Source organism: Streptomyces sp. NPDC104814, assembly GCF_055583185.1.
On sequence record NZ_JBVJOL010000002.1, the window covers coordinates 274,997 to 501,441 of the forward strand.

A 226,445-nucleotide genomic window follows, 5' to 3' on the forward strand; every position below is an offset into this window, starting at 1 on the left:
TCCTCGCCGAACTGGACGTCTTCCGCCGTATCGAGGGCATGCCGGGAAGCGGGGCGCGCGTGATGGTCCTCGGCTCGCTCGCACACTCCTTCAACCTGATCGGCGGCCTGCTGCACAACATGAACGCCGGGGCGACGACCGTCTTCCCGCGCAGCACCGCCGTGCCGGCCGTGCTGCGCGCCGCGATCCGGTCCGGCGCCGACACCCTGTCGGGCACCACCGAGCACCTCGTGCGGCTCGCCGTGGGCAGCCGGCCCCTGCGGATGCCGGCCCTGCGGCGCGCGATCGCCGGCGGCGCCCGGCTGGACGACGCCGTGTACACCGCGTTCGCCGAGCGCCAGGGGGTGCGGATCGGACAGGCCTACGGCACGACCGAGACCGGGATCATCGCGGCCGATCCGACGGGCTGGTTCGGCCCGGGCACGGTCGGGATGATCGCGCCCGGTGTGCACGTCCGGCTGGTGCGGGGCGAACTCCAGGTGCAGCTGCACCGCAGCCCGTACCTGGAGCTGCCGACCGCTCCGGAGGACCTCTACGAGGCCGGGCCCGCCGGCGGTGAGGGGTGGCTGCGGACCCGGGACCACGCCCGGTTCGATCCGGACAACGGTGCGCTGCGGCTCACCGGGCGCATCGACCGGCTGGTCGACCGCACCCCGCTGACCAGGGGGTTCGACCGGGCGCTGCTCGCCGACCGGACCGTGGCGCGGCTGCTCACCCGGGGGGTCGGACCGGCCTCCTGACGCCGGCGGCCGGTCCGCCGCCCCGGGGCGGCGGACCGGCCGGTCTGGTGGGCGCACGCGTGCGGCCGGGTCAGTACCTCGCCACCACGGTCGGCAGCTGCCCCGCCGGGACCGCGAGGTCGGCGGAGGCGAGGATCCTGCGTTGCAGGTCCTGTACCGACGCGCCGGGCTCGATCCCCAGCTCGGACACCAGGGTGAGCCGCAGCCGGTTGAAGACCTCCAGCGCCCGCGCCCGGCTCCCGGACATCCCGAGGGCGCGCATGTACTGGAAGTGCAGCCCCTCGTGAAGCGGATTCTCGGCGACCGGAATCGTCAGATCGCAAATCGCCTCGTGATACTGCCCGACGCCTATCCGGGCCGCCGACATCGCCTCGACCACACCGAGGCGCGTGTCGTGCAGCTGGCGTCGCTGAGTTTCCAGTACGGGCCCCGTCACCACATCCGCGAAGGCCGGCCCGCGCCAGACGGCCAGGGCGCGGGCGAGGAGATTGATTCCCTCCAGTAATTCGCCGTTCGTGATGGCCCGGCGACCCCGCGCGGACAATTCGGTGAAAGTTTGATGGTCGTAGCCGACCAGGGTGTCGCTGATGGCGTACCCGCCCGGCTGCGTGACCAGCAGCTTGTCGGCGACAGCGCGGCGCGGCAGGCCCCACGCCTGCGCCAGGTGCTTCCTGATCTGCACGACGTACGTGTGGATGTTGCGCAGCGAGCTGGCCGGGGGTGTCTCCCCCCAGATCTCCCGCACCAGCACGGTGACGGGGACCAGCCTGCCGGGGTTGCCTCCCAGAACGCCAAGGATGGTTCTCGGTTTCGGTGCCAGGTTCACATGATCGATTGCTTCACCCTGGGAAATCGCCAAGGGTCCCAGTATGTCGATGTCCATCCATTCTCCCCGTTGAACCTAGCCCAGTGCACCGGAGTTTCGGCGTTTAGTTTACAGCGCAAAAAACGCACTCGAACAAGCTCGCGCCTATTGGCCAAAAATCGATCCGGGCCGAAACAATGCCACTGTGCAACGGGGCGGTCGCGTTCGGTGTTCCCGGAACAATGAACAGGAATGTGTCCCCGAAGGCACCGGCCGGACCGGCCCGCCGCGCCCCGGCCCGCCGCGCCCCGGCCCGCCGCGCCCCGGCCGACCGCACCGCGACGCTCCGCTGGGCCGCCGCCCTCGGCAACGCCGACTGGTACGTCATGGGCCAGCTGATCGCCGTCCTGGCCACCACCTGGCGCACCGACGTCACCACCGTCACGACCGGCATCGCGGCCTACTCCCTCGGCAACGGCTGCGCGCTGCCGCTGTGGGGGGCCGTGGCGGACCGCCACGGAGCCCGGCGCAGCCTGCGCACCGGCCTGCTGTGCGCCGCGGCCGCCTCGGCCGCCTGCGCCGTCTGCCCGGGCCCCGCCTGGTGGGTGGGACTGCGCCTGGCCGCGGGCGCCTCCTTCGCCTGCGTCACCCCCTGCGTCTCCCTCTTCTGCGAGGCCACCCCCTCCGCGCGCGAACGGCACCGCGCCCTGGCCGGGATCACGGCCGCCGCGGCGGCCGCCGCCGTCGCCACCCCGCTCCTCGCGATGCTCGTCGTCCGCACCGGGTCCTGGCGGCAGACCTTCCTCCTGCTCGCCCTGCTCGTCGCGGGCACGGCGGGCATGCTGCGGGGCGACCGCCCCGCGCCCCGGCTCGTGCCCGGCCCGCGCCGGCCCGCCCCTCCCACGCCCACCCCTCCCACCTGGATACGAAGACCGGGCGGCGGTCCCTCGTCCGCCGCCTACTGGACCGTCGTGGGCGTCGGTGCCGCGGAAGGCGTCGCCCTGCTCACGCTGCCCGCGCTGCTCGCGCCCTCGCTCGCCCTGTCCGGCGCGCCGGCCGTCACCGCCCTGGTGGCCGCGCTCAACCCGGCCGGCGTGTGGGGGAGCACGCTCCTGCTCCAGCGCCCCTGCCGGGACTGGCGCCCCACCGCGCTGCTCGCCCTGGGCGGAGTGCTGGGCGTGGCCGGCGCCATGCTCGCCGCGGCGTCGCCGGACGCCCTCGCCCTGTGCTCCGTCGCCGTCCTGCTGGGTCTGTCGTGGGGCTGCCTGCACACCACGCTCCAGACCTGGCTGCCCCGCCTGCTGCCACCCCGGGCCCGGGCGCGCGCCGCCTCCCTCTTCGCCGCCTCGGCCATGCTGACCAGTTCCCTCACCATCCCGCTCAGCACGTCCCTGCTGCTCGACGGCGCCCGGGCGGCCGTGTTCACCACGGGCGCCCTGGCCTGCGCCGGTCTGACCTGCCTGGCGATGGTCCTGGCCCGGCGCTGGACCTGACACCCGAACCGTCCGTGCCGCCCACGGCACCCGGCACCAGGAGACACCGTGTCCCTCGCACATCCCGTTCTGACCCCGCACGAACAGCGCGCCTGGCGGACGTACCGCGAGGCCAGCCGCCTGCTCACGGAGTACGTCGACCGGCGGCTGCGGCACGAGGCCCGTATCCGCTCCGCCCACTACACACTGCTGGTCCAGCTCGCCCAGGCCCCCGGGCGGCGCCTGCGGATGACGGAGCTGGCGGCGGGCGCGCGGATGAGCCCCTCCCGCCTGTGCCACGCGGTCGACCGGCTGCAGTCTTTCGGCTGGGTGCGCCGGGAGGCCTGCGCGACGGACCGGCGGGGACAGATGGCGGTGCTGACCGACGACGGGCTCGACACCCTCGCCCGGGCCGAGCCGGTGCACACCGACGCGATACTCCGGGTCTTCTGCGGCCGGCTGACCGCCGAGCAGCAGCGGGAACTGCGGGAGATCACGGAAGCGCTGGCCCGCGGGGCCCGCGGGGCGCGCGGGACGAGCGGAAAGAGCGCGGAGCCGATGGAGGACCACCGCCCCGAGGACCATCGCCCCGAGGACCACGGCCCCGTCCCGCCCGCCGGGCCGCGCTCCGGCGCGGGAGCGGCGGCGGACGGGAGATGACCACCCGGGGTGCGGTCAGGGGACGGGCGGGTGCGGAGCGGTGCCGTCGGGGGGTGGGAGTGTGATGACCGCCCGTCCCCGCACCTGCCACGTGCCGCCTTCGGCGGTCGCGCCGCTCAGGCCGTCCACCGCCTCCGGCCCGGCCAGCGCCGGCAGGCGCGAGTCCGCCAGACCGGCGAAGGCGTGGCTGCGGCGCGGGTCCCAGTCCGTGGAGTGGCGCAGCCGGCGAGCGAGCTGCGCGAATCCGGTCACCGTGGCGGCGAACACCCAGGCGTCGGGCGCCGCCGCGGTCAGCCGTACGGCCGGACGCAGCCAGGACGCGGCGCTCTCCGGCCAGTCCACCGTCGCGACCACCGTGCCACCCGCCTCCTCCCAGGCCGCGGTGAAGGCATGCGCGGCCGCCCGGCACACCGCGTCACGGCTGTGGCCGACCGCGACGGTCCGCGGCCCGCGCCGGGGGCGCGTCAGCAGGCCGAGCAGCGCGCCCAGCTCCGGCGCGGTGGGCCGGACCGGTGGGGCCATCGGGCCGTAACCGGCGAGGTCCGCCGCCGGGACGAGGGGCGAGCCGGCGCCGTACCGCCCGGTGTGCGCGTTCATGACGGTACGTCTCCTTCCCGTCGATCTCCTTCCCGCAGGTCTCCTTCCCGCAGGTCTCCTTCCCGCCCGCGCGGTCCGGCCGCGCGGGTCGCGGCCTTCCACGATGCGTACGCCTCGGGCAGGCATCTCGCGCACGGCCGGTATCCGGCCGCGACCGCGGTGGCCTCGTCGGCGAAGAAGACCCGGTGCGCCGCGTACGGTCCGCGGGCCAGGGCCCGCAGCGCCGAGGCGCAGTCCAGGCGGCCGTACAGCCTCGCGCCCCGGTGCCCGCCCAGCGTGCCGGGCGTGTCACTGGGGTACGCCCGGCCGTCCGGTCCGAGCAGCGTCCAGGTGCGCCGCACGCCGTGCGCCTCCCCTTCCGTCATGACGCGTCGTGGAAGACCAGGCCCAGGGTGTGCCGCCGGCCGGAGCGGACGGTGCTCACGCCGTGGCGCATCGGGCCGTTGGACCAGCCGCGCTTGCTCGCCACGGGCCGGTCGCGGGTGGTGAAGACCAGGCCGTGGCCCTGCGGCAGGGTGGTCGAGAAACCGCGGGACTGGGCGCGCGGCCGCTGCTCGGTCATGAGGAACTCGCCGCCGGTGAAGTCCTCGCCGGGGACGTCGAGCCCGACGACGACCTGGAGCGGGAAGAGCATGTCGCCGAAGACGTCCCGGTGCAGCGCGTTCCAGTCGCCCGCGTCGTAGCGCAGCAGGATCTGCGCGGAGCGGCTCTGACCGGCGCCGTGGCACATCCGGAGCCACTCGCCGAGGTCGTCGGGCCACGGCGCGGGCTTGCCGAGCCTGCCGGCCCACTCCCGCGCGATGGGCAGCAGCCGCGGGTAGAAGGCCTCGCGCAGCTCCCGCACCGGCTCGGGGAGGTCATGGGTGAAGTAGCGGTAGCACCCGCTGCCGAAGCGGTGGCGTGCCATGTCCACCGTGGTGCGGAAGTGCTCCTCCTTGTCGAAGAGCGCGGAGATCGCCCGGCAGGCGCCGGGGTCGAGGAGCCGGCCGGTGAGCGCGCTGCCGTACGCGTCGAGTTCGCCGGCGAGGGCCGCCCAGTCCTGGGCCGCCACGCGTGCCGCGATGCCGTCCGTCGTTCGAGTCATGGTGGGAGTTCCTCGGATCGGGGGCAGGGGTGCCGCCGTGTCCGCCGGTGACGCGGGGTCACAGCAGCGTGGGCTGGAGCACGCCCTCATGGGTGAGCAGGTGCACCTTGCGCTCGACTCCGCCTGCGTACCCGCGCATGGTGCCGTCCGCGCCGATCACGCGGTGGCAGGGCCGGACCAGCAGCAGCGGGTTGGCCCCGATCGCGGCGCCCACGGCCTGGACGCCCTGACGGTCCACGCCCACCCGTTCCGCGATCCGGCCGTACGTGGTCGACGTGCCGTAGGGGATCTCCTCCAGGGCGTCCCACACGCGGCGCTGGAACGCCGTGCCGGCGGGCGTCGGCGTGAAGTCGAACCGGGTGAGTGTGCCGGCGAAGTACGCGGTGAGCTGGCGGGTGATGTCCGCGAAGGGCGCCTCGTCGTGCCGCCATCCGGCAGGCAGGGCCGCGGCCCGGTGCCGGCCGGGCATCGACAGCGAGGTGAGGGTGAATCCGTCGCCGGCCTCCTCACCCACCAGCAGCAGATCGCCGAGCGGGCTGGCGGTGGTGGACCAGTACGTCATGGTCGCCTCCTTGCGGGACGGTGTGTTCCGTTGTCCACACTGACGCACGGCGGGGCCTGGGGCTGGCGGGATTCGGACATCACGCTGGGCCCTTTCCGCGGGCGAACCGGGCGCCCCGCAACCCGGCCGTCACCCGGCGGAACGACGCGGAACGACGCGGAACGACATGGAACGGCACTGCGGTCGGCGCACGGCGTCGGCGGCGACGAGGGGCCCCGCCCGGGGGGCGGGGGCCGGGGAGCCGGGGAGGGCCGGGGGGAATCGGCGCGGGCCCGGTGAAGGTCCGCGCGCCCGCGCCGGACCGTCACTCGCCCGGGGCCAGGCCGCGGGCCAGAAGGCGGGCCGTCTCCTCGATCAGGCGGTTGTCGACCGGGGCGTCCGGAGCGGCCTTCGAGGTCAGCACCGTGAGCACGAGCGGCGTGCGCTGCGTCGTCCAGGCGACGCCGACGTCGTGGGCGCTCGCGTAGTCGCCGGTGCCGGTCTGGTCGGCGACGGCCCAGCCGGCCGGCAGCCCCGCGCGGAAGCGTTCGCCGCTGGTGGTGTTGCCCTTCAGCCAGGCCACCAGCTTCTCGCGGCCCGCGCCGGACAGCGCGTCGCCCAGCGTGAGGGCCGCGTAGGAACGGGCGAGGGCCCTCGGGGTGGTGGTGTCGCGCGGGTCGCCGGGGACGGCCGTGTTCAGCTGGGGCTCCCAGCGGTCGAGCCGGCTCACCCGGTCGCCGAGCGAGCGCAGGAAGCGGGTCAGCCCGGCGGGGCCGCCGATCTGGCGCAGCAGCAGATTGCCGGCGGCGTTGTCGCCGTACCGGATCGCGGCCGCGCACAGGTCGGCCACCCGCATGCCGGTGCCCACGTGCTTCTCGGTCACCGGGGAGTTCGGCAGCAGGTCGGCGGCCGGGTAGGCGATGACCCGGTCGAGCGGGGCGCAGTGGCCGTGGTCGCGCAGTACCGCGGCGGCGGCGAGCGTCTTGAACGTCGAGCACATCGCGAACGGCTCGTCGGCCCGGTGGGCGACGAACTGCCCGGTGCGCGTGTTGCGGGCGTACACGCCGAGCCGGGCGCCGTAGCGCTCCTCCAGATCCCGCAGCCGGCCCTCGACGTCACGCAGCCGCTGCGGTGCGGGGGACGCGGCGGAGGCGGCGGTGGCTGAGTCTGGGGAAGCGGGGGTGGTGGTGGCGGTGGGGGAGTCTGCGGAGGCGAAGGCGTTGGCGGAGGAGGCGAGGACGGCGGTCGGCGCGGCCAGGCCGGCCTTCAGCAGCGGGCGCCGCGCCGGGGTGGGGGAGCTGGTGGTGGCGGAGCTGGTGGTGGCGGTCATCGCGGGGTGCCTCCCAGGGTCCGTCGTGCCGGTGACTGCCGGTGATCGACGGGCCCAGCGAAACAGCCGCACCGCGCGCCTGTCCAAGAGACCCGCCCGCGTTTCGCCGACTCGGACGCCGTGGGGCTGTTTCGCCGGCGGAGACGCCCTGCCGGCGGCCGCCGTGCCGCCCGGCGAGGCGCCTCGGGTCGTTGCGCTGCCGGAGACACCGTGGGGGCGCGCGTGCTGCCCGGTCGGGCACGTCGGCCCCACGGGCGCCGAAGGGCCGACCGACCCGCGGTCGGCCGTCGGCACGCGGATCTGCTGTCCGCGCGGGGACCGCTGTCGCCGCGCGGCCCCACGCCGGCCGCCGCCGGGACGTGGGGTCCGGGACGGCGGCCGGTCGGGTTCACTGCGGCGAGTCGGCCGTAGCCGTCACCTCGGTGTCGTCGTCGCGTTCGCCCTCCGCCTGGGACGGCGTGGTCTGGGGGCTCGTCGGCTCGTCGGTCGGGTCGGAGGTGTCGTCGACGGTCTGCCGCTCGCCCTCGGCCTGCGACGGGGTGGGTTCGGTGGTCATGGCATCCTCCCGGGTCCGTCGGTCGCCGCCCGAGTACCCCGGGAGATCACCGGACCACACCGCTGTCAGGACGGCGGCCGGGAGTCGTGCTGCCCGGACCGGTGACGGGACAGGGCCGTGCGCAGCGCCGAGCGGATCTCCGCCGGTGGGGGAGCGCCCTCGGCTTCGGCACCGGCGGTGAGCATCGAGGCCACCGTACGCAGCTTGGTGTTGGACAGCTGGGAGGCCTCCCGCAGGATCGTCCACGCCTCCTGCGAGGTGCAGCCGTGCGCTGCCATCAGGATGCCGCGCGCCTGGTCGATCACCGGGCGGGAGACGATCGCCTGCCGCAGCTGGGCGATCTCCTCCTGCAGCGTCCGCAGCCGCTCCGCCCGCTCCAGCGCCACCGCCGAGGTGGTGCGCGGCGCCGGGCCGGCCGGTCCCGCACCGCCGTGGGCGGTGCTGCGCAGGGGTTCCCCGGTGTCCAGGCCGGCCAGCTCCAGGATGCGGCGGGGCTGGCCCTGCCAGTGCGCGGTCCGCACCGGTACCCCGTGCCGGTGGCGGTGGTCGTCCAGCAGGTCCAGGAAGCCCAGCCCGGCCGTGTCCATGAAGTGCACGCCGGACATGTCCAGCTCGATCTCCCGCACCCCGTCCGGCAGCCTCCCCAGGGTGTCCGCCAGGGTCCGGGCGCAGCCGTGGACCAGCTCTCCCTGCGGCCGCAGCTCGGCCCGCCCGCCGCTCACGCGGGCCTCCACGACCAGCGCGTCCAGCTGTCCGGCCAGTGGTGGCCGGGTCGTGGCCGTACGGTCTGTGCCCCCGTGGTCTCCGACGGTCCTCACGGCGTCGTGCCCCCTGTGCCTTTCGGTCGGTGTGCTGCCCGCGGTCTTCCCGCGCGCCCGCGAGGATCGGACTCCTCGCTGTCACGCTGCGCCTGCCCGGCGTACTGTCTCCCACACACGTGCTCCCGCACCGGCGGCGCCGGGCGGCATGGCCGGGTACCGGGCGGGTAGACGGAGATCGTTCGAGGAGGTGGCGGGTATGGGCAGCCTGGACGGGGTGCCGACCGCGCCCGTCGACGCGATGCCGGCGCTGACGCTGGCCCCGCTCTCCGGCCGGTCCGGTCTGCGGGCCGCGGGCGAGATCAGCCTGGGGACCCGTGGGGAGTGGGAGCGTGCCCTGCGAGATGTGCTGTGCGAGGACGATGATGTGTACTACCTGGAGTTGTCCGCGGTGACGTTCGCCGATGTCGCCGGGGTCGGTGCGCTCGCGGACGCGGCCCAGCGGCTGCCCGACGGGCGCCGCATCGTGCTGCAGCGCCCGCCGGCCGTGGTGAGCAGGGTGCTGGAACTGTTCTGGCCCGGGACGGCGGCGATCGAGGTGTCGATGTCATGAGTGCGAACGAGGCGCCAGCGCCGGCCGATCCGTTCGTCCACCCCGCGCTCTTCTACCGTGACCCGCAGGAGTACATCGCCGGCACCGTCCCCTTCGTGCGGGCCGGGCTCGACGCCGGTGAGCCCGTCGCCGTCGCCGTCCCCGGCGACAACCTGGAGCTGATCCGCGCCGAGCTGGGCGACGACGCCGGCCGGGTGCGGCTGCTGGACATGCGCGAGGCCGGACGCAACCCGGGCCGTATCATCCCCGGCGTGCTGCGCGCCTTCGCCGACGCCCAGCCCGCCGGACGCCGGGTGCGGATCATCGGCGAGCCGATCTGGGCCGGGCGCAGCGCCACCGAGTACCCGGCCTGCGTGCAGCACGAGGCGCTGATCAACGCCGCGTTCCAGGGCCGCGAGGCCACGATCCTGTGTCCTTACGACGTCGTCCGGCTGCCGGAGCGGATGGTCGCCGACGCCTACGCCACCCACCCGACGGTGATCCCGACCGGCGCGGTCGACGAACGCCTCAGCCACGCGTACGCCCCCGCCGAGGTCGTCGCCCGCTACAACGAGCCGCTGCCCGCCGCCGCCCCGGACGTCGCGGCGTTCGACTTCGACCGGGCCACCCTGTCGGCGGCCCGGCACCACGCGGTCGGCGAGGGAGCGCGGCTCGGACTCGAGGGCGTACGGCTGGACGATCTCGCCCTCGTCGCGGCCGAGCTGACCACGAACAGCGTGGTGCACGGCGGCGGGAGCGGCACCCTGCGGGTGTGGGCCGAGGGCGGCCACGTGGTGTGCGAGGTCCGGGACGCCGGGCGGCTCGCCGACCCGCTGGCCGGCCGCAGGCCCGTCCCGCGCGACCAGCGCGGCGGCCGGGGCCTGCTCCTGGTGAACCTGGTCAGCGACCTGGTACGCCTGCACACGGCCCAGCCCGGCACAACGGTCCGCGCCTACCTCAGCTGACGCCCAGGGCTGCCGCCACCTCGGCCGACAGGCAGAGCCGGCGCCCACTTCGGCCGACGCGCAGGGCCGGGGCCCACTTCGGCCGACGCGCAGGGCCGGCGCCCACCTCGGTCGGGCGCGCAAGGCCGGCGCCCACTTCGGCCGACGTGCAGGGCCGGGACCCACTTCGGCCGACGCCCGTCATCGGCTGAGGCCGCCGAGAGGCCCGGCGGCCTCAGCATGGACGCTCCGGCGGTCGCCGGCCCACCGGGCGGGGCAGACCGGGAGCCCGCGCCGAAGCGCGCTGCCGACCTGCGGCAGCGGGGCGGGAGGTGAAAGCCGACGCGAGTGACGGCCCCCGGCCGTGGCGCCACACGGCCGTGGGGCCCCCGGCCAGGGGCCCTACAACAGCGCGCGACGCCTCCCGGCGGGAGTCCGGGGGCGGCGCGCAGGGCCCCGGCGCGGGATCCGGGCAGCGGTGCGCAGCGCCTTCCGGCGGGGGAAGTGAGCGCCGACGCGCACTGCCTACCGGCCGGAGGTCCGGACAGGCGGCGCGCAGCGGCTCCCGCGAGGGATCCTCGCCACGGCGCGCAGCGGCCCCGCCGCGGGATCCGGGTAACCGTCGCAGCGACCCTGCGCGGGGGCGGAATGACGGCGCGCAGCGACCGCGGGTGGGTCCGGACGGCGGCGCGTAGCGGCCCCGCCGCGGGTCCTGGGCGACGGCGCGCAGCGTCCCCGACGCGCGCTGCCTGCCGGCTGCCGGAGGTTCTGACGGGCGGCGCGCAGCGGCCCCGCCGCGGGACCCGGACGACGGCGCGCAGTGACCCCCGTGAGGGCAACCCGCCACGGCGCGCAGCGACCCGCTGTGGGTCCGGGCGACGGCGCGCAGCGTTCCCGACGCGCGCTGCCTGCCGGCTGCCGGAGGTCCTGACGGGCGGCGCGTAGGGCCCCCGCCGCGGGACCCGGACGACGGCGCGCAGTGTCCCCCGTGAGGGCAACCCGCCACGGCGCGCAGCGACCCCGTGGGATTCGGGACGCGCGCCCGGTCCGTGCGCGTTCAGGGGGCCAGGGGGTCCAGGTGGAGGGGTTCGATGCGGCCCTCCAGCATTGCGCCGAGGCCTTGCGCGGCGCAGATGTCGGGGCGGTCGGCGATGTGGACCGGCATGCCGGTGGCCTGGCGCAGCATCTGGTCGAAGCCGGGGAGCAGGGCGGAGCCGCCGACCATCATGATCCCGCGGTCGGCGAGGTCGGCGACCAGGTCGGGCGGGCAGTCCCGCAGCACCTTGCCGATGCCGTCGAGCACGGCGGTCAGCGGCGTCTGGATGGCGTCCCGTACGGCGGCGGTGTCCACGCGGACGCTGCGCGCGAGCCCGGTGGCCACGTCCCGGCCGTGGATCTCGGTGGACGCCGGGCCGTGCGGGGTGAGCCCGTTGCCGGACAGGGCGAGCTGCAGCGGACGTACGGACTGGCTCGGCAGCATCAGCTCGTGTTCGTGGCGCAGGTGCTGCACGATCGCGTGGTCCACGGCCTCGCCGCCGACCGGGATGCGTTCTGCGGTGACGATGGAGCCGAGGGAGAGCACCGCCACCTGCGTGGCCGCGGCCCCGCACACCATGATCATGGTGGCCTCGGGGCGCTCCACCGGCAGCCCGCACCCCACCGCCGCGGCGATCAGCGTGTCGACCAGCTCCACGCGTCGCGCCCCGAGCCCGACCAGCGTCTCGATCGCGGCGCGCTGGGCGAGCGGGTCGGCGTCGTGCGGGGTGCAGGCGGCGGCCCGCAGCCGGGGCTTGCGGCGCAGCTGGCGGCGGATCTTGTCGCCCAGCAGGTGCCGCAGCATGCGCTGCGCCATCTCGATGTCGACGACGGTGCCGCCCGACACCGGGCGCACCACCCGGATGTAGTCAGGGGTGCGGCCCGTCATCTTCTCGGCGAACTCGCCGACCGCGATCAGCGCGCCGGTGCGGGTGTTGACGGCGGCGGCGGACGGCTGGTCGACGACGAGCCCCGCGCCCTTGACGTAGACGCGGGTACGGGCCGCCCCCAGGTCGACGGCGAAGTGGCAGCGGCGCAGCTGCTCCAGACTGGCGGTCATGGCTGGCGGTTCCTCCCGTAGGTGGCGGGCCTGTTTCGCATCCTGCGGGGCCAAGGTGTGCGCCGCTTGCTGAAGGGGGCCGGGCGGGGCGCCGCTGAACGGGTGTTTTGTTTTGCCGCGCCCGTCCGACGCGGGCCGCCCGCACCGGAGCAGACGGAGCGTCAGCGCGGCGGCAGGGCGCGTGCCACCTCCAGCAGCGGATCCAGCGACCGGACGGTGGTCCCGCAGCCCGCCTCCCGCAGCTCCCGCCGAAGGAGCACGGTGCGGGCCAGCCCCACGAAGGGCAGCCCGAGCCGCCGCGCCGCCGCCAGCTCCGCAGGCGAGGACCCGATCAGCACCGCGGCCGACGCGGGTCCACCGTCCAGGGCCCGCAGCAGACGGTCCGGGTCGGGCATCAGCCGGGTGAGGTCGTCACCGCGGCCGTGGACGCCGTCCAGCGGCAGCCCGTACGGCTCCAGATACCGGCGTACGGCCTCCTCGGACACGTCCGTGACCACGTGGACCCGGCGCCCGGAGCCGTGCAGCGCACGGATCAGCGCGGCGCACTGATGGGTCGTCGGCGCGTCCGGCACCGCCCGCAGCTCCAGCTCGTCCAGGCGCGAGCGCAGCAGCGGTCCGAGCCGGTCGCGGGCGAAGGTGCGCAGGACGTCCAGCGGGTGCACCGACGCCTCCCGCACCGCCTCCGCGGCCAGCGGACGGCCCGTCAGGGCGTCCTCGGGGTCGCGGTGCTCGGCGACCAGCGCGAGCAGGTCGAGCGCGGCCGTACGGGCCGCCGCCGCGGAGTAGAGGCGGGCGACCGGCCCCTCGAAACCGACGAGCACGGTCCGCGCGTGCGCCAGTACCTCGCCCAGCGGCAGGTCCGCCGCCACCGGGGCCGGCGGCCCGGACGGCGGCGCCCCTTGCGGGGCCAGCCGCACCCGGCACGTCACCGCGAGCCCCGGCACGGGCCAGCGGCCCAGCTCGTTGTGGACCGCGCGCTCGGCACCGGCCGCCCGGCGCACCGGGTGCCGGCCGGTGACCCGCGCCGCCCGCTCCCGCACGTGCGCCGACAGCAGCGCGGCGACGTCCTCCGGTTGGGCGTGCACGAAGGCGACCGGGTCCTCGACCCGCCAGGACAGCTCGACGACGGCCGTGAAGTCGCCCTTGCCGGAACTGGGCAGGGTCATCTCCTGCCGGATCTGCCGCGGGGTCAGGTCGACCTCGTAGTACGTCGTGACGCGGGCGTCGGCGGGCAGGTGCGGGCGCGCCGGGTCGAGGAGGGTCGGGGGGCCGTCGGCGTCCAGGTGCACGACGGCCGTGCGGCCGGGGGCCGGTATGCCGAGTGCGCGCCGGTCCCGGGCGATGAGGGGCCCGCGGACCAGCTCCCGTTCCTCCTCGTCGGCCGACGGCGACAGCGGGCAGTACCAGGCCAGGGGCGGATCCTGGGGCGAGGGACCCCACACCGGCCGGAACCGGGGGGGCCGCGCGGCAGCGGAGCTGGCGGCGAACTCGGCGTACAGGGGCGCCGGTACGACGACATGGCGGCCCGGGACCAGCCGCTCCGGCAGCGGGGCCCGCCCGAACGCCACGCGCAGCCGGGGCTGGCCGGGCAGGAGCACGGGGAACATCCGCACCACGGCGACCAGGACGGGGAGCAGATAGGCGTCGGGGTCGGTGCGCACGAGGTAGCCGTCCTCCCGGACCAGCACCTCGTACCGCTGCGGGGACAGCGAGCGGGAGAAGACCTCGTGCACGGCCGCTTCGAGGGAGATGCGGTCCTCCGGGCTGTGTCGGAGGCTCGCGGTCCGGAAGGAGACGACGGGCGACATGGGCGTGGGGACGAGCAGGGACTCCAGGTCGCGGCGCAGGAAGTTCAGCTCCGCGCGGGCAGCGACGGCGGCCGGTCCGGGAACACCGTCCAGGGGGGCGCCGCGCCACAGGTCCAGCGCCTTGCGGGCCAGTTCACTGCGGCGTGCCGGGTCGTCTGCGGCCCGGGCCCGGTCGGCCAGGCCGGCGGCGAGCAGCGTGTCGATGTCGGCGGCGGCGGGGGCCGGGCGCAGGGACAGGGTGTCGCCGTCGACGACGATGTCCGCGTGGGGTGCCACGGCCGAGCGCAGGTCGCGCAGGCGCCGCAGAACGAGGTCACGCGCCATGGGCCGCTGTGACATGCCCGCGGCCAGGTCGTCCAGGGTGGCGGTGCCTCCTCGCAGGAGCAGCACACCGAGCAGCGCCCACGGCGCCCCCCCGGGGACCGGCAGCACGCGGTCGCCCCGGGTGACCTTCGGCGGGCCCAGCAGCCAGTAGCGCAGGCGGTCCGACGGCCAGGTCAGACGGCGCAGCCGGCCGGCGCCGCTCTCCTGGAGCTCGGTCAGGTCGGAGGTGAGTTCCGCGCGGGCGACGGCCAGTTCCCGGGCCGGCGCCGGGGGCAGGTCCTGCTCCGGGCAGAGCGAGGGCAGGAGGTGCCCCAGGGTCCGCAGGTCCTCCGCCCGGCTTCCGGTGTCGGCCGGTCCGCCGAGACAGGTCAGCACCGGTCCGCGCGGGGTGAGCAGGACCTGCCCGGGATCGAACCCGCCGTACGGGCGGCCGTGCGCCTCAAGGGTGTCGAGGGCGTCGACCAGCGGCGGGAGCAGCGCGACGGCGGCGGCCGCGCCGAGGGCGGCCGGTGACCCGGCGATCAGGTCGGGAAGGGACTGTCCCTCGACGTACTCCCGCACCAGGTACGGGTGTCCGCCGGCCGTCCCGTGGTCGCGGATCGCCGCGATCGCCGGGTGGCGGACCGCCGCGAGCCGCTCGGCCAGGTCCGCGAAGCCGCCGTCGGCCCACGTCAGCGGGGTGTGCCGGCGCACCACGACCTTCGCGTCGCCGTCCTCGGTGTCCTCCGCGAGCCAGCTCGCGCCCGCGACGCCGAGCCGCCGGAGCAGCCGGTACCGCCCCGCGAACAGTTCCTCCTCGCCGCGGCCCTCCGCCAGCCGCCGTACGCTCTCCCGGCTGACGTGGGCGAACGCCTCCCCGTCGACGTCCGTCGGACGGCCCGCGGCCGTCGGCGTGGAGGCGCGGAACTCGCCCCGTGCCCGGCCCGCCGCCGTGTCGATCAGACCGCCGATCCGCTCCAGCACGTCCGTCGTGCTCTCGCGTGCCGAGCGGGGCAGGCTGCGCAGCAGCAGCTCCCGTACGCCGGGCCGGAAGGCGTAGGAGCCCGGTGGACCGGTGACCGTCTTCAGCATGCCGCTGAGGATCACCTCGGCCAGGTGCCGCGGCTGCGGATCGGGCTCCACCGCGGCCTGGACGAGCCGCATCACCGGCAGGTGCGGGCGGCCCACGGCGAGGTGCCCGGCCAGCCGGAACGCCTCCGGGGACGCCGTCGCGCGAAAGCGCAGCACCAGGTCCTGCGCGGACAGCCGGGACACGTCGGTGCGGTCACCGGCGTCGGCGGGCAGTGGGCGGCGCAGGGCCGCGCCGGCGGCGGGGACCTCGGTGCGGCCGGGTCCGGAGAGCAGCGCGGCCCAGTTCGCCAGCCAGCGCGGTCCCGGCTCCAGCACCGGCACGACGACCGGGGCGTCCGCCTCGTACGGGTCGGGCGGCTCGTACGGCGTGAAGGTCAGGGCGGCCGCCGGGGCCGCCGGGTACGGGGCCGACAGCCGGCCGGGGACCGCCGGCAGGGCCGTGTCCCTCCACAGGTGCTCCGGCAGCGGCTGGACGACCGCCACCGGCATCCGGGCGGCCCAGCGGCGCAGGGTGGCGTACCAGCGGCTGCCCGCGGGACCCTCCCGCCACTGCGGGCCCATGCAGTCGCTGACCAGGAGCAGCACCGTGCGGCCGTCGGCGGGCGCGGCGGGACCGTGGACGGTGCCGTCGGGGTCGGCGCGGTGACCGGTGACCGTGCGGAAGAGGCCCGAGCGGGCCAGCGTGGTGTGCAGTTCGCGCACCAGGGGCCGCCACACCGGCATCGTCGGCCCGGCGTCGTACACCAGGTGCAGGCGCAGCCAGCGCTCGCGGGCCGGGCGCAGCACCGGCAGCCACCACTGGGGGCCCGCACCCAGCCGGGCGATGCGCTCGGCGGTCGCCCGCTCGTCCAGCTCACGGCCCGAGGCGGCGTCCACGCGGCGGCCCAGCGGGCGCAGGGCGCGCTGCAGGGCCAGCGGGTGCGGCAGCATCGGCGGCGCGGGCGCCAGCAGCGAGGTGTGCGGCGCGGTCGGGGCGCCCGGCGCAGGCCGCGGGGCGGGCAGGTGCAGCGGGGCGCGGGGCGGGGCGGGCGCGGACGCCCGTGGGGGCGCGGGTGCCGGCTGCGGCCGGTCGTCCGGTTCCGGGAGCCGCGGTGCGGCCGGGGCCGGCGGCTCCTGCGGCCCCGGTGGTTGCTCGCCCGCATCCTCCAACTGCCCGGCCAGCCAGAGCACTTCGGCCAGCTCCAGTGCGGTCGGCCGGGGGCCGCCCGTCGCCTCGGCCAGTGCGCCGGACAGGCGTCCCAGGGCCGCCGGGAGGCCCGGCGGGGCGGAGGAGGGGTCAGAAGACATCGGCCTGCGCGCCCTGGCCCAGGTACGGCATGAGCCGCTCCGCCAGCTCGTCCAGGGACGTGGCGTCCAGGTCGGCGGAGCGGGCCAGGTAGATGGCGTTGAGCAGCTGGTCGGTGGCCAGGTCGCCGGCGCCCGCCCGGGACAGGAACCGGTCGATCAGCCGCCGCGCCCGCTCGTCCGGCTCGCCCAGGTGCGCCCGCACGATCTCGGCGAGGTGCCCGTCGTCGGGCTGCCGCAGCCGCAGGGCGACACAGCGGCGCAGGAACGCGGGCGGGAACTCGCGCTCGCCGTTGCTGGTCAGCACCACGAACGGAAAGGCCCGGCAGCGCACCCGGCCCCGCTCCACCGGCACCCGCTCGTCGGTGCCGTCGATCATCACCTGGGCGCGGCCCTCGGGCGAGTGCCGGGCGGAGCGCACCAGTTCGGGGATCTCGTACTGGCCCTCCTCCAGCACGTTCAGCAGGTCGTTGGGCAGGTCCAGGTCGCTCTTGTCGATCTCGTCGATGAGCAGGGCGCGGGGACGGGCGTACGGCAGCAGGGCGGTGCCGAGCGGGCCGAGGCGCAGATGGTGCTCGATCCCGGCGTCGGCCGCCTGCGGCCCCTGCCGCGCCGCGTACAGCCGTGACAGCGGGTCGTACTGGTACAGGCCGTCGTGCAGGGTGGAGCGGCTGGTGATGTTCCAGCGCAGCACCGGGCCGAGCCGCAGCTCCCGCGCCACCGCGTACGCCAGCGACGACTTGCCGGTGCCGGGCGGGCCGGTGACCAGCAGCGGACGGCGCAGATACAGGGCCGCGTTGACCAGCTGCACGGTCTCCTCGGTCGCCTGGTAGGTGAGGGCGCGGTGCGCGCGGTCGGGGGAGACCGCGGCGGCGTCGGCGCGCTCGTCCGGCACCTCCAGCACCGGGCCGCCGTCGAAGGCCCGCCAGGGCGGGGGCGGCGGCAGCCGGTCGACGCCGTCGTGCGGGGTGCCGGTGCCGGTGTAGACGGGCCAGGAAGGCATGGGGTGCTTGCTCCAGGGGTTCATCGGGCGACCGGGGTGTGCAGGCTCGCGGCGGGCTCCGGGAAGCAGCGCGGGTCGTCCCACAGCAGCTGCAGCTCGCGCGCCCAGTGCCCGTCCGGGTCCTCGGCGTCCGCCGTCAGCCGCAGCTTCTGCACGTGCCGGGGCAGTTCGGCGGGGGGTACGCCGGTGAGGGACGCCGTCAGCTCGTCGAGGAACACGGTGCCCGCGCACGGGCCGTCGTGCCCGCTGCCGGGGCAGCCGGTGCGCCGCCACAGCAGGACGGGCACCGGGACGGTGAGCGAGACCGCGAAGTGCTCGGCCGAGGCCGGGGGCGGCGCGGCGAATCCCGCGAGGTGCGCGTCGGAGTCCCACAGCCGTTTGCGCAGCCCGCCGGGGCGCTCCCGGGTGCCGCACTCCACGCGGTACACGGCCGCGCCCGGCGAGGCGTCCAGCTTCTGCCACTTCTTGCGCAGCTGGTGACGCAGCCGGCCGCTGCGGTGCCGCGCCCGGTCGGTCACCACCAGCGGATAGGCGCAGCCCAGCGGCGTACCGTCGTCGGGGCTGCACTCCCACTGCGCCACCGGCTCGTTCAGCCACTCGCGCGGCAGCACGAACGTCACCAGTTCCTCCGCGTCCGGCGCGAGCTGGTCGGCGGCCTCGTCCAGGCGCTGCTGGACGTAGGCGCGCACCGCGTTCCTCGGCAGCCGGCGGGTGCCGACGGGCCGGCGCCGCCCGTCGCGGTACGCGGACACCTCGACGGTGACCTGCTCGGGCCCTTCGCCGCTGTGGTCGATCTCCACCACGACCGGGGACCAGGCGGCGGCCGGCTGTGCGGGCACGGCGGTGTCGAGGAGTTCCTCCAGCCGGTCGGCGAGCCGGACCGCGGCCTCCGGCTCGGGCACCTCCCACTGCACGTACGCGGCCGCCGCGGACAGCGAGGCGAAGCCGCCCGGGGGCAGCGGCGGCCCGAACGGGCCCACCGCGTCCCCGTACAGCCGGTTGGCGTCACCCGCCCGGCCCTGCGCCTCGGCCCGCCGCACCAGCGCGTACAGCCGGCGCAGCGCCTCGGGCCGGTGACCGGTCGGCACCAGCTCGCCGAGGCCCGGCCAGTAGCGGGCCATGACCTCGGTGGGCAGCATCCGGCCCACCCGTGCGTCCCGGCCGCCCGCGACCGCCGTGACCATGCCGACGACCGTGCCGTCCTCCAGCGCCACCGCGGCCCCGCTGAACCCGGCCGCCAGCGGCTGCCCGTGCCCGGTCAGCGCCTCCAGCTGCACCCACTCGTCAAAGATCCGCGGCCCGGGCAGCGCCCGGTAGGAGGCGAGCATGCCCTCGTCGTAGCCGCGCGGGAAGCCGTAGGCGATCAGCTGCCGGCCGCCGCGCTCGGCGCCGGGCGGCGCGAACCGGGCCGGGGCGAGGGGCACGTCCTCGGGCAGCTCCAGCACCGCGAGGTCGCCGGGGTCCGCCGCGCCGCCCCGCCAGCCGCCGTGCACGGCCACCGCGGCCGGTAACCCGGCGAGGTGACGGGAGTTGGGGAAGGTCACGCCGACCGGGTCGGTGCCGGCGTGCCGCACCACGTGCGCGCAGGTGAGGACGTGACGGGCGGAGACCAGGAAACCGGCGCCGACCTCGTTGCCGCAGACGATGCGGGCGTGCCAGGCGGTGCCGCTCATGACGAGGTCTGCGGGTCCCGCGCCGAGCCGCCGGGCGACCAGCTCAGCTTGACGACCAGATGCGCCTCGGCGGCCCCCTTGGCGATGACGGCACCGGCCTCCGCGCTCATCTTCACGCCGAACTCCAGCTCCACCGCGTCCGGTTTCAGCGTTCCGTCGCGCAGCACCCGCAGCGCCGACTCGGCCGCCGCGCGCACGCCTGCCAGGGAGCCCTCGAAGGTGCGCGCGGCCTGCGCGGTCCCGCCGCGCGAGACCAGCCGGGCGCCCGCGGCGTCCTCCACGCCCTCCACCACGACCAGTGCGCCGTCCTCGGTCGTGAACTCCACCAACTCGTCCAACGTGCCGCCAACTCCCCCGTGCCGTGGTGACCTTGCCGGAAGACATTGTTGCGGACGTCTCCGGTGCGGTGAACCGGGTTCCGCCGTCGGCCACCGGACGCCTGGCGGAAACCCGCCAGGGCGCCTTTCCGCCGCCTCCCGTCAACTCCCGCTTCCCGCACGCCCCGTGACACTCGTCGGACACACGACGAAATGAGGCGTGGATGAGCAGAGGACCAGTCGGACGCGGGGCGAGTCTCCTGTCGGCCGGGCTCGTGATCGCCCTGCTGCCGGCCGGCGCGGGCGCGGCGGCCGGCAACACCACGGCCGCCGCCGCACCCACGGCGAGCACGGCACCCACGGCGAGCGCCGCGCGGTCCGTGGACGCGGCCCGTACCGTCACCCTCGTCACCGGAGACCGGGTGACCGTCACCGACCTGGGCGGCGGCAAGCGGACGGTCACCGTCCAGCGGCCCCGGGGCGCGAGCGGCGCCGTGCGCACGCAGAGCGCGAACGGCGAGATCAGCGTCGTACCGGACGAGGCGCTGCCGTATCTGCGGGCGGGCACCCTCGACCGGCGGCTGTTCGACGTCGGCGCCCTGATCCGGCAGGGGCTCACGGACGACAAGGCCGGCGCGCTGCCGCTGATCGTCACCTACGGCAAGGGTGTGCGGGCGGCGCTGCCGCGGGGCGCCGAGCGGGTACGGGCGCTGCCCAGCGTGCGCGGGGACGCCGTGCGGGCCCCCAAGGGACGCGCGTTCTGGCAGGCGGTCACCCGGCAGGGCGGTGTGCAGAAGGTGTGGCTCGACGCACGGGTCACGGCCGACATGGCCGAAAGCAACGCCCGGATCGGCACGCCGCAGGCATGGGAGGCGGGGCTGACCGGCAAGGGCGTCACCGTCGCCGTTCTCGACACCGGCGTCGACGTCACCCACCCCGACCTCGCGGGCCGGGTCACCGCCACGAAAAGCTTCATCGAGGGCGAGGAGGTCGCCGACCGCAACGGCCACGGCACCCACGTCACCTCCACGGTCGGCGGCAGCGGCGCCGCCTCCGGCGGCCGGGAGAAGGGCGTCGCGCCCGACGCCGCGCTCGCCGTCGGCAAGGTGCTCGGCGACCAGGGCTCGGGCAGCGAGTCACAGATCATCGCCGGCATGGAGTGGGCCGCGAAGGACGTCCACGCCAAAATCATCTCCATGAGCCTGGGCTCCACCGAGCCGAGCGACGGCACCGATCCCATGGCCCAGGCCGTGAACACCCTCACCCGCGAGACCGGCGCCCTGTTCGTGATCGCCGCGGGCAACACCGGCGCGCCCTCCTCCATCGGCTCGCCCGGCGCCGCCGACGCCGCGCTCACCGTCGGCGCCGTCGACTCCGCCGACCATGCCGCCTACTTCACCAGCGCCGGGCCCCGCTACGGCGACAACGCCCTCAAACCGGACGTCTCCGCCCCGGGCGTCGACATCCTCGCCGCCCGCTCTCAGCTCACCGCGGGCAGCGGGCCGTACACCTCGATGAGCGGTACGTCGATGGCGACCCCGCACGTCGCGGGCGTCGCCGCGCTGCTCGCCCAGCTCCACCCGGACTGGACCGGCGCGCGGCTCAAGGACGCGCTGATGTCCACCTCGAAGCAACTGGACGCCTCCGCCTACGAGCTGGGCAGCGGCCGGGTCAGCGTGCCCGACGCGATCGGCGCGGCCGTCACCGCCACCGGCAGCGCCGACCTCGGCTTCTTCGGCTGGCCGTACGAGGCGGACAAGCCGGTGACCCGCACGCTGACCTACAGCAACTCCGATGACGTACCGGCGGAGTTGACACTTTCGGTCACGGGTGCGCCGGACGGTGTCGTCACGCTCGCCGACACCGCCCTCACCGTCCCGGCGCACGGCACCGCCTCCACCACCGTCACCGGTGACGGCACCAAGGCTTCCGTCGGCGACACCAGCGGGCAGATCGTCGCCACCGACGCCTCCGGCACGCCCGTGGCGCACACCGTGTTCGGGCTGGTCAAGGAGGAGGAGCGGTACACGCTCACCGTGCACGTCAAGGACCGCGACGGCACACCCGCGGCCGCGGACCTCGCCGTGCAGCACCTCGCGGCCGGCGTGGACCCCTTCCCCGCGCAGGTCGGCGACTCCGGCACCCTGAAGCTGCGGCTGAAGCCGGGGACGTACAGCCTGACCTCCTTCCTCGACGTGCGCGGCAGCCACGGCGCCGACTCCCTCGGCCTCGGCTTCCTCGCCGCCCCCGAGGTCACCCTGGACCGCGACCGCGAGGTCACCCTGGACGGACGCGCGCTGCGGGAGGTGCGGGCCGACGCCGGCCGGCGCACCGAGACCCGCCAGCTGCTCATGGAGTACGACCGTGCCGCGGGCGGCTCCGATCTGTTCGGTGCGGTCCAGGTGCCGGTGAAGTACGACAGCGTGTTCGCGGCGCCCACCCGGAAGGTCACACAGGGCACCTTCGAGTACCGGACCGTGTGGCGGCTCGGCAAGCCGCTCATCGAGGTGCGCGGGGTCGGCGAGGCCGTCGCGCAGCCCGGCGGGGCGCTGACCGACGGGCGGCTGCGGCTGCCGCTGGCCGACGTCGGCGACGGTCCCCTGACCGGCGTCGCGGGCAAGGCGGTCCTCGTCCGGTTCGCCGACGGCACCGACCCGGTGGCCCTCGCACAGGCGGCGCAGGACGCGGGCGTGAAGGCCCTGTTCGTCACGGACGCCGCCCCCGGCCGCCTGAACGCCTGGTGGGGCGCGGACGACGGCGGCGACCGGCCCTTCCCGATCGCCACGCTGAACACCGCCGACGCCCAGCGGCTGCGGGGAGCGGGACGGGTGGACCTCACCGTCACGCGCGACACGCCCTACCTGTACGACCTGTCCGAGGGGCACCCCGGCGCGATCCCGGACCGGGACCTCACCTATGCGCCCGGTACCCGGCAACTCGCCGCGCTCGGAGTGAAGTTCCACGCGGCGAAGCCCGTCTCCGGCGGCGAGTTCCGGTACTCGATCACCGGTACCTTCCCCCTCGGCATCGGCTTCCAGGAGCGCGCCGACTTCCCGGCCGAGCGCACCGACTACGTCTCCACCGGCCCCGGCCAGCTGTGGCACGAGTCGGTGACGACCGCCGACGGCGCGCTGGAGGAGCGCAGCGGGCTCGTCGCCTACCGGGGCGGCACCCGGCCCGTGCTGAACTGGTTCCGGCCGGTGTGGCACCCCTGGCTCGGCACCGGGCTCGGCTGGGGACAGCAGCGCACCGGCAACCAGCTGCGGTTCAACACGCCCGGCTGGGGCGACTCCGGGCCCGACCACACCGGTTTCGGCGACGTGTGGAGCGAGGACAGCGGCATGAGCCAGACCACGTCCGTCTACCTCGACGGGACGCTGGTCGACACCGGCCGCAGCTCCGCCGCGTACGTGTGGCAGGCCCCCGCCGACGAGCACGCGTACACCGTCGTCACCGAGACGGCGCTGGACGCCGCCCGCTGGGGCAGGGCCACCCGGGGCCGCTCCGAATGGACCTTCCGCTCGGCCGAGACCCCCGAGGACCGGCAGACCTTCCTGCCGCTGATCAACCTCGCCTACGACATCGACACCGACCTCGCCGGCGACGTCCGGGGCGGCAGCCGTGTCCCGGTGGGCCTGAGCGCCTCCCATGTCGAGGGCGCGCCCGGCACCGGCACGCTCGGCGACGGCCGGCTCGAGGTGTCGTACGACGACGGCAAGACCTGGCGTGCGGTGCGCCTCGACGGCTCCGGCGCGTCCTGGCACGGCACGCTCACCGTGCCGCGCGGCGCCGCGTCAGTCTCCCTGCGGGCTTTCGCCCGTGACGACCACGGCGGTTCGGTGCGCCAGGAGATCCTGGCGGCGGTGGGTGTGAAGTAGCCCGCTTTCGGATACACGGACGGCGGCGCCGCCTCCCTGGGACGGGGAGACGGCGCCGCTGTTGCTGCTGCGGGCCTTCGCCCTCAGACCAGCCAGCCGATGAAGTGGAAGAGGCCGGCGAGGACGTCGGTGAGCAGGTTCATGATCGTGCTTCTCCTTGCGGTGGTGCTGTGATGTGGGACCTGTGCGTCGACTACGGTCTGCAGCCCGTCGCTCGCACACCGTAAGTATCGCGGACCTCATCCGTCGCAGTCGCTCTCACGAGTGACGATCACCTGTTCAAGGGAACAACTGATCGCCTGTTCGGATCACACCCAGGTCCGCCAAGTCCTGCGGCCGGAGGTGGAGTTGGTCCGCCGTCGCCTCGATCTGCTCCGGCGGGCGCTTCAGGATGGCCGCCGCGAGCTCCGGCGCGATGACGGAGAAGTAACTGTCCTCGGTGGCCCAGGTGTTGCCCGGCGCCGCGAGCGCCAGCGCCCCGCCGGAGCCGCCCTCGCCGATCACCAGCGTCGTCACCGGCGTCCGCGCCGACGCGACCGCCGCGAACACCTCCGCGATGGCCGGCCCCGCGCCCTGCCGCTCGGCCTCCGCGTCGTTGGCCGCGCCCGGCGTGTCCACCAGCGTCAGCACGGGGATGCCGAGCCGGTCCGCGAGCCGGATGAGCCGGGCCGCGGTGCGGTATCCGGCCGGCCGGGTCGCCGTGCCCGTCTGGGCGGCATAGGCGACCGTCCGCCCGTCGCGCTCACCGAACCCGCAGAGCATGCCCTGCGGGTCCCGGCCGCCGCAGCGGTCGCCGGAGATCTCGGCACGCCGCGTGAAATAGGCGTCCAGGTACTGCCGTGCGCGCGGGCGCCGGGGGTCCCGGGCCCGCTGGACGGCGTCCCAGCCGGAGACCGGAAGCTCCCGCGCCCCTAGGGGGTGTCTCGCCGATGACGCCGGGCTCGCGGCGTCTGGTGCCGCACCTCGCCGCGTTGTCGTCACTCCCCGATGCTCCGCATCGACTCCCTCCTCCGCCTTGCGATGCACGGCACCAGACGCCGCTCCCTGATCCGGCGTCATCGACGAGACACCCCCGAGCGCCTGCGGCACCGGCGCCGGCGCCCCGGACGGCCGGGTCAGCAGCCGCAGCCATAGCCCCAGCACCGCGCGCAGCTCACCCGGCTCCACCACCGCGTCCGCCGACCCGGCCGCCACCTGTGCCTCGGCCGTGTACGCGGCCGGGTCGGCGTCCGGCGGCCGTACCCGGGAGCCCGCGAAGCCGACCTGGGCTCCCGGCAGCGCGAGGACGACGTCGGCGCCCGCCCCGAGGGTCGCCCAGCCGCCGCCCGTCGTCGGGTCCCGCAGGACCGCTATCTGCGCCAGCCCCGCCTGACTCGTCAGCGCCGACTGCCGGGCCACCCGCTGGAGCTGGGTCAGCGCGAGCATGCCCTCCTGCATCCGGCTGCCGCCGGTGGCGACCAGCGGTACGACCGGCAGCCGGTGGGCGCGGGCATGGGTGTACGCCTGCTCCAGCCGGTCACCGGTGCCTTCGCCGAGGGAGCCGCCGAGGAAGCCGAACTCGAAGGAGATCAGCACCGCCCGGGTGCCCTCGACGGTGCCGGTGCCGCAGACGACGGACTCCTGCTCGCCGGTGCGCGCGGCGGCGCGGGCGCGGGCGTCGCCGTAACCCTGCCAGCCGAGCGGGCCGTCGGGGCCCGAGCGCCGCTCCGGGGCGGGCAGTTCGGTGAAGTCGTCGGTGACCAGGGCGAGGGCCGCCCGGGCGGACGCGCGCTCAGCCATGGGTCAGCGCCCGCTTCATGATCTTGCCCATCTCGTTGCGGGGGAGGGCGTCGACACAGCGGACCGTACGGGGCCGCTTGTGCGGGGCGAGCCGGTCGGCGACATGGCCGGCCAGCTCCTCGGCGGACGGCGGCGACGCGGGGTCCGCCGGGACGATCCACGCCACCACCCGCTCGCCCAGATCCGGATCCGGCTCCCCGGTGACGGCGGCCTCCCGCACGCCCGGGTGCTCCAGGAGCGCGTTCTCGATCTCCCCGGCGCCGATCTTGTACCCGCCGCTCTTGATGAGGTCGGTGGCCTTGCGCCCGACGATCCGCACATAGCCGTCCGCCTCGCGCACCGCCATGTCCCCGGTGCGGAACCAGCCGTCGTCGGTGAACGCGGCGGCGGTGGCGTCGGGCCGGTTCAGATACGCGGTGAACAGGTTCGGGCCGCGCACCTGGATCTCGCCGATGGTCTCGCCGTCGTACTCCGGCACCGGCGAGCCGTCCTCCTGCACCAGCCGCAGCTCCACGCCCGGCAGCGGCACGCCGACCGTCCCGGCCCGCGGCTCCCCGTCGGCGCGGACGCTGGTGTTCATCAGCGTCTCCGTCATGCCGTAGCGTTCGACCACCCGCCGCCCCGTCGCCGCCGCGATCCGCTCGTGGTCGTGCACCGGCAGCGCGGCCGACCCCGACACCAGCAGCCGGGCCCCGGCCAGCGCCTTCGCCAGCTCCGGGTCGCCGGGCAGGGTCTCGGCGATGCGGTGGTACATGGTCGGCACACCGAAGAGCATGGTGGCGCCCGAGCCCAGCTCCGCGGCCACGCCCTCGGTGCTGAACCTGCCGAGGTGGCGCACCGAGCCGCCGCGGCGCAGCGGGCCGAGGACGCCCAGCACCAGTCCGTGCACATGGAACAGCGGCAGTCCGTGCACCAGCACGTCCGCGCCGGTCCACTGCCAGGCGTCGGCGAGCGCGTCCAGGGTCGCGGCGATCGCCCGGCGGGGGATGACGGCGCCCTTGGGCGGGCCGGTGGTGCCGGAGGTGTAGACGACGAGCGCGGGGTCCGTCTCGCCGTACCCGCGGTCGTCGGGGACGGGCCCGGCGGCGCGCACGTCGACGTCGACGCGCTCGTATCCGTCCAGGGCGGCCGGGAGGTCGTCGCCGGGGGCGGCGAGTACGAGCGCGGGTGCGCTGTCGGTCAGGATGTGCCGCAGCTCCTTCTCGCCGGACTTCGGGTTGAGGGGGACGGCCGCGGCGCCGGCGAGGAGGATGCCGACGACGCCCACGGCGGTCTCCGGGGCGGGGGTCGCCCAGACGGCGACGCGGCCCCGGCCCCGCACCCGGTCCGCGACGGCGCCGGCCGCGGCGGCGAGTTCCGCGTAGGTCAGCCGGCGGTCGCCGAAGCGGAGGGCTTCCTGTCCGCCCGGGTCGTCGGTGAGGGCTGGGAAGAGGGAGGGCACGGGGGCTCCTTCGGTCGGGGGCGCCGTCCCCTTCCTACCCCATGGAGGTTGCCGTCACCTCGGCTGTGAGACGACCGCCGTGCGTTGCAGCAGCCCCCAGGTGAACTCGGCGACCACCTCGTGGCGTGCTCCCGTCGCGTCCGGGGCGGTGAAGGCCAGGCCCCAGCGGGTGGGGGCCGTGCCCTCCAGGGGGCGGGCGGGGGCGAAGGCGCGGGCCGCCTCGTCGACCGTGCAGGACCAGGGGGTCAGGTCCTCCAGAGTGCGCAGGCCGGGGCCGGGGGCGTCCGGGGCGCGCACCAGCCACTCGTTCCAGACCGCGCCGCGCCCACCCACGAGCACCTCGAAGCGCAGATCGGGCCAGAGGGGGAGCGACCACTGCCAGACGGCGCACTCCAGGTCGCCGATCGTGCGCTTGCCCTCGGACTCCGGGGGGCCGAGGACCGAGCGGTACCGGGAGGCCGCCGCGCGGGCGCGGGGCGAGCGGACCATCGCCTGCCAGCGCTTGTTGGCCTCCCGCATCTCGGCGAGGGAGACGCCCAGGGTGCGGCGGGCGTCGTCCACCAGCTCCGGGTTGTGGTCGGCCATGCGGCGCAGCAGGACCAGCTGGAAGTCACGGCGGGCGAAGGGGGCGGCGGGGCGCGGAGAGGAGGGCGGCACGCTCCCATGGTCGCCCGGCGCACCCGCGGCCGTCCGGACCATTGCCCGCGCCGACCGGATATGACTAGCCTGTGTTCGTCATGCCGACCGCCTGTTGAAATATCGAACGCAGGCTTTCAGACCACCAAGGGAGGGGGCCGGTCGTGGGACGCCTCGTACCTGCCGTGACCAGGGCTCTCGACATTCTGGAGCTCTTCCTCGACGGGGACGGCACGCTCTCCGCCCCCGACATCGTGCGCAAGCTGCAGCTGCCGCGCACCACCGTGCACGAGCTGGTCACCACGCTCGCCGCCCGCCAGTACCTGGTCACCGTCCCCGGCCAGCCCGGACGCTACCGGCTGGGTGTACGCCCCTACCAGCTCGGCAGCCGCTACGCCGAGCAGCTGGACCTCGCCGCCGAAGGGCAGCAGGTGGCCCGCGCCGTCGCCGAGACCTGCGACGAGACCGTGCACGTGGCGATCCTGGAGGGCACCGACGTCATCTACATCGCCAAGGTGGACTCCACCCACGCGGTGCGGATGGTGTCCGCGGCCGGCCGCCGGCTGCCCGCGCACTGCACCTCCGTGGGCAAGATGCTGCTGGCCTCCCTCCCGGAGCAGGAGCTCGCCGCCCGCGTCCCGGACGACGCCCAGCTGGCCGCGATGACCCCGAACAGCATCACCGATCCGGCCGTGCTGCGCGAGGCCCTCGCGGAGATCCGCGCGCGCGGCATCGCGGTGGAGTCCCGCGAGTCCAACCCGGACGTCTCCTGTGTCGCCGCGCCCGTGCGCGACCGCACCGGGCAGGTCGTGGCCGCGCTGTCCATCTCCGTGCCGATGATCCGCTGGAGCGAGGAGCGCCGGGCGGAGCTGGAACAGCTCGCCGCCAAGGGAGCCGCCGAGCTGTCGGAGAACCTCGGCCACCGGAGCGCGGTGTGAGCGGGCCCGCGTACGAGGTCGCGGTCCGGGCCCAGGCGACCCTCGGCGAGGGGCCGACCTGGGACGCGGCCGCCGGCCGGCTGATCTGGCTGGACATCCTCGGCTGCCGCGTCCACACCTACGACCCCGCCACCGGCCGCCGCACGGTCCGCACCACCGAGCAGCACGTCGGCGCGGCCAAGCCCCGTGCCGGCGGCGGCCTGGTGCTGAACCTGCGCGACGGCGTCGGCCTGCTCGACCCCGACGGCACCTTCCGCTGGCTGCGCCACGAGCCGGTGCCGGGCCGCCGCGCCAACGACGCCGCCGTGGCACCCGACGGCGCGCTGTGGGCGGGCACCATGCGCTACGACGAGGCGACCGGCGGCGGCACCCTGACCCGGCTCACCGGCGACGGCTCGGCCGAGGTGGTCCTCGACGACGTCGCGGTGAGCAACGGCACCGGCTGGAGCCCGGACGGCCGCCTGATGTACTACATCGACTCACCCACCCGCCGCGTCGACGTCTTCTCCTGCGCCGGGGGCCGGGTGACGGACCGGCGCCCCTTCGCCGAGATCGAGGAGGGCGCCGGCTTCCCCGACGGCCTCACGGTCGACGCCGACGGCTGTGTGTGGGTGGCGCTGTGGGACGGCGCGGCGGTGCGCCGCTACACGCCCGACGGCCGACTGGACCGGACGATCGCGCTGCCCACGCCCAGGGTCACCGCCTGCGCCTTCGGCGGCGCGGACCTGACCGACCTGTACGTCACGACGGCCCGCGTCGGCCTGAACGCCCCGCACCCGGCGGCCGGTTGCCTGCTGGTCGTCCCGGGCGCGGGCCAGGGCCTGCCGCAGCCGGCGTTCGCGGGGTGAATGCGGGGACTGCCGCGGTGGGGGCCGCGGGGTGAATGCGGGGACTGCCGCGGTGGGGGCCGCGGGGTGAACCCGGGGGCTGTCGCGGGGTGCACCCCGAGGGCTGCCGCGGCGTGAGCGCGGGCCTGCTGCGGCCGCCGTCCCCGGGGCGACCCCGGGACGCCCTGGCCGCCCGTGCGACCGATCGCGGCGGGACCGGGATCTCAGGCGCCCCCCGGCTCCGCCCGCCCCGTGCGGTCCAGTTCCGTGAGGATCTTGCGTTCCGCCGGGGTCAGGGGCGGTCCCGACAGGGCCGGGAGCAGGGGGCCCGTCACGGCGGCCAGGACCGCGTCGGGGCGCAGCAGGCGGGTCGGGCCCGTGCGCAGGCTCGTCACGTCCCACAGCACCCGCGCCGCCTCGTAGGACGAGGCCGCCGCGCCCGTCAGACGGCGGGAGTAGCGGGTGACGAGGCGGTCGGCGACGCCGGGCCGCCCGCCGCGTACGTCAGGGAACCAGATGTCCTGGCCGACCGCCGACGCCCACGCCGCCTCCACCGCCCGGGCCGCCCCGCGCTGCACCCGGCGCGCCAGCCCGGGCGCGGCCGGGCCGCCGCGCGCCAGCTCCCGGCGCAGCCCCGCGGCGCCCAGCGCGGCCACCGACATGCCCTGCCCGTAGGCCGGGTTGAACGTCGCCACCGCGTCCCCGAGCACCACGAGACCCTCCGGCCACTCCCGTACTCGCTCCAGATAGCGGCGGGAGTTCTTGGTGCTGCGGCTGACGTGCACGTCGCCCAGCGGCTCGGCGCCGGAGATGAGCCGGCCGACGATCGGGTGCGGCAGGTCCAGCGTGTACCGCAGGAAGCCCTCCGGGTCCGCCGGCGGCTCGGCGCCGCGGGTGCCGGCCAGGCTGACCATCCAGCGGCCGCCCTCGATGGGCAGCACCATGCCGCTGCGGCCCGGCCGGGACACGTACGGGTTGGCCTGCACGACGGCCAGCGGGAAGTCCTCGGCGCCCGCGGGCGTGCGGTACACGCGCGTGGCGTTGACGAGCCCGGCGTCCACGGTCCTCTCCCGTATCCCGGACACCCCGAGCCGCTCAAGCCACTCGACGACCCGCGAGCCGCGCCCGGCCGCCTCGACCACCAGGTCCCCGCCGAACTCCTGCTGCCCACCGGCCGTTTCGACCCGTACCCCGCTCACCCGGCTCCGGGAACCGGCGAGTTCCAGCGCCCGCCCCCGCTCGATCCGGACCCCGGTGTGCTCCAGCACCAGGTCCCGCACCACCCAGTCCAGCAGCGCCCGGCTGCAGGTGATCATGCGGGGCCCGCCGTCGCGCCAGCGCCGCAGCCAGCCCTCGGGGGTGAGCGCCAGCATGCCGGAGCCGAGCGGCACCTCGCGCGCACCGGCCGCGAGCAGCGCCTGACGCACACTCACCCCCGGTATGAGCTCCTCCATCGCGGCCAGGCCCCCCGGCATCAGCAGATGGGCGTGCCGGCCCTGCGGGAGCCCCTTGCGGTGGTCGGGGCCGCCGGGCAGGCCGTCCCGCTCCACCACGACCACCTCGTCCACGGTGGCCGACAGCGCCGCCGCGGCCAGCATCCCGGCGAGGCCGGCTCCGATGACGACAGCTCTGTGCGGCATGGGGCTCCTTGGGTCGGCGAACGGGAGTTCAGCGGGGGGAGGCGGCCCTTACCGTACCCGCGTGTCCGCCCGCGTCGAGAGGGGAACGGGCCAGCGCACGGGCCAGTTCCACCAGACCGCTGGTGCCGGGGACCTCCGTGGCGTGCAGCCGGTAGGGGCTCGGCGCGTCCAGCGGCGGCTCCTGCGCGGCGGCCCGCCGGGTGGCGGCGGCCAGCATGGCGGCCTCCGCCTCGATCCGGGCCCGGTGCGCGGAGCGGCCGGCCCGCAGCGCCTCGTCCAGGGCGCGCAGACGGACCCGTTCGTCGAAGTACGGGGCCAGCGCGAGCAGCGCGTCGTGGATGGACACCTCGCGCCAGCGCAGCCGTTCCTGCGGCAGCCACCACCAGCTGGCCTCCGGCTTCGGTGCGGTGGAGGCGAAGCGCACCGCGGACCACAGCGGGCGCAGCGTGCGGTTCTCGCCGTAGCCGCGCCACTGCGCCACGAGCGCCGGCAGCAGCCTCGGCAGCACGAACCCGGCGGAGCAGACGAGAGCGCCGAGGGAGGCCATGGGCGGGGCGACCGTCGTGGACAGGAAGTCCAGGTCGTGACCCGACCAACGGGCCGCCACGGCGGCGTACTTGGCGGCCTGGAAGCCCAGCAGGTCCACCAGGGCACCGGTCAGGATCAGGCGCAGCCCGGCGCGCAGCAGGCCGGTGACCTCGCGGCCCCACTTCACGCACACCGCGCACATCGCGAGCATGGCCGCGCTGTGCCCCAGCAGGTACAGCAGGATCATCTCGCGCAGGCCGGGCGTGGTGGCGTAGTAGGTGTCGAGGTCGGTGAGCCGCTCGGTGCGGGCGTCCGCGAGGGCGAACAGCACGACGATGGCGACGATCACCGCGCCGTAGGCGGCGACGCAGCGCAGCACCAGCCGCCGCACGTGCTCCCGGGAGCCGCCGCGCCAGTTGATCAGCAGGATCAGCAGGGAGCAGCTGTACGCGGAGAGCATGCCGTAGGTGAGCGGGGCGCCGAAGTTGGGGACGCCGGTCAGGTCGTTGACGGCGGCGAGGGTGAGCGGGGCGGCGCACACGAACACGAGCGAGCCGAGGACGATCGCGACGCACGTGGACACCGTCAGCGGGTCGCGCACGGCGGTGCGGGGCCTGCGGAAGAGCAGCACGGAGGACAGCGCGAACACACAGGCGGCCAGATACACGACGAGGCTCATCGCGCACGCACCCCGTCCACACCTCGCGCCGGCCCGCGCACCCCGGCGAGCGCGTCCGCGATCCGGGCCAGGTCGTCGGGGCCACCCGGGGGAAGGACCACCGGCTCACCGGCCACCGCGACGAGCGGGGGAGCGGGGTCGGCCGCCGCCGCGAGCCGTACGGCACCGGGGCCGGCCGGTGCGGTCAGCCGTACGGCGGCCGGGTCCGCCGGTGCCGTGAGCCGTACGGCGGCCGGGTCGGCCGGTGCGGTCGGCCGTACGCGGTCCGGGGCCGTGTGGGGCGCCGGTGCCGTGGGCCCGGCGGGTGGGCCGTCGGGCGGCAGCGCGTGCGGGTCCGGGGACGACGGTGTCCCGGTCCGGTCCTCCCGGTCCCGTTCCGCCGCCGCGGCGATCACCGTCGCCCAGGCCGTCGCCGCCGCGCCGGCCGGGTCGCCGGTGGCCTCGAGCGCGGCCTCGTGGGTGCGGGCGTACAGGAGCGGGTCGTAGGCGCTGTCCAGGTGGCCGAGTGCGTTGTGGATGCTGGTCTGGCGCCATATCAGGCGGGTGGGCGGGGTGGCCCAGCGCGGCCGGGGCAGGCGCAGGGCGCGGCGGGTGAGGACGTCGTCCAGCTCCCGTTCCAGCGGCGCCAGCCGTACATACGCCTCCCGGGCCCGGTGCCACTCCGCGAGCCGGGGCCCGGCCAGCGGTACGAGGATGCCGACGGAGGTGAGCAGGGCGCCGAGTCCGGCCGCGGCCGGTGAGACGGCGGTGTCCAGCGGCGACCAGTCGTGTCCCGTCCAGCGGGCGCCCACGGCGACGAGCTTGGACGCGCTGTAGCCGGCGCCGGACAGCGTGCCCACGCCCAGCACGAGCAGCCCCGCGCGCAGCCAGCCGGTCACCCGGCGGGCCCAGGAGAGCGCGGAGACCAGGGTGACGGTGGCGGCGACGAGGTGCGCCACCAGGTACAGCACGATCATCTCGGCGATGAACGGCGTCGTCGCGTAATAGGTGTCCAGGTCCGTACGGCGCTCCACGGGAGCGTCACCCAGCGCGAACGCCGTACCGATGCCGAGGGCCACTCCCGCGTACGCGGTGATCCACCGGCGCGCGGTACGCCGTACGCCGGGACCGCCCCGCCAGCGCACGATCAGCACCTGAGAGGCGGCGCCGTACGCGGTGATCGCCGCGTAGGTCAGCGGCGCGGCGAGGTTGGCGACGCCGCTGAGGCGGTTGACCGCGCCGATGGTGGGGGGCGCGCCGAGGAAGAAGCACAGGCCGGCCAGGCCCAGCACCGCGCAGATGGCCCGCAGATAGGGGTCGTGCCGGTGCCGTACCAGGTCGGGTGCCTTGACGGCGAGTCCGAGCCACAGCACACCGCAGCTGAGGTAGTTCGTCAGACCGTTCATCCCCGTGTCCCGCGGTAGTTGAGCGCGGCCCCGATGCGGCCCGCGAGATCCTGGGGACCGCCGGTGTCGGCGCCGCCCGCGGCGAGCACCGAGTCGGGGGGTGCCTCGAGCCAGGCCCGCAGCCGGCGGCCCATCAGCATGCCGAAACGGTCCGCCTCCTGTTCCTCGGCGAGACTGAAGTCGGTGCGCGCGGCGACCGGCCGCGGCAGCTCACCGAGGTCCGCGGGCTCGTCGTCCCGCCGGTTCATGTGCCACACCTCGTGGCAGAGGATCACGATCTGGTGCCACACCGCGGCCCGCCGGTCGACGACCACGATGTCCTGCCCCTCGCGCTCCAGCCACAGCCCGCTCGCCGTGTGCGGCGGGAAGACCTCACGGTGGACGGTGACCTCCCGGCCCCGCCAGGCGCTCACGGAGTCGACGAGTGCGGCGAACAGCGTCTCGGGGTCCGTGGGCAGGGGCACCTGCATGGGGTCGATGAGGGCGTCGGCGAGCCGACGCATCTCCTTGCTCGTACGCCACCTACGCACTGTTCTCGGCACCGTCCCGGTGTGCTCGTGCGGTCATCGTGCACCTTGCCAGCCCCCGTCGTGCACTATGCCAACCCCCGCGCCCCCTCAGCTACCTCGTGCCCTGCGCGGAACCGAGGACGGCGGCGCGGGCCCGCACCTCCTCGACCGCGTCCCGGCGGCGCAGCGCACGCGAGACGGCGCCGATCTCCCGCAGCAGCCGCGCGGTGTCCACGCCGTCGGTCGCCTCTTCTGCCCCTGCGGGCGCCTTCGCGTCCCCGGCAGCCGCCCTCGCGTGCCCTTCGGCCGCCGCTGTGTCCCCGCCGGTGCCGCGCCGTGTCCCGACGGCGTCCACGAGCGTCACCGCGGCGGCGAGTGCCCGGGCCGCCTCCGGTGGGTGCCCGAGGGCGGCGGCGGCGTCCTCGGCGCGGCGCCGCAGGTCCTCGTCGAGGTGGCGGGCCAGCGGCAGCAGGACGTCGCGGATGTACGTCTCGCGCCGGATCAGCCGCAGTTCGGGCGTGGCGCGCAGCACGCGGGGCACGCCACGGCCGTGAGCGGAGCGCAGCAGCTGGTACAGCGGGGCGAGTTCACGGTGGGCGAGCCGCATCCGCCAGCGGTCCTGCAGATACTGGCCGATGTGCGGCAGGATGAAGCCGACGGCGATGAGCACGGCGGACAGCCCGGCGACCGGCGGTGCCGCGTTGGTGGAGAGCCAGTCCAGGTCGTGCCCGGTCCACCGGGCGGCGACGGCGGTGAGTTTCGCGGCGTCGAAGACGAGGTTCAAGGCGTAGCCGCCGCCGAGCAGGACCAGCCCCCAGCGCAGCCAGCCGTCGAGGCCGTCGGTGCGCACCCAGTTCCAGATCAGCCGTGAGGTGATCAGCACGGCCACGCAGTGCGCGAGGAGGTAGAGCAGGATCTCCTCGCGCATGAACGGGGTGGTGGCGTAGTAGGTGTCGAGGTCCCGCAGCCGCTCCTCGGTCACGTCGGCCAGGGCGAACAGCACCCACAGGGCGACGATGACCGCGCCGTAGGAGGTGACGACCAGGCGCCGGGCGCGGCGGGTGGTCGGCGAGTGCTCGGACGGACCGTTGCGCCAGGCGATGATCAGCAGCAGACAGGACCCGCAGAAGGCGGTGAGCAGCGAGTACACCAGGGGCGCTGCGATGTTGGGCACGCCGGTGACCCGGTTGGTCCAGGCGATGGTGGGCGGCGCGACGAACACGAACACCGAGCAGGCCAGCAGGAGCAGTCCGCCGACCGCGCGCAGCAGCGGGTCCTTCCACAGCCGCACGATGGTGGGCAGTTTGACGGCCAGCGCGGAGGCCAGCACCAGCGTCGGTATCCACCAGAACGAGGTGTAGAAGTCGGTCACGAACGCCGACGGGGTGAGCGCCAGCCGTACCGTCACCGTGGGTTCCGTCCGCGCCCGTGGTAGCCGAGGGAGCGCTGCAGCGGGCCGGCCGGGCGCCCGTCGGCGGCGCCGGTGACCAGGTCCCGGCACAGCGCGGCGAGCCGGTGCCCGAAGTCGTCGGCCTCCGCCTCGTCGCGCGAGCGGGAGCCGCCCCGTGCGGCGGCGCCGAGCGCGAGGTCCGGCCAGCCGGGCCGCCCGGCCAGCGCGCGGGCCGCGGCCGGGGTGACGACCTGGTGCCGGTGCCCGGCGTGCAGATGCCACAACTCGTGCCCGAGGACCACCAGTTGCTGCACCTCCTCGGCGCGTTCCTCGACGATGACCAGGTCGAAGTCCTGGAACTCCACCCACAGTCCGGTCACCCCGATGCCGTCCGGGAACCTCTCGAAGCGCAGGTCGACCGGCCGTCCGCCACGCCGCTGCGCCATCGCCGCGCACAGGGCCCGGCACAGGTGCCGCACATCGCGCGGGGGTTCGCCGGCCCGGCGTACGGCGGTGGTGAGGGAGGCGGCGAGGGCGCGCATCGACGAGCGGTTCCGCGAGCGCCGCGACAGCGCCGTGATGTACATCCCGCCTCCTTCCGCCGCCGCTTTCAGGGCTGTTCGAGCCTACGTGGCCGGGCGTGTCCGCGTCACGCGATCCACCGGCCAGGAGCGCGGGGCGCAGCGATCACATGCCGGCGATCCGGTCGAAGTCGTGCCGGACCCATTGACGTCCCGGCGCCGCGACCTTACGTTCCCGTTCGAAGTTACGAGCGTTATTCGATATATCGAACGAAGGCGCACCTGGCTGGCGAACGCCGCCTGAAGTCAGGTGGCCACGTGGCCTGTTCGACCGGCGGCGTCGGGCCGGCCCGAACCCCGGCAGGGACGCGGGGAACCGCGCGACCGGCCACGACGAACCGGTAGCCGCCCACGCGACACGACCACCCACGTCGAAAGGCGAACATTGCATCCCGCCCGATTCACTCTCGACCCCGCCTTCACCGTCGGCGAAGTGAACCCCCGTGTCTTCGGCTCCTTCGTCGAACACCTCGGCCGCTGCGTCTACACCGGCATCCACGAACCCGGCCACCCCACCGCGGATGCCGAAGGCCTGCGCACCGACGTCCTGGACCTCGTCCGCGAACTCGGCGTCACCGCCATCCGCTACCCCGGCGGCAACTTCGTCTCCGGCTACCGCTGGGAGGACTCCGTCGGCCCCGTCGAGGAACGCCCCCGCCGCCTCGACCTGGCCTGGCACTCGACGGAGACCAACCGCTTCGGCCTGTCCGAGTACATCGCCTTCCTGAAGAAGATCGGCCCCCGGGCCGAGCCGATGATGGCCGTCAACCTCGGCACCCGGGGCGTCGCCGAGGCCCTCCAGCTCCAGGAGTACGCCAACCACCCCTCCGGCACCGCGCTCAGCGACCTGCGCGCCGCCCACGGCGACAAGGAGCCCTACGGCATCAAGCTGTGGTGCCTCGGCAACGAGATGGACGGCCCCTGGCAGACCGGTCACAAGACCGCCGCCGAGTACGGCCGCCTCGCCGCCGAGACCGCCCGCGCGATGCGCCGGATGGACCCGTCCGTCGAACTCGTCGTCTGCGGCTCCTCCGGCCAGGCCATGCCCACCTTCGCCGCCTGGGAGGCGACGGTGCTCCAGGAGACGTACGACCTGGTGGACCACATCTCGCTGCACGCCTACTACGAGCCGGTCGACGGCGACGTCGACTCCTTCCTGGCCTCCGCGGTCGACATGGAGTCCTTCATCGAGAACGTCGTCGCCACGGCCGACCACGTCGGCGCGCGGCTCAAGTCCAAGAAGAAGATCAACCTGTCCTTCGACGAGTGGAACGTCTGGTACCTGACCCGCTGGGAGGAGCGGGCCAAGACCTTCGCACCGGACGAGTGGCCGGAGGCGCCGCGCCTGCTGGAGGACAGCTACAGCGTCACCGACGCCGTCGTCTTCGGCTCCCTGCTCATCGCCCTGCTCCGGCACGCGGACCGGGTGACCGTCGCCTGCCTCGCGCAGCTCGTCAACGTCATCGCCCCGATCATGACCGAGCCGGGCGGCCCGGCCTGGCGGCAGACGACGTTCTTCCCCTTCGCGCAGGCGTCGAAGTACGGCCGCGGGCAGGTGCTGGACGTCCGTGCCGACTCGCCGACGTACGAGACGAAGAAGTACGGCGAGACCGATCTGCTGCACGCCACCGCCGTGCGCGCCGAGGACGGCACGGTCACCGTCTTCGCGGTCAACCGCAGCCGCACCGAGCCGCTGCCCCTCCAGGTCGCGCTGAACGGCCTCGACCTCACCCGGGTCGTCGAACACAGCGCCCTCGCCGACGCCGACCCGCACGCCCGCAACACGCTCACCGAGCCCGAGCGGGTCGTCCCGCACCAGGTGGGCGGCGCGGCCCTGGCCGGCAACCGGCTGACGGCCGTACTGGAGCCGCTGTCGTGGAACGTGATCAGGCTGGCGTAGACAATGAAGGCATGAGGATCTCGGCGCGGGCGGACTACGCGGTGCGGGCGGTGCTGGAGCTGGCCGTACGGCAGGAGGGCGACGACCCGCTGAAGGCGGAGGCGATCGCCGCGGCCCAGGGCATCCCGCACAAGTTCCTCGAGGGGATCCTCGGCGACCTGCGCCGCGCCGGCATCGTGGACAGCCGGCGCGGCGGGGGCGGCGGCTACCGGCTGGCCCGGGAGGCGTCCGCGGTCACGGTGGCGGACGTCATCCGGGCCGTGGACGGCCCGATCGTCTCGGTCCGCGGCGAACGCCCCACGGGCCTGACCTACACCGGCAGCGCCGAGCCGCTGCTGCCGCTGTGGATCGCGCTGCGCGCCAACGTCCGCAGGATTTTGGAGGGCGTCACACTCGCCGACATCGCGGCCGACGCCCTCCCGGACCCGGTACGGCGGCTGGCTGCGGAACCGGCGGCGTGGGAGAACCCGTGAGCCCGGCAGCCGGGAAGTGGCCGCGAGCCCGGCGAGACAGACCCTAGCGCCGCCGGGCGTCCCGCAGGGCGCTCGTGAGTGCCTGGTCGCCCTGCCCCAGCAGGGCCTTCTCCAGGCTGTGGTCCTCGCGCCGGTCCAGCCGCTCCCCGTGCGCGAACCCGTCCGTGTCCACGACCTGCCCGCACCACTCCCCGCGCCCCACCACATGCCCGTCGTACGGCACGACGCCGCCCTCACCGAGTGCCACCCACCGCCCCTCGCGGTGGCGCAGGGCGAGGATGTAGGTGTGGCCGGGCACGACGCGGGGCGCCTCCCCGGTCAGCACGTCGACCCGGTCCCGGCTGCCGCGGGTGATCCTCCAGCCGGGCGCGACATAGTCGAAGGCCGCGCCGACCGCCGGGTGGGACCGCTCCCGTGACACGTACGGCACGGACTCGGCGCGTATCCGCACGGTCCGCTCCACGGCGTACCGATAGGGGCCCGGGGGCAGTTCCCGCCGGCCGCTCTCGCGTTCGCCGACGACCTGCCCGACGACCACGACGTCGGCGTACGTCACCCAGTCCCGCGCGGTCTCGGACGGATAGGGGTTGTCCGGATACCCGCACCCGTTGACGGTGTCGAGGCCGCGCCACCCGACGAGCACCCCGCCGACCACGCCCAGGGCGGCGAGGCCGGCGACGAGGGCACCTGTCACGGAGGAGGAGGGCAAGCGGGATCTGCGCATCCGATGATCTTGGAGCTCACCGCGGTCCCGGGCTGTGGTGGAAGCCATAACTCCGGTCACAGCCGTGTCACAGGAGGGCGTCACGAATGGCCGGAGGCCGCCTTCACGGGTCCCTCACACATCCATGACAGTCGGTGCGACACAGCCACCCCCCATACGACGGACGGAGAGACCATGACCGGTGGACTCCTCCTGAGCGGCGTCCTCGCCGCTCTGCTCGGCACCGCCTTGCCCGCAGCGCACCCGTCCTCCGGGTTCACCGACCCGCCCCCGGACAAGATCGTCATCAAGGTCGCCACGGTGAACGGCTCCGGCTGCCCCCAGGGCACCACCGCCGTCGCCGTCTCCGAGGACAACACGGCCTTCACCGTGACCTACAGCGACTACCTGGCCCAGGCGGGCGGCAACTCCGACCCGACCGCGTTCCGCAAGAACTGCCAGCTGAACCTCGTCGTGCACGTCCCGCAGGGCTTCACCTACGCCGTCGCCAGCGCCGACTACCGCGGCTTCGCCGCACTCCAGCAGGGCGCGAACGGCACGCAGAGAGCGTCGTACTACTTCCAGGGCTCACCCAGCACCGCCTCGCGCAACCACCCGCTGTCCGGCCCCTACAACGACAACTGGCAGGCCACCGACACCACGGACTGGGCCCAGCTGGTCTGGGCGCCTTGCGGTGTCCAGCGCAACTTCAACATCAACACGGAACTGCGCGTCAACGCCGGCACCTCGGCACTCGGCAAGGTCAGCTTCATGACGATGGACTCCACGGACGGAGACATCAGCACCGTCTACCACCTGGCCTGGAAGGAGTGCCCGGCCCGCTGAGGCCGAGGGGCGCCGCGGCCACCGTCACCCGCACGGTGGCCGCGGGGCCGGCCTGCGGTCAGCCCGCCCGTCCCATCCCCGCCGCGTTCGGCCAGCCCGCCGCCGGTGCCGCCGTCAGGCCGTCCGGCATGCCCGTCGTGCCGCGCACCTGGGCCGCCGTGAGGCCGCCCTGGGCCGGGACCCCAACGGTGGCCACCGCGGGAACCCCCACCGGGGCCGCCGCCGGCACTCCGACCGGCACGCCCGCCGCCGGCACACCCGCCGCCGGCACTCCGACCGGCACAGCCGCCGCCGGCACTCCGACCGGCACGCCCGCCGGGGGCAGCGGCTGGGGCCACGGCTGGGCCGGCGGGAGCGGCACGCCCGTGCCGTTGGTCTGCCCGGTCAGCGGCACCCCCGTGCCGTTGGTCTGCCCGACCAGCCGGTCCACCGCCGCCGTCCCCGAGCTGTAGCCGCCCCCGCTGAACGGCTGGGGCACGGCGGTGTCCCGCGCGGACGTCCCGAAGAGCACCTGTTCCAGGCCGGACACCAGGCGCCGCACGTCGACCTGGGGGCGCACCACGAGCCGCAGGAAGCGGCTGGAGGAACCGATCTTGTTGCCGCACTCGCGGACCAGGATCCGGTGCCCGGTGAGCAGCCGGTCGCGCACCACGGTGCCCTCGGCGCCCACGGGCAGCCGCACGAAGAGGAAGTTGGCCTGGGAGGGGTAGACCGTCAGGCCCGGCAGGGCCGACAGCGCGGCCGTCATCTCCAGGCGGTCACGGCGCACCTGCTGAAGGCTGCGGGCGTACTCCCGGCCGTGGTCCCGCAGCATGAACACCACGTGCTCGGCGAAGGAGTTGAGGTTCCACTTCGGCAGCATCGAGCGGACCCGGCCTGCCAGCGCCGGGTTGGCCACCAGATAGCCGAAGCGGACCCCGTGCAGGCCGAAGTTCTTGCCCAGGCTGCGCAGGACGATCACGTTCGGACGGAGCACGGCCTCCTGGACGACGGAGGGGTCCGCCTCCGCGTCCGCGAACTCCAGGAACGACTCGTCCACGACCACCAGGTCCAGGTCCGCCATCGCGTCGAGGAACGCCACCAGCGCCTGCTTGTGCTGGTAGCCGCCGTCGGGATTGTTCGGGTTGCAGACCACCGCCACCCGGGTGCCGCGGGCGCGGATGAAGTCGGCGTAGCGGGACAGGTCGAGGGCGAAGCCGTTCGCCTCCTGCAGCGGGAACATGTCGACCCGCTTACCGGTCTCCATCGGCTGGTCGGTCCAGCGGCCGAAGGTGGGCACGGGCACGGCGAGGGACTCGCGCACCAGCAGATGGTCGATCCAGGTGATCAGCTCCGTGGAGCCGTTGCCCATCGCCACGCAGCTCGGTGGCAGCCGCAGCAGCTCACACAGCTCGGCGGTGACCGTCTGCGCGCTGCTCGGGTAGTACGTGAGGATCTCCCGCAGCCGGCCCGCCAGCTCCTCGAACATCGCGGGGGTGGGGAAGTAGGGGTTGCAGGGGATGCAGAAGTCCAGCGGTCCCGCCCCGTCGCTCTCCCGCGTCAGCGCCGCCATCGAGGGACTGTGCGCGGCGTGCTCACGGAACAGCGAAGTGACGTTGTCTGCCAAGGGGACCTCCGTGTCCGAGGGCGGCCCGTGCCGGAGGAGCACGGGCCGCCCTTGTGTACGCAGTCCCGGGCGGCGGCGTTCAACTCGCCCGCGCCGGCGGCCACTTCACGCGGAGAAGCGGTGGACCGTCCGCGTGCGGTACGTCTCGCCCGGGCGCAGCACCGTCGACGGGAACGCCGGGTGGTTGGGGGAGTCCGGGAAGTGCTGTGTCTCCAGGCACAGCGCGTCGCCCTGCCGGTAGGTGCGCCCGGAGGTGCCGGTGAGGGTGCCGTCGAGGAAGTTGCCGGAGTAGAACTGCAGGCCCGGCTGGTCGGTGGATATCTTCAGGGTGCGGCCGGACGCGGGGTCGCGCAGCGTGGCGACGTGCTCCGGCTCGGCGGTGATCCCCTTGTCGAGGACCCAGTTGTGGTCGTAGCCCTTGGCGAGGATCTGCTGCGGATGACCGGCCCGCAGGTCCCGGCCGACGGGCTTGGCGCGGCGGAAGTCGAAGGGGGTGCCCGCGACCCTCGCCAGCTCGCCGGTGGGGATCAGGCCCGCGTCGGTGGGCGTGAAGCGCGAGGCGGCGATCCGCAGTTCGTGGTCCTCGATGCTGCCGCTGCCCTCGCCGGCCAGGTTCCAGTACACATGGCTGGTGAGATTGACGACGGTGGCCCGGTCGGTGGTGGCCGCGTAGTCGATGATCCAGTCGCCGCCCCGGGTGAGGGTGTACGTCACGGTCGCCTGCAGTGTGCCCGGGTAGCCCATCTCGCCGTCGGCGCTCGTGTAGTGCAGGCGCAGCCCGACGTCGGAGCCGGCGGTGAAGGGCTCCACGTCCCACACCCGCTTGTCGAAGCCCTTGGCGCCGCCGTGCAGGCTGTTCTCGCCGTCGTTCACGGACAGCTGGTGGCTCTTGCCGTCCAGGGTGAAGCGGCCCTTGGCGATGCGGTTGCCGTAGCGGCCGATCAGGGCGCCGAAGTACGGGCTGGACGCCACGTAGTCCTCGATCGTGTCGAAACCGAGGGAGACGTCGGCGTAGCGGCCGTGCCGGTCGGGGATCTCCAGCGACTGGACGACACCGCCGTAGGACAGGACCTTCAGACGGGTGCCGCCGTTCTCCAGCGACCAGCGGTGCACCTTCGTGCCGTCGGCGAGCGTGCCGAAGTACTCCTTGACCGGCCTGCGGCCGTGCCGGCCGGTGGCGGGGGCGGCCTCGGCCGGGGTGCCGAGGGCCGTCGCGGCGATGCCCGCCGCCGCTGCCGAGGCGATGACCGTGCGTCTGTTCAGTTCCATGGGTACGGCTCCTCACACGACGTCAAAGGGAGGGGCCCCGCCTGTGCGACGGGGCCCCGGTGACTCACGAACCGGACTTGCGCTTGTTCCACACGTCGAACCCGACCGCCGCCAGCAGGGCGAAGCCCTTGATGACCTGCTGCCAGTCGGTGCCGACGCTCAGGAGGTTCATGCCGTTGTTCAGCACACCGAGGACGAGACCGCCGATGATCGCGCCGAGGACGGTGCCGACACCGCCGCTCATGGACGCGCCGCCGATGAACGCCGAGGCGATCGCCTCGAGTTCGTAGTTCAGGCCCGCCTTCGGGGACGCCGCGTTCAGCCGGGCGGCGATCGCCAGCCCCGCCAGGGCCGCGAGCGCGCCCATGTTCAGGAAGACGAAGAAGGTGACCTTCTTGTCCTTCACACCGGACAGCTTCGCCGCGGGCAGGTTGCCGCCGATGGCGTAGATGTGCCGGCCGAACACCGCGTTGCGCATCACATAGCCGTAGCCGACGACCAGGACGCCCAGGATCAGCAGCACGATCGGCGCGCCCTTGTAGCTGGCGAGCAGCATCGTGACGACGAGGATCGCGGCGACGATGGCGACGAGCTTCAGCAGGAAGAGGTTGCGCGGCACGACGTCCAGCGAGAACTCCCGCTGCCGCCTGCGGTCCCGGACCTCCTGGACCACCGAGAAGACGATCAGTGCGAGGCCCAGCAGCAGCGTGATGTTGTGGTAGTTGGTGTGCGGACCGGCCTCCGGCAGGAAGCCGTTGCCGATCTTCTGCAGACCGTTCGGGAACGGACCGAGGGTCTGCCCCTGGAGCAGGATCTCCGTGAAGCCGCGGAAGATCAGCATGCCCGCGAGGGTGACGATGAACGACGGTATGCCGAGGTAGGCGATGAAGTAGCCCTGCACCGCTCCGGCGACCGCGCCCGCCAGCAGGCACAGCACCACCGCGACGGGCCACGCCACATGGTGTTCCACCGTCAGCACGGCCGCGAAGGCACCCACGAACGCGGTGACCGAGCCCACCGACAGGTCGATGTGACCGGCGATGATCACCAGCATCATGCCGATCGCGAGGACCAGCACATAGCTGTTCTGCAGGACCAGGTTGGAGACGTTGCGCGGCAGCAGCAGGTCGCCGTCGGTCCACACCGCGAAGACGGCGACGATCAGGCCGAGCGCGAGCAGCATGCCATACTGGCGCATGTTGCGGCGCAGGCCGCCCACTACCAGCTGCAGCAGGTTCTCGCCCGTCGCGCCCCGGCCCGGGCCGCCGCCCGGCGGGGCGGCCACCGGGCTCTTGGTCACTTCGGTGCTCATCGCGTCACCTCTTCGTTCTGGGTGTCCTTCGTCATCCGGCGCATCAGCACTTCCTGCGTGGCCTCGGCCCGCGGGACCTCGCCGGTGAGCCGCCCGGCGGCCATGGTGTAGATCCGGTCGCACATGCCGAGCAGCTCGGGCAGCTCGGAGGAGATGAAGACGACCGCCTTGCCCTGCGCGGCCAGCTGGTCGATGACCGTGTAGATCTCGTACTTGGCGCCCACGTCGATGCCGCGCGTGGGCTCGTCCAGGATCAGCACGTCCGGACCCGCGAAGATCCACTTGCTGAGGACGACCTTCTGCTGGTTGCCGCCGGACAGCTTGCCCACCGGTTCGAACACGGTCGGCGCCTTGATGTTCATGGATGTGCGGAAGCCCTCGGCGACCTGCCGCTCCCCGTGCTCGTCGACCACGCCCCGCCGGGCGACCTTCTTCAGCGCGGTCAGCGAGATGTTGCGGTTGATCGTGTCGATCAGGTTGAGGCCGTAGTGCTTGCGGTCCTCGGTGACGTACGCGATGCCGTGCGCGACCGCCTCGGCGACGGTCTTCGTCCGGATCTCCTTGCCGTCCTTCAGGACCGTGCCGCCGGCGTAGCGGCCGTAGGAGCGCCCGAAGACGCTCATCGCGAGTTCGGTGCGGCCCGCGCCCATCAGCCCGGCGATCCCGACGATCTCCCCTCGGCGGACCGTCAGCGACACGTCGTCGACGACCTTGCGCTGCTGGTCGATGGGGTGGTGCACGCTCCAGTTGCGGATCTCCAGCGCCGGTGCCGCGCCGGCCTGAGGCTCGTGCGGGGTGCGCTCGGGGAAGCGGTTGTCGAGGTCGCGGCCGACCATGCCGCTGATGATCCGGTCCTCGGTCGTCTCCGCGGCCTTCACGTCCAGCGTCTCGATGGAGCGTCCGTCGCGGATGATCGTGACCGAGTCGGCGACCTTGCGGATCTCGTTGAGCTTGTGCGAGATGATGATCGAGGTGATGCCCTGGTCCTTCAACTGCAGGATCAGGTCGAGCAGTTTGCCGCTGTCCTCGTCGTTGAGCGCCGCCGTCGGCTCGTCGAGGATGAGCAGCTTCACCTTCTTCGACAGCGCCTTGGCGATCTCCACCAGCTGCTGCTTGCCGACGCCGATGTCGGCGACGCGCGTCTCGGGGTGCTCGTCCAGACCGACCCGGCGCAGCAGCTCGGTGGCGTGCCTGAGGGTGTCGTTCCAGTTGATGAGGCCGCGCCGGGCGTGCTCGTTGCCGAGGAAGATGTTCTCGGCGATGGACAGATACGGCACCAGCGCCAGCTCCTGGTGGATGATGACGATGCCGTGCTGCTCGCTCGCCCGGATGTCCCTGAACCGGCAGACCTCCCCCTCGAAGAGGATGTCCCCCTCGTAACTGCCGTACGGGTGGACGCCGGAGAGCACCTTCATCAGGGTGGACTTCCCGGCGCCGTTCTCCCCGCAGATGGCGTGGACCTCGCCCTGGCGGACGGTCAGCGTGACGTCGGACAGCGCCTTGACACCGGGAAAGGTCTTGACGATCGAGCGCATTTCCAGGACGGGTCCCGCCATGGTCGTGCCTTCCAATCCTTCTCGGTGCCCGGTTACTTGAGCTGGCCGGCGGTGTAGTAGCCGCCCGCGACCAGGACCTTGTCGTAGTTGGTCTTGTCCACGCTCACCGGCTGGAGCAGATAGGCGGGCACGACCTTGGAGCCGTTGTCGTAGGTCTTGCTGTCGTTGACCTCGGGCTTCTTGCCGTTCAGCACCGCGTCGACCATGCCGGAGGCGACCTTGGCCAGCTGGCGGGTGTCCTTGTAGACGGTCTGCGTCTGCTGTCCGGCGATGATGGACTTCACCGACGCGAGCTCGGCGTCCTGGCCGGTGAGGACCGGCAGCGGCTTGCCCGCGGAGCCGTAGCCGTCGGACTTCAGCGCCGACAGGATGCCGATGGAGATGCCGTCGTACGGGGAGAGGACCGCGTCGACGCGGGCGCTCTTGTAGGACTTGGTCAGGATGTCGTCCATGCGCCGCTGGGCGGTCGCGCCGTCCCAGCGCAGGGTGGTGACCTGGTTGAGTGAGGTCTGGCCGGAGCGCACGACGAGCTTCTTGCTGTCGATGTACGGCTTGAGGACGCTCATCGCGCCGTTGAAGAAGTACTTGGTGTTGTTGTCGTCGTTGGAGCCGGCGAACAGCTCGATGTTGAACGGGCCCTTGCCGCTCTTCAGGCCGAGCTTGTCGGCGATGTAGTTCGCCTGGAGCTCGCCGACCTTCTCGTTGTCGAAGGAGGCGTAGTAGTCGACGTTCGGCGTGCCGAGGATGAGCCGGTCGTAGGCGATGACCGGGATGTTCGCGTCCTTGGCCTGCTGGAGCACGTTGCCGAGGGACTTGTTGTCGATGGCGGCGACGATGAGGGCCTTCACGCCCTGCGTGATCAGGTTCTCGATCTGGGAGACCTGCTGGTCGGGGTCGTCCTCCCCGTAGACCAGCTTGGTCCGGTAGCCCTTGGACTCCAGGTCCTTCTTGACGTTGTTGCCGTCGGCGATCCACCGCTCGGAGGACTTCGTCGGCATCGCGATGCCGATCGTGCCTCCCTTGGCGGACCCCGAGTCCTCCTTGCTGCCGCCCTCGCCGTTCTGGCCGCAGGCGGTCAGGGCGAGGGCGAGCGAGGCGGCTCCGGCTATCGCGGTCAGTGCGGCTCTGCGGTTGCGCATGGCGTCTTCCTTGATGTCGAGCACGGCCGGCGGCGGCTGTGCGGCAACGCTGTCAGGAGGTGGTGCGGGGGGAACCGGTGAACGGTGGTGCGGGGTGAACCGGCGAACGATGGTGCAGGGAACCGACGAACAGACGTGTGGGATTGTGTTCGGCTGCGTCGTGTTCTGTGAAGGGGAAGTTGCGAAAATTTATGAACGTGTTTCGAACCGCTGGAGCTCTCCGGGCAGCCGCGATCCCAGCGGGGCCATGTCGTCGCCGGCCCCGTGCCGGGCGAGCAGGTCGAGGGCCAGCCGGCCGCGCCGTACCCGCTCCTTGGCCGTGGCCAGCGTGACGTCCCGCAAGTGGTGGCCGTAGGGGTAGATCCCGGGCGCCTTGGACAGGCCGAACTTCAGATACAGCGGGGCGCCGCGCCGGATCAGCTCGGCCACCTCGTACATCCGGATGTAACCGCCGAGGTCGTCCGGCGCCTCGATGTACATGTCCATCGGCGCGCCCGACGCCCGCCGGATCTCGGTGAGATGCGCCAGCGTCAGATCGCTGGGCACATTGACGGAGTCGGCGCCGAGCCGCTCGTAGACCGCGTAGGAGGCCGGGTTGACGGGGCCGATGAGCGCCGAGACCTTCAGGGTGGTGTCGGCCGGGATGATCCCCGCGACACGTGCCCGGTGCAGCGTCCACAGCACGCCCTCGTCGGCCACCAGCAGGCATCTGACGCCCAGTGCGGTGGCGCGGACCGCGTCCTCGACGCAGCCGGCCACGGCGTCGTGGCCGCGGGCGCGCAGGCCGGCCCCGCGGGAGTCGGTGCGGGTCGAGCCGCCGATGTCCCAGGTGCCGCGCGGCCCGGTGAACAGGCACAGCTCGATGTCGCGTGCGGCGGTGGCTTCCACCATCTCGGTGATCTCGGCGTCGCTCAGCATCCACACGCCGCTGCCCTGGCTGATGCGGTGGATCGGCACGTCCAGCCGCGAGGCCTCCTTCAGCACCACCGCCAGTGCCTCGGGACCCTCGCACGAGGGGATCTCGGTACGCCAGCGGCCGCCGCCGGGGAAGGTGTACGGCGAGGCGTCGGCGGGGTCGGGGGCGGGCGCGCCCAGGCCGAGCGCGGTGAGCGCGGGCTCACCGGGTCGGCGGGCCGCCGTGGCGGAAGCGTCGGTCACAGGTTGTCCTTAAGTCCTGTGTCCGGATGCCGAAGCGTCACTGTGTTCGGCATCTCGGACGAGGTTCGCGAATAACGGCGTGCGGGGGTGGTGGTACGCCGGTACGGCAGCCGTCAGGTCACCCCCGTACCGGCGTACGTTCAGGGGCGCAGCAGGACTTTGCCCACCGTCGGATCGCCCGACCCCACCAGCTCCATGGCCCGCGGGAACTCGGCGAGCGCCAGCTCGTGCGTCACCAGCGGCACCGGATCCAGCAGCCCGGCGGCGAACACCCGCACCGCGTGCGACCAGGCGTCGGGCGGCGCCCCGAAGACGGTGTGCACCTCCAGCTGCCGTACGACGAGATCGGTCGGGTCCAGTCCGTCGGCGCCCGGCGCCGGGATGCCGGTCAGCACCAGCCGCCCGCCGCGCCGCAGCAGCGCCGAGGCCGTGCGGGCCGCGTCGGCGGACCCGGCGGTCTCGACGACCACGTCGAAGTCGCCGGGAAGCTCCTGGTCCTTGGTGCGGAAGTCGGTGGCGCCGAACTGCCGGGCCAGCGCCTCGCGGTCGTCGCGCGTCCCCACCACCAGCAGCTCGGCCGGGGAAATGGCCCGCAGGAACTGCACCGCGAACATGCCGAGCGTCCCGGTGCCGACCACCGCGACCCGCTCGCCGGGCCGGGCGTTCGCCTTGAGCGCGGCGGCCGCGATGCAGGCGGCGGGCTCCAGCAGGGCGGCCGCCGTCAGATCGGCGTCGTCGGGCAGCACGTGCAGCAGCCGGGCCGGCAGGGTCAGCGTCGGCGCCATCGCGCCGGGCTGGGTGAACCCGGTCTCCTCGTAGCCGTCGGTGCACAGCGTGGTCTCGCCGGCGTGACAGCGGTCGCACACCTGGCAGTTGCGGAAGCCCTCGCCGACCACCTTGCGGCCGGCCAGGCCCGCCGGCACACCCGGGCCCACGGCCTCGACGGTCCCGGACCACTCGTGACCCGGCGTCAGCGGGTAACGGACGTACCCCTCGGGCCGGTTGCCCTGGTAGACCTCGCGGTCGCTGCCGCAGATCCCGACCGAGTGGACCCGCACCAGCGCCTCGCCCGCGGCCGGCTCGCGCGGCGTGTGCGCGGCGAGGCGGTGCTCGCCGGGCGCCTCTACGACGACGTGGACGGTCACTGCGCGCCCTTCGGCTGCCGCTTCTCCCAGCCCTCGGCCCACAGGTCGAACCGGGCCTGCTGCTGCGGGAACTCGGCGGCGGCGTCCACGTCCAGCTCGACGCCGAGGCCCGGCGCTTCGGAGAGCTGGAACCAGCCGTCCACGACCTCCGGCGCGCCCTTGACCACCTTCTTGATCTCGGCGTCGGCGAAATCGTTGAAGTGCTCGAGGATCTTGAAGTTCGGCGAGGTGAAACCGACCTGGAGGGAGGCCGCGGTGAGCACCGAACCGCCCACGTTGTGCGGGGCGATGAGCATGTAGTGGGTCTCCGCGGTCGCCGCGAGCTTGCGCGTCTCCCAGATGCCGCCGATGTGGCCGAGGTCCGGCTGGATGATGTCCACGGCCTGGCTGTCGAACAGCTCCCGGAACTCGATCCGGTCGTGGATGCGCTCACCGGTGGCCACCGGGATGTCCACCTTCGCGGCCACCTTCTGAAGCGCCTTGAGGTTCTCCGGCGGCACCGGCTCCTCCAGCCAGGCCGGCTGGAAGGGCGCCATCTCCTTGGCGAGCCGGACCGCGGTGGCGGGGGAGAAGCGGCCGTGCATCTCCAGCATCAGCTCGGTCTCCGGACCGATGGCGTCCCGTACGGCCTCGATGAGCGACACCGCGTAGAGGGTCTGCTGGTGGTCCAGCTCGAAGTGCCCGGTGCCGAAGGGGTCGATCTTCAGCGCCTTGTAGCCGCGCTCCACGACCCCCTGCGCGGCCTTGTGGTACGCCTCGGGGGTGCGCTCGGTGGTGTACCAGCCGTTGGCGTACGCCTTGACCCGGTCGGTGACCTTGCCGCCCAGCAACTGCCACACCGGCACGCCGAGGGCCTTGCCCTTGATGTCCCAGCAGGCCATCTCGACCACCGCGATGCCGGACATCACGATCTCGCCGGCCCGCCCGTAGTCGCCGTACTTCATGCGCTTGACGAGGTCCTCGACGGCGAACGGGTCGGAGCCCAGGATGTGGTTGGCCTCGGCCTCCTTCAGGTAGCCGAGGAGGGCGTCGGTGTGGCCCAGCATCCGGGTCTCCCCGACTCCGGTCAGCCCCTCGTCGGTGTGCACCTGGACGTAGGTCAGGTTGCGCCACGGTGTCCCGACCACGTGTGTGCTGATTCCGGTGATGCGCACGGCAGTTGCCCTTCGCTGTTCGAGATTTCGTCACACGTTCGAAATGCTGGCGTGACAGTAAGGACGGGGCGGCGGCAGCGTCAAGGGGGCCGACGGGTAACGGTTTCGAGACTTTCGGTGAGCGGACGCTTGCCTTCCCACACAACCTTCACAGCGGTGCCTAGGAACGTTACCCGCGGCGCACCTAGTCTTCCCGCGTCATGGACTTCTGCCACTCCTGCCACCGCCATCTCAACGGCGCCCTCGCCTGCCCGGGCTGCGGCGTACCGGCGGACCAACTGCGCACCCGCACCGAGGAGCACCCGGGGGAGGGGTACGCCTACGGGACGTACGACTACGGGGAGCGGGGCGCGCAGGAGCCGGAGGGTTCCGAGGATGCCGGCGACCGGGACGCGCGGGACGCCGGGCTGGACGCCCCCGCCGGCCGGCGCCTGCGCAACGCCGCCGGAGGGCGCGCCGCGGATGGTCCGGGCACCGCAGGGCGCGCCGCCGACCGCAAGGCCGCCGGTGGGCGCGCCGCGGAGCGTGCCGCCGGCGGTGGGCGTGGCGGCGAGGCCGGGAGCCGCAGGGACCGCAAGGCCGCCGCGCACCGCAGGCGCCGCCGCCGCACCCTGCTCATCGCCGCCGGGTTCGTGCTGGCCGCCGGTGGGCTGAGCCTGGCCGAACTGGGCACCGACGCCCCCGGTTTGTCCGCCCCCGACCCGGCGGCGGCCGGTGACCGGTCGCCGGACGGCGCGGCCGGCGGCGACGCGCAGCCCGGCGCGGCGGAGTCCTCCCGCCCGCACCAGGTCCCGGCGTCGGACACGCACACCACGTCCGCCTCCCCGGACCCCTCCGCGTCCGCCTCGCCGTCCCCGTCGGGCAGCGCGGCGACCCCGAGCGCCGGCGCCACCGCGACCAGCGGCGCCCCGGCCGCGCACGGCACCCCCCGCTCCGCCCCCTCGGCGAGCCGGACCCAGGGCCCCGCCCCGGACCCCACGCGTCCGCCCGCGCCGACGACGCAGCCCCCCGCCCCGGCCCCCGAGCCGTCGAAGACGTGCAACCGTTTCCTGTGGTGGTGCACCTGAGCCGGGCCGCCGTTGAGTCGAACGGGCGCCCGTCGCCGTACCCGTCTGCGCGTAACCGGCGTGGAGCACCACCGACATGATCTCCGTCGGGCACCATGGGAGGCGGAGACCAGGGGAGGAGAGCGGATGGGTCAGGAGATTCACGGCGCCGTGGCGGACGGCTTCGAGGCCGTGCGGGAGGAGTTCGCGGCGTTCGTGGCCGGCGAACGCCCCGACTACGAGGGCCAGTTGTGCGCGTATGTGCACGGGCGCCGGGTCGTGGACCTGTGGGCCGGCAACGAGGCCGACTCCCTGTACAGCGTGTTCTCGTCCACCAAGGGTGCCGCGCACCTCGTGGTCGCGCTCCTGGTCCAGGACGGCACCCTGGAGCTGGACCGCAAGGTGACGTACTACTGGCCCGAGTTCGGCGCCGAGGGCAAGGGCGCGGTGACCCTGCGGGACCTGCTCGCCCACCGGGCCGGCCTCATCGGGATCGACGCCGGGTTCTCGGCGCAGGAGATGGCCGACGACCGGGCCGTCGCCGAACGGCTCGCGGACCAGAAGCCGTACTGGCGGCCCGGCACCGCCTTCGGCTACCACGCCTTCACCATCGGCGCCCTCACCGGCGAGGTGGTCCGCCGGGCCACGGGCCACACGCTCCAGGAGGTCTACGAGGAGCGGGTGCGCGCCCCGTACACGCTGGACTTCCATCTGGGCCTGCCGCAGTCCGAGGAGCCGCGCGTACGGGCGGTGCAGCCGATGGTCCCGACCCCGGAGCAGCAGGCCGAGCTGGACGCCCGGCCGGCCGGGCCGCACACGCTGACCTCGATCGCCCTCAACACCCAGGTGCCCGAGCCGGGGACGATGGAGGATTACGCCAACTCCCCGCTGGTGCGCGCCAAGGGGCCGGCGTCGGCGGGCGGGGTGGCCTCCGCGCGCGGTCTGGCGAAGATGTACGCCGCGGCGATCAGCGAAGTCGACGACCGGCCGCCGCTGCTGAAGCCGGACACCGTCGCCGAGGTCGGCCAGATCCACTCCGTGGGGTACGACCTGGTGGCCCGCACCCACAAGGCCTTCGGCCTCGGTTTTCAGGCGACCTCGGACCCCTGGCACCCGTTCCTGGGCGCCGGTTCCTTCGGCCACAGCGGCGGGGGCGGCTCCCAGGCCTTCGCCGACCCGCGCAGCGGCCTCGCCTACGGCTACACCCGCCGCCGCGTGCCGTACCCGGGAGGGGCGGCACCGGAGAACGAGCGCCTGGTCAGGGCCGTGCACCGGGCGGCTCTGGCGAACAGCTGACGCGACCGGCGAATGCCGGGCACGCAGGCCCGCCGAAGGGGCGCGGGGAACTGCGCGAACAGCCCCGCGACCCGCACCCGGCGGACAACCGCACCCGGCAGACGAAACCCCGGACTCAGACGAGCGTCACCGTGATGTTGCCACGGGTGGCCTTGGAGTACGGGCACACCTCGTGCGCCTTCTTCACCAGGCTCGCGGCGGTCTCCGCGTCCACGTTCGGGATGTTCGCGGAGATCTCGACGATGATGCCGAAGCCGTCGTCGTTCTTGCCGATGCCGACCTTCGCGGTGACGGTCGAGCCGGAGATGTCGGCGCTCTCCTGGCGGGCGACGACGCCGAGCGCGCCCTGGAAGCAGGCGCTGTAGCCGGCGGCGAACAGCTGCTCCGGGTTGGTGCCGGCGCCGCTGCCGCCCATCTCGACCGGCGGGTTGACGACGACGTCGAGCTTGCCGTCGTCGGTGGCGACACGGCCGTCGCGGCCGTTCTCGGCGGTGGCGACGGCGGTGTACAGGACGTCGGACTGCTGGATGGACATGCGGTGGTCTTCCTCCTCCTCGGTCCGCCGCGACTCGCGCCCACGATCGGCGACGGATTTCGGAAAGAAGTTACCGCATACCGGAAATCCCCGAAAGGCTAGAGCTTGACGACCATCTTTCCGATGTTGTCGCCGCGCAGGACCCCGAGGAACGCCTCCAGGGTGTTCTCGACGCCCTCGACCACGGTCTCCCGGTACTTCAGCGCGCCCGAGGCGACCCACGGGCCGACCTCCTGGACGAACTGCGGCTGCAGGTCGTAGTGGTCGCCGACCAGGAAGCCCTCGATGCGGCCACGGGTCTGGATGAGGCGGGCGAGGTTCTTCGGGCCGGGGGCGGGCTCGGTGTTGTTGTACACCGAGATCATTCCGCAGACCGCGATCCGGCCGCCCTCGTTCAGGGAGCCGATGGCGGCCTCCAGGTGGTCCCCGCCGACGTTGTCGAAGTACACGTCGATGCCGTCGGGGGCGGCGGCGCGCAGCTGCTCGGCCACGGGGCCGTTCTTGTAGTTGAACGCGGCGTCGAATCCGTACTCCTCGACCAGGAGCTTGACCTTCTCGTCGGAGCCGGCCGAGCCGATGACCCGGGAGGCGCCCTTGAGCTTGGCGATCTGCCCGACCTGGCTGCCGACGGCACCGGCCGCGCCTGAGACGAAGACGACGTCGCCCTCCTTGAAGGACGCGGTGCGCAGCAGGCCGGCGTAGGCGGTGAGGCCGGTCATGCCGAGCACGCCGAGGTAGGCCGACAGGGGTACGCCCTCGGGGTCGACCTTGACGGACGGTACGGCGGTCGGGCCGACCTTGACCGCGTGCTTCGCGTCCAGGACGGCGTACTCGCGCCAGCCGAAGAAGTGCAGGACGTGGTCGCCGGCCGCGATGCCCTCGGCGTTCGACTCGATCACCTCGCCGACCGCGCCGCCCTGCATGGCCTTGCCGAGCTCGAACGGGGCGGCGTAGGACTTCGCGGCACTCATCCGGCCGCGCATGTACGGGTCCACGGAGAGGTACTTGTTCCGTACCAGGACCTGACCCTCACCCGGCTCCGGTACCTCCGCCTCGACCAGGGCGAAGTCCTCGGGCTTCGGCCAGCCGACGGGGCGGCTGAGCAGGTGCCATTCGCGGTTGATCATGACAGGGCCTTTCGGTGGGGGGTTCAGGAGGTTGCTGCGGTACCAATTACTTCAGTACCTGAAACAACGATGCTCCTGAATATTTCAGGTTGTCAAGTAAAGGGGTACCCTGGACGCCATGGCCACCCCACACACCTCCCGCCGCCCCGACCCGCTGACCCTCGAGGTCGTCGAGCTCATCGGGGACGTCGTGGCCCGCTTCTACGCCGACTACGAGGAGGCCGCGGGTCAGCACACGCTGACCGGTGCCCAGGCGCGCCTGCTCAGCGTGCTGTCCCTGGAGCCGCTGCCGATGCGCAAGCTGGCGCAGAAGCTGAAGTGCGAGCCGTCCAACGTCACCGGGATCGTGGACCGGCTGGAGGCGCGCGGTCTGGTCGAACGCCGCCCGGACCCGGCCGACCGCCGGGTGAAGCTGGCGGCCGCCACCGACGAGGGCCGCCGCGTCGCCCGCGACCTCCGCGACGGCCTCCGCTTCGCCCGTGAACCCCTGGCAGCCCTCTCCGACACGGAACGCGAGACTCTCAGGGCCCTCCTCCACAAAATGCTCACCCCCTGACCAGCCCCGGCCCGGGGCCACGGCGCCCTGGACGGTTGCGCGCGGCGCACCGCCCCACCGCGCGCTCGGGCCGCCGCCCACCGGTGGCGGCCGCCGCGGCCGTGCCGGATGCCCGGCCCGGCGATCCCCTGGCGGCCGGCGGTCGGGGGTGTCCGCGGTCGCCGCGGTGGGGCCAGTGGGCCGGCCGGGCAGCGGGTCAGGGTGGCCAGTGGGCCGCGGGGCAGCGGGTCAGGGTGGCCAGTGGGCCGCGGGGCAGCGGGTCCGGGGTCGTTAGAGTGCTCGTATGCGTGATCTCGGGGTGGGCTTCGGCTATCTGCTCAAAGGCCAGCGGTGGGTGGCCCGGCATGGGAGGAGTTACGGGTTCGGGCTGCTGCCCGGTCTCGTCACGCTCGTGCTGTACGCCGCGGCGCTCGTCGCCCTGGCGCTGTGGGGCGAGGACTTCGTGGCGTGGACGACGCCGTTCGCCGACGGCTGGACGAGCCCCTGGCAGGGCCTGTTCCGCGGCTTCCTCACCGCCGTGCTCTTCGCGCTGGGCCTGCTTCTCGCCGTCCTGTCCTTCACCGCCGTCACCCTGCTGATCGGCCAGCCCTTCTACGAGAACCTCTCCGAGAGGGTCGATCGGGACGTGTCCCCCGACGGCACCGCGCCCGAGTCGGACCGGCCGCTGTGGCAGGAGCTGTGGATCTCCGCCCGCGACAGCCTGCGCATCCTGGTGCGGGCCGCGCTGTGGGGGGTACTGCTCTTCGCCCTCGGATTCGTGCCCGTCGTCGGCCAGACCGTGATCCCGGTGATCGGTTTCTTCGTCACCGGGTTCTTCCTCACCGAGGAACTGGCCGCGGTCGCCCTGGAGCGGCGCGGCGTCGCCCTGCGCGAGCGCCTCGCCCTGCTGCGCTCGCGCAAGCTCCTCGTCTGGGGCTTCGGCACCCCCCTGGGCCTGGCCTTCCTGGTCCCCTTCGTCGCCGTGTTCCTGATGCCGGGCGCCGTCGCGGGTGCCACCCTCCTCGCACGCGACCTGCGGGGCGAGGAGATCGAGGAGGGCGAGCGCGACGACGAGGAGGCCGCTACGCCGTTCCCGCAGCCACCGACAGGATCGCCCGCACCTGGGCGATGATGTCCAGCCGGTTGCGGACGAACTCCGGGTCCGTGACGGCCCCCGTCGCCGGGTCCGTGTTGCCCGCGCCGAACTGCAGCACCGGCGTGTGCACGTGCCCGCCCGGCAGCGTGTCGTGCAGGCCGAGCCGGTCGCGCAGCAGCGTCGCCCGGTAGGCGATCTCGTTGGACAGGTAGTTCCCGCCGCCCCCGGCCCGCGCCTCCGACCCCGGCGTCGGTCCGTCCGGCCGCACCACCGGCTCCCCGCCGCCCGCCGGGATCTCGGTCACGGACGTGTTGTCGTACACCGGGTACCGCCCCGTGTCCGCCGCCACGATCCGGGCGTACGGCAGGGTCGTCGTCGTCCACTGCGGCTGCGTCGCCGGATCGCCGACCGGCACGGGGCCGGCCGTACCGGTGTTCTCGTTGTCCGGGGAGCCGCCCCGCCAGGCCCCGTTGGTGCGCTCGACGTCGAAGCGCCCGACGCGGCCCTGGCTCACCGTCGTGAACAGGTCCACCCGCGGCAGATACGGCCGCAGCGCCCGCTCCACCGTCCCCTGCGCGAAGTCCCGCCAGCGCACCGGGAACACCACGGTCTCCACCCGCGCCGGACCGCCGGCCGTCTCGATCACCGTGCCGTCCAGAGCCAGCGCGGACGCGCCGGACGGGTTGGAGATGCGGATGTCCCGGTCGAGCGTGAACGGGTCGAACCCGGTGACCAGAACCCGCTTCATCCCGTGCGCGGCCCCCGGATACCGGACATCGCTCTGCCCGCGCGAGGCACGCTCCAAGTCGTCCAGCAGTGCCGCTCGTTGAGCGTCACCGAGCGCGAAGTGCGGCTGCCAGCTCCGCAGTTGCCGTGTCATCGCCAATCGCGCCCAGTACAGCGGCCGGTCGTCGTCCCGGCTCAGGTCGCCGCCCGCGGGCCTCCGCCCCTGCGCCCGGTCCACGGCCCGCCGCCACAGCGCGGCCCCTTCCTGTACGACGACCCGACGCGCCTGCGCGCAGGAGTGCGTGCCGTGCAGCGCCCGGCCGAACTGCCGCGCCACGGCGTCGAACCCGGACCGGTGCAGGATCTCCTGCGGTGCCGCCTGATCGAGGCGCTGCTCCTCGACGGTGGGGGCGAGGGGCGTCGAGGGCGCCGCCGAGACGGTGGTGGGCGCGGCCAGGGTCGCGGTGAGGGCCAGGCCGAGGGCGGCAGCGCGAACGCGTGAGGGAATCAAGGAGGTTGTCGTCCTTTCCGTCGCCGTGGGGTGCGTACTCGCGGGACGAGCGCAGTATCGCGTGACGGAAGTGGCCTGCACCATGGTGTTGTCGGTCAGACCGCGCTGCGTGGTGGCCGCGGTACCGGCCGGCAGGTGAGCCCGCCACGGCCCCGTCAGGTCCAGCCCGGGACCGGCGGCAGCGGCCAGGGCGGTGGGCTCGGGAGCCGGCCGTCCGACCGCAGACAACTCTCCTCGCCGCGGCCGGACAGCCAGGCCAGCAGCGCGTGCCCCGCGCCGGTCACGGTGGGGCCGGCCGGGGCGAGGGTCCAGGCACGGTCGAGGTCGGTCGCTTCGAGGCGGGCGACGGGGAAGCGGCGGGCGGCCAGTGTCGCGACCGTCTCGTCCAGGGCCCAGGTGACATAGCCGGGGGGCCAGTCGGCGGGGGAGTAGCCCAGGCTCAGGTCGACGTGGTGGGCCTCCAGCTCCCGCCGGGCGCGGTGCAGCGTGAACCAGGCGGGGTGCCGCCACCCGGCGAGCGCGGAGACCGAAGTGTGCCAGCGGTCCGCGGGCAGGGCCGCCGCCGCGTCGGACAGCCGGTCCAGGCCGGCGCGCAGATCGGCCACCAGCGCGGCCGCGTCACGCTCGGCGCCCTCGCACAGGGCCCGTTCCAGGGCGGCGGCGTCGGCCCTGGGGCCGGGCTCCCTGCCGGTGCGGGCCAGAGTCAGCAGCCATACATAGGCGTCCGCGCTGCGGGCAAGGTGCGTGAGGACATGGGCGCGGCTCCAGCCGGGGAGCGCGGAGGGCCGGCGGGCCAGTGCGTCGGTCAGCGGCTCGACGCTCGCGAGAAGGCGCACGCCCGATTCCCTTACGGCATCGAGGAGTTCGGTGATGCGGGCGTGGTCCGGAACGGTGGCGTCGGTCACGGACGGCGACTCTACAACCCGGCCGAACGCACCACCGGGTCCGCCCAGGTCCGCCCGGCCGGCGCCCCTCTACCGCCCGTGCCGCCCTCAGCCGCCGGCCCGCGCCCCCTGCGCCCCCGCGCCGCCTTCAGCCTCCCGGCCGCGCCCCGTGCCCCCGCCCCGCCCTCAGCCCCGCCCCGCCCTCAGCCCCGCCCCGCCCTCAGTCGACCGGCTCGCCCAGCAGTCGCAGGAAGTCCCGGAACGCGCCCGGCATGTCGACGTTCTCCGGGTCCAGCAGCCACTGGTACTGCAGGCCGTCCATCACCGCGACCAGCAGCGGGGCCGTACGTTCGGGGGTGAGGCCGTTGGGCAGGCGGTCGCCGTACTCGGTGCGCAGCACGGCCGCCATGTTCTCCCGCACCCGGCGGTAGCGGTCGGTGAAGTAGGCGCGGGCCGGGTGCTCCTCCGTGACGCTCTCCCCGAGCAGCGCCGAGAAGGTCTGGACGATGCCGGGGCGCATCGCGTTGTACTCCACCAGGGCGGCGAGCAGGTCCAGGCGCCAGCGGCTGTCCGGCACCGCGTCCCACTGGTCCCGCTCCTCGAGCACCGCGACCAGCAGCGCGTCCTTCGTCGGGAAGTAGTGCAGCAGCCCCTGCTGGGTCAGCCCGACCCGCTCCGCCACCGCGCCCAGGCTCGCCCCGCGGTACCCGCGCTCGGCGATCACCTCCAGGGCCGCCCGCACGATCTCCGCGCGCCGCTCCTCGCTCCTGACCCTTGCGTTCATGGCGTCACCGTACGGCATGCCCCTCACGATTCATAACGGCAGGATAACGAAACCTACCGCTCTACAGGTAACCGGTGCACGATGGAGCCACCTGCACGAAGGCAACGAGGAGGCACCGCGATGGCGGGAACCCAGCGCACCCCGGCCCAGCGCACCCCGGCCCAGCGCACCCCGGCCGACGAGGCCCGCGAGGCGGCCGTCGAGGCCGCACTCGGCAAGCTCGACCTGGATGCCAAGACCCGGCTGCTGGCCGGCCAGGACATGTGGTCCCTGCCCGCACTGCCCGAGATCGGTCTGACGTCCCTCGTCATGTCCGACGGGCCGATCGGCGTGCGCGGCGTGCGCTGGAGCGCCGACGACCCCTCCGTCGCCCTGCCGTCCCCGACCGCCCTGGCCGCCACCTGGGACCCGGAACTCGCCCGCCGGGCCGGCGTGCTGCTCGCCCAGGAGGCCCGCCGCAAGGGCGTCCACGTCCTGCTCGCCCCCACCGTCAACCTGCACCGCTCCCCGCTCGGCGGCCGCCACTTCGAGGCCTACAGCGAGGACCCCTACCTCACCGGCCGCATCGGCACCGGCTATGTGCGAGGCGTGCAGTCCGGCGGAGTCGGCACCACCGTCAAGCACTTCGTGGCCAACGACGCCGAGACCGACCGCTTCACCGTCGACAACCGCGTCTCCGCCCGCGCCCTGCGCGAGCTGTATTTGGCGACCTTCGAGGCGATCGTGGACAACGCCCGTCCCTGGGGCGTCATGACCGCCTACAACGCGGTCAACGGCACCACCATGACCGAGCACCACCACCTGGTGAACGAGGTGCTGCGCGGCGCATGGGGCTTCGACGGCTTCAACGTCTCCGACTGGTTCGCCGCCCGCGACACCACCGGCGCCCTCGCCGGCGGACTCGACGTGGCGATGCCCGGCCCGCAGACCGTCTACGGCGAGGCCCTCGCCCGGGCCGTACGCGACGGCGAGGTCACCGAGAGCGCCGTCGACGACGCCGTACGCCGCGTCCTGCGGCTCGCCGCGCGTGTCGGCGCCCTCACCGGCGCCGAGCCGGCCGTCACCGAACTCCCCGCCCCCGTCGACGGTGACGCGCTCGCCCGCGAGATCGCCCGCCGCTCCTTCGTCCTGGTCCGCAACCAGGACGCCGCGCTGCCGCTGAAGCCCGGCCGCACCGTCGCCCTCATCGGCGCCGCCGCCCGCGACGCCCGCGTCCTCGGCGGCGGCTCCGCCACCGTCTTCCCGGACCACGTCGTCTCCCCGCTCGACGGCCTCACCGCCGCCCTGCCCGAAGGCGCCGTCCGCTACGCCCTCGGCGCCGACCCCGCCACCGAACTGTCCGTCGCCGGCCAGGGCTTCACCCTGCGCGCCGTCTGCCGCGATCGCGACGGCGAGGTCATCGGCACCGCGTCCGCCCCGAACGGGCAGTTGCAGTGGCTCGGCGCGGACCTGCCCGAGGGCGTCACCCACGACAGGCTGCACTCCGTCGAACTGACCGGCACGTTCACCCCGCGCGAGAGCGGGCCGCACACCTTCGGCATCCGCGGCACCGGCGCCTTCACCCTCCGCGTCGACGGCACCGCGTACTTCGACGACGTCCAGCCCCCGGCCGCCGACGGCGACCCCTTCGAGGCCTTCTTCGGCTCCCCGGTGCCCCGCGCCCAGGCCGAACTGCGCGCCGGGGAGCCCGTCGAGGTCTCCCTGACCCATGTCGTCGAACAGCCGGAGGACCGGCCGCTCAAGGCCGTGCTGTTCGCGCTCGCCCACCAGGCGCCGCAGCGCGACCCCGAGGAGCTGATCGCCGAGGCCGTCGAGGCCGCCCGCGCCGCCGACACCGCCGTCGTCGTGGTCGCCACCACCGAACGCGTCGAGTCCGAGGGCTTCGACCGCACGGACCTGACGCTGCCCGGCCGCCAGGACGACCTGGTGCGCGCGGTCGCCGCCGCCAACCCGGACACCGTCGTGGTCGTCAACTCCGGCTCCCCGGTGGAACTGCCCTGGCGCGACCAGGTCGCCGCCGTGCTGCTGAGCTGGTTCCCCGGCCAGGAGGGCGGCGCCGCCCTGGCCGACGTGCTCACCGGCGCGTACGAGCCGGGCGGCCGGCTGCCCACCACCTGGGGCTCCCTCGCGGACGCGCCCGTCACCCGGGTCGTGCCCGCCGACGGCCGGCTCGCCTACGACGAGGACGTGTTCATCGGCTACCGCGCCTGGGAGAAGGAGGGCCGCACCCCCGCCTACCCCTTCGGACACGGCCTCGGCTACACCGACTGGACCTACGAGGCTCTCGAGACCGACGGGACCACCGTGACCGTGCGGGTGCGCAACAGCGGCACCCGGGCCGGGCGCGAGGTCGTGCAGGTCTACCTCGCGCCCGTCGAGCCCGACGCGAGCCGCCCGGCGCGGTGGCTGGCCGGCTTCGCGGGCGTCGAGGCCGGGCCGGGCGAGGCCGCCGAGGCGGTCGTCGAGCTGCCGCGCCGCGCCTTCGAGATCTGGGACGAGACGACCGACTCATGGTCATGTGTGAAGGGTTCGTACGAGATCCAGGCCGGACGCTCGATCGCCGACCGCCGCATCTCCGCCACGATTAACGTCTGATCCGGGACGCCGCCCCACCTGACGGGGGACGGCCCCCCACCAGCAGCCCCGGTCCGGGACCTGACCCCGGACCGGGGCTCACGCCGATCAGCGCACGGAGAAGGCGTACACCGTCTCCGAGCGGTACACCTCGCCCGGCCTGAGCACCGTGCTCGGGAACTCCGGCCGGTTCGGGGAGTCCGGGAAGTGCTGGGTCTCCAGCGCCACGCCGTCCCCCGGGGCGAACGGCTCGCCCAGGTGGTCGGCGGTGTAGAGCTGCACACCGGGCTCGGTCGTCGCCACCGTCAGCACCCGCCCCGACGCCGGGTCGTACAGCTCGGCCACCTCCACCGGATCCGGTGTGACGCCCTTGTCCAGCACGAAGTTGTGGTCGTAGCCCGAGCCGGTCCTGCGGGGCGTACGGAAGTCGAAGCGGGTACCGGTGACGTCCGCGAGTTCGCCGGTCGGGATCGAAGCGCCGTCGACCGGGGTGTAACGGGAGGCCGCGAGGCGCAGTTCATGTTCGCCCGCGGGGCCCGCGCCGGCCAGGTTGAAGTAGCTGTGGTTGGTCAGGTTCACCACGGTCGGCGCGTCCGTGACCGCCTCGTACGCCACGTGCAGCGCCCCGGAGGCGTCCAGGCTGTACGTCGCCGTGACCTCGAGCCGGCCCGGGAAGCCCTCCTCGCCGCTCGGGCTGACCCGGGACAGCCGCACCCCGTGCTCCACCGGTTCGACGTCCCACACGCGCTTGTCGAACCCGCGCTCACCGCCGTGCAGCGAGTTGCGCCCCTCGTTCGCCGCCAGCGGGTACGTCCGCCCGTCTAGGGTGAAGCGGGCGCCCGCGATCCGGTTGGCGTACCGCCCGACCAGCGCCCCGAGATGCGGCTCGGGATGGGCGAGGTACCCCTCCAGGTCGCCGAACCCCAGCACCACGCCCCCGGCCCGCCCCTGACGGTCCGGGACCTCGACCGTCTGCACGACCCCGCCGTACGACAGAACCCGCACCCGCACGCCCGCGCGCTCCAGCGTCCAGCGGTGCACCGCCGTGCCGTCGGAAAGTGTGCCGAACAGTTCGCTCATGTGGGAAACCCTAGGTGCTGCCCGGCGGATCGGGCCGGCCGGGAGGCGCGGTGCCCCCGGACCCACCCGAGCGGACGAGCGGGCCTCACATGGCAGGCCGGCGAGCGGGCTCACCTGGTGGGTTGCCCCGCCGTCACCGTGCGGTAGGCGATCTCCGCCAGCCGGGCCTGTCCGTCCGCGCTGGGGTGGAACCAGTCCCAGTGACTCAACTGCCCCGTGCCGAAGCGGAAGTCGTGCACCGCGTTGCCGTCGAAGCGGCAGTACCGGTCCCTGGCGCACACGTCCTTCAGCACCGCGTTGTACGCCTCCACCCGGTCCTGCACGGTGTCCCGGCGCAGGACCGCCGCCGAACTGAAGGAGTCCGCGTCACCCAGCATCGACGGGCAGATGCCCAGCTTCCAGATCTGCTTGCCGAGCGCGTTGGTCCGCCCCTGCGACCACAGCCGCTTCAGATCCGGCACGCTCGCCACGTACACCTGGGCCCTGGGCAGGCTCCGGCGCAGCGTGTGCAGGGCCTCCTCGAACCGGGCACGGAAGTCCGCCACGGGCGTCATCGCCGCCGTACTGTCCCGGCAGGCGTCGTTCGCCCCCGCCATCACCGTCACCAACTGGGGCCGGTGCGCCACCGCCTGCGCCATCTGGGCCGGCAGGTCGGCCATCCGCGCCCCCGTCACCGCGAAGTTCCAGCTGTGGCCGGCCGCCCGCTCCCGGCCGAGCAGCCGCACCGCCAGCGACTCGACGCCCAGGCTGCTGCCGGTCGCCCAGGACACCTCCGGGCAGTCCGACAGCACCGAGCAGGCGTCGAAACCGCGCGTGATGGAGTCACCCACCGCGGCGACCGAGTCCGGTCTGGTGTTCCACGACGGCGTCGGCGACGGACGCGCCGAGCGCGCCTGAGTACCTGGGGTGTCCCCGCCGACCGCGTCACAGCCCGCGGCGCCCAGCACGACGGCCGCCACGGCCGCCGCGACGGCCCGCGCCCGGTGGCTTCGCTTGCGCATCCGCAGCAGATCCCCTCACCTCGTCCGGCAGACTCCTCCCGGCATGACAACGCACCGCAGTTCCCCAGCGTGCCGTGCAACGGCTCACACCCGCCATTCGGGCCCGCCCGGCCGGTCGTCCGGGCCGCGGCACGCCCGTCCGCGCCGTCCCCCACCCGGTCCACCGGGCCCGTCCCAGGCGTCCTGCCGGGTGAATGGGGGCGTTTCAGGGCGCCGGGACCGACGGTACGTCACACTCCTTGCGCCGCCGCACGGTAGCCTCGCCATCAACGTGGCCTGACGGCCGCCGCCCCGCCCGCAAGACGACCCGCCTGCCCGGAGGTCCCGGTGACGACACGTGGAGTTCTGTACGTGCACTCCGCGCCGCGCGCGCTGTGCCCGCACGTCGAGTGGGCCGTCGCCGGGGTGCTCGGCACGCGCGTCAACCTCGACTGGATCCGGCAGCCCGCCGCGCCCGGCACCTGGCGCTCGGAGTTCTCCTGGCAGGGCGAGGCGGGCACCGCCTCCAAACTCGCCTCCGCGCTGCGCGGCTGGCACCTGCTGCGCTTCGAGGTGACCGCCGAGCCCTGCGCGAGCGCCGAGGGCGAGCGCTACTCCTGCACCCCCGACCTCGGCATCTTCCACGCCGTCACCGGCATCCACGGCGACATCCTCATCCCCGAGGACCGCCTGCGCGCCGCCCTGCTGCGCTCCCAGCGAGACGAGACCGACCTCGAGGCCGAGATCGCCAGACTCCTCGGCAAGCCCTGGGACGACGAACTCGAACCGTTCCGGTACGCGGGCGAAGGCGCCCCGGTGCGGTGGCTCCACCAGGTGGTCTGAGAGGCACGAACCCGAAAGGGCCCCCACCCGGAGGTGGGGGCCCTTCGCACACGGGTACGCGACTGTCAGACCGTCCGGAACGCCAGCACCACGTTGTGACCGCCGAAGCCGAACGAGTCGTTCAGCGCGGCGAGACGGCCCTCGACGGGCAGCTTGCGCGCCTCCCCGCGGACCACGTCCGCGTTGGCCTCGGCCTCGGGGTCGATGTTCTCGACGTTGATGGTCGGCGGAGCCACCCGGTGGTACAGCGCGAGCACGCACGCGACGGACTCGACACCACCGGCGCCACCGAGCAGGTGACCGGTCATCGACTTGGTCGCCGAGACCGCCATGTGGTCGGCGTCGTCGCCGAAGACCTTGCGCAGCGCCTTCAGCTCCGCGATGTCACCGGCCGGCGTCGAGGTCGCGTGCGCGTTGACGTGCACGATCTCGGCGGGGTCCAGGTCGGTGCGGTCCAGCAGGTTCTGCAGGGCGTGCGCGATGCCGCGGCCCTCCGGCTCCGGCTGCACGATGTCGTGGCTGTCGGCGGAGATGCCCTGGCCGACCGCCTCCGCGTACACCCGGGCACCGCGCTTGGCGGCGTGCTCGGCGGACTCCAGGACGAGCACACCGGCGCCCTCGCCGAGGACGAAACCGTCCCGGGCGACGTCGTAGGGGCGCGAGGCGCCCTGCGGGTCGTCGTTGTTCTTGGACATCGCCATCATGTTGCCGAACGCGGCGATCGGCAGCGGGTGGATCGCCGCCTCCGTACCGCCGGCGACGACGACGTCGGCACGGCCGGTGCGGATCATCTCGATGGCGTAGCCGATGGCCTCGGCGCCGGAGGCGCACGCGGAGACCGGCGTGTGCACGCCCGCGCGGGCGCCCACGGCCAGACCCACGTTGGCCGAGGGGCTGTTCGGCATCAGCATGGGGACGGTGTGCGGGGAGACGCGGCGGACGCCCTTGTCCTTCAGCACGTCGTACTGGTCCAGCAGGGTCGTCACGCCGCCGATGCCGGAGGCGATGACCGCGCCGAGCCGGTCGGGGTCGATGTTCGGGTCGTCGCCGGCCTTCGCCTCGAAGCCGGCGTCCTTCCACGCCTCCTCGGCCGCGATCAGCGCGAACTGCGCCGAGCGGTCCAGCTTGCGGGCCTGCGGCCGCGGAATGACCTCGGTCGGTTCCACGGCGATCGAGGCCGCGATCTTGACGGCCTGGTCGGCCGCCCAGTCCTGCTCCAGGGGCTTGACGCCGGAACGTCCGGCGACCAGACCCTCCCAGGTCGAGGCCGCGTCGCCACCCAGCGGTGTGGTTGCGCCGATACCGGTGACGACCACGGTGCGATTGGTCGAGCTCACGGGAATTCTTTCTCCAACGATCGAACGAGGATTAGTCTCGGCGCCACCGCCGGGTGGCGGGGCCGGGGCACCCGGCCCGAGCGGGACTCAGGCCTGGTGCTTGAGGATGTAGTCGGTCGCGTCGCCGACGGTCTTGAGGTTCTTGACGTCGTCGTCCGGGATCTTGACGTCGAAACGCTCTTCGGCGGCGACGACGACCTCGACCATGGACAGCGAGTCGACGTCCAGGTCGTCGGTGAAGGACTTGTCCAGCTGGACGTCCTCAACCGGGATCCCGGCGATCTCGTTCACGATCTCCGCGAGACCGGCGACGATCTCTTCCTGAGTGGCGGCCATGATGGCGCTCCTTCTGCTGTGTTCTTCAGGGTGTGGCGCCCGCCGCGGGAGCGGCAGGGTGGTGCTGCTGCGCGCCGTACCGGAGACGATGTTCCGGCACGGAGTGCCTAGGGGAGGGTAACGACCGTCGCGGCGTAGACGAGACCCGCCCCGAATCCGATGACGAGCGCGGTGTCGCCGCTCTTCGCCTCCCCGGTCGCCAGGAGCCGCTCCATCGCGAGCGGGATCGAGGCGGCGGAGGTGTTGCCGGTGGTGCGCACGTCACGGGCGACCGTGACCGTCTCCGGCAGCTTCAGGGTCTTCACCATCGAGTCGATGATCCGCTCGTTGGCCTGGTGCGGGATGAAGACGTCCAGCTCGTGGGCCGAGATGCCGGCCGCGTCCAGCGCCTGCTGGGCGACCTTGGCCATCTCGAACACGGCCCAGCGGAACACCGCCTGGCCCTCCTGCGTGATGGCCGGGAACTTCTCGACCGTGCCCTCGCGGTAGTCCGTCCACGGCACCGTCTGCTTGATGGTCTCGGACTTGTCGCCCTCCGAGCCCCAGACCGTCGGGCCGATGTGCGGCTCCTGCGAGGGGCCGACCACGACGGCGCCGGCGCCGTCACCGAACAGGAAGGCCGTCGCGCGGTCCTCCAGGTCGGTCAGGTCGCTCAGCCGCTCCACGCCGATGACCAGCACGTACTCGGCCGAGCCCTCGACGATCATGCCCTTGGCCAGGGTGAGGCCGTAGCCGAAGCCGGCGCAGCCCGCGGAGATGTCGAAGGCGGCGGCCCTGTTCGTGCCGAGCTTGTCGGCGATCTCCGTGGCGACGGCCGGGGTCTGCTTGAAGTGCGAGACGGTGGAGACGATCACCGCGCCGATCTGCTCGGCGGAGATCCCGGCGTCCGCGATCGCCTTGCCGGACGCCTCGACGGACATCGCGGCGACGGTCTCCTCGTCGTTCGCCCAGTGCCGGGTCTGGATGCCGGAGCGGGAGCGGATCCACTCGTCGGACGAGTCGATCGTCTCGAGGATGACCTCGTTGGGCACCACGCGGGTCGGGCGGTAGCCGCCGACGCCGACGATGCGCGCGTACGGGGCGCCCTTGCTGGCCTTGATCTTCGCCATGTTCGATTCGGCTCCTTGGGCGTCTCAGGCGTGCTCGGCGATGAGTTCGCGGGCCGCGTCGAGGTCGTCGGGGGTCTTCAGCGCCAGCGTCTGCACGCCCGGCAGGGCACGCTTGGCCAGGCCGGTCAGGGTGCCGCCGGGGCACACCTCCAGCAGGGCGGTGACCCCGAGCTGCTGGAAGGTCTCCATGCACAGGTCCCAGCGGACCGGGTTGGCGACCTGGCCGACCAGGCGCTCCAGCACCTCCGCGCCGGTGGCGACGGCCTGCCCGTCCTTGTTGGAGACGTACGGGACCGCCGGGTCGGCCGGCGTGAGGGCCTTGGCGGCCTCGGCCAGCTTGTCCACCGCGGGGGCCATGTGGTGCGTGTGGAAGGCACCGGCCACCTTCAGCGGGACGACCTTGCGGACGCCCTCGGGCTTGTCCTCGTTCAGCGCGGCGAGCTGCTCCAGCGTGCCGGCGGCGACGATCTGGCCGGCGCCGTTGATGTTCGCCGGGGTCAGGCCGAGCTTGTGCAGATGCGCCACGGAGATCTCCGGGACGCCGCCGAGCAGCGCCGACATGCCGGTCTCGGTGATCGCGGCGGCCTCCGCCATCGCCAGACCCCGGGTGCGCACCAGGGTCAGGGCGGCGGTGTCGTCCAGGACGCCCGCGAAGGCGGCGGCGGTGATCTCACCGACGCTGTGCCCGGCGACCGCGCCGGGGGACACGTCACCCAGTGCCGCGGCGGACAGGATGCCGGCCGCCACCAGCAGCGGCTGGGCGACCGCCGTGTCGCGGATCTCGTCCGCGTCGGCCTTCGTGCCGTAGTGGGCGAGGTCCAGTCCGATGGCCTCGGACCAGGCGGCGACGCGGTCGGCCGCGCCGGGCAGGTCGAGCCAGGGAGTCAGGAAGCCGGGCGTCTGAGCGCCCTGGCCGGGAGCGACGAGTACGAGCACTCTCACACTCTCTCTTGGGGACGGCCGTGGCCGCCCGTGGGGACAAGGACGAAGAACACGAGGGGGTTTTGTGGGCCCCCGACAAAACATTAGGTCTGGGGATCACCGTCGGCCAGACGCCCCAGAATCAGTGCGATGCGCAAGGTGAACGCCGAGCGTACATCGGACGGCGACCAACCGGTGACGTCAGTCACACGTCGAAGCCGGTAGCGCACGGTGTTGGGGTGCACGAACAGCATCCGGGCCGCCCCTTCCAGACTGCTCGCCTGTTCCAGGTAGACGGAGAGCGTCTCCAGCAGAGCGGAGCCCGCCTCCTCCAGCGGTCTGTAGATCTCCTCCACCAACTGCTCGCGCGCCATCGGATCACCGGCCATCGCGCGCTCCGGCAGCAGATCGTCCGCCAGGACCGGGCGCGGCGCGTCCTGCCACGCCGAGCAGGCCTTCAGGCCCGCCGCCGCGGCCTGCGCGGACCGGGTGGCCGCCAGCAGGTCCGGCACGATCGGGCCGGCCACGACCGGGCCCGCCGCGAACGGGCCGATCAGCGACTTCGCCACCGCCAGCGGGTTGTCGCTGCCGCCCGCGACGACGACGAGGCGGGTGCCCAGGACACCGGTGAGCACCTGGAGCTTGGCGTGCCGGGCCGCGCGCCGGATCGCCTCCACGGTCAGCTCGCTGTCCCCGTCCGGGGCGGTGCCCAGCACCACGCACACATGTTCGGGGGAGTTCCAGCCGAGGGCCGCGGCCCGGCTGACGGCGCCCTCGTCGGCCTCCCCGCTCAGCACGGCGTTGACGACGAGCGACTCCAGGCGGGCGTCCCAGGCACCGCGTGCCTCGGCGGCCTGCGCGTACACCTGGGCGGTCGCGAAGGCGATCTCGCGGGCGTACACCAGCAGCGCCTCGCGCAGCACGCTCTCGTCGCCCGGGGCGGCCACCTCGTCGATGGCCGACTCCATGACCTCGATGGTGGTCCGCACCATCTCCACGGTCTGCCGCAGCGTGATCGCCCGGGTCAGCTCGCGCGGCGCGGTGCCGAAGACGTCCGTCGAGATGGCCTGCGGGGTCTCGGGGTGCCGGAACCACTCGGTGAACGCGGCGATGCCCGCCTGGGCCACCAGCCCGATCCAGGAACGGTTCTCCGGAGGCATCGCCCGGTACCAGGGCAGCGTCTCGTCCATCCGCGCGATCGCCTGCGCGGCGAGCGAACCGGAGGACTTCTCCAGCCGCTTCAGCGTCGCGGCGTGCGGGTGGACGGGGTGCGCTACGGGGTCGGGATGACGGGATTCGGGTTCGGGCACGGGACAAGACTGCCTTATCGGGCCGACACCATGTACCGCCGGGTCGGATCCCCCCACCCCCCGCCCAACGAGCCCCCCGCCTACCCGAGCCCGCGCCCCCGACTACGCCCGCACCCCGGCGCCCCGGCCATGGCCACGCCCGCGTCCCGGCGCCCGGTTCCCGGCGGCGTGCCCGCGCCCCGGTATCCCGGGCCCCCGCGCCCGCGCCTCAGCGTCCAGCGCCCGGCCGCGCTCGCGCTCAGGCGTCCGGGGCCCCGGCACCCGGGACCCCGCCGCCGTGCCCCGGCACCGGGTGACCCCGCCGCGGCCCGGGGGGCTCCCGCCGGTGCGCCCGGTGCCGCCCCCGCAGGGCTACCGTGGGGGCGTGATGGTGGACGTGCGGCGTGCGGGTGCGCGCTATAGGGGCGGGGATCCGGCGGGCGGGATCGAGTCGTGGCACTCCTTCTCCTTCGGGCCGCACTACGACCCGGACAACCTCCGCTTCGGCGCGCTGATCGCCTGCAACGAGGAGCGTCTCGCCCCCGGCGCCGGCTTCGACGAGCACCCGCACAGCCACACCGAGATCGTCACCTGGGTCGTCGAGGGCGTGCTGACCCACCGCGACTCCACCGGGCACGAGACGCGCGTGTATTCCGGCGACGTGCAGCGCCTCAGCTCGGCGGCGGGCGTACGGCACGTCGAACGCAACGACGGCACCGAGCCGCTGACCTTCGTGCAGATGTGGCTGGCCCCGCTGCGGCCGGGCGGCGAGCCGTCGTACGAGATCGTCCGCGGCATCGCCGACTCCACCCCGTACGCCGTGCCGGAGGCCGGCGCGCTGCTGCACGTGCGGCGCCTCGCGGCGGGGGAGCGGACCGCGGTGCCGGACGCGGCGCACGTGTACGTCCACGTCGTACGCGGACACGTCCGGCTCGGCCAGGAGCGCCTGGGGCCGGGCGACGCGGCCCGGGTCGCCGATGCGAAGGACCTGGAACTGCCGGCCGAGTCGGCCGCAGAGGTGCTGCTGTGGGAGATGACCGGCCGGCGATGACGGCCCGCCGGACCCGACGACGGGCCGGAAACGACGGCCGGGCGCAGGCGTCGACGGGCCGGAAACGACGGCCGGCCGCGGACGACGGCCGGCGGGACGGCTAGCGCAGTTCCGATCGCACCGCGTCCGTGAACGCCGGCCATGCCTCGATCGCCCATGGCCCGAAGGCCCGGTCCGTCAGTGCCACGCACGCGGCGCCCGCGTCCGGGTCGATCCACACGAACGTCCCCGACTGCCCGAAGTGCCCGAAGGTGCGCGGGGACGACGAAGCACCCGTCCAGTGCGGTGCCTTCCCGTCGCGGATCTCGAAGCCGAGACCCCAGTCGTTCGGGTTCTGGTGGCCGTAGCCCGGCAGCACCCCCTTGGTGCCCGGGTACTGCACGGTCATCGCCTCGGCGACCGTGCGCGGGTCCAGCAGCCGCGGCGCCTGCACCTCGGCGGCGAACCGCAGCAGGTCCGCGACCGTCGACACGCCGTCCTTGGCCGGTGAGCCCTCCAGTGAGGTCGCCGTCATCCCGAGCGGCTCCAGCACCGCCTGCCGCAGATACTCCGCGAAGGGGATGTCCGTCGCCTTGGCCACATGGTCGCCCAGCTGCTCGAACCCGGCGTTGGAGTACAGCCGCCGCTCCCCGGGCGCGGCCGTCACCCGGTGCTCGTCGAAGGCGAGTCCCGAGGTGTGCGCCAGCAGATGCCGCACCGTCGACCCGGCGGGCCCGGCCGGCTCGTCCAGCTCGATCGCGCCCTCCTCGTAGGCGACGAGCACGGCGTACGCCGCGAGCGGCTTGGTCACCGAGGCGAGCGGGAAGCGCCGGTCGGCCGGCCCGTGGGTGCCGAGCACGGTCCCGTCGGCCCGTACGACACCCGCCGCGGCGGTGGGAACCGGCCAGTTCTCGATCAACGCGAGGCTGTTCAGCGACATGGCGACGAGCCTAAGCGCTCACAGCGTCAGCTCCATCAAGGGGTCGGGCTTGCGGACGAACCCCATCGACGCGTACAGCGGTTCCGCCTCGGCCGACGCGGTCAGGTGGACATAGCCCGCGCCCCGCTCCCTGAACCACGCCAGCAGCTCCTCCATGCACGCACGCGCGTACCCGCGGCGCCGGGCGTCCGGGTCGGTCGCCACGCTGAAGACGAACCCGGCCGCACCCCGGGGATGGCCCGCCCGCCCGATCCGGTACTCCAGCGTGCCGACGACCAGCGCGGCCAGGGCGCCGGGCCGCTCGGGATGGTCCACGACGAAGGCGGCGAAGTCGCCGTCGGGGTCCGCCAGCCGCGCCCGCAGCCCGGGCAGCGACGCGGCGTGCCAGTCGGCGGCCGCCTCCGGCCGTACGGCGTCGATCATCATCTGGCGCAGCCGGAGCAGTTCCCCGGCGTCCTCCGGCACGGCACGGCGTACTAGGCTCATGCCGCCTACGGTACTTACATCGCGCGCTGTTGTCCCTTCGGTTTCTTACCGGATCCGCTTGCTTGGAGTGCACTCCAACGTCATAGCGTGGGAGCCATGACGGTGATGCAGAGCACGGCCGCGGCCCGCCTTCAGGGGACCGAGGACACAGCCGCCCGCAGGGACGTCTGTTCCGCCCCGCCGCCCCGCCATCCCCGCCCCGACGGGCAGGACCGCTACACGATCAGCGAGGTCGTCGCCTTCACCGGCCTGACCGCCCACACCCTGCGCTGGTACGAGCGGATCGGGCTGATGGACCACATCGACCGCTCGCACACCGGGCAGCGCCGCTACAGCAACCGCGACCTGGACTGGCTCGACCTCGTCGGCAAGCTGCGGCTGACCGGCATGCCGGTCGCGGACATGGTCCGCTACGCGCAGCTGGTGCGCGAGGGGGAGAGCACGTACGCCGAGCGCCAGGAGCTGCTCGAGGCGACGCGCCGGGACGTCCTGGCCCGGATCGCCGAGCTGCACGACACCCTGGCGGTACTGGACCGCAAGATCAGCTTCTACGGCGGGGCCGCCAGGTCCTGACCGCGCCGTCCCGGCGCCGTCGCGCGGGCGCGGCCGCTACAGCTCCGAGAGCAGTTCCGCCTTCTTGGCCGAGAACTCCTCGTCCGTCACCAGTCCCGCCTGGTGGAGCTCCCCCAGGTGCCGGATCCGCTCGGCGATGTCCGCGGGATCACGCCGCGCGGCCGGCACCGACACGGCCGGCCGGCACTCGCGTATCGCGGCCAGTACGGCCGCCGCGAACGGCAGCGATTCGTGCACCGGCCCGTAGCCCAGCCCGAACACCACCGCGGCCGGATCCTGGTCCGCCGGGAGCGGCGCGGGCGTGTCGCCGTCCCGGGGTATCAGCCGCAGGTGCCCCTCGAAGACCTCGGGGGAACGCCACTCCACCCCGCTGAGCGCGTCGACCGGGAAGCTCTGGTCGCCGGCCTTCCACTTCGCCGACGACGCACCCGTCCACGACCAGCGGAAACGCACCGCCGTTCCGTCGAAGGACGCCTTCGCGTCGTACGCCTTGAACGCCCGCGGCGGTCCCGGCGCCTCGATCAGAAACCGCCCGACGGGCCCGGACTCGGTCAGCAGGCCCCGCAGCTCGTCGGCGTAGTACTCGGCGAGTGTCTCCTTCTCGGCCGGCAGCACCAGCCGGTAGGGGTCGCCGGCCTCCTTCAGCTGGCCGTCGGCCGCCTCCAGCAGCGGATCGGCCCCGGACCGCGGCACGGCGCGCAGGACGACCGTGCCCCGTTTGCCGTGCGTCAGCGTCACCGACTCCAGCGCCGAGAGCGGGACACGCCGCTCTCCGAGCGCCTGGAACAGCTTCGGTGCTCGAATCCCCCGTTCGTAACGGATGAGCACGGAGTCGGACTCGAACTCCCAGGCGGCATGAAATCCGGCCAGTACGTCACCCATGCGGCTCATCGTAAGCGGCTCCGCTTCTTCGGCCCATCCCCCCGCAGACCGCACTTCCTGCTGTCTCTACGCGCGTCCGGCCATCGAGGCACCGGACAAACCCACCCGGCAGGCGCCGTCCTCGTCGCCGCAACTCACCGAGTCATATGCGCCGACTCCGATGTCGGCGAAGTTGCGCACGCTGTCCGTGCCCGGTTCGAAGTAGCCGGCGTGTCCCTCGGCGTCCCGCGCCGACAGCACACGCGCGCCGAACGCCGGCGACACCGGGTCCGCGCCGTGGCCGAGGCCGCCGAACTCCAGATACGGCACGTCCTGGATCCAGTCGGTGGCGTCCCGCATCGCCCACACCCGGGCGGAGGTGCGCAGATGCGCCGCCTTCGCCACCCGCATGCCGGGGCTGCCCGCCACCGCGATGTCGGCCACCCGGCCCGGCAGCGTGTGCGCGGCGACCCCGCACACCACGGAGCCGTAGCTGTGGCAGAACAGCGAGACCGGTGCGCGCCCGGGCAGGCCGCGCACGAGCGCGTTCAGCCGTACGGCCCCGTCCTGGGCGCGCATCGCGGTCGCCGAGTCGATGCCGAGACCGGCGGGCGCGGTGTAGTCGGCCCAGGCGATGACCGCCGTGGAGGTCGAGGGGCTCGCCGCCCGCTCCGCGGCGTACAGGGAATCGGCCATGCCGACCGGCGCCGAGTACTTGCGGTAGGTGCGCTGGAAGGTGAGCAGGTCGGTGTCGACGCCGGGGACGATCACCGAGATCCGCTCGGCCCTGTCGAGGTCGCCGAAGACCTCCGCGACGCGCCCGGAGCCGTCCGGGTCGAACGCGAGGATCTGCCGCCCGTCGCGCAGCATCGACTCGTACCGGTGCATCCGCCTGCCCGCCGCCTGCTGACCGGCCCGGCTGAGCCGGGTGTCGTGCATGCGGTCGCGCTCGGTGTGCGCGGCCCGGGCGAGCGCGACACGGTTGGCGTGGTAGCGCAGCTGGGGCGGGGCGCCGTTCATGTTGCCGACGGCGAGCGGATAGCGGCGGGCGAGCGTGGCCCGCTGCTGCGCGGTCAGCGAGGTGAAGAACCGGGTGAGGCGGGCGGGACCGGCGTCCGGGTCGGGCAGCCGGTGACCGCCTATGCGGCCGTGCTCCCAGTCCGAGAGCGAGGCCTGCAGCGCGGTGCTCTCCGGTCCGTGGCGCAGGGCCGTCCAGCCGGTGGTCGCCAGCATCACGAAGACGACGGCCAGCGCGAGCAGCATGCGCCAGACGTTCAGGTGTGGGGAGGTGTCGAAGGAAGTCACTGGGAGGACACACTAGGAGAACGAGAGGGTCTCGCGTGAACCGAGTGACGGGGATCACGTTTCATAAACGTGGCGTGGGGTTCAGTCGGTGCGCCAGGTGCCGCTGATGGCAGGGCCCACCTGATCGAGGTACCGGGCGGTGAGCTCGCGCATCGCCTCCACGCTGCCGTCCTCGCCCACGCTCCACCGGCGTTCGGTGACCCTTATCACCCCGCCGAAGACGGCCACCACGAGCCGCGGCCGAGGGTCGGCGTCCACGTCGACGCCCTCGCGGTCGGCCAGTACCCGCGCGATCTTCTCCTCCGTCTCCGCGGAGCGGCGCAGATGCGCGGCGAGCAGTACGGGCGTCGACTCGATCATCCGGTACATGCGCAGATACAGCTCGACCGGGACGACCGCCTCGACCGCCTCGCCGATCCGGTCCCAGCCCTCCACGACGGCCTGCCGGAGCGCCTGCATCGGCGTCTCGTGCGGCGGGCGGTCGCGCACGGCCTCCAGGAAGTACGCCTCCGTCATGGCCTGCAGGGCGAGGGCGGCGTCCTCCTTGCCCGCGAAGTAACGGAAGAAGGTGCGCTGCGAGACGTCGACGGCCTCGGCGATCTCGTCGACCGTCGTCCGTTCGTAGCCCTGGGTGGTGAACAGCTCCAGGGCGGCCCGCACCAGCGCGTCCCGGGTGCGCTGTTTCTTGATCTCGCGCAGCCCCGGCCGCGGTGCCGTGCGCGGGGTCCCGAGCGTGCCCACAATCCTCCTTCGACAACGGTTGCCCCAGTTCAGGCTATCCGCCAGTGACGTGTCAGTTACCGACTTGTGAATCGGTTTGTCAATTGTCAGTGACTGTCACTAGCCTCGAACACATGACTAGTCAGATCACCCTCGACAAGACGGGACCGGGGGGCGGCGGCCCGTCGGACGCGTCGGGGCGGGCGCCGGGCGCCAGCGGCCTGCGCGGCCATCCGTGGCTCACGCTCATAACCGTCGCGGTCGGCGTGATGATGGTGGCCCTCGACGGCACGATCGTCGCCATCGCCAACCCGGCGATCCAGAAGGACCTCGGCGCCACCTTCCAGCAGGTGCAGTGGATCACCAACGGCTACTTCCTGGCCCTCGCCGTCTCGCTGATCACGGCCGGCAAGCTCGGTGACCGCTTCGGCCACCGGCAGACCTTCCTGATCGGGGTCGTCGGCTTCGCCGCCGCCTCGGGTGCGATCGGGCTGTCCGACTCCATCGCGCTCGTCGTGACCTTCCGCGTCTTCCAGGGCCTGTTCGGCGCGCTGCTGATGCCGGCCGCGCTGGGTCTGCTGCGGGCGACCTTCCCGGCCGAGAAGCTCAACATGGCGATCGGCATCTGGGGCATGGTCATCGGCGCCTCCACCGCCGGCGGCCCGATCCTCGGCGGCGTGCTCGTCGAGCACGTCAGCTGGCAGTCGGTGTTCTTCATCAACGTGCCGGTCGGCGCGCTCGCCCTGGTCCTCGGCCTGCTGATCCTGCTGGACCACCGCGCGCAGAACGCCCCGCGCTCCTTCGACCTGCTCGGCATCGCACTGCTGTCCGGCGCCATGTTCTGCCTGGTGTGGGCCCTGATCAAGGCCCCCGAGTGGGGCTGGGGCGACGGCAAGACGTGGGGGTTCATCGCTGCCTCCGCCCTCGGCTTCGTGCTCTTCGCCGTGTGGGAGACGAAGGTCAAGGAGCCGCTGATCCCGCTGAAGCTGTTCCGCTCGGTGCCGCTGTCCGCGGGCGTGGTGCTGATGGTCCTCATGGCCATCGCCTTCATGGGCGGCCTGTTCTTCGTCACCTTCTATCTGCAGAACGTGCACGGCATGAGCCCCATCGACGCCGGCCTGCACCTGCTGCCGCTCACCGGCATGATGATCGTCGGCTCGCCGCTGGCCGGCGCGCTGATCACCAAGCTGGGCCCGCGCGTCCCGCTGGCGGGCGGCATGGCCGTCACCGCCGTCGCCATGTACGGCATGTCGACGCTGAAGGTCGACACCGGCAGCGGTCTGATGTCGATCTGGTTCGCCCTGCTCGGACTCGGCCTCGCCCCGGTGATGGTCGGCGCCACCGAGGTCATCGTCGGCAACGCGCCCATGGAGCTGTCCGGTGTCGCCGGCGGTCTCCAGCAGGCCGCGATGCAGATCGGCGGCAGCCTCGGTACGGCGGTGCTGGGCGCCGTGATGGCCTCCAAGGTCGACAGCGACCTGCCCGCCAACTGGAAGGACGCCGGTCTGCCGCCGCTCACGCCGCAGCAGCTCGGCCAGGCCTCCGAGGCCGTCCAGGTGGGCGTCGCCCCGGTCCCGCCGGGCACCCCGGCGCAGATCGGCGAGAAGATCGCCGGCGTCGCGCACGACACCTTCATCTCCGGCATGAGCCTGGCGTCGCTGGTCGCCGCCGGCGTGGCCGTGGTGGCGGTCTTCGTCGCCTTCCTCACCAAGCGCGGCGAGAACGCCGAGGCGGGCGCGGGCGCCGCACACATCTGACGCAACGTCAGGAAAGTTCGCTCATCAGGGTGACAGCGCGGAGGATCCCGCCCCTCCGGCGCCGGGCCTACGTCACAGTGGGTCAAGCCTTCCGGTACGGCACGTTCGCCGGGCATCTCCGCCCGGCATGTGCGCGCCCGCCGGAAGGCTTGACCCGGACGTCGCCGCGCTGCCGGAGGGGGACAGCGCGCCGGCGCCCGGGTTTTTCTTGAAATCCGAACTCCCGGCGGCATGACCGCGCCGAGCCGGGTAACCCGAACCGGCAGAACCCCGATGCACACCAACGAACCCCGGGGTTCTGGGAGTTGATGATGGCGAGCTTCGGCAACGGAACGCGCGGGTACCCCCGGTCACATGGCCGGATGTGGTCACGGACCGGGCCGGACCGCGCGACGCTCGGAATCATCGGCGCCATCTGCGCGGTCGCCGGCTTCTTCACCCTGGGGATCGTCCTCGGTCCCGCGGCGATGGCCTGCGGATGGCTCGCTCTGGGCCGCACCTGGTCGGGCGCCTCGCGCCGGACCCCGGCCCTGGTCGCCTTCGTCCTGGGCGCCATCGACACGCTCCTGGCCATCCTGTGGCTGGTCGGAGCGACCACCCCGGGCAACGGCTTGCTGTAACCCGGGAGCAAAGGGAAGGACCCCTGGCGCAGGCCGGGGGCCCACCCATGCGCGGACGACGAGCCGCCTCACACGGTCATCCGCGCCCCGACATGCCCGCAACTCCGCGAGCTCCCGCTCATCCGCGCCCCGACAGTGCGCGCAGCTCCGCGACCTCCGCCCGCAGCGCCCGGACCTCCTCCGTCAGGGACTCGATCGCCTCGGTCTGGCGCCGCTCCTCCACGTCGTCCTTCTCGAACCGCGCGATGAACCACGCCGCGATGTTCGCCGTGACCACACCGAGCAGCGCGATCCCGGACAGCATCAGCCCGACCGCGATCAGCCGCCCCAGTCCGGTCGTCGGCGCGTGGTCCCCGTACCCCACGGTCGTCATCGTGGTGAACGACCACCACAGGGCGTCACCCAGCGTCCGGATGTTCCCGTGCGGAGCCGACCGCTCCCCCGACAGCACCGCCAGCGAGCCGAACATCAGCAGCCCGACGACCGCCCCCACGACATACGTCGTGAGCCGGATCTGGTTCGCCATCCGCGCCCGCCGCCCCACCAGCAGCAGCGTCGCGACGATCCGCAGCAGCCGCAGCGGCTGCAGCACCGGCACCACCACCGCGCACAGGTCCAGCCAGTGCCGGCGCACGAACCCCATCCGCTGCGGGGCGAGCGCCAGCCGGACGAGGTAGTCGGTGGCGAACGCCCCCCACACCACCCACTCGGCGACCGTGCAGGCGACGATCACCGACCGCTCGGCCGAACCGTCCACGATCGGCACGGCGTAGGCGACGGCGAACAGCACGGCGAGGGCCAGCAGCGGCCGCTGGGTGCGCTGCTCCCAACGCGCCTGGCGAGCCTGGCGGACCTGCGCCGATCGTGCGTCCATGCAACGCATCGTAAAGAACGGATAAGGGCGGTGGAGACTGGAGCTCCACCGCCCTGAGGACCGTCCGGACGAGCCGGGACGGGCTACGCGTCGCCGCCCGCCGCGCCCGGGTGCGCCGCCGTGACGTCCAGCAGCTGGTAGCGGTCGACGGCCTGCTTGAGCACCGACCGGTCGATCCTGCCCTCGCGGGCCAGCTCGGTCAGCACCGCCACCACGACCGACTGCGCGTCGATGTGGAAGAACCGCCGGGCCGCGCCCCGGGTGTCGGCGAAGCCGAACCCGTCCGCGCCGAGCGACTGGTACGTGCCCGGCACCCATCGCGCGATCTGGTCCGGCACCGACCGCATCCAGTCGGAGACGGCCACGAACGGCCCCTGCGCGCCGGACAGCTTGCGCGTCACATACGGCACCAGCTGCTCCTCCTCCGGGTGCAGCAGGTTGTGCTCCTCGCAGGCCACCGCCTCGCGGCGCAGCTCGTTCCAGGAGGTCGCCGACCACACGTCGGCCTTGACGTTCCACTCCTCGCCGAGGATCTTCTGCGCCTCGATCGCCCACGGCAGGGCCACACCGGAGGCCATGATCTGCGCCGGGATCGAACCGTCCGTGCCCTCGGCGAACCGGTACAGGCCCTTGACGATGCCCTCGGCGTCCACGTTCTCCGGCTCGGCCGGGTGCCGGATGGGCTCGTTGTAGACGGTGAGGTAGTAGAAGACGTCCTCGCCGTGCGGGTACTCCTCGGAGCTGCCGTACATCCGGCGCAGACCGTCCTTGACGATGTGCGCGATCTCGAACCCGAAGGCCGGGTCGTACGCCACGCACGCCGGGTTCGTCGAGGCCAGCAGCTGCGAATGGCCGTCCGCGTGCTGCAGCCCCTCACCGGTCAGCGTCGTACGGCCGGCGGTCGCGCCCAGAACGAAACCGCGCGCCAGCTGGTCGGCCATCTGCCAGAACTGATCGCCGGTGCGCTGGAAACCGAACATCGAGTAGAAGACGTACACCGGGATCAGCGGCTCGCCGTGCGTGGCGTATGCCGAGCCGGCCGCGATCAGCGATGCCGTGCAGCCCGCCTCCGAGATGCCGTCGTGCAGCATCTGGCCGGTCGGCGACTCCTTGTAGGCGAGCAGCAGCTCGCGGTCCACCGACTCGTACTGCTGGCCGAGCGGGTTGTAGATCTTCGCACTCGGGAAGAAGGAGTCCATGCCGAACGTGCGGTACTCGTCCGGCGCGATCAGCACGAACCGCTTGCCGAGCTCCTTGTCCCGCATGAGGTCCTTGAGCAGCCGTACGAACGCCATGGTGGTGGCGATCGACTGCTGACCGGAGCCCTTCTTCACGGTCGCGTACGTCTTGTCGTCGGGCAGCGCGAGCGGCTTGGAGCGCACCACCCGGGTCGGGACATAGCCGCCGCACTGACTGCGCCGGTCGTGCATGTACTGGATCTCCTCGGTGTCCCGCCCCGGGTGGTAGTAGGGCGGGGGCCCGCTCTCCAGCTCCTTGTCGGAGATCGGCAGGTGCAGCCGGTCGCGGAACCCCTTGAGGTCGTCGACCGTCAGCTTCTTCATCTGGTGCGTGGCGTTGCGGCCCTCGAAGTTCGGCCCCAGCGTCCAGCCCTTGACCGTCTTGGCCAGGATGACCGTCGGCTGGCCCTTGTGCTCCTTGGCCGCCTTGAACGCCGCGTAGATCTTGCGGTGGTCGTGGCCGCCGCGGCCCAGGTGGAGGATCTGGTCGTCGGTCATGTTCTCGACCATCGCGCGCAGCCGGTGGTCGTCACCGAAGAAGTGCTCACGGATGTACGCACCGGACTCGGTGGCGTACGTCTGGAACTGCCCGTCCGGCGTCGTGTTCATCCGGTTGACCAGCACGCCGTCGCGGTCCTGGGCGAGCAGCGGGTCCCAGCTGCGGTCCCAGATCAGCTTGATCACATTCCAGCCGGCGCCCCGGAAGACGGACTCCAGCTCCTGGATGATCTTGCCGTTGCCGCGCACCGGGCCGTCCAGGCGCTGCAGGTTGCAGTTCACCACGAAGGTCAGGTTGTCCAGGCCCTCCCGGGCCGCGATGGACAGCTGGCCGAGCGACTCCGGCTCGTCCATCTCGCCGTCGCCGAGGAACGCCCACACGTGCGAGCGGGAGGTGTCGGCGATGCCGCGCGCCTCCATGTAGCGGTTCATCCGCGCCTGGTAGATCGCCCCGATCGGGCCGAGGCCCATGGAGACCGTCGGGAACTCCCAGAAGTCCGGCATCGAGCGCGGGTGCGGGTAGCTGGACAGGGCGTGCGGGGCCTTCGACTTCTCCTGGCGGAAGCCGTCCAGCTGCTCCGCGCTGAGCCGGTCGAGCAGGTAGGCGCGCGCGTAGATGCCCGGCGAGGCGTGCCCCTGGAAGAAGACCTGGTCGCCGCCGTCGCCCTCGTCCTTGCCACGGAAGAAGTGGTTGAAGCCGACGTCGTAGAGCGAGGCGGAGGAGGCGAAGGTGGCGATGTGCCCGCCGACGCCGATGCCGGGGCGCTGGGCGCGCGAGACCATCACCGCGGCGTTCCAGCGGGTGGCGTTGAGGATCTTGCGCTCGATCTCCTCGTTGCCGGGGAAGAACGGCTCGTCCTTGGTGGCGATCGTGTTGACGTAGTCCGTGCTGCGCATCTCGGGCACGGCCACGCGCTTCTCGCGGGCCCGCTCGATCAGCCGCAGCATCAGATAGCGCGCCCGCTCCCGGCCGCGCTCGTCGATGGCGGCGTCGAGCGAGTCGAGCCACTCCTGGGTCTCTTCGGGGTCGAAGTCGGGGACCTGACTCGGAAGGCCGCCAATGATGATCGGGGTGCGATCGGATCCGGAAGCCACGCTGATCCTTACCTGTCGAGGGACCTGTCGAGGGACCTGTCGAAAAGGGACCTGTCCAAAGGGCCGTGTTGCCGCCGACCCCATCGTCCACCCCGGGCGGGGCGCACGTCATCTCCGACGCCGTCACTACCGCGAGGTAATCCGGAGGCCGGCCGGGGTGGGAAACTCATTCGAGTCTCGTACCCACACGTGGTTCCCAAACGCCCAAAGGGGGCAGAAAGGTGTGGTGCGCATCACCCGGGTCTGAGATCCTGTGCCGTAAGTTGCGGCGACACGGCCAGGAACGTCACCGTTTCGGCGGTCCGAACCGCCGGGTACTTGCGCGATCCGTCCCGCCCGTGTGGACTACGGCCAATGCTTCGCGCACGCGCGTGGCTGAGAAATTCACCAAGACATGATCAGGAGGCAACCCGTGAGCGCGACCGCGGACCACGCGGAGGAGCGGACGAACCCTGCCGGCAGGCTGGGGTTCCAGCCCGGGCAGGTGGTCCAGGAGATCGGCTACGACGACGACGTCGACCAGGAGCTCCGCGAGGCCATCGAGGAAGCCATCGAGGGCGACCTGATGGACGAGGACTACGACGACGTGGCCGACGCCGTTGTGCTGTGGTTCCGTGACGACGACGGCGACCTGACGGATGCGCTGGTGGATGCCACCACGTACATCGAGGAAGGCGGGGCGATCCTGCTCCTCACGCCGAAGACCGGCCGTTCGGGATACGTCGAGCCCAGCGACATCTCGGAAGCCGCCACCACGGCGGGGCTGACGGCGTCCAAGAGCGTCAGCGTGGGCAAGGACTGGAGCGGCAGCCGTCTGGCCACGCCGAAGGCGGCCAAGTCGAAGCGGTGACCGAAGAGCCCGGGCGGGCCGGCCGACGCCGGCCCGCCCGCAGGCCTGCCGTCGTCCCCGGGTGATCGCCTCGTAGGGTGGTAGCGAGCGTTCTCACCCGAACAGCGCACCGAAAGGGACGTAACGACGATGGCGATCCAGGTCGGCGACAAGGCCCCCGACTTCGAGCTGAAGGACAACCACGGCCGGACCGTGAAGCTGTCCGACTTCCGCGGCAACAAGAACGTCGTCCTGATCTTCTACCCGTTCGCCTTCACCGGCGTGTGCACGGGCGAGCTGTGCGAGGTCCGCGACAACCTGCCGCAGTTCTCCGACCGCGACACCCAGGTGCTCGCCGTCTCCAACGACTCCATCCACACCCTGCGCGTCTTCGCCGAGCAGGAAGGCCTGGAGTACCCGCTGCTCAGCGACTTCTGGCCGCACGGCGAGGTCTCGCGCGCCTACGGCGTCTTCGCCGAGGACAAGGGCTGCGCGGTGCGCGGCACCTTCGTCATCGACCGGGAGGGCGTCGTGCGCTGGAGCGTCGTCAACGCCCTGCCCGACGCCCGGGACCTGAACGAGTACGTCAAGGCCCTCGACACCCTCTGAGGCCCGCAAGGCTCTGCTGATGGCCGCGGCGCCTCCTGAGGCCCGCGGCGCCCTTCGAGGCCCCCGGTGCGCCGCGAGGCCCTCGGCACCCCCTCGTCCGGGCCGACACCCGGCGAATATCCGGTGCCAGGGCCTGCGTGGTGCGGGAACCCGTCACTAGGATCGGTTCGTTGATCCGATGTCACAGCACGACGGGGCTCCCCGCCCCCGAACACCAATGGAGGACTCGTGGGAGTCAGCCTCAGCAAGGGCGGCAACGTATCGCTGACGAAGGAGGCCCCGGGCCTGACCGCGGTCATCGTCGGTCTGGGCTGGGACGTGCGCACCACCACCGGCACCGACTTCGACCTCGACGCCAGCGCCCTGCTGCTCAACAACTCGGGCAAGGTCGCCAGCGACCAGCACTTCGTCTTCTTCAACAACCTCAAGAGCCCGGACGGCTCCGTGGAGCACACGGGCGACAACATCACCGGTGAGGGCGAGGGCGACGACGAGCAGATCAAGATCAACCTCGCCGGCGTCCCGGCGGACGTCGAGAAGATCGTCTTCCCGGTCTCCATCTACGACGCCGAGAACCGCCAGCAGTCCTTCGGCCAGGTGCGCAACGCCTTCATCCGCGTCGTCAACCAGGCCAACGAGCAGGAGATCGCCCGCTACGACCTGAGCGAGGACGCCTCCACCGAGACGGCGATGGTCTTCGGCGAGCTCTACCGGCACGGCGCCGAGTGGAAGTTCCGCGCCATCGGCCAGGGCTACGCCTCGGGTCTGCGCGGCATCGCGCAGGACTTCGGCGTGAACGTCTGAGCCGAACCAACCACCGCCTGAACGTCACCGTCCGGCGCCGCGCCGTTCGCGCGCGGCGCCGGACGCGCAGGACAACCACACAGGCACCACCAGGGGAGGACCAGCATCATGGGCGTCACGCTCGCCAAGGGGGGCAACGTCTCCCTGTCCAAAGCCGCACCGAACCTCACCCAGATCATGGTCGGACTCGGCTGGGACGCGCGCTCCACCACCGGCGCGCCGTTCGACCTCGACGCCAGCGCCCTGCTGTGCGACGCCGGCAACCGGGTGCTGGGCGACGAGTGGTTCGTCTTCTACAACCAGCTCAAGAGCCCGGACGGCTCGGTGGAGCACACCGGCGACAACCTCACCGGTGAGGGCGAGGGCGACGACGAGTCGGTCCTGGTCGACCTCGCGAAGGTCCCGGCCCGCTGCGAGAAGATCGTCTTCCCGGTCTCCATCCATATGGCCGACGAGCGCGGCCAGACCTTCGGCCAGGTCTCCAACGCGTTCATCCGGGTCGTCAACCAGGCCGACGGCCAGGAGCTCGCCCGCTACGACCTGAGCGAGGACGCCTCCACGGAGACGGCCATGATCTTCGGAGAGGTCTACCGCTACCAGGGCGAATGGAAGTTCCGTGCCGTGGGACAGGGGTACGCGTCGGGACTCCGGGGCATCGCTCTAGACTTCGGGGTCAACGTTTCGTAAAGCCGAGTGCGGCGCGGGGAGCGAACGCTCCCCCCTTCGCCTCGCTCGGGGGGACCCCCGGACACAGGATTGGGTAGCCAGTGCTTCTGAAAACCTTCGGCTGGTCGTTCGCGGTCACCGCGCTCGGTCTGGTCGCAGCGGTCTTCTACGGGGGGTGGGAGGCCCTCGGCATCGTGGCGATCCTCTCCATCCTGGAGATCTCGCTGTCCTTCGACAACGCGGTGGTCAACGCCGGCATCCTGAAGAAGATGAGCGCCTTCTGGCAGAAGATCTTCCTCACCGTCGGCGTCCTCATCGCGGTCTTCGGCATGCGCCTGGTCTTCCCGGTCGTGATCGTCGCCATCAGCGCCAAGATGGGCCCCCTCGAGGCCGTCGACCTCGCGCTCAACAACAAGGACCGCTACCAGCAGCTGGTCACCGACGCCCACCCGGCGATCGCCGCGTTCGGTGGCATGTTCCTGCTGATGATCTTCCTCGACTTCATCTTCGAGGACCGGGACATCCAGTGGCTGCGCTGGATCGAGCGGCCGCTGGCCAAGCTCGGCAAGGTCGACATGCTGTCGGTCTGCATCTCCCTGATCGTCCTGCTGATCACCTCCTTCACCTTCGCCACCCACGCCCACCAGCACGGCGGCGCGCACGCCGACAAGGCACAGACGGTCCTGATCGCCGGCATCGCCGGCCTGATCACGTACATGATCGTCGGCGGCCTGTCCGGCTACTTCGAGGACAGGCTGGAGGAAGAGGAGGAACGCGAGCACGAGGAGGAGGAAGAAGCCGCCCGCAGCGGCAAACAGAAGCCGGCGATCGTCCTGGCCGGCCAGGCCGCGTTCTTCATGTTCCTCTACCTCGAGGTCCTGGACGCGTCCTTCTCCTTCGACGGCGTGATCGGCGCGTTCGCCATCACCAACGACATCGTCCTGATGGCCCTCGGCCTCGGCATCGGCGCGATGTACGTCCGCTCGCTCACCGTCTACCTGGTCCGCCAGGGCACCCTCGACGACTACGTCTATCTGGAGCACGGCGCCCACTACGCCATCGGCGCCCTCGCGGTGATCCTCATGGTCACCATCCAGTACGAGATCAACGAGGTCATCACCGGTCTCGTCGGCGTCGTCCTGATCGCCTGGTCCTTCTGGTCCTCCGTGCGGCGCAACAAGGCGCTCGCGGCGGCCGGCGGGGACGCGGGCTCCGACGACAAGACGGAGGTCCCCTCCGGGGTGTGACGGCCTCCCCGGCGAGGGAACGCTTCACGGCGGGGCGGCTGCGGAGGACGACTCCTCCCGACGGCCGTCCCGCCGGTCTGTGCTGTGACACCTGGGGGCGGGAATGGGATTCTTCGACGGGCTGCTCGGCGGACGCGCCGCCGACTTCGACTCGGGCAACGCCGCGACCAACGCCATCGAGCTGACCAAACGGCACCGCCAGGTCTCCCTGACCAAACAGGGCGCGGCCACCGGCAACCTGCGGATCAACCTGGCCTGGCGGATGCGCACCTCCGACATCGGCGGCTCCCAGCGCGAAAGCCTGCTGCGCCACCCCTTCCGGGCGCTCAAACCGCCGGAGGTGCTCGAACACAGCCAGTCCATGGTCAACGTCGACCTCGACCTCGGCTGCCTGTACGAGCTGACCGACGGCACGAAGGGGGTCGTCCAGCCGCTGGGCGGCTATCTCGGCGACGTCAACGCACCGCCGTACGTCAAACTCAGCGGCGACGACCGGTTCGGGTCCGGGTCGGGGGAGACGATGTACGTCAACCTCGACCACCGGGACGACATCAAACGGCTGCTGGTCTTCGTCTACATCTACGACCAGACCCCGGCCTTCGACCGTACGCACGCCATCGTCACGCTCTACCCCAGCAACGGGCCGCGCATCGAGATCGGGCTCGACGAACGCCACCCGCAGGCCCGCTCCTGCGCCGTGGTGATGATCGAGAACGTGAAGGGCGAACTGGTCGTCCGGCGCGAGGTGAAGTTCGTGTACGGCTTCCAGGGCGAGATCGACCGGCTGTACGGCTGGGGACTGCAGTGGGGCAGGGGCTACAAGGCCAAGGCCGAACGGTAGCCCGGTGCCGTCACCGCCCGACGAACTGCGGGCCCATCGGCGGCAGCCGGAAGTCCGGATCCGGGCCGGTCACCGGCTGCGGGTAGCCGTAGCCGTCCGCCGCCGGGGGATAGCCGTACGCCGGGCCGCTGCCCGGCTGCGGATAGCCGTACGCCGGCTGCAGCGGGGCCGTGGGCGGGGGCTGCTGCGGGTAGCCGTAGCCCGGCTGGGTCGGCACCACCGACGGCGTCTCCGGGGGCAGGGGCTGGGACGGCGGTGCGGTGGCCGCCGGCTCCTCCCCGGCCGGTTCCTCCGACTCGTCCACCGAGATGCCGAAGTCCGTCGCCAGGCCCTTCAGACCGTTGGAGTAGCCCTCGCCGAGCGCGCGGAACTTCCAGCCCTCACCCCTGCGGTACAGCTCCCCGCAGATCAGCGCCGTCTCCTGGCCGGTCTCCGGCCGGATCGCGAAGGACGCCAGCGCCTCGCCGTCCGCCGCCGCGTCGTACAGCAGGATGCTCAAGTCCCGCACCCGGTCGAAGGCGACCCCGTCCGCCGAGGCCACCAGCAGGATGCGCGAAACCCCCGCCTCCACGCCCGTGAGATCCGTCTGGACCGTGTCGGTCAGCCCCTCGGCCAGCCGCTTCTTGCCCAGCCGCCACACCGCCCCCGACGGATGCCGGGGCTGGTTGTAGAACACGAAGTCCTCGTCCGAGCGCACCCGGCCGCCGGAGCCCAGGAGCAGCGCGGAGGCGTCCACGTCCGGCACGTCCTGCCCCGGCGACCAGCGCAGCACGGCACGGACCGTCGCCGCCTCCACCGGGACGTTCGACCCCTTCAGCATCGCGTGCGTCATGACGGTCATCCTGCCTTCTGGGTCCTGTCCACGACAACGCGGGGTGGCCCGCGCCGGCACCTCGCCGGCCCGGGTGCGTTACCGGAAATTCATGCCCCGCGGGAACTCCGGACATGGATCCGTACGTACTATTACCGGCCACCTTTTACCGCAACCACAGGCCAGAAAATTGCGCCCCGGGGGAGATACATGCGTCATTTCGGGCACATCGCCCCTGAGCTGCGAGAGCGCCTCTTCCACCGCCAGCCCTGCGAGTTCACCACCGGCTCCCCGGCCCGTCTGCTCTCCGCGGCCCTCGGCGCCACCCTCTACAGCCCGGCGACCCGCCCCCACCTGGCCCACGACATCGCCAAGCAGGCCGCACGCGGAGTGGTGTCCATGGTGCTGTGCCTGGAGGACTCCATCGGCGACGAGGACGTCGCGCACGGCGAGGACAACCTCGTCCGCCAGTTCGCCGACCTCGCCGCCCTCCCGGACGGCGACCGGCCCCTGCTGTTCATCCGCGTCCGCACCCCCGGCCAGATCCCCGACCTGGTCCGCCGCCTCGGCGCGACCGCCCGCCTGCTGTCCGGATTCGTGCTGCCCAAGTTCACCGAGGAACGCGGCATCCCCTTCCTCGAGGCCCTCGCCCTCGCCGAGGCCGACTGCGGCCACCGCCTGTTCGCCATGCCGGTCCTGGAATCCCCCGAGCTGCTGTACCGCGAATCCCGCGTGGAAACCCTCGAAGGCATCTTCCGCGCCGTCGACAAATACCGCGACCGAGTCCTCGCCCTGCGCCTCGGCGTCACCGACTTCTGCTCCAGCTACGGCCTGCGCCGCGCCCCCGACATGACCGCCTACGACGTCCAGATCGTCGCCTCCGTCATCGGCGACGTCGTGAACATGCTGGCCCGCGCCGACGGCACCGGCTTCACCGTCACCGGCCCCGTCTGGGAGTACTTCCGCGTCCCCGAGCGCATGTTCAAGCCGATGCTGCGCACCAGCCCCTTCCTGGAGGGGCAGGCCGTCGAACTGCGCGAGAGACTGATCGAGCACGCCATGGACGGACTGCTGCGGGAGATCTCCCTCGACCAGGCCAACGGCCTGCTCGGCAAGACCTGCATCCACCCCTCCCACGTGCTGCCCGTGCACGCGCTGTCCGTCGTCAGCCACGAGGAGTACAGCGACGCCCAGGACATCCTCAGGCCCGAACGCGGCGGCGGAGGCGTCCTGAGGTCGGCCTACACCAACAAGATGAACGAAGTGAAGCCGCACCGCGCCTGGGCCGAGCGGACCCTGCTGCGCGCCGAGGTCTTCGGCGTCGCGGACGAGGGAGTCAGCTTCGTGGAACTGCTCGCCGCCGGCATACCCGGCCGATGACACAGGGACGGATGAGGAACGCAGTGAACAACGGGGTCTGGACCGGCACCTGGGTCGCCGAGCGGCTCGGCGTCGAACTCGTCGGCGACGACGGGCTCACCGAGCTGCTGGGACTCGCGCTGCGCCGCAACCCCAAGCGCGCGCACCTGCTCGTCTCCCACGTCCTCGGCAAACACGTCCCGCAGTCACCGTCCGTCGTCCACGGCTCCGGCCTGGCGCTCGGCCGCAGGGTGCGCGACCTGCTCGGCGCCGAGGAGGCCGCCCGCGCCGTCGTCCTCGGCTACGCCGAGACCGCGACCGGACTCGGCCACTGCGTCGCCGACGGCCTCGGCAGCGCGCCCTACCTGCACTCCACCCGCCGCCCGGTGCCCGGAGTGCCCCGCGCCGGGGGCTTCGAGGAGTCCCACTCCCACGCCACCACCCACCTGCTGCTCCCCGAGAACCCGGCCCTGCTGGCCGGCGACGGCCCCCTGGTCCTCGTCGACGACGAGTTCTCCACCGGCAACACGGTCCTGAACACCATCCGCGACCTCCACGAGCGCTACCCGCGCGGACGGTACGTGGTCGTCGCCCTGGTCGACATGCGCTCACCCGACGACGCGGACCGGCTGGAGGCCTTCGCGCGGGAGATCGACGCCAGGGTGGATCTCGTGGCGGCGGCCTCGGGCACCGTACGTCTGCCGGAAGGGGTGCTGCGCAAGGGGCAGCAGCTCGTGACCCAGCACGAGGTGAGCGACCCAGGGGCGCGGGGCAGTGACCTGTGCGGCTCCGCCGCGCGGGCGCGACCGGCCACGACGCACCCGCCCCACGACCGCACCACTCGAGTCGATCTGCGCTGGCCCCCCGGCCTCCCCGACGGCGGCCGCCACGGCTTCACCCCCGGACACCGAGCCCGCCTGGACAGCGCCCTGCCCGCCATGGCGGCCCGCCTCGCCGAAGCCCTGCCGCAAGAAGCGCACCGCGTCCACGTCCTCGGCAACGAGGAACTGATGTACGCCCCCCTGCGTCTCGCCCGCGAACTGGAACAGATCACCGACGCCGAGGTGACCTTCTCCACCACCACCCGCTCACCCGTCCTCGCCGTCGACGACCCCGGCTACGCCATCCGCACCCGCCTGGTCTTCCCCGCACACGACGACCCCGCCGACGGCCCCGGCGAGCGCTACGCCTACAACGTGGCCGGCGCCGGCTTCGACGCCGTCGTCGCCGTCGTCGACTCCGCCGGCGACACCGCCGCCCTGCACGCCCCCGGCGGACTGCTCGACCGGCTCGCCGCGCACACCCCGCACGTGGTCCTCATCGTCGTACCGTCGTACGTCCCCGCGCACGCCCCCGAAAGGCCCGCCATGCTGCCCGAGCCACTCCGTGGCCCCGCCTTCTCCTCCTACGCGCCCGAAGAGGTCGGCTGGCTGCTGCAGGACCTCTCGGACGTCACGCTGGAGGCACCCACCGAGGAACGCGAGGAGGCCATCCAGAGCGGCGGCGCCCACTACGCCGAGTCCCTGCCGGTGGAGTACCAGCCCAGCGAGCAGTACCAGGACCTCTTCCACCAGGCCCTCGACGTCTCCGCGACCCGCATCGCCCACGCCGTCGGCGTGGTCACCGAAACGGTCCTCGCCGAACTCCCCCTGCGCGGCAAGCGCAGCCTCGACCCCGCCCGGGTCTCGCGCGGAGGGACCCCCACCCCCCGCCCGGTCCTCGTCTCCCTCGCCCGCGCCGGCACCCCCGTCGGCATCCTCATGCGCCGCTGGGCCCAGTACCGCCACGGCCTCGACCTGCCGCACTACGCCGTGTCCATCGTCCGCGGCCGCGGCATCGACGCCAACGCCCTGCGCTGGCTGGCCGCCCACCACGACCCCGCCGACGTCGTCTTCGTCGACGGCTGGACCGGCAAGGGCGCCATCACCCGCGAACTCGCCCAGGCCGTCGAGGAGTTCGAGAAGCAGGAAGGCATCACCGGCTTCCACCCGGAGATCGCCGTCCTCGCCGACCCCGGCTCCTGCGTGCGCACCTACGGCACCCGCGAGGACTTCCTCATCCCCTCCGCCTGCCTCAACTCCACCGTCTCCGGCCTGATCTCGCGCACCGTGCTGCGCGCCGACCTGGTCGGCCCGCACGACTTCCACGGCGCCAAGTTCTACCGCGAACTCGCCGGCGCCGACCTCTCGAACACCTTCCTCGACGCCGTCGCCGCCCGCTTCCCCGACACCGCCGACACCGTCGACACGGCCGTCAAGGAACTGCTCACGAGCGACCGCACCCCCACCTGGGCCGGCTGGGCCGCCGTCGAGCGGATCAGCGAGGAGTACGGCATCCACGACGTCAACCTCGTCAAGCCCGGCGTCGGCGAGACCACCCGGGTACTGCTGCGCCGGGTGCCCTGGAAGATCCTCGCCCGCGAAGGAGCCGGAGCCGACCTCGACCACGTGCGCCTGCTCGCCCAGCAACGCGGCGTCCCCGTCGAAGAGATCGGCGACCTCCCCTACACCTGCGTCGGCCTGATCCACCCCCAGTACACGCGCGGCGCGACCGGCGCCGACGGCAAGGCGGTGACCGTCTGATGCCGGTGCTGGTGGCGAGCGACCTCGACCGCACACTGATCTACTCCTCGGCGGCCCTCGCCCTGACCATGCCCGACGCCCGGGCGCCCCGCCTGCTGTGCGTGGAGGTCCACGAGAGCAAGCCGCTGTCGTACCTGACCGAAACAGCAGCCCAGCTGCTGACCGACCTCGGCGACACGGCCGTCTTCGTCCCCACGACCACCCGCACCCGCAAGCAGTACCTGCGCATCAACCTGCCCGGCCCGTCCCCGGCGTACGCGATCTGCGCCAACGGCGGCCACCTGCTGGTCGACGGGGTGACCGACGCGGACTGGCACGCCGGCGTACAGGCCCGGCTCGCCGACGAGTGCGCGCCGCTCGCCGAGATCCAGGACCACTTGATGCGCACCGCCGACCCCGTCTGGGTCCGCAAGCACCGCACCGCCGAGGACCTCTTCGCCTACCTCGTCGTGGAACGCGAACTGCTGCCCGAGGAATGGGTCAAGGAACTCGCCGCCTGGGCGCAGCCCCGCGGCTGGACGGTGTCCCTGCAGGGCCGCAAGATCTACGCCGTCCCCGGGCCGCTGACCAAGAGCGCGGCGGTACGCGAGGTCGCCCGCCGCACCGGCGCGGACCTCACCCTGGCAGCCGGCGACTCCCTCCTCGACGCCGACCTCCTGCTCGCCGCGGACCGGGGCTGGCGCCCCGGCCACGGCGAACTGGCCGACGAAGGCTGGATCGCCCCCCACATCACGGCACTGCCGGAGCGCGGCGTACTGGCCGGGGAGAGGATCGTCCGCGAGTTCCTCAAAGCGACACGGACGACAGCGCCCCGCTAGGGGCGCAGGGAACCGCGCGACCAGCCGCGACGGTGCCGCACCCGCTCACCGGCACGGCGCGGCACCTCGGCAGCCGCCCACCCGTAGGCGCCTACCCGCAGCACCCTCCGCCACAGCACCCGCCGCCGCCCCCCGCGCGAGGAGCGGCCGCCGGCGCGGACGCCGTACCGCCCACCGCCACCGTCGACAGCAACTTCACCGTGTCCTCATGCCCGGCAGGGCAACGCGCCGGCGCGGACGACTGCGCCATCGGCCGGCTCAGCTCGAAGGTCTCACCACAGGTACGGCACCGAAAGTCATAGCGAGGCATGCCAGAAGACTAACCGGCGTGGTGGCCCCGCTCCTCGCGGATCTGCGCCACCACCCGCGCCACCGACTGCCGCACCGCCTCCGTCTCCATCAGGAAGTGCCACCAGTCCGGGTGCCGCCCCTCCTCCACAGAGGCGACCGCCCGGTCCAGCCGCGCCACCGCGTCGTCCAACGGACGCGCATGCCGCGGGTCCGGCGTCGTACGGCCCGTCATCGCCAGCCGCTGCGCGTCCCGGATCGCGAACCGGGTGCGCTCGACCTCCTGCCGCGGGTCCTTCTGCACGGCGTTCAGCCGCCGCAGCCGGTCACCGGCCGCCGACACCGCCTCGTCGGTGGCGTTCAGCAGCGCCCGCACCGTCGACAGCAGCGCCGTGGCGTCGGCCCACCGCTGCCCGTCCCGCGCGCCCTGCGCCTCCCGTAGCTTCAGCTCGGCCTGCCGCACGTTCTGCGCGGCCTGCTCCGGCACCGGCTGCAAGTCCTGCCAGCACGCCACGGTGAACCGCCGCCGCAGCTCGCTCAGCACCGGCTCGACCTGCCCGGCCCGCGTGGTCAGCGCCTGCGCACGGGTCCGCAGCGACACCAGCCGGTGGTCGATCTCGGCCGCCCGCTCCGGCAGCCGCTCCGCCTCCGCCCGGATCCCCTCGGCCTCCCGCGCCACCCGCTCGGCCCGCTCCAGCGTCGGCCCCACCCCGTGCTGCCCGGCCCCCTGATTGAGCCTCGCCAGCTCCGGCGACAGCGCGGCCAGCCGCGCCGCGAGATCGTCGGCCTTCAGCCCCGACTGCCGTACGGCGTCCAGCGCGACGGTCGCCGCCAGCAGCGCCTGCCGCGCCCGCTCCACCGCCGGAGCGACCCGCGCCAGCTGCGTCTCGGCCTTGCCGAGCAGCGGCCCGAGCCCCTCGCCGAACCGTTCCAGCTCCCGCTTGACCCGCTCCAGCTCGTCCTTGGCCCCGCCCAGCTCCGTGCGCGCCCGCGCGGCCGCCGACGCCTCCAGGTCGTCACGGTCCAGATCATGGGCGTCCACGGCCGCGATGTACCGCTGCGAGACCTCGTCGATGCGCCGCCCCAGCGCCGCGAACTCGGCGACCGCGCGCCGGGCCGCCGGGGAGTCGTCCACGGCCGCGATCGTCTCGACGGAGATCCGCAGATCCCGCTGCGCGGTGTCCAGCTCGTAGAAGGCAGCGGCAGCGGCGTCCTTCGCGGCCTGCGCCTCGGCCCGCTGGCTCTCCGCCCGCCCGCCGAACCACCGCCGCGTCCCGCCACCGGCGAAGGCCGCGGGCAGCGCGAGCACCGCGACGAGCGGTAGCCCCACCAAGGTCAGCGTGTCCCGCAGAACGCGCGCGTACGACACCGACGGCGACGAGTACGGCTGCGCTGGTGTCGCCGTCACATCCCTCTCCCGTGCTGCGTTCGGCCCTGCCCGGTGCCATTCTCCCACCGCTTGAAGACGAACACACGACCCGATCAGTTCGCGAGAGGCAGGTGATTTTCCCCTGGCGGAGGCGAGCGCGTTCGGTGCCCCGACACGGGTTTGCTGTGCACGGCCCGTGGCAGGGTAGGCTGTCCACTCGTCTCGGGTGCGTAGCTCAGGGGTAGAGCGCCTGCCTTACAAGCAGGATGTCGGCGGTTCGAAACCGTCCGCGCCCACTGACCGTCAAGGTCCAGATCGGGATGGCGGCCCCTCGGAGATTCTCCGAGGGGCCGTCGTCGTTTGAACACCTCGGCCGAGTCGAGGATGTCGTTGCGCTTGTCCGCGCCGGTCACCTTGGTGACGTGCCGGGCGGCGGCCTCCGGGGGTTTGGTGCCCCTCTTGGGCGTGTCCGCGGCTGTGACGGCCTTGTCCTTCTTCGAGGGCCCCCGGGGGTCGTGTGGTGCTTGTGACTGTGCGACCTGCGGGGAAGCCGCGCGGTTGCCGGTCGTCGCGCAAACCCACCCGATCGGGGTGCCGTACAGGCATCGGGGTGACGTTCGTGGGGGCCTGGCGTCGCGTTCTGGGGCTGTTGCCTACGATGTGGCGCGTGAGTCGGTTCGAGGTGGGGCTTTCCGTGGTGCCGCGGGTGCGGTGGTGGCGGACGGTTGCCGTGCTCGGACTGCTGGCCGGACTGCTGGGGATGCACGCCCTGGCGCCCGGCGGGGCCGTGCCGGAACGGCATGAGCGGATGAGCGCAGCGACGGTCGTCGGCGTGGTCGCCGGGGACGGCTGCGCGGGGAGCGACGGGCACTGCGGCGGCGGGCATGCGCGGCATGCCGACGTCACCTGTGCCTCCGCGGCCGTGAGCGGGAGCCCCGAACTGCCCGCGCCGGTCGCCGACCCGGGAGCCGTCGCCGTACCGCCTCGTGCGGGGTGTGCTCATGTCGGTGCCGCGCCCGACGGGGCCCGTGCGCCGCCCTCGCTGGCCGAACTCCAACTCCTGCGGATCTAGACACCCCCCGTGCCGTGCCGTCGGGCGTTCCACGGCGCGGTGCGTTCGCGTGTCCCAGAGACGTTCCTTCTTCCAGCAGGAGTTCTTCCATGAGCTACACCACCCATACCCTCGCGCGCCGTTCCGGGCTTGTCGCAGTGGGGGTGAGCGCCGTCTTCCTTCTGGCCGCCTGCGGGGGCGGCACCGGGGACGGCGGGCACGAGGGGCACGCCGCGCCCTCCGCCTCCTCCTCTGCGTCCGCGTCCGCGGGCGTGAGCGCGGGCGCGCACAACGCGCAGGACGTGGCCTTCGCGCAGGGCATGATCCCGCACCACCGGCAGGCGCTGGAGATGGCGCGGCTCGCTGCCGAGCGGGGTTCGTCCGCGCAGGTCAAGGACCTCGCTGCGCGGATCGAGAAGGCGCAGGACCCGGAGATCCGGACCATGAGCGCCTGGCTGACGGCCTGGGGCGAGGAGGTGCCCCGGGACGGCGGCGCGGACATGCCGGGAATGGACCACTCGTCGCACTCCGGTGCGTCCGGCATGGCCCAGATGCCCGGGATGATGGGCGAGCAGGACATGTCCGAGCTGCAAAAGGCCTCGGGCAGGGAGTTCGACCGGATGTTCCTGACCATGATGGTGCAGCACCACAAGGGTGCTCTGGAGATGGCGAAGGCCGAGCAGGCCAAGGGCGCTTACGGGCCCGCGAAGAAGACGGCCGGTGACATCGTCACCGGCCAGAGTGCCGAGATCGCGGAGATGAACGGGCTGCTCGGCTAGCCCTCCATCCGGGTGTCGTCCTCGCCGGGTGGAGTCTCGTGTGCGTGCTTGAGCCGCGAACGGGCCTCCATCCGGCTGTCGGGCGCTACGTCGGACCAGAAGCGGTGCGTGGTCACGAACACCGCCAGCTCGTGCTCGCGGCGCCGGAGCTTCTCCACCTCGGCCTGCTCGTCCGCGGTCCAGCCGGGGGAGGCGGGGCGTTCCAGCTTGCGCCAGCCGTTGTCGTCGTTGAAGCCGTCCAGCGGCTCCACCGACCAGGGGAGCCGCTTGAGCAGGGCCGACAGTTCGGCCCGGACCTGATGCAGCTCCTCCTGGCCGGCGAGGAGGTCACTGGGGAATTCATAGGTCGTAGCCACAGGGCAATGCTACGCCTGTTCGATTTGAGGCAGCGAGCTGCTTCTGTGGCTTCACTCGAATGAGTGCACGACCTGTCGGTACGTGCGTTCCCCTGCCCCGGCTGTGCTCAGTGCCCCGCTTGCCGCAGCTCCCGCACGACCCTCGACGCCACCGGTACCGGCACCCCGTGGCGCTGTGCCGCACGCAGCAACGCGCCGCCGATCGCGTCGAGTTCGAGCGGACGGCCCGCCTCGGCGTCGCGCTGCATGGAGGACTTCGTGGCGTCCGGGAAGCTGTCGTAACGGGCGAGGGAAGCGGCCGGGTCGCCGGGACCGCCGCAGGCGTGACTGACCGCCGCCGTCTCCTCCGCCAGGGCGGTCAGTTCGTCGCGGTGGCGGCTGCGCAGCTCGCCCATGGGCAGGCCGTGGCGGGTGGTGAGCAGGGCCATGGGCGCGAGGAAGGCCATCTTCGCCCACAGGGCGGCGGCCTCGTCGGCCAGCACCCGGGTGGTGACACCGGCGCCGGACAGCGCCTCGGCGAGTGCGGTGAGCCGGTCCTGCGGGACCGGGTCGCCGGTCAGGTCGACCTCGGCGAAAGCGGTGCCGTGTTCGATCACGCCGGGGGCGGTCCGGGTCGACTCGACGCGGATGACGGCCGGGGCGACGCGGTCGGCGCGGTAGCGCTCGCGCAGGTGCGCCGGGTGGTCGACGCCGTTCAGGAGCGGGACCAGCAGGCCGTCGCCGAGAACGGCGGGCGGGACGCGGGTGAGAGCCGCGTCAAGCGCCGTGTGCTTGACGGCGACCAGGCAGGCGTCGACCGGCTCGCGCAGCTCGGTGTCCGCCTCCACCGGGACGGTGAAGTCGCCGAACCGGCCGCTGCTGACGCTGATGCCGGTGGCGCGCAGCGTGCCGGCCGTGCTCTCGCCGGCCAGGCAGATCACGCGGTGACCGGCCCGGACGAGCAGCGCGGCGAGCAGCCCGCCGACGCCGCCCGGGCCGAGGACGGCCACGGTGAGTCGCTCGTGGGTCGTGAGGGTCATCGGATGTGTCCTCTCGTCGGTCGGCCCCATGGGTGGTGGCCGCCTGGGAGAGATCATCGCAGCGCGCTGCGGACCGGCCGTGCGAGGGGCCAGACTTGAGGCATGTGCCGGAGTATCAAGACCCTGCGCCCGCCCGTGCTTCCCGGTGAGGCCACCGAGGACGACATCCGGGCCGCGGCCCTGCAGTACGTACGGAAGGTGTCCGGCTTCCGGGCACCCGCCGCGCACAACCGGGAGGTGTTCGACCGCGCGGTGGAGGAGATCGCCGCGGCCACGGCCCACCTGCTCGACGACCTGGAGGTCCGGGGCGCGCCGGCCCGGCGGGCGGGATAGCGACCGGGCCCGGCGGACGGAAGGGGCGGCCGGGCGGCGGCTGCGCACGGAGGATGCGGGTCGCGGGCGGTGCGCCTCGCAGGGTGCGGCTCAGGCCGGGGGCCGGGGGCCGGGGGCTGCCTGGAGGCGTGGTCTCACTGCTGGGAGGGCTTCCCGGCAGGACCGCGGGCTCGCCGCGCGGTGGGTTTCCCGGGGGAGGCGGTTCGCGTCACCGCTCGGCGGGCTCACCCGAAGAGGCGCTCGCGTCACCGCTCGGCGGGCCCCTGCGGAGAGACGGTTCGCGTCACCGCTGGGCGGCTACCGGCGGACCGTCGCCGGTCCCTGCACCGGCCGGCGGCGCATCACGTACACGGCTGCCGCGCCCGCGGCGAAGAGGGCCGCCACCGACACGCCCGTGGCGAGCCAGGTCGCGCCGAGCCAGTAGGCGCCGTAGTAGCCGAGGGCGGCGCTGTAGCCGGCCCAGGACAGGCCCGCCAGGGCGGACCAGGGGAGGAAGTCGCGGGCCCGGTGGTGCGCGGCCCCGGCGCCCAGGGAGACGACCGAGCGGCCGGCGGGGGCGAAGCGGGCGAGGACGACCAGGGGGCCGCCGCCCCGGGCGAGAGCGGCGCCGAGACGTTCCTGCGCGCGGCTCAGGCGGCGGGAGCGGGCGATCGCGCTGTCCAGGCGGGCCACTCCGCGCCAGGCCAGCCGGTAGGCGACGAGGTCGCCGAGGACGGAGGCCGTGGCCGCGGAGAGGATGAGGAAGAGCAGGTCGGGGACCTTGGCGGGGGGCGGCGCGCCCGCCGCTCCGGTGCCGGCGGCCGCCGCCGTCGCCGCCGTGATGACGAGGACGCCGCTGGGCAGGATCGGCAGGAACACGTCCAGCAGGACCGACGCGGCGACGACCGCGTAGATCCATGGGCTGCCGGTCAGCAACCCGACACTCTCCAGCACTGCTACTCCCCGTGATCCCCCGTGGGCCGTACCGTGCCGCGCGAGGCGGGGAGCGGCAGTGACCGGCCGATGACAGCCATAGAGCGTACGCGCGGGGTGGGGCGGGAGTTTCGCCGGGGGTTCATGTGTCGGAAGTTGCGCGGTCAGGGCGAGGGGGGCGTGCCGCCGGCCGGAAGCCCCCGAGCCGTACGACCGGCACGCCGTTGGCGCCTTACCGGCCCAGGGTCCGGCCCTGGGCCGAGCCCGCTGGACGGCCGAGCCCGCTGGACGGCCGAGCCCGCTGGACGGCCGAGCCCGCCGAGTCCGCCGAACTGCCGAGCCGGATACGGCGGGCCGGACGCGCCCGGCCGGGTCTGCGTCGGCGGCACCGCCGTCCGCTCCGGGTGACCGTCAGGCCGTCACCGGTGTCCGGTCCGGTGTCGCCGGGTGCTCCGCGCCGCCGTCGCGCCGGGACAGCAGCCGGTCCATGCCGAACGCGCCGGAACCGGTGAAGACCAGCAGCAGGAAGGCCCAGCAGAACATCGCCGACGCCTCGCCGCCGTTCTGGATGGGCCACAGCGCCATGCCCTGGTGCACGTCGAAGTAGGCGTACGCCATCGAACCCGAGGCCACCAGAGCCGCCGCGCGCGTGCCCAGGCCCAGCAGGACCAGGCCGCCGCAGACCAGCTGGATCACGGCCGCGTACCAGCCGGGCCAGGTGCCGGCCGCGATGGTGCCGCCGTTGCCGCCGGCCGCGCCGCCCAGGACGCCGAAGAGCGAGGCGGCGCCGTGGCAGGCGAAGAGCAGGCCGACGACGATGCGGAACAGTCCGAGCACGTACGGCTGCGCGCCGTTGAGGCGTGCGGTCATGTGGGGGCTCCTTCGGTGGGTGAGCGGAACGGCCTCGGCGGACCGGTCGTGGGGACGGCGGCACCGAGTGAGCCCAAAGGTTAGGCAGACCTAACGAGTGCTTGCAAGTTCAACATTCAGCCACATCCGGCCGGCCTGCCGCCGCCCCCGCGGCTCTCGCGGGGGCGGGTGGCCGCCCCGCTCAGCAGCTCGCGAGGTAGTTGGTGAGCGCGTTCTTCTCGGCGGTGTCGACGGAGAGGTCGTAGTAGTACTTCACCTGCACCCAGGCGCGGACGTAGGTGCAGCGGTAGTCGCTGCGCGAGGGCATCCAGGTGGCCGGGTCCTGGTCGCCCTTGGCCTGGTTGACGTTGTCGGTCACGGCGATGAGCTGCGGACGGGTGAGGTCGTTGGCGAACGCCTGGCGCTGGGCGGTGGTCCACTTGCTCGCGCCGGAGTCCCAGGCCTCGGCGAGCGGCACGAGGTGGTCGATGTCGAGGTCGGAGGCGGCGCTCCAGGTGGCGCCGTCGTACGGCGAGTACCAGCTGCCGCTGGTGGCGGCGCAGGAGGAGTCGGTGACGACGTTCGTGCCGTCGCGCTTGAGGACCGTCTCGCGGGTGTTGCAGGTGCCGCTGATGGTGATCCAGTGCGGGAAGAGGTCGCGGCTGTAGCCGGTGCGGTTCTCGGTGGCGACCGTGAGCTGGGCGAGGTAGCTGCGGGCGGTGGCGCCGCTGACCGGGGTGGGCAGGGCGGCGGAGGCGGTGGGGGAGTTGAACAGGGCGGCGGAGGCTATGAGTCCGGTGAGCGCCGCGACTATGCTCACCTGTCGACGCGCGTAGAACCTGGGCATGCGAACTCCCTTGTGGGGTGGGGGTGTTGGAGCGCGGGCGCGAGAATGCTCGCGGTGCCGTGTTGCGGGGAGATGTGCGCGCGGTGAGAGGTTAGTGACGCGTTCATGACACGACAAGGTTCGCGACTGAACTTTCCGTGCCGACGAGGCCGCGGGCTTCCCGTACGATGGGTGGTGCAGAAGGGGAGTAGCTCTTCGCCGGTGTCGTCGACATACTGCTCGGTCAGTCCGAGCCGGCGCCCGGAGGCGGATCCTGCGGTTCCGCCAGCGAGACCTTCGGCAACGCAGTGCACGCCCGTGTCGTACGGCACGGGTGCTCGAGTGTGCTGTCGTGCCGAGGTGTCCAGCGCGTGACGTACCGCACTCTCGGTGGGCAGCCCCGACCGATTGAGGAACCTTGATCAGCATCACCGTGACGGCGCTCGTCTTCGGCGTCATCTTCCTCGCCGAGCTGCCGGACAAGACCGCGCTCGCCGGCCTCGTCCTCGGCACGCGCTACCGCGCCTCCTATGTCTTCGCCGGAGTCGCCGCCGCCTTCACGCTGCACGTCGTGCTCGCGGTCGCGGCCGGCAGCGTGCTGACCCTGCTGCCGCAGCAGCTCGTGCACGCGCTCACCGGTGTGCTCTTCCTGGGCGGCGCGGCAGTGCTGCTGATGAAGAAGGACGAGGAAGAGGAGGAGGTCCGCCGACCCGAGGACCAGACCTTCTGGAAGGTCGCCGGGGCGGGCTTCATGCTCATCCTCGTCGCCGAGTTCGGCGACCTGACGCAGATCATGACGGCGAACCTCGCCGCGCGGTACGACGACCCGCTGTCCGTCGGTCTGGGTGCGGTGCTGGGGCTGTGGGCGGTCGCCGGTCTCGGCATCGTCGGCGGAAAGGCCCTGATGAAGCGGGTGCCGCTGGCGCTCATCACCAAGATCGCGGCCCTGCTCATGCTGGCGCTCGGGGTGTGGAGCCTCTGGGAGGCGGTGGCCGGCTGAGCGAGGCGTCGCACCCTGCTTCCCCCCGTCTCGGCTGAACGGTCGGTGAACTGTCGCGGGGGGGTGGTGGCGGGATGCCGGACTTGTTTTGTACCGTGGAGGAACAAAGTGGCTCCCGCCCGTTTTCCCTGACCGGCGGGCGGGACCACCTTGTCCCTCAGGGGGCTCGTTCACTCACTTCCCGGGAGTCGCCGATGCCGGCCACCGTCCTCACCGCCCGTGCCCTGCTGCTCGACATGGACGGCACGCTCGTCAACTCCGACGCCGTCGTCGAACGCGTCTGGCGGCGCTGGGCGGCACGGCACGGACTCGACGGCGACGAGGTGATGAAGGTCGTCCACGGGCGGCAGGGGCACGCCTCGATGGCGGTCCTGCTGCCGGAGCGGCCCATGGAGCAGAACCTCGCGGACAACGCGCGGATGCTCGCCGAGGAGACGGCGGACATGGAGGGCGTGGTACCGGTGCCGGGGGCGCCGGAGTTCCTCGCCTCACTCGTCCGCCTCGGGGTCCCGCACGCGCTGGTGACGTCGGCGGACGTCGCGCTGTCCGGCGCGCGGATGGCGGCGGCGGGGCTGACGCTGCCGTCGGTCCGGATCACGGCGGAGAGCGTGGGCGCGAGCAAGCCGGACCCGGAGGGCTTCCTGAAGGGCGCGGCCGAGCTGGGGGTGCCGGCCGCGGAGTGTGTGGTCTTCGAGGACTCCGGGGCGGGCATCGCGGCGGGGCGCTCCGCGGGGATGCGGGTGGTGGGCGTCGGCGCCCGCGCGGCCGCGCACGGCCCGGACGCGTGGGTACGTGACCTGACGGACCTGCGGCTCGAGGCCGCGGGGGAGGGACTGTTCCGCCTGCACGCCGGGCGGTAACCCGGCGCGGTGGGCTGCGCCCGGCGGGCATTGACAGAGGTGGGCTGTGCGCCCGGCGTTCCCTGTTGCCCGGCGTCGGTGCCGGCCGGGGGTGGGTGCGCTCACCGGCGCTGGCGGGGTGCCTCCCCAAGCTCTCCGAGCAGGGGGTACCCCCAGCGCCCACCCGTGCCGCCCTAGCGGCACGACTGCCCGCAGCTGGGTCGGCATGCGGCCGCCGCAGCGATGCCGGCGGCCTGCAGCCGCGCGCCACGGCGATGCGGCAGGCGCCGCGCGCCACCGCGTTGGTGCAGCCGCGTACGGCGGGGAGGGGACGGGGTGGGGGGTGTCCGCCCGCAGTGTCCGGCACCGTGACACGGTGCCCGCGTCGGGGACGGGCGGCCGGACCGAGGACGGACACCCCCCGCCCCGGCCCCGACTCACCCACCGGCCGTAGGCGACGCACGCCAGACGAGACCGCGACGGGCCGCCGCAGGCAAAAAAGGGGCGCGGGGCTGTATTCGATGTGCGGCTCCGCCGCGTGGGCGCGACCAGCCACCACGCACCCGCAGACGACTCACGGAGTCTCCGTTTCCGATTCCAGCATCGCCCGCGTCTGCGCCCCGTACACCCCCAGCCCGTCGTCCGTGACGCCTCTCGCCCACTGGTAGTTGCGCAACGCGTCCTCGACCTGGGCGTTGAAATTGCCGTTGGCCTCGCCGTTGTACAGGTACAGCTGACGGAGGCGCAGCTGGAGTTCCGTGACCTCCGGCCCCCGGTCACCACGTCGCAGGACCTCGGCGTCGGCGTCCTGGCCGCCGTCACCCGGGGCGAACGAGTCGCCCCCCGAGGGTGCCGTCGCCGTAGGCGTGGACCTCGGCGTCGGCGTCGGGCTCGTCCTCGCGGTGGACGCCGAGGCCGACGGCGTCGGCGACGGGCTCGTGCTCGTCCGGGACGGGCTCGGCGTAGGCGAGGACCGCGACGCAGAGGGCTTCGGCCTAGGAGACGACGACGGCTCGGTCGACGTCGTGACCGTGTCCGGCCCCGGCACCGCCGCACGGACGCCTTCCGGCGCGGCACCGTCCCGGGCCGGCGTGCCGTACGACAGCAGCCCACCGGCCAGCCCGGCCACCGCCGCAACGCCCACGACGGCCCCGGCCGCCGCCAGGAGCACGGCGGTACGGCGACGCCGGCGCCCGCGCGGTGCCGCAGCCCGGTCCCGGTCCCGACGGGGGTCGTCGTCACCGCCGCGCCCCGGTTCCGCCGAGTCGAACAGACGCAGATCCGTCACGCTGGGCACCGTGCCCGTCGGCGCCAGAGGTGTCGGCAGAACAGGCGGCAGAGCGGTCGTACGGTCATCCGCGGCAACCGCCCGCAACGGCATGGTCTCCTCCGCGACGGAACCCCCCGGGGCGGCGCCCCCTTCCCGCCGAGCCCCCTCCAGCTCCACATACGGCCTGATCCGCAGCGGATCGAAGTCCTCAGCCGCGGCCGCCGCGGCGCTCCGCGTGGCGGCCAGGGCGTCCGCCGCCCGCCGGGTGCAGCCGCACGAGGGGGTGTTGTCGGCCGCCCGAGGCGCCCCACACTCCGGGCACCGATACACAGGCACCCCGGCTCCAGGCACCCCGGCTCCAGCCCCCGCTGCCCCGCCCCCGGCGCCTGCCCCGCCTCCGGGGCCTGCCCCGACCCCGGTGCCCGCCTCGGGCACGGCCTCCGCAGCCCCGCCCCCGGCGCCAGCCCCCGTCTCTGCTCCACCCCCGCGTTCGTCCACCTGTTCGCCCCTCCCCATAGGAACTCCAGAGATTATGCGGTTCCTCCACACGGGCGAAGGCGGCTCCCCCCGGAATACCGGGCTCCAGCAGGACTCAACAGGCCATAACCGGTCACACCGAACAGGATGGATGTGTCTCGACAGCTGGGGAGGTCTCCATGACCGTGGACGCGCACGCCAGGACGGCGACCGCGCAGCAGGAGCACGTGTCCGGCAACGTGCTCGTCTCGATCGGCGCCCTGCTGCTCGGCATGCTGCTCGCGGCCCTCGACCAGACCATCGTGTCGACCGCGCTGCCCACCATCGTCAGCGACCTCGGCGGTCTGGAGCACCTGTCGTGGGTGGTGACCGCCTACCTGCTGGCCTCCACCGCCGCGACCCCGCTGTGGGGCAAGCTCGGCGACCAGTACGGGCGCAAGAAGCTGTTCCAGGCCGCGATCGTGATCTTCCTGATCGGGTCCGCGTTGTGCGGAATGGCGCAGAACATGCCGCAGCTGATCGCCTTCCGCGCCGTGCAGGGACTCGGCGGCGGCGGTCTGATGGTGCTGTCGATGGCGATCGTCGGCGACGTCGTCTCGCCCCGCGAACGCGGCCGCTATCAGGGCCTTTTCGGGGCCGTGTTCGGCGCGACGAGCGTGCTCGGGCCGCTGCTGGGCGGGCTGTTCACGGAGCACCTCAGCTGGCGCTGGGTGTTCTACGTCAACCTCCCCGTCGGCGTCGTCGCCCTCGCCGTGATCGCGACCGCGCTGCACATCCCGCGCCGCTCGACCCGCCACGTCATCGACTACCTCGGCACCGCCCTGATCGCCTCCGTCGCCACCTGCCTGATCCTGGTGGCCTCGCTCGGCGGTACGACGTGGGGCTGGGGCTCGCCGCAGATCATCGGTCTCGTGGTGCTCGGCGTGGCGCTGGCCGGCGCGTTCGTCGCGGTCGAACGCCGAGCGGCCGAACCCGTCCTACCGCTGAAGCTGTTCCGCATCCGTACCTTCACCCTCTCCGCGGTCATCAGCTTCATCGTGGGCTTCGCGATGTTCGGCGCGATGACCTACCTGCCGACGTTCCTTCAGGTGGTCCAGGGCGTGACACCCACCCTCTCCGGGGTGCACATGCTGCCGATGGTGTTCGGCATGCTGCTGTCGTCGACCGTCTCCGGGCAGATCGTCAGCCGTACCGGCCGCTGGAAGGTGTTCCCGATCGCCGGCACCGGCGTCACCACGCTCGGTCTGCTGCTGCTGCACCGGCTCGACGAGCACAGCTCGACGGCCGAGATGAGCGTGTACTTCTTCGTCTTCGGCCTCGGGCTCGGCCTGGTCATGCAGGTCCTGGTCCTCATCGTGCAGAACGCCGTCTCCTACGAGGACCTGGGTGTCGCCACCTCCGGCGCCACCTTCTTCCGCTCGATCGGGGCCTCCTTCGGCGTCGCCATCTTCGGTACGGTCTTCGCGAGCCGCCTCGGCGACAAACTCGCCGACGCCTTCCGGGGCGTACGGCTGCCGGGCGGGGCCTCCCCGGACGCGCTGAAGGCCGACCCGCGGGGCATCGGCGCCCTGCCGCCCGCGCTGCGGCCGGCGGCGCTGCACGCCTACGCCTCCTCCATCACGGACGTCTTCCTGTACGCCGCGCCGGTCGCCTTCCTCGGATTCCTGCTGGCGTGGCTGCTGAAGGAGGACCGGCTGCGCGCCTCCGTCACCGCTCCGGACGTCACCGAGACCCTGGCCAGCAATCCCGTCGAGCGTTCCTCGTACGACGAGGTGTGCCGGGCGCTGTCCGCGCTGGGCACCCGGGAGGGGCGGCGCGAGGTCTACCGGAAGATCACCGACCGGGCCGGCTACGACCTGCTGCCGGCGGCGAGCTGGCTGCTGCTGCGGATCAAGCGGTACGGGCGGGTGGAGCCGGCCGCGCTGGCCGAGGGCAGCCCGGTGCCGCTGAAGGTGATCCTGGAGGCAGCCCGCCAGGTCGAGGAGCGGCAGCTCGCCCGCCGGGAGGGCATCGACCTGGTGCTGACGGAGCGGGGGAGCGAGGTCGCGGCGCGGCTCGCACAGGCACGTGAGGAGTCGCTGGCCCAGCTGCTCGGCGACTGGTGGGGCCCGGACCGTCCCACGGACCTGACCCACCTGGTCAAGCTCCTCAACGAGGAACTCTGCGGCTCCACCCGCGAGCAGCCCCGCACCCAGGACCGCGCGACGGCCTCCGGCTGAGCCCCCGGCCCCGGCGCGCCCCTCCGCGAGGACGGGGCCCCGTCCGACCCGTCCGCTCCTTTCTCAGGCGAGGGCCTTTCTGAACCAGTGTTCGGCGTACGGGGAGTCGTTGTGGCGGTCGGTCTCCGTGTAGCCGAGGCGGGTGTACAGGGTGCGGGCCTCGACCAGGTCGCTGCGGGTGTCCAGGACCAGCTCGGTGGCGCCCAGCGCCCGGGCGGCGTCCTCGGCGGCGGACACCAGCGGTCCGGCCCCGCCCTTGCCGCGCGTGCCGGGCAGCAGGAACACCCGCGTCAGCTCGGCCGTCGCCGCGTCCAGCAGCCGTACGCCCGCGCTTCCGGCCGGCTCACCGCCGTACCGTGCGATCAGCAGTTGCCCGCGCGGCGGCGCCAGGTCCGAGGCGTCGGCCGCTGCGATCTCCCGTTCCAGCTCGTCCGGGTCGGTGCGGCGTCCCTCGTGCAGGAGGTACCAGCGGTCGCTGACCTCCGTGTAGTACGCCCGCCACAGGGCGCGGGCGGCGGGGGAGTCGTACGGCTCGGGGGCGATGGTCCAGGTCATGGCCGTCATTGTGGGAAGGCGACCGGGGCCGGCCGCAACCCAATAAGCGGATCCGCCCCGCACGCACCCGTGCACGGACCGTTTGCCGGGCGGACCGCGGGCAACCCGATGAGCGAAACCGGTCGGACGGGCCGGTCAGAATCGGAAGGCACCCGGAAGGCATTCATGTCCACAGGCGTGCTCATCGCTGTGATCGTCATCGTGGCGGCCGTCGTCCTCGTCGCGGCGGCCCTGACCCTGCGTGCCCGCGGTGCGGGCGGCGGCCGGAGTCTGAAGCGGCGCTTCGGACCCGAGTACGACCGTGCCGTCGCCCGGCACGACGGGGACGTCAAGGCCGCCGAGCGGGACCTCGCCCGGCGCGTCGAGAAGCACGGAGGGCTGCGCGAGCAGCCGCTGGAGCCGGCCCGGCGCGAGGAGTACGAGGCCCGCTGGACGGCACTGCAGGAACACTTCGTCGACGCACCGCACGAAGCGGTCGCCGAGGCGGACCGGCTGCTGGCCGAGGTGGCCGGCGCCCGCGGCTACCCCGACGCAGGCCAGTACGAGGAGCAGCTCGAAGCGCTCTCCGTGCACCACGCCCACCGCGTGCAGGGCTACCGCCACATGCACCGCGTCGCCCACGCGCCGCTGGCCGCGGACGACGACGGGTTCGGCACGGAGGAACTGCGCGAGGCACTCGTCCAGGCCCGGGAGCTGTTCACCGAACTCGTCTCCCCGGCGCCCCAGGACAGCGGGCGGCACCGCGCCGCGAAGGACGAGCGCGAGCAGGTCGCCGCGTCCCGGCCCCACCGTACCCACCAGCCGTGGGGGCTGACCCGCGGCCACGCCAAGGGGAGTTGACCGCCATGACCGACGACAGCCGTCAAGGCATGCGCCACGCCCCGGTCACGGAGGAGCGCGCGCCGGTGGCGCCCGCCGGGCACGCCGAAGGCCACACCGTGGCGCCCCCGGGGCAGGGACACACCGTGCCCGGCCTGGGCGACAGGTCCGTGACCGGTCCGGGCCCCGACCGGTCGCCGCTGCCCGGCGACCCGGACGCCCGCGGCGAAACAGCGACCGGCACCACCCACGGCGCCGCCCCGACCGCGACAGCCGGCACCACCGCGACGACCGGCACCACCGCCACGGCCGGCACCCCCCACGGCGTCGGCACCCCCCACGGCGTCGGCACCCCCCACGGCGTCGGCACCCCCCACGGCGTCGGCACCCCCGAGACCGGCGGCACCACGCCGACCGCGACCGGCGGCGCCCCGACCGGAGCCGCGGCGGCCGACAGCCCCGGCGGGCCGGGCGACGGCTCCGGTGGCCCGCTCATGCCGCACGACGAGGTCGACGCGTTCCACCAGCGGCTCTCGCACGCGCTGGCCGGTTTCGTCGACGGGCCAAGGGACGCGGTGGAGGAGGCCGACCGCCTGCTGCAGGAGATCGCCGCGCACGTCACCGACGCCGTCTCCCGGCGCCGCCGTACCCTGCGGATGTCCTGGCAGGGCGGCGAGGCCGGCGAGGACAAGCCCGCCACCGGCACGGACACCGAGCAACTCCGGCTGGCGCTGCGCGACTACCGCGAGCTGTCCCGGCGCCTGCTGCACCTCTGACTCTCAGTTCACCGGACCGCCGCCCGCAGCCGTCCGCCGCTCACGCCACTGCCGTACGACCTCCTCGACGTCGTACGGCTTGCGGCCCAGCGGGGGGCCGGGCGGCGGTTTGAACATCATGTCGCGGATCTTGACGTTGACGTCCGTGATGATCCGCCGCACCACCTGCTCCGAGGGTGCCGCGTAGGCCGCGGCGAGCGCGTCGTCGGCCTCCTTGCGCAGCGCCAGCGCGGGCGGCAGCACGGAAAGCCCCTCGCGGTGCAACTTGCGCTTGACCCACCACAGTTCGTCGTACGTCGACTCGATCTCGGGCGGCAGGGGCTCACCCGCGCCGGTCAGCCGGTCGAAGTCACCGCGGGCCTGCGCGTCGCGGATCTGTTTGTCGACCCAGGACTCGAACGGCACCCCAGGTGGCTTTCGCTCGGTCATGTACCCATTGTGCCGGACGCGGCCCGGCCGGCCGATCTATCATGCGGCGGCGGTGGACCAACCGGGCCACCGCACCGCGACGTCGCAAAGGGAGCGCACGTGCTCGAACTCACCATGGCCTCCGTCTCCGGGGGAGACGAGGGCGCCACGGCCGGGATGGCCATGGCCGACGCGCCCAGCGACCCGGGTGCCGTGCTGAGGGTCGGACGCGACGCCGCCACCTGCCGGCTCGTCACCCCGGAGGACTGGCTGTTCGTCAGCCGCGTCCACCTGGAGTTCCTGTGCGGCGCCGACGGCGGCTGGCAGCTGACCTGGCTGCGCGGCTCGCAGCCCGACCCCTCCTCCGAGGTGCGGATGATCATCGGCGGGTACGCCCAGCCCCTCGAGTACGGCGGCACGGTCGCGCTGCCCCGCGGCGGCTCCGGCGAGATCGTCATCCAGGACCGCACCGGCCCGCGCAGCGTGAACGTCGGCTTCTACCACGACGTCTGAGCCACTCACCGCCGGTCTCACAGGACGCGGGCGAGGGCGAAACCGTCGTAGCCCTTGCTGCCGACCGTCTGGATCGCGGTGCCGCTGAGCCGGGGGTGGGAGCCGATCAGTTCGATGGCGGCGCGGGTGCCGCGCACGTCGGGGTCCTCGCTGCCGGCGTCGGTGACCCGGCCGCCGCGGACCACGTTGTCGACGACGATCAGGCTGCCCCCGCTGGTGAGCCGTAGCGCCCACTCCACGTAGTGGGCGTTGTTGGCCTTGTCCGCGTCGATGAAGACCAGGTCGAAGGGCGGCGGGTTCTCGTCGGCGAGCTGCGGCAGCGACTCCAGGGCCGGCCCGACGCGCACCTCGACGATTTTGTCCAGGCCCGCCCGGGCGATGTTGCGGGTGGCGATCTCGGCGTGCTTCGGGCTGTACTCCAGCGAGATCAGCCTGCCGTCGGCGGGCAGCGCCCGGGCCAGCCAGATCGTGCTGTAGCCGGCCAGGGTGCCGATCTCGAGGATGGTGCGGGCGCCGTGGATCTGGGCGAGCAGCTGGAGGAACTTGCCCTGGGCCGGGGTGACGCTGATCCGCGGCAGCTGCGCGGCCTCGCTGTCGCGCAGGGCGGCCAGCAGCGCCTCGTCGTCCAGCGCGAGGTGGGTGGAGAAGTAGTCGTCGACGTCGTCCCAGAGCTGCGACCCGCTCATGCGTCTGCACCTTCCATGCGAAGCCCGCGTCCCACGGCACAGCATTTCAGAGGTTGGGCACGGGTGCCCGGGAGGTGCGGCGGCGTGTGGCGCGTACGGTGCACACGGCGATCACGACCGCCAGCGCCAGCAGGCCCCCGCCGGTGGCCGCCAGCCACGCCGGCAGGCCGGCGATCTCGCGCAGACGGTCGTCGTAGACGACTTCACGGTACGGGCTGTCGCTCGCGGCGCGCCGCAGCTCATGGTCGCCGTCGATGCGGGACGGCACCGGGAACTCCTGGTCGAGCGCCGTGAGGTAGCCGGTGCCGTGGCTGAGTTCGGCCAGCGGGCCCCAGGCGCCCTCGACGCGTCCGGCGAAGGTGACCTTCGGCCGGTCACCGCCGATGGCGGTACGCGGCTCCATGCGGTGCGCGGCGAGCAGGTACAGGCCGAGCGACTGCGGGTTGGCGGCCAGGCGGGACAGCCGCATCGGGTAGACAGGGGCGTCGGCGGCGAAGGTGAGGTGCAGCGGGTCGAGAGCGCCGTACAGCGCGGTGTGGGAGGTCTGCGGGGCGAGCCGGATCGCCACGTACTCCCAGTGGCGGTCGACGTAGGGCTGGAGCGCCTGCGCGAGGCGGGCGGGCAGGGCGAAGCCGTTGCGGTGCAGCCAGTCGCTGAGCGCGGCCGGGTCGTCGGCGGTGAGGCGGGCCACGTCGAAGGGGCCGAGCTGCTGCCGGCCGACGACGCCGACGCCGGCGCCGGCCGACGGCGGCTCCGCGGCGGTGGCGCCGTCCCCGGAGGCGAACGGCCAGTCGCCGGAGCGGGGCCAGAAGTAGTACCGCGTGCGGTGTTCGGGTGCGGTCTGCTCCTGCAGCTGCTGGAACAGACGGCGGTCACCGAGGCGGACGGTGGCGCGGTGCGGGACGGGCATGATCCAGGCGGCGCGGTCGGCGGTGCCGGCGACGGTCAGGCTCATCACGATCTGCTCTTGCCGGCCGTCCCACCGCACGACGGAGACCTCGCGGTCCACTCTGACCTGCTGCTGCCCACCGGGAATCATCGCCCCGCAGCCACAGGCATACGCCGGCGCGGCGAGCCAGGCGAGCTGGATGCCGAGCAGGCTGAGAACGAGGGTGAGGATACGGGGTGTTGTGCGCACGCCACGTATGGACGACACCCCGGACCCCCCGGTTCCGCGAGCTGGCCTGCGGCCGGCATGGGGATGGGCCACGCGCCCGGCGTTCCCTGACGGCCGGGGGCCGCCCGGGGGTCGGGCTGCGCGCCCGGCGTGTGCCGGTGCCCCGCACTGCTGCTGGCCGGGGGTGAGTGCGCTCACCGGCGCTGGCGGGGTGCCGCTGCGCCCACCCGTGCCGCCCCAGCGGCACGACTGCCCGCAGCTATGTCGGCATGCGGCCGCCCGGCGTCTGCGCTGGCCGGGGGTGAGCGGCGCTGGCGGGGGTGCCGCTGCGCCCACCCGTGCCGCCCTGGGGGTCCCCACTGCTCGAAGAGCTTGGGGGAGGCACGACTGCCCGCAGCTACGTGGGCCGGTAGTCGCCCGCGGCGGGGAGGGGACGGGGTGGGGGGTGTCCGCCCGCAGCGGCCGGCACCGGGACACCGAGCAGTCGTCGGGGACGGGCGGCCGGACCGAGGACGGACACCCCCCGCCCCGGCCCCGACTCACCCACCGGCCGTAGGCGCAAACCGCAACCGGCCACCGGACCGCAACGGGCCGCCGCAGGCACAAACAGGGGCGCGGGGAACTGCGCGAGCAACCACGACGCGACCCGCACACAACAACCCAGCGGCAACGCGGCCTACGGGAGCCGCCGGCAGTGCGACAGGCGTGTCACGCCGCTCGGTCCACCGCCGGTGGCGACCCCGGCAGCGGGCGTCCCGCCGACTCCGCCATGTACCAGACGGCCACGCCGCCCACGACGGCCGCCGCCATCATGTAGTACGCGGGCATCATCATGTTCCCCGTCGCCCCGATCAGCGCCGTGACGACCAGCGGCGTGGTCCCGCCGAACAGCGACACGGAGACGTTGAAGCCCACGGACAGCGACCCGTACCGCACCCGCGTCGGGAACAGCGCCGGCAGCGCCGACGGCATCGCGGCGGTGAAGCACACCAGCAGCAGCCCCAGCGCCCCCATGCCCAGCGCGACAGCGACCAGGCTGCCCTGCCGGATCAGCAGCAGCGCCGGCACGGACAGCAGCAGAAAGCCCACGCACCCCGCCGCGATCACCGGACGCCGGCCGACCCGGTCGGTCAGCGCACCCGCGAACGGCTGGACGATCATCATCACGGCCATCACACCGAGCACCACGAGCAGCCCGTGCGTCTCGTCGTACTTCAGCTCACTGGTCAGATACGACGGCATGTACGACAGCAGCATGTAGTCCGTGACGTTGAAGACGAGCACCAGGCCCATGCACAGCAGCAGCGCCTTCCACTGCCCGGTGATCATCTCCCGCAGCGGCACCTTCGGCCGCGCCGACTCCGCCTTCTCGACCTCCGCCGCGAACGCCGGGGTCTCCTCCAGCCGCATCCGCAGATACAGGCCGATGATCCCCATCGGACCCGCGATCAGGAACGGGATCCGCCAGCCCCACGAGGTCAGGTCGTCCGTGGACAGCAGCGCCGTCATCAGCGTGACCAGCCCCGCACCGCCGATGTACCCGGCCAGCGTGCCGAACTCCAGCCAGCTGCCGAGGAAACCGCGCCGCTTGTCGGGGGCGTACTCGGCGATGAAGGTGGACGCGCCGGCGTACTCACCGCCGGTGGAGAAGCCCTGCACCAGCCGCGCGGCGAGCAGCAGCAGCGGCGCGCCGACGCCGATCGAGGCGTACGACGGGATCAGCCCGATCGCGAACGTGCCCGCCGCCATCATGATCATGGTCACCGCGAGCACCTTCTGGCGGCCGACGCGGTCGCCGAGCGGCCCGAAGACCATGCCGCCGAGCGGCCGGACCAGGAAGGCCGCGGCGAAGGCGCCGAAGGTGGACAGCAGCTGGGCGGTCGGGTTGCCCGAGGGGAAGAAGACCTTGCCGAGGGTGACGGCGATGTAGCTGTAGACACCGAAGTCGAACCACTCCATGGCGTTGCCCAGGGCCGCCGCCTTGACCGCGCGCTTGACGAGCGCCGGGTCGGTGACGGTGACGTCCGGGGTCTTCCTCAGGGTGACGGGCGTGACGGGATGGGCGACGGTCGCGGCCGAAGACAAAACTTCGCTCGCCTGCCTTTCGACGGGGACAGGGACAGGCCCACGCGGCGGCGATGACGGGCGGACCGAAAACCGACCATAGGCGCCGTTGGTCCCGTTACGGGCTGTGCGCACCTCGTTGCATGATGCAGCTAAACGTCGGTTGTGCTGGGGCATCTGCCCGATCGGGCCGCGCTCACCCGCCGCCACGGTGTGATCCTTCTCGCGCCGCAGACAAGCACTGACAACCCGGGCGGTCTATGGTCTTCGGGGCAAAAGGACACCGGATGGGACACCGGGCGACAGGACCGGACGAGACCTCGACCACGGCGCCGGACACGACCCCGGACGTCAGCGCGAAAGGGCCGACCAGGCGTGGCGAACGCCGAGCATGCCGAGCACCGCGGGCAACCGGCGGCAGCCGTCGCATCGACGGCAGGCCGCGGCGCCCGGACCCACCTGCACGGACAGACACCCCCGCACGGACAGACACCCCCGCACGGACAGACACCCCCGCACGGACAGACACCCCCGCACGGACAGACACCCCCGCACGGACAGACACCCCCGCAAGGACAGACCCACCCGCACGCAGCGCCGACGCGCCTGCACGCACCGCCGACGCGCCTGCACGCACTGCGGACGCGCCCGCACGCACTGCGGACGCGCCTGCACGCACAGACGCGCCTGCACGCCCTCGGACTCGGCCTGTGGCTGACCGCGGCCGGCCTCGCCGCCCGTGAGGCCGCCGCCGTCCTCACCGGCCAGCGCGCGGAGCGGCTGACCGGCCTGGAGACCTGGGCCGGCGCGCACGGCGTGCTGCACCTCAACGGCTCCCTGTACGACTCGGCCCGCTTCACCGGTACCCCTTTCGGGGGACTCGTCCTCAAGCCGCTCACCCGGGCCGCCGAGCAGGCCCTCGGCTGGGGCTGGACCCTCTCCACCCTGCTGCTGGTCGCCGCTGTCGGTGTCGTCGCCGCCCGTGCCCTGCCCCGCCCGGCCGGCGGACGCACCGTGCTGCCGGCCACGCCCGTCGCGATCTGCCTGCTCATGCTGTCGCTGCCGGTGCGCAACACCCTGTGGCTCGGCCAGACCAGCATCGTGCCGGTGCTGCTGGTCCTGCTCGGCTTCTTCGTCGCCCGCGGCCCACGGACGAGCGGCGTGCTGATCGGCGTGGCCGCCGCGCTGCAACCGACGCTGCTGCTGTTCACGGCGCTGCTGTGGTGCGCCGGCCGCCGCCCGGCCGCCCGGTGCGCCGGCCTCACCTTCGCCGCGTGCACCGCTTCGGCCTGGGCCGCGATGGCACACGACTCCGCCACCTACTGGGTGCACCACATGGCCGGCGCGGGCCTGGGCGGGCCCGCCGACACCCTCGCCAACCAGTCCCTGCACGGCGCCCTGCTCCGCTTCGGCCTCACCGGCCCGCTGGAGGCCGCCCTCTTCCTCGCCCTGGGCGCGGTCGTCGCCGTGCTCGGCGTACGCCGCGCGGTGCGCTACGCCCGCGACGGACAGCTCCTCCTCGCGGTCGCCGTCACCGGCTGCGCCGCCATCGCCGTGTCACCCACCGCCTGGCAGCACCAGTTGCTGTGGGTGCTGCTCACCGTCGTCGGACGGGTCGGCAGGCGGGCCGCCGACCGGTATGTGTGGCCGGTCACGGTGGTGCTGGTGATGACCCTGCCGGCCCGGACGATGCTGCCGGACAAGCCGCTGTTCCAGCCGCTGGTGGGCAACCTCGTCCTGCTCGCCGCCCTCGCCGCGGCCACCGCCGTGCCCTTCCTGGTCCGCTCCTCGCCGTACTACGACAGCCCGCTGCCCACCCGGTACGCCCCCGCCCCTGTCCCCGCCCGCTTCCGGTGCCTGTCGCGGCTGCCCGCCCTGCGCCGCGTCCTCAGCCGCCCGAACCTGCTGTTCGAGCTGCTGCTGATGCGCCTCACCTACTGGGTGTACGCGCAGATCCGGCTCGCCGCGACCGGCGGCACCACCGGCGGCGGCCGGGCCGTGGCCGAGCGGCACGGCCACCAGATCCACGGCCTCGAAGCGGCCCTGCGCATCGACATCGAGCACTGGGTCAACCACGCGGTCGTCTCGGCCGGCCGCCCGGCGAAGTTCTTCAGCTTCTACTACGAGTCGTTCCACTTCGGCATCCCGCTGGCGATCCTCGCCGTCCTGTACGTGTTCCGACCGCCGGAGTACCGCTGGGCGCGCTCCGCGCTCGGCTTCGCCACGCTGCTCGCGCTCGCCGGCTTCTGGCTCTACCCGCTCGCGCCGCCGCGTCTGATGCCGGGGCTCGGCATCGTCGACACCGTCAACGGCCCGCAGGACTTCGCCAGACCGGGCTACGGCACGCTGACCGAGCTGACCAACCAGTACGCGGCGATGCCCTCGCTGCACTTCGGCTGGGCGCTGTGGTGCGGTCTGGTCGTCGTGATCCTCGCGCCGCGGTGGTGGATGAAGGCGCTCGGCCTGCTGCACCCGCTGTTCACCGTCGCCGCGATCGTCGCGACCGGCAACCACTGGGTGCTGGACGCGGTCGGCGGCGCGGCCGTGGTCGGCGCCGGCTTCGGCCTGACGTACCTGCTGCAGGGGCCCCGCACGGCCGCCGCCACGAAGATCGCCGTTCGGCCGCAAGGGGCGCCGGAGAAGGACCGCACCCCGGTCTGACCCGCACCTCCAGGCCGACCGACCAGCCCCCAGCGCCCCCAGCCCCCCAGCCCCCCTGCGGACATGGCGAAGGCGGCGGCCCAGGGGATCGGGGGCCGCCGCCTTCGCGTCTGCCGGGGTACGGAAAACGGGTCCGTACCGGCGCCATCAGTACCAGTTGTGGGCCTGCCAGAAGTTCCAGGCACCGCACGGGCTGCCGTAGCGCTCGTTCATGTAGTTCATGCCCCACTTGATCTGGGTCGCGGGGTTGGTCTTCCAGTCGGAGCCGGCCGAGGCCATCTTGGAGCCGGGCAGGGCCTGGACCAGGCCGTAGGCGCCGCTGGAGGAGTTGGTGGCGTTCGGGTTCCAGCCGCTCTCGCGCTCGACGATGTTCGAGAAGCACTGGTACTGCGCCGAGCTGCCGATCATCTTCTGCGCGACGGCCTGCGCCGAGGAGGCCTGCGTCGTCGCGGCCTGGGCGGGCGCGGCGGCGATCAGCGAACCGCAGGCGGCGGCCGCCAGGGCGGCACCGGCGAGGGCCTTCTTGGGGGCGGAGACGCGACGGAAGAGGGAAACGGCGGTCACGGGAAGCCTTTCGTCGGGGACACGGGCGTCGCCGGCACACCGTGAGCACGTGATGCGTGGAGCCGCCTGGGTGCGGCCGTGGCATGCGGAGGCGCCGCGGCCCTGAGGGCACGTCGGCGCCGTGCGACGTCATCCAGAGAAACAGGCCGGGCAGGCGTCCGCAATGACCCCTTTTACTAGTTGTGGTCGCATCGAGAAGAACGACCAAGTGTGTGACCTGGCTCTCAAAGCGCAGGTCAGACCCGATGGCGACGCGCGCATGACACGCGAATGGATCTACGGCCCCGCCTCGTAGGTGACCTGGGTCATGTGGGGTGCTTCACCGCCGCGCCCCCCGCTCGCTCACGGTCGGCGTACGGCCTCTCACTCCCCGGCCGGACCGAACGTGACCGGCGTCTCGAACGCCGCCCGCCGCGTGGCCCGGCGCAGCGCCCGCAGGAGCGCCGGGCCGAGGGTCAGCGTGAGGACGACCGTGACGAGCGCCCGGCCCAGGTCCCAGCCGAGCGAGGTGGCGAGGCAGTACGCGACGAAGCGGGCCAGGTTGGCGCCGGGACCGGCGTGCGGGTCGAAGGCGATGTTCGAGGCGTTGCCGCCCATGAAGGGCCAGCCGGCGAGGTTCATGACCGTGCCGTAGGCGAAGGCCGCCAGGAAGCCGTACCCGGCGAGAAGGACGAGCTCGGCGCGGCCGCGCAGCCGGTCGGGGCCGGGCAGCAGGCCCGCGCCCATCGTGAACCAGCCCATCGACAGCATCTGGAACGGCAGCCACGGCCCGACCCCGCCGGTCAGCAGCGCGGAGGCGAACATCGTCACCGCGCCCAGCACGAAGCCGAAACCGGGCCCGAGGACCCGGCCGCTGAGCACCATCAGGAAGAACATCGGCTCGATGCCGGCCGTGCCCGCGCCGACGGGCCGCAGCGCCGCGCCGGTCGCCGCCAGCACCCCGAGCATCGCGACGGCCTTCGGGCCGAGCCCGGACTCGGCGATCGTCGCCGCGGCCACCGCGACCAGCAGCACCAGCAGCCCCGCGAACAGCCACGGGGCGTCCTCGGCGTGCGCGAGCACCTGGGAACCGGGCGGGGCGAGGAACGGCCACAGCAGCGCGGCCACGCCGACCGCGCCGACCAGCACGAGTGCGGCGACCGAGCGTGGGCCGAGATGGACGGCGCGGATCCGGGCGGCGCGGGTCCGCGCGGGGCTCTTCGGGACCGGACGGGCGGGGCGGGCGGGAGGGCCGGTGTCGGGGGAGCGGCTCATGCGAGGGCCTTCCGTACCTGCGCAACCGTCAGCCACTGCTGCGGCGCGAGGATCTTCGTCACCTGCGGGGCGAAGGACGGCGAGGACACCACGACGTCCGCCGTGGGCCCGTCGGCGATCACCTCGCCCTCGGCGAGCAGGACGACCCGGTGGGCCAGCTCGGCGGCCAGCTCCACGTCATGGGTGGCCAGCACCACCGCGTGCCCGGCGGCCGTCAGCTCGCGCAGGACGGTGACCAGGCGGGACTTCGCCGCGTAGTCCAGGCCGCGGGTCGGCTCGTCCAGCAGCACCAGGGGCGGCCGCGCGGTGAGCACGACGGCCAGGGCGAGCGCGAGACGCTGGCCCTCGGACAGGTCCCGGGGATGGGTGCCGTCCGTCACGCCGGGCAGCAGCTCGCGGACCAGGGTCCGGCAGGTGCCCGGTTCCGCGCCCGCGTCCTCGTCGGCGGCCGCGCACTCGGCGGCGACCGTGTCCGCGTACAGCAGGTCGCGCGGTTCCTGCGGGACCAGGCCGACCCGGCGCACCAGCGCGCGCGGCGGCGCGCCGTACGGGGCCGCGCCACCGGTCAGCACGGTGCCGGAGGTCGGCCGGACCAGCCCGACCAGACTGTTGAGCAGGGTCGACTTCCCGGCGCCGTTGCGTCCCATCAGGGCGATGGTCTCGCCGGGGGAGACGGTCAGGTCGACGCGGCGCAGCGCCTGCACCTGGCCCCGGCGCACGGCGAGCGCCCGCACCTCGGCGGCGTACGCCCGCGGCGCGGGGGCATCGGAGGCGCGCCGGCCCAGCAGCCGGGCAAGCCGGGAGGGGCCCGGCCGTCGCGAGGCCGGAGAGACCGGGGGCGGGGGGGCCGGGAACGGGGAGTCCGGGGCGGAGGGATCCGGCGTGGCCGGGTCCGCGAAGGTCTCCGTCACCCGGGCGGTGTCCCGTGCGGTCGGCCCGTCCCGCAGGTCACCCGTGCCGGCTGCGGTCGGCCCGCCCCGCAGGTCGCCCGTGCCGGCTGCGGTCAGCCGGTCCCGCAGGTCGCCCGCGCGGCGCCGGGCATCGCGGACCGTCAGCGGCAGCGGCGACCAGCCCGCGAGCCGGCCCAGGCCGACGACCGGCGGGTACACCGGCGACACGGCCATGACGTCGGCGGGGGCGCCGACGACGGGCGCCTCGCCCGGGCCGGGCAGCAGGGCGACGCGGTCGGCGTACTGGACGACGCGTTCGAGGCGGTGTTCCGCCATGAGTACCGTCGTACCGAGATCGTGGACCAGGCGCTGGACGACGGCGAGGACCTCCTCGGCGGCGGCCGGGTCCAGCGCGGAGGTCGGCTCGTCCAGGACGAGGACCCGCGGGTGCGGGGTGAGGACCGAACCGATCGCGACGCGCTGTTGCTGGCCGCCGGAGAGCGTGGCGATCGGGCGGTCGCGCAGATCGGCGAGGCCCAGCAGGTCCAGCGTCTCCTCCACGCGGCGCCGCATGACGTGCGGGGTCAGGCCGAGGGACTCCATGCCGTAGGCGAGTTCGTCCTCGACGGTGTCGGTGACGAAATGGGCGAGGGGGTCCTGGCCGACCGTGCCGACGACGTCGGCCAGTTCGCGCGGCTTGTGGGTGCGGGTGTCGCGGCCGGCGACCGTGACGCGGCCGCGCAGGGTGCCGCCCGTGAAGTGCGGGACGAGCCCGCTGACCGCGCCCAGGACCGTCGACTTGCCGACGCCGGAGGGGCCGACGAGCAGCACGAGTTCCCCTTCGGGCACCTCGAGATCGACGCCCCGGACGGTGGGTTCACCCGCGCCGTCGTAGGTCACGGAGACGTTCTCGAAGCGGATCACGACGACTCCTCGGGCTGCTTGATCAGGGCGGGCGAAGGCTTCCTCGGGGCGGGCGCCGTGAACGCCGGCAGCAGGCCCAGCAGTACGGCCGCCGCCGGCCACAGCGGCAACGACGGCGCGGTCAGCGGGACCACGCCGGGGTTGAGGGCCGGGGAGTCGGCGAGGACCAGCGCCCCGGCGACCGCGACGCCGCTCGCGGCGACCGACAGGGCGCGGGCGTCCCACGGGTCGGGGCGGTAGCGGGTGCGCGGGGTGCGGCGGCCGCCGAGCCACAGACCGGCCAGCGCGGCGGCGAGCCCCCCGAGCAGCACCGGCAGACTGTAGCGGTCACCGTCGGCGGTGAGCAGCCCGTACGTGCCGGCGCACACGCCGAGCAGCCCGCCGAGGGTGAGCACGGCCGTCGTACGGCGCACCGGTGCGGGTACGTCGGCGCTGCGGCCGTAACCGCGGGCGTCCATCGCGGCGGCCAGCGCCACCGACCGCTCCAGCGCGCCCTCCAGCACCGGCAGGGCCACCTGGAGCAGCCCGCGCAGCCCGCGGTCCGGGCGGCCGCGCAAACGGCGGGCGGCCCGCAGGCGCTGCGCGTCGGCGATCAGATGCGGGGCGAAGGTCAGCGCGACGACGACGGCGACCCCCGTCTCGTACAGCGCGCCCGGCAGGGACTTCAGCAGCCGGTGCGGGTCGGCGAGCGCGTTCGCGGCGCCGACGCAGACCAGCAGGGCGGCCAGCCGCAGCCCGTCGTACACGGCGAACAGCAGGCCCTCGGCGGTGACCCGGCCACCGAGGCGGATGCCCTGCGCCCAGTGCGGCAGCGGCACTTCGGGAAGGGTGACGACGACGTGTGTGCCCGGGATCGGGGAGCCGAGGACGACCGCGAAGAAGAGGCGGACGACCAGCACGGCCAGGGCCAGCTTCAGGAACGCGGCGTAGGAGCGGGCCCCGGGCACGTCCGGTCGGCAGGTCGTCACGACGTACGCGGAGACCGCGACGAGCAGGGCGAGCAGCAGCGGGTTGGTGGTGCGGGTGGCGGCGGTGCCGAGGCCGAGGGCCCACAGCCACCAGGCGCCGGGGTGCACGGTGGCGGGCCCACGGTGACTACGCACGCCGCCGCCGCGCCTGCCACACCGCCGCAGCGCCCAGGGCGACGACGGCCGCGCCGCCCGCGATCAGGCCCACCGACGGGCCGCCGTCGTCCTTCGCCCGGGGCGCCGCCGACGGGGTGCCCGTGGCGGGCGCCTTGCCGGAGACCTGCTCCCCGCAGCCGTGCTGCGGATACCCGGCGATCGCGCACAGCAGGGCGTTGGTGTCGTAGCGCAGGGGCTTGGCGACCGCGGCCAGGGCCTCGGCGGTCGTCGCGTCCTCGGGCACCCGGGCGCAGGCCGTACGGGCGGCCGGCGGCCTCTCGCCGGCGGGGGCGTCGGCGGCCGTACCGAAGTCGACGACCAGCGCCACCCGCTTGGTGCCGTCCTGGCGCGGGGTGTGCGCGCAGATCGCGGCGAAGTCGGCGGCGCCGCGCGGCTTCCGGGCGTCGCCGGAGTCCTCGCTCACCGCGAACCGGAACCCCTGCACGGCACCGTCGGCCGGGCGGGCGGTGGACGGTCCCTGCGTGGCGTACGTCCACGCGGAACCGTCGCGCTCCCAGAACGACCAGTAGCGGTAGCCGACGGCGCGCGCCTGGCCCGCCGCTATCAGGGGCAGCAGCAGGGCCAGGCACAACAGGGCGGCGCGGCGGATCACTTGGTGCGGCCCTTCCGGCCGCTGATCAGGAAGCCGGCGCCGATACCCGCGACGAGGCAGACACCGACGAACCACCACACACCGAAGGGCGAGTCGTCGTCCTTCTTCTCGTCCTTCTTCGTGCTCTCCTGCGCCGCGGTCTGCGGGGCAGGGCCCGTCGCGTTCAGGGCGGCGACGAGGTCCTGGCCGCCGAAGTGGCGCGGGTCGGCGCCCGCGGTGTGGGCGGCGAAGATCAGCTGGGCGTAGGCGGCGGGACCGCTCTGCTTCGCCCAGCCCGCGCTGTTCTGCTCCAGCCACGCCAGCGGTTTCGCGGCCTGCGCGGCGCCGCCCTGCGCGGCGAGCGCGACGACCGCGTCGGCGGTGTTGCCGTAGTCGGGCTGCGCGGTGGCGCCCGGCATGGCCGAGGTCAGGTGACCGTCCTTCGCCATCGTCTTCGCCAGGTAGGCCGCGCCGTTGGCGGCGGCCTGCGCCGGGGTGTGCCCGTCCTTGCAGACCGCTTCGGCCTGGGCACCCGCGCCCGTCACCAGGCCCTTGCCCAGCAGCCCGACGACACCGGCGGCGGTCGCGTCGGCGTTGGCGGCGAGCTTGCCGGACTTGTCGGGCTGGAAGGCGAAGGCGCCGCCCTCGGCGCAGGGCAGGGCGAGCTTCAGCAGGGCGTCGGCGGGCGACTTGCCGTCCTTGGTGACGCTCTGCGGCTTCTCCCCGGCCGCGGCGAGGGCGCCGACGACGACGGAGGTGGAGTTGGTGTCGCTGGCCCCGCCGGCGACGTAGCCCCAGCCGCCGTCCTTGTTCTGCACGGACTTCAGCCAGGCGAGCGCCTTGGTGACGACGGCGTCGTGGCCGCCGAGCGCGGTGAGGGCCTGCACGGCGGCGGCGGTCTGGTTGGTGTCGACCATCGTCTTCGCGTCGCACGGCTTGGCCGGCTCGGCGCGGAAGGGGGCGAACGCGCCGCTCGCGCACTGCTGTCCGGTCAGCCAGTCCACGGCCTTGGCGGCGGGCTCGACGCCGACGGTGTGCTGCGCGAGCAGCGCGAGCGACTGGCGCCACACGCCGTCGTACGTCGGGTCGGCGGTGCCGTACAGCCCGGAGGGCAGTGCCTGCGACGGGGACGGGGCGGGCGACGCGGCCACGGCGGGCGCGGCGGCACCGCCGAGCACGGCGACGGCGGCCACGACCGCGGCGCTGTGACGAATGTTCATGATCGGCGGCTGCCTCTCCCTGTACGGCGGAGCCGGGCAGCACGGGAGGATCCCGGGCGGCTCGGCTCCGTAGACCTCGACGGTGCGTGAGCCGTTCACGTCCGCACCGGGCGATCCGGCTCGCCACCCCACGGGGCGGCTCACGGTTGCGGGGTCAGCGCCGGATTTGCACCGGCTTCCCCCTGTACGGGTGTGATGACGACGGCGCTACTTTACCGGGCCGTAGGAACGCCGCCGCAGGGGTGGGCGCTCCGGCGGCCTGGGGGGCGTCACGCGCCGCGCTCCTCCTCCGTCAGGTCGATGAGCCGGCACACCGTTTCGATGTCGAGGGTCACCTGGGCGATGGAGGCGCGGCCCGAGAGCCAGGTGATCAGGGCCGCGTGCCAGGTGTGTTCGATGACGCGGACCGCGGAGAGCTGGGCGGGGGTCGGGTCCGCGGTGCCCATCGCGTCCAGGATGATCGCCGTCGTGCGGCGGGAGACCTGGTCGACCTCGGGGGAGACGCTGCGGTCGGCGAAGGTCACGGCGCGGACCATCGCGTCCGCCAGGTGCGGCTCGCGCTGCAGGCCGCGGAAGGCACGCATCAGGGTCTCCGCGACCCGCTCCGCCGCCGTCTCGCCGGCCGGCGGCTTCTTGCGGAGCGTGCCGTGCATGTGGTCGAGCTGGTCCTGCATGGTCGCGACCAGCAGATGGATCTTGGAGGGGAAGTAGCGGTACAGCGTGCCCAGGGCCACCTGCGAGGCCTCCGCGACCTCCCGCATCTGCACGGCGTCGAACCCGCCCCGGCCGGCCAACTGCGCGCTCGCGCGCAGGATGCGGCGGCGCCGCTCCTCCTGCCGCTCGGTGAGCGGGGAGGGGCTCGGGGAACTGACGTGCGCAGGCATGGGTCCCGTCCGTGACACTCGGTGAGGGCGTGCGTTCGGTCAGCATGGCAGCCGCGCACCCGTGGTGTGAATCACCTGATCCACTGCTCACAGCGCCGCTACCTGCCGGTAGATTCAGAGCCTCCTGAACGATCAAGTCTGAAACTTGTTCTAGATTAGCGTCCCGGCGTAATCTCGCGGGACGGAGCAGGCAGAGAGGGGCCCGGAGTGACCGCTGAGGCCAGTCGGACGGGGTCCCGTGAGGACCTCGCCGCGGACGGCGGGCGACCGCTCGACATCGCGCTCCTGACCTACAAAGGGAACCCGTTCTGCGGCGGTCAGGGCGTCTACGTCCGCCACCTCTCGCGCGAACTGGCCCGCCTCGGCCACCGGGTGGAGGTCATCGGCGCGCAGCCCTACCCCGTGCTGGACGAGGGCTTCGACGCACTGCGCCTGACCGAGCTGCCCAGCCTCGACCTGTACCGCCAGCCCGACCCCTTCCGCACCCCGAAGCGGGACGAGTACCGGGACTGGATCGACGCCCTCGAGGTCGGCACCATGTGGACCGGCGGCTTCCCCGAGCCACTGACGTTCTCCCTGCGCGCCCGCCGTCATCTGCGCGCCCGGCGCGGCGACTTCGACGTCGTCCACGACAACCAGACCCTCGGCTACGGCCTGTTGGGCGACCTCGGCGCACCGCTGGTGACGACCATCCACCACCCCATCACCGTCGACCGGCAGCTGGAGCTGGACGCCGCCGGGACCTGGCAGCGCCGCTGCTCGGTGCGCCGCTGGTACGCGTTCACCCGCATGCAGAAGCGCGTCGCCCGCCGCCTGCCGTCCGTGCTCACCGTCTCCGGCACCTCCCGCCAGGAGATCGTCGACCATCTCGGCGTACGGCAGGACCGTATCCACGTCGTCCACATCGGCGCCGACACCGAGCTGTTCTCGCCGGACGCCTCCGTGGCCAAGGTGCCCGGCCGGATCGTGACGACCTCCAGCGCCGACGTCCCGCTCAAGGGCCTGGTCTTCCTCGTCGAGGCGCTGGCCAAGGTCCGCACCGAGCACAGCGACGCCCACCTCGTCGTCGTCGGCAAGCGGCCCACCGAGGGCCCGGTCGCCCAGGCCGTCGAGCGCTACGGCCTCGAAGGCGCCGTCGACTTCGTCAAGGGCATCTCCGACGCCGAACTCGTCGACCTGGTCCGCTCGGCCGAGGTCGCCTGCGTGCCGTCGCTGTACGAGGGCTTCTCGCTGCCGGCCGCCGAGGCCATGGCCACCGGCACCCCGCTGGTCGCCACCACCGGCGGCGCGATCCCCGAGGTCGCCGGCCGGGACGGCGAGACCTGCCTGGCGGTGCCGCCCGGCGACGCCGGGGCGCTGGCCGCCGCGCTGGGCCGGCTGCTGGGCGACCCGGCGCTGCGCACCCGCCTCGGGCGGGCCGGCCGCGAGCGCGTGCTGCGCCACTTCACCTGGGCGCGGGCCGCCGAGGGGACCGTGGCCCGCTACCGCGAGGCGATCGACGCCTTCCCGGGCCGCCGGCCGGGCCTCGACCCGACCGCACCCGTCTCCACCGAAAGCCACTCCGAAAGCAGGGCCACGTGCTGACCGTCGACTTCTCCCGGTTCCCGCTCGCCCCGGGCGACCGTGTCCTGGACCTCGGCTGCGGAGCCGGCCGGCACGCCTTCGAGTGTTACCGGCGCGGCGCCCAGGTCGTGGCCCTCGACCAGAACGGCGAGGAGATCCGCGAGGTCGCCAAGTGGTTCGCGGCGATGAAGGAGGCCGGCGAGGCACCCGAGGGCGCGAGCGCCACCGCCATGGAGGGCGACGCCCTCGCCCTGCCCTTCCCGGACGACTCCTTCGACGTCGTCATCATCTCCGAGGTGATGGAGCACATCCCCGACGACAAGGGCGTCCTCGCCGAGATGGTCCGGGTGCTCAGGCCCGGCGGGCGCATCGCCATCACCGTGCCGCGCTACGGCCCCGAGAAGGTCTGCTGGACGCTGTCCGACGCCTACCACGAGGTCGAGGGCGGCCACATCCGCATCTACAAGGCCGACGAACTGCTCGCGAAGGTCCGCGAGGCCGGCCTGAAGCCCTACGGCACCCACCACGCGCACGCGCTGCACTCGCCGTACTGGTGGCTGAAGTGCGCGTTCGGCGTGGACAACGACAAGGCGCTGCCGGTGCGCGCCTACCACAAGCTGCTGGTCTGGGACATCATGAAGAAGCCGCTGGCCACGCGGGTCGCCGAGCAGGCACTGAATCCGCTGATCGGCAAGAGCTTCGTCGTCTACGCGACCAAGCCGCACCTGCCGGCCGTGTCCGCAGAGGCGGACGCCACGTGACCACTCCCCGGACAGAACACCTCGTCCTGCCCGGGGTCCTCACCGCCGAGCAGGCCGCCGCCACCGTGCGCGGCATCCTCGCCGTGCAGCGGGAGGACGGGGCGATCCCCTGGTTCCGGGGCCACCACCTCGACCCGTGGGACCACACCGAGGCCGCCATGGCGCTCGACGCCGCAGGTGAGCACGCGGCGGCGGAACGGGCCTACGACTGGCTCGCCCGCCACCAGAACGACGACGGTTCCTGGTACGCCGCCTACGCCGACGGCGCCCACGACGACGTCACCGACACCGGCCGCGAGACCAACTTCGTCGCCTATGTGGCCGTCGGGGTGTGGCACCACTACCTGTCCACGGGAGACGACACGTTCCTGGACCGGATGTGGCCGACCGTGTACGCGGCCGTCGAGTTCGTGCTGCGCCTGCAGCAGAGCGGCGGGCAGATCGGCTGGCGCCGCGACGACGACGGCACGGCGACCGCGGACGCCCTGCTCACCGGGTCCTGCTCCATCCACCACGCGCTGCGCTGCGCGCTCGCCATCGCCGAGCAGCGTGAAGAGGCCCAGCCGGACTGGGAGTTGGCGGCGGGCACCCTGCGGCACGCGATACGCCGGCACCCGGAGCGGTTCCTGGACAAGGACCGCTACTCCATGGACTGGTACTACCCGGTGCTGGGCGGTGCGCTGACCGGCGCGGAGGCCAAGTCCCGTATCGAGGAACGCTGGGACGACTTCGTCGTGCCCGGCCTCGGGGTGCGCTGTGTGATCCCCAACCCGTGGGTGACCGGCGGCGAGTCCGCCGAACTCGCCCTGGCGCTATGGGCGATGGGCGAGTCCGACCGCGCCCTGGAGATCCTCCAGTCCATCCAGCACCTGCGCGACCCCGCCACCGGCCTGTACTGGACGGGGTACGTCTTCGACGACGACGCGATCTGGCCGCGCGAGCTGACGACGTGGACGGCCGGGTCGCTGCTCCTCGCCGTCGCTGCGCTCGGGGGCCACGAGGCGACGTGCGCGGTGTTCGGCGCAGAGCTGCTGCCGACGGGGCTGGAGACGGACTGCTGCGCCTGAGCGACGCGACGGCCGGAAACGACGCGGCCCGTCCCACCGCCACGGTGACGTGGGGCGGGACGGGCCGCGGCTCACTGCCTAGTTGTCGTTGAGGTAGTTGTGCGTGGTCTGGTACTTGCGGTCCGGGCCCAGGTACACGGTGAGGCTGATGTGCCTGCCCTCGGGGAGGTCGTGCACACCGCCCTGCGAAGCCCGGCTCGACACGCAGGAGCCCTCGCCGCCCGAGGCGGTCAGCGTGTACTGGAGGTCGTACAGCCCGGCGATGCTCTCCTCGCTGAAGACCTCGACCCGGGGCGCGTAGCCGTCGGCAGCCGTGTCGCACAGCGAGATGACGTCGCCGTACTCGGCGACGTAGACCGTGCCGCCGTGCTTGGCGTCCGAGGTGGTGTACGTGTGGTCCCAGCCGCCGCCGGGCGGGTCGACGGTCGCCGACGCCGACGTGGCGGTGGCGATCGAGGCGCAGGCCAGGACAACGGTGCTCGCGGCCAGGGCCGCGATCTTGTGACGCATGGTCAAGTCTTTCCCCCTTCATGGGCTCACCCCGAAGACCGGGCGAGCAGGAGTGACCCTACGCCAACTCGTCGGTAACTTGGCTCATTTTTCGATCAAGTTTGCGACGCCCGTTGCCGTCAGTGACGCTGGATGCGGTTGGCGATCGCGTGGCCGATGAAGAGGTAGACCACGGCGGCCAGGCCGTAACCGGCGACCACACGGGCCCAGGCCTCGTCGAAGGTGAACAGGTCGCGGGACCAGCTCGCCAGCCAGTCCGCGGTGTGGTGGACGAACCGGACCAGATCGTTGGCCCGGTTGGCGTCCAGCAGGTACATCAGGATCCACAGGCCGAGGATGACGGCCATGACGTCGGCGACGACGGCGACGACCGTCCCGGCCTGATTCGCGCTGCTGCGATATCGAGGGGACATACCCGTCGTGTTGCCGCCGGCCCCGGCATGAAACCCAACAGCCCTGCCCCGTCGGCGGGTTCCGGTGCCCCGGGGGAGGCTGCGGGAGAAGTGACACGCGTGCCTCGGAAGACCCCACTGGCCGCCCCTTCCTAGGAGTTCAGGACGTCGGTACGGCGACGGCCCCCCGCCCGGCAGGGGCGAGGGGCCGTGAGGCGACGAGTGCGGGCGGTCAGCCGCGCTGGATGCCCGAGGTGTCCTGCAGCACGCCCCGGCGTCCGTCCTGCGTCTGCGCGACCAGCTGCGCACCGCGCTGCTCGACCGCCAAGTACCAGGTGCCCGGCGCCAGTTCGGCGATCGGCGTCGGCGAGCCGTCCTCCGCGTACAGCGGCCGCGGCACCGGCACCGCGAACCAGAACGGGGAGAAGTCCCCGGCCGGCGCCTGCGCCTGCGGCTGGGCGGCCTGCTGCGGCTGCGCGGCCTGCGGCTGCCCGCCGTAGGGCTGGGCACCGCCCGGCTGCGGCTGGCCGCCGTACGACGGCTGCTGCGCGCCCGGGTAGCCGTAACCGCCCTGCGGCTGGGCGCCGTAGGGCTGCGGAGCGGCGGGCTTCGGGGCCGGCATCAGCGGCGCCTGGAGCGCCCCGACCAGCGGCGTGGCGATGGCGCCGCCCGCCAGCACCACGGCGGCGAGGAAGCCCAGGATGAGACCGGCACCGGCGTTGCCGGAGTCGATCAGGGACCACAGCAGGATCCATGCGACCACCACGGTGACAGCGGTGCCGAACGCCCCCAGGTCCTGTCCCGCGATCTTCCGCGAGCCACCCGGCTGGAGACGGGCGAGCACGACCAGGACGGCGCCGATCACCCCGGCCATGTAGACGCCGAGTCCCATTCCGAGGCTGTCCCACGCGTTCATGCGGTCGACCGCGTTGCAGTACGGGTCCGGGGCGTTGCAGCCGGACTGAGCGAGGAACGACGCGATGAACAGCAACACCGCTGCTCCGATCACCACGCCGTCGCCTCGAGTGAGGGAGCGGATATTCACTTCAGGTCCTTCATAGGTCGTCTCGTCGTCGGAAGAGGCGTCGCTGTCACCATGTCGCCGTCAGGCCCCGGTGTGAAGCGCGGGGGTGGCCCCTCATCGTAGGGACGACATTATCGTCCGGCCGACGAGGCTGTCCGCAGGGAAGAGCGCGCTGATCCCTACCCGCGCAGGAAACTCACGATTCCCTCAGAGATCCCTTGCGCCGCTTTCTGCCGCCAGGCGCCGCTGGTCAGCAGCGCTGCGTCCTTGCTATCGCGCATGTTGCCGCACTCGATGAACACCTTGGGAACCGTTGACAGATTGAGACCGCCGAGGTCCTTCCGCGTGACGATCCCGGTACCGTCGCCGACGTAGTTGGAGGGCGCGCTGCCGGTGACGCGCACGAAGTTGCCCGCGATGCGCTCGCCGAGATCGCGCGAAGGCCCCACGATGGCGCGGGTGTCGGCGGCGCCCGCGTGCACGGCCGCCGGCAGGATCACATGGAAGCCGCGGTTGCCGGACGCGGAGCCGTCCGCGTGGATCGACACGACGGCGTCGGCACGCGCGGTGTTCCCGATCCGGGCCCGCTCATCCACGCACGGGCCGTAGGGCCGGTCGCCGTCCTGGGTCAGCTTCACGGTGGCGCCCTGCTGTTGCAGCAACGTGCGCAGCCGGTGGGCGACGTCGAGGGTGAACCGGGCCTCGGCGTAGCCGTCGTTGGTGGAGGTGCCGGTGGTGTCGCACTCCTTCCAGTTCGTGCCGATGTCCACCTTGCGGTTGATGGCGGCGCTGTGCTGGACGTTGCCGGGGTTGTGGCCGGGGTCGATGACGACGACCTTGCCCTTGAGCGGACCGGAGGCCGCGGGGGCGGACGCTCCGGGCGGGGAGGCCGACACGGAGGGCGCGGAGGCGGCGGGCGTGGGTGATGCGCCGGGAGCCTTGCCGTCGTCCCGCGCCGAGGGGCTGCCGCCGGTGTGCCGGGCCGTCGCCACGGCGGATCCCCTGTCCGTGCCGCCCGCGCCACCCGGGACGCCCACCGCCTCGTACACCAGCCAGCCGAGCAGCGCGCCCGGCACGAGCGCCGCGAGCCCGACGACCAGCGGGCGGCGGGGAAAGCGGCGAGGCGGGGGTGGATCGAATTCCGGGCCTAGATACGACACGCCTGCCACCCTAACCGGGGCGGACGCCCGGTGTTCAGATTCCGCCGCCCGTACGCCGCAGCAGCCGCAGCGACCGCGTCACGGACACCTCCGTGAACGCGCCCGACGCCAGCGCCCGCAGATAGATCCGGTACGGCGCCTGGCCCGTGAACTCGTCCTCGGGGTCCGGGAAGACGTCGTGGATGACGAGCAGCCCGCCCTCGGCGACCTGCGGCGCCCAGCCCTCGTAGTCGGCGTTCGCGTGCTCGTCGGTGTGGCCGCCGTCGATGAAGACCAGCCCGAGCGGGGTCCGCCAGAACGCCGCCACCTGCGGCGAGCGCCCCACCACCGCGACGACGTGGTCCTCCAGACCCGCCCGGTGCAGGGTCCGCCGGAAGGCCGGCAGCGTGTCCATCAACCCGATCTCGGGGTCGACGGTCTCCGGGTCGTGGTACTCCCACCCCGGCTGCTGCTCCTCGCTGCCCCGGTGATGGTCGACGGTGACGGCGGTGACCCCGGCCTGCCGCGCGGCGTCCGCGAGCAGCACGGTCGAGCGCCCGCAGTACGTCCCGACCTCCAGCAACGGCAGTCCCAGCGCCCCCGCCTCCACGGCGGCCGCGTACAGCGCCAGCCCCTCGTCGAGGGGCATGAACCCCTTGGCCGCCTCGAACGCGGCGAGGATCTCGGGCTTGGGGGCGGGGGCCATGGGCGTTCCTTCGGTCGTACGTCGACGGAGGGCGCCCATGCTGCCGCACCCCCGGCCGACTTCTCGACCGGGGGTGGTGCAAGCGCGCCCGAAGGGGCGCGGGGAACCGCGTGACCAGCCACAACGCACCGGCACCGGCACCCGCCGCAGGGCAGAGCCCGGGGCACCTCATGAGGCGTTACGCGCTGACCGTCTCACCGGGCAACGAAAGATCCAGCTCGACCGAGAGGTCACCCTCGGAGTGGCTCGCCGCAGAAGCCAGCGGAGCGTGCCCCACGGCCTTGGCCGCGACCACGTACGGCCCGGACGCCGGCACGGCCAGTGCATAGCTGCCGTCCGCCGAGGACACCGTCGCCCCCGCCTGCCGCCCCCGCCGGTCGATCAGCGTGACCTTGGCCCGGGCGACCGGGGAACCGTCCGCGGACAGCACCCGCCCGCGGAAGCCCCGCAGTGCCTCCTCGGCCCGAGCCAGGTTCGCGTCCTCCTCGCTGGAGGCGACGAGCTGCGGCACAGCGGAGGGCTTGCGTCCCGGCAGCAGCAGGGCCATCGCCAGGCCCGCCGCGACCGCCACGGTGGCGATGAGGAAGGACACCCGGAAGCCGTGCATGGTCGGCACGGCCACACCGCCCACATGGTGCGCGGTGTTCGCCAGCACCATGCCGATCACGGCGCTCGACACCGACGTACCGATGGACCGCATCAGGGTGTTCAGGCCGTTGGCCGCGCCGGTCTCGGAGGCCGGGACCGCGCCGACGATCAGCGCGGGCAGCGAGGAGTAGGCGAGGCCGATGCCCGCGCCGAGCATGACGGAGGTGATGACCGTCTGCCAGGCGGCGCTCATCAGGCCGAGGCCGCCGGCGTAGCCCACGGCGATCACGAGCAGGCCGATGATCAGGGTGACCTTGGGGCCGTAGCGGGCGGAGAGGCGGGCGTAGACCGGCGCCGTGAACATCATCGTCAGGCCCAGCGGGGCCACGCACAGGCCCGCGACGACCATGGACTGCCCGAGGCCGTACCCGGTGGCGGTGGGCAGCTGGAGCAGCTGGGGCAGGACGAGGGAGACGACGTAGAAGCTGACGCCGACCATGATCGAGGCGAGGTTGGTGAGCAGGACCTCGCGGCGGGCGGTGGTGCGCAGGTCGACCAGGGGCGCCTTGAGCCGCAGTTCCATCACGCCCCACAGCAGGAGCACCGCGACGGCCGCCGCGAACAGGCCGAGGGTGGTGCCGGAGGCCCAGCCCCAGTCGCTGCCCTTGGTGATCGGCAGCAGGAGCAGCACCAGGCCGGCGGACAGGCCCAGCGCGCCGAGCACGTCGAAGGAGCCCTCGGCGCGCATCGGGGACTCGGGGACGGTGAGGAGGGTGAGGACGATGGAGAGGACGCCGAGACCGGCGGCGCCGTAGAAGAGGGCGTGCCAGTCGGCGTGCTGGGCCACCAGCGCCGCCGCGGGCAGCGCGAGGCCGCCGCCGACGCCGATGGAGGAGCTCATCAGGGCCATCGCCGAGCCGAGCTTCTCGCGGGGCAGGGTGTCGCGCATCAGGCCGATGCCGAGCGGGATCGCGCCCATCGCGAAGCCCTGGAGGGTGCGGCCCACGATCATCGTGAGCAGGTCGTCGGTGACGGCGCTGATCAGCGCGCCGACCACCATCACGGCGAGGCTCAGGATCAGCATGCGCCGCTTGCCGTACAGGTCGCCGAGGCGGCCCATGATCGGGGTGGCCACGGCGCCGGAGAGGAGGGTGGAGGTCAGGACCCAGGTGGCGTTGCTGGGCGCGGTGTGGAGCAGCTGCGGCAGGTCCTTGATCACCGGGACGAGCAGTGTCTGCATCACCGCGACCACGATGCCCGCGAAGGCGAGCACCGGGACGACGGCCCCGCTCGCTGACCGGGCGGGCTGGTCGGTCGTCGTTCGTGTCATGACCAGCAGCAACCCGTATGCATGGGCAACTATTCCGATGCTTTGGTCAGCTAACGATTTCTTGACCATGTCATGACCATCTGAACGGCGGTCAGGCCGGCTGGGAGGGCCGCGGGGCGGTCCTAGGACCGTGGGCGGAGCGGGCGCCCGGGCGAAATCCCGATGCAAGGGGCGACGGCCGGTTGAGAGCATGACACCCATGCTCGAAGCCGCCGTCACGCCCGCCCCGGCCCCCACCCGCTCCGCCCCGCCGACCTGGCTGGTCGTGGCGCTCGCCTGCGCCGGGCAGTTCCTCGTCGTCCTGGACGTGTCCGTCGTCAACGTGGCCCTGCCCTCCATGCGCACCGACCTCGCCCTGAGCGCGTCGGGTCTGCAGTGGGTGGTGAACTCCTACGCCATCGCCTTCGCCGGGTTCATGCTGCTCGGCGGCCGGGCCGGCGACCTGTACGGGCGCAAGCGGATGTTCCTGGTCGGCCTCGGCCTGTTCACGCTGGCCTCGGTGGGCGGCGGGCTGGCGCAGGAGAGCTGGCAGCTGCTGCTGGCCCGCGCCGTGCAGGGCCTGGGGGCGGCCGTGCTGGCACCCTCCACGCTGACCATCCTCACCGCGGCCGTGCCCGAGGGCGCCGCCCGGGCCCGCGCGATCGCCACCTGGGCGGCCGTCGGCGCGGGCGGCGGCGCGGCCGGCGGCCTGGTCGGCGGGGTGCTGGTCGACGTGCTGTCCTGGCGCTGGGTCCTGCTGATCAACGTGCCGGTCGGTGCGGTCGTCCTGGCCGGTGCGCTGGCCTGGCTCCCGGAGAGCCGCACCGGCGACCGGCGGCGCCTGGACCTGCCGGGCGCCGTCCTGGTCACGGCCGGCCTGGCCACTGTGGCGTACGGGATCTCACAGACCGAGGCGCGGGGCTGGACGGCGCCGCAGACGCTGGCGCCGCTGGCCGCGGGCCTCGTGCTGATCGCGCTGTTCCTCGTCGTGGAGGCGCGCACCGCGTCCCCGCTGATGCCGCTCGGCCTGCTGCGGCTGCGCTCGGTCGCCTCGGCGAACGCGGCGATGTTCGTGAGCGGTTCGACGATGTTCTGCATGTGGTTCTTCATGACCCTGTACGCCCAGAACGTGCTGGGCTACAGCCCGTTGGAGGCCGGACTCGCCCTGGTGCCCAGCTCGCTGGCCGTCGTCCTCGGCTCCAAGGCCGCGCCGCGGCTGATGCGCTCGGCCGGGCCGCGCACGGTGGCGGTGCTCGGCTCGCTGGTGGCGGCGACCGGTTTCGGCTGGCAGTCGGCGATGACCGCGCACGGCCCCTACGTCACGACGATCATGATCCCCGGGGTGCTGATGATGCTCGGGGGAGGCATGGCCATGACCCCGCTGGCCGCCCTCGCCACCTCGGGCACGGCAGCGGGGGAGGCCGGCCTGGTCTCCGGTCTGATCAACACCTCCCGCACGATGGGCGGTTCCCTGGGGCTCGCGGTGATGTCGACGATCGCCGCGGCCCGCACGGGCGACGCGGGCACCCCGCAGGCCCTGACCGACGGCTACGCCCTGGTCTTTCGCGCGTCCACGGCGGTCCTGCTGGCAGGCGCGCTGCTGATGCTGATCTGGCTGCCGCGCAGGGCGACGGCACGGTGAGGCCCACGCCGCGCCACGGCACGTCGGCCCCCGGCACGTCGGCCCCCGGCACGTCGGCCCCCGGACCGCCGGAAAAGTGCCCCGGGCGTTGCGCGTAGCGCCGTCACCCGGCCGCGGCGGCGGGTCCGTGCCGCGTTTTCCCCGCGCCCCCGGGGTGATGCCCTTCGCTCCCTCGCGCCGACCCCCTCACGGCTCCGAGAGAGCCTGCGGGCAGGGTCGTCGAACACCCCCTGACCTGGTCTTGATTCCCTCCTCCCGCCTACGCTCACGGTGCCCGGCAGGCGAGGGAAGCGAGGGCCCCATGGACCGTCACATCCGCACCACCGACGACGTACTGACGCTGCTGGACGGGCTGTTCGCGCCCGCCGCGGACCGCTGGACGGCCGGGGCGGCCGGATGGTGGGACGACTTCTACGCCGACCGGACCCGGCCGGTGCCGTTCTTCGCGGACAAGCCGGACGAACATCTCGCCCGCTGGCTGGACGCGGGCCGCATCACCGGGCGGCGCGCCCTCGACCTCGGCTGCGGTCCCGGCCGCAACGCCCGCCACCTCGCCGCGCGCGGCTTCCGTGTGGACGCGGTCGACCTGTCCCCGGCGGCGGTGGCCTGGGCCCGCGAGAGGACGGACACCGCCGCGGTCCGCTACCTGTGCGGCAACGCCTTCGACCTCATGGACACGGAACTGACCGGACCGTACGACCTCGTCCACGACTCCGGCTGCTTCCACCACCTGCCGCCGCACCGCCGGATCAGCTACCTCGCCCTGCTGGACCGGCTGCTCGCCCCCTGCGGCCACTTCACCCTCACCTGCTTCGCGTCCGGCGCCATGGGCTCGGAACTGCCCGACGCGGAGCTGTACCGCACCGGCGCGCTGGACGGCGGCCTCGCCTACACCGCCGAGTCGCTGCGGGCGATCTTCGCCGACCTGACCGAGCTGGAACTGCGCCCGATGCGCGACGAGCCCCCGGCCTCCCCGTACTTCGGGGAGCCGTTCCTGTGGACGGCGCTCTTCCGCCGCGAACCGTGACGCCGGCCCGCGACGGGGCCGCTTGCCGACGGGCACCGCGGCAGCCCCCATCGCAGCCGGCCGCTGCCGAAGCCACCCCCGGCGACGGGTGCAGCTCCGGTCACCGCCGGCGGCCGGCACCGCCACACCCGCGCCCTTGGCGCGGGCGTCCCCCGGCCGCCCTTGGCGGTGGGCGCAGCCGACAGCGCCTCTCGGCGGCGGCCCCATGAAACCACCACCGGCCGCCCTTGGCGGCGGGCGTTGTGCAGTGGGCGCCGTGGCAGCCACCCCGGCGGCCGGCGCCGCGTCAGCCCCTCGGCCGTGGTGCTGCGTCAGCCCCTCGGCGGTGGTTCCGCGTCCGCCCCCGGCGGTCGGTGCCGTGGCAGCCCCCCGGCGGCCGGCGCCGCGTCACCACCCCCGGCGGCCGGTGCCGTATCAGCCGTCCCTGGTGGCCGGTGGCGTGACGGGACTCCGCTCCGGCCGGTGGCGTGACGGGCCTTCGCTCAGGGCGGTGGCGTCAGAGCCAGCCCTGGTGGCGGGCCTCGCGTATCGCTTCCATGCGGTTGCGGGTGCCGGTCTTGCCGATCGCTGCGGAGAGGTAGTTGCGGACCGTGGACTCCGACAGGTGCAGGGCGGCGGCGATGTCGGCGACCGTCGCGCCGTCCGCGGAGGCCTTCAGCACGTCGCACTCGCGGACCGTCAGCGGACTGGGGCCGGCGCTGAGCGCGGCGGCGGCCAGCGCCGGGTCGACGACCGTCTCCCCGGTCAGCACCCGGCGGATCACCTCCGCCAGCTCCTCCACCGGGCCGTCCTTGACGAGGAATCCGGCCGCGCCCGCCTCCATGGCCCGGCGCAGATAGCCGGGCCGGCCGAACGTGGTCAGGATCAGCACCCGGCAGTCGGGCGCCTGCTCGCGCAGGTCCGCGGCCGCGTCCAGCCCGCTGATGCCGGGCAGTTCGATGTCGAGGAGCGCGACGTCCGGGCGGTGCGTCAGCGCGGCGTCCACGATCGCGTCCCCCGTGCCGACCTGCGCCACGACCTCGATGTCCGGTTCCATCCCCAGCAGTAACGCCAGGGCCCCGCGCATCATCCCCTGGTCCTCGGCGAGCAGCACCCGGATCGACTTGCCGGGGCGCCGCCCCCGGGGCATCTCCTCGTTCACCCGCCCAGCGTAGGCCGCACCGGCGTGGTGCACCCCGCTCGCGCCGTGACCGTCTGCCCAAAATCCGCCGGTGCCGGCAACTCCGCCCGCACCACGAACCCGCCCCGCTCCCCGGCACCGGCCGTCAACGTGCCACCGGCCGCCGCCAACCGCTCCGTCAGCCCCGTCAACCCCGTACCCCCCACCGCGCCCTCACGCGGAACCACCGGCCCGCGCCCGTCGTCCCGGACCGTCAACCGCACCTTCTCCCCGCTCCCGGTCACCGCGATCTCGCACCGCCGCGCCCCGCTGTGGCGCACCGCGTTGGTCACCGCCTCGCGCACCACCCACCCGAGCAGCGCCTCCGTCTGCGCGGCCGGCGGCGGCCCCGAGCGGCGCACGACCGGTTCGATGCCCGCCGCGGTCAGAGCGGAGCGCGCCCGGTCCAGCTCCGTGGACAGGCTGCCGTCCCGGTACCCGGTGACGGCCTCCCGGATCTCGGTGAGCGCTTGGCGCCCGACCGACTCGATGTCGGTGATCTGCGCCAGCGCCGCGTCCAGGTCTCGCGCCGCCAGCCGCCGCGCCGCCTCCGACTTGACGACGATCACGGACATCGTGTGGCCGAGCAGATCGTGCAGATCGCGGGAGAAGCGCAGCCGTTCCTGCTCCACCGCCCGGTGCGCCAGCTCCTCCCGGGCGGCGCGCAGTTCGCCCACGGCCTCGGACAGGGAGAGGATCGCGGCCGTCACCATCGTGGAGATCCACGTGGCGTACGCGATGGTCATCCCGTCCCAGCCGTCGTGCGCACAGGACACCGCGCCCGCGAGGACGGCCACGGCGGCGCCGACCGCCTTCAGTCGCGGCCCGCGCACCACCGAGCCCGTGGCCAGCCCCAGCAGGGGGAAGAACAGCAGCCAGCTGTCGCCGTAGTCCACGGCCAGCGCGCACGTCACCGCGGCCATCAGCCCCAGCGCGGCGCGCGTGGAGCGCTCCTGCCGCTTGCGCTTGTCGAACGCCCGGAAGACGACGTAGATGTACAGCGAGTTGAAGACGAGCAGGCCCGCAGCGCCGATCCACGGGTTCGCGGTCCTGCCCTGGAAGACGTTGGAGAACGCCCCCAGACCCATCACCAACCAGGGCAGCAGCGTGAAACCGCTGCGCTGCGGCCCCGAGTTCTCCGCCTCCTCCGCGCAGCGCGCCTTTTGCCGCTGCGCCCTGCTCCGTGCCACCTCCGCGCTGCCCCGTGCCACCGTCTCCCGCCACGCCCGCAGCCGGCTTCCGCCGTCGTCCCCGTACCCCATCCGTGCTCCCCCGATCGATCCGTCGCCGCGCGCTCAGCCGGTCCCACCACTGCGCGCCCGTGGTCGTCACGTCTTCGACGATAGGGAGAACGGGCGGCGTCCGGCAGATGCGCGTGTACGGACTCCGGCAGGACAAATGTCACGATGCCCGCGGACCGGTGGTCCGTCATCTCCTTGGGCTGTGCCCGCCGGTGGGCTATACAGAGGGCGCCGCGACCCACAGGAGCCCCATGCCCATCGACGTACGCAAGGCCCTCACGGCCGCGCCCCTCACCCGTGACATCTCCTGGACCGTCAAGGACGTCCAGCTCTACCACCTCGGCATCGGCGCCGGCGTCCCCGCCACCGACCCCGGTGAGCTGCGCTACACCCTGGAGTCCCGGCTGCACGTCCTGCCGAGCTTCGCCACCGTCGCCGGCTCCGGCGCCCCCGGCGTGATCCGCGCGCTGTCCGTGCCCGGTGTGGACGTCGACCTCGCACGCGTCCTGCACGCCGGGCAGACGCTGACCGTGCACCGCCCGCTCCCGGTGCAGGGCACCGCGCGGGCCACCTCGCGCGTCACCGCGGTGTACGACAAGGGCGGGGCGGCCGTCCTCGTGCTGCGCACCGAAGCCGCTGACGCCGACGGCCCGTTGTGGACCGACGAGGCCCACGTCCACGTGCGCGGCGAGGGCGGCTTCGGCGGCGACCGGGGACCCACGGCACGCCTGGAGGCACCCATCGGTGAGCCGGACCGGGTCGTCGAGCACACGATCCGCGAGGACCAGGCGCTGCTGTACCGCCTGTCCGGCGACGACAACCCCCTGCACGCCGACCCCGAGTTCGCCCGGGCCGCCGGCTTCGAGCGGCCGATCCTGCACGGGCTGTGCACCTACGGCATGACCCTCAAGGCCGTCGCCGACACGCTGCTCGGCGGTGACGTGGCGCGAGTGCGGTCGTACCGCGCCCGGTTCGCCGGGGTCGTCCATCCGGGGGAGACACTGCGCATCCGCATGTGGCGCACCGAGGACGGGGTCCGGGTCGCCGTGAGCGCCGTCGAGCGGGACGAGGCGCCGGTCCTCACCGATGCCGTCGTACGCCACTCCTGAGGCGCGGGCCGCGGCGGTACGCCGCCGAAGACGCGGAACGGCCCCGCCCCAGACGCGGAACGGCCCCGCCCCGACTGCCCGGGCGGGGCCGTTCGCACACGTGCCGTCAGGCCGCCGATTCGGCCTGTTCGGACGTCCTGCGGTGGCGGCCCTGCGGGGCCGTCTCGCCGTCCTGCACCGACACCGGACCCCGGTGCCTGCCGTGCCCGGCGGCTGCCATCTCGGCCTCACGGCCCTGCGGCTGCGTCGTGCTGGCGTCGTTCATCGGATGAATTCACCCCGTCAACATGATCTTTCCTTACAGCCGGGCGAGTGTAACCGGCGCACCTCGGGCGTAATCCAGCCGCACACGCCAACCGGCACTACTTCGTTACAAGTCGTCCCAACGGCGCCTGCTGCAACGGCACCGGGCGCGGCGCGACCGGCTCGGGGGCCTCCTCGACCGGCTCCTGCGGCACGGGCGGGACCACCGCCGGCACGCTCAGCCGGGCCAGCCCGCAGCGCACCTCCTCGGTGGAGTACGGCAGCAGCAGCTCACCCTCGGACGTGACGAGCCCGGCGCCGGTCAACCAGCCCGCGGGCGCCGCGAGATGGTGCACCCGCCGCTCGGCCGGCCGCCACATCCCGGCCCAGGTGCCGAGCGGCCCGTCGATGCGCAGCGCCACCGCGCAGCTCTCCGGCATCAGCACCTGTCCCGGCTGGATCGCGAACGGCGTCACCCGGCACTCCGGCAGCCGGAGGCTTACCGGGAAGCGCACCGGAAGGGTGCTGCCCAGGACGCCCCAGCCGAGCCGGGGCGCGCCGGGCGCGGGCGCGTCCGAGGAGATCAGCAGCAGGCCGCTGTCGGGATCGGCGAGCAGCAGCCGGTCGTCGCTGGCCTCGGTGATCTGCAGCAGCGGCGACATCTCGCCGTCCCGCCCGAGGTCCACCACGACCGTCTTGGTCCGCCCGTCGCTCTCCCGGTCCAGGGCCAGCATCCGCCCGGTGTGATCCAGCCACACCCCGCCCGAGCAGCGCCCCGGCACCTCGGCCAGCCGCTCGGGGCCGGACGCCCCGCCCGCGACCAGCCACACCGTGCTGGAGCGCGGGCCCACCGCGAGCGCGTACGCCCGCTCGCCGCCCGGCGCCGGGGGCAGCAGCCGCACCGTGCCGTCCTCGGGTTCCGGCACGGTGCCGAGCGGCGCCTCGCCGGTGCCGGGACCGGTCGGGTAGAGGAGGCAGAAGTCGTGGCGCTCGCCGACCCGGCGCTTGATCAGCACCCGGCCGTCCGCCATCGGCTGCAGCTCGCTACCGGGCTCCTCGGGCTGGTTCCCGGGCAGCGGCACCGCGTACGGCTCGGGGCCGCCGAGGGTCCAGCGCTCGGGGAAGGGGGACTCACCGTCGTGGGCGAGGCGCGCGGCATAGCCGCCGTCCGCCGTGATCACGCACCCTGCCCGCGGGGAGAGGCCGTCCTCGTCCGCCGCCGGGGGCTCGATCGCACAGGCCGTCATGGTTCGGTCACCTCCGGCGACGAAGCTAGTTTTCGCACGCACGGGCGTGGCACGCGGCGGCCGGCCCTTCACACATAAGGGTGGTGCAGAAGCGATTCACCTGAGGAAAACGGGGCGAATGTGCTGAGCGGCGCACACCCGGTCACAGGGGCGGCGACAGCTGTACAGAGGGGCAGATCAGCCAGGTAGCCTTGCACCCGTGCCCCGTCTGTCTGAAGTCATCGCCGCGCTGGAGAAGCTGTGGCCCGCCGAGCGGGCCGAGTCCTGGGACGCGGTCGGCACCGTCGTGGGCGACCCCGGCCAGGAGGTCACCCGGGTCCTGTTCGCCGTCGACCCCGTGCAGGAGATCGTCGACGAGGCCGTCAAGCTCGGCGCCGACCTGCTGGTCACCCACCACCCGCTCTACCTGCGCGGCACGACCACGGTCGCGGCCTCCCACTTCAAGGGCCGGGTCGTCCACACCCTGATCAAGAACGACATCGCGCTGCACGTGGCCCACACGAACGCGGACACCGCCGACCCGGGCGTCAGCGACGCCCTCGCCGGCGCGCTGGACCTTCGTGTCGTACGACCGCTCGTGCCCGACCCGGCCGACCCCGACGGGCGCCGGGGCCTCGGCCGGATCTGCGAACTGGACCACCCGCTGCCGCTGCGCGAGTTCGCCGCGCTCGCCGCCGGACGCCTGCCCTCGACCGCCCAGGGCATCCGCGTCGCCGGCGACCCGGAGACGACGATCCGCACGGTCGCCGTCAGCGGTGGCTCCGGCGACAGCCTCTTCGACCAGGTCCGCGCGGCCGGCGTCGACGCCTTCCTGACCGCCGACCTGCGCCACCACCCGGCGAGCGAGGCGGTCGCCCACAGTCCTCTCGCGCTGCTCGACGCGGCGCACTGGGCCACCGAGTGGCCCTGGTGCGAGCTGGCCGCGAGCCAGCTCGACGAGATCTCCGACCGGCACGGATGGGACCTGCGCGTCCACGTCTCGAAGACGGTCACCGACCCCTGGACCAGCCACTCCCCGTCACCTGGAGCCCCCAACTGAACGCCGCGCCCGCCGACCAGATCCGACTCCTCGACGTCCAGGCCCTGGATGTGCGCCTGCAGCAGCTCGCGCACAAGCGGAAGTCGCTGCCCGAGCACGCCGAGATCGAGTCGCTCACCAAGGACCTCACCCAGCTGCGCGACCTGCTCGTGGCCGCCCAGACCGAGGAGAGCGACACCGCCCGCGAGCAGACCAAGGCCGAGCAGGACGTCGACCAGGTCCGCCAGCGCGCCGTCCGCGACCAGCAGCGCCTGGACTCCGGCGCCGTGACCTCGCCGAAGGACCTGGCGAACCTCCAGCACGAGATCGCCTCCCTCGCCAAGCGGCAGGGCGACCTGGAGGACGTCGTCCTCGAGGTCATGGAGCGCCGCGAGGCCGCCCAGGAGCGGGTGAGCGAGCTGACCGAGCGGGTCGCCTCCGTCCAGGCGAAGATCGACGACGCGACCGGCCGCCGGGACGCCGCCTTCGAGGAGATCGACGGCGAGGCCGCCTCGGTGACCAAGGAGCGCGAGGTCGTGGCGGCTTCGGTCCCCGACGCGCTGCTGGGGCTCTACGACAAGCTGCGCGCCCAGCAGGGCGGCATCGGTGCGGCCAAGCTGTACCAGCGCACCTGCCAGGGCTGCCGCCAGGAGCTCGCCATCACCGAGCTGAGCGAGATCCGCAAGGCCGCGCCGGACACCGTGGTGCGCTGCGAGAACTGCCGCCGCATCCTGGTGCGCACGGCCGAGTCCGGGCTGTAGGGAGCCTTCGGGTGCGGGAGTTCATCGTCGAGGCCGACGGCGGGTCGCGGGGCAACCCCGGCCCGGCCGGGTACGGCTCCGTGGTCAAGGACGCGGCGAGCGGGCAGACGCTGGCCGAGCGGGCCGAGTACATCGGTGTCGCCACGAACAACGTGGCGGAGTACCGGGGACTGCTGGCCGGGCTGCGCGCGGCGCACGAGCTGGACGCGTCGGCCTCGGTGCACGTCCGGATGGACTCCAAGCTCGTCATCGAGCAGATGTCGGGCCGCTGGAAGATCAAGCACCCGTCGATGAAGCCGCTCGCGGCCGAGGCGGCGAGCGTGTTCCCGCCCGGCCAGGTCACCTACGAGTGGATCCCGCGCGAGCGGAACAAGCACGCCGACCGTCTGGCCAACGAGGCGATGGACGCGGGCGGCCGGGGCGAGCAGTGGACGCTGTCGGCGTCCCGCGCGGAACTGGACGCGGCCGCGATCCCCGAGCCGTCGGGCCCGCCCGGCGACGCGGCAGCGGGCGCGGCCCGCGCCCGAGCGGCCCTGGCCGACGTCCGCGCGGCCCGCACGGTCGCCACGACGGGAACGCCTGCGGCTCCGGGAACGCTTGCGGCGCCGGGAACGCTTGCTGCGCCGCAGTCCGGCGCCGCGACGGCGGACATCAGCGCTGCCGTCGCAGGTACCGGGTCGGCGGACGCCAGGGGCGCCGTCGGCGGTACCGCGTCCCTGGACACTACGGATGCCGTCGCCGACGGCACGTCGGTGGACGCCAGTGGTGCCCTCGGCGACGGCGCGTCGGCGACGAGCGCCGCCCCTGCGATCGGCTCCGCCCCGGCACCGCGGCTCGCCCCGGCGGCCGGTGCCACGGACGCGGCGCCCGCAGGCCGTGGCCCGGCGGCCGGTGGCACGGTGGCAGCAAGCTCCGCTCCGGGCTGGGGCTCCGCCCCCGATCTCGGGGCCCCCGCCACCTTCGTACTGCTGCGGCACGGGGAGACGCCGCTCACCCCGCAGAAGCGTTTCTCGGGCAGCGGCGGAAGTGACCCCGCCCTCTCCGACGTCGGCCGGGAGCAGGCCGAACGCGTCGCCGCCGCGCTCGCCCGGCGCGGCACCATCCAGCACATCGTCGCCTCCCCGCTGGCCCGCACCCGCGAGACCGCCAGCATCGTCGCCGACCGCCTCGGGCTGGAGGTGACCGTCGAGGACGGTCTGCGCGAGACGGACTTCGGCGCCTGGGAGGGGCTGACCTTCGCCGAGGTGCGCGAGCGCCACCCCGACGACCTGAACGCCTGGCTCGCCTCGCCGGACGTCGCGCCGACCGGCGGCGGCGAGAGCTTCGCGGCCACTGCCGTCCGGGTCGCGGCGGCACGCGACAAGCTGATCGCGGCGTACGCGGGCCGCACGGTCCTGCTCGTCACCCACGTCACGCCGATCAAGACCCTGCTCCGGCTCGCCCTGGGCGCACCCCCGGAGTCCCTGTTCCGCATGGAGCTGTCCGCGGCGTCCCTGTCGGCGGTGGCCTACTACGCCGACGGCAACGCCAGCGTCCGCCTGTTCAACGACACGAGCCACCTGCGCTGAGCGACGCCCCGCGGCCCTGACGGGCGCAGGGCCGCGCTCGGCGGCCGGGCTCAGCGGCAGGCGCCGAGCGTGGCCGCCTCCCGCGCCAGCCGCTCGACGCGGGGCCAGTCGCGGGCTGCCACCGCGTCCGCCGGCACCATCCAACTGCCGCCGACGCAGCCGACGTTGGGCAGGGCCAGGTAGTCGGGGGCCAGCTGGGGCGTGATGCCGCCGGTGGGGCAGAAACGGGCCTGCGGCAGCGGTCCGGCCAGCGACCTCAGATACGCCGTGCCGCCCGCGGCCTGCGCGGGGAAGAACTTCATCTCCCGCACCCCGCGTTCCAGCAGCGCGACCACCTCCGAGGCGGTCGACACCCCCGGCAGGAACGCCACCCCGGACGCCGTCATCGCCGTCAGCAGCGCCTCCGTCCAGCCGGGGCTGACCAGGAACCGCGCCCCGGCCGCCACGCAGTCGGCCACCTGCTCCGGCGTGATCACCGTGCCCGCGCCGGCCACCGCGCCCGGCACCTCCCGCGCGATCGCCCGCAGGCCCTCCAGCGCGGCGGGCGTGCGCAGGGTCACCTCGATGGCGGGCAGGCCCCCGGCGACCAGCGCCCGTGCGAGCGGTACGGCGTCGGCCGCGTCCTGGAGGACGACGACCGGAAGGACCGGGGCGAGATCCAGCACGGAGGCGGACGGAGAAGCGGGCGCGCACGGGGACGCGGAGGCAGGCAGAGACTCGGGCATGGCCTCATCCTGCCCGCCCGCGTGCACCCTGCGCAAAGGTCGTTGCAGAGAATGCAACGACCTACGGTCGTCGTCTCAGTGGACCTCGTCCACCAGCACATCCAGCGACCAGGGCCGCCCCGCCTTCGCCGGAGCCTCGGCCTCCACGACGTACCCGAGGTCGCGCAGCGCCTCCACCAGCCGCGCCGGATCCTCGGGCGCGGCCCCGGCCGTCAGCAGGCTGCGCACGATCCGCCCCTTCGTCGCCTTGTTGAAGTGGCTGACCACCTTCCGGGTCGGCGCATGCAGCACCCGGACCGTCGCCGTGCGCCCCGCGACCTCGCCCTTCGGCTTCCACGCCGTCGCGTACGCCGCCGACCGAAGGTCCAGCACCAGCCCGTCCCCGGCGGCCTCCGGCAGCACGGCCGCCATCGGGGTGCGCCAGTACGCGCCCAGCGCCCCCAGCCCCGGCAGCTTCACCCCCATCGAGCAGCGGTAGGAGGGGATCGCGTCGGTCACCCGTACGGCACCCCACAGCCCCGAGAACACCAGCAGCGAGCGCGCCGCCCGCTCCCGGGCCGCCGCGTCCAGCGTGGCGAGGTCCAGGGCGTCGTACAGCACCCCCGTGTACACCTCACCGGCGGGCCGCGCACCCGCCTCGTACAGCGCGGCGTTCTTCGCGACCTCCCCGCGCAGGCCCTCGCTCAGCCCGAGCACCTCGCGCGCCTTCTCCTCGTCGGCCGCGCACAGCTCGACCAGTTCCTCCAGCACCGTCCGCCGGGCGGCCGTGAGCCCCGGCAGCGACAGCGACTCCAGCGACAGCGGCGCGCCGGTGCCGGAGGGCGCCTTGCCTTCGGAGGGCGGGAGGAGGACGAGCACGGGATTTCTCCTTCACGAGGGGACCGCCCCAGCGTACGGCGTGCCACCCGGCCGCCCGCGCCCTACGGTGGCGGTATGCCCCGCTGCCCCGTGCACGTGACCGGCGCCCCCGAGGGCCCGATGCGCGGCGCCCTGGACGCGCTGCGCACCCGGCTCGCCGTCCCCGGTCCCTTCCCGCCGGAGGTGCTCGCCGAGGCCGACCGGGTCGCCCGGGACCCGGCGCTGCCGGTGCACGACGCCACCGACGTCCCGCTGTTCACCATCGACCCGCCCGGCTCCCTGGACCTGGACCAGGCCCTGCACCTGTCCCGGCAGGGCGCCGGTTACCGGGTGCGGTACGCCATCGCCGACGTGGCCGCCTTCGTCGTACCGGGCGGGCCGCTGGACCGGGAGGCGCGGCAGCGGGTGCTGACCCTGTACTTCCCCGACGGCCGCGTCCCGCTGCACCCGCCCGTGCTGAGCGAGGGCGCCGCGAGCCTGCTGCCGGGGCAGACCCGGCCCGCCGTGCTGTGGACGATCGACCTCGACGCCGACGGCCGGACCCGGAGCGTCGACGTCCGCCGCGCCCTGGTGCGCAGCCGTGCCCGGCTGGACTACGCGGGCGTGCAGCAGCAGATCGACGCCGGCACCGCCGAGGAACCGCTCGCGCTGCTGAAGACCGTCGGGCAGTTGCTGGAGGCGCGGGAGGCCGAGCGCGGCGGCGTCTCGCTGCGCGTGCCCGAGCAGGAGATCGTCCCGCGCGACCACACCTACGAACTCGCCTACCGCGCCCCGCTCGCCACCGACGGCTGGAACGCCCAGATCTCCCTGCTCACCGGCATGGCCGCGGCCCAGCTGATGCTGGCGCACGGCACGGGGGTGCTGCGCACGCTGCCGCCGACCCCGACCGGCGCCGTCGACCGGCTGCGCCGCACCGCGTTCGCGCTGCACATCGACTGGCCGCACCACGTGTCGTACGCGCGGCTCGTCCGTTCCCTCGACCCGCACCGGCCGCGCCACGCGGCGTTCCTCCAGGCATGCGCCACGGTGATGGGGCACGCCGAGTACACGGTCTTCCGCGACGGGCACCTCCCCGAGCTGACCACGCACGCCGCGGTCGCCGCACCGTACACGCACTGCACGGCGCCGCTGCGCCGCCTGGTGGACCGCTGGGCCTCCGAGATCGCGATCGCGGCCTGCGCCGGGCAGGAGCCGCCCGAGTGGGCGCGCGCCGCGCTGGACGTGGTGCACGACCGGATGGCCGAGGGCGGCCGGCTCGCGAGCAAGGTCGACCGGGCCTGCATCGACCTGGTCGAGGCGGTGGTGCTGCAGGACCAGGTGGGGGAGGTCTTCCAGGGATGCGTGGTGGAGCTGGACGACCACCGCGGGACCGTCCAGGTGGAGTCGCCGGCGGTCATCGGGGAGATCCGCGGCGCCGGCCCCGGCTCGCTCGGGGAGCGGCTGCCGGTGCGGCTCACCCAGGCCGATCCGCACGCGGCGAAGGTGAGCTTCGAACCGGCCTGAGCGCACGCACCAGGCCGTCGGCGTCGTCCGCGTGCAGCCGTACGACACGCACCTCGCGCCGCCGGCCCAGCACCGTGACATGGGTGACCGGACGGGACAGCTCCAGGGTCACGGAGGTCTGCCCGCCGACGGCGACGTCCAGCTCGCCGGGGGCGCGGGCGGCGGAGGCGCGCAGCTCGTGCCGCACCGTGCGGATGCTGTGCACCGGGATGCGCAGGTCCACATGGGTGCCGTGCCGCACGCGCAGGGCGGCGGCGTCGAGCACATGGGGTCGGACGACGGACGCGGCGTGCAGGGCGACGACGAAGACGACCGTGTAGGCGTCCAGCACGAGCACCACCGCGTGCGCGGTGGGCCGGTCGCGCAGCAGCACGGACAGGGTGAAGGTCTCCACGAGGCAGACGAAGGCGAGCCCGGCGGTCATGGCGCCCTGCCCGCGGGCGTATCCGAAGGTGTGCGCGGCGCCGCGGGTGCCGTGACGCCGCCGGGCGATCCACAGCACGAGACTCGTCATCAGCCGCGCCTCGTGCCGGGCCAGCGACCAGGCGGTTCTCATCGTCCCTGCCCTTCGCGTCGGGCCGTGGCGGCGGCCCCGGCGATCATCCGCAGCGCCCGCCGGAACGCCTCGGCCTGCGCGGGGGAGAAGTCGGCGCACACCGCCCGCAGAAAGGCGTCGCCCTCGGGGACGCCGCCCTCGGGCAGCAGACCGGCCGGGACCGCGTCCGCCAGCGCCCGCGCGGCCTCCTCCACCCGCGGATCGTCGGGCGCGGCGCCGGCGAGCAGGTCGAGCAGGGCGTACGCGTGCTCGGCCCGTCGTACGGCCTCCGGCCCGGCGAGGGCCTCGGCGAGTACGGCGGTGATCCGCTCCCGCGCCCCGGGCGGCGCGGCGGTGTCCAGCAGGGCGAGGATCTCGCGGTCCTTGGCCGCCATGGGCGACGCAGAGCCGGGCACCCGGGCGAGCAGCTCGGCGAGCCCGGGGGAGACGGGCCCCTCGGCGGGCAGCGTCTGCGCCTCCAGCAGTTCCCGCAGCCGCCGGCGGCGCTCCCGGATCGCCGCCTCCTGCCGGGCGAGGTCGTCGTCCAGCTCGGTCAGCACCTCGACCAGGTCCTTCCCGGCGTCGTCGGCGAGCACGTCCCGTACCTCCGCGAGCCCGAGCCCCAGCTCCGTCAGCCGCCGGATCCGGGCGAGCACGACGGCGTGCCGCAGGGTGTAGTGCCGGTAACCGTTGCCGAGCCGCTCCGGCTCGGACAGCAGGCCCAGGTGGTGGTAGTGGCGCACGGCCCGTGTGGTGACCCCGACGACCGCGGCGAGTTCTCCGATCCGCATGACCCCAGTGAAGACGTTGACGTCGCGGCAGGGTCAAGCGGCGATTCGTCGCCTGACGGTGGCGTTGGTCGTGTGCCACGCTCGAGGGAACGGTTCCCGATCTCTCGGGCAGGTGATCACGCGATGTCCCAGTCTGGCGAGCGACCGAAGGAGGGGCGTGACATGACTGCCATGGCCCATGAGCCGCTCACGCAGGAAGAGGTCCTGCTGGAGGGCTTTCTCGCCCTGGACACCCCGGAGGGTTTCCGGGCCGAGCTGATCGAGGGCGAGATCGTAGTGACACCGCCGCCGGACGGGGATCACGAGGACTACATCGGGCTGATCGTGAACCAGGTGATCAGGCGGTCCCGGATCGACATGCAGTTCTCCGGGAACAAGGGGCTGAAACTGCGCAGCGGGGGTGACTGCCCGAAGGACCATGTGATCCCGGACGGCACCTTCGCCCCCCTGAGGCTGCGCCTGTACCGCGGCGCCGACCCCTGGATGCCCTGCGACGGGGTCGCCATGGTGCTGGAGGTGACGTCCACCCGGCCCAAGGCCGACCGTGAGGCCAAGCGCCGCTGCTACGCCCGCGGGGGCATCCCCCTCTACCTGCTCATCGACCGGGAAGCCTCCTCCGTCACGCTGTTCAGTGATCCGGAGAAGGACGAATACCGCGAGCAGTGCACCCGCCCGCTCGGCAAGACCCTCGCCCTCCCCGAGCCGTTCGTCTTCGAGCTGGACACCTCGGACTTTCTCTGACCCGTGCGGTGTTGCATCCTCTGAATTCCAGGGGGTGCACGGCATGGGTGACGGGCGTGAAGAGGCGCGGTGGACCAGGGCGCGGCTGGGGCACGGCGGGCCCCCGCTCGATCTGCTGACGGCCTCCTTCGACCGGCACGTCTACGCCCCGCACGCCCACGCCGAGTACACCGTCGGCGTCACCCTCGGCGGCCTGGAGGTCATCGCCTACCGGGGCGGCCGGATCCACTCCGGCCCCGGCTCCCTCGTCGTCCTGGAACCGGGCGAGATGCACACCGGCGGCCCCGCCGCACCCGAGGGCTACGCCTACCGCGCCCTGTACGCGGCGCCCGCACTGCTGGGAGACGGCCTGCTCGGCGACGGCCTCCCGCATTTCCGCGAACCGGTCCTGCACGACCCCGAACTGGCCGCCGCGCTGCGCCTGGCGCACACCGAGATCGCCGCCTGCCCCGACCCACTGGAGGCCGAGTCCCGGCTGCCGTGGCTGCTCACAGCCCTGGCCCGGCGCCACTCCACGGCCCGTGCGGCGAGCGACACCGTGCCCGGCGCGGACCGCGTCGCCGCCGTCGTCCGCGACCGCCTGGCCGGCGAGCTGCTCGCCCCGCCCTCCCTCGCCGACCTCGCCGGCGAGCTGGGCCTGTCCCGCTACCAGCTGCTGCGCGCCTTCCGCACGGCGACGGGGATACCGCCGTACGCCTGGCTGGCGCAGCACCGGGTGAGCCGGGCCCGTGGGCTGCTGGAGGCGGGGCTGCGCCCGGCGGAGGTGGCGGGCCTGGTGGGATTCGCCGACCAGGCGCACCTGACCCGCTGGTTCCGCCGGGTGCTCGGGGTGACCCCGGCGGCGTACCGCAACAGCGTTCAAGACGCGCGGTGAGGCCTTGGCCGAAACTCTGCGCATGACTGCACGCGGCTGGTTCCTCTTCTCCCTCATGGGAGTGGTCTGGGGCATCCCCTATCTCATGATCAAGGTGGCGGTGGACACGGTGTCCCCGGCCACCGTGGTGTTCGTACGCTGCGCGCTCGGCGCGGCCCTGCTGCTCCCCTTCGCCCTGCGGCAGCCGGGGCTGGCCCGTACCGTGCGCACCCACTGGCGTCCCCTGCTGGCCTTCGCGTGCATCGAGATCATCGGCCCGTGGTACACCCTCACCGACGCCGAACGGCACCTGTCCAGCTCCACGGCGGGGCTGCTGATCGCGGGTGTCCCGGTCGTCGGCGTGGCCCTGGCCCGGTTCTTCGGCGACACCGAGCGCCTCGGCATACGACGTCTGAGCGGCCTCGCCCTCGGCCTCGCCGGCGTCGGCGTCCTCACCGCCCCGCACCTGACCGGCGGCGACGCCCGCTCGCTCGCGGAGGTGCTGCTGACGGTGGTGGGGTACGCCACCGCCCCGCTGATCGCCGCGCGCCATCTCAGGGACGTCCCGTCCCTGCATCTGACGGCGCCCTGCCTGGCGCTGGCGGCGCTGGTGTACGCCCCCGCTGCGGCGGCGACCTGGCCCTCGCAGGTGCCCGCGCCCCCGGTGCTGGCGGCGCTGGCCGGGCTGGGCGTGATCTGCACGGCCGTGGCGTTCGTCGCCTTCCTGGAGCTGATCAAGGAGGCGGGGCCCACCCGGGCGACGGTGATCACGTACGTCAACCCGGCGGTCGCGGTGGCGGCCGGCGCGCTCCTCCTGGACGAGCGCCTGACGGTGACGATCGGCGTGTCCTTCGCCCTGATCCTGGCGGGCTCGGTGCTGGCGACGGCCGCGGGTCCGCGCAGGACCACCCGCCCGGTACCATGGTCCACACGGCAGACGAGCCGGGCGGACGGCCGCGTGGAGTCCCCTTGACGGGGGCTTCCCGAGGAACGTCCGGGCTCCACAGGGCAGGGTGGTGGCTAACGGCCACCCGGGGTGACCCGCGGGACAGTGCCACAGAAAACAGACCGCCGGGGGCCTCGGCCCTCGGTAAGGGTGAAACGGTGGTGTAAGAGACCACCAGTGCCCAGGGTGACCTGGGCAGCTAGGTAAACCCCACCCGGAGCAAGGTCAAAAGGAAGCACTCCGGTGCTTCTGCGCGGACGTTCGAGGGCTGCCCGCCCGAGTCCGCGGGTAGACCGCACGAGACCGGCGGCAACGCCGGCCCTAGATGGATGGCCGTCGCCCCGGGCTCCGCGAGGAACCCGGGGAACAGAACCCGGCGTACAGCCCGACTCGTCTGCCCCCTTCTTCGCCCGAACGGGCCTGCGACCCGCGTCGGAGGCCCGTTCGGGCTTTTCGCGGGCCTGCCGCGCCGCCGCACGCGTCCCCCCGCGCCGCCGCACGCGCCCCAGCCCCCGGTGCGCTCGGTGTCCCGGCCGGGCGCCGCTCGCTCGGGGGCGCGGCCACCCGGAGTTCTTCTCGCGTAGACCTCGTGTCGGCCCAACCTTCGGGCGGGCGACATCTGTTGACGGTCGGTCACCTGTTCGTCCGATGATACGATCACCGCACTTGCGGAGCGGGCGCGTCCACTCTCCTGGACGGGATCAGCAGCCGGCCGTCAGTCGCCTGAAGAGAGTCTTATGACGGAATACACAGCGAACCCGGTGCTCTGGGCGCTTCTCGTCCTTCTCGTCGCCGCCGTCGCCCTCGTCGTCCGCCAGCGCAGGGCGGCCCGAGCGCTCCGGCAGCAGATCGACGGGCTCACCAGCCACTACTCGGATCTGGAGAACCATTACACCCAGTCCGTCCAGGCCGCCCAGGAGGAGGCCGAGGAGGCGACCAAGACCGTACTGAAGTCCGCGATGCGGACCCTGCAGGGCCTCGCCGCCGAGCAGCAGCTCGTCGTCTCCCGGCTCCAGGAGAAGTACGGCGACTCGGCCATCCTCCAGGACCTGCTGGAGATCGACCACACCAACTCGCAGTTCGGCCGCCGCGCCCAGTCCATCGCCGTGCTCTGCGACGGCTGGCTCGGCCGCCACCGCGACGTGGCGTCCGTCTACGACGTGGTGCGCAGCGCCCAGGGCCGCATCCGTCACTTCCGGCGCGTGGAGATCCTCTCCCAGGTCGACTTCGGCATCACGAGCCGGGCCGTCGAGCCGGTCGCGCTGGCCCTGGCCGAACTGCTCGACAACGCCACCAGCTACTCCAGCCCCGACACCGTCGTCGAGATCAACATCCGCACCGTGCCCAAGGGCATCTGCATCGTCGTCGACGACGCCGGTGTCGGCATGAACGACGAGGAGCGGGCCCGCGCCGAGGGCCTGCTGGCCAGCCGCCGCGTCAAGGGCGTGTCCTCGCTCGGCAACCCGCCGCAGTTCGGCTTCGCGGTCATCGGCGTGCTCTGCGAACGCTTCGGCTTCGAGGTGTCCGTGGACTCCTCGTCCCCCTACGGAGGGGTGCGCGCGGTCGTCCTGCTGCCCCACGAACTGCTCACCTCCATGCCCGAGCAGAAGGCGCCGGCCCACATGCCCCCGCACGCGATGCCCCACTCCACCGGGCCCGAGCCCGCGCTGACCGCCTCCGCCACCGCCGACGGCCTGCCGCGCCGGCGCCGCAAGCGGCCGATGGCGATCGTGCCGGGCAGCGCACCCGACGCCCGCACCTCCGGCCGCTCCGGCGCCGAGACGGCGGCGATCATGGGCGCGTTCCAGCGGGGCACGCAGTCCGGCCGGGCCGCGCGCGGCGAGGCGGGCCCTACGAGCAGCACACGTGGTGCAAGCAGCGAAGGACATGAGGTCTCGTGAACGACGATCTGTCATGGATGCTCGACAGCGCCCTGGAGATTCCCGGGGCTCTGCACGCGGTCCTGATCTCGGCCGACGGTCTGTTGATGGCCCGGACGAAGGACTTCGACAAGGACGACGCCGACCGGGTCGCCGCCGCGATGAGCGGAGTGCAGTCTCTCAGCCGTTCGCTCGGCTTCTTCTGTGAGGACCCCCGGCACGCCTGGCGGCAGACCCTGGTGGAGTTCGACGGCGGCTGGGTCTTCCTGATCTCCGCCGGCGAGGGCGCCTACCTGGGCGTCTCCGCCTCCCCGGACGTCGACATGCAGGACATCACCTTCCGGATGCAGCAGCTCGTCGGCCAGCTCGGCAAGGCGCTCGCCGCGCCGCCGCGCGAAGACCTCGGCCTGCGCTCATGAGCGGGTACGAGGACTGGGAGCCCGAGGCCGCGCCGTTAGTGCGTCCCTATGTCATCACCAAGGGACGCGGGCTGCCCGACGACGAGCAGCTGTCCCTGATCACCCTCGTCACGGCGGCCCCCGAGGAGGGACAGCGGCCCACCCGGCTGTCGCCCGAGGAGCAGCGGCTGCTGGACATCTGTTCCGCCGGTTACCTCTCGGTCGCCGAGATCGCGGGGCACACCCGGCTGCCGCTCGGCGTGGTGCGGATCCTCCTCGCCTCGCTGGCGGAGGGCGGCTACCTCATCACCCGCCCGCCCGTGGCCCGCGCCCCCCTCGCCGACCGGGAGATCCTCGAGGAGGTACTGAATGGTCTCCGCGCCAAGTTCGGCTGAACCCGCCCGGCTCGGTGAGCAGGCGTACGTCCGCGGCGGCGCCGACCAGACCGCCGTCAAGATCCTCGTCGTCGGTCACTTCGCGGTGGGCAAGACCACCTTCATCGGCTCGATCTCCGAGATCGAGCCGCTGTCCACCGAGGAGACCATGACCCGGGCGGGGGAGGGGATCGACGACCTCAAGGGGGTGACGGGCAAGACCACCACCACGGTCGCCATGGACTTCGGGCGCCTCACCATCAGCGACCGCGTCGTGCTGTACCTGTTCGGCACCCCCGGCCAGCAGCGCTTCGTGCAGATGTGGGAGGACATGGCCCGCGGCGCCCTGGGCGCGCTGGTCCTCGTCGACCCCGAACGGCTCGCGGACTCCTTCCCGGTGATCGACCTGATCGAGACCTACGGCCTCGACTACGCCATCGCCGTCAACCACTTCGACGGCTCACCCCTGCGCGACGAGGCGGCCCTGCGCGAGGCGCTGGACCTGCTGGAGGACACCCCCGTCGTCACCTGCGACGCGCGCGACGAGCAGTCGTCGGCCGCCGCCCTGACCACCCTCGTCCGCCACCTGCTGGCGCACACGCGCTGAGCTCCACCGGGGTGCGGTGGTGACTTCGTCCGCGGCACCGCCGAGGCCGGTCGCGCCCACGCGGCGGAGCCGCAGACCGAATACGGCCCCGCGCCCCTGCGGGGCGCTTCGCGCCCGCCCCTCTCACCCCCGGCACACCCCCTAGGAACTGACATGGACGCTCACACCCCCGCCCCGGTGCCCCCGCCCGGATGCCCGGCCCACGGCTCCGGCGCCCGGGTGCCGCTGTACGGGCCGGAGTTCGCGGCGGACCCGCAGGCGTACTACTCCTATCTGCGCCACTACGGTCCGGCCGCGCCCGTCGAGCTCGCCCCCGGTGTCGAGGCGACGCTCGTCACCGACTACACGGCCGCCCTCCAACTCCTCCAGGACTCGGGGACGTTCCGCAAGGACGCGCGCCGCTGGCGGGCCCTGAAGGAGGGCAAGGTGCCCGCCGACAGCCCGGTCGCACCCCTGCTCGCCTACCGGCCCAACTGCATGTTCGCCGACGGCGCCGAGCACCTGCGGCTGCGCCAGGCGGTCACCGACTCCCTCGCCCGCGTCGACGTGCGCCGGCTGAGCCGCAGCACCGAGCAGATCTCGACGTACCTGATCGACCAGTTCGCCGACCGCGGCTCGGTCGACCTGCTCGGCGACTACGCCAAGCAGCTGCCGCTGCTCGTCTTCAACGAACTCTTCGGCTGCCCCGCCGACATCGGCGACCGGGTGCTGTTCGGCATCTCGGGCATGTTCGACGGCGTCAACGCGGAGAAGGCCGTCGAGGTGATGTTCGCGGCCATCGGGGAGCTGGTCGCGCTCAAGCGTGCCAGGCCGGGCGACGACGTGACCTCCTGGCTGATGCAGCACCAGTCCGCCCTCACCGACGAGGAGATGGTCCACCAGCTCGCGCTGCTCCTGGTCGCGGGCAACGAGCCGCTGCGCAACTTCATCGGCAACACGCTGCACCGCCTGCTCACCCACGACGCGTACGCGCACCGGGGCGGCCTGATCGACGAGGCCCTGGACGACACGCTGTGGGAGAACCCGCCGATGCAGAACCTGGCGCCCCACTACCCGGCCGTGGACGTGGAGTTCGCCGGACAGCAGCTGCAGGCCGGCGACCTGGTCCTGGTCAGCTTCGCGGCCGCCAACACCGGCCCCGCGCTGGCCGCCGCACGGCAGTCGGGCAGCAACCGGGCCCACCTGGCGTGGAGCGCGGGCCCGCACGCGTGTCCCTCCAAGGAGCCGGCCCGGCAGATCACCGTCACGGCCGTCGAGAACCTGCTCAACCGCCTGCCCGACGTCGAACTCGCCGTCCCCGCCGACAGCCTCGCGTGGCGCCCCGGCCCCTTCAGCCGCGGCCTCGTCGCCCTCCCGGCCCGCTTCACCGCGACCGCCGCGACGGGCCGCGCCACCGCGGTGCCCCAGGCGACGGACCGGCCCGCGTCGCAGCCCGAGGCCCCGCGCAAGCCCGAACGCGGCGGTCTGTGGAGCCACTTCCTCAGCTGGCTGGCCAAGTAGGCCATGCCGAGCAGGTGATGCAGGTAACGCGGCGACAACTCCCTTCCGTCGCATAACGGTTCAACCGTTGGGGTAGTGAGGAACGCGGTCATCCGCTTGACTCACGAGACGAGGGAGAAGTCGTGGGACACATACCCGACGACGCCGTACTCAGACAACGCCCCCGAGCGACCGACCCCCCGATACCCGCCCCCGTCGGCGGGTATCGGCATGAAAGGGACGGATCCGGCACCGTGGGCGAGCGCACGACCGGCCAGCTGAGACGGCTCGCCGCCGTCGTGGGACTGGACCCGGACGACACCGACGCCTACGCCGAGGGGCTTCGCGCCCTGCTGGGCCCGGTGGCCGAGCGGTCCCTGGACCTGCCGCCGCCGTCGGCCACCTTCCTCTCCGACGACCACTCCCCGGTCGAGTTCTCCCTCTCCTTCACCCCCGGCGCGGCCCCCGTGCTGCGTGTCCTGCTCGATCCAGGCTGTGGCGCAGGCAGCCTGGCCCGGGCGGGGCGCGTCGGCCTGGAGGCCGTCCGTGCGATGGCCCGCCGCTGGAACTTCCGCACCGACCGGCTCGACGACCTCGCCGATCTGTTCCTGCCGTCCAGGATCGAGGGACCGCTGGCCCTGTGGTGCGCGCTGGAGCTGCGCCCGGGCGGTGTCCCGCAGGTCAAGGTGTACCTCAACCCGGGGGCCCGGGGCGCCGGCACGGCCGCCGCCACCGTCCGCGAGGCGCTGCGCCGGCTCGGTCACGGCAAGGCGTACGACGCGCTGCCGCCCGCCGACCGGCCGCTGTTCTTCGCTCTCGACCTCGGCGACTGGGCGGAGCCCCGGGTGAAGGTCTACCTCGCCCACCACGGCCTGACCGCTTGTGAAGCCGGCGGCCTGTCCCGGATGCTGCCCGGTCCGACGCCGGCGAGCATCGAGGAGTTCTTCGCGCTCGCCGGCGGCACGGACGCCCGGCTGGACCGGCGCCCCGGCCAGTCCTGCCACGCCTTCACCGACACGGCGTCGGGCCTGCCCAGCGGCTTCACCCTGTACATCCCGGTGCGGGACTACGTCGCCCACGACGGCGAGGCCCTGGCGCGGGCCCGGGCACTGCTCACGCGTTACGGCATCGACCCCGCGCCCCTGGCCCGCTCGCTGTCCGCCGTCACCGACCGCCCTCTCACCGACGGAGTGGGCCTGGTCGCCTATCTGGCCCTGGCCCACCAGCACGGCCGCGCGCCCCGCGTGACCGCCTACCTCTCCTCGGAGTGCTACCGCGTGCGGCCGCCGGCCGCCGCGTTGGCCGAGGCCGCGTACTGACCCCTGCACGCAGCGGCTTCCCCGGTGGTGGCAGGCATCGCCGGGGACGTCGCCGTGCTGCTCAGGCGTGCCCCAGCTCGCGCAGATAGGCGCCGACGTCCACCTGGACGGAGGCGCCCTCCCGGTTGCCGTACCGCTCGGCGATCCTGGTGAGGTGGGCGTCGATCTCCTTGCGCATGACGTCCTCGGCCGGCAGGGACGACTCGCCGTCCACCAGCCGCGCCACCCAGCGGGCCTGCGCCTCCACCAGCCGTGTGATCGAGCCGACGGGCCGGATCAGGCCGACGAAGTACAGCCCCGGATGCCCCGGCGCCACGATCCGCTGGTACAGCTCGACCACGCCCCGCTCGTCCGCCGGGCAGCCGGCCGGCAGGAACGGGAAGGCCATGCGGAAGCCGGTGCAGTACACGACCGCGTCGGCCTCCACGCTGCTCCCGTCGGCGAAGACCACCCGGTCGCCGTCCAGGGAGTCGATCGCCGGCTTGGGGACGACGGCGCCGTGCCGGATGCGGCTGAGGATCTCGTCGGAGATGGTCACGGCCGACGAGAAGAGGGCGTGATCCGGCTCCGGCAGGCCGTAGTCGGAGAGCTTCCCCCGCGCCACCAGCAGCGCGTTCTCCACGAACTGCCGCTGTTCGGGGAAGGACATCGCGGTGAACCACGGCGCCTCGGCGATGAGGTCCACGGACATGCCGAACAGCTGCTTGGGGATGATGTGCAGCCCCCGTCGCACCGACAGCCAGGTCTTCCGGGCGTACCGGGACAGGTCGGCGGCGATGTCGACGGCGGAGGCGCCGAGCCCCACGACGACCGCACGACGGCCGGCGAAGTCGCTGCCGTCCCGGTAGTCCATGGAGTGCAGAATCGATCCGCCGAAGGTGTCGGCGCCGGGCGGCAGTTCCGGCATGGCCGGCAGGGTGTTGTGTCCCGAGGCGACGATCACCTGGGAGAACACCCTTTCGGTCGTCCCGCCGGAGTGCCGGGTGCGCACGACCCACCCGCCGCTGCCGTCCGGTCGCACCGAGAGCACCTCGGTCCGCAGCTCGATCCGGGAGGTGAGTCCGGCCCAGTCGGCGAAGCGGCGCAGATAGGCGGCCACGTCACTGTGCCGGGGGTAGAGGGGCAGCTCCGCCCCCATCGGGAAGTCGGCGTACCCCGTGAGTTCCTTGGCGCTGTTGAGATGGAGGGCCATATAGGCCGGCCCCCGCTCACCCGCACCCGGCTGGCGCCAGATCCCCCCGACGTCCGGCGCCTTCTCCACGCACACGAAGTCGACGCCACGGGCGTTGAGCGCGTGTGCGGCCGCCAGTCCGGACAGACCCGCACCGATCACACACACGCTCACGCCTCCCCCCACACCGTCACCACAGATCGTTTTCGCACGGCCAGTGACTGCCCATCGAACACTTGCGTCACACCGGCGACAGCGTGGTATACGCCACTAGGGCCTGTCGTTTGGATCATCCCGGCGTCGCGGGGTCGGGCACGCACTCCCCCTAGCTCTTCGAGCAGGGGGGACCCCCAGCCGCGTTGTCGTCGGTTGCCAACTCCCCCTAGCTCTCCGAGCAGGGGGGACCCCCACCGCGTTGGCGCCCTCCTCCGCCTTGCAGCTGCACGCACCAGACCCCGCTCGGGTCGGCCGAGACGCACCGCAACTCGAGGCCGGCCTGATCCAAACGACAGGCCCTAGGGGGTGTCTCGCCGATCACGCCGGGCTCGCGACGCCTGGCACCGCACCTCGCCGCGTTGTCGTCAGTCGCCGATGCTCCGCATCGACTCCCTCCTCCGCCTTGCGATGCACGGCACCAGACGCCGCTCCCTGATCCGGCCTGATCGACGAGACACCCCCTAGCTCACGACGCCCCTTGTGCCCCTCGCGTCGGCTCGCTCGCGAGGGACCGCCGGCGTACCCGCTCCAGATGCCCCGCGAACACCTCCCGGGCCTCGGGCGTCAGCGTCCGCAGCGCCACCAGCGCGGTGATGACGACGTCACACAGCTCGGCCCGGACGTCGTCCCAGGTGTGACTGGCCCCCTTGCGCGGGTTCTGCCCTGTCGCCCCGATCACGGCCTGGGCGACCTCGCCGACCTCCTCGGACAGTTTGAGCACCCGCAGCAGCAGCCCGTCCGGGCCGTCCTGGGGGCGCCGCTCCTCCAGCCAGCCCCACAGCTCCTCGACGGTGCCCCACAACTCCACGTCCCGCTCGCTCATACGAGGAGACTGCCATGCGGGGCGGTCTACTCGTCCTCGAACAGCGCCTCCTGCTCGCCCTCCCGCTGCCGGCGCAAGTGCCTCACCCGGGCGCCGATGACGACGGCGGTGCCGGCGGCGGCGGTCGCGAAGGCGACCGGCACCATCCAGCCCCGGTTCACGCTGTGCCCGAGCACCGCGTCCAGGGAGATCCGTCCGGGCCCCGTGACGGCGAGCCCGGCGGCCGTCAGCCCGAGGGAGGCCGCGTACTCGTAGCCGCCGCTCTGGGCGAAGAAGCCGTTGGGGGCGTGCACGGCGGCCGCACCCGCCATCGCCCCGGCCGCGGAGGCTCCTGCGGCCGGTGTGGCCAGTCCCAGCGCCAGCAGCACCCCGCCGCCGGACTCGGCGAGCCCGGCCGCCATCGCGCTGGCCTTGCCGGGCCGGTACCCGACGGACTCCATGAACTGTCCGGTGCCCTCCAGGCCGTGCCCGCCGAACCACCCGAACAGCTTCTGCGCCCCGTGCGCGACCAGCACCCCGCCGGTCCCCAGCCGAAGCAGCAACAGCCCCAGATCACGTCGATCGAACGTCGTCACGGTCACTCCCTGAGCCCACGAGAAACGGCCCCCCTCCCACGGTGGCACGGAGCGCCTCTCCCCACCTGCGCGAGCGTCCGTTCGGGTACCGGGGGGCTTCCCGCAGGCGAAATCACGGCAGCCGCCCCACCCGCACCGTCGTGCGTCCCTTGAGGACGCACCCCCCCGGTGCCGTGGGACGGCTGCCGCCTCCCCCCTCGCCATGGCTTGCGGCCCTGACGGCGGAACCATCGTGCTCCAAATGTGAAGCTCCGATGGAGGAAAGTTGAGCATACGTCCACCATCGGCCGCAATGCCACGGACCTTCAAATTCCACTTGTGCCCGTCAGGAGCCTGACGCCCCGGCGCCTCTCAACCCCGCCCCACATACGGCATCGTCGTGGCCAGCACCGTCGCGAACTGCACGTTCGCCTCCAACGGCAACTCCGCCATGTGCCGCACCGTGCGCGCCACATCGGCCACGTCCATCACCGGCTCCGCGACCACGTCCCCGTTCGCCTGCAGCACGCCCGTCTGCATACGGGCCGTCATGTCCGTCGCCGCGTTGCCGATGTCGATCTGCCCCACCGCGATCCGGTACGGCCGCCCGTCCAGCGACAGTGCCTTCGTCAGCCCCGTCAAGGCGTGCTTCGTCGCGGTGTACGGCGCCGAGTGCGGCCGCGGCGCATGCGCAGAGATGGAGCCGTTGTTGATGATCCGTCCGCCCTGCGGCGTCTGCTCCTTCATCTGCCGGTACGCCGCCTGCGCGCACAGGAACGCCCCGTTGAGGTTCGTGTCCACCACGTGCCGCCAGGCGTCGTACGACAGTTCCTCCACCGGCACGCCACCCGGCCCGAACGTGCCGGCGTTGTTGAAGAGCAGGTCCAGCCGCCCGAACCGCTCCACGGTGGCGGCGAACAGGGCGGCCACGGACCCGGGCTCCGTCACGTCCGTCCCGACGGCGAGCCACTCGCCGTCCGGCACCAGCGCCCCCGTCTCCTCCAGCGCGGCCACGCGGCGCCCGGCCAGGGCCACCGCCCACCCCGCGCGCATCAGCTCGACGGCGACCGAGCGCCCGATCCCCGACCCGGCGCCGGTCACGACCGCGACGCCGCGCCGTCCGGTGTTTCGTTCAGCGTTCATGGTCCCGAAGCGTAGACAAAGGCCCACACTCCGAAACCGGCCTTCCGCCATCCGAACATCCTGCCCGGCGAAGCCGTCACCCGGGCAGGCGCACCGGCCCTCACACCGAGGCGAGTTCCGCCTCACCCGTGAGGTCTCCCGTCTCCCGCCGGTCGCGAGGATGCCCCACCGCACGCCGTCCGCCGTCGTACCCGCCCCACCCTCTGTTGCGTCTTCAAGCAGTCCGTCCGAGCTGAGAGCATAGGTGCCGATCCGTCGCCGAGGGAGTTCGAAAGGGAGGGCGCATGCCCGAGGGAGGGGCCCCGATACCCGAGGCCGCACAGCCGGCCGCCGGCGAGGCCGCCACCGGCAGCGGCGGCAATCCGGCCGCCCGCGCGGCGCAGCGCCGCACCGGCTGGCTCGTCACCCTCGTCCTGGGCGGTCTGACGGCCACACCGCCCCTCGCGATGGACATGTACCTGCCGTCGTTGCCGGCGGTGACCCGGTCCCTGCACGCGCCCGCCGCGACCGTGCAGCTCACCCTCACCGCCTGCCTGGCCGGCATGGCACTGGGCCAGCTCGTCGTCGGCCCCATGAGCGACCGGTGGGGCCGCCGCCGGCCCCTGCTGACCGGCCTCGCCGTCTACGTCGTCGCCACCGCCCTGTGCGCGTTCGCACCGAACGTGGAGACACTGGTCGCCTTCCGGCTGGCGCAGGGCCTCGCGGGCGCGGCCGGCATCGTCATCGCCCGGGCGGTCGTGCGCGACCTGTACGACGGCGTCGCCATGGCCCGGTTCTTCTCCACCCTCATGCTGATCTCCGGCGTCGCCCCGATCGTCGCGCCGCTCATCGGCGGGCAGATCCTGCGCGTGACCGACTGGCGGGGCGTGTTCGTCGTCCTCACCGTGGTCGGCGTGCTGCTCGGCGCCCTGGTCCTCACACGGCTGCCGGAGACCCTCCCGCCGCCGGACCGCCACGCCGGCGGCGTCGGCGAGGCGCTGCGCTCGATGCGCGCGCTGCTGGCCGACCTGCCCTTCACCGGTTACATGCTGGCCGGCGGGTTCGCCTTCGCCGCGCTGTTCGCGTACATCGCGGCCTCGCCGTTCGTCGTGCAGGAGATCTACGGCGCCTCCCCGCAGACCTTCAGCCTGCTGTTCGGGCTGAACTCCGTGGGTCTGGTCGCCGTCGGCCAGCTCAACGGCAAGGTGCTGGTCGGCCGGGTCGCGCTGGAGAAGGTCCTGGCGGCGGGCCTCACGGTGGTCGTCCTCGCCGCGGCCGCGCTGCTGCTGATGGCGACGGGCACCTTCGGCGAGGTGGGCCTCGCACCGGTCGCGGCCGCCCTGTTCGTGCTGATGTCCGCGATGGGCGTCACCCTGCCCAACACCCAGTCCCTGGCCCTGCTGCGCACCCGGCACTCCGCCGGCTCCGCCTCCGCGCTGCTCGGCACGTCCTCCTTCCTGGTCGGCGCGATCGCCTCCCCGCTGGTGGGGATCGCCGGTGAGCACACGGCCGTCCCCATGGCCGTCGTCCAACTGGTGGGAGCGGTGGTGGCGATGGCCTGCTTCATGGGAATGTGCCGTCCCTGGAACACACGTGCGGAGGGAGCAGGGAACTGAGCGCGCCGAGACTGCGCAGGGACACCCCGGAGAAGGCCTGCCTCGACCCCGAGGAGCTGCGCCGCCTGGTCGCCGACGTCCACGCCCTCACCGCGGGGCGGCGGCCCTGGGCGGCGGGCGCGGTCGTGGTCGCCGGGCGGGGGCCGGTCGTCGCCGTCGAGGAGGCGGCGGGCTGGGCCCTGCGGTACGCCGCCTACGACCCGGAGACGGACAGCGGCGTCGAACTGCCCGAGCCGGACCGGGTGGCGATGACCGTGGACACCCCGTTCGACCTGGCCTCCCTGACCAAACTCTTCACCGCGGTCGCGGCCGTGCAGCAGATCGAGCGCGGCACCCTCGGCATCGACGCCAGGGTCGGCGCCTACCTGCCCGACTTCCGGGCGGCCGCCGACCACGGCATCACGGTACGGCAGCTGCTCACGCACACCTCCGGCCTGCGCCCGGAACTGCCGCTGTACGACTGCGCCAACGACGCCGAACGCCTCGGCCTGCTGCGCGCGGAGGCGCCGGCGGCACGGCCCGGCGGCTACGCGTACTCGGACCTGAACATGCTGCTCCTGCAGCACCTGCTGGAGAGGCTGACCGGACGCACCCTGGACGTCCTCGTCCGTGACGGCATCACCCGTCCGCTGGGCATGACGGCGACCGCCTTCGGCCCGTGCCCCGGCGCCGCGGCCACCGAGGACCAGCGCCGCCCCTGGGCCAAGGCGGACCGGGGCCTGCTGCGCGGGGTCGTGCACGACGAGAACGCCTGGGCGCTGGGCGGGGTGGCGGGCCACGCCGGTCTCTTCTCCACCGGCCACGACCTGGCCGTCTTCTGCCGCACCCTGCTCGCCGGCGGCTCCTACGGCCCGGCCCGCATCCTCGGCCCCGACTTCGTGGAGCTGCTGCTGACCCCGCCCGGTCTGGGCTTCGCCGTGGACCAGCCGTGGTTCATGGGCGCCCTGGCGGGCCACGGCGCGGCCGGCCACACCGGCTTCACGGGAACGTCCCTGGTCCTGGACCCGGCGACGGACACCTTCCTGGTGCTGCTGGCCACCACGGTCCACCCCCGCCGCCGTACCCCGGACAGCCGCCCGAGAGCGGCCGCGGCCACCCGCCTGGCCCGGGCCGTCCGGGCGACGAAGGGGCACGCCGGAACCTGAGAGAATGCCCGGGTGAACGCCCCCGTCTCCTCCTCCCCGGCCGAAACCCTGCGCACCACCCTCGCGCACCTGCTCGACGGGCTGCCGCCCAGGCAGGCCGCGCAGGCCGTGGAGCGGCTGATCGCCCACTACCGCGGGGCCACCCCGACGGACGCGCCGATCCTGCGCGACCGCGCGGACGTGGCCGCGTACGCCGCCTACCGCATGCCGGCCACGTTCGAGGCGGTGCGCGCGGCGCTGGAGGCGTTCGCCGAGGCCGCCCCGGACTGGGCGCCGGGCAGCCACACCGACGTCGGCGGCGGCACCGGCGCGGCCACCTGGGCCGTCACCGCGACCTGGTCCGGTGAGCGTCCCGTCACCGTGCTGGACTGGGCCGAGCCCGCCCTCGCCCTCGGCAGGGAACTGGCCGCCGCCCACCCCGGCCTGCGCGCGGCCCGCTGGCAGCGCGCCCGCATCGGCGCCGCCCTGACCCTGGAGCCGACCGACCTGGTCACCGTCTCCTACGTCCTCAACGAGCTGACGGCCGCCGACCGGACCGCCCTCGTCGACGCGGCGGCCTCGGCCGCCCAGGCCGTCGTGATCGTGGAGGCCGGCACCCCCGACGGGTACCACCGGGTGCTGGAGGCCCGCGACCGGCTCGTCGCGGCCGGCTTCCGCATCGCCGCGCCCTGCCCGCACAGCGCCGCCTGCCCCATCGCGCCCGGCACCGACTGGTGCCACTTCTCCGCGCGGGTCAGCCGCTCCTCCCTGCACCGCCAGGTCAAGGGCGGCTCCCTGCCGTACGAGGACGAGAAGTTCGCCTACGTCGCCGCCACCCGCTTCCCGGTGACCCCGGCGCCCGCCCGGGTCGTACGCCGCCCGCAGATCCGCAAGGGGCAGGTCCTGCTGGACCTGTGCGAGAGCGACGAACAGCTGCGCCGCACGACGGTCACCAAGCGGCACGCGGACCTGTACAAGGCGGCCAGGGACGCCGACTGGGGCGACCCCTGGCCGCCGCCGGGGGAGTGACCGCGGACGGGCCGGCGCGGCCGCACGCGGGCCCCGCGTCGGCGAGACGCGCCGTCTTGTCTACCTGGTAGGTTGCGCCCATGGCCACCCGCAAGCCCACCCCCGACACCAGCCGCCGCAGCGAGAAGTCCCGGCGCGCGATCTACGACGCCGCGCTCGCGCTCGTCGCCGAGGCCGGCTACCCCAAGACCACCGTCGAGGGGATCGCCGCCCGCGCCGGCGTGGGCAAGCAGACCATCTACCGCTGGTGGTCGTCCAAGGCGGACGTCCTGCTGGAGGCGTTCCTGGACCTCACCCACCGCACGGCCGAGGCGGCCGGCCAGGAGCCCTACGCCATCCCCGACACCGGCGACCTCGCCGCCGACCTCAAGGGCGTGCTGCGCGCCACCGTCGACGAACTGCTCGACCCCCGCTTCGACGCACCCGCCCGCGCCCTGACCGCCGAGGGCGTGGTCGACGAACAGGTCGGCAGGCAGTTCATCACCCACCTCCTCGAACCGCAGCTCCAGCTCTACGTCGACCGCCTGCGCGCCGCCCAGACCGCCGGCCAGGTCCGCCCCGACCTCGACCCGCGCATCGCCCTGGAACTCTTCGTCTCCCCGCTCGCCCAGCGCTGGCTGCAGCGCACCGGCCCGATCACGCACGCCTACACCGACACCCTGGTCGACTACGCCTTGTACGGCCTCGCCCCGCGCTGAGCGTGTGCGGTACGTCTCGTCCCCGGTACCCGGGATGTCCGCACAGGCCCCCCGATGCACCGGATGGTGGGACCATAGGGCATGCTGTCGGCACCACAGCGAGGCGAGGGGATAGATGAGCGCGGAGTTCGGCGGTCCGATGAGCCTGAGGGGCAAACTCACCCAGTGGCTGCGGGGACGCGGCCCGGAACAGGCCGCCGACGAAGGCGGCCGTGAGGCCCTGCTGCTCGCCGCGGCCCGGGCCGGACTGCCACTCGCGCCCGCCGCGCACCCGGCGCCCGGCTACCGCTGCTCCTGCGACCGCGTGGGCTGTCCCACCCCGGCCCGGCACCCGGTCTCGTTCGCCTGGCAGACGCAGTCCACGACCGACCGCTCCCAGATCGAACGCTGGGCCCGCCACCAGCCGCAGGCCAACTTCATCACCGCGACCGGCATGGTCCACGACGTGCTGGACGTCCCCCTCCAGGCCGGGCTGGAGGCCCTGGAGCGGCTCCAGTCGCAGGGCGTGGACGTCGGCCCGGTCGCCCGGAGCGACGACGGCCGCATGCTGTTCTTCACCCTCACCCGGGGCACCCCCGAGGACGAGGACGAGTGGTGGCCGTGCGAACTGGACTGCCACCCCGAGACCATGGACGAACACCCCGGCCTGCGCTGGCACTGCCGAGGCTCCTACGTCCTGGTGCCGCCCGCCCGCCTCCCCGGAGACGACGGCGAGTCGGTCCACTGGCTCCGCGGCCCCGAACACCCCCTCCCCGACCCGCTGACGCTCCTGGAAGCCCTCACGGACGCCTGCGCCCGCCACACGGGCCAGGACCCGGCCCCCTGGCCCCTGCGCCACTGACGCCTCCGGCGACGAGGAACCCGAGCGAACCCCGCAGGCGCCCCCGCTCCCGAGGAACGCCGCAGGCGTTCCAGGGGCGCGGGGAACGGCGCGAGCAACCACGACGAGACCCGCACGGGCTGCCGCAGGCACTCAGGGGCGCGGGGAACGGCGCGAGCAGCCACGACGAGACCCGCACGGGCTGCCGCAGGCACTCAGGGGCGCGGGGAACGGCGCGACCGGGCCACGACGAGACCCGCACAGGCCGCCGGCAGGCACCCCGCTCTCAACTCCCTTGCGCCGACGTCATCCCCTGAGTGCGCCCCAGCACGCTCACCGCGGACCGGCCGGAGGCCTTCGGCGGGTCCAGCGCGACCTCGTTCGACACGAACTCCATCGTCAGCGACTGCTTGATCTCCCCGGACGTCAACGCCAGCACGTCCGGGCCGGGGTTCGGCACCGTCACCCCGGGCGCCGCCGTCTGCTTCTGGTAGTGCCGCGTGGTGAAGAACACCAGCGCACCCCCGTCCGCCGTACGCAGCGCGAGCGGCGCGTAGTCCCCCCGGGCCAGCGGCGTGTCGATGTACTGGTTCGCCAGCCCCGGCCGCCGCGCCTGCTTCTCGCGCGCCGCCCGCCACACCGTCGTGTGCGGCCCGGCCGCGAACCCGTCGCCGCCGCTCTTGAGGTAGGTGGTGTACCGCCGGCTCAACGACGCGGGCGGGGCCGCCAGATCAGCGGCATCGGCGTCCACGGCCTCGGCGAACCCGTCCGCGTCGGTCTTGAACCGCGGCACGCTGTCCGGCTTGGCCAGCGTCAGATACGCCACCTGCCACGGCTCGTTCTGATCGTGCCGCAGGAACACCAGCAGCCACCGCAGCTTCTCCGCCCGGTTCCCCCGCGCCTGCGCCACGAACCACCGCGGCCAGCCCGCCTTCTTCGGGATCGTGTACGTCACGTCCGACAGCACCAGCGGCGTGTGCTCGGAGTTGCCCTGCGGACTGTTCGCGTGCCGCGCCTTGAGCCGGGCCGCGTCGATGTCACCGAACGCCCCCGTCGTGAAGTCGGCGTCCTGGGAGGCGTCGTAGGCCTTGTCGGCCCTGTTGTACGCGGTCGTGAACTGCGTCAGCGCCTTCGCGGCCTCCGCCTGCGTGGTGGTGGGGAGCACCTCGCGCTCCCCGTGCACCACCACGCATCCGCTCGCACTCAGCGCCAGCGCGGTCAGCGAGGCCGTCGTCAGTGCGGCGCGCTCACGCCTGCGAAGCCGTCGACGGCTGGGAACCCTTGTCTCCCGAGTCATTGGGCTGCTTCACCTTCCCCTTCCCGGAGGCGAACCCTACCGGGGCGAAGAAGACGGCGAGCGTCGGGATCAGGTACAGCAGCCACACCGTGACCTGGAGGACCGTCGGGTCGGGCTGGAAGTTGAACACGCCCTTGAGCAGCGTGCCGTACCAGCTGTCCGGCGGGATGGTGGAGGAGATGTCGAAGGCCAGGTTGTTCAGCCCCGGCAGCCAGTCGGCCTCCTGCAGATCGTGGAAGCCGTACGCCAGCACACCGGCGGCGACGACGACCAGCATGCCGCCGGTCCAGGTGAAGAACTTCGCCAGGTTGATCTTCAGCGCGCCCCGGTAGAACAGCCAGCCCAGGAACGCCGCCGTGGCCAGGCCCAGCGCGACACCGATCAGCGGGCGGGGCGTGCCGTCGGAGGCGGCGTGCACGGACGCCCACACGAACAGCGCGGTCTCCAGGCCCTCCCGGCCGACCGCGAGGAACGCGGTCGCGACCAGCGCGCCGGTGCCCATCCGCAGCGCCGCGTCCAGCTTGCCGTGCAGTTCGGACTTCAGATGCCGCGCGGTGCGCCGCATCCAGAACACCATCCAGGTCACGAGGACCACGGCCAGGACGGACAGCGAGCCGCCGAGCGCCTCCTGCGCCTGGAACGTCAGTTCCTGCGAGCCGAATTCGAGGACGCAGCCGAAGCCGAGCGCGATGGCCACGGCGATGGCGATGCCGGTCCAGATGGGCCGGATCGCGTCCCGCCGCCCGGTCTTGACCAGGTAGGCGATGAGGATGCAGACCACCAGGCTGGCCTCGAGGCCCTCGCGCAGCCCGATCAGGTAGTTGCTGAACATCGAACTACGCCTCCTTGGAGAACAGCGTGCGGCCCCACCAGTCGCCGGCGTCCTTGACCCCGGGCGGGATCGCGAAGACGGCCGAACCCACGTGCTGGGTGTACTCGTTGAGCGCGTCCATGCGCGAGAGGTTGCGCTGGACGGGGATGAACCCCTTGCGCACGTCGCGCTGGTAGGCCAGGAAGAACAGCCCGGCCTCCAGCCGGCCGAGACCGTCGGTGCCGTCGGTGAAGGAGTAGCCGCGGCGCAGGATCGTCGCCCCGTTGTTGGAGTCGGGGTGCGCGAGCCGCACGTGCGCGGTCGGCTTCATCGCCTTCAGGAACGGCTCGTCGTGCTCCTTGGCCTTGCCGACGGGCGCGCCCTCGCGCTTGTCGCGGCCGAAGACGTCCTCCTGCTCCTGCAGCGAGGTGCGGTCCCAGGTCTCGATGTTCATCCGGATGCGCCGCGCGACCAGGTACGACCCGCCGGTCATCCAGTCGGTGCCGTCACCCTCGCCGACCCACACGAACTTCTTCAGCCGGTCGGTCTCGGTGCCCGCGATGTTGCGGGTGCCGTCCTTGAACCCGAAGAGGTTGCGCGGGGTCTGCGCGCCGGGCGTCGTCGACGACGTCTTGCCGAAGCCGAGCTGGGACCAGCGGATGGCGACCTTGCCGAAGCCGATGCGGGCGAGGTTTCGGATGGCGTGCACGGCGACCTGCGGGTCGTCGGCGCAGGCCTGGATGCACAGGTCGCCGCCGCTGCGGGCCTTGTCCAGGTTGTCACCGGGGAACTGCGGCAGGTCGACCAGCGCGGCGGGCCGCTTGTCCTTCAGACCGAACTTGTCGAACAGGGACGGGCCGAAGCCGATGGTGAGGGTGAGCCGGGACGGCTTCAGGCCCAGTGCCTCGCCGGTGTCGTCCGGCGGGGCCTCGGCGAGTCCGCCGTAGGCGCCCTCGCCGACCGCCTTGCCGGCCGTCATCCGCCGCGCGGCCTCGGTCCAGTCCTTCAGCATCTGCTCGAACTCGGCGCGGTTGGCCGTGGTGACGTCGAACGCGGCGAAGTGCAGCCGGTCCTGCACGGGCGTGGCGATACCCGCCTGGTGGGCGCCGTGGAAGTCGACGGCGCCGCCCGTGTCGGCCGCTGCCGGGTCCATGTCGTCGGAGCGGGTCACCGCGACGGCACCGCCGGCCACCGCGGCGCCGAGCGCCAGCCCGGCCCCGCCCCAGCCGATGAGCGCGCGCCTGCTGGGCGCCTTGGCTCCGGTCTCCGTGTCCGTCATCGCTGCTCCTCGGGTCACTTCGCGACGGCGGCGGCGAGCTTGGACAGCGGCTCCGCCAGGGCGTTCACGGCGTCCGACAGCTGCTTGCGGTCACCGGCGCCGACCTTGTCGTAGGAGGTGAAGTCGTACGACTGCTGGTCTGCGCGGTACTTGTCCAGCAGCGTGTTCAGCGCCGCGAACTGCTGGTCCAGTTCGGCGGTGAGCGCCTTGTCGTTCTGCTGAGCCACCGGCTTGAGCAGCTCGTAGGACTTCTGCGCGCCCTCGACGTTGCCCTTGAAGTCGACCAGGTCGGTGTGCGAGTAGCGCTCCTCCTCGCCGGTGACCTTGCCGGTGGCGACCTCGTCGAGGAGTTCCTTGGCGCCGTTGGCCATGGAGGTCGGGGTGATCTCGGCGGTGCCGACCCGCTTCTGCCAGTCCTTCAGGTCGGTGACGAGCTGATCGGCGAGGGTCTTCTCCTCGGGGCCGATCTTCCCGCCCTGCCACAGCGCCTTCTCCAGGCGGTGCCAGCCGGTCCACTTCTGGCCGGGCTCCAGGCCGTCCTCACGGACGTCGACCTTGGGGTCGATGTCACCGAAGGACTCGGCGACGGGTTCGGTGCGCTCCCAGCCCAGGCGGGAGGGCGCGTACGCCTTCTTGGCCGCCTCCACGTCACCGGCCTTGACCGCCTTCACGAACGTCTCGACCTTGGGCAGCGTCTCGTCGGCCTGCTGCTGCGCGTAGGTGCGGTAGGCGGCGACGGCCTGGTCCAGACGCGGGTCGCGCTTGGCGGTGGTGCCGCCGCCGGTGACCGTCAGGGTCTGGCGGATGCCCTTGCCCTTCATGCCGGGCTTGCAGGCGATCCGGTACGTGCCGGCCTTCACCTCGGCGGTGACCTTCTGCCTGGTGCCGGGGCCGATGTTCTCGCGCTCGGCGACGACGCGGTCGTCGGGGAAGAGGACGTAGACCTCGGTGACCTTGGAGCCCTTGTTCTCGACGGAGAGCTCGACGTGTCCGGCCGGGACCTTCGTCTTGGAGACCTCGCACTTGTCGTCCGTCGCGGTCACCTGGATCGCACCGTCGCCGCCCTTGGCATCGTTCTTCTGGGCGCAGCCGGTGACGGCGGCCAGAGCCGCCGCGGAGGCGACGGCGGCGGTGACGGTCAGTCTGGCGGCTCGCATGCGGGGCTCCTGGGCGGTGGCTGAAAACGTCGTGTCGGGCCCCACGAGGTTGGTGAGGCTCGCCTAACTTAACCGAGGCTTACCTGTGCGGCGTACTCGCATGCAGTGATTCACCTCTCATGGACGCTGTAAGGGTGCGACTTGATCACGGCGACCCAAATGGAACGCCAAGGGAGGGTAAAGGGAAATCCAAGAACCCGTCACCTTCCGGCCAGGACCTGCGACAGAGCCCCCCGCGGGCTCACGGCTGCGGGCACCCGCCGGTCGTGGCACATCGGGCGCACCGATGCGCCGACGGCGCACGCGCCGGCCGTGCGGCCCGCGGTGCTTGAATGCCCCGGTGACTGACTACGACGTGCTGCGCGTCTTCTGCGCGCCGAACGGCGGCTACGGCAATGAGCTGGGCGTCGTCCGCGAGGGTTCCCGGATGCCCGGGACGGCCGAACGGCAGGCGTTCGCGGGCCGGCTGGGCTTCAGCGAGACCGTGTTCGTCGACGACCCCGAGCGCGGCGTGATCGACATCTACACGCCCACCCTGCGGCTGCCGTTCGCCGGCCACCCCTGCGTGGGCGCGGCCTGGCTGCTCGACGTGCCCGAGCTCGTCACCCCCGCCGGGGTGGTCGGCGCCCGGCAGGACGGGGAGTTCTGCTGGATCGAGGCCCGCGCGGAGTGGGTGTCGCCGCGCACCCTGCGCCAGTACGCGACGGCCGCCGAGGTCGACGCCCTGCCGGCGCCGCCGCCGGGGGAGTGGATCTACGCCTGGGCGTGGGAGGACGAACCCGCCGGCCGGGTGCGCGCCCGCGGCTTCCCCGGCCGCGACGACGGCATCACCGAGGACGAGGCGACGGGCGCGGCGGCGCTGCTGCTCACCGACCACCTCGGCCGCGCCCTCAACATCACCCAGGGCGCCGGCTCCCAGATCCTCACGGCCCCCGAGCCCGACGGCTGGGTGGAAATAGGCGGCAGGGTCGTGCTGGAACGCTGACCGGAACCGCGGCGCGGCGCGGGGCGGGCGGGTGCGGGGTTGTGCGGGGGCCGCGGACGGGGCGCCGGAGCGAGCGGTCGAGGGCGGCGCGCCCACCGCGGCGAACCGCTCGGGTGTCAGGGCGGGGCTGCCGGCGTGGCCGGGTCGGGCGCCGGGATGCAAGGGGCCGGGGGCGGTGCGCCCACCGCGGCGAACCGCCTCGGGCCGGCGCCGGCGACCGGGTGGGGGTGGCACACCGCGGGTGGCGTCTTGCCGCGGCGGGGCCGGGTGCCGGGGTAGGGGACCTCTGGCCGTCTCCCGCCACCCCACCGCCCACCTGGCCCACCTGGCCCGGCCGGCCCCCGCGCCCCCGCGCCCCGGCGCCAGGACACCCGGTCCCGGCAGCCCGGGGCCGGGCCGCCTGCCCGGCTCGCGGGTCGGCGCCGGGCGCCCGGGGGCGCTGACGCCGCGGTGTGCACCCGGGGCGCGGGGTGCGGCGCGGTGGCCATCGCGGCGCAGCCGTTTCGCCCGCGTGGCCGCACGGCCCGGGTGCTGGTCGGGCCCGGGCCCCCGGCGTCGGAACGGTGGCAGTGGCCGGCTCGCCGGCGTCGGGTCGGGGGCGCGCCCGTTCAGGTGGTAGCGCGAGCGCTCGGGTGGCGGTGCGTGTGCGCACGGCCCGCGCCGGGGACCTCTGGCGTGATCTGTCACCGACCCCACTGGAGGGTTCCATGCGCATGCGCTCGGTTCTGGCCGCCGCACTGTTGACCGTCACCCTGACCGCCGTCGGCGCGGCCACCGCCGCCGCGGCCGACTTCGACCCGCGCCACGGCGGCGGCGACGACGGCGCTGACGTCTGCGCCACCCACTACTGGGCCATCACCTCCAAGGGAGGCAACCTCGCCTGGGGTGGCTCCTTCTGCCGCGGCGACCTCTGAGCCGGCGGTGACCTCGGGGGACGGGTGCGCCGCGGGCGGCCCGTCCCCCGGGCGTTCGCGGAGCGCGCCGCCGCTCACGCCGACAGCGGGAACTCCTCGCCCAGCGCCCCGAACACCGCCGTGTTCAGCGTGAAGGCCCGTCCGCACTCGGCCGTGATCCGCTGCTTCTCCAGTTCGTCCACGCCGATGCCGTCGAGCAGATCCCGGTACTCCCGCTTGAACGCGGCCGGGTTGGCGATCTCCTCGAAGACGTAGAACCGCACCCCGTCGCCCTTCCGCGCGAACCCCCACGTCCGCTCCGCCCGGCCCCGGATGACCTGCCCGCCGGAGAGATCGCCGAGGTAGCGCGTGTAGTGGTGGGCGACATAGCCGCCGGGCCAGCGCTCGGCGCACTCGCGCACCCGGTCCGCGTAGGCGGCCGTCTCGGGCAGCGCGGCCAGGCCCGCCCGCCAGCCGGGGCCCCGCAGATGCGCCAGGTCCCGCTCCAGCGCGGGCAGCCGCCGCAGCTCCGGCCGCACGAACGGTCCGGCCACCGGATCCGACGCCAGCCGCTCGGCCCCGGCCTCCAGTGCCTCGTACACGAACCACAGCTGCTCGGTGTAGCGCGCGTAGGCGTCGAGGCCCAGCCGGCCGCCGAGCAGGTCGCTCATGAATCTCGAGGTCTCCGCCCGCGCGTGCTGCTCGTGCGTCGCGGTGCGGATGACGGTCGAGAACGACTCCATGGACGACTCCTCGGTTTGCCGACGGCCTGTCGGTAAGTTTACCGACAGGCCGTCGGCAAAACATCAGGGCATGAACACGGCACACCGCAGCAGAAGCCCGGCACCCCCCGAGAACGGCGAAAGGCCCGCCCTCCGGGGAGGAGGGCGGGCCACAGCGAGGGGTCGGCGTCACGGCAGCGTGAGGATCTCCGCGCCGGTGTCCGTCACCACCAGCGTGTGCTCGAACTGCGCGGTGCGCTTGCGGTCCTTCGTCACGACCGTCCAGCCGTCGTCCCACATGTCGTACTCGTGCGTGCCGAGCGTCAGCATCGGCTCGATCGTGAAGGTCATCCCCGGCTGCATCACGGTCGTCGCGTGCGGGCTGTCGTAGTGCGGGACGATCAGGCCCGAGTGGAACGAGGAGTTGATGCCGTGGCCGGTGAAGTCCCGTACCACGCCGTACCCGAAGCGCTTGGCGTACGACTCGATGACCCGGCCGATGATGTTGATCTGCCGGCCCGGCCGGACCGCCTTGATCGCCCGGTTCAGCGCCTCCCGCGTGCGCTCCACGAGCAGCCGCGACTCCTCGTCGACGTCCCCGACCAGGTACGTGGCGTTGTTGTCGCCGTGCACCCCGCCGATGTACGCCGTCACGTCCAGGTTCACGATGTCGCCGTCGCGCAGCACCGTGGAGTCCGGGATGCCGTGGCAGATGACCTCGTTGACGGACGTGCACAGGGACTTCGGGAAGCCGCGGTAGCCGAGCGTGGACGGATAGGCGCCGTGATCGCACATGTACGCGTGCGCCACCCGGTCCAGTTCGTCGGTGGTCACGCCGGGCGCGATCAGCTTCGCGGCCTCCTCCATCGCCCGCGCCGCGATCCGGCCCGCGATCCGCATCGCCTCGATCGTCTCCGGTGTCTGCACCTCCGGCCCGGTGTACGGCGTCGGCGCGGGCTTGCCGACGTACTCGGGGCGGCGGATGTTTCCGGGCACGGAACGGGTGGGGGACAGCTCCCCTGGTACGAGCAGCGACTGGCCAGACATGCCAGCGAGTCTAACGAGCCCCGGTGGGGGAACATGTCGGTGGCGAGAGGAGCGAGGTCATGGCCCTGTTCAAGAAGCGCACGGCGGGCAAGCCGGGCGAGTGGTACTACTGCCTGGAGCACAAGAAGGTCGAGGAGGGCCCGGACTGCCCGGGCAAGGACCGCTTCGGACCGTACGCGTCGCGGCGGGAGGCCGAGCACGCGATGGAGACGGCCCGCGAACGCAACCTCGAGTGGGAGAACGACCCCCGCTGGCACGACGCCTCGGCGGGCCGGACCACCGAGGACGACTGATCACACCGAGGCGGCCCGCGCCGCGGCTGCGCGCTGGTCGCGCAGCCGCACCGCGTGCTCGTTCGTCCGCGCGTCGTACGCCAGCAGCCGCGGCAGGCACAGCGCCAGCAGCGCCACCGCGCCCGCGCACAGCAGCCCGCCCGACCAGACCGACGCCCGCACACCCCACCGCGCGGCGAAGCCGCCCGACCGGACCTGGCCGACCGTCGGCCCGACCGAGTACGACAGCAGCTCGATCCCGGCGAGCCGGCCGCGCAGCTCGTCCGGGATCGTCTGGTTCCACATGGCGGAGCGGAAGATCCCGCTGACCATGTCGCAGCCGCCCGCCACCGTCAGGAACAGCAGCACCAGCCACACCTCGCCGGCGATCCCGGCGGCCGCGATCGCCAGGCCCCACCCGGCGGCCGCCAGCACCACCATCCGCCCGTGCCGGCGCACCCGTGAGGCCCAGCCGCCGGTCAGGCTCACCAGCAGCGCCCCGAACGGCACGGCCGCGTACATCAGGCCCAGCGACCACTCGGCGTCCAGGTCGTCCGCGAGGAACGGCAGCACGGCGAGCGGCATCGCGAGGAACATCGCCGCCAGGTCGATCGCATAGGTGCCGAGCAGCTCCTTGCGGCCCCACGCGTAGCGGGCGCCCTCGGCGATCGAGCGCAGGGAGGGCCGGGCGGCCTCGTGGGAGGCGGGGGAGGAGGCGATGCGGACGACGTACAGCACGGACACCACGAACGTCGTGAGGTCCGCCGCGTACGCCCAGCCGAGTCCGGCATAGGCGACGACCAGACCGGCGACGGCGGGGCCCGCCACCCCGCCCACCGTCCAGCGCAGCGAGTTCAGCGAGGCCGCCGCGGGCAGGTTCTCGTGCGCGACGATCCTCGGCCACAGCGAGTCCAGCGCCGGGCGCTGCACGGACACCAGCGCGGACGACAGGGCGGCGACGAGATACAGCGGCCACACCGCGGGGCGCGGCAGCAGCGCGTTGAGCAGCAGCAGCGCCGAGAGCAGGCCCTGCCCGGCCTCCGTCCACAGGATCAGCCTGCGCTTGTCGAACGCGTCGGCCAGCGCGCCGCCGTACAGCCCGCACACCACGAGCGGCACCAGCTCCACGGCGCCGATCGCGCCGACCGCCGCGGCGGACCCGGTCAGCTCCTTGAGCTGCACGGGCAGCGCGACGAACGTCAGGAAGCTCCCGAAGCCCGAGATCAGCCCCGACATCCACAGCCGCCGGAAGTCGACGGATGCCTTCCAGGGCGCGAGGTCGGGCAGCAGCGCCCGGAGGGAGGAGGGGACGTTCACAAGGGGACATGCTCGGCGGCGGCGCGCCCGGGAGCAAACGCTTTTCGACGCCCCGGGCAGGGCGTCACCAGGGGGCCGGGGGAGGGGCCGTCAGGGACTCCGCCAGGCGGGAGAGGCGGTCGCGGAACCGGCGGCGGCCTCTCGGGGCGCCCGGCACCGTGTTCTCGCCGGCCGCCGCGCTCACCAGGTGCTGCACCGTGTCGAGGTCCAGTTCCGCCCCCTGCGGCACGGTCAGCGCCTCGTGCGCCATCCCCGCCAGCTCGCCCTCCGTGCCGCCGAGCGCCAGCACGGTCACCCCGGCCCGCCGGGCGTCGTGCACCCGCTGGAGCAGCGGCTCCGGCTCCCCGGGCGCCACGACGAGCAGCGTCTCGCCCCGCCGGGCCGCCTCGATCCGGCCCGGCCCGACCGCCAGGTGCGCCGGATCCGACGGCCGCGCGCCGTGCCGTACGAGGGTGGGCGCCAGCTCCGGCGTCCCCGACCACGCGGCCTCGTCCACGAGATGCGCGGCGAGATGCCACGGCTCGTACTCCGGTGTGCCGACGAGCAGCAGCCCGCCCCCGTGCGACACGACCGATCCCCGCAGCGCCCCCGCGAATCTTCGCGTGGCCCCGAGCCACTCGGTCCCGGCGAGCACTTCCCGCAGCAGCGCGACCCGTACGGCGTCCATGGCCCCGCATCCTTGCGCAACCGGGCGTCCCGCGCCCGGGACTTCGGCCCCTGTTCGCCCGGAGAGGGGACGGACGCGCCGCCCGCCGGGCGCCACGTATTGTCAGCCCATGACCACTAGCGACAGCGCACACAAGGCCCCCGCCAAGGACCCCTGGGACCTCCCGGACGTCTCCGGGCTCGTCGTCGGCGTGCTCGGCGGGACCGGGCCGCAGGGCAAGGGGCTGGCCTACCGCCTTGCCCGGGCCGGACAGAAGGTGATCATCGGCTCGCGGGCCGCCGAGCGCGCGCAGGCCGCCGCCGGGGAACTCGGGCACGGCATCGAGGGCGCCGACAACGCCGAGACCGCCCGCCGCAGCGACATCGTGATCGTCGCCGTGCCGTGGGACGGCCACGCCAAGACGCTCGAGTCCCTGCGCGAGGAACTGTCCGGCAAGCTCGTCGTGGACTGCGTCAACCCGCTCGGCTTCGACAAGCAGGGCGCCTACGCGCTGAAGCCTCAGGAGGGCAGCGCCGCCGAGCAGGCCGCCGCCCTGCTGCCCGGCTCCCGGGTCACGGCCGCCTTCCACCATCTGTCGGCGGTCCTCCTGCAGGACGAGCAGATCGAGCAGATCGACACCGATGTGATGGTGCTCGGCGAGGCCCGCGCGGACGTGGAGATCGTCCAGGCCCTCGCCGGCCGCATCCCCGGCATGCGCGGCATCTTCGCCGGCCGGCTCCGCAACGCGCACCAGGTGGAGTCGCTGGTCGCGAACCTGATCTCCGTCAACCGCCGGTACAAGGCGCACGCGGGGCTGCGTATCACCGACGTGTGAGCGATGGGGGACACTGGGGGACGCCGGAGATGCCCGCGGTGTCCCGCCACCGGTCGGTTGCGGTCCCGCGAGCGGCCCCGGCGTACCCCCCGAGCACCGACCGCCCGACAGGAGCCGACCCCCATGCCCCGCCTCGCCCTCTACGCCCTCGCCGTCTGCGTCCTCACCGTGGTCGCGGCCGTCGTCTCCTTCGTCCAGAGCAGCTGGCTGGGTGTCGTCTGGGTGCTGCTGGCGGGTGTGTCGTCCAACATGGCCTGGTACTACCTGCGGCGCGGCCGGGCCTCGGCGCCCACGGCTCACCAGAACCGGTAGAGCTCCCGGCCCCGGTAGGCGTCGAAGTCGCTCACGCCCAGAGCGCGCAGGATCGCGTGGACCGCGTCGAAGAACACGGCGTTCACCGACGGCAGCCACAGCAGCGCGAACACGAACAGCAGCCCGAACGGCGCGTACGGTTCCACCTGCCGCTTCAGCTTCGGCGACAGCCACGGCTCGAGCACGCCGTAGCCGTCCAGCCCGGGCACCGGCAGGAAGTTCAGGATCGCCGCCGTCACCTGCAGCAAGGCCAGGAATGCCAGCGCGTACCGGAAGTCGCCGGGCATGCCGTCCGGCGAGCCCAGCCAGAACGGGGCCGTGCACACCACCGCGAACACGACGTTCGTCAACGGGCCGGCCGCCGAGACCAGGCTGTGCCGCCAGCGGCCCGGGATTCGGCCCCGCTCGATGAAGACCGCGCCGCCCGGCAGCCCGATCCCGCCCATGATCAGGAACACGACCGGCAGCACGATGCTCAGCAGGGCGTGCGTGTATTTCATCGGGTTGAGCGTGAGATAGCCCTTCGCGCCCACCGTGACGTCCCCGCTGTGCAGCGCCGTGCGCGCGTGCGCGTACTCGTGCAGGCACAGCGAGACGACCCACGCCGCCGTCACGAACAGGAACACCGCCACACCCGGCTGCTCGGCGAACCCGCTCCAGGCGGCCCACCCCGTCACCGCCGCCACGGCCACGATCCCGAGGAAGACGGGACTGATCCGGCGGTCACTGCGACGGGAGGCGGCGGTCGTCATGGGGCTCCTGACTGGGGTCGGCGGCGGCACGCGGGTCGACCGTACCGGTGACGCCGGGAGAACGTCCGGCGGGCGGCCACGGGTTCCTGCCGGCCGGCGCGCGCCGGAAACCCGGGAGCGGTGCGGCAGCGTCCCCCGACACAATGGACCTTGTGCGCTACCGCATCCTCGGCACCACGCAGGTGCTCCGCCCCGACGGCTCGGCCGTCGCGCTCGGCGGGGCGCGGCTGCGTGCCCTGCTGACCGTGCTCGCCCTGCGGGCCGGCCGCACCGTGCCCGCGCCCCTGCTCGTGGAGGAGGTGTGGGCCGGCGACGACCCGCCGGCCGACGCGCCCGGCGCGCTGCAGGCACTGGTCGGGCGGCTGCGCCGGGCGCTCGGCGCGGCCGCCGTGGCGTCGGTCGACGGCGGCTACCGGCTCGCCGCCGGCCCCGACGACATCGACCTGCACCGCTTCGAGCGGCTGGCCGCCGACGGACTGCGCGCCCTGGCCGACGGCGACCCCGCCAAGGCGGCCGCCCTGCTGGACGACGCCCTCGCCCTGTGGCACGGCCCCGCCCTCGCCGACCTGCCCGACCGCACCGCCGAGGCGGCCCGCTGGGAGACTCGCCGCCTGGACGCGCGGCGCGCCCGGCTGACGGCCGCGCTCGCGCTCGGCGAGGCCGACCAGGCACTGCCCGAGCTGACCGCTCTGTGCGACGCCCACCCCCTGGACGAGCCGCTGCAGGCCCTGCGGCTGCGCGCCCTGCGCGACACCGGCCGCACCGCGCAGGCCCTCGCCGCCTACGACGAGATACGCCGCCTGCTCGCCGACCGCCTCGGCTCCGACCCCGGCCCGGAACTGCGCGCACTGCACGCACGACTGCTGAACCCCGAGGAAGCGCAGGACGGCCCGCCCGGCAGCCTCCCGCGCACCCCCGGCCCACACGACCTCCCACCGGCCCCCGCCGCCCGGGTCACGCCCCCGGAACCCCAGCCCGCCCCGGGCCCCGCGGCCCCCGCTCCCCAGCCCCCCGGCAACCTCCGCGCCCGGCTGACCTCCTTCGTCGGCCGGGAGAGCGACATCGAGGCGATCCGGCAGGACCTCGCCACCGCCCGGCTGGTCACCCTCCTCGGGCCCGGCGGAGCCGGCAAGACACGGCTGTCGCAGGAGGCCGCCGAGCGCGTCCGGGACGTCGCCCGCGACGGCGTCTGGCTCGCCGAACTCGCTCCCGTGGACGACCCCGACGCCGTACCCGAGGCCGTCCTGACCGCCGTCGGAGCCCGTGAGACCGTGCTGCGCGGCGCCGGCGCCGAGGAGATGCGCGCCGTGGCCGAACGCCACGACGACCCCGTCGTCCGCCTCGCCGAGCACTGCGCCCGCCGCCGCATGCTGATCGTTCTCGACAACTGCGAACACGTCGTGGACGCCGCCGCCCGCCTCGCCGAGGAACTCCTGGCCCGCTGCCCGGAGCTGACGGTGCTGGCCACCAGCCGCGAACCCCTCGGCGTACCCGGCGAGGTGCTGCGGCCCGTGGAGCCGCTGCCCGAGCCGGTCGCGCTGCGGCTGCTCGCCGACCGCGGCGCCGCCGCCCGCCCCGGCTTCCGCACCGACGCCGACGAAGAGACCGCGGCGGCCTGCGCCGAGATCTGCCGCCGCCTGGACGGCCTGCCGCTCGCCATCGAACTGGCCGCGGCCCGGCTGCGTCTGCTGACCCCCCGGCAGATCGCCGACCGGCTCGACGACCGCTTCCGGCTGCTCACCTCCGGCAGCCGCACGGTCCTGCCCCGCCAGCAGACCCTGCGCGCGGTCGTCGACTGGTCCTGGGACCTGCTCGACGAGGACGAACGGGACGTCCTGCGGCGGCTGTCCGTCTTCGCCGGCGGCTGCGAGCTGCCGGCCGCGGAAGCCGTGTGCGGCCCGGCCGCCTTCGACGCCCTCGCCTCCCTCGTCGACAAGTCCCTCGTCGTCGCCACCCCGACCGGCGAGGACGGCGCCATGCGCTACCGGCTGCTGGAGACGGTCGCCGAGTACGCCGCCGAACGCCTCGACGCCTGCGGCGCCCGCGCCGACGCCGAGCGCGCCCATCTGACGTACTACCGCGAACTCGCCCGCACCACCGACGCGCGGCTGCGCGGTCACGGGCAGCGCGCCGCGATCGAGCGCATCGAGCGGGAGTACGAGAACCTGCGCACCGCCCTGCGCCATGCCGTCGCCGCCCGCGACGAGCAGGAAGCGCTGTGCCTGGTGCTCTCCCTGTGCTGGTACTGGCAGATGCGCGACCTGCGCATCGAGACCCGCAACTGGGCCGCCGAGGTCATGGCCCTCGGCCCCGACCCGTTCACCGAACCGGTCCGTCCCGCCACCCCGCTGTGGGAACGCAGCACGGACGCGCCGCCCCCGATGACCGGTGAACTGCTCGCCGAGGCCCGCCGCGGCGTCCACCTGGTCCATCTCGCCTGCATGGACACCGAGATGGACGCCTGGCAGACCCCGCAGGCGCAGGAGAAGCTGCGGATCGTCAGCGAGACGTACGCTCCCGGCCTGCCGCAGGTCTGCCGTCCGCCGGGCTACGTCTGGTTCTTCGCCGTCGTGCTGAGCGGCGACATCGACCGGATCCGCGTGATCGGCGACGCGGCCGTGGACACCTGCCGCGCCCGCCCCGACTACGAGTGGGAGCTCGCCCTCTGCCTCCAGATGCGCGCCAATCTCCTCGCCAACCGCACCGACTGGGCCGGAGACGCCGCCGCCGACGCCGACGAGGCACTGGAGATCTTCCGCCGCCTCGGCGACGACTGGGGCGTCGCGGAGTCGCTGTCGGCGCGCGGCGAGGCCCATGAGCGCAGGGGCGAGTACGCGGCCGCCGCCGCCGACTACGAGGCCGCCGGTGCCGTCGCCGAACGGCTCGACGCCCGCGCCCAGCAGGCCGTGCTCACCGCCCGGCTCGGGACGGCGCTGCTGGAGGCGGGCGATCCGGAGCGCGGGGAGGCGCTGCTGCGCGAGGTGGCCGACCGGCCGGAAGGGCTGGTCACCGAGGCCATGCCGGCCGCCCGGCTGTTCCTCGCCGGCTGGCTGAGCATCACCGGCCGAACCGCGGAGGCCCGCGAGCTGATCCGCCGGCTGCGGGAGGACTTCGGCCCGGCGTCCTTCTTCGTCTTCGACGGTTTCATCCTCACCCAGGAGGCGTGGCTCGACGTGGTCGACGGCCGGCACGACGAAGGGCTGCTCAAGACCCGGGAGGCACTCGAGAGGGCGAACGAGCCGCTGTCGCGCACGATCGTGCCGCACATGCGCGCGCTGTGCCTGGTCCTCGCCGGAGCCGCGCTGGCCGGCGCCGACGGCGGCGCCCGTGCCCGGGACGGCGCACGCTGCCTGGGTGCGGCCGCGGTGTTGCTGCCGCCCGGCCATGTCTCCGGCTACGCCGAACGCGCCGCCCGCGACCGGGCCGAGGAGGCGGTGCGGGCCGCGCTCGGCGACGACGAGGTGTACGCCGCCGCATACGCCGAGGGCGCCGGCCTCTCTCCCGAGGAGGCCGTCGCCCTCGTCTGACGCACACCGACGCCCGCGCATCCGCGTCAGTTCTTGGTGCGGAACTTGTGGATGGCGACCGGGGCCATCACCGCGGTGATCGCCACCGACCAGGCCACCGTCACCCACAGGTCGTGGGCGACCGGGCCGCCGATCATCAGACCGCGCGCGGAGTCGGCGAGCGTGGACAGCGGGTTGTAGTCGGTGAAGGCCTGCAGCCAGCCCGGCATCGACTGCGTCGGCGCGAAGATCGACGAGCCGAACTGCAGCGGGAACAGCACCAGGAAGCCCATCGCCTGCACGGACTGCGCGTTCTTCAGGATCACGCCCAGCGTGAGGAACACCCACATGATCGAGGACGCGAACAGCGCGGACAGCCCGATGGTCGCGAACAGCCCCGGCCAGTTGGTGATGTGGAACCCGACGAGCACGGCGACGACCATCAGCACGGCCGTGGCGAACAGCATCCGCCCCAGCTCCACGGTGATCTTCGCGAAGAGCACGGAACCGCGCCCGATCGGCAGGGTGCGGAACCGGTCCATGACACCGCTGTTGAAGTCCTGGCTGAAGCCGGTGCCGACGCCCTGGGACAGGGTCATGCTCATCATCGCGATCATGCCCGGGATGACGTACTGCACGTACTGGTCCTGGCCGCCGCCCAGCGCCTGCCCGATGGAACCGCCGAAGACGTAGACGAACAGCAGGGTGAAGACGACGGGCATCAGCAGCGCGTCGAACATCGACTCGGGGTCCTGCCGGATCCACAGCAGATTGCGGCGGATGAGGGCGCCGGTGTGCCGCAGATGCCCGCGCAGCGGGATCCGGACGTCGGTCGCGGTGGGTGCGGTGGCGGTGGCGGTGCTCATACGGCGACCTCCTGGCGTTCGTCGGCGGGCTGGGCGTCCTGCGGGGCACTGGCGCGGTGCCCGGTCAGGGACAGGAACACCTCGTCCAGGCTGGGCAGTTCGGTGGTGATGGAGGACAGCGTGATGCCGCGCGCGCTGACCGCGCCGACCACGGCGGTCAGCTGCTCGTCGCTCAGGATCGGCACCAGCAGGGTGCCGCTCGCGCGGTCCACGGTGGTGGTGGCCAGTCCGGTGATACCGAGTTCGTCGAGCATCGCGGCGAGCGGCTCCAGCTCCCGCGGATCCAGCGGGCGGACCCGCAGTGTGCGGCCGCCGACCTTCGCCTTCAGCTCCTCGATGCCGCCGCCGGCGATGACCTTGCCGCGGTCCACCACGGTCAGCTCGGAGGCGAGCTGTTCGGCCTCCTCCATGTACTGCGTGGTCAGCAGCACGGTGACACCGTCACCGACCATCCGCTTGACCTCGTCCCACACCTCGTTGCGGGTGCGCGGGTCGAGCCCGGTGGTGGGCTCGTCCAGGTACAGCACGGCCGGGTGGCCGATCATGGAGGCGGCGAGGTCGAGGCGCCGCCGCATGCCGCCGGAGTAGGTCCCCGCGGGCCGCTTGGCGGCCTCGGTGAGGGAGAACCGTTCCAGCAGTTCGTCGGCGCGGGCCCGGGCGTCCTTGCGGGACAGGTCGAGCAGCCGCCCGATCATGTACAGGTTCTCCCAGCCCGGCAGCTTCTCGTCCACCGAGGCGTACTGCCCGGTGAGCCCGATCACCCGCCGCAGCTGGCGGGGCTGCCGCACGGCGTCGTAGCCGGCCACGAGGGCCTGCCCGGCGTCCGGTGCCAGCAGCGTGGACAGAATGCGGACCAGCGTGGTCTTCCCGGCGCCGTTCGGCCCGAGCACACCCATCACGGTGCCCTCGCGCACATCCAGGTCGACGCCGTCCAGCGCCTTGGTCTCGCCGTAGTGCTTGACCAGCCCCCGTACGGTGACGGCGCTGCCCGCGCCGCCGGGGTTGTTGTCGATTCGCGTCATGACCACGACGGTGCCAGCCCCCGCCGACAAACCACCGACAGCCACCCGACAGCCCACCGACATGTCACATACGGGGCGGCGGGAACGTCGTAGGGACGACGACACCGACGCGAAAGGACACGGCCATGAGCGACACCACGCCCTTCAGCCGGCTGCACGAGGCCGTCAACAGCGGCGAGCTGGAACGGATCGAGAAGACCATCGACGAGGTCTGCGACCCCGGCCTGGTCTTCCACGCGCCCGTGCCGACGGGAGTGAGCGGGGTGCAGGCCCTCAAGCAGGTGTGGCGCATCCTCCTGCCGGCCTTCCCCGACCTGCGCGTCGAGATCGAGGACGTGATCGCGCAGGGGGACAAGACGGTCTACCGCAACACGGTCACAGGCACCCACCGCGGCGACTACCGAGGCCTCCCCCCGACAGGCCGCTCCGTCCACTACGCCGAGATCTTCGTCGTACGCCACTCGGCCAACCGCATCACAGAGATCTGGGGAGTGGTCGACACGACGACCCAACTACGGCAACTGGGCGCGATCGGGGCGTGAGGGGGGAGGGGGCGGGGGCCACCTGGCTGACGGGCTGAGGGGAGGCGCCCGAGGGCGGTGACGGGCGCGGGCCCGACCCTGTGGGGCGTGGCGGCCTCGGGGGAGCCCAGCCCAGGGGCGTGACCGAGGCGGCGGCGGGCGCGGGGAGCCCGCACCCCGGGGTGTGGCGGGCGTGGGGGAGCCCAGCCTCAGGGGGCGTGCCGGATCGGGGCGTGAGGGGGGAGGGGGCGGGGGCCACCTGAATGACGGGCTGAGGGGAGGCGCCCGAGGGCGGTGACGGGCGCGGGCCCGACCCTGGGGGGAGCCCAGCCCGGGGGCGTGACCGAGGCGGCGGCGGGCGCGGGGAGCCCGCACCCTGGGGTGTGGCGGGCGTGGTGGCAGGCGTGGGGGAGCCCAGCCCCTGGGGGCGTGCCGGAGGCCGTGGCGGGCGCGGCGGGGTCCGGTGGAACCGCCGGAGCTGACAGGGTGCGGGGGCCCTGCCGCGCTTCCGCCGGAGTCCGGCGGGGCGGCACGGGGTGCAGGGGGCGGAGCCCCCGCCGGGGTCCGGGGGGGAGCCCCGTGACGGTGGCCTCTTGGCCTACCGAGATGGGCGGGTGGGTTGGAAACGCCCCGGGGTCGGGGGCGGGGCCCCGTGGGGTGGCTCGTGGGCTGCGGGGCGGTAAGAGAGCGCCGCTGCGAGGTGCAGGGGGCGGCGCCCCCGCCGGGGTTCGGGGCGGAGCCCCGTGACGGTGGCTCCTGGCCTACCGAGACGGGTGGGTGGGTGGGAAACGCCCACCCCGGGGTCCAGGGGCGGAGCCCCTGGGACGGTCACCGCACCACCTGCCCCGACCGCAGCGCACGGCCCCGCCGGCGGGGGAAACCGGCGGGGCCACTCGGCGTTGGCTTCAGTGCATGACCCCCGGCCGGCGGAGTCGCACGGCTGGGCGTCGGGCTCAGTGGACGAATCCCACCGAACCGACGGAGTCGTCAGTGGACGAATCCCGCCGAACCGACGGAGTCGTCAGTGGACGGCGTGCTCCTCCAGCGGAAACGCACCGGTGGTCACGTCCTCGGCGAACGCCCTCGCCGCGTCACCCATCACGGACCGCAGGTCGGCGTACTGCTTGACGAACTTCGGGACCCGCCCGGCGGTCAGCCCGAGCATGTCGGTCCACACCAGCACCTGCGCGTCCGTCTCCGCACCCGCCCCGATGCCGACCGTCGGGATGTGCAGCACCCGGGTCACCTCGGCGGCCAGCTCGGCCGGCACCAGCTCCAGGACCACGGCGAACGCACCCGCGTCCTGCACGGCCTTGGCGTCCCGCAGCAGCTGCTGCGCCGCCTCCTCACCGCGCCCCTGGACGCGGTAGCCCATGGCGTTGACGGACTGCGGGGTCAGCCCGATGTGCGCCATCACCGGGATCCCCGCCTCCACCAGGAGACGGATCTGCTCGTGGGAGCGCTCACCGCCCTCCAGCTTCACGGCGCCGACCCCGGCCTCCTTCACCAGCCGGGTCGCCGAGCGCAGCGCCTGCACCGGCCCCTCCTGGTAGGACCCGAACGGCAGGTCCCCGACGATCAGCGCCCGCCGGGTGCCGCGGACGACGGCCGCGGACAGCATGGTCATCTGGTCGAGCGTGACGGGTACGGTCGTGTCGTAGCCGAGATGGCAGTTGCCCGCCGAGTCGCCGACGAGCAGGACCGGGATCCCGGCCTCGTCGAAGACGGACGCGGTCATCGCGTCGTAGGCGGTCAGCATGGGCCACTTCTCGCCCCGCTCCTTGGCGGCGGCGATGTCCCGGACGGTGATGCGGCGGTTGATCTTGCCTCCGTACAGCGCCTTGCTGCCGTCGGAGGGACCGCTCTGCGTGTTCGAGGCAGCCGGAAGCTGCGTCATGGCACGGCTCCTAACGTCATCTCGAGGCACCCTGACGGTGTCCCCGGACCACCTCCATGGTGGCACCTCGGGTCAGCCAGAGCCAGAGCGCCCCGCCATGGACCGCGTCACCCCGTTCCGGCGAGGAGCGCCGACGTAAGAGCGAGGTAAAAATACTTTCGATACGACACGGTGCCGTATCGAAAATGATTACGCTCCGTCCCATGACCACTCCCGCCGTCTCCGCCCCCCGGATACCCGAAGCCGTGCACCGGCGCCGCTGGGCGATCCTCGGGGTCCTGATGCTCAGCCTGCTGATCGTCGTCCTGGACAACTCGATCCTGAACGTCGCGATCAAGACGATCTCCACGCCGGCCCCGACCGGCCTCGGCGCCACGCAGAGCGAACTGGAGTGGGCGATCAACGCCTACACCCTCGTCTTCGCCGGCCTGCTCTTCACCGCCGGCCTGCTCGGCGACCGCCTCGGCCGCAAGAAGGTGCTGCTCGGCGGCCTCGCGGTGTTCGGCATCGGCTCGGCCCTGGCCGCCGAGTCCGGTTCCCCGGCGCAGCTGATCGCGTTCCGCGCGGTGATGGGCCTCGGCGCGGCCTTCGTGATGCCGGCCACCCTCGCCGTGCTGATGAACGTCTTCGAGCGCGAGGAGCAGCCCAAGGCCATCGGCATCTGGGCGGGCGGCGTCGGCCTCGCCATCGCCATCGGCCCGATCACCGGCGGCCTGCTGCTCGCGCACTTCTGGTGGGGCTCGGTCTTCCTGGTCAACGTGCCCATCGTGCTCCTCGCCCTGGCGCTGATGCTGTGGCTGGTGCCCGACTCCCGCGACCCGAACCCGGGACACGTCGACCCCGTCGGCGTGGTCCTGTCCGTCGTCGGCCTGGTCCTGCTGGTCTACGGCATCATCAAGGGCGGCCAGCTCGCCGACTTCACCGACACCACGGTGCTCGCGACCATCGCGGCCGGTGTGCTGGTCCTCGCCGCGTTCGTCGTGTTCGAAAAGCGCAGCGACCACCCGTCCATCGACGTCACCTACTTCAAGAACAAGGTCTTCTCCGCGGCCATCGGTGCGATAGCGCTGGTCTTCTTCGCGCTGATGGGCGTGACCTTCTTCTCGGTCTTCTACACCCAGAGCGTGCGCGGCTACACCCCGCTGCAGACCGGTCTGCTGATGCTGCCGCTGGCCGCGGCCCAGATGATCTTCGCGCCGCGCGCCCGGCTGCTCGTCGACCGCTTCGGCAACAGGGCCACGACCACGGCGGGCATGCTGGTGATCGCCGCGATGCTGGCGGCGTTCGCGACGCTGGAGGCGGACACCCCGATCTGGCTGCTGGAAGTGATCTTCTTCCTGATGGGCACCGGCATGGCGCACATCATGACCCCGGTCAGCGTCGTCATCATGCAGGCGCTGCCGCGCGAGAAGGCCGGCTCGGCGTCCGCGCTGAGCAACACCTTCCGGCAGGTCGGCGGCGCCCTCGGCATCGCCGTCCTCGGCTCGGTGCTCTCCACGGCCTACCGCAACGGCATCGAGGACAAGCTCGGTGCCCTGCCCGCCGGCCTGCGCGGCGTCGCGGGCGAGTCCATCGAGGCCACCCTCGGCGTCGCCGCCAGGCTGGGTCCGCGCGGCAGGGGCCTGGTCGGCCCGGCCAACGACGCCTTCCTGCACGCCATGCACGTCACCGCCCTGTGGGGCGCCGGCGTGGCCGTCGTCGGCGCGGTCGTCGTGGCGCTGTTCCTGCCGGGCCGCCCGACGGGGGGTCAGCGGGGCAGGGAGGAGCCGGAATTGGTCACGGCCGCCGAGTAGGGCCGCTCCGGCCGAGGGAGAATCCCCGCAGGTCAGGAATGGACGAAGGGACGAGACGACGTGAGTCTTGCCGACAGCCGCAGCGAGGCCCCGGCCCGGGGCCGGCCCCGCAGCGAGGCCGTGGAGCGCGCCATCCTCGAGGGGGCGATGAAACTCCTGGAGGAGGGCGTGCCGCTGGCCGAGTTGTCCATCGAGCGCATCGCGCGCACCGCGGGCGTCGGCAAGGCCACCATCTACCGCCGCTGGAGCGGCAAGGAGGAGCTGTTCGTCGACGTCATCCGGGCCGTCGAACCGCCGGACCCGGTGCTGCCCGGCACGTCGATGCGTGACGACCTGATCGCCCTGCTGGAGTCGCTGCGGCAGCGCGCCCTGGCCAGCAGGTCCTCGGCGCTGCTGCACAACGCGCACGTCCAGATGAAGTCCAGCCCCCGCATCTGGGCGGCCTACCGCGCCAACGTCATCGTGCCCCGGCGCGAACTCGGCCTGGAGGTGCTGCGCCGCGGCCGCGAGGGCGGCGAGATCCGTGCCGACGTGGACCTGGAACTGGCCAACGACATGTTCGTCGGGCCCATCCTCATCCGCACCCTGCTGAGCCCCGAGGCCGACCTGCCCGAGGGGCTGGCCGAGAGAATCGTCGACACGGTCATGGAAGGACTACGCCCCGTCAGTTCACAGCCGTAATGTGCAGGTTTCGTCACAACCACCGTGCCCCGGGGCGTAAGCGGAACTCCGTGCGCCACCCCATTCGTCCTCGTGCCCGTACGGCCGTCGCGAGACGGCAGGGACAGAGCCGATCATCCCCTAGGGTCGTAAGGGCGCGGGGGACGACGGTGTGCACGGCAGGTAGTGAGGCGACGGTATGGCGCAGCAGGCATACGTGACGGAGACGGCCGACGGTGGCGCGGGAGACCAGCGCCCGGGAACCCGGATCCGGCGCGTGGCGGCCCGCTGGCTGCGCTCCTGGCGGGGCGACGCGCGCATCTGGTGGCGCGGTCTCGTCCTCGCGGCGGTCGCGGTGGCCCTCGCGCTGGTGATGCTGATCCACTCCCGCATCCCGAACACCTTCGGCAACCTGGGCAGCCTGACCGAGACGTTTCTGCCCTGGCTGGGCGTGCTGATCCCGTTCCTCGTCCTGGGCGCACTGGTCCGCCGCTCGGCGACCGCCCTGATCGCCGTGGTGCTGCCCGCGATGGTGTGGCTGAACCTGTTCGGCGGACTGCTCAGCGACAAGAGCGGCAGCGGCGGCGACCTGACGGTGGCCACCCACAACGTCAACGCGGACAACCCCGACCCCTCCGGCACCGCCCGCAAGGTCGCCGCGTCCGGCGCGGACATGGTGGCCCTGGAGGAGATCAAGGCGTCCGCGGTCCCCACGTACGAGCAGGCGCTGGCGGCCACCTATCCGCATCACGCGGTGGTGGGCACGGTGGGCCTGTGGAGCAAGTACCCGATGTCCGGCGTCCAGGCCGTGGACATCCGGCTGGGGTGGAAGCGGGCGATGCGCGCCACCGTCGCCACGCCCGAGGGCCCGGTCGCGGTCTACGTCGCCCACCTGCCGTCGGTGCGGGTCAAGGCGGCCGCGGGCTTCACCGCCCGGCAGCGCGACAAGAGCGCCGACGCCCTCGGCGAGGCCATCGCCGACGAGAAGCTGCCCCGGGTGATCCTGCTCGGTGACCTCAACGGCACCATGAACGACCGCGCATTGAACGCGGTCACCTCCCAGATGCGCTCCACGCAGGGCGCGGCCGGTGACGGCTTCGGCTTCAGCTGGCCGGCGTCGTTCCCGATGGCCCGGATCGACCAGATCATGGTCAAGGGCGTCGAGCCGGAGCGTTCCTGGACGCTGCCGGCCACGACCAGCGACCATCTCCCGGTCGCGGCCCGTGTGAAGGTGACCACACCGGGCTCGTAAAACCGCAGGTCGCAGCAGAGCCGTAACCTCGGCGCCACCTGGGGGAATGCTCGGCCTGAGAGACTTTGTTCCGGACGGAAACATAGAGAGTTTCCGAACGTCCCCACAGTCTCGAAAGGTACTTCATGCCCCTGGCCCTGCTCGCCCTCGCCGTGGGCGCCTTCGGCATCGGTACGACCGAGTTCGTGATGATGGGGCTGCTGCCCGACGTCGCGGACGATCTGCACATCTCGATCCCCGCCGCAGGCCACCTGGTCTCGGCGTACGCCCTCGGTGTCGTCATCGGGGCCCCGCTGCTCGCGGCGCTCACCGCGCGCATGGCCCGACGCACGGTGCTCATCGGTCTGATGGTCCTGTTCGTCGTGGGCAACGCGCTCTCCGCCTTCGCCCCGACCGACGCCACCCTGCTGGCGGCCCGCTTCCTCAGCGGCCTGCCGCACGGCGCCTTCTTCGGCGTGGGAGCCGTGGTGGCGACCGGCATGGTGGCCCCGGAGCGCAAGGCCCGCTCGGTCTCGCTGATGTTCCTCGGCCTGACGGTCGCCAACATCGCCGGTGTCCCGGCGGCCACGCTCGTCGGTCAGCACCTCGGCTGGCGGGCCGCGTTCCTCGGCGTCAGCGCGATCGGCCTGGCCGCGATCGCGTCCCTGGCCGCGCTGATCCCGCACGACCACACGCAGGCGTCCGCCACGGGCCTGCGCGGCGAACTGGCCACCCTGCGCTCGGTGCCGGTCTGGCTGGCCCTCGGCACGACGGTCGCCGGCTTCGGCGCGCTGTTCGCCGCCTACAGCTACATCACGCCGATGCTCACCGACGCCGCCGGCTACGCCGATGCGAGCGTGACCGTCCTGCTGGCGCTGTTCGGCGTCGGCGCGACGATCGGCAATCTGCTGGGCGGCCGCCTGGCGGACCACTCGATGCGCGGCACCCTGTTCGGCGGCCTGGTGTCCCTGGCGGCGGTCCTCGCCCTGTTCCCGCTCCTGATGCACACACAGATCACCGCGGCGCTCGCCGTGGCCCTCCTGGGCATGGCCGCCTTCATCACGGGCTCCCCGCTGCAGCTGATGGTGATGGAGAAGGCGTCGGCGGCCCCGTCCCTGGCCTCCTCGGCCAACCAGGCGGCGTTCAACCTGGCCAACGCGGGCGGCGCCTGGATCGGCGGCCTGGCCCTGGCGGCCGGCTTCGGTGCGACCTCCCCGGCGCTGGCCGGCGCCCTGCTGGCGGTGCTCGGCGTGGGCGTGGCGGCGGTCGCCTACGCGGTGGACCGCAGGTCCCCGCACGAGGGCCGGGTGGTGGCCGCACACGTCCCCCACGAGACGCCCACCCTGCACCACTGACGTACGAAGGGGGCGCCCGAAGGGCGCCCCCTCACCGCCTCAGGCGGACTCCCGCCACCCGTTCGTGATGGGCAGCCGCCGGTCCTTCCCGAACCCCTTCGGCGAGATCTTCGTCCCCGGCGGGTACTGCCGCCGCTTGTACTCGGCGGTGTCGACCATCCGCAGCGTCCGGGCCACCAGGTCGGGGTCGTAGCCGGCCTCGACGATGGCGTCCGCCCCGAGATCCCGGTCGACGTACATCTCCAGAACGGCGTCGAGCACCGGATAGTCCGGCAGCGAGTCCGTGTCCACCTGCCCCGGCCGCAGCTCGGCGCTCGGCGGCTTGGTGATGGAGTTCTCCGGAATGGGCGGCGTCTGCCCCCGTGCCTCGGCGGCCCGGTTGCGCCACTCGGCGAGCCGCCGGACCCAGGTCTTGTAGACGTCCTTGATCGGCCCGTAGGCGCCCACGGAATCGCCGTACAAGGTGGAATACCCGACCGCCAGCTCGGACTTGTTGCCCGGCGCGAGGACGATGTGCCCCTCCTGGTTGGACAGGGCCATCAGCAGCGTCCCACGCAGCCGGGACTGCAGATTCTCCTCCGCGAGCCCGGTCAGCCCGGTCGCCGCCATATAGGCGTCGAACATGGGCGCGATCGGCACGGTACGGAAGTGCAGCCCCGTCCGCCGCGCCAGCTCGGCCGCGTCCGCCCGGGAGTGCTCGGAGGAGTACTTGGACGGCATGGCCACGCCATGGACGTTCTCCGCCCCCACGGCGTCACAGGCGATGGCCGCGACGAGCGCCGAGTCGATGCCCCCGGACAACCCGATGAGCACCGACCGGAACCCGTTCTTGCGCACATACGCCCGCAACCCCACGACCAGGGCGGAGTAGACCTCCTCCTCGTCGTCGAGCCGCTCGGCGTAGGTGCCGCCGTACTGCGGCGCGTACGGAGCCAACGGCTCTTCCGACAGCACCACCCGGTCGATGCGCAACCCGTCGTCCACGACCCCGTCGGGCGCCTCCGGGTCGGCGGCGGGCAGCTCCAGATCGAGCACCACGCACCCCTCGGAGAACTGCGGCGCCCGGGCGACGACCTCCCCGTCACGGTCCACGACGATCGAGTCACCGTCGAACACCAGCTCGTCCTGACCGCCGGTCATGGCGAGATAGGCGGTGGTGCAGCCGGCCTCCTGCGCCCGCTTGCGGACCAGTTCGAGCCGGGTGTCGTCCTTGTTGCGCTCGTACGGCGAGGCGTTGACGGAGACGAGCAGCCCCGCCCCGGCGGACCGCGCCGCCGGCACGCGCCCGCCGTCCTGCCACAGGTCCTCACAGATGGCCAGGGCGATGTCCACGCCGTGCAGCCGCAGCACGGGCATCGAGTCACCGGGCACGAAGTAGCGGAACTCGTCGAAGACGCCGTAGTTCGGCAGGTGGTGCTTGGCGAAGTTCAGCACCACCTCGCCCCGGTGGAGCACCGCGGCGGCGTTCTGCGGCGCACCGGCCGGCTGGCCGTACTTCGGCTGCGCGGTCGCGCAGCGGTCGAGGTAGCCGACGAGGGCGGGCAGCTCCCCGAGCCCCTCCTCGACCAGCCGGCCGGCGAGCGTGCGCAGCGCGCCGCGGGACGCCTCCACGAAGGACGACCTGAGCGCCAGGTCCTCGACGGGGTAGCCGGTCAGCGCCATTTCCGGGAAGACCGCGAGATGCGCCCCCTGCTCGGCGCAGTGCCGGGCCCAGCGGACGATCGTCTCGGTGTTCCCGGCCAGGTCGCCGACGCGCGAGTCGATCTGATTCAAAGCGACACGAAGTTGAGGCACACGCCCAGTCTAATCGTCACCTAGACGCGATGTCCCCGGATGCCCGCCACGACGCTGGTGCACCCGCGTACGGCGGTGAGGGGCCGGGGTGGGGGGTGTCCGCCCGCAGCGTCCGGCACCGTGACACGGCACCCCCGTCGAAAACGGCCGGCCGGACCGAGGACGGACACCCCCCAGCGCGGCCCCGCCCTGACCACCGCCCGTAGGCGGCGACGCACGCCACGACGCGACCGCAACGGGCCGCCGCAGGCAAAAAAAGGGGCGCGGGGAACGGCGCGACCAGCCACAACGAAACCCGCAGACAACAACGCACCCGGCGCCGCAGGCAAACGCACCCGGCGCCGCAGGCAAAACGCGGCGCCCAGCCCCCCGCGAGGGACCGGGCGCCGCAGGCAAAACGAGGCGCCCAGCCCCCCGCGAGGGACCGGGCGCCGCGTTACTGCGTCAGTGACGCCGGTACGACTGGACGTACCCGAAGGCCGGCGAGCCGACGCCGGTCACGTCGTCGTAGCCGCGGACGGCCTGCAGCGAGCTGTCCTTGCCCAGGCTGCGCACGGACGTGCTCAGCCCCCCGCTCGCGTCCACCCCGTTGACGAAGTCGACGCGGGCCACGGCCAGCCCCTGACCCGTCGGGTTGTCCGTCACGTCGTGGTACGCCTTCGACCCGTAGCGGGCGTAGATCTCCGGGTTCGCGAACCCGAGCGCCTTCCCGCCGTTGGCCTCCTGCGCCAGCGCCTGCACACCGGCGATCACCGGCGACGCCAGCGACGTACCGCCGATGCGGTACTCGTCGTAGCGCTGCGTTCCGTCCGGGAACGTCTGGGTCTGCCCGACCAGGAACCCGGTGTTCGGGTCGGCGATCGCCGCGATGTCCGGCACGACCCGGTTCCCGGCGGCGCCGTTGGCCTTGGCGAGGGCGTCCGGCACGACGCCCTTCTGGTAGTACGGCTGCGCCACGGTCTTGCTGGTGCCGCCGCCCGCACCGGAGGTGTAGGCCCCAGGGAAGCCCACCCAGCTGTTGCCGTCGGCCGACAGCGCGGCCTTCTCCGTGCCCCAGCCGGTCTCGAACTGGTACTGGTCGCCCTTGCCGACGGCCAGCGAGGTACCGCCGACCGCGGTCACCCACGCCGAGTTCGCGGGGGTGTCGACCTGCTTGGTCCCGGTGTTGGCGACCTCGTCGCCGTTGTCGCCGGAGGAGAAGTAGAAGCCGATGCCCTCGACGGCGCCGAACTGGAACACCTGGTCGTAGGCGGCCGCGAGGTCGGGCGTCTGGTTGGCCTCGATGTCGCCCCACGAGTTGGACACGATGTCGGCGAGGTGCCCGTCGACGACCTTGCTGAGCGAGTCCAGCAGAGCGTCGTCGTTGCAGGACGCCGCCCCGACGTACGTGATCTGCGCGGCGGGCGCCACGGCGTGCACGGCCTCGACGTCGAGCGTCTCCTCGCCGTACCAGCCGGCGGCCCCGCAGTCCTTGGTGTTGGTGTAGTTCTTCGGCAGCACCTGCCGGAGCTGTCCGGTGCTCCAGGGGGCGTCCCCGTGCTTGCCGGCGTAGGTGGCCACGTCGTAGGCGAGCGTCGGCGAGGCGTAGGCGTCGGTGATGGCGACGCGCACCCCCTTGCCGGTGTACGTGCCCGCGCCGTACGCGGAACGCAGCTGCTTGCCGGTGTAGCCGCGCACGGCGTACGGGATCTTGTGTCCGTACGCGTCCGGCAGCGAGGAGGCGATGTTCGAGCCGAAGTACGACGAGAACGGCCCGGAGTTGCGGAACACGGCGTCCGGCGGCGGCAGCTGGTCCTTGTGGCTCGCCTTGTGCGGCGCGTTGTCGAGACCGGTGACGGTCAGGACGGCGTCACGCACGTTGTCCGGCACGGAGACCGTGGCGGCGGGCGCGCGGTAAGTGGCCGAGCCCTTGGCGAAGTTGTGCAGCTGCGTCCCGAACGCCTTCTCCGCGGCCGCGACGTCGCCGCTGACGGAGACGTAGTGCGCGGTGACGGACGTGACCTTCAGTCCGGCGGACGTCAGCCAGGACTTGACCGCGGCCACCTGAGCCGCCGTCGCGCCGAAGCGCGCCTGGGTCTGGCGTGCGGACAGGTACTTGCCGTACTGCGGGGAGGACGGGTCGGACACGGCCCGGGCGTACTCGGCCAGGCCGTTCGCGTCCCGGCCGGCGAGGTAGACGCGCGCGGACACCTGTGCGGAGTCGGCGGTCGCGCCCTTGTCCGCCTTGGCCGTGGCCCACGCCGGCTTGGTCCCTGCCAGCGCGTCCCGGTGCGGGTTGTCCGCGGCGCTGGCCGCGGGTATGCCGAGCGCCAGCGCGCCCGCGAGCATGGGCAGGGTGGCTGCCAGGCTCACGGAGGCGCGCAGCGCGGCGCGGTTGGATCTCATGGAACCCCCTGTGCGGTTCGTCGGCGAGTGGATCACTCGACGGTGAGCTCACTCTTTCGATGAACTGTTCATGTCAGGGGAATAAGAAGACCAAAAGGAACCCAATAAAGTTTGCTACGCCCGGGGTGCGGCTCCTCGCTCCTTCAACATGTCCGCCATCACCCGCAGTTCGGATTCCTGTCCCTCCACCATGCCCCGGGCGAGCCGCTTCTCGGCCGCCACCGTGCACTTCTCGACGCACCCCTCGGCCATGTGGATGCCGCCCTTGTGATGGTCCGTCATCAGCTGGAGGTAGAGGACCTCGGCGTTCCTCCCGCTCAGCCCCTGCAGCCTCCGCAGCTCGGTGTCGGTCGCCATCCCCGGCATCAACGCGCCGTCCGCGGCCTTGCCGGAGGCCATGTCCCCCATGTCCATCCAGGTCATCGGCGGCTCGGACGTGACCTTCGGAAGCTCCCACAGGTCGAGCCAGCCGAGCAGCATGCCGCGCTGGTTGGCCTGCGTCTGCGCGATGTCGTAGGCGAGCCGCCGCACGTCCTCGTCCTTCGTGCGGTCGCGCACGATGTACGACATCTCCACGGCCTGCTGGTGGTGGACGGCCATGTCCCGGGCGAACCCCGCGTCCGCGGACTCCGTGCCCGGCACCTGGGAGGAGGGCCCCTCCTCCTCGGCGACGGCGTAGGTGATCGCACCGGCGGCGACGAGCGCGGCCGCGGCAGCGCCCGCGACCAGTCCGACGTGCCTCACTTCATCATCCCGCTGGAGCAGGAGGCACCCGGCTCCGGCGTCTGAGGGCCTTGCACATAGGCCGACAGGAACCTGTTCACGGCCGGGTCGTCGGCACTGCGCACGCTCAGCTGGTGCCCCCACGCCGACAGCACGATCGGCGCGGACTGCTGCGCGTACGGGCTCATCAGCGTGTACGGAGTCGCCTTCACCCGCGCGGCGAGCGCGGCCACGTCCGCCTTCGCCGCCTTCGCGGTGTACGTCACCCAGACCGCACCGTGCTCGAGGGAGTGCACGGCCATCTCGTCCTTGACGGGCTCGGTATAGACGGTGCCGTTGCAGTCCGCCCACACCGGGTTGTGGTCGCCGCCGACCGGCGGGTGCATCGGGTAGGTCACGGGCGTGGTGACGTGGTTGCGGCTCAGCGTGCCCTTCCAGACCCGCACGCCGTCCGGACCGGTGACGAACTGCCCGCCGGCCGCGCTCTTGGGGCCGACGCCGCTGTTCTTGCCGTCCGCACCGGCGGTGGCACCGGCCGCCGCGCCGGCCTTGCCGCCGCCGTCGTCGGACCGCGCCTGCACCACGAACAGGGCACCGGCGGCGAGCGCCGCCACGACGACCGCGCTCGCGGCGACGGTGAGACCCCGGCGGCGCCGCTGACGGGCCTGCTCGGCCTGGCGCAGTGCGGCGACGTGGGCCTTGCGGGCGGCGCCGGTGTCGTGGTCGGTGTTCGCGGAACCCATGGGGCGTGTCCTTCGGGGAAAGGGACGGGGAGGGTGGGGCCCGCTGATCGTAGTGGGGGAGAAGGGGCGGAGAGTAGGCAGACACCGGCCGCGGTACGGCAAGCGCCACGATCCGGTGACCCCGCGCACACCTTGACGGAATCCGCCCCGGGCCATATTTGGAATCCCGGATGCCTATTACCTACGCTGGCGGTATGCGGCTCCTGCGCTCCACCGACCTCGCGCTGCGCGTCCTGATGCGGCTCGCCGTCGCGGGTGCGTCCACGCCGCCGACCCGCCAGGTGGCCGCCGACATGGACGTGCCGTACACGCACGCCGCCAAGGTCGTCGCCGAGCTGCAGCACCTCGGCCTGGTGGACGCCCGCCGGGGCCGCGGCGGCGGGCTCTCGCTCACCGAGAAGGGCCGCACGGCCTCCGTCGGCGCGGTGGTGCGCACCTTCGAGGGGGACGGCGACGTCGTCGACTGCGAGGGGGCGACGCCCTGCCCCCTGAACTCCGGCTGCCGTCTGCGCGGTGCCCTGCGCCGGGCCCAGGAGGCGTTCTACGCCGCGCTGGACACGGTCACGGTGGCGGACATCGTCGCCGACCCGACCGGGCCGCTGCTGCTGGGCATCACCCGAGCCCCCTGACGGGCTGCCGCCCGGGACAACGCTCGCCCGGGACAACGCTCACCGGGGACAAGGGGCCTCCGGGAAGCCCGAAGGGGCCGCCGGGCAGAATCCGGCGGCCCCTTCGGCATTCCTCCAGCGGGCCGGGCCGTTCAGGGAGCGGGCCGTTCAGGAGCCCACACCCTGCCGGGCCGCCGGAGGCCGTGGCTCAGCCCTGGGCCAGCCACAGGTCGGGACCGAACACCTCGTAGTGGATGTCGGCGGCGGCCACGCCCTTGGCGAGCAGCTGCTCGCGCACGCCGCGCATGAAGGGCAGCGGACCGCACAGGTACGCGCGCGTGCCGGCCGGCACCGGGACGTCGGTCAGGTCGACGAAGCCGCCGCGGGCACCGGCGGGCACGCCCTGCTCGTAGAAGAAGTGCACGGTGGCGTCGGCGAGCTTGCCCGCGTAGGCCTCCTGCTCGGCGCGCAGGGCGTGGTCGGCGGGGGAGCGGTCGCCGTGCAGGACGGTGACCGGCGCGGCGTGGCCGTCCTCGGCGAGCTGGGCGAGCATCGAGATCATCGGGGTGACGCCGATGCCGGCGGAGGCGAGCAGCACGGGCGCGCCGGGGGCGTCGTCGAGGACCAGGTCGCCGTACGGCTCGGACAGCTGAAGGACGTCACCGACGCGCACGCGTGCGTGGAGGTGGCCGGAGACCTCGCCGTCGGGGGTGGCGTCGGCGCCGCTCACGCGCTTGACGCTGAACTGGCGCACGGTCTCGCCCGGCGCGCCGGACAGGCTGTACTGGCGTAGCTGCCGGGCGCCGTCGGGCAGCTCGACCTGCACGGAGACGTACTGGCCGGCGCGGAAGTCGCGCACCGGGCCGCCGTCGGCGGGCCGCAGCCGGAAGGTGACGACGTCCGCCGTCTCCTCGATGCGCTCGACGACCTCCCACGGGCGCCGGCCCGTGGCGGCGCTCTCCTCGTACAGCCGCTTCTCGATCGCGATGAGCGTGTTCGCCATCAGCCAGTAGACCTCGTCCCAGCCGGCGGCCACCTCGGGGGTGACGGCCTCGCCGAGGATCTCGACGATGGCGGCGAAGAGGTGCTCGTGGACGACCTTGTACTGCTCGGGGGTCACCCCGAGGGAGGCGTGCTTGTGGGCGATCCGGCCGAGCATGGCGTCGGGCCGCTGGTCCGGGTGGTCGAGCAGGTGCACGGCGAAGGCCGCGATGGAGCCCGCGAGGGCCTGCTTCTGGGCGCCGGAGGCCTGGTTGCCGCGGTTGAACAGGTCCCGCAGCAGTTCGGGGTGGGTCTCGAAGAGCCGGGCGTAGAAACGCTCGGTGATCTGCGAGATGGCGCCGGCCACGGCGGGCAGGGTCGCGCGGACGGTGGCTGCTGACTGCGCGGACAGCATCAGGACTCCTCCTGGTTCGACTGTCCGGACCGTATGAAAACTTGCATCTGAGATGCAAATTAAACGGGCGTGGTGTCGCTCACGTCCCGTCCCCGACCGGCCATTACGGATGCGGGTCCGAGCAGGCAAGATGGGCGTCAAGAGCAGCACGCCCGCACCCGCACCGGACGTTCCGCCCCCGGCCCCCCGGCCGATCATGGTCCGCAACGCGCGTGAAACGGTCGTGTGATGGGATGCTGCTCAGGTGCCCGACCGCCTCCCGCCTCACCGGGGACAGGCGGCCTGACCAGCAAGGATGGGGAAGCGGAAGATGGACAAGCAGCAGGAGTTCGTGCTCCGGACGTTGGAGGAGCGCGACATCCGGTTCGTACGCCTGTGGTTCACGGACGTGCTGGGCTTCCTCAAGTCCGTCGCCGTGGCACCCGCCGAGCTGGAGCAGGCCTTCGACGAGGGCATCGGCTTCGACGGCTCCGCCATCGAGGGCTTCGCCCGGGTCTACGAGTCCGACATGATCGCCAAGCCGGACCCGTCCACGTTCCAGGTGCTGCCCTGGCGTGCCGAGGCGCCCGGCACCGCCCGGATGTTCTGCGACATCCTCATGCCGGACGGCTCCCCCTCCTTCGCCGACCCGCGCTACGTCCTCAAGCGCGCCCTGGCCCGCGCCTCCGACCTCGGCTTCACCTTCTACACCCACCCCGAGATCGAGTTCTTCCTGCTCAAGGAGAAGCCGCTCGACGGCAGCCGCCCCACCCCGGCCGACAACTCCGGCTACTTCGACCACACCCCGACCAATGTCGGCATGGACTTCCGCCGCCAGGCGATCACCATGCTGGAGTCGATGGGGATCTCGGTGGAGTTCTCCCACCACGAGGGCGCGCCCGGCCAGCAGGAGATCGACCTGCGCTACGCCGACGCGCTGTCCACCGCCGACAACGTGATGACGTTCCGTCTGGTGATGAAGCAGGTGGCACTGGAGCAGGGGGTGCAGGCCACCTTCATGCCGAAGCCGTTCTCCGAGCACCCCGGCTCCGGCATGCACACCCACCTCTCCCTCTTCGAGGGCGACCGCAACGCGTTCTACGAGTCCGGCGCGGAGTTCCAGCTCTCCAAGGTCGGCCGCTCCTTCATCGCGGGTCTGCTGCGGCACGCGGCGGAGATCTCGGCCGTCACCAACCAGTGGGTGAACTCCTACAAGCGCATCTGGGGCGGCTCAGAGCGCACGGCCGGCGCCGGCGGCGAGGCCCCCTCCTACATCTGCTGGGGCCACAACAACCGCTCGGCCCTGGTCCGGGTGCCGATGTACAAGCCCGGCAAGACCGGCTCCGCCCGTGTGGAGGTCCGCTCCCTGGACTCCGGCGCCAACCCCTACCTGGCCTACGCGGTCCTGCTGGCCGCCGGCCTCAAGGGCATCGAGGAGGGCTACGAACTCCCGCCGGGCGCCGAGGACGACGTATGGGCGCTCTCCAACGCCGAACGCCGCGCGATGGGCATCGAGCCCCTCCCGCAGAACCTCGGCGAGGCCCTGACCCTGATGGAGAACAGCGACCTCGTCGCCGACACCCTCGGCGAACACGTCTTCGACTTCTTCCTGCGCAACAAGCGCTCGGAGTGGGAGGAGTACCGCAGCGAGGTCACCGCGTTCGAGCTGCGGAAGAACCTGCCGGTGCTGTAGGCGTTCCGGTCTTGAGAACGCCGTGGGGCCGGCCGCTTGTCGCGGTCGGCCCACGGCGCTGTGTCGCGGTCGCCGGTCTTCGTTCAGGCGGTGTGGCCCTTCGCCGGGTCCGCCCTGGTGAGGGTGCAGACGCCGTCCGCGCAGTTGCGCTCCAGACGGCCGCGGGAGAGGGTCTGCGCCAGGCCGACCAGCCAGCAGGTGGGACAGCCGCGGAAGGCGATCAGGCCCAGCGGGGCCGCCACCAGGACGGCCGGGCCGGCCACGGGCACCAGGGCGATCGCGCCGGTGATCAGCCCGAAGCCGATGACGCCGCGCGCCAGGTGGCGCGGCACCGAGCTGCTGGCGTAGTCCGTGCCGGACGCCGTCGGCCCGGCCGCGGCCGGGCCGTTCGTGCTCTTCCGTGGCCTCACGGTCGTACCTCTTCTCCGGCCGTCGGTGCCAGTGAGGCGCGCAGCGCCGCGCGGGCCCGGTGCAGCCGCGACTTCATCGCGGCGCTGCTCAGGCCGAGTGACCGGGCGACGGCGTGGCCCGGCAGGCCCTGGACGTCCCGCATGATCAGGACTTGCCGCTGCTCACGGGGAAGGGCCGCGACCGCGGCCGCGACCCGCTCCACCTCCAGCCTGCGCAGTGCCGCCTCCTCGGCTGACCGCTCCACATCTGCCTCCGGCTCGGAAGCCGCCTCGGTGCTGCGGGAGAGGAGCGACCGCGCCTGACGCAGGCACTCGTTGCGCACGATCCGGAACATCCACGAACCGAGCGCGCCCGTCGCCCGCAGGGTGCCGATCTTCCGGTACAGGATGATCAACGCCTCCTGCGCCGCGTCCTCCGCGTCCTGCGGTGAGGCGCACAGCGTCATCGCGAACCTGCGCACATGGGGCTGCGAGTCCATGACGACGGTGGTGAGCGAAGTGACGTCGCCGTCCTGCGCGGCCCTGATCAGCCGCTCGTCCGGCCACGGGAAGCGTCGTGTCATGCGTTCTGCTCCTTCTCCGAAGCGCCCCGAGGGAAGGCATGCGTCAGCCACGGCTCTTCTTCCAGCGCCTCATGAGATGCAGGCTGCACGCGGACACCAGCAGCACGCCGATCAGCACACCGGCCACGACCATGGTCTTCCTCCTCGTCTCCGCCGGCCCACGCGGCCGGTACAGGGACAAGAGGCGGGCCGCCCCGAAAAGGATTCGCTCAGCGAGTCACCGCGCCCGGGAACGCCGGTGACACCGCCGCGCTGCTGATCCGCCGCGGCGCGCCCGAGCCGTCGGCCGGGACCGTGTACAGGTCCGCTCCGTAGTCGCCCGGCAGGGCGTAGACGAGGGTGTGGTCGTCACGCCAGACCGCCTGGTCGTCGACGCTGCGCGGCTCGGCCAGGGGGGTGTCGCGCAGGGTGCGCAGGTCGAGGACGTACAGGCGCCAGGGGGCGTCCTTCGGCAGGCCCGGCACCCGCTTCTTGAACGCGATACGGCTGCCGTCGGGGGACAGGGACGGGCACTCGACGTTCGTCCGCAGCGTCGTGACCGTACGGGCCGTGAGGTCGCCGCGGACCAGGTACGTGCGCCCTTTCGTCGCCATGGTGGCGTAGAAGGTGCGGTCGTCGGCGGCGAACGTCACGCCCCAGAAGTTCACGTCCGCCGCCCGGTAGCCCCGGCCGTCCTTGACGATCCGGAACGCCTCCAGGGACGGGATCAGCTCGCCGGTGCGCACGTCCACGATCGCCGCACGCGTGGAGAAGTTTGTCCCCGCGTAGGAGTCGCCGCCCACGAACGCCGTCCAGGCGGCGAAGTGCCCGCTCGGCGATACCCGGGCGCGGGAGGGGATGCCGGGGACGTCGTAGTGGTGCGTCTCCTTCAGCCGGGCGTCGAGGAGCACGGCGCGGTAGGTGTCCGACACCGGGCCGTGCACCGCCCGCAGGCACACGCCGGTGCCGGCGGCGGCGTAGAAGCGCAGGCACTTCACACCGGAGGCGGTGCGCGGTCCGGCCGGGTCCGCCGCGGGCACGGCGGTCAGTTCGTCGCGGTGCGGCCCCCACGCCATGTTCCGGAAGACCATCCGGTCGCCGTCGGTCAGCGACATCCTGCCCTCGGTCACCCGGGGCCCGCCGGGCCTGGCCTGGTCGCGCCGCTCGGCCCGCGCCGAGGCGTGCAGCACCGACGCCACGGCGACGCCCGTGAGGACGGCGACCGCGGCGAGCAGGACGAGGACGCGGGTGCGCGTGCGGGACGGGGGAGGAGGAGCGGACTCGGCCGTCATGCCGTGGTGCCCTTCGGGTGCGGGGTGGCCGGGGACTGCGGGCGCAGGGCGAAGGAGAACGCGGCGCACAGGGCGAGCGCCCCCGCCGACGCCGCCAGCGCCGTGCGGTCGCCCCATACGGTCCACAGCGCGCCGAAGCCCAGCGAGCAGGCGAACCGGGCGAGCGCCTGCCCGGTCTGCACGAGCGCGAGCCCCGAGGAGCGCAGCGCCTCGGGCACGCTGTCCGAGGCCGCCGCCATCAGCACCCCGTCGGTGGCCGCGTAGAAGGCGCCGTGCAGCACCAGCACCGTGTACGGCAGCGCGGCGCCGTGCCAGGAGGTCAGCAGCAGGGCGTACGCCGTGAGCAGCGCGCCGTGGCCGGCCAGGAACATCCGCCAGCGGCCCACCCGGTCCGCCAGCCGGCCCGCCGGCACGGCCAGCAGCAGGAACGCCGCCGCTGTTCCCAGCGGCAGCAGCGCGAAGAAACGGTCGGGCACGCCCAGCCTGCGCTGCAGCAGCAGATAGACGAAGGAGTCGCTGACCGTGGCCAGGCCCAGGAGGAGGGCGCAGACGGTGATACGGCGCAGGTCGCGCTCCCGCAGGAGTCCCACCGCACCCCGCAGCGTGGGACGCTCCCCGTCGGCCCGCGGCGGCGTCGTACGGCCACCGGGGACGAACAGCACCAGCACCAGGACGCCCACGGCGGCCACGCAGAAGCTCACCGTGAACACCGCGTCGTAGCCGTCCACGGTGGCCCGCAGGAGGGCGAACGCCACCAGCGGCCCGAGCAGGGCGCCGGCGGTGTCCATCGCCCGGTGCACCCCGAAGGCACGGCCGCGGGTCTGCGGCGTACTGGACAGGGAGATCAGGGCGTCGCGCGGGGCCGTGCGCAGGCCCTTGCCGGTGCGGTCGGCCGCCAGGACCAGTCCGATGGGGGTCAGGGAGTGCGCCACCAGCAGCAGGGGCTTGCAGGCCGCCGAGAGGCCGTAGCCCAGGCCCGCCACCCACTTGTGCCGGCCCCCGCCGCGGTCGGCGAGATGGCCGCCGGCCAGCCGTACGAGTGCCGAGAAGCCGTTGTAGACGCCGTCCAGCAGGCCGAAGCCGAGCGGGGACAGGCCGAGCCCGGCCACCAGGTACAGCGGGAGCACGGCCGTCACCATCTCCGACGACACGTCGGTGATCAGGCTGACCGTGCCGAGCGCGAGGACGGTCGGGGCGACCGCGGCACGGCGCCGCCCGGCGGGATGCCGGGCGGCGCCGTCCGCGGACGCCGGCGCCGCTGCTGCGGCGCGGCTGTCCGCGACGTACACCTCAGGACGCCCAGATGCCGGTGATGTCCTGGGCGGAGCCCGCGTTGCCCGCGTGGGAGGAAAGGCCCTTCATGTCCTCCAGCGTGCGCAGCAGGTTGTAGTGGTTGTACGTCGTCGACGAGGACGAGCCCGCGGTGACGGGCTGGCCGTACAGGACGGTCGGGATGCGGTTGCCGGAGAGCTTGTTGTCCTCGTCGAAGGTGACCACCAGCAGGCTGTTGTGGGTCTTGGCCCAGGTGGCGTAGGCGCCGAGGTTGTTCTTCAGCCAGGTGTCACCGGTGGACACCGAGCAGTCGTGCATGTCGCTGCACAGGTTCGGCACGACGAAGGAGACGTCGGGCAGCGTGGAGTAGTCGGTGGGGAACTGGGCGAAGGTCTTCGCCGACGAGGTCGGCACGTTGCTGAAGCCGAACCACGGGTTGTGCTTGCGGGCGTAGCTGCCGCTGCTGCACGTCGTCGAGCCCTGGCTGGGCAGCGTCTCGTTGTAGCTGGCCCAGGTCTTGCCGGCGCCGAGCAGCTCGGAGGCGAGGTTGGGGGCGGAGGAGAAGCCCGGGGTGTAGCAGCTGTCGTCGGTGATGCCCTGGGTGGACCCGGAGAACAGGGCGAAGTAGTTCGGCTGGCTGGGGTGGGTCTCGCCGTAGGACTGGGTCAGGTTGGCGCCGCCGGCCTTCAGCGTGTTGTTGATGTACGGGGCGCTGGAGGAGCCGATCACCTGGCTGTAGGCGTGGTTCTCGAAGACCACGACGACCACGTGGTCCGGGCTGGGCACGGCGCCCGCGGCGTGCGCGGTCTCACCGCCGAGCCCGGTCCACAGGCCGACCGCGGCTGCGGCCAGGGCCGTGGCCGAGGCCAGGGCGGTACGGGCGCGGCGGTACACGGAACTGCCGGACACATCAACCTCCGGGTGGGGACGGGACGGGCTGGCGGTGCGGACAGAGCATGCACACGCCAATATGCCCGCGGCCCACGTGGAGCAACCCGGGGGGTGAAGAGCTGATGAACTGCCGTCCCTGCGCGGGGCGGCCTGGCCCTTCGGGGGCTGCCGGCCTACGGGGTCTGCGTGGATGGTGCGGCGGACTGCGCCTGGCGGGACAGTGCCTGGTGCAGGGGTTCCCCGGCCCGGCGGCGGTACTCCTGGACGGCCCAGCCGTTGCCGTCGGGGTCCGTGAAGTACATGAACGTCGCCCCGTCGTCCGGTGCGTACCGGACCGGCTCGCTGACCTCCAGGCCGCGCTCGACCAGCTCCGCGTGGGCCGCCTCGATGTCGGCCACGCAGAGCTGGAGGCCCTGGTAGGAGCCGGGGGCCGGTCGGGGGCCCTTCGTCATCTCCCAGATGCTGTCGCCGAGCGCGATGGAACAGCCGGAGCCGGGCGGGGTCAGCTGGACGATGCGCATGCCCGGCATGACCTCCGTGTCGATGTCGACGTGGAAGCCGGCCTTGTCGCGGTAGAAGTCGCGGGCCCGGTCGATGTCGCTCACGGGCAGGGGGATCACTTCGAGGGTGAAGTCCATCGCTTTCCTCCTCATGGTGGTCCCCCCACCGAAGCGGAAAACCGGGTGCTGCGCCACCGGGTTCGCCGGCGGGGCCGTCAGCCGAACATGCCGGGCCGGTAGTCGCCCGCCGGCTGGCGGACGAGGACGTTCATGCGGTTGTAGGCGTTGATCACGGCGATCAGGGAGACCAGGCCGGCGAGCTGGTCCTCGTCGTAGTGCCGGGCGGCCTTCTCCCAGACCGCGTCGGGAACGCCGGGGCCGTCGGCGAGCCGGGTGCCGTGCTCGGTGAGTTCCAGGGCGGCGCGCTCGGCGTCGGTGAAGACGGTGGCCTCCCTCCAGGCGGCGACGAGGTGGAGGCGGACCGGGGTCTCGCCGGCGTGGGCGGCGTCCTTGGTGTGCATGTCGGTGCAGGCTCCGCAGCCGTTGATCTGGCTGGCGCGGATCTTGACGAGTTCCTGGGTGGCGGCGGGCAGGGGGGAGTCGGTGACGACCTTGCCCGCGGAGTTGAGGTGGCGCAGGAACGTGCCGGCGACGGGGTTGGCGAAAAGGTCGAGTCGCGCGTCCATGGGGTGCTCCCTCTCGGTTCGTCAGTGCCTTCGCCGGTCTGACGGAGGGAGGCGGGGCGGTGTGACCGCGCGGTGCTGTGACCTGCGTCACGGCTGCGGGACCCGGCCGTGATCGGTCAACTCGCCTGTGGGCAACGGCGCCTGAGGGGTTGTCAGTGCAATTTCACATTACTATGTTACAGCTCACATTGCAGTGGCATGCACGCCTCAAGATGAGCCACTCCCCACATCGAGGAGCCGCAGGTGTCCCACACGCCACGCCTGTTCCCGCCCCGCACGTTCCCGCCCCGTCTGTCCCCGCCCCGCCTGTTCCCGTCCCGGCGCAGATCGCTGCGCGCCGCCCTGCTCGCGGCGGCCGTCACCGCGGCCCTGCTCGGCACGGCCGGAGCCCCCGCCGCGCAGGCGCACGAACGCGCAGAGGTCACCCCTCACTCGGCCGGTCCCGCCGGTCCGCATGCGGCCGGTCCCGCCGGTCCGACGCACGACGAGGTGGCCCGCCTCGGCAGCGCGCCGGCGCCCCGCACTCCCGCCGGGACGGCCCCCGGAGCCCGCCGTGCCGACGGCCGCGTCCCGGGCGCCGGCCCCGGGCGCACCCCGAAGCCGGCGGCGGCCGCCGCCTGCACCCTGGACGACGTCACCCGCCTCGACCCCGAGCGGTTCACCGACTTCCTCGCCGCACCGGACGTCACCGCCGACGGCTGTCTGCGCACCCTCCTGTGGACCTGGGACGCGCGGCTCGCTCCCGTCATGGACGACGCCCACGTCCAGGCCGTCGCCCGCCGCGCCACTGCTCTCGCCCCGGGTCACGACGGCCGCGACTCCAGCCATCTGCTGGAGATGTTCACCTACCTGCACGCGGTCGTGTACCACGACTTCTCGCGCGACGAGATCGACGTCAGCGACCCGCCCACCCAGGAGGCCATGCGACGGGCGGTGTACTCCTTCGGCACCGCCCCGCACACCTTCGACCCCACCCGTACCGACGCCGAGACCCTCCGGGAAGCCCTCTACGCCGGCAGCGCCCCGGGCCTGCGCCAGTCACAGCTCGGTCTGATCCGCAAGGTGCTGGCCACCATGGACCGGTACCACCCGGACACCTCCGCCGACCCGTCCTGGGGCGGCGCCGTGCTCGCCGCGCTCAGCGTCAACTACCTCGGCCTGTACGAGGGCAACCACGACACCGCCTTCCGGACCGTCGTCGCCCGCAACGACGCCTACCGGGACGCCTTCCGCCGGTTCACCGGGTACACCCACCTCAAGGGCACGCCGAACGAATGGGCCGTACGGGACGCCCTGTCGGAGTACGGGCGCTTCGGCGTCGTCGCCTCCCTGCGCGACCGGATCGTCCCCGATCTCGGCTCCCTGCTCACCCCGGTGACCAGCGCCTGGGGCCGCGGCAGCGCCCCCTGGGCCAAGATCGTCTCCTGGCTCGGCTTCTACGGCGCCTGCAAGCCGTACGCCGTCTGCAAGGACGACATCGAGCGGCAGCTGTTCCCGTACACCTACAGCTACGACAACGGCGCCCTGAAGGTCCGCACCGCCCTCGACCGCGCCACCGTCGACCAGCTCTACTACGCGAGCAAGCAGGTCAAAGCGCAGTTCCTGAGGGTGCTCGGCACCCAGGCGCCGCTCCCCGACGACACCAACGGCGTCCTGACGATCGTGCTGTACGCCTCCCGCGCCGACTACGAGAACTACCACCCGCTGCTCACCGGCATGGACACCAACAACGGCGGCATCTACATCGAGCGCGGCGCGACCTTCTACACCTACCAGCGGCGCGTCCCGCAGGACTCACGGCTGACGCTGGAGGAACTGTTCCGCCACGAGTACGTCCACTACCTCAACGGCCGCTGGGCGGTGCCCGGTTACTTCGGCGAGGGTCCCTGGTACCAGGGTGACCGCACGACGGCGATGGACGAGGGCACCGCGGAGTTCTTCGACGGCTCGACCCGCGCCGGCGGCATCGCCGTACGCAAGTCCCTGGTGCAGGGCGTCATCGCGGACACCGCGCACGGCACCCCCCGGATGAGCGTCGAGCAGCTCCTGCACGCCACCTACGACGCCGACGGCTTCCGCTTCTATGACTACGCCGGCACGTTCTTCGAGTACCTGTGGAGCGAACACCCCGCGCTGCTGCGCGAGATGTACGGCTACCTGCGGGCCGACGACCCGGCCGGCTTCGACGCCTGGCGCGAGCGCACGGGCCGTGACAGGGCCGTCCAGCAGGGCTACGACGTCTTCCTGGACCGGCAGATCGCGCACGTCGACGGCCTGTACGTGCCGAACACCACCTACACGCCGGACAGCGGGCTGCGCGAGGCCACGGCCGAGGCGGTGCGCGCCTCCTTCGCCGCCGCCACCTACACCGACCCCGCCTGCACGGCGAACGGCGACGCGGGCATGCCGCGGTTCGTCTGCACCGGCCGCATCACCGCCCGGCTCACCGACGCCGGCAGCGCCGACCGGGTCTTCGAGGACATGTCCGCCACCGTGGACCGCTTCCTGCTCGACCGGTCGGCCGCCGCCTCGCCCAACCTCGCCGACATGAACTGCGCCTTCGGCGAGGTGACGATCTGGACGGACCGCACGGCCGGCACCGCGGACTTCACCTGCGAAGGGCCCTTGCGCCGTTGATCGATGCCGGGGTGCCGGACCCTTGTGAGGCACAGTGCCATGTGAAATATTACTGACGTGCCCACGAAGAATCGTGCACCTCTGGACGCCGTGATCATCGGCGCCGGAGTGGTCGGGGCGGCGTGCGCGTACTACGCCACCCGTGCCGGCCTCTCCGTCGCGGTCGTCGATCGCGGGCCCGTCGCCGGCGGCACCACCGGAGCCGGCGAGGGAAATCTCCTCGTCTCCGACAAGGAGGCGGGGCCCGAGCTCGAACTCGCCCTGCTCTCCATCCGGTTGTGGCGCGAACTCGCCGCCGGCCTCCCACCGGAGGACGCCGTCGAACACGAGCTCAAGGGCGGTCTCGTCGTCGCACCCGACGAGACCGCCCTCACCGCACTGCGCGCCTTCGCGGCCGGGCAGCGCACCGCCGGCGTCGAAGCGGAAGAGGTGTCCGCCGCGGAACTGGCGCACTTCGAACCGGAGTTGGCGCCGGACCTGGCCGGTGGCTTCCACTACCCGCAGGACGCGCAGGTGCAACCCGCCAAGGCCGCCGCCGCCCTGCTGCGCGCCGCCCGCCGCCGGGGCGCCCACGTCCGGCTCGGCGAGGAGGTCACCGCCGTCCTCACCGGCGCCCGCGGCGCCGTGCGCGGCGTCCGCACCCCGCGCGGTGACCTGCACGCACCCGCCGTCGTCAACGCCGCCGGCCCCTGGGGCGGCCGTGTCGCCGAACTCGCCGGCACCCACCTGCCCGTGCTGCCGCGCCGCGGTTTCGTCCTCGTCACCGAACCGCTGCCGCCCGGCCTCATCCGCCACAAGGTCTACGCCGCCGACTACATCGCCGACGTCGCCAGCGGCTCGGCCGCCCTGCAGTCCTCCGCCGTCGTCGAGGGCACCCCCGCCGGGACCGTCCTCATCGGCGCCACCCGCGAGCGCGTCGGCTTCGACCGCACCCCCTCCACCGAGGCCCTGCGCCGCCTGGCCGGCCAGGCCACCGCCCTCTTCCCCGCCCTGGCCGACGTGCACGCCCTGCGCTCGTACTGCGGCTTCCGCCCCTACCTGCCCGACCACCTGCCCGCGATCGGGCCCGACCCCCGTGTCCCTGGCCTCCACCACGCCTGCGGACACGAGGGCGCCGGCATCGGCCTCGCCCCGGCCACCGGCCTGCTCGTCACCGCCGCGCTCACCGGCACCGAAGCGCCCGTGCCGGCCGAGCCGTTCCGCCCCGACCGCTTCCCCGTGCCGAGTGAACCGCCCCGCCCCGACCGCTTCCCGCTGCCGGACGCCACCCCAGGAGCCCCCTCATGAGCCGCGTGCCGCGCACCCCGCTCGCCCTGGTGCGGGCCGAGCCCGGACCGCCGTACCCCTTCACCTTCGACGGCCGCACCCTCACCGCCCTGCCGGGGCAGAGCCTCGCCGCCGCGCTCTGGTCCGCAGGCATCCTGTCCTGGCGCACCACCCGGGGCACCGGTGCACCGCGCGGGGTGTTCTGCGGGATCGGCGTCTGCCACGACTGCCTCGCCACCGTCAACGGCCGCCCCAACCAGCGGGCCTGCCTGGTCGCCGTACGCCCCGGCGACACCGTCACCACCCAGGAGGGCACCGGCCATGACACCGACCGCTGACCTCGCCGTCGTCGGCGCGGGGCCCGCCGGGCTCGCCGCCGCCGTCCGCGCCGCAGGCCTCGGACTGAGCGTCACCCTGCTGGACGCGGGGGAGCGGCCCGGCGGCCAGTTCCACCGGCACCCCGCGCCGGGCCTGCGCGCCGCCCGCCCCCAAGCCCTCCACCACGACTGGCGGGACTTCACCGGGCGCCTGCGGCGGCTGCACGGCGAGCGCCTGACCCATCTGCCGCGCCATCACGTGTGGACCGTGGTCCGCGCGGGCGCGCACTGGCGGCTGCACGCCGTCGCCGGGCCCGACCAGACGCCCGCCACGGTCGACGCCCGCGCCGTCCTGCTGGCCACCGGCGCCTGTGAACGCCAACTCCCCTTCCCGGGCTGGACACTGCCGGGGGTGATCGGTGCGGGCGGGGCGCAGGCCATGCTCAAATCCCACCTGGTCCTGCCCGGACGGCGGATCGTCGTCGCCGGCAGCGGCCCCCTGCTGCTCGCCGTCGCCGGGTCACTGGCCGCAGCGGGCGCCCGCGTCCCCGCCGTCGTCGAGGCCGCCGACTACACGGCGTACGCCCGCGCCCTGCCCACGCTGCTGCGCAACCCGGCCAAGCTCGCCGAAGGCGCCCGGTACGGCGGCGGACTGCTGCGGCACGGCACGCGGCTGCTGTCCCGGCACGCCGTCACCGCCGCCCACGGGACGGCCCGCGTCGAGGCCGTCACCGTGACCCGGCTCGATCACGACTGGCGGCCCGTGCCCGGCACCGGGCGCCGCATCCCCTGCGACGCGCTCGCCGTCGGGCACGGGCTTCTCCCGCAGCTCGACCTCGCCACCACCCTGGGCTGCGCCGTCCGCGCCACCCCCGACGACACCCCCGCCCTGGTCGTGGACGCCGGGCAGGCCACCTCCGTGCCCGGAGTGTGGGCCGCGGGGGAGTCGTGCGGGGTGGGCGGGGCCCAACTGGCGGTGACCGAGGGCGAGATCGCCGCCGACGCCGTCGCCCAGGCGTTGCACGGCACCCCGCGCGAGGCTCGCCGCACCGCCGCGCTCACCCGGCGCCGCGGCAGGCTGCGCGCCTTCGCCGACGCGATGGCCGCCGCCCACCGGCCCGGCCCCGGCTGGGCCGACTGGCTCGACCCGGCCACCGAGGTGTGCCGCTGCGAGGAGGTCACCGCCGGCCGGATCCGCACGGCCGTCACCGAGTACGGCGCCCACGACACCCGCAGCGTCAAGCTGCTCACCCGCGCCGGCATGGGCTGGTGCCAGGGGCGGATGTGCGGGCCCGCCGTCGCCCGGCTGGCCGGCGACACCCCGGCCCCGGACCGCCGCCCGCTGTCCTGTCCGGTGCCCCTGCGCCACCTGGCCGCCCTGCCGGTCAGCCCCCCTTCACCCAGCGAGGAGTCCGAAGCATGACCGTCGCAGACACCCGTACCCGCCCCTGGCACGGCGTCATGGTCGCCACCGCGCTGCCGCTGCGCGACGACCTCTCCGTCGACTACGACGCCTACGGCCGGCACGTCGCCGACCTGATCGCGGCCGGCTGCGACGGCGTCGTCCCCAACGGCTCCCTCGGCGAGTACCAGACCCTCACCGACGACGAACGCGCCCGCGTGGTCCGCGTCGCCGTCGAGGCGGCCGGCGACGGCGCCCGCGTCATGCCCGGCGTGTCCGCGTACGGCAGCGCAGGCTCCCGCCGCTGGGCCGAGCAGGCCGCCGAGGCCGGCTGCGGCTCCGTGCTGCTGCTGCCGCCCAACGCCTACCGCGCCGACGACGCCACCGTCCGCGCCCACTACGCGGAGGCCGCGCGCGCCGGGCTGCCGGTCGTCGCCTACAACAACCCCCACGACACCCGGGTCGACCTCACCCCCGCGCTGCTCGCCCAGCTGCACGCCGAGGGCAACATCGTCGCCGTCAAGGAGTTCAGCGGCGACGTCCGCCGCGCCTACGAGATCGCCGAACTGGCCCCGGGACTCGACCTGCTCGTCGGAGCCGACGACGTCCTGCTCGAACTCGTCCTGGCCGGCGCCGTCGGCTGGATCGCCGGCTACCCCAACGCGCTGCCCGGCGCCTGCCTCGCCCTGTACCGGGCCGCCGCCGACCGCGACCTCGACCTCGCGGTGCCGCTCTACCGGGCCCTGCACCCGCTGCTGCGCTGGGACTCCCGCACCGAGTTCGTGCAGGCCATCAAGGCGTCCATGGACATCGCCGGCCGGCCCGGCGGGCCCACCCGGCCGCCGCGCTCCCCGCTCACCGGGGAAGCGGCCGCCGCCGTCCGCGCCGCCACCGAGAAGGCCCTGGCCGAGGGCCTGGACTGACCTGCCTGGACCGACCTGTGTGGACCGACCTGCCTGGACCGACCGCCGCCCGACCGACCTTTCGAAGGAGCCGCGTTGCGCACCCGACACGTCTACCACGCCGTCGACTCGCACACCGAGGGCATGCCCACCCGGGTGATCACCGGCGGCGTCGGGGTGCTGCCCGGCGACACCATGGCCGCGCGCCGTCGCCACCTGGTCGACCACCTCGACCACGTCCGCACCCTGCTGATGTACGAGCCGCGCGGCCACTCCGCGATGAGCGGCGCGATCCTGCAGCCCCCGACCCGGCCGGACGCCGACCACGGCGTGCTGTTCATCGAGGTGTCGGGCGCGCTGCCGATGTGCGGGCACGGCACGATCGGGGTCGCCACGGTGCTCGTCGAGACCGGGATGGTGCCGGCCGTGGAGCCGGTGACCACGGTCCGGCTGGACACCCCCGCCGGGCTCGTCACCGTCGAGGTGCGGGTCACGGACGGCGTCGCCGAGGAGGTCACCCTCACCAACGTGCCCGCGTTCTGCGTGGCCCTGGACCGGGTGGTGGACGTGCCCGGGTACGGCGCCGTCCGGTACGACCTCGCCTACGGCGGCAACTTCTACGCCTTCGTCCCGCTGGACGCGCTCGGGCTGCCCTTCGACCGGGGACGCAAGGAGGACCTGCTGGCCGCGGGGCTCGCCGTCATGGACGCGGTGAACGCGTCCCCTCACCGGCCCGTGCATCCGGAGAACCCGGAGATCGCCGGGCTCAAACACGTGTACCTGATCGCACCCGGGTCCGACGCGAAGCACTCGCGGCACGCGATGGCCATCCACCCGGGCTGGTTCGACCGCTCGCCGTGCGGCACGGGCACCTCGGCGCGGATGGCGCAGCTGCACGCACGCGGTGAGCTGGCGCTCGGCGCGGACTTCGTGAACGAGTCGTTCATCGGGACGCGGTTCACCGGGCGGCTCGTCGGCGAGACCACCGTCGGGGGGCTGACGGCGGTGGTCCCCACGGTCACGGGACGGGCCTGGATCACGGGCACGGCGCAGTACTTTCTGGACCCGGACGACCCGTTCCCGGCGGGTTTCCTACTCTGAGGTGCCGCGCAGTGGACCGATCGCCGGCGATCGCGTCCCGCGGTCCCGCGATCCCGCAGTACCCGTAGCCGTGGAGGCAGACCATGGGTGGCCACCTGAAGCAAGCCAACCTCATCACCGCGCAGGAACGCCTGCGCGACCAGGTGGCCCACGCGCTGCGCGCCGCGCTGATCTCCGGTGAGCTGCAGCCGGGGCGGGTGTACTCGGCGCCGGCGCTGGCCTCCGACTTCGGGATCTCGGCGACCCCGGTGCGGGAGGCGATGCTCGACCTGGTCCGTGAGGGGCTGGTCGAACCCGTGCGGAACAAGGGGTTCCGGGTGACCGAGGTCAGTGCGCGGGATCTCGACCAGTACAGCGAGCTGCGGGCGCTGATCGAGGTGCCGACGGTGGGGGCGGTGACGCGGTCCGCGGGGCGGGGGGAGCTCGAGGCGCTGCGGCCGGTGGCCGAGGAGATCGTGGCCTGCGCGCGCGAACACGACCTGATCGGGTATCTCGACGCGGACCGGCGCTTCCATCTGTCGCTGCTGGGGCTGCACGGCAACGAGCGGCTGGTCGAGACGGTGGGCGACCTGCGCAAGCGGTCCCGGTTGTACGGGCTGACGGCTCTGGACGCGCGGGGGCTGCTGGTGCCTTCGGCGGAGGAGCACGTGGAACTGCTGGACCTGATGCTGGCGGGGGACGCGGACACGGCGGAAACGGTGATGACCCGACACCTGGGACACGTGCGGTCGCTGTGGGCGGAGGGGGTGTGAGGGCTGCCTGCGGCGCCGGGTGCGTTGTCGGGTGCGGGTGCGTTGTGGCTGGTCGCGGGTGCCTGCGGCGCCTTGTGCGTTGTTTTCTGCGGGTGCGTTGTGGCTGGTCGCGCAGTTCCCCGCGCCCATGTTTCTGCCCTGCGGCGGCCCGTTGCCGTCCGGTGGCCGGTTGCGGTCCTCGCCTGCGGCCGGTTTCTGAGTCGGGGCCGGGGCGGGGGGTGTCCGTCCTCGGTCCGGCCATCCGTTTCCGACGAGCGCTCGGTGTCACGGTGCCGGACGCTGCGGGCGGACACCCCCCACCCCGTCCCCTCCCCGCCGCGGGCGGGTGCGGCAGCGTCGTGGCGCGCGGCCGCATGCCGACCCAGCTGCGGGCTGTCGTACCTCCCCCAAGCTCTTCGAGCAGGGGGACCCCCAGGCGGCACGGAACGCCGGTCGGGCAGCCCGGCGGACCCGGCGCCGGGGGTGCAGCCCGAGACCCGGCTCGTTCGTGCGGCTAGGCTCGGGCCAAGCACGCGGTGGACAGCGAGGAGGCCGGAGATGACGGCGCCCGGGCGCAGGAGCAGTACCTTTTCTCGGCTGCTGCGGCACGGCTTCACCGACCCGTCCGCCGCCGAACGCCTCCTCGACGGCGCCGACCTCGCCCCCGTGCGCTCCGACCCCGTCCTGCTGGAAGCCCTCGGCGGGACCGCCGACCCGGATCTCGCGCTGCAGGGTCTCGCCCGTCTGCTGGAGGCGCAGCCCGACGCCACCGCCCGCCGGGAGCTGCTGGACACCGTGATAGCGGCCAAGCCGCTGCGCGACCGGCTGCTGGGCGTGCTGGGCGCCTCCGCGGCGCTGGCCGACCATCTCGCCCGGCACCCCAAGGACTGGCACGCGCTGGTCACGTACGAGCCGTCCGACCTGCACCCTGGGCTCGCGGAGTTCGAGCGCGGCCTGGAGGAGGCCGTCGACCCGGTCTCGCTGCGCGTCGCCTACCGCCGCTGTCTGCTCTCCATCGCCGCCCGTGACGTGTGCGGGACGACGGACGTCGCCGAGGTCGCCGCCGAGCTGGCGGACCTGGCCACGGCGACCTTGCGCGCGGCGCTGGCCCTCGCCGAGGCCGCCGCTCCCGAGGACGCGGCCGCCTGCCGGCTCGCGGTGATCGCGATGGGCAAGTGCGGCGGCCACGAGCTGAACTACGTCTCCGACGTCGACGTCATCTTCGTCGCGGAGGCGAGCGAGGGCGCCGACGAGGGCAAGGCGCTGAAGGCCGCGACCCGGCTCGCCTCGCATCTGATGCGGATCTGTTCGGAGACCACCGTCGAGGGGTCCATCTGGCCCGTCGACGCCAATCTGCGGCCCGAGGGGCGCAACGGGCCGCTGGTGCGGACCCTGGCCAGCCATCTCGCGTACTACCAGCGCTGGGCGAAGACCTGGGAGTTCCAGGCCCTGCTCAAGGCCCGGCCCGTCGCCGGTGACGCCGAGCTGGGGCGGGCGTACGTCGAGGCGCTGGAGCCGCTGGTCTGGCAGGCGGCCGAGCGGGAGAACTTCGTCGCCGACGTGCAGAAGATGCGGCGGCGGGTGGTCGAGAACATTCCCGTGGCCGAGGTCGACAGGGAGCTGAAGCTCGGGCCCGGGGGGCTTCGGGACGTCGAGTTCGCCGTGCAGTTGCTTCAGCTCGTGCACGGCCGCGCCGACGCCTCGCTGCGCAGCGGGACGACGCTGGACGCGCTGCAGGCGCTCGCGGCGGGCGGGTACGTGGGCCGTGCGGACGCCGTCCAGCTCGACGACGCCTACCGTTTCCTGCGGTCCATGGAGCACCGGATCCAGTTGTTCCGGTTGCGCCGGACGCATCTGGTCCCCGAGGACGACGCCGATCTGCGGCGCATCGGACGGTCCCTGGGCCTGCGTACCGACCCGGTGACCGAGCTGACCCGCGAGTGGAAACGGCACAGCGGTGTCGTACGGCGGCTGCACGAGAAGTTGTTCTACCGGCCGCTGCTCGACGCGGTCGCCCAGCTCGCGCCGGGGGAGGCGCGGCTGAGCGCCAAGGCGGCCCGGGAGCGGATGATCGCCCTGGGCTACGCCGATCCGGCGGCCGCGCTGCGCCATCTGGAGGCGCTGGCGTCCGGAGTCACCCGCAAGGCCGCCATCCAGCGGACGCTGCTGCCGGTGCTGCTCGGATGGTTCGCGGACTCCGCCGACCCGGACGCCGGGCTGCTCAACTTCCGCAAGGTGTCGGACGCGCTCGGCAAGACGCCCTGGTACCTGCGGCTGCTGCGGGACGAGGGCGCGGCCGCGGAGAACCTGGCGCGGGTGCTGTCCGCCGGGCGGCTCGCCCCCGACCTGCTGATGCGGGCGCCGGAGGCCGTGGCGCTGCTCGGTGACGGGGACGGCGGCGGGCTGGCGCCCAGGTCGCGCGGTCATCTGGAGCAGGAGATCCTCGCGGCGGTGGGGCGCGCCGAGAACGCCGAGCAGGGCGTGACCGCGGCGCGTGGCGTGCGCCGCCGTGAGCTGTTCCGGACCGCCGCCGCCGACATCGTCGGCTCCTACGGCACCGAGACGCAGTCCGCCGAGGCCGACCAGGGCGCCCTGGTGGACCGGGTCGGCGGCGCCGTCTCCGATCTGACGGCCGCCACCATCGCCGGCACCCTGCGGGCCGTCGTGCGCGAGGGGTGGGGCGACACGCTGCCCACCCGGTTCGCCGTCATCGGCATGGGTCGTTTCGGCGGGCACGAGCTGGGCTACGGCTCCGACGCCGATGTGCTGTTCGTGCACGAGCCGCGGGACGGGGCCGACGAGGGGGAGGCCGGCGCGGCGGCGAACAAGGTCGTCGCCGAGATGCGCCGGCTGCTGCAGATCCCCAGCTCCGACCCGCCGCTGCTGATCGACGCCGATCTGCGCCCCGAGGGCAAGTCCGGGCCGCTGGTGCGCACCCTGAAGTCGTACGAGGCGTACTACCGCCGCTGGTCGCTGACGTGGGAGTCGCACGCGCTGCTGCGGGCCGAGCCGGTCGCCGGGGACGAGGAGCTGGGGCGCCGGTTCGTCCAGCTGATCGATCCGCTGCGCTACCCGGCGGGCGGGCTCGGCGAGGACGCCGTGCGCGAGATCCGGCGGCTCAAGGCCCGCATGGAGTCCGAGCGGCTGCCGCGCGGCGCCGATCCCAAGCTGCACACCAAGCTCGGGCCGGGCGGGCTGTCCGACGTCGAGTGGACCGTGCAGGTGCTCCAGATGCGGCACGCCCGGGAGGTCCCGGGGCTGCGCACCACCCGGACCCGGCAGGCCCTCGCCGCGGCCCGGGACGCCGGGCTGCTGTCGGCCGAGGACGCGGAGATACTGGACGAGGCGTGGGTGCTGGCGACCCGGGTGCGCAACGCCGTCATGCTGGTGCGCGGGCGGGCCGGGGACACCTTCCCCACGGAGAGCCGCGAACTGGCCGCCGTCGGGCGCTACCTCGGTTACGGCCCCGGTCACGTCGGGGACATGCTCGACGCCTACCGACGTACGACCCGCCGGGCCCGGGGCGTCGTCGAGGAGCAGTTCTACGGCGGTTAGGGCCTGTCGTTCGGACCATCCCGCCGTCGCGGGGTCCTAGCGGGACGCCGTCACCCGTTCTCGTGCCGTCTCGGCGGCCACCCGCCGCGGCAGGGCGTAGGGCAGGGCGCCGTACCACAGGCGGGCCACCGTGAAGCCGAACGCCAGGCACAGCACGCCGCCCACCGCGTCCAGCCAGAAGTGGTTGGCGGTGGCCACGATGACCAGCAGGGTCGCCGCCGGGTAGAGCAGGCCGAGGACGCGTGCCCACGGCGTCCGCGCGAGGGCGAAGATCGTCAGGCCGCACCACAGGGACCAGCCGATGTGCATCGACGGCATCGCCGCGTACTGGTTGGACATGTGCTTCAGGTCGCCGGAGGCCATCGAGCCCCACGTCTGGTGGACCATGACCGTGTCGATGAAGCGGCTGCCGTTCATCAGCCGGGGCGGCGCGAGCGGATACAGCCAGTAACCGACGAGGGCCACACCCGTGGTGGCGAACAGGACCAGCCGGGCCGCGCCGTAGCGCCCCGGATGGTGCCGGTACAGCCAGACCAGCACACCGAGGGTCACGATGAAGTGCAGCGTGGCGTAGTAGTAGTTCATGCCGACGATCAGCCAAGTCACCGAGTTCACGGCGTGGTTCACGGACTGCTCGAAGGCGGCGCCGAGTTGGTGCTCCAGCCGCCAGATCCAGTCGGCGTTGCGCAGTGCCTGCCCGCGCTGCTCGGGGACGGCGTTGCGGATCAGCGAGTACGTCCAGTAACTGACCGCGATCAGAAGGATCTCGAACCAGAGCCGCGGCGCCCGCGGGGTGCGCAGCCGGCCGAGGGGGCCTGAGCGCGAAGCGGCCGTGACGGTCTGCGGGAGGGCCTCTTCGCGGCCTTCCGGGGTCGTCACGGTCGTCTCACCCATGGACACGAATTCTGCCAGAAAAGCCTTCTCCGACCGATCATCCTCCGGTCGGGTCCAAAGCGCACCTTCTCCGCCCTGCGGACGACTTGGTTGGCGATGTCCCCCTACGGGCGGTTCGTGCGTGCGGCCCCGCCTACCGGCTACGGGCGGTTGCGGTCGCCCGGTGCCGAGGCCGTGGAGCCGCGCACCACCAGTTCCGGCATGAACACGAACTCGCTGTGCGGCGCGGGCGTGCCGCCGATCTCCTCCAGCAGCGTGCGCACGGCCGCCTGCCCCATCGCCGGGACCGGCTTGCGGATCGTCGTCAGGGGCGGGTCGGTGAACGCGATCAGCGGCGAGTCGTCGAAGCCGACGACGGAGACGTCCTTCGGGACGTCCAGGCCCCGCTGGCGGGCCGCCCGTATGGCGCCGAGCGCCATCATGTCGCTGGCGCACACCACGGCCGTGCAGTCACGGTCGATCAGCGCGGTCGCGGCCGCCTGGCCGCCCTCCAGCGTATAGAGGGAGTGCTGGACCAGTTCGGTCTCGATCACGTCCGGGGCCAGGCCCAGCTGGTCCTGCATGGCCCGCACGAAGCCCTCGATCTTGCGCTGGACCGGCACGAAACGCTTCGGGCCGAGGGCGAGGCCGATGCGGGTGTGGCCGAGCGAGGCCAGGTGCGTGACCGCGAGCGCCATCGCCGCGCGGTCGTCGGGGGAGATGAACGGCGCCTGCACCTTGGGCGAGAAGCCGTCCACGAGCACGAACGGCACGCCCTGGGCGCGCAGCTGCTCGTAGCGCTGCATGTCGGCGGTGGTGTCGGCGTGCAGTCCGGAGACGTAGATGATGCCGGCCACCCCGCGGTCGACGAGCATCTCGGTCAGCTCGTCCTCGGTGGAGCCGCCGGGGGTCTGGGTGGCGAGCACCGGGGTGTATCCCTGGCGGGTCAGCGCCTGGCCGATGACCTGGGCCAGGGCCGGGAATATGGGGTTCTCCAGCTCCGGGGTGATCAGTCCGACCAGGCCCGCGCTGCGCTGGCGCAGTCGCACGGGCCGTTCGTAGCCGAGCACGTCGAGCGCGGCCAGCACGGACTGGCGGGTGGTGGCGGCGACGCCTGCCTTGCCGTTCAGGACGCGGCTGACGGTCGCTTCACTCACCCCCGCCTGAGCAGCGATGTCGGCAAGCCGTGTGGTCACGGCACCGGACTGTACCGGCCGGATGCCGGCTTGCGCACCGACCGGGCGCCGGGTGCGGGCCGTAGGACGTCCCGCGGTGGGCTGCTGCGTCATCGCGCTCCCTCGTGCAATCGGCGGCAAGAGCTTGCAGAGTCTTTCACAGGGCGGCTCCGCCCCGTGCAACCCGCGTAAACAACAGTCTCACAGCGGTCTCATGTCGGTCGAGTCCCGATCACGCCCGGGTAACTTCGGAGATCTCTTGCACTTTTTTGCTGCAAGGTCTTTCGTGGCGCTTACATGGCTGTTACGTTCACGTCGCCCGACGGCGAGCAAAGGCGCAGTCGGCACCACTCGGGCTTTCACCTCAAGGAGAACTCATGCGGCGTGGCATAGCGGCCACCGCGCTGGCGGCGTCCCTCGCGCTGGCGGCGACGGCCTGCGGCGGCAGCGACAGCGGCGACAAGGCCGGCGGGCCGGTCACCATCACCTGGTGGGACACCTCCAACGCCACCAACGAGGCGCCCACGTACCAGGCCCTGATCAAGCAGTTCGAGGCTGCGAACAAGGACATCAAGGTCAACTACGTCAACGTCCAGTTCGACCAGGCCCAGAACAAGTTCGACACCGCCGCCGGCTCCAAGGGTGCCCCCGACGTGCTGCGCTCCGAGGTCGGCTGGACCCCGGCCTTCGCCAAGAAGGGCTACTTCCTGCCCCTGGACGGCACCGAGGCCCTCGCCGACCAGGCCAAGTTCCAGCCCAGCCTGATCAAGCAGGCCCAGTACGAGGGCAAGACCTACGGCGTGCCGCTGGTCACCGACACCCTCGCGCTCGTCTACAACAAGCAGCTGTTCGCCAAGGCCGGCATCACCGAGGCGCCCAAGACCTGGGACGACCTGAAGAAGGCCGCCGCCACCGTCAAGGACAAGACCGGCGTCGACGGCTACTGGGGCTCCACCCAGGCCTACTACGCCCAGCCCTACCTCTACGGCGAGGGCACCGACACGGTCGACGCCGGGGCCAAGAAGATCACCGTGAACTCGGCCGCCGCCAAGAAGGGCTACGGCACCTGGCTGAGCCTGTTCGACGGCAAGGGCCTGCACAAGGCCGACACCACCGCCGACGCCTACGCCCACATCCAGGACGCGTTCGTCAACGGCAAGGTCGCCGCGATCATCCAGGGCCCGTGGGAGATCACCAACTTCTACAAGGGCTCCGCCTTCAAGGACAAGGCCAACCTGGGCATCGCCACCGTCCCGGCCGGCTCGGCCGGCAAGGCCGGCGCTCCGACCGGCGGGCACAACCTGTCCGTCTACGCGGGCTCCGACGCCGCCCACCAGAAGGCCGCGCTGAAGTTCGTCAACTTCATGACCTCGGCGAAGTCGCAGACCGAGATCGCGCTGAAGAACTCCACGCTGCCGACGCGTGACGACGCCTACACCGCCGAGGTCAAGGCCGACCCGGGCATCGCCGGTTACCAGACCGTCCTGCCCGCCGCCCAGCCCCGCCCGGCGCTGCCGGAGTACAGCTCGCTGTGGGGTCCGCTCGACACCGAGCTGCCCAAGATCGCCGGCGGCAAGGAGTCCCTGGACAAGGGCCTGAGCAACGCGGAGACCGCGATCACCAAGCTGGTCCCGGACTTCAGCAAGTGACCCCGCGTGGCCGCCGGATCCCCCGTCTTGAGCGGGGGGCGGGATCCGGCGGCCACCGGCCTGTGCGCCGTACTCCCTGATCGTCTTCGAAGGTGTCGAGAACCATGACAGTCGCCCAACGTCTCAAGCACGGCTACCAGAAGCACTGGTACGCCTACGCGATGGTCGCCCCCGTGGCCGTCGTGCTCGGCGTCCTCGTCGTCTATCCGCTGGTGTACGGCCTCTACCTCACGCTCACCGACGCCAACAGCCTCAACACCGCCCGGACGATCGGCGTCAACCACATCGACGCCACCTACAAGTTCATCGGGCTGCACAACTACCAGGACATCCTGTTCGGCCCGACGGCCTACGACCGCTTCTGGTCGCACTTCATCTGGACGATCGCCTGGACCGCGCTGTGCGTCGCCCTGCACTACTCGATCGGCCTCGGCCTGGCGCTGCTGCTCAACCAGAAGCTGCGCGGGCGCACCTTCTACCGGCTGATGCTGATCGTCCCCTGGGCCGTGCCCACCTTCGTCACGGTCTTCGGCTGGCGGATCATGCTCTCCGACGGCGGCGTCATCAACACCGTCCTCGACACCCTGCACCTGCCCTCGCCGGCCTGGCTGGAGGACACCTTCTGGCAGCGGTTCGCCGCGATCATGGTGAACACCTGGTGCGGTGTGCCGTTCATGATGGTCTCCCTGCTCGGCGGCCTGCAGTCCATCGACGCCTCCCTGTACGAGGCCGCCGAGATGGACGGCGCGAGCGCCTGGCAGCGGTTCCGCTACGTCACCCTGCCCGGCCTGCGCTCGGTCAGCTCCACCGTGGTCCTGCTCGGCATCATCTGGACCTTCAACCAGTTCGCGGTGATCTTCCTGCTGTTCGGCCCGACCTCCGCGCCCGACGCCCAGATCCTCGTCACCTGGGCGTACTACCTCGGCTTCGGACAGCAGCCGCGTGACTTCGCCCAGTCCGCCAGCTACGGCATGCTGCTGCTGGCCATCCTGATCGTCTTCACCTCCTTCTACCGCCGCTGGCTGAACCGCAACGACCAGCAGCTCGCGATCTGAGGCAGGAGCTCCCCTCATGACCACGACCACAGTCGAGTCCTCCGCCGCGGTGACCGAGAAGACCTCCGCCGGCGCGCCCCGGGTGCGCGGCCGCGGCAAGCGCTCGCTCGCCGCCTCCCTCGCCTCCCACGGCCTGCTGATCGCCGCCAGTGTGATCGCCCTGCTGCCGGTGGCCTGGCTGGTGTTCCTCTCGCTCGGCCCGGACAAGGACGACTATCTGCACCCCGGCCGCATCTGGGGGAAGATGACGCTGGACAACTACGCGTTCGTGCTCCAGCACACCAGCTTCTTCGACTGGCTGAAGAGCTCCCTGATCGTCTCGCTCGGCACCACCGTGATCGGCGTTCTCGTCGCCGCCACCACCGGCTACGCCGTCTCCCGCATGCGCTTCCCGGGCTACAGGAAGTTCATGTGGATCCTGCTGGTCACCCAGATGTTCCCGGTGGCCGTGCTGATGGTGCCGATGTACCAGATCCTGTCCGAGCTCCAGCTGATCGACAACTACCTCGGCCTGATCCTCATCTACTGCTCGACGGCGGTGCCGTACTGCGCCTGGCTGCTCAAGGGCTACTTCGACACCATCCCGTTCGAGATCGACGAGGCGGGACGCGTCGACGGCCTGACCCCGTTCGGCACGTTCGCGCGGCTCATCCTGCCGCTCGCCCGGCCGGGCCTGGCGGTCGCCGGCTTCTACAGCTTCATCACCGCCTTCGGCGAGGTCGCCTTCGCCACCACCTTCATGCTCGACGACAGCAAGTACACCCTCGCCGTCGGCCTGCAGAGCTTCATCAGCGAGCACGACGCGCAGCGCAACCTCATGGCCGCCACCGCGGTCCTGATCGCGATACCCGTCTCCGCGTTCTTCTACCTCGTGCAGAAGAACCTCGTGACCGGCCTCACCGCCGGCGGCACCAAGGGCTGACACCCCACAGGCTCCCGCGCGCCTCACCGCGCGGGCAGGCGGCCGCGGTACTCCATCCGACCCCGCTGCACCGCGGCCGCCTCACCCTCCCGCCGCCGTCACCCACCGACCCGATGACCGCACTCTCCTTACGCATCAAGGACGTCATGACCCAGCACTCCCCGGCACCGAACTCGGCCCTCGCCACCGTCGCCCAGCGCCGCGACTGGTGGCGGGACGCGGTGATCTACCAGGTGTATCCGCGCAGCTTCGCGGACAGCAACGGCGACGGCATGGGCGACCTGGAGGGCGTACGCTCCCGCCTGCCGTACCTGCGCGACCTGGGCGTGGACGCCGTCTGGCTCAGCCCCTTCTACGCCTCCCCGCAGGCCGACGCCGGTTACGACGTCGCCGACTACCGGGCCGTCGACCCCATGTTCGGCAACCTGCTGGACGCCGACGCGCTGATCCGCGACGCCCACAAGCTGGGCCTGCGCATCATCGTCGACCTGGTCCCCAACCACTCCTCCGACCAGCACGAGTGGTTCAAGCGTGCCGTCGCCGAGGGCCCCGGCTCCCCGCTGCGCGAGCGCTACCACTTCCGCCCGGGCAAGGGGAAGAACGGCGAGCTGCCGCCCAACGACTGGGAGTCCATCTTCGGCGGCCCCGCCTGGACCCGGGTGGCCGACGGCGAGTGGTACCTGCACCTCTTCGCGCCCGAGCAGCCCGACTTCAACTGGGACCACCCGGCCGTCGGCGACGAGTTCCGCTCCATCCTGCGCTTCTGGCTCGACATGGGCGTCGACGGCTTCCGCATCGACGTCGCCCACGGCCTGGTCAAGGCCGACGGCCTGCCCGACCTCGGCAGCCACGACCAGCTGAAACTGCTGGGCAACGATGTCATGCCGTTCTTCGACCAGGACGGCGTGCACACCATCTACCGGCAGTGGCGCACCATCCTCGACGAATACGCGGGCGAGAGGATCTTCGTCGCCGAGGCGTGGACCCCGACCGTCGAGCGCACCGCGAACTACGTCCGCCCCGACGAACTGCACCAGGCGTTCAACTTCCAGTACCTGGCCACCGAGTGGGACGCCGAGGAGCTGCGCACGGTCATCGACCGCACGCTGGAGGCCATGCGCCCGGTCGGTGCCCCCGCCACCTGGGTGCTGTCCAACCACGACGTCACCCGGCACGCCACCCGCTTCGCCAACCCGCCAGGCCTCGGCACCCAGATCCGCACCGCCGGCGACCGCGCCCTCGGCCTGCGCCGGGCCCGCGCCGCCACGCTGCTGATGCTGGCGCTGCCCGGTTCGGCCTACGTCTACCAGGGCGAGGAGCTCGGCCTGCCGGACGTCGTCGACCTGCCCGACGAGGTGCGCCAGGACCCGGCGTACTTCCGCGGCGCGGGCCAGGACGGCTTCCGCGACGGCTGCCGGGTGCCCATCCCGTGGACCCGCACGGGCTCGTCGTACGGCTTCGGCAGCGGCGGGAGCTGGCTGCCGCAGCCGGAGAACTGGGGCGAGCTGAGCATCGAGGCGCAGACCGGCGTGGAGGGCTCGACGCTGGAGCTGTACCGCTCCGCGCTCGCCGCCCGCCGCGAGCACCGCGACCTCGGCGCCGGTGACGGCGTGGAGTGGCTGCGCGCTCCCGAGGGCGTCCTCGCCTTCCGCCGGGGCGACTTCGTCTGCGTCGCCAACACCACCGGGGAGTCCGTGACGACCCCGGCGTACGGCCGTGTGCTGCTCACCAGCGGTGAGGTGACCGAGGCCGGCGGCGAGGCGAAGGTGCCGGGCGACACGACGGTGTGGTTCACCACCGCCTGACGGGCGCTGCCGACCTCTTCGCAAGAATCTTCAACAACTTCACTCCGGCCCGCTGCCTTTTCAGGTGGCGGGCCTTTAACATCTGCGTCACCGCAAGTTTGCTGAAGCTTTCAGCAAGCCGTTACGCGGTTCCCCACATGCCTTCAAGGACGAAGGAACCCCACATGGCACGCAGAACCCTCGCCGGGGCCGCCGCACTCGCCGCGGCACTTGTCATGACCCCGGCTGCCGCACACGCCTCCCCGCCCGGCGCCAAGGACGTCACCGCCGTCCTCTTCGAGTGGAAGTACGACTCGGTCGCCAAGGAGTGCACCAGCACCCTCGGCCCCGCCGGCTACGGCTACGTCCAGGTCTCCCCGCCCGCCGAGCACATACAGGGCCCGCAGTGGTGGACGTCGTACCAGCCGGTGTCGTACAGGATCGCCGGGCGGCTCGGTGACCGGACGGCCTTCCAGAACATGGTGAACACCTGCCACGCGGCCGGTGTGAAGGTCGTCGTCGACACCGTCATCAACCACATGTCGGCCGGCAGCGGCACCGGCACCGGCGGCTCGTCGTACACCAAGTACAACTACCCCGGTCTGTACTCGTCGTACGACTTCGACGACTGCACCAGCCAGGTCAGCAACTACCAGGACCGCTGGAACGTCCAGCACTGCGAGCTCGTCGGCCTCGCCGACCTGGACACCGGCGAGCCCTATGTGCGCGGGGCGATCGCCGGGTACATGAACGACCTGCTCTCCCTCGGGGTGGACGGCTTCCGCATCGACGCCGCCAAGCACATCGACGCCGCCGACCTCGCGAACATCAAGTCCCGGCTGACCAACCCGTCCGTCTACTGGAAGCAGGAGGTCATCTATGGTGCGGGGGAGGCCGTCCAGCCGACCGAGTACACCGGCAACGGCGACGTCCAGGAGTTCCGCTACGCCTACGACCTCAAGCGCGTCTTCAACAACGAGAAACTCGCCTATCTGAAGAACTACGGCGAGGGCTGGGGCTACCTGAGCAGCTCCGTCGCCGGAGTCTTCGTCGACAACCACGACACGGAACGCAACGGTTCCACCCTCAACTACAAGGACGGCGCCAACTACACCCTGGCCAATGTCTTCATGCTGGCCTGGCCCTACGGCGCCCCCGACATCAACTCCGGCTACGAGTGGTCGGACACCGACGCCGGCCCGCCCAACGGCGGCACGGTCAACGCCTGCTGGCAGGACGGCTGGAAGTGCCAGCACAAATGGCCGGAGATCATCCGCATGGTCGGCTTCCGCAACGCCACCCGCGGTGAGGCCGTCACCAACTGGTGGGACAACGGCGGCAACGCGATCGCCTTCGGACGCGGGGCCAAGGGCTTCGTGGCCGTCAACCACGAGTCCTCGACCCTCACCCGCACCTACCAGACGTCCCTCCCGGCCGGGACCTACTGCAACGTCCAGAACAACACCCCGGTGACGGTCAACGGCTCCGGCCAGCTCACCGCCACCCTCGGCGCCAACACCGCGCTCGCCGTCTACACGGGCAAGCCGAGCTGCTGAGGCCCACCCCCAGCCGGGCCCACGGCGTCGTACACCGCCGCCGTGGGCCCGGCCCGGCGGGAGGCCGCGCCAAGCGGAGCAACAGCGCGTGCGGGCGTGCGACCCGGATCGGAGGCTGGCGTCATGAGCATCCGTCCGTGGGTCGTCGTCGAGGCGCCAGACGATCGCGGCCTGCGCCGGGTCACCGTGGGAGGCAATGCCGCGGGCAGCGTCTGGTCGCTGCGCGAGCTGCGGAAACTGCTGGACCGCCTCGGTTACCCGGACGTCGATGTGGACGACCCCGCGTCGGTGTGCTGGCGCGGAGGGGACAGCGGCACCTGGCCCGACCGGAGCTTCGGGCGGCGTACGACCATGGCCGTCATGGCAGCGGGGCTCGTCGCCTCCGGGATCCTCAATGCGGTCATCGGCTGGCCGGACGCCTCCGGCGCCCTGACGTTCGCCCAGCGCATCACCGGGGCCGTGCTCGTGCTGTCCGGCGTGGTCCAGTGGGCCGGGGCGGTCCTGGTGTCCGACCACTGGGGCCGGCGCGGGCTCAGGGCCTCCGGCGCGATCGTCCTGCTCGGCGCCCTCATCGCACTGGCCACGGACAGTCTCCTCTTCCTGCTGTGGCTTCAGGAGAAGGAGGTCACGCCCTACCTGTTCGCCTTCCTGCCGCTCGGCTGCTGGGCGGTGTGGGCATGCGCCGTGCTGATTCGCGAAAAGACCTGGAAACGGCTTCCGCTTCCTACTAAATTCGTGGCGGGTTTTTATGCGACCGCGCTGCTGTCCGGGGTCAGTCTCGCCTACTCCACTCTGTACCAGCCCACGACGGCTCCGCTGCGCTTTTCCCTCCAGGCGG

General features: G+C 73.1%; 205 protein-coding genes, 1 tRNA gene, 1 other RNA gene, 1 pseudogene and 1 riboswitch (2 of these 209 running past the window's edge). Of the genes and pseudogenes, 93 read left to right on the plus strand and 115 right to left on the minus strand.

Annotated elements, in window-relative coordinates; genetic code table 11:
* A protein-coding gene (locus ACZ64A_RS09810) for a class I adenylate-forming enzyme family protein (RefSeq protein ID WP_469809393.1) crosses the window boundary here: on the plus strand, positions 1-740 show its 3' portion. Its footprint begins 490 nt before the window's first position; only the last 740 of its 1,230 coding nucleotides appear in the window; its start codon lies off the left edge, out of view; it ends in the stop codon at positions 738-740.
* A 70-nt stretch (positions 741-810) separates the two neighbouring features.
* Here ACZ64A_RS09810 and ACZ64A_RS09815 read toward each other — a convergent pair whose 3' ends face one another.
* A complete protein-coding gene (locus tag ACZ64A_RS09815) occupies positions 811-1,623 on the minus strand; it encodes an AfsR/SARP family transcriptional regulator (protein ID WP_469809394.1) in 813 nt (270 codons plus the stop codon).
* Between the two features lie 176 nt (positions 1,624-1,799).
* Here ACZ64A_RS09815 and ACZ64A_RS09820 point away from each other — a divergent pair, with 176 nt between their 5' ends.
* Positions 1,800-3,038 (plus strand): MFS transporter, encoded by a 1,239-nt coding sequence (locus ACZ64A_RS09820; protein ID WP_469809395.1) that lies wholly within the window; start codon positions 1,800-1,802, stop codon positions 3,036-3,038.
* A gap of 48 nt (positions 3,039-3,086) precedes the next feature.
* On the plus strand, positions 3,087-3,677 hold the full coding sequence (locus ACZ64A_RS09825; protein WP_469809397.1) for a MarR family winged helix-turn-helix transcriptional regulator: 591 nt from the start codon (positions 3,087-3,089) through the stop codon (positions 3,675-3,677).
* A 15-nt stretch (positions 3,678-3,692) separates the two neighbouring features.
* Here ACZ64A_RS09825 and ACZ64A_RS09830 read toward each other — a convergent pair whose 3' ends face one another.
* The 7 genes from ACZ64A_RS09830 to ACZ64A_RS09860 form a co-directional block, all read right to left on the minus strand.
* Positions 3,693-4,274: an ABC transporter substrate-binding protein gene (locus ACZ64A_RS09830; RefSeq protein WP_469809399.1), complete on the minus strand. Its 582-nt coding sequence runs from the start codon at positions 4,272-4,274 to the stop codon at positions 3,693-3,695.
* Positions 4,271-4,639 (minus strand): Ada metal-binding domain-containing protein, encoded by a 369-nt coding sequence (locus ACZ64A_RS09835; RefSeq protein ID WP_469809400.1) that lies wholly within the window; start codon positions 4,637-4,639, stop codon positions 4,271-4,273. The genes ACZ64A_RS09830 and ACZ64A_RS09835 overlap by 4 nt, the downstream gene beginning before the upstream one ends.
* Positions 4,636-5,358 carry a 2OG-Fe(II) oxygenase gene (locus ACZ64A_RS09840; RefSeq protein ID WP_469809401.1) on the minus strand — a complete coding sequence of 241 codons (723 nt, stop codon included), beginning with the start codon at positions 5,356-5,358 and terminating at the stop codon, positions 4,636-4,638. The genes ACZ64A_RS09835 and ACZ64A_RS09840 overlap by 4 nt, the downstream gene beginning before the upstream one ends.
* 58 nt (positions 5,359-5,416) lie before the next feature.
* Positions 5,417-5,920 (minus strand): methylated-DNA--[protein]-cysteine S-methyltransferase, encoded by a 504-nt coding sequence (locus tag ACZ64A_RS09845; protein ID WP_469809403.1) that lies wholly within the window; start codon positions 5,918-5,920, stop codon positions 5,417-5,419.
* Positions 5,921-6,224: 304 nt separating this feature from the next.
* On the minus strand, positions 6,225-7,229 hold the full coding sequence (gene bla / locus ACZ64A_RS09850; protein WP_469809404.1) for a class A beta-lactamase: 1,005 nt from the start codon (positions 7,227-7,229) through the stop codon (positions 6,225-6,227).
* 388 nt (positions 7,230-7,617) lie between these two features.
* Positions 7,618-7,785: a hypothetical protein gene (locus ACZ64A_RS09855; protein ID WP_469809405.1), complete on the minus strand. Its 168-nt coding sequence runs from the start codon at positions 7,783-7,785 to the stop codon at positions 7,618-7,620.
* A gap of 65 nt (positions 7,786-7,850) precedes the next feature.
* A complete protein-coding gene (locus ACZ64A_RS09860) occupies positions 7,851-8,525 on the minus strand; it encodes an ANTAR domain-containing protein (RefSeq protein ID WP_469810152.1) in 675 nt (224 codons plus the stop codon).
* Between the two features lie 277 nt (positions 8,526-8,802).
* Between ACZ64A_RS09860 and ACZ64A_RS09865 the strand changes: the two genes are divergently transcribed.
* A complete protein-coding gene (locus ACZ64A_RS09865; protein ID WP_469809407.1) occupies positions 8,803-9,156 on the plus strand; it encodes an STAS domain-containing protein in 354 nt (117 codons plus the stop codon).
* Entirely contained in the window at positions 9,153-10,100 is a 948-nt protein-coding gene (locus ACZ64A_RS09870; protein ID WP_469809408.1) for an anti-sigma factor RsbA family regulatory protein, read from the plus strand. The genes ACZ64A_RS09865 and ACZ64A_RS09870 overlap by 4 nt, the downstream gene beginning before the upstream one ends.
* A 1,036-nt stretch (positions 10,101-11,136) precedes the next feature.
* On the opposite strand, the gene ACZ64A_RS09875 is transcribed toward ACZ64A_RS09870, so the two are convergent.
* The 5 genes from ACZ64A_RS09875 to ACZ64A_RS09895 all read right to left on the minus strand — a co-directional run bounded on the left by ACZ64A_RS09875 (position 11,137) and on the right by ACZ64A_RS09895 (position 19,675).
* Positions 11,137-12,174 (minus strand): rod shape-determining protein, encoded by a 1,038-nt coding sequence (locus ACZ64A_RS09875; protein WP_469809410.1) that lies wholly within the window; start codon positions 12,172-12,174, stop codon positions 11,137-11,139.
* A 161-nt stretch (positions 12,175-12,335) separates the two neighbouring features.
* Positions 12,336-16,664 carry an SAV_2336 N-terminal domain-related protein gene (locus ACZ64A_RS09880; RefSeq protein WP_469809411.1) on the minus strand — a complete coding sequence of 1,443 codons (4,329 nt, stop codon included), beginning with the start codon at positions 16,662-16,664 and terminating at the stop codon, positions 12,336-12,338.
* Positions 16,654-17,664 (minus strand): AAA family ATPase, encoded by a 1,011-nt coding sequence (locus ACZ64A_RS09885; RefSeq protein WP_469809413.1) that lies wholly within the window; start codon positions 17,662-17,664, stop codon positions 16,654-16,656. Before ACZ64A_RS09885 ends, ACZ64A_RS09880 begins: the two co-directional genes overlap by 11 nt.
* 20 nt (positions 17,665-17,684) lie before the next feature.
* Complete coding sequence (locus ACZ64A_RS09890) at positions 17,685-19,337, minus strand: VMAP-C domain-containing protein (protein ID WP_469809414.1); 1,653 nt, start codon at positions 19,335-19,337, stop codon at positions 17,685-17,687.
* Positions 19,334-19,675: a CU044_2847 family protein gene (locus ACZ64A_RS09895; RefSeq protein WP_469809416.1), complete on the minus strand. Its 342-nt coding sequence runs from the start codon at positions 19,673-19,675 to the stop codon at positions 19,334-19,336. The genes ACZ64A_RS09890 and ACZ64A_RS09895 overlap by 4 nt, the downstream gene beginning before the upstream one ends.
* Positions 19,676-19,878: 203 nt before the next feature.
* On the opposite strand from ACZ64A_RS09895, the gene ACZ64A_RS09900 reads away from it, so the two are divergent.
* Positions 19,879-23,532: a S8 family serine peptidase gene (locus ACZ64A_RS09900; protein ID WP_469809417.1), complete on the plus strand. Its 3,654-nt coding sequence runs from the start codon at positions 19,879-19,881 to the stop codon at positions 23,530-23,532.
* 279 nt (positions 23,533-23,811) lie between these two features.
* Here the strand turns inward: ACZ64A_RS09900 and ACZ64A_RS09905 are convergent, their stop codons facing one another.
* From ACZ64A_RS09905 to ACZ64A_RS09915, 3 genes are read right to left on the minus strand one after another with little or no spacing between them, the layout of a single operon-like run.
* Positions 23,812-25,311: a carboxyl transferase domain-containing protein gene (locus ACZ64A_RS09905; RefSeq protein WP_469809419.1), complete on the minus strand. Its 1,500-nt coding sequence runs from the start codon at positions 25,309-25,311 to the stop codon at positions 23,812-23,814.
* The gene (locus ACZ64A_RS09910; RefSeq protein ID WP_469809420.1) at positions 25,304-26,752 is read right to left on the minus strand and encodes an acyl-CoA synthetase; all 1,449 of its coding nucleotides are present in this window, start codon (positions 26,750-26,752) and stop codon (positions 25,304-25,306) included. Before ACZ64A_RS09910 ends, ACZ64A_RS09905 begins: the two co-directional genes overlap by 8 nt.
* 54 nt (positions 26,753-26,806) lie before the next feature.
* Positions 26,807-27,451, minus strand: coding sequence for a hypothetical protein (locus tag ACZ64A_RS09915; protein ID WP_469809421.1), 645 nt, complete (start codon positions 27,449-27,451; stop codon positions 26,807-26,809).
* A gap of 101 nt (positions 27,452-27,552) precedes the next feature.
* Between ACZ64A_RS09915 and ACZ64A_RS09920 the strand changes: the two genes are divergently transcribed.
* Together ACZ64A_RS09920 and ACZ64A_RS09925 are read left to right on the plus strand one after the other, a co-directional pair.
* Positions 27,553-28,326: an IclR family transcriptional regulator gene (locus tag ACZ64A_RS09920; RefSeq protein WP_469809422.1), complete on the plus strand. Its 774-nt coding sequence runs from the start codon at positions 27,553-27,555 to the stop codon at positions 28,324-28,326.
* Complete coding sequence (locus ACZ64A_RS09925; protein WP_469809423.1) at positions 28,323-29,174, plus strand: SMP-30/gluconolactonase/LRE family protein; 852 nt, start codon at positions 28,323-28,325, stop codon at positions 29,172-29,174. The genes ACZ64A_RS09920 and ACZ64A_RS09925 overlap by 4 nt, the downstream gene beginning before the upstream one ends.
* 203 nt (positions 29,175-29,377) lie before the next feature.
* On the opposite strand, the gene ACZ64A_RS09930 is transcribed toward ACZ64A_RS09925, so the two are convergent.
* The 6 genes from ACZ64A_RS09930 to ACZ64A_RS09955 all read right to left on the minus strand — a co-directional run bounded on the left by ACZ64A_RS09930 (position 29,378) and on the right by ACZ64A_RS09955 (position 35,871).
* Positions 29,378-30,793: an FAD-dependent monooxygenase gene (locus tag ACZ64A_RS09930; RefSeq protein ID WP_469809424.1), complete on the minus strand. Its 1,416-nt coding sequence runs from the start codon at positions 30,791-30,793 to the stop codon at positions 29,378-29,380.
* A 28-nt stretch (positions 30,794-30,821) separates the two neighbouring features.
* Positions 30,822-32,000 carry an MAB_1171c family putative transporter gene (locus ACZ64A_RS09935; protein ID WP_469809425.1) on the minus strand — a complete coding sequence of 393 codons (1,179 nt, stop codon included), beginning with the start codon at positions 31,998-32,000 and terminating at the stop codon, positions 30,822-30,824.
* Positions 31,997-33,385, minus strand: a complete 1,389-nt coding sequence (locus tag ACZ64A_RS09940) for an MAB_1171c family putative transporter (RefSeq protein WP_469809426.1) — start codon at positions 33,383-33,385, stop codon at positions 31,997-31,999. Before ACZ64A_RS09940 ends, ACZ64A_RS09935 begins: the two co-directional genes overlap by 4 nt.
* Positions 33,382-33,888 (minus strand): toxin, encoded by a 507-nt coding sequence (locus ACZ64A_RS09945; protein ID WP_469809428.1) that lies wholly within the window; start codon positions 33,886-33,888, stop codon positions 33,382-33,384. The genes ACZ64A_RS09940 and ACZ64A_RS09945 overlap by 4 nt, the downstream gene beginning before the upstream one ends.
* Positions 33,889-34,006: 118 nt before the next feature.
* Positions 34,007-35,302: an MAB_1171c family putative transporter gene (locus ACZ64A_RS09950; protein ID WP_469809429.1), complete on the minus strand. Its 1,296-nt coding sequence runs from the start codon at positions 35,300-35,302 to the stop codon at positions 34,007-34,009.
* On the minus strand, positions 35,299-35,871 hold the full coding sequence (locus tag ACZ64A_RS09955) for a toxin-antitoxin system, toxin component family protein (protein WP_469809430.1): 573 nt from the start codon (positions 35,869-35,871) through the stop codon (positions 35,299-35,301). Before ACZ64A_RS09955 ends, ACZ64A_RS09950 begins: the two co-directional genes overlap by 4 nt.
* A 379-nt stretch (positions 35,872-36,250) precedes the next feature.
* On the opposite strand from ACZ64A_RS09955, the gene arfA reads away from it, so the two are divergent.
* Positions 36,251-37,765 carry an arabinosylfuranosidase ArfA gene (gene arfA, locus ACZ64A_RS09960; protein ID WP_469809432.1) on the plus strand — a complete coding sequence of 505 codons (1,515 nt, stop codon included), beginning with the start codon at positions 36,251-36,253 and terminating at the stop codon, positions 37,763-37,765.
* Positions 37,766-37,776: 11 nt separating this feature from the next.
* Positions 37,777-38,238 carry an RrF2 family transcriptional regulator gene (locus ACZ64A_RS09965; protein WP_469809433.1) on the plus strand — a complete coding sequence of 154 codons (462 nt, stop codon included), beginning with the start codon at positions 37,777-37,779 and terminating at the stop codon, positions 38,236-38,238.
* A gap of 43 nt (positions 38,239-38,281) precedes the next feature.
* On the opposite strand, the gene ACZ64A_RS09970 is transcribed toward ACZ64A_RS09965, so the two are convergent.
* Entirely contained in the window at positions 38,282-38,962 is a 681-nt protein-coding gene (locus tag ACZ64A_RS09970; RefSeq protein ID WP_469809434.1) for a hypothetical protein, read from the minus strand.
* A gap of 174 nt (positions 38,963-39,136) precedes the next feature.
* Here ACZ64A_RS09970 and ACZ64A_RS09975 point away from each other — a divergent pair, with 174 nt between their 5' ends.
* On the plus strand, positions 39,137-39,787 hold the full coding sequence (locus ACZ64A_RS09975; RefSeq protein WP_469809436.1) for a DUF4360 domain-containing protein: 651 nt from the start codon (positions 39,137-39,139) through the stop codon (positions 39,785-39,787).
* 58 nt (positions 39,788-39,845) lie between these two features.
* Here ACZ64A_RS09975 and ACZ64A_RS09980 read toward each other — a convergent pair whose 3' ends face one another.
* The 8 genes from ACZ64A_RS09980 to ACZ64A_RS10015 form a co-directional block, all read right to left on the minus strand.
* Positions 39,846-41,393, minus strand: coding sequence for a pyridoxal phosphate-dependent aminotransferase (locus tag ACZ64A_RS09980; protein ID WP_469809437.1), 1,548 nt, complete (start codon positions 41,391-41,393; stop codon positions 39,846-39,848).
* A gap of 105 nt (positions 41,394-41,498) precedes the next feature.
* The gene (locus ACZ64A_RS09985) at positions 41,499-42,662 is read right to left on the minus strand and encodes an aldose epimerase family protein (protein ID WP_469809438.1); all 1,164 of its coding nucleotides are present in this window, start codon (positions 42,660-42,662) and stop codon (positions 41,499-41,501) included.
* A gap of 64 nt (positions 42,663-42,726) precedes the next feature.
* Complete coding sequence (mmsB, locus tag ACZ64A_RS09990) at positions 42,727-43,974, minus strand: multiple monosaccharide ABC transporter permease (RefSeq protein ID WP_469809440.1); 1,248 nt, start codon at positions 43,972-43,974, stop codon at positions 42,727-42,729.
* Positions 43,971-45,530 carry a multiple monosaccharide ABC transporter ATP-binding protein gene (gene mmsA, locus ACZ64A_RS09995; RefSeq protein ID WP_469809441.1) on the minus strand — a complete coding sequence of 520 codons (1,560 nt, stop codon included), beginning with the start codon at positions 45,528-45,530 and terminating at the stop codon, positions 43,971-43,973. The genes mmsB and mmsA overlap by 4 nt, the downstream gene beginning before the upstream one ends.
* A 32-nt stretch (positions 45,531-45,562) precedes the next feature.
* A complete protein-coding gene (chvE, locus tag ACZ64A_RS10000) occupies positions 45,563-46,669 on the minus strand; it encodes a multiple monosaccharide ABC transporter substrate-binding protein (RefSeq protein WP_469809442.1) in 1,107 nt (368 codons plus the stop codon).
* A gap of 189 nt (positions 46,670-46,858) precedes the next feature.
* Positions 46,859-47,827, minus strand: a complete 969-nt coding sequence (locus ACZ64A_RS10005; RefSeq protein ID WP_469809444.1) for a glycosyltransferase family protein — start codon at positions 47,825-47,827, stop codon at positions 46,859-46,861.
* 140 nt (positions 47,828-47,967) lie between these two features.
* Positions 47,968-48,972, minus strand: a complete 1,005-nt coding sequence (locus ACZ64A_RS10010) for a zinc-dependent alcohol dehydrogenase (protein WP_469809445.1) — start codon at positions 48,970-48,972, stop codon at positions 47,968-47,970.
* Entirely contained in the window at positions 48,969-50,126 is a 1,158-nt protein-coding gene (locus ACZ64A_RS10015; RefSeq protein ID WP_469809446.1) for a mandelate racemase/muconate lactonizing enzyme family protein, read from the minus strand. The genes ACZ64A_RS10010 and ACZ64A_RS10015 overlap by 4 nt, the downstream gene beginning before the upstream one ends.
* Positions 50,127-50,326: 200 nt before the next feature.
* Between ACZ64A_RS10015 and ACZ64A_RS10020 the strand changes: the two genes are divergently transcribed.
* Both ACZ64A_RS10020 and ACZ64A_RS10025 read left to right on the plus strand, forming a co-directional pair.
* Positions 50,327-51,193, plus strand: coding sequence for an SCO2400 family protein (locus tag ACZ64A_RS10020; protein ID WP_469809448.1), 867 nt, complete (start codon positions 50,327-50,329; stop codon positions 51,191-51,193).
* A 126-nt stretch (positions 51,194-51,319) separates the two neighbouring features.
* A complete protein-coding gene (locus ACZ64A_RS10025) occupies positions 51,320-52,468 on the plus strand; it encodes a serine hydrolase domain-containing protein (protein WP_469809449.1) in 1,149 nt (382 codons plus the stop codon).
* Positions 52,469-52,583: 115 nt separating this feature from the next.
* Here ACZ64A_RS10025 and ACZ64A_RS10030 read toward each other — a convergent pair whose 3' ends face one another.
* Positions 52,584-53,003: an organic hydroperoxide resistance protein gene (locus tag ACZ64A_RS10030; RefSeq protein WP_469809450.1), complete on the minus strand. Its 420-nt coding sequence runs from the start codon at positions 53,001-53,003 to the stop codon at positions 52,584-52,586.
* A gap of 98 nt (positions 53,004-53,101) precedes the next feature.
* A complete protein-coding gene (locus tag ACZ64A_RS10035) occupies positions 53,102-54,130 on the minus strand; it encodes an NADP-dependent oxidoreductase (protein WP_469809451.1) in 1,029 nt (342 codons plus the stop codon).
* Between the two features lie 118 nt (positions 54,131-54,248).
* Here ACZ64A_RS10035 and ACZ64A_RS10040 point away from each other — a divergent pair, with 118 nt between their 5' ends.
* Positions 54,249-54,686, plus strand: a complete 438-nt coding sequence (locus ACZ64A_RS10040; protein WP_469809452.1) for a MarR family winged helix-turn-helix transcriptional regulator — start codon at positions 54,249-54,251, stop codon at positions 54,684-54,686.
* Between the two features lie 283 nt (positions 54,687-54,969).
* Positions 54,970-55,797, plus strand: a complete 828-nt coding sequence (locus tag ACZ64A_RS10045) for an EI24 domain-containing protein (protein WP_469809453.1) — start codon at positions 54,970-54,972, stop codon at positions 55,795-55,797.
* Here the strand turns inward: ACZ64A_RS10045 and ACZ64A_RS10050 are convergent.
* The 3 genes from ACZ64A_RS10050 to ACZ64A_RS10060 all read right to left on the minus strand — a co-directional run bounded on the left by ACZ64A_RS10050 (position 55,748) and on the right by ACZ64A_RS10060 (position 58,684).
* Positions 55,748-56,998, minus strand: coding sequence for a pyroglutamyl-peptidase I (locus ACZ64A_RS10050; protein ID WP_469809454.1), 1,251 nt, complete (start codon positions 56,996-56,998; stop codon positions 55,748-55,750). The two genes, ACZ64A_RS10045 and ACZ64A_RS10050, sit on opposite strands and share 50 nt — an antisense overlap.
* A 155-nt stretch (positions 56,999-57,153) precedes the next feature.
* Positions 57,154-57,903, minus strand: a complete 750-nt coding sequence (locus ACZ64A_RS10055; protein WP_469809455.1) for a maleylpyruvate isomerase family mycothiol-dependent enzyme — start codon at positions 57,901-57,903, stop codon at positions 57,154-57,156.
* Positions 57,904-58,102: 199 nt separating this feature from the next.
* Entirely contained in the window at positions 58,103-58,684 is a 582-nt protein-coding gene (locus tag ACZ64A_RS10060) for a TetR/AcrR family transcriptional regulator (protein WP_469809456.1), read from the minus strand.
* Between the two features lie 102 nt (positions 58,685-58,786).
* Between ACZ64A_RS10060 and ACZ64A_RS10065 the strand changes: the two genes are divergently transcribed.
* Positions 58,787-61,261, plus strand: coding sequence for a beta-glucosidase H (locus tag ACZ64A_RS10065; RefSeq protein ID WP_469809457.1), 2,475 nt, complete (start codon positions 58,787-58,789; stop codon positions 61,259-61,261).
* Positions 61,262-61,348: 87 nt separating this feature from the next.
* On the opposite strand, the gene ACZ64A_RS10070 is transcribed toward ACZ64A_RS10065, so the two are convergent.
* Together ACZ64A_RS10070 and ACZ64A_RS10075 are read right to left on the minus strand one after the other, a co-directional pair.
* Positions 61,349-62,320: an aldose epimerase family protein gene (locus ACZ64A_RS10070; protein ID WP_469809459.1), complete on the minus strand. Its 972-nt coding sequence runs from the start codon at positions 62,318-62,320 to the stop codon at positions 61,349-61,351.
* A 110-nt stretch (positions 62,321-62,430) separates the two neighbouring features.
* Positions 62,431-63,321, minus strand: a complete 891-nt coding sequence (locus tag ACZ64A_RS10075; protein ID WP_469809460.1) for an SGNH/GDSL hydrolase family protein — start codon at positions 63,319-63,321, stop codon at positions 62,431-62,433.
* 327 nt (positions 63,322-63,648) lie between these two features.
* Between ACZ64A_RS10075 and ACZ64A_RS10080 the strand changes: the two genes are divergently transcribed.
* A complete protein-coding gene (locus ACZ64A_RS10080; RefSeq protein ID WP_361631989.1) occupies positions 63,649-64,143 on the plus strand; it encodes a DUF3145 domain-containing protein in 495 nt (164 codons plus the stop codon).
* A gap of 65 nt (positions 64,144-64,208) precedes the next feature.
* Here the strand turns inward: ACZ64A_RS10080 and fabF are convergent, their stop codons facing one another.
* The 5 genes from fabF to fasR form a co-directional block, all read right to left on the minus strand.
* Positions 64,209-65,480 (minus strand): beta-ketoacyl-ACP synthase II, encoded by a 1,272-nt coding sequence (gene fabF, locus ACZ64A_RS10085; RefSeq protein ID WP_469809462.1) that lies wholly within the window; start codon positions 65,478-65,480, stop codon positions 64,209-64,211.
* 87 nt (positions 65,481-65,567) lie between these two features.
* Entirely contained in the window at positions 65,568-65,816 is a 249-nt protein-coding gene (locus ACZ64A_RS10090) for an acyl carrier protein (RefSeq protein WP_004931691.1), read from the minus strand.
* 107 nt (positions 65,817-65,923) lie between these two features.
* On the minus strand, positions 65,924-66,925 hold the full coding sequence (locus tag ACZ64A_RS10095; protein WP_469809463.1) for a beta-ketoacyl-ACP synthase 3: 1,002 nt from the start codon (positions 66,923-66,925) through the stop codon (positions 65,924-65,926).
* Between the two features lie 24 nt (positions 66,926-66,949).
* Positions 66,950-67,861 (minus strand): ACP S-malonyltransferase, encoded by a 912-nt coding sequence (locus tag ACZ64A_RS10100; RefSeq protein ID WP_469809464.1) that lies wholly within the window; start codon positions 67,859-67,861, stop codon positions 66,950-66,952.
* A gap of 89 nt (positions 67,862-67,950) precedes the next feature.
* On the minus strand, positions 67,951-69,156 hold the full coding sequence (gene fasR / locus ACZ64A_RS10105; protein ID WP_469809465.1) for a fatty acid biosynthesis transcriptional regulator FasR: 1,206 nt from the start codon (positions 69,154-69,156) through the stop codon (positions 67,951-67,953).
* Between the two features lie 367 nt (positions 69,157-69,523).
* On the opposite strand from fasR, the gene ACZ64A_RS10110 reads away from it, so the two are divergent.
* Positions 69,524-70,186 carry a pirin family protein gene (locus tag ACZ64A_RS10110; protein ID WP_469810154.1) on the plus strand — a complete coding sequence of 221 codons (663 nt, stop codon included), beginning with the start codon at positions 69,524-69,526 and terminating at the stop codon, positions 70,184-70,186.
* Positions 70,187-70,286: 100 nt separating this feature from the next.
* Here ACZ64A_RS10110 and ACZ64A_RS10115 read toward each other — a convergent pair whose 3' ends face one another.
* Together ACZ64A_RS10115 and ACZ64A_RS10120 are read right to left on the minus strand one after the other, a co-directional pair.
* Positions 70,287-71,105, minus strand: coding sequence for a serine hydrolase domain-containing protein (locus tag ACZ64A_RS10115; protein WP_469809466.1), 819 nt, complete (start codon positions 71,103-71,105; stop codon positions 70,287-70,289).
* 18 nt (positions 71,106-71,123) lie between these two features.
* Positions 71,124-71,591: a GNAT family N-acetyltransferase gene (locus tag ACZ64A_RS10120; RefSeq protein ID WP_469809467.1), complete on the minus strand. Its 468-nt coding sequence runs from the start codon at positions 71,589-71,591 to the stop codon at positions 71,124-71,126.
* 96 nt (positions 71,592-71,687) lie between these two features.
* Here ACZ64A_RS10120 and ACZ64A_RS10125 point away from each other — a divergent pair, with 96 nt between their 5' ends.
* Entirely contained in the window at positions 71,688-72,164 is a 477-nt protein-coding gene (locus tag ACZ64A_RS10125) for a MerR family transcriptional regulator (protein WP_469809468.1), read from the plus strand.
* Between the two features lie 36 nt (positions 72,165-72,200).
* Here the strand turns inward: ACZ64A_RS10125 and ACZ64A_RS10130 are convergent, their stop codons facing one another.
* From ACZ64A_RS10130 to ACZ64A_RS10140, 3 genes are all read right to left on the minus strand, one after another.
* Positions 72,201-73,046, minus strand: coding sequence for a DUF4429 domain-containing protein (locus tag ACZ64A_RS10130; protein ID WP_469809469.1), 846 nt, complete (start codon positions 73,044-73,046; stop codon positions 72,201-72,203).
* A 66-nt stretch (positions 73,047-73,112) separates the two neighbouring features.
* A complete protein-coding gene (locus ACZ64A_RS10135) occupies positions 73,113-74,330 on the minus strand; it encodes an alpha/beta hydrolase (protein WP_469809470.1) in 1,218 nt (405 codons plus the stop codon).
* 81 nt (positions 74,331-74,411) lie between these two features.
* Positions 74,412-75,071 carry a TetR family transcriptional regulator gene (locus tag ACZ64A_RS10140; protein ID WP_469809471.1) on the minus strand — a complete coding sequence of 220 codons (660 nt, stop codon included), beginning with the start codon at positions 75,069-75,071 and terminating at the stop codon, positions 74,412-74,414.
* A 113-nt stretch (positions 75,072-75,184) separates the two neighbouring features.
* Here ACZ64A_RS10140 and ACZ64A_RS10145 point away from each other — a divergent pair, with 113 nt between their 5' ends.
* A complete protein-coding gene (locus ACZ64A_RS10145; protein WP_469809472.1) occupies positions 75,185-76,807 on the plus strand; it encodes an MFS transporter in 1,623 nt (540 codons plus the stop codon).
* Positions 76,808-77,115: 308 nt separating this feature from the next.
* Positions 77,116-77,427 (plus strand): small hydrophobic protein, encoded by a 312-nt coding sequence (locus ACZ64A_RS10150; RefSeq protein ID WP_469809473.1) that lies wholly within the window; start codon positions 77,116-77,118, stop codon positions 77,425-77,427.
* Between the two features lie 118 nt (positions 77,428-77,545).
* Here the strand turns inward: ACZ64A_RS10150 and ACZ64A_RS10155 are convergent, their stop codons facing one another.
* Positions 77,546-78,301, minus strand: a complete 756-nt coding sequence (locus tag ACZ64A_RS10155) for an ion channel (protein WP_469809474.1) — start codon at positions 78,299-78,301, stop codon at positions 77,546-77,548.
* Positions 78,302-78,384: 83 nt separating this feature from the next.
* Positions 78,385-81,132, minus strand: coding sequence for a pyruvate dehydrogenase (acetyl-transferring), homodimeric type (gene aceE / locus ACZ64A_RS10160; RefSeq protein ID WP_469809475.1), 2,748 nt, complete (start codon positions 81,130-81,132; stop codon positions 78,385-78,387).
* 412 nt (positions 81,133-81,544) lie between these two features.
* On the opposite strand from aceE, the gene ACZ64A_RS10165 reads away from it, so the two are divergent.
* The 6 genes from ACZ64A_RS10165 to ACZ64A_RS10190 all read left to right on the plus strand — a co-directional run bounded on the left by ACZ64A_RS10165 (position 81,545) and on the right by ACZ64A_RS10190 (position 86,128).
* Positions 81,545-81,982 (plus strand): DUF3052 domain-containing protein, encoded by a 438-nt coding sequence (locus ACZ64A_RS10165; RefSeq protein WP_361631961.1) that lies wholly within the window; start codon positions 81,545-81,547, stop codon positions 81,980-81,982.
* Between the two features lie 129 nt (positions 81,983-82,111).
* Positions 82,112-82,570 carry a peroxiredoxin gene (locus ACZ64A_RS10170; RefSeq protein WP_469809477.1) on the plus strand — a complete coding sequence of 153 codons (459 nt, stop codon included), beginning with the start codon at positions 82,112-82,114 and terminating at the stop codon, positions 82,568-82,570.
* 228 nt (positions 82,571-82,798) lie between these two features.
* Complete coding sequence (locus ACZ64A_RS10175) at positions 82,799-83,374, plus strand: calcium homeostasis/redox stress adaptation protein (RefSeq protein ID WP_469809478.1); 576 nt, start codon at positions 82,799-82,801, stop codon at positions 83,372-83,374.
* A gap of 108 nt (positions 83,375-83,482) precedes the next feature.
* Entirely contained in the window at positions 83,483-84,061 is a 579-nt protein-coding gene (locus ACZ64A_RS10180) for a TerD family protein (protein WP_361631955.1), read from the plus strand.
* 80 nt (positions 84,062-84,141) lie between these two features.
* A complete protein-coding gene (locus ACZ64A_RS10185; protein WP_469809479.1) occupies positions 84,142-85,287 on the plus strand; it encodes a DUF475 domain-containing protein in 1,146 nt (381 codons plus the stop codon).
* Between the two features lie 103 nt (positions 85,288-85,390).
* A complete protein-coding gene (locus ACZ64A_RS10190) occupies positions 85,391-86,128 on the plus strand; it encodes a TerD family protein (RefSeq protein ID WP_469809480.1) in 738 nt (245 codons plus the stop codon).
* Positions 86,129-86,138: 10 nt separating this feature from the next.
* On the opposite strand, the gene ACZ64A_RS10195 is transcribed toward ACZ64A_RS10190, so the two are convergent.
* A complete protein-coding gene (locus tag ACZ64A_RS10195; RefSeq protein WP_469809481.1) occupies positions 86,139-86,960 on the minus strand; it encodes a TerD family protein in 822 nt (273 codons plus the stop codon).
* Between the two features lie 189 nt (positions 86,961-87,149).
* Between ACZ64A_RS10195 and ACZ64A_RS10200 the strand changes: the two genes are divergently transcribed.
* The 3 genes from ACZ64A_RS10200 to ACZ64A_RS10210 are packed head-to-tail and all read left to right on the plus strand — an operon-like array spanning position 87,150 to position 91,698.
* The gene (locus ACZ64A_RS10200) at positions 87,150-88,319 is read left to right on the plus strand and encodes an HpcH/HpaI aldolase/citrate lyase family protein (RefSeq protein WP_469809482.1); all 1,170 of its coding nucleotides are present in this window, start codon (positions 87,150-87,152) and stop codon (positions 88,317-88,319) included.
* A gap of 11 nt (positions 88,320-88,330) precedes the next feature.
* Complete coding sequence (locus ACZ64A_RS10205) at positions 88,331-90,880, plus strand: phosphoribosyltransferase (RefSeq protein ID WP_469809484.1); 2,550 nt, start codon at positions 88,331-88,333, stop codon at positions 90,878-90,880.
* The gene (locus ACZ64A_RS10210; protein WP_469809485.1) at positions 90,880-91,698 is read left to right on the plus strand and encodes an HAD family hydrolase; all 819 of its coding nucleotides are present in this window, start codon (positions 90,880-90,882) and stop codon (positions 91,696-91,698) included. Before ACZ64A_RS10205 ends, ACZ64A_RS10210 begins: the two co-directional genes overlap by 1 nt.
* 91 nt (positions 91,699-91,789) lie before the next feature.
* Here the strand turns inward: ACZ64A_RS10210 and ACZ64A_RS10215 are convergent, their stop codons facing one another.
* On the minus strand, positions 91,790-92,008 hold the full coding sequence (locus ACZ64A_RS10215) for an FmdB family zinc ribbon protein (RefSeq protein WP_469809486.1): 219 nt from the start codon (positions 92,006-92,008) through the stop codon (positions 91,790-91,792).
* A gap of 9 nt (positions 92,009-92,017) precedes the next feature.
* Complete coding sequence (locus ACZ64A_RS10220) at positions 92,018-93,394, minus strand: hypothetical protein (RefSeq protein WP_469809487.1); 1,377 nt, start codon at positions 93,392-93,394, stop codon at positions 92,018-92,020.
* Positions 93,395-93,579: 185 nt separating this feature from the next.
* Between ACZ64A_RS10220 and ACZ64A_RS10225 the strand changes: the two genes are divergently transcribed.
* From ACZ64A_RS10225 to ACZ64A_RS10235, 3 genes are all read left to right on the plus strand, one after another.
* A tRNA-Val gene (locus tag ACZ64A_RS10225) sits at positions 93,580-93,651 on the plus strand.
* A gap of 371 nt (positions 93,652-94,022) precedes the next feature.
* Positions 94,023-94,427: a DUF6153 family protein gene (locus tag ACZ64A_RS10230; RefSeq protein WP_469809488.1), complete on the plus strand. Its 405-nt coding sequence runs from the start codon at positions 94,023-94,025 to the stop codon at positions 94,425-94,427.
* Between the two features lie 89 nt (positions 94,428-94,516).
* A complete protein-coding gene (locus tag ACZ64A_RS10235) occupies positions 94,517-95,185 on the plus strand; it encodes a DUF305 domain-containing protein (protein ID WP_469809489.1) in 669 nt (222 codons plus the stop codon).
* Here the strand turns inward: ACZ64A_RS10235 and ACZ64A_RS10240 are convergent.
* Entirely contained in the window at positions 95,182-95,541 is a 360-nt protein-coding gene (locus tag ACZ64A_RS10240; protein ID WP_469809490.1) for a hypothetical protein, read from the minus strand. The genes ACZ64A_RS10235 and ACZ64A_RS10240 overlap by 4 nt on opposite strands.
* 107 nt (positions 95,542-95,648) lie before the next feature.
* Positions 95,649-96,560: a ketopantoate reductase family protein gene (locus ACZ64A_RS10245; protein WP_469809491.1), complete on the minus strand. Its 912-nt coding sequence runs from the start codon at positions 96,558-96,560 to the stop codon at positions 95,649-95,651.
* A 102-nt stretch (positions 96,561-96,662) separates the two neighbouring features.
* On the opposite strand from ACZ64A_RS10245, the gene ACZ64A_RS10250 reads away from it, so the two are divergent.
* A complete protein-coding gene (locus tag ACZ64A_RS10250; protein WP_469809492.1) occupies positions 96,663-96,893 on the plus strand; it encodes a DUF2277 domain-containing protein in 231 nt (76 codons plus the stop codon).
* Between the two features lie 297 nt (positions 96,894-97,190).
* Here the strand turns inward: ACZ64A_RS10250 and ACZ64A_RS10255 are convergent, their stop codons facing one another.
* From ACZ64A_RS10255 to ACZ64A_RS10265, 3 genes are all read right to left on the minus strand, one after another.
* Positions 97,191-97,826, minus strand: a complete 636-nt coding sequence (locus ACZ64A_RS10255; RefSeq protein ID WP_469809493.1) for a DedA family protein — start codon at positions 97,824-97,826, stop codon at positions 97,191-97,193.
* Positions 97,827-98,216: 390 nt separating this feature from the next.
* Positions 98,217-98,675: a DoxX family protein gene (locus ACZ64A_RS10260; RefSeq protein WP_469809494.1), complete on the minus strand. Its 459-nt coding sequence runs from the start codon at positions 98,673-98,675 to the stop codon at positions 98,217-98,219.
* Between the two features lie 181 nt (positions 98,676-98,856).
* Positions 98,857-99,501, minus strand: coding sequence for an HNH endonuclease family protein (locus ACZ64A_RS10265; RefSeq protein ID WP_469809496.1), 645 nt, complete (start codon positions 99,499-99,501; stop codon positions 98,857-98,859).
* Positions 99,502-99,898: 397 nt separating this feature from the next.
* On the opposite strand from ACZ64A_RS10265, the gene ACZ64A_RS10270 reads away from it, so the two are divergent.
* Positions 99,899-100,480 (plus strand): TMEM165/GDT1 family protein, encoded by a 582-nt coding sequence (locus tag ACZ64A_RS10270; RefSeq protein WP_469809497.1) that lies wholly within the window; start codon positions 99,899-99,901, stop codon positions 100,478-100,480.
* 194 nt (positions 100,481-100,674) lie between these two features.
* Complete coding sequence (locus tag ACZ64A_RS10275; protein WP_469809498.1) at positions 100,675-101,340, plus strand: HAD-IA family hydrolase; 666 nt, start codon at positions 100,675-100,677, stop codon at positions 101,338-101,340.
* Positions 101,341-101,893: 553 nt separating this feature from the next.
* Here ACZ64A_RS10275 and ACZ64A_RS10280 read toward each other — a convergent pair.
* A complete protein-coding gene (locus ACZ64A_RS10280) occupies positions 101,894-102,607 on the minus strand; it encodes a peptidoglycan-binding domain-containing protein (RefSeq protein WP_469809499.1) in 714 nt (237 codons plus the stop codon).
* A gap of 638 nt (positions 102,608-103,245) precedes the next feature.
* Between ACZ64A_RS10280 and ACZ64A_RS10285 the strand changes: the two genes are divergently transcribed.
* A complete protein-coding gene (locus ACZ64A_RS10285; protein WP_469809500.1) occupies positions 103,246-105,285 on the plus strand; it encodes an MDR family MFS transporter in 2,040 nt (679 codons plus the stop codon).
* A 63-nt stretch (positions 105,286-105,348) separates the two neighbouring features.
* Here ACZ64A_RS10285 and ACZ64A_RS10290 read toward each other — a convergent pair whose 3' ends face one another.
* Complete coding sequence (locus tag ACZ64A_RS10290; protein WP_469809501.1) at positions 105,349-105,840, minus strand: GNAT family N-acetyltransferase; 492 nt, start codon at positions 105,838-105,840, stop codon at positions 105,349-105,351.
* Between the two features lie 165 nt (positions 105,841-106,005).
* Between ACZ64A_RS10290 and ACZ64A_RS10295 the strand changes: the two genes are divergently transcribed.
* Positions 106,006-106,680, plus strand: coding sequence for a hypothetical protein (locus tag ACZ64A_RS10295; RefSeq protein WP_469809502.1), 675 nt, complete (start codon positions 106,006-106,008; stop codon positions 106,678-106,680).
* A 5-nt stretch (positions 106,681-106,685) separates the two neighbouring features.
* Positions 106,686-107,435, plus strand: a complete 750-nt coding sequence (locus tag ACZ64A_RS10300; RefSeq protein ID WP_469809503.1) for a hypothetical protein — start codon at positions 106,686-106,688, stop codon at positions 107,433-107,435.
* A gap of 3 nt (positions 107,436-107,438) precedes the next feature.
* On the opposite strand, the gene ACZ64A_RS10305 is transcribed toward ACZ64A_RS10300, so the two are convergent.
* Entirely contained in the window at positions 107,439-107,864 is a 426-nt protein-coding gene (locus tag ACZ64A_RS10305) for a DnaJ family domain-containing protein (RefSeq protein WP_469809504.1), read from the minus strand.
* A 99-nt stretch (positions 107,865-107,963) separates the two neighbouring features.
* On the opposite strand from ACZ64A_RS10305, the gene ACZ64A_RS10310 reads away from it, so the two are divergent.
* Positions 107,964-108,356, plus strand: a complete 393-nt coding sequence (locus ACZ64A_RS10310) for a hypothetical protein (RefSeq protein WP_469809505.1) — start codon at positions 107,964-107,966, stop codon at positions 108,354-108,356.
* 17 nt (positions 108,357-108,373) lie between these two features.
* On the opposite strand, the gene ACZ64A_RS10315 is transcribed toward ACZ64A_RS10310, so the two are convergent.
* The 3 genes from ACZ64A_RS10315 to proP all read right to left on the minus strand — a co-directional run bounded on the left by ACZ64A_RS10315 (position 108,374) and on the right by proP (position 112,244).
* Positions 108,374-109,042 carry an O-methyltransferase gene (locus ACZ64A_RS10315; RefSeq protein WP_469809506.1) on the minus strand — a complete coding sequence of 223 codons (669 nt, stop codon included), beginning with the start codon at positions 109,040-109,042 and terminating at the stop codon, positions 108,374-108,376.
* Positions 109,043-109,088: 46 nt separating this feature from the next.
* Positions 109,089-110,180 (minus strand): DUF2330 domain-containing protein, encoded by a 1,092-nt coding sequence (locus ACZ64A_RS10320; RefSeq protein ID WP_469809508.1) that lies wholly within the window; start codon positions 110,178-110,180, stop codon positions 109,089-109,091.
* A gap of 687 nt (positions 110,181-110,867) precedes the next feature.
* The gene (proP, locus tag ACZ64A_RS10325) at positions 110,868-112,244 is read right to left on the minus strand and encodes a glycine betaine/L-proline transporter ProP (RefSeq protein WP_469809509.1); all 1,377 of its coding nucleotides are present in this window, start codon (positions 112,242-112,244) and stop codon (positions 110,868-110,870) included.
* A gap of 636 nt (positions 112,245-112,880) precedes the next feature.
* On the opposite strand from proP, the gene ACZ64A_RS10330 reads away from it, so the two are divergent.
* Positions 112,881-114,884 (plus strand): bifunctional glycosyltransferase 87/phosphatase PAP2 family protein, encoded by a 2,004-nt coding sequence (locus ACZ64A_RS10330; protein WP_469810155.1) that lies wholly within the window; start codon positions 112,881-112,883, stop codon positions 114,882-114,884.
* A 147-nt stretch (positions 114,885-115,031) separates the two neighbouring features.
* Here the strand turns inward: ACZ64A_RS10330 and ACZ64A_RS10335 are convergent, their stop codons facing one another.
* The 7 genes from ACZ64A_RS10335 to ACZ64A_RS10365 form a co-directional block, all read right to left on the minus strand.
* Complete coding sequence (locus tag ACZ64A_RS10335) at positions 115,032-115,448, minus strand: aggregation-promoting factor C-terminal-like domain-containing protein (RefSeq protein WP_469809511.1); 417 nt, start codon at positions 115,446-115,448, stop codon at positions 115,032-115,034.
* Between the two features lie 363 nt (positions 115,449-115,811).
* Positions 115,812-116,702, minus strand: a complete 891-nt coding sequence (locus ACZ64A_RS10340; RefSeq protein ID WP_469809512.1) for an ECF transporter S component — start codon at positions 116,700-116,702, stop codon at positions 115,812-115,814.
* Positions 116,699-118,516: an ABC transporter ATP-binding protein gene (locus ACZ64A_RS10345; RefSeq protein WP_469809514.1), complete on the minus strand. Its 1,818-nt coding sequence runs from the start codon at positions 118,514-118,516 to the stop codon at positions 116,699-116,701. Before ACZ64A_RS10345 ends, ACZ64A_RS10340 begins: the two co-directional genes overlap by 4 nt.
* A complete protein-coding gene (locus ACZ64A_RS10350; RefSeq protein WP_469809515.1) occupies positions 118,513-119,619 on the minus strand; it encodes an energy-coupling factor transporter transmembrane component T in 1,107 nt (368 codons plus the stop codon). Before ACZ64A_RS10350 ends, ACZ64A_RS10345 begins: the two co-directional genes overlap by 4 nt.
* Positions 119,612-120,253 carry an SCO2322 family protein gene (locus ACZ64A_RS10355; protein ID WP_469809516.1) on the minus strand — a complete coding sequence of 214 codons (642 nt, stop codon included), beginning with the start codon at positions 120,251-120,253 and terminating at the stop codon, positions 119,612-119,614. The genes ACZ64A_RS10350 and ACZ64A_RS10355 overlap by 8 nt, the downstream gene beginning before the upstream one ends.
* Positions 120,250-121,452: a prenyltransferase/squalene oxidase repeat-containing protein gene (locus ACZ64A_RS10360; protein WP_469809517.1), complete on the minus strand. Its 1,203-nt coding sequence runs from the start codon at positions 121,450-121,452 to the stop codon at positions 120,250-120,252. The genes ACZ64A_RS10355 and ACZ64A_RS10360 overlap by 4 nt, the downstream gene beginning before the upstream one ends.
* An 88-nt stretch (positions 121,453-121,540) precedes the next feature.
* A riboswitch (cobalamin riboswitch) is annotated at positions 121,541-121,662 on the minus strand.
* A 59-nt stretch (positions 121,663-121,721) separates the two neighbouring features.
* Positions 121,722-122,336, minus strand: a complete 615-nt coding sequence (locus ACZ64A_RS10365; RefSeq protein WP_469809518.1) for a TetR family transcriptional regulator — start codon at positions 122,334-122,336, stop codon at positions 121,722-121,724.
* Positions 122,337-122,543: 207 nt separating this feature from the next.
* Here ACZ64A_RS10365 and ACZ64A_RS10370 point away from each other — a divergent pair, with 207 nt between their 5' ends.
* The 3 genes from ACZ64A_RS10370 to ACZ64A_RS10380 are packed head-to-tail and all read left to right on the plus strand — an operon-like array spanning position 122,544 to position 125,727.
* Entirely contained in the window at positions 122,544-123,920 is a 1,377-nt protein-coding gene (locus ACZ64A_RS10370) for a glycosyltransferase family 4 protein (protein ID WP_469809519.1), read from the plus strand.
* Positions 123,914-124,660, plus strand: a complete 747-nt coding sequence (locus ACZ64A_RS10375; protein ID WP_361634632.1) for a class I SAM-dependent methyltransferase — start codon at positions 123,914-123,916, stop codon at positions 124,658-124,660. Before ACZ64A_RS10370 ends, ACZ64A_RS10375 begins: the two co-directional genes overlap by 7 nt.
* A complete protein-coding gene (locus ACZ64A_RS10380) occupies positions 124,657-125,727 on the plus strand; it encodes a prenyltransferase/squalene oxidase repeat-containing protein (RefSeq protein WP_469809520.1) in 1,071 nt (356 codons plus the stop codon). Before ACZ64A_RS10375 ends, ACZ64A_RS10380 begins: the two co-directional genes overlap by 4 nt.
* 78 nt (positions 125,728-125,805) lie before the next feature.
* Here ACZ64A_RS10380 and ACZ64A_RS10385 read toward each other — a convergent pair whose 3' ends face one another.
* From ACZ64A_RS10385 to ACZ64A_RS10410, 6 genes are all read right to left on the minus strand, one after another.
* Complete coding sequence (locus ACZ64A_RS10385; RefSeq protein WP_469810157.1) at positions 125,806-126,237, minus strand: hypothetical protein; 432 nt, start codon at positions 126,235-126,237, stop codon at positions 125,806-125,808.
* A gap of 119 nt (positions 126,238-126,356) precedes the next feature.
* Positions 126,357-126,650 (minus strand): hypothetical protein, encoded by a 294-nt coding sequence (locus ACZ64A_RS10390; protein WP_469809522.1) that lies wholly within the window; start codon positions 126,648-126,650, stop codon positions 126,357-126,359.
* Between the two features lie 211 nt (positions 126,651-126,861).
* A complete protein-coding gene (locus ACZ64A_RS10395) occupies positions 126,862-127,674 on the minus strand; it encodes a DUF5336 domain-containing protein (protein ID WP_469809523.1) in 813 nt (270 codons plus the stop codon).
* A 158-nt stretch (positions 127,675-127,832) separates the two neighbouring features.
* Positions 127,833-128,813 (minus strand): N-acetylmuramoyl-L-alanine amidase, encoded by a 981-nt coding sequence (locus ACZ64A_RS10400; protein ID WP_469809524.1) that lies wholly within the window; start codon positions 128,811-128,813, stop codon positions 127,833-127,835.
* Positions 128,814-128,847: 34 nt separating this feature from the next.
* Positions 128,848-129,498, minus strand: coding sequence for a class I SAM-dependent methyltransferase (locus tag ACZ64A_RS10405; protein ID WP_469809525.1), 651 nt, complete (start codon positions 129,496-129,498; stop codon positions 128,848-128,850).
* Between the two features lie 178 nt (positions 129,499-129,676).
* Entirely contained in the window at positions 129,677-131,416 is a 1,740-nt protein-coding gene (locus tag ACZ64A_RS10410) for an MFS transporter (RefSeq protein WP_469809526.1), read from the minus strand.
* Between the two features lie 199 nt (positions 131,417-131,615).
* Here ACZ64A_RS10410 and ACZ64A_RS10415 point away from each other — a divergent pair, with 199 nt between their 5' ends.
* Together ACZ64A_RS10415 and ACZ64A_RS10420 are read left to right on the plus strand one after the other, a co-directional pair.
* Positions 131,616-133,037, plus strand: coding sequence for a DHA2 family efflux MFS transporter permease subunit (locus tag ACZ64A_RS10415; RefSeq protein ID WP_469809527.1), 1,422 nt, complete (start codon positions 131,616-131,618; stop codon positions 133,035-133,037).
* Between the two features lie 301 nt (positions 133,038-133,338).
* Positions 133,339-134,064 (plus strand): class I SAM-dependent methyltransferase, encoded by a 726-nt coding sequence (locus ACZ64A_RS10420; protein ID WP_469809529.1) that lies wholly within the window; start codon positions 133,339-133,341, stop codon positions 134,062-134,064.
* A gap of 496 nt (positions 134,065-134,560) precedes the next feature.
* Here ACZ64A_RS10420 and ACZ64A_RS10425 read toward each other — a convergent pair whose 3' ends face one another.
* Together ACZ64A_RS10425 and ACZ64A_RS10430 are read right to left on the minus strand one after the other, a co-directional pair.
* A complete protein-coding gene (locus ACZ64A_RS10425; RefSeq protein WP_469810158.1) occupies positions 134,561-135,193 on the minus strand; it encodes a response regulator in 633 nt (210 codons plus the stop codon).
* An 8-nt stretch (positions 135,194-135,201) separates the two neighbouring features.
* A complete protein-coding gene (locus ACZ64A_RS10430; RefSeq protein WP_469809531.1) occupies positions 135,202-136,485 on the minus strand; it encodes a sensor histidine kinase in 1,284 nt (427 codons plus the stop codon).
* A gap of 230 nt (positions 136,486-136,715) precedes the next feature.
* On the opposite strand from ACZ64A_RS10430, the gene ACZ64A_RS10435 reads away from it, so the two are divergent.
* Positions 136,716-137,573 carry a MaoC/PaaZ C-terminal domain-containing protein gene (locus tag ACZ64A_RS10435; RefSeq protein ID WP_469809533.1) on the plus strand — a complete coding sequence of 286 codons (858 nt, stop codon included), beginning with the start codon at positions 136,716-136,718 and terminating at the stop codon, positions 137,571-137,573.
* Positions 137,574-137,679: 106 nt separating this feature from the next.
* Here the strand turns inward: ACZ64A_RS10435 and ACZ64A_RS10440 are convergent, their stop codons facing one another.
* Both ACZ64A_RS10440 and ACZ64A_RS10445 read right to left on the minus strand, forming a co-directional pair.
* Entirely contained in the window at positions 137,680-137,838 is a 159-nt protein-coding gene (locus ACZ64A_RS10440) for a hypothetical protein (protein ID WP_469809534.1), read from the minus strand.
* Between the two features lie 97 nt (positions 137,839-137,935).
* Positions 137,936-139,063: a hypothetical protein gene (locus ACZ64A_RS10445; RefSeq protein WP_469809536.1), complete on the minus strand. Its 1,128-nt coding sequence runs from the start codon at positions 139,061-139,063 to the stop codon at positions 137,936-137,938.
* Between the two features lie 199 nt (positions 139,064-139,262).
* Here ACZ64A_RS10445 and ACZ64A_RS10450 point away from each other — a divergent pair, with 199 nt between their 5' ends.
* Genes ACZ64A_RS10450 through ACZ64A_RS10460 form a run of 3 tightly spaced genes read left to right on the plus strand, consistent with a single transcriptional unit; the run spans position 139,263 to position 142,410 of the window.
* Positions 139,263-140,102, plus strand: a complete 840-nt coding sequence (locus ACZ64A_RS10450; protein WP_469809537.1) for a Nif3-like dinuclear metal center hexameric protein — start codon at positions 139,263-139,265, stop codon at positions 140,100-140,102.
* Positions 140,099-140,842, plus strand: coding sequence for a zinc ribbon domain-containing protein (locus ACZ64A_RS10455; RefSeq protein WP_469810160.1), 744 nt, complete (start codon positions 140,099-140,101; stop codon positions 140,840-140,842). The genes ACZ64A_RS10450 and ACZ64A_RS10455 overlap by 4 nt, the downstream gene beginning before the upstream one ends.
* Positions 140,843-140,853: 11 nt before the next feature.
* Positions 140,854-142,410: a bifunctional RNase H/acid phosphatase gene (locus tag ACZ64A_RS10460; protein ID WP_469809538.1), complete on the plus strand. Its 1,557-nt coding sequence runs from the start codon at positions 140,854-140,856 to the stop codon at positions 142,408-142,410.
* Positions 142,411-142,460: 50 nt separating this feature from the next.
* Here ACZ64A_RS10460 and eda read toward each other — a convergent pair whose 3' ends face one another.
* Entirely contained in the window at positions 142,461-143,135 is a 675-nt protein-coding gene (gene eda, locus ACZ64A_RS10465; RefSeq protein ID WP_469809539.1) for a bifunctional 4-hydroxy-2-oxoglutarate aldolase/2-dehydro-3-deoxy-phosphogluconate aldolase, read from the minus strand.
* Between the two features lie 75 nt (positions 143,136-143,210).
* Positions 143,211-143,993, minus strand: a complete 783-nt coding sequence (gene yaaA, locus ACZ64A_RS10470) for a peroxide stress protein YaaA (protein WP_469809540.1) — start codon at positions 143,991-143,993, stop codon at positions 143,211-143,213.
* Positions 143,994-144,068: 75 nt separating this feature from the next.
* Here yaaA and ACZ64A_RS10475 point away from each other — a divergent pair, with 75 nt between their 5' ends.
* Positions 144,069-145,496, plus strand: coding sequence for an RNB domain-containing ribonuclease (locus ACZ64A_RS10475; RefSeq protein WP_469809541.1), 1,428 nt, complete (start codon positions 144,069-144,071; stop codon positions 145,494-145,496).
* Here the strand turns inward: ACZ64A_RS10475 and ACZ64A_RS10480 are convergent.
* Together ACZ64A_RS10480 and ACZ64A_RS10485 are read right to left on the minus strand one after the other, a co-directional pair.
* Entirely contained in the window at positions 145,447-146,052 is a 606-nt protein-coding gene (locus tag ACZ64A_RS10480; protein ID WP_469809543.1) for a hypothetical protein, read from the minus strand. The two genes, ACZ64A_RS10475 and ACZ64A_RS10480, sit on opposite strands and share 50 nt — an antisense overlap.
* Complete coding sequence (locus ACZ64A_RS10485) at positions 146,049-146,822, minus strand: MerR family transcriptional regulator (RefSeq protein ID WP_469809544.1); 774 nt, start codon at positions 146,820-146,822, stop codon at positions 146,049-146,051. Before ACZ64A_RS10485 ends, ACZ64A_RS10480 begins: the two co-directional genes overlap by 4 nt.
* 162 nt (positions 146,823-146,984) lie before the next feature.
* On the opposite strand from ACZ64A_RS10485, the gene ACZ64A_RS10490 reads away from it, so the two are divergent.
* From ACZ64A_RS10490 to ACZ64A_RS10535, 10 genes and pseudogenes are all read left to right on the plus strand, one after another.
* Positions 146,985-147,563: a Uma2 family endonuclease gene (locus ACZ64A_RS10490; RefSeq protein ID WP_469809545.1), complete on the plus strand. Its 579-nt coding sequence runs from the start codon at positions 146,985-146,987 to the stop codon at positions 147,561-147,563.
* Between the two features lie 43 nt (positions 147,564-147,606).
* On the plus strand, positions 147,607-148,437 hold the full coding sequence (locus ACZ64A_RS10495) for a helix-turn-helix domain-containing protein (protein ID WP_469809546.1): 831 nt from the start codon (positions 147,607-147,609) through the stop codon (positions 148,435-148,437).
* 22 nt (positions 148,438-148,459) lie between these two features.
* Positions 148,460-149,287: pseudogene (locus tag ACZ64A_RS10500) on the plus strand (DMT family transporter); the annotation flags it as partial.
* 67 nt (positions 149,288-149,354) lie between these two features.
* Positions 149,355-149,759, plus strand: an RNA gene (gene rnpB / locus ACZ64A_RS10505) — RNase P RNA component class A.
* A gap of 340 nt (positions 149,760-150,099) precedes the next feature.
* A complete protein-coding gene (locus tag ACZ64A_RS10510; protein ID WP_469809547.1) occupies positions 150,100-151,263 on the plus strand; it encodes an ATP-binding protein in 1,164 nt (387 codons plus the stop codon).
* Positions 151,260-151,661 (plus strand): roadblock/LC7 domain-containing protein, encoded by a 402-nt coding sequence (locus ACZ64A_RS10515; protein ID WP_361634573.1) that lies wholly within the window; start codon positions 151,260-151,262, stop codon positions 151,659-151,661. The genes ACZ64A_RS10510 and ACZ64A_RS10515 overlap by 4 nt, the downstream gene beginning before the upstream one ends.
* Positions 151,658-152,035, plus strand: a complete 378-nt coding sequence (locus tag ACZ64A_RS10520) for a DUF742 domain-containing protein (protein ID WP_469809548.1) — start codon at positions 151,658-151,660, stop codon at positions 152,033-152,035. Before ACZ64A_RS10515 ends, ACZ64A_RS10520 begins: the two co-directional genes overlap by 4 nt.
* Entirely contained in the window at positions 152,010-152,621 is a 612-nt protein-coding gene (locus ACZ64A_RS10525; protein ID WP_469809549.1) for a GTP-binding protein, read from the plus strand. The genes ACZ64A_RS10520 and ACZ64A_RS10525 overlap by 26 nt, the downstream gene beginning before the upstream one ends.
* Positions 152,622-152,774: 153 nt before the next feature.
* The gene (locus ACZ64A_RS10530) at positions 152,775-154,121 is read left to right on the plus strand and encodes a cytochrome P450 (RefSeq protein WP_469809550.1); all 1,347 of its coding nucleotides are present in this window, start codon (positions 152,775-152,777) and stop codon (positions 154,119-154,121) included.
* Between the two features lie 233 nt (positions 154,122-154,354).
* Positions 154,355-155,419, plus strand: a complete 1,065-nt coding sequence (locus ACZ64A_RS10535; protein WP_469809551.1) for a tryptophan dimethylallyltransferase family protein — start codon at positions 154,355-154,357, stop codon at positions 155,417-155,419.
* 61 nt (positions 155,420-155,480) lie between these two features.
* On the opposite strand, the gene ACZ64A_RS10540 is transcribed toward ACZ64A_RS10535, so the two are convergent.
* From ACZ64A_RS10540 to ACZ64A_RS10555, 4 genes are all read right to left on the minus strand, one after another.
* Positions 155,481-156,764: a flavin-containing monooxygenase gene (locus tag ACZ64A_RS10540; RefSeq protein WP_469809552.1), complete on the minus strand. Its 1,284-nt coding sequence runs from the start codon at positions 156,762-156,764 to the stop codon at positions 155,481-155,483.
* 508 nt (positions 156,765-157,272) lie between these two features.
* Positions 157,273-157,629: a MazG-like family protein gene (locus ACZ64A_RS10545; protein ID WP_469809553.1), complete on the minus strand. Its 357-nt coding sequence runs from the start codon at positions 157,627-157,629 to the stop codon at positions 157,273-157,275.
* 26 nt (positions 157,630-157,655) lie between these two features.
* Positions 157,656-158,204, minus strand: coding sequence for a DoxX family protein (locus ACZ64A_RS10550; protein ID WP_469809555.1), 549 nt, complete (start codon positions 158,202-158,204; stop codon positions 157,656-157,658).
* A 351-nt stretch (positions 158,205-158,555) separates the two neighbouring features.
* Positions 158,556-159,326, minus strand: coding sequence for an SDR family oxidoreductase (locus ACZ64A_RS10555; protein ID WP_469809557.1), 771 nt, complete (start codon positions 159,324-159,326; stop codon positions 158,556-158,558).
* Between the two features lie 284 nt (positions 159,327-159,610).
* Between ACZ64A_RS10555 and ACZ64A_RS10560 the strand changes: the two genes are divergently transcribed.
* The 5 genes from ACZ64A_RS10560 (at position 159,611) to ACZ64A_RS10580 (ending at position 164,613) form a co-directional block, all read left to right on the plus strand.
* Positions 159,611-160,921: a multidrug effflux MFS transporter gene (locus ACZ64A_RS10560; protein WP_469809558.1), complete on the plus strand. Its 1,311-nt coding sequence runs from the start codon at positions 159,611-159,613 to the stop codon at positions 160,919-160,921.
* The gene (locus ACZ64A_RS10565; RefSeq protein ID WP_469809560.1) at positions 160,879-162,066 is read left to right on the plus strand and encodes a serine hydrolase domain-containing protein; all 1,188 of its coding nucleotides are present in this window, start codon (positions 160,879-160,881) and stop codon (positions 162,064-162,066) included. Before ACZ64A_RS10560 ends, ACZ64A_RS10565 begins: the two co-directional genes overlap by 43 nt.
* Before the next feature lie 12 nt (positions 162,067-162,078).
* Positions 162,079-163,074, plus strand: a complete 996-nt coding sequence (locus ACZ64A_RS10570; protein WP_469809561.1) for a small ribosomal subunit Rsm22 family protein — start codon at positions 162,079-162,081, stop codon at positions 163,072-163,074.
* A gap of 80 nt (positions 163,075-163,154) precedes the next feature.
* Complete coding sequence (locus tag ACZ64A_RS10575; RefSeq protein WP_469809563.1) at positions 163,155-163,772, plus strand: TetR/AcrR family transcriptional regulator; 618 nt, start codon at positions 163,155-163,157, stop codon at positions 163,770-163,772.
* A 115-nt stretch (positions 163,773-163,887) separates the two neighbouring features.
* Positions 163,888-164,613, plus strand: a complete 726-nt coding sequence (locus ACZ64A_RS10580) for a bifunctional DNA primase/polymerase (protein ID WP_469809564.1) — start codon at positions 163,888-163,890, stop codon at positions 164,611-164,613.
* Between the two features lie 265 nt (positions 164,614-164,878).
* On the opposite strand, the gene ACZ64A_RS10585 is transcribed toward ACZ64A_RS10580, so the two are convergent.
* From ACZ64A_RS10585 to efeO, 4 genes are read right to left on the minus strand one after another with little or no spacing between them, the layout of a single operon-like run.
* Positions 164,879-165,889, minus strand: coding sequence for an SCO2278 family lipoprotein (locus ACZ64A_RS10585; RefSeq protein WP_469809565.1), 1,011 nt, complete (start codon positions 165,887-165,889; stop codon positions 164,879-164,881).
* On the minus strand, positions 165,840-166,721 hold the full coding sequence (gene efeU / locus ACZ64A_RS10590; protein ID WP_469809566.1) for an iron uptake transporter permease EfeU: 882 nt from the start codon (positions 166,719-166,721) through the stop codon (positions 165,840-165,842). The genes ACZ64A_RS10585 and efeU overlap by 50 nt, the downstream gene beginning before the upstream one ends.
* A 4-nt stretch (positions 166,722-166,725) precedes the next feature.
* Positions 166,726-167,979, minus strand: coding sequence for an iron uptake transporter deferrochelatase/peroxidase subunit (gene efeB, locus ACZ64A_RS10595; protein ID WP_469809567.1), 1,254 nt, complete (start codon positions 167,977-167,979; stop codon positions 166,726-166,728).
* A gap of 14 nt (positions 167,980-167,993) precedes the next feature.
* Complete coding sequence (gene efeO / locus ACZ64A_RS10600) at positions 167,994-169,136, minus strand: iron uptake system protein EfeO (RefSeq protein WP_469809568.1); 1,143 nt, start codon at positions 169,134-169,136, stop codon at positions 167,994-167,996.
* 340 nt (positions 169,137-169,476) lie between these two features.
* Here efeO and ACZ64A_RS10605 point away from each other — a divergent pair, with 340 nt between their 5' ends.
* The gene (locus ACZ64A_RS10605) at positions 169,477-170,121 is read left to right on the plus strand and encodes a PhzF family phenazine biosynthesis protein (RefSeq protein WP_469809569.1); all 645 of its coding nucleotides are present in this window, start codon (positions 169,477-169,479) and stop codon (positions 170,119-170,121) included.
* A 707-nt stretch (positions 170,122-170,828) separates the two neighbouring features.
* On the plus strand, positions 170,829-171,035 hold the full coding sequence (locus tag ACZ64A_RS10610; RefSeq protein ID WP_469809570.1) for a hypothetical protein: 207 nt from the start codon (positions 170,829-170,831) through the stop codon (positions 171,033-171,035).
* Between the two features lie 74 nt (positions 171,036-171,109).
* Here ACZ64A_RS10610 and ACZ64A_RS10615 read toward each other — a convergent pair whose 3' ends face one another.
* Together ACZ64A_RS10615 and map are read right to left on the minus strand one after the other, a co-directional pair.
* Positions 171,110-171,757 (minus strand): biliverdin-producing heme oxygenase, encoded by a 648-nt coding sequence (locus tag ACZ64A_RS10615; RefSeq protein WP_469809572.1) that lies wholly within the window; start codon positions 171,755-171,757, stop codon positions 171,110-171,112.
* Between the two features lie 168 nt (positions 171,758-171,925).
* Positions 171,926-172,783 carry a type I methionyl aminopeptidase gene (map, locus tag ACZ64A_RS10620; protein ID WP_469809573.1) on the minus strand — a complete coding sequence of 286 codons (858 nt, stop codon included), beginning with the start codon at positions 172,781-172,783 and terminating at the stop codon, positions 171,926-171,928.
* A gap of 59 nt (positions 172,784-172,842) precedes the next feature.
* On the opposite strand from map, the gene ACZ64A_RS10625 reads away from it, so the two are divergent.
* Positions 172,843-173,076, plus strand: coding sequence for a hypothetical protein (locus ACZ64A_RS10625; protein ID WP_469809574.1), 234 nt, complete (start codon positions 172,843-172,845; stop codon positions 173,074-173,076).
* Here ACZ64A_RS10625 and ACZ64A_RS10630 read toward each other — a convergent pair whose 3' ends face one another.
* Both ACZ64A_RS10630 and ACZ64A_RS10635 read right to left on the minus strand, forming a co-directional pair.
* A complete protein-coding gene (locus ACZ64A_RS10630) occupies positions 173,077-174,372 on the minus strand; it encodes an MFS transporter (protein ID WP_469809575.1) in 1,296 nt (431 codons plus the stop codon).
* Positions 174,373-174,436: 64 nt separating this feature from the next.
* Positions 174,437-175,039 (minus strand): hypothetical protein, encoded by a 603-nt coding sequence (locus ACZ64A_RS10635; protein WP_469809576.1) that lies wholly within the window; start codon positions 175,037-175,039, stop codon positions 174,437-174,439.
* Positions 175,040-175,148: 109 nt separating this feature from the next.
* Here ACZ64A_RS10635 and npdG point away from each other — a divergent pair, with 109 nt between their 5' ends.
* Together npdG and ACZ64A_RS10645 are read left to right on the plus strand one after the other, a co-directional pair.
* A complete protein-coding gene (gene npdG / locus ACZ64A_RS10640) occupies positions 175,149-175,853 on the plus strand; it encodes an NADPH-dependent F420 reductase (RefSeq protein ID WP_469809577.1) in 705 nt (234 codons plus the stop codon).
* 123 nt (positions 175,854-175,976) lie between these two features.
* Positions 175,977-176,165, plus strand: a complete 189-nt coding sequence (locus tag ACZ64A_RS10645; protein WP_469809578.1) for a hypothetical protein — start codon at positions 175,977-175,979, stop codon at positions 176,163-176,165.
* On the opposite strand, the gene ACZ64A_RS10650 is transcribed toward ACZ64A_RS10645, so the two are convergent.
* Positions 176,150-176,917, minus strand: coding sequence for a site-2 protease family protein (locus ACZ64A_RS10650; RefSeq protein ID WP_469809580.1), 768 nt, complete (start codon positions 176,915-176,917; stop codon positions 176,150-176,152). The genes ACZ64A_RS10645 and ACZ64A_RS10650 overlap by 16 nt on opposite strands.
* A gap of 143 nt (positions 176,918-177,060) precedes the next feature.
* Here ACZ64A_RS10650 and ACZ64A_RS10655 point away from each other — a divergent pair, with 143 nt between their 5' ends.
* A complete protein-coding gene (locus ACZ64A_RS10655) occupies positions 177,061-180,444 on the plus strand; it encodes an AfsR/SARP family transcriptional regulator (protein ID WP_469809581.1) in 3,384 nt (1,127 codons plus the stop codon).
* A 26-nt stretch (positions 180,445-180,470) separates the two neighbouring features.
* Here ACZ64A_RS10655 and ACZ64A_RS10660 read toward each other — a convergent pair whose 3' ends face one another.
* Both ACZ64A_RS10660 and ACZ64A_RS10665 read right to left on the minus strand, forming a co-directional pair.
* On the minus strand, positions 180,471-181,289 hold the full coding sequence (locus ACZ64A_RS10660; protein ID WP_469809582.1) for an ABC transporter permease: 819 nt from the start codon (positions 181,287-181,289) through the stop codon (positions 180,471-180,473).
* A complete protein-coding gene (locus tag ACZ64A_RS10665; RefSeq protein WP_469809584.1) occupies positions 181,286-182,311 on the minus strand; it encodes an ATP-binding cassette domain-containing protein in 1,026 nt (341 codons plus the stop codon). Before ACZ64A_RS10665 ends, ACZ64A_RS10660 begins: the two co-directional genes overlap by 4 nt.
* Positions 182,312-182,436: 125 nt before the next feature.
* On the opposite strand from ACZ64A_RS10665, the gene ACZ64A_RS10670 reads away from it, so the two are divergent.
* Positions 182,437-182,853: an ester cyclase gene (locus tag ACZ64A_RS10670; RefSeq protein ID WP_469809585.1), complete on the plus strand. Its 417-nt coding sequence runs from the start codon at positions 182,437-182,439 to the stop codon at positions 182,851-182,853.
* A 1,000-nt stretch (positions 182,854-183,853) separates the two neighbouring features.
* Here the strand turns inward: ACZ64A_RS10670 and panB are convergent.
* Complete coding sequence (gene panB, locus ACZ64A_RS10675; RefSeq protein ID WP_469809586.1) at positions 183,854-184,729, minus strand: 3-methyl-2-oxobutanoate hydroxymethyltransferase; 876 nt, start codon at positions 184,727-184,729, stop codon at positions 183,854-183,856.
* A gap of 203 nt (positions 184,730-184,932) precedes the next feature.
* Between panB and ACZ64A_RS10680 the strand changes: the two genes are divergently transcribed.
* The 4 genes from ACZ64A_RS10680 to ACZ64A_RS10695 all read left to right on the plus strand — a co-directional run bounded on the left by ACZ64A_RS10680 (position 184,933) and on the right by ACZ64A_RS10695 (position 189,768).
* Positions 184,933-186,522, plus strand: coding sequence for an MFS transporter (locus tag ACZ64A_RS10680; RefSeq protein ID WP_469809587.1), 1,590 nt, complete (start codon positions 184,933-184,935; stop codon positions 186,520-186,522).
* Between the two features lie 60 nt (positions 186,523-186,582).
* On the plus strand, positions 186,583-187,203 hold the full coding sequence (locus ACZ64A_RS10685; RefSeq protein WP_469809588.1) for a TetR/AcrR family transcriptional regulator: 621 nt from the start codon (positions 186,583-186,585) through the stop codon (positions 187,201-187,203).
* Positions 187,204-187,381: 178 nt separating this feature from the next.
* Positions 187,382-188,434 carry an endonuclease/exonuclease/phosphatase family protein gene (locus ACZ64A_RS10690; protein WP_469809589.1) on the plus strand — a complete coding sequence of 351 codons (1,053 nt, stop codon included), beginning with the start codon at positions 187,382-187,384 and terminating at the stop codon, positions 188,432-188,434.
* Between the two features lie 125 nt (positions 188,435-188,559).
* Entirely contained in the window at positions 188,560-189,768 is a 1,209-nt protein-coding gene (locus ACZ64A_RS10695; protein WP_469809590.1) for an MFS transporter, read from the plus strand.
* Between the two features lie 39 nt (positions 189,769-189,807).
* Here ACZ64A_RS10695 and ACZ64A_RS10700 read toward each other — a convergent pair whose 3' ends face one another.
* The 4 genes from ACZ64A_RS10700 to ACZ64A_RS10715 form a co-directional block, all read right to left on the minus strand.
* Positions 189,808-191,562 carry an NAD+ synthase gene (locus tag ACZ64A_RS10700; protein WP_469809591.1) on the minus strand — a complete coding sequence of 585 codons (1,755 nt, stop codon included), beginning with the start codon at positions 191,560-191,562 and terminating at the stop codon, positions 189,808-189,810.
* A gap of 444 nt (positions 191,563-192,006) precedes the next feature.
* Positions 192,007-193,947: a S53 family peptidase gene (locus ACZ64A_RS10705; protein ID WP_469809592.1), complete on the minus strand. Its 1,941-nt coding sequence runs from the start codon at positions 193,945-193,947 to the stop codon at positions 192,007-192,009.
* 114 nt (positions 193,948-194,061) lie between these two features.
* Entirely contained in the window at positions 194,062-194,691 is a 630-nt protein-coding gene (locus tag ACZ64A_RS10710; protein WP_469809594.1) for a DUF305 domain-containing protein, read from the minus strand.
* Positions 194,688-195,413 (minus strand): DUF3105 domain-containing protein, encoded by a 726-nt coding sequence (locus ACZ64A_RS10715; RefSeq protein WP_469809596.1) that lies wholly within the window; start codon positions 195,411-195,413, stop codon positions 194,688-194,690. The genes ACZ64A_RS10710 and ACZ64A_RS10715 overlap by 4 nt, the downstream gene beginning before the upstream one ends.
* A gap of 194 nt (positions 195,414-195,607) precedes the next feature.
* Here ACZ64A_RS10715 and ACZ64A_RS10720 point away from each other — a divergent pair, with 194 nt between their 5' ends.
* A complete protein-coding gene (locus ACZ64A_RS10720; protein WP_469809598.1) occupies positions 195,608-196,042 on the plus strand; it encodes an RrF2 family transcriptional regulator in 435 nt (144 codons plus the stop codon).
* Between the two features lie 187 nt (positions 196,043-196,229).
* Here the strand turns inward: ACZ64A_RS10720 and ACZ64A_RS10725 are convergent, their stop codons facing one another.
* Positions 196,230-197,417: a globin domain-containing protein gene (locus ACZ64A_RS10725; RefSeq protein WP_469809599.1), complete on the minus strand. Its 1,188-nt coding sequence runs from the start codon at positions 197,415-197,417 to the stop codon at positions 196,230-196,232.
* Between the two features lie 310 nt (positions 197,418-197,727).
* Here ACZ64A_RS10725 and glnA point away from each other — a divergent pair, with 310 nt between their 5' ends.
* The gene (gene glnA, locus ACZ64A_RS10730; RefSeq protein ID WP_469809600.1) at positions 197,728-199,089 is read left to right on the plus strand and encodes a type I glutamate--ammonia ligase; all 1,362 of its coding nucleotides are present in this window, start codon (positions 197,728-197,730) and stop codon (positions 199,087-199,089) included.
* Between the two features lie 83 nt (positions 199,090-199,172).
* Here the strand turns inward: glnA and ACZ64A_RS10735 are convergent, their stop codons facing one another.
* The 7 genes from ACZ64A_RS10735 to ACZ64A_RS10765 all read right to left on the minus strand — a co-directional run bounded on the left by ACZ64A_RS10735 (position 199,173) and on the right by ACZ64A_RS10765 (position 204,682).
* Positions 199,173-199,499: a hypothetical protein gene (locus ACZ64A_RS10735; protein ID WP_469809601.1), complete on the minus strand. Its 327-nt coding sequence runs from the start codon at positions 199,497-199,499 to the stop codon at positions 199,173-199,175.
* A complete protein-coding gene (locus tag ACZ64A_RS10740; protein ID WP_469809603.1) occupies positions 199,496-200,062 on the minus strand; it encodes an RNA polymerase sigma factor in 567 nt (188 codons plus the stop codon). The genes ACZ64A_RS10735 and ACZ64A_RS10740 overlap by 4 nt, the downstream gene beginning before the upstream one ends.
* A gap of 209 nt (positions 200,063-200,271) precedes the next feature.
* A complete protein-coding gene (locus ACZ64A_RS10745) occupies positions 200,272-201,333 on the minus strand; it encodes a TolB-like translocation protein (RefSeq protein WP_469809604.1) in 1,062 nt (353 codons plus the stop codon).
* Positions 201,330-202,622: an MFS transporter gene (locus tag ACZ64A_RS10750; protein ID WP_469809605.1), complete on the minus strand. Its 1,293-nt coding sequence runs from the start codon at positions 202,620-202,622 to the stop codon at positions 201,330-201,332. Before ACZ64A_RS10750 ends, ACZ64A_RS10745 begins: the two co-directional genes overlap by 4 nt.
* A gap of 1 nt (position 202,623) precedes the next feature.
* Complete coding sequence (locus ACZ64A_RS10755) at positions 202,624-203,514, minus strand: alkaline phosphatase family protein (RefSeq protein WP_469809607.1); 891 nt, start codon at positions 203,512-203,514, stop codon at positions 202,624-202,626.
* Positions 203,515-203,669: 155 nt separating this feature from the next.
* Positions 203,670-204,134, minus strand: coding sequence for a VOC family protein (locus ACZ64A_RS10760; protein WP_469809608.1), 465 nt, complete (start codon positions 204,132-204,134; stop codon positions 203,670-203,672).
* Positions 204,135-204,211: 77 nt separating this feature from the next.
* A complete protein-coding gene (locus tag ACZ64A_RS10765; protein WP_469809610.1) occupies positions 204,212-204,682 on the minus strand; it encodes a carboxymuconolactone decarboxylase family protein in 471 nt (156 codons plus the stop codon).
* 306 nt (positions 204,683-204,988) lie between these two features.
* Between ACZ64A_RS10765 and ACZ64A_RS10770 the strand changes: the two genes are divergently transcribed.
* From ACZ64A_RS10770 to ACZ64A_RS10805, 8 genes are all read left to right on the plus strand, one after another.
* Positions 204,989-207,319, plus strand: coding sequence for a collagenase (locus ACZ64A_RS10770; protein WP_469810162.1), 2,331 nt, complete (start codon positions 204,989-204,991; stop codon positions 207,317-207,319).
* Positions 207,320-207,376: 57 nt separating this feature from the next.
* Positions 207,377-208,606 (plus strand): NAD(P)/FAD-dependent oxidoreductase, encoded by a 1,230-nt coding sequence (locus ACZ64A_RS10775; protein ID WP_469809611.1) that lies wholly within the window; start codon positions 207,377-207,379, stop codon positions 208,604-208,606.
* Complete coding sequence (locus tag ACZ64A_RS10780; RefSeq protein ID WP_469809613.1) at positions 208,603-208,923, plus strand: (2Fe-2S)-binding protein; 321 nt, start codon at positions 208,603-208,605, stop codon at positions 208,921-208,923. The genes ACZ64A_RS10775 and ACZ64A_RS10780 overlap by 4 nt, the downstream gene beginning before the upstream one ends.
* Positions 208,907-210,325 carry an FAD/NAD(P)-dependent oxidoreductase gene (locus ACZ64A_RS10785; protein ID WP_469809614.1) on the plus strand — a complete coding sequence of 473 codons (1,419 nt, stop codon included), beginning with the start codon at positions 208,907-208,909 and terminating at the stop codon, positions 210,323-210,325. Before ACZ64A_RS10780 ends, ACZ64A_RS10785 begins: the two co-directional genes overlap by 17 nt.
* Positions 210,322-211,227 (plus strand): dihydrodipicolinate synthase family protein, encoded by a 906-nt coding sequence (locus ACZ64A_RS10790; protein ID WP_469809615.1) that lies wholly within the window; start codon positions 210,322-210,324, stop codon positions 211,225-211,227. Before ACZ64A_RS10785 ends, ACZ64A_RS10790 begins: the two co-directional genes overlap by 4 nt.
* A 75-nt stretch (positions 211,228-211,302) precedes the next feature.
* A complete protein-coding gene (locus ACZ64A_RS10795) occupies positions 211,303-212,307 on the plus strand; it encodes a proline racemase family protein (protein WP_469809617.1) in 1,005 nt (334 codons plus the stop codon).
* Positions 212,308-212,390: 83 nt separating this feature from the next.
* On the plus strand, positions 212,391-213,059 hold the full coding sequence (locus tag ACZ64A_RS10800; protein WP_469809618.1) for a GntR family transcriptional regulator: 669 nt from the start codon (positions 212,391-212,393) through the stop codon (positions 213,057-213,059).
* Between the two features lie 537 nt (positions 213,060-213,596).
* On the plus strand, positions 213,597-216,593 hold the full coding sequence (locus tag ACZ64A_RS10805) for a bifunctional [glutamine synthetase] adenylyltransferase/[glutamine synthetase]-adenylyl-L-tyrosine phosphorylase (RefSeq protein ID WP_469809620.1): 2,997 nt from the start codon (positions 213,597-213,599) through the stop codon (positions 216,591-216,593).
* A gap of 36 nt (positions 216,594-216,629) precedes the next feature.
* Here ACZ64A_RS10805 and ACZ64A_RS10810 read toward each other — a convergent pair whose 3' ends face one another.
* Positions 216,630-217,487 carry a phosphatase PAP2 family protein gene (locus ACZ64A_RS10810; protein WP_469809621.1) on the minus strand — a complete coding sequence of 286 codons (858 nt, stop codon included), beginning with the start codon at positions 217,485-217,487 and terminating at the stop codon, positions 216,630-216,632.
* Between the two features lie 140 nt (positions 217,488-217,627).
* Positions 217,628-218,662: a LacI family DNA-binding transcriptional regulator gene (locus tag ACZ64A_RS10815; RefSeq protein ID WP_469809622.1), complete on the minus strand. Its 1,035-nt coding sequence runs from the start codon at positions 218,660-218,662 to the stop codon at positions 217,628-217,630.
* Positions 218,663-219,018: 356 nt separating this feature from the next.
* On the opposite strand from ACZ64A_RS10815, the gene ACZ64A_RS10820 reads away from it, so the two are divergent.
* The 6 genes from ACZ64A_RS10820 to ACZ64A_RS10845 all read left to right on the plus strand — a co-directional run.
* A complete protein-coding gene (locus ACZ64A_RS10820) occupies positions 219,019-220,290 on the plus strand; it encodes an extracellular solute-binding protein (RefSeq protein ID WP_469809623.1) in 1,272 nt (423 codons plus the stop codon).
* A 104-nt stretch (positions 220,291-220,394) separates the two neighbouring features.
* Positions 220,395-221,345, plus strand: coding sequence for a carbohydrate ABC transporter permease (locus tag ACZ64A_RS10825; RefSeq protein WP_469809624.1), 951 nt, complete (start codon positions 220,395-220,397; stop codon positions 221,343-221,345).
* 16 nt (positions 221,346-221,361) lie between these two features.
* Positions 221,362-222,267 carry a sugar ABC transporter permease gene (locus ACZ64A_RS10830; RefSeq protein ID WP_469809625.1) on the plus strand — a complete coding sequence of 302 codons (906 nt, stop codon included), beginning with the start codon at positions 221,362-221,364 and terminating at the stop codon, positions 222,265-222,267.
* Positions 222,268-222,413: 146 nt separating this feature from the next.
* Positions 222,414-224,072, plus strand: coding sequence for a glycoside hydrolase family 13 protein (locus ACZ64A_RS10835; protein ID WP_469809626.1), 1,659 nt, complete (start codon positions 222,414-222,416; stop codon positions 224,070-224,072).
* Positions 224,073-224,236: 164 nt separating this feature from the next.
* Positions 224,237-225,607 carry an alpha-amylase gene (locus tag ACZ64A_RS10840; protein ID WP_469809627.1) on the plus strand — a complete coding sequence of 457 codons (1,371 nt, stop codon included), beginning with the start codon at positions 224,237-224,239 and terminating at the stop codon, positions 225,605-225,607.
* A 123-nt stretch (positions 225,608-225,730) separates the two neighbouring features.
* A protein-coding gene (locus tag ACZ64A_RS10845; RefSeq protein WP_469809628.1) for a hypothetical protein crosses the window boundary here: on the plus strand, positions 225,731-226,445 show its beginning. It continues 734 nt past the right edge of the window; the window shows 715 of its 1,449 coding nt (coding positions 1-715); it begins with the start codon at positions 225,731-225,733; the stop codon falls past the right edge of the window.

Bases quoted from the DNA above. Each gene is read 5' to 3' on its own strand.
- ACZ64A_RS09815 (WP_469809394.1), bottom strand. From the start codon at position 1,623: ATGGACATCGACATACTGGGACCCTTGGCGATTTCCCAGGGTGAAGCA.
- ACZ64A_RS09830 (WP_469809399.1), bottom strand. From the start codon at position 4,274: ATGAACGCGCACACCGGGCGGTACGGCGCCGGCTCGCCCCTCGTCCCG.
- ACZ64A_RS09835 (WP_469809400.1), bottom strand. From the start codon at position 4,639: ATGACGGAAGGGGAGGCGCACGGCGTGCGGCGCACCTGGACGCTGCTC.
- ACZ64A_RS09840 (WP_469809401.1), bottom strand. From the start codon at position 5,358: ATGACTCGAACGACGGACGGCATCGCGGCACGCGTGGCGGCCCAGGAC.
- ACZ64A_RS09845 (WP_469809403.1), bottom strand. From the start codon at position 5,920: ATGACGTACTGGTCCACCACCGCCAGCCCGCTCGGCGATCTGCTGCTG.
- bla (WP_469809404.1), bottom strand. From the start codon at position 7,229: ATGACCGCCACCACCAGCTCCGCCACCACCAGCTCCCCCACCCCGGCG.
- ACZ64A_RS09855 (WP_469809405.1), bottom strand. From the start codon at position 7,785: ATGACCACCGAACCCACCCCGTCGCAGGCCGAGGGCGAGCGGCAGACC.
- ACZ64A_RS09865 (WP_469809407.1), top strand. From the start codon at position 8,803: ATGGGCAGCCTGGACGGGGTGCCGACCGCGCCCGTCGACGCGATGCCG.
- ACZ64A_RS09870 (WP_469809408.1), top strand. From the start codon at position 9,153: ATGAGTGCGAACGAGGCGCCAGCGCCGGCCGATCCGTTCGTCCACCCC.
- ACZ64A_RS09875 (WP_469809410.1), bottom strand. From the start codon at position 12,174: ATGACCGCCAGTCTGGAGCAGCTGCGCCGCTGCCACTTCGCCGTCGAC.
- ACZ64A_RS09880 (WP_469809411.1), bottom strand. From the start codon at position 16,664: ATGTCTTCTGACCCCTCCTCCGCCCCGCCGGGCCTCCCGGCGGCCCTG.
- ACZ64A_RS09885 (WP_469809413.1), bottom strand. From the start codon at position 17,664: ATGCCTTCCTGGCCCGTCTACACCGGCACCGGCACCCCGCACGACGGC.
- ACZ64A_RS09890 (WP_469809414.1), bottom strand. From the start codon at position 19,337: ATGAGCGGCACCGCCTGGCACGCCCGCATCGTCTGCGGCAACGAGGTC.
- ACZ64A_RS09900 (WP_469809417.1), top strand. From the start codon at position 19,879: ATGAGCAGAGGACCAGTCGGACGCGGGGCGAGTCTCCTGTCGGCCGGG.
- ACZ64A_RS09905 (WP_469809419.1), bottom strand. From the start codon at position 25,311: ATGGCTGAGCGCGCGTCCGCCCGGGCGGCCCTCGCCCTGGTCACCGAC.
- ACZ64A_RS09915 (WP_469809421.1), bottom strand. From the start codon at position 27,451: ATGGTCCGGACGGCCGCGGGTGCGCCGGGCGACCATGGGAGCGTGCCG.
- ACZ64A_RS09930 (WP_469809424.1), bottom strand. From the start codon at position 30,793: ATGCCGCACAGAGCTGTCGTCATCGGAGCCGGCCTCGCCGGGATGCTG.
- ACZ64A_RS09935 (WP_469809425.1), bottom strand. From the start codon at position 32,000: ATGAGCCTCGTCGTGTATCTGGCCGCCTGTGTGTTCGCGCTGTCCTCC.
- ACZ64A_RS09940 (WP_469809426.1), bottom strand. From the start codon at position 33,385: ATGAACGGTCTGACGAACTACCTCAGCTGCGGTGTGCTGTGGCTCGGA.
- ACZ64A_RS09945 (WP_469809428.1), bottom strand. From the start codon at position 33,888: ATGCGTCGGCTCGCCGACGCCCTCATCGACCCCATGCAGGTGCCCCTG.
- ACZ64A_RS09955 (WP_469809430.1), bottom strand. From the start codon at position 35,871: ATGTACATCACGGCGCTGTCGCGGCGCTCGCGGAACCGCTCGTCGATG.
- ACZ64A_RS09965 (WP_469809433.1), top strand. From the start codon at position 37,777: ATGAGGATCTCGGCGCGGGCGGACTACGCGGTGCGGGCGGTGCTGGAG.
- ACZ64A_RS09970 (WP_469809434.1), bottom strand. From the start codon at position 38,962: ATGCGCAGATCCCGCTTGCCCTCCTCCTCCGTGACAGGTGCCCTCGTC.
- ACZ64A_RS09975 (WP_469809436.1), top strand. From the start codon at position 39,137: ATGACCGGTGGACTCCTCCTGAGCGGCGTCCTCGCCGCTCTGCTCGGC.
- ACZ64A_RS09985 (WP_469809438.1), bottom strand. From the start codon at position 42,662: ATGGAACTGAACAGACGCACGGTCATCGCCTCGGCAGCGGCGGCGGGC.
- mmsB (WP_469809440.1), bottom strand. From the start codon at position 43,974: ATGAGCACCGAAGTGACCAAGAGCCCGGTGGCCGCCCCGCCGGGCGGC.
- mmsA (WP_469809441.1), bottom strand. From the start codon at position 45,530: ATGGCGGGACCCGTCCTGGAAATGCGCTCGATCGTCAAGACCTTTCCC.
- chvE (WP_469809442.1), bottom strand. From the start codon at position 46,669: ATGCGCAACCGCAGAGCCGCACTGACCGCGATAGCCGGAGCCGCCTCG.
- ACZ64A_RS10020 (WP_469809448.1), top strand. From the start codon at position 50,327: ATGGACTTCTGCCACTCCTGCCACCGCCATCTCAACGGCGCCCTCGCC.
- ACZ64A_RS10025 (WP_469809449.1), top strand. From the start codon at position 51,320: ATGGGTCAGGAGATTCACGGCGCCGTGGCGGACGGCTTCGAGGCCGTG.
- ACZ64A_RS10030 (WP_469809450.1), bottom strand. From the start codon at position 53,003: ATGTCCATCCAGCAGTCCGACGTCCTGTACACCGCCGTCGCCACCGCC.
- ACZ64A_RS10035 (WP_469809451.1), bottom strand. From the start codon at position 54,130: ATGATCAACCGCGAATGGCACCTGCTCAGCCGCCCCGTCGGCTGGCCG.
- ACZ64A_RS10040 (WP_469809452.1), top strand. From the start codon at position 54,249: ATGGCCACCCCACACACCTCCCGCCGCCCCGACCCGCTGACCCTCGAG.
- ACZ64A_RS10045 (WP_469809453.1), top strand. From the start codon at position 54,970: ATGCGTGATCTCGGGGTGGGCTTCGGCTATCTGCTCAAAGGCCAGCGG.
- ACZ64A_RS10060 (WP_469809456.1), bottom strand. From the start codon at position 58,684: ATGCCGTACGGTGACGCCATGAACGCAAGGGTCAGGAGCGAGGAGCGG.
- ACZ64A_RS10065 (WP_469809457.1), top strand. From the start codon at position 58,787: ATGGCGGGAACCCAGCGCACCCCGGCCCAGCGCACCCCGGCCCAGCGC.
- ACZ64A_RS10070 (WP_469809459.1), bottom strand. From the start codon at position 62,320: ATGAGCGAACTGTTCGGCACACTTTCCGACGGCACGGCGGTGCACCGC.
- ACZ64A_RS10075 (WP_469809460.1), bottom strand. From the start codon at position 63,321: ATGCGCAAGCGAAGCCACCGGGCGCGGGCCGTCGCGGCGGCCGTGGCG.
- ACZ64A_RS10090 (WP_004931691.1), bottom strand. From the start codon at position 65,816: ATGGCCGCCACTCAGGAAGAGATCGTCGCCGGTCTCGCGGAGATCGTG.
- ACZ64A_RS10095 (WP_469809463.1), bottom strand. From the start codon at position 66,925: ATGGCGAAGATCAAGGCCAGCAAGGGCGCCCCGTACGCGCGCATCGTC.
- ACZ64A_RS10110 (WP_469810154.1), top strand. From the start codon at position 69,524: ATGGTGGACGTGCGGCGTGCGGGTGCGCGCTATAGGGGCGGGGATCCG.
- ACZ64A_RS10115 (WP_469809466.1), bottom strand. From the start codon at position 71,105: ATGTCGCTGAACAGCCTCGCGTTGATCGAGAACTGGCCGGTTCCCACC.
- ACZ64A_RS10120 (WP_469809467.1), bottom strand. From the start codon at position 71,591: ATGAGCCTAGTACGCCGTGCCGTGCCGGAGGACGCCGGGGAACTGCTC.
- ACZ64A_RS10125 (WP_469809468.1), top strand. From the start codon at position 71,688: ATGACGGTGATGCAGAGCACGGCCGCGGCCCGCCTTCAGGGGACCGAG.
- ACZ64A_RS10130 (WP_469809469.1), bottom strand. From the start codon at position 73,046: ATGGGTGACGTACTGGCCGGATTTCATGCCGCCTGGGAGTTCGAGTCC.
- ACZ64A_RS10145 (WP_469809472.1), top strand. From the start codon at position 75,185: ATGACTAGTCAGATCACCCTCGACAAGACGGGACCGGGGGGCGGCGGC.
- ACZ64A_RS10150 (WP_469809473.1), top strand. From the start codon at position 77,116: ATGATGGCGAGCTTCGGCAACGGAACGCGCGGGTACCCCCGGTCACAT.
- ACZ64A_RS10155 (WP_469809474.1), bottom strand. From the start codon at position 78,301: ATGGACGCACGATCGGCGCAGGTCCGCCAGGCTCGCCAGGCGCGTTGG.
- ACZ64A_RS10170 (WP_469809477.1), top strand. From the start codon at position 82,112: ATGGCGATCCAGGTCGGCGACAAGGCCCCCGACTTCGAGCTGAAGGAC.
- ACZ64A_RS10180 (WP_361631955.1), top strand. From the start codon at position 83,483: ATGGGCGTCACGCTCGCCAAGGGGGGCAACGTCTCCCTGTCCAAAGCC.
- ACZ64A_RS10190 (WP_469809480.1), top strand. From the start codon at position 85,391: ATGGGATTCTTCGACGGGCTGCTCGGCGGACGCGCCGCCGACTTCGAC.
- ACZ64A_RS10195 (WP_469809481.1), bottom strand. From the start codon at position 86,960: ATGACGCACGCGATGCTGAAGGGGTCGAACGTCCCGGTGGAGGCGGCG.
- ACZ64A_RS10200 (WP_469809482.1), top strand. From the start codon at position 87,150: ATGCGTCATTTCGGGCACATCGCCCCTGAGCTGCGAGAGCGCCTCTTC.
- ACZ64A_RS10205 (WP_469809484.1), top strand. From the start codon at position 88,331: ATGAGGAACGCAGTGAACAACGGGGTCTGGACCGGCACCTGGGTCGCC.
- ACZ64A_RS10210 (WP_469809485.1), top strand. From the start codon at position 90,880: ATGCCGGTGCTGGTGGCGAGCGACCTCGACCGCACACTGATCTACTCC.
- ACZ64A_RS10215 (WP_469809486.1), bottom strand. From the start codon at position 92,008: ATGCCTCGCTATGACTTTCGGTGCCGTACCTGTGGTGAGACCTTCGAG.
- ACZ64A_RS10235 (WP_469809489.1), top strand. From the start codon at position 94,517: ATGAGCTACACCACCCATACCCTCGCGCGCCGTTCCGGGCTTGTCGCA.
- ACZ64A_RS10245 (WP_469809491.1), bottom strand. From the start codon at position 96,560: ATGACCCTCACGACCCACGAGCGACTCACCGTGGCCGTCCTCGGCCCG.
- ACZ64A_RS10250 (WP_469809492.1), top strand. From the start codon at position 96,663: ATGTGCCGGAGTATCAAGACCCTGCGCCCGCCCGTGCTTCCCGGTGAG.
- ACZ64A_RS10260 (WP_469809494.1), bottom strand. From the start codon at position 98,675: ATGACCGCACGCCTCAACGGCGCGCAGCCGTACGTGCTCGGACTGTTC.
- ACZ64A_RS10265 (WP_469809496.1), bottom strand. From the start codon at position 99,501: ATGCCCAGGTTCTACGCGCGTCGACAGGTGAGCATAGTCGCGGCGCTC.
- ACZ64A_RS10275 (WP_469809498.1), top strand. From the start codon at position 100,675: ATGCCGGCCACCGTCCTCACCGCCCGTGCCCTGCTGCTCGACATGGAC.
- ACZ64A_RS10285 (WP_469809500.1), top strand. From the start codon at position 103,246: ATGACCGTGGACGCGCACGCCAGGACGGCGACCGCGCAGCAGGAGCAC.
- ACZ64A_RS10290 (WP_469809501.1), bottom strand. From the start codon at position 105,840: ATGACCTGGACCATCGCCCCCGAGCCGTACGACTCCCCCGCCGCCCGC.
- ACZ64A_RS10295 (WP_469809502.1), top strand. From the start codon at position 106,006: ATGTCCACAGGCGTGCTCATCGCTGTGATCGTCATCGTGGCGGCCGTC.
- ACZ64A_RS10300 (WP_469809503.1), top strand. From the start codon at position 106,686: ATGACCGACGACAGCCGTCAAGGCATGCGCCACGCCCCGGTCACGGAG.
- ACZ64A_RS10305 (WP_469809504.1), bottom strand. From the start codon at position 107,864: ATGACCGAGCGAAAGCCACCTGGGGTGCCGTTCGAGTCCTGGGTCGAC.
- ACZ64A_RS10315 (WP_469809506.1), bottom strand. From the start codon at position 109,042: ATGAGCGGGTCGCAGCTCTGGGACGACGTCGACGACTACTTCTCCACC.
- ACZ64A_RS10340 (WP_469809512.1), bottom strand. From the start codon at position 116,702: ATGAGCCGCTCCCCCGACACCGGCCCTCCCGCCCGCCCCGCCCGTCCG.
- ACZ64A_RS10360 (WP_469809517.1), bottom strand. From the start codon at position 121,452: ATGAACATTCGTCACAGCGCCGCGGTCGTGGCCGCCGTCGCCGTGCTC.
- ACZ64A_RS10365 (WP_469809518.1), bottom strand. From the start codon at position 122,336: ATGCCTGCGCACGTCAGTTCCCCGAGCCCCTCCCCGCTCACCGAGCGG.
- ACZ64A_RS10385 (WP_469810157.1), bottom strand. From the start codon at position 126,237: ATGCGTCACAAGATCGCGGCCCTGGCCGCGAGCACCGTTGTCCTGGCC.
- ACZ64A_RS10390 (WP_469809522.1), bottom strand. From the start codon at position 126,650: ATGTCCCCTCGATATCGCAGCAGCGCGAATCAGGCCGGGACGGTCGTC.
- ACZ64A_RS10405 (WP_469809525.1), bottom strand. From the start codon at position 129,498: ATGGCCCCCGCCCCCAAGCCCGAGATCCTCGCCGCGTTCGAGGCGGCC.
- ACZ64A_RS10410 (WP_469809526.1), bottom strand. From the start codon at position 131,416: ATGACACGAACGACGACCGACCAGCCCGCCCGGTCAGCGAGCGGGGCC.
- ACZ64A_RS10415 (WP_469809527.1), top strand. From the start codon at position 131,616: ATGCTCGAAGCCGCCGTCACGCCCGCCCCGGCCCCCACCCGCTCCGCC.
- ACZ64A_RS10420 (WP_469809529.1), top strand. From the start codon at position 133,339: ATGGACCGTCACATCCGCACCACCGACGACGTACTGACGCTGCTGGAC.
- ACZ64A_RS10425 (WP_469810158.1), bottom strand. From the start codon at position 135,193: ATGCCCCGGGGGCGGCGCCCCGGCAAGTCGATCCGGGTGCTGCTCGCC.
- ACZ64A_RS10430 (WP_469809531.1), bottom strand. From the start codon at position 136,485: ATGGGGTACGGGGACGACGGCGGAAGCCGGCTGCGGGCGTGGCGGGAG.
- ACZ64A_RS10435 (WP_469809533.1), top strand. From the start codon at position 136,716: ATGCCCATCGACGTACGCAAGGCCCTCACGGCCGCGCCCCTCACCCGT.
- ACZ64A_RS10440 (WP_469809534.1), bottom strand. From the start codon at position 137,838: ATGAACGACGCCAGCACGACGCAGCCGCAGGGCCGTGAGGCCGAGATG.
- ACZ64A_RS10445 (WP_469809536.1), bottom strand. From the start codon at position 139,063: ATGACGGCCTGTGCGATCGAGCCCCCGGCGGCGGACGAGGACGGCCTC.
- eda (WP_469809539.1), bottom strand. From the start codon at position 143,135: ATGCCCGAGTCTCTGCCTGCCTCCGCGTCCCCGTGCGCGCCCGCTTCT.
- ACZ64A_RS10475 (WP_469809541.1), top strand. From the start codon at position 144,069: ATGCCCCGCTGCCCCGTGCACGTGACCGGCGCCCCCGAGGGCCCGATG.
- ACZ64A_RS10480 (WP_469809543.1), bottom strand. From the start codon at position 146,052: ATGAGAACCGCCTGGTCGCTGGCCCGGCACGAGGCGCGGCTGATGACG.
- ACZ64A_RS10485 (WP_469809544.1), bottom strand. From the start codon at position 146,822: ATGCGGATCGGAGAACTCGCCGCGGTCGTCGGGGTCACCACACGGGCC.
- ACZ64A_RS10490 (WP_469809545.1), top strand. From the start codon at position 146,985: ATGACTGCCATGGCCCATGAGCCGCTCACGCAGGAAGAGGTCCTGCTG.
- ACZ64A_RS10495 (WP_469809546.1), top strand. From the start codon at position 147,607: ATGGGTGACGGGCGTGAAGAGGCGCGGTGGACCAGGGCGCGGCTGGGG.
- ACZ64A_RS10510 (WP_469809547.1), top strand. From the start codon at position 150,100: ATGACGGAATACACAGCGAACCCGGTGCTCTGGGCGCTTCTCGTCCTT.
- ACZ64A_RS10520 (WP_469809548.1), top strand. From the start codon at position 151,658: ATGAGCGGGTACGAGGACTGGGAGCCCGAGGCCGCGCCGTTAGTGCGT.
- ACZ64A_RS10525 (WP_469809549.1), top strand. From the start codon at position 152,010: ATGGTCTCCGCGCCAAGTTCGGCTGAACCCGCCCGGCTCGGTGAGCAG.
- ACZ64A_RS10530 (WP_469809550.1), top strand. From the start codon at position 152,775: ATGGACGCTCACACCCCCGCCCCGGTGCCCCCGCCCGGATGCCCGGCC.
- ACZ64A_RS10545 (WP_469809553.1), bottom strand. From the start codon at position 157,629: ATGAGCGAGCGGGACGTGGAGTTGTGGGGCACCGTCGAGGAGCTGTGG.
- ACZ64A_RS10555 (WP_469809557.1), bottom strand. From the start codon at position 159,326: ATGAACGCTGAACGAAACACCGGACGGCGCGGCGTCGCGGTCGTGACC.
- ACZ64A_RS10560 (WP_469809558.1), top strand. From the start codon at position 159,611: ATGCCCGAGGGAGGGGCCCCGATACCCGAGGCCGCACAGCCGGCCGCC.
- ACZ64A_RS10575 (WP_469809563.1), top strand. From the start codon at position 163,155: ATGGCCACCCGCAAGCCCACCCCCGACACCAGCCGCCGCAGCGAGAAG.
- ACZ64A_RS10580 (WP_469809564.1), top strand. From the start codon at position 163,888: ATGAGCGCGGAGTTCGGCGGTCCGATGAGCCTGAGGGGCAAACTCACC.
- ACZ64A_RS10585 (WP_469809565.1), bottom strand. From the start codon at position 165,889: ATGACTCGGGAGACAAGGGTTCCCAGCCGTCGACGGCTTCGCAGGCGT.
- efeU (WP_469809566.1), bottom strand. From the start codon at position 166,721: ATGTTCAGCAACTACCTGATCGGGCTGCGCGAGGGCCTCGAGGCCAGC.
- efeB (WP_469809567.1), bottom strand. From the start codon at position 167,979: ATGACGGACACGGAGACCGGAGCCAAGGCGCCCAGCAGGCGCGCGCTC.
- efeO (WP_469809568.1), bottom strand. From the start codon at position 169,136: ATGCGAGCCGCCAGACTGACCGTCACCGCCGCCGTCGCCTCCGCGGCG.
- ACZ64A_RS10610 (WP_469809570.1), top strand. From the start codon at position 170,829: ATGCGCATGCGCTCGGTTCTGGCCGCCGCACTGTTGACCGTCACCCTG.
- ACZ64A_RS10615 (WP_469809572.1), bottom strand. From the start codon at position 171,757: ATGGAGTCGTTCTCGACCGTCATCCGCACCGCGACGCACGAGCAGCAC.
- map (WP_469809573.1), bottom strand. From the start codon at position 172,783: ATGTCTGGCCAGTCGCTGCTCGTACCAGGGGAGCTGTCCCCCACCCGT.
- ACZ64A_RS10625 (WP_469809574.1), top strand. From the start codon at position 172,843: ATGGCCCTGTTCAAGAAGCGCACGGCGGGCAAGCCGGGCGAGTGGTAC.
- ACZ64A_RS10635 (WP_469809576.1), bottom strand. From the start codon at position 175,039: ATGGACGCCGTACGGGTCGCGCTGCTGCGGGAAGTGCTCGCCGGGACC.
- npdG (WP_469809577.1), top strand. From the start codon at position 175,149: ATGACCACTAGCGACAGCGCACACAAGGCCCCCGCCAAGGACCCCTGG.
- ACZ64A_RS10645 (WP_469809578.1), top strand. From the start codon at position 175,977: ATGCCCCGCCTCGCCCTCTACGCCCTCGCCGTCTGCGTCCTCACCGTG.
- ACZ64A_RS10650 (WP_469809580.1), bottom strand. From the start codon at position 176,917: ATGACGACCGCCGCCTCCCGTCGCAGTGACCGCCGGATCAGTCCCGTC.
- ACZ64A_RS10655 (WP_469809581.1), top strand. From the start codon at position 177,061: ATGGACCTTGTGCGCTACCGCATCCTCGGCACCACGCAGGTGCTCCGC.
- ACZ64A_RS10660 (WP_469809582.1), bottom strand. From the start codon at position 181,289: ATGAGCACCGCCACCGCCACCGCACCCACCGCGACCGACGTCCGGATC.
- ACZ64A_RS10665 (WP_469809584.1), bottom strand. From the start codon at position 182,311: ATGACGCGAATCGACAACAACCCCGGCGGCGCGGGCAGCGCCGTCACC.
- ACZ64A_RS10670 (WP_469809585.1), top strand. From the start codon at position 182,437: ATGAGCGACACCACGCCCTTCAGCCGGCTGCACGAGGCCGTCAACAGC.
- panB (WP_469809586.1), bottom strand. From the start codon at position 184,729: ATGACGCAGCTTCCGGCTGCCTCGAACACGCAGAGCGGTCCCTCCGAC.
- ACZ64A_RS10680 (WP_469809587.1), top strand. From the start codon at position 184,933: ATGACCACTCCCGCCGTCTCCGCCCCCCGGATACCCGAAGCCGTGCAC.
- ACZ64A_RS10690 (WP_469809589.1), top strand. From the start codon at position 187,382: ATGGCGCAGCAGGCATACGTGACGGAGACGGCCGACGGTGGCGCGGGA.
- ACZ64A_RS10695 (WP_469809590.1), top strand. From the start codon at position 188,560: ATGCCCCTGGCCCTGCTCGCCCTCGCCGTGGGCGCCTTCGGCATCGGT.
- ACZ64A_RS10705 (WP_469809592.1), bottom strand. From the start codon at position 193,947: ATGAGATCCAACCGCGCCGCGCTGCGCGCCTCCGTGAGCCTGGCAGCC.
- ACZ64A_RS10715 (WP_469809596.1), bottom strand. From the start codon at position 195,413: ATGGGTTCCGCGAACACCGACCACGACACCGGCGCCGCCCGCAAGGCC.
- ACZ64A_RS10720 (WP_469809598.1), top strand. From the start codon at position 195,608: ATGCGGCTCCTGCGCTCCACCGACCTCGCGCTGCGCGTCCTGATGCGG.
- ACZ64A_RS10725 (WP_469809599.1), bottom strand. From the start codon at position 197,417: ATGCTGTCCGCGCAGTCAGCAGCCACCGTCCGCGCGACCCTGCCCGCC.
- glnA (WP_469809600.1), top strand. From the start codon at position 197,728: ATGGACAAGCAGCAGGAGTTCGTGCTCCGGACGTTGGAGGAGCGCGAC.
- ACZ64A_RS10740 (WP_469809603.1), bottom strand. From the start codon at position 200,062: ATGACACGACGCTTCCCGTGGCCGGACGAGCGGCTGATCAGGGCCGCG.
- ACZ64A_RS10745 (WP_469809604.1), bottom strand. From the start codon at position 201,333: ATGACGGCCGAGTCCGCTCCTCCTCCCCCGTCCCGCACGCGCACCCGC.
- ACZ64A_RS10760 (WP_469809608.1), bottom strand. From the start codon at position 204,134: ATGGACTTCACCCTCGAAGTGATCCCCCTGCCCGTGAGCGACATCGAC.
- ACZ64A_RS10765 (WP_469809610.1), bottom strand. From the start codon at position 204,682: ATGGACGCGCGACTCGACCTTTTCGCCAACCCCGTCGCCGGCACGTTC.
- ACZ64A_RS10780 (WP_469809613.1), top strand. From the start codon at position 208,603: ATGAGCCGCGTGCCGCGCACCCCGCTCGCCCTGGTGCGGGCCGAGCCC.
- ACZ64A_RS10785 (WP_469809614.1), top strand. From the start codon at position 208,907: ATGACACCGACCGCTGACCTCGCCGTCGTCGGCGCGGGGCCCGCCGGG.
- ACZ64A_RS10790 (WP_469809615.1), top strand. From the start codon at position 210,322: ATGACCGTCGCAGACACCCGTACCCGCCCCTGGCACGGCGTCATGGTC.
- ACZ64A_RS10800 (WP_469809618.1), top strand. From the start codon at position 212,391: ATGGGTGGCCACCTGAAGCAAGCCAACCTCATCACCGCGCAGGAACGC.
- ACZ64A_RS10805 (WP_469809620.1), top strand. From the start codon at position 213,597: ATGACGGCGCCCGGGCGCAGGAGCAGTACCTTTTCTCGGCTGCTGCGG.
- ACZ64A_RS10810 (WP_469809621.1), bottom strand. From the start codon at position 217,487: ATGGGTGAGACGACCGTGACGACCCCGGAAGGCCGCGAAGAGGCCCTC.
- ACZ64A_RS10820 (WP_469809623.1), top strand. From the start codon at position 219,019: ATGCGGCGTGGCATAGCGGCCACCGCGCTGGCGGCGTCCCTCGCGCTG.
- ACZ64A_RS10825 (WP_469809624.1), top strand. From the start codon at position 220,395: ATGACAGTCGCCCAACGTCTCAAGCACGGCTACCAGAAGCACTGGTAC.
- ACZ64A_RS10830 (WP_469809625.1), top strand. From the start codon at position 221,362: ATGACCACGACCACAGTCGAGTCCTCCGCCGCGGTGACCGAGAAGACC.
- ACZ64A_RS10835 (WP_469809626.1), top strand. From the start codon at position 222,414: ATGACCCAGCACTCCCCGGCACCGAACTCGGCCCTCGCCACCGTCGCC.
- ACZ64A_RS10840 (WP_469809627.1), top strand. From the start codon at position 224,237: ATGGCACGCAGAACCCTCGCCGGGGCCGCCGCACTCGCCGCGGCACTT.